We start from the raw sequence: 164,513 nt of genomic DNA, 5'->3' as shown, positions 1-164,513 counted from the left end.
GCTCATCCCCCAGTCGTGAGGCAATGAATGTCGAGCAGGTTGGATGCCCTAGGCTTCGGAGCGGCCGGTGCTTCGGCAGCAGCCGGTGCGGCCGGCTCAGCAGGCTTTGCTTCGGCGGGCTTGGTCTCGGTGGGCTTGGCCTCCGCGGGCGCCACGGCGGCGATCGCTTCGCCGGGTTCGCGCTCGAACGGCACGGCGGCGCGGGCCACGACCTTCACGCCGTCGGCGTCGAGACCGTCGACATGGATGGTGTAGCTGCCGACCGGGATGTCGCGCGTCGCCTCGACCAGGAAATGACCGTCGGGCGAGGTCACCGCATCGCCAAGCAGGATATCATTGGCATAGGCGCGCACCTTGCGGCCGGCGTCAGCCAGACCGGCGACGAAGATCTTGTTGCCGTCGATCTCGACCGCCTCGACGACGATCTTGGGTGCAGCCACGCCTGCCGCCGGCGGCGCTGCAGGTACTGCTGGCGCTGCAGGGGCAGTTGCGGCTTCCACAGCCGGAGCAGCAGGTGCTGTTTCAGCGGCCACGGCAGGCGCAGCCGTAGCAGGCGCCTCAGCGGCTGGGGCAGCGGCCTGATCGCCGGCGGCCGGTGCCGCGGGCTTGGTCTCAGGCGCCGGGACGCTAAGCAGCTCGGCCGGCTTGCCGGGTTCCTCGACCATCGCCAGCACCTGGCCGGCGGCGTCCTTGGGAACCGAAACGACGGCGGTCTGCACGGAAGGGGTAACCACATCGCCGGCCGTCGCGCGCAACGCAATCGTATAGTCGCCGGGCTTCAGCGGATCGTCGAGAACGATGACGAAGGCGCCGTCCGGACCGGCGACAGTCGAGCCAAGTACCGAGGAGCCGTTGAGGATCTCGACCTTCGAATTGGGCGCAGCATTGCCGGCAACGACGATCGAGCCGTTGCTTTCGACGCGCACGACGTCGAAGCTCGGCGCAACCGGGCCGGCCGCGGCCGGCGCTGGGGTTGTTGGGGCAGCAGCGGGCGCGGCAGGTGCCGCCGGAGCCGCAGCTTCGGTCGCGGGAGCCGTTGCGTCGGCAGGCGCGGGTGCTGCGGGAGCCTTGGCATCGGTGGGCGCGGCGGGCGNCGCCGGCGGCAGCCTTCCCTCGGTCCCCGGATCGGCCGGCTTTTCAGCCGGCGGCGTCAGCGATGCAATCGCCGCAGGCGGCGTGGGATTCAGATACGGGTCGAGTGCGCCCGATACATAGGCGGTTCCGACGACCGCGACGGTCCCACCGGCCGCGAACAGAAACGCCTTCAATGGATTAACAGCCATATTTCCCCTACCCCTTAGCCACCTGAAGCCGGTCTAGCGTGTTTTGCCGGCACCGACAAGAAAAAGCCGGGCTTGTCAGCCCTTGGGGCTTGACCCCGCATTCAGACCCAATCACCAATCACGAATGAACACGATTCGATCCGTCTGCGTCTATTGCGGCTCGTCTCCGGGCCGCGATGAAATCTATGCCAAGGCCGGGCACCTGCTTGGCCGCTCGCTCGCCAAAGCCGGCCTGCGGCTGGTCTATGGCGGCGGCACCAAAGGCATTATGGGCGCAGTCGCCGAAGGCGCGCTCAAGGCCGGCGGCAAGGTAACGGGCATCATTCCGCGCTTCCTCATCAACAAGGAGGCGACCGAAACCGCGCTTGACCGGCTCGACGAGTTGCTGATCACCGACAACATGCACGAGCGCAAGCACAAGATGTTCGAGAAATCCGACGCCTTTGTGGCGCTGCCCGGCGGCATCGGCACGGTCGAGGAAATCGTCGAGATCATGACCTGGGGCCAGCTCGGCCATCACCGCAAGCCGATCGTCTTCGCTAACGTTCAAGGATTCTGGGATCCGATGCTGGCGCTGCTCGACCATATGGCCAGCGAAGGCTTCATCCACACCGCGCAACGGGTCAAGCCGCTGGTGGTCGAAGACCCCGAGGCCATCGTCGCCGCCATCATGGTGGCGGGGTCGTCGGTCGATGCGCCGACGGAAGGCGTGCAGTCTGTAATTGACAAGATGTGAGGACGAAGCCGGCCTTGGCGCAGGCGGCCAGGAATTGAGCCCGGTTGGTGTCGTCGGCCTGGCGCACCAACTGCGCCGCGTCGTGCTGGCGCTCAAGGCTGCCGGCTACGAAACACTGGGCAACACCTGGATCGGCGACAGCAACAAGGCCAGCCTGGCCCAGAATCAGAAGTCCAATGCGAAGCCACTGATCGACTGCATCTGCTTGGCAAGGATCTGTAGCGTTGGGGCAGCTGACTTCGATCTGTCCAGCTTTTCTTGAGCTCCGTCTTGTGCGCAATGTAAGCACGTTGGCGACGATTTCCATTTGCAGCCCGCTTCGCAGTTGGTTAACGGAGAACATTGGGCGGGAACGGAAATTTGGAGAGCGAGACAAAGGGGAGATGAATCCGCGCGAGCGATTGAAGGCCGCGAAGGGCGAGATCGCGTCGGAACCAAGGACGGCGATCCTGGTCCTCGGAATGCACCGCAGCGGCACCTCGGCGCTCGGCGCCCTCGTCGCCGCGCATGGAGCCACGCCGCCGAAACATCTGCTGCCCGGGAGCCTCCACAATCCCAAGGGACATTGGGAAAGTACCCCACTCACCATCGCCGACGACCACCTGCTCACGGCGGCCGCCTCCTCCTGGCAAGATTGGCTGCCGCTAGATCGGCAGTGGCTGCAGTCGCCGGCAGCCGAGCGATTTCGGCCCATGATGACGGCGATCATTGCCAGCGAGTTCGGCGATGCCCCCCTGTTTTTCGTCAAGGATCCGCGGATCTGCCGGTTCCTCCCCTTCATAGCCTCGATCCTGGCCGATCTCAGGATTGACCCGATCGCATTTCTGCCTGTCCGCAACCCGCTCGAAGTCGCCTGTTCGCTGCAGGAACGGGATCAAATGGAACTGCCGACAGCGTTCATGCTGTGGCTCAGGCACGTGCTCGAAGCGGAGCATCATTCGCGACACATGCCGCGCTGTATCCTGCGCCACGAAGACCTGTTGAGCGACTGGCGACATCAGATGGACCGCGCGGCCAGGGAGACCGGAATCGTCTGGCCTGTCACGTCCGATCACGCCGACACCGCAATCGCCGAGTTCCTGGACAAGGACCTGCATCATCAGCGGGCCTCGGTCGCTGATCTGCAAAACCATCCGGATGCCACGCCATTAGTCCGCAGCGCCTATGCCATTTTGCGCAGTATGGCGTCTGAAGGCGACAGCCAGGACTTGCGCGACCAGCTCGACAGGGTGCGGGCGACGTTCGATGAGAGCTGCGATGTGGTTGGCAAGGCCGTTGCCGCAGGGAACCTGGCCGCTAAACGGCTACACGGCGAACTGGAAAAGGGCATCGTCGAGCGTGACGCCCTCGCTGACGCCCAACAGGCCCTCATCCGAGACCGAGACAGCTTCATGGCGGAGCGTGACGCGCTTGCTCACGCCCAGCAGGACCTCATCCAAGCCCGAGACAGCTTCATGGCGGAGCGTGATGCGCTTGCTCACGCCCAGCAGGACCTCATCCAAGCCCGAGACAGCTTCATGGCGGAGCGTGACGCGCTCGCCCTGGCCCAAGACGGCCTCGTAGCCGAGCGTAGCGCGCTGGCCAGGATCCGAGACGACCTGGTGGCGGAGCGCGATGCGGCGCTTGCGTCACGCGGCTGGCGATTGACCGGACCGTTGCGATGGGTGAGCTCCATTCGTCGGCGATAGCAGCAAACACTCTAAACGCTGCTCGACAAACTGTGATCGCCTGTCAAGAAACCGTCACACGGAACCCGCCTCACTCGTGTTACGAAGGACGGGTCGGCATCCGCGCGTCGGCATAGTCGAAATCTGAACCTGGTCGAAATTTCTTGGCGAGGCGAGCCGTGAACATTGCTCTCAACGCGGAAGGCCTGTCGCCTTGCCTGCCCGACGAGCACGGGCTGTTCTTCATCTACCATTTCACCGCCGAGGGCCTGCGCACCAAGGACGCGGCCGAGGTTGCATGGACATGGCGCAGCTACCAGCTGTCCGACCTGCGCGCCCGTCATGAGATCGCCGCCGAGCAGGCTCTGCCCGGGCCGGTTCGCGAAGCTTTCCTCGGCGCCAGCCAGGGTTGCCACATCGATCTCGAGGATGCCTGGCTTTATGGCGACCTGCCGGATCTGCGCCACGACTATTCGGCGGAAGCGCGCGGGCTCGGCCATTTCCGTTTTGCGCTCAACGATAACACGCTGATCGGCGCGCGCAAGCAGCCACTGGAATCGGTCGATCTCATCCGCAAGGCGGTGGAGAGCGGCTCGCGCAAATTCCGCTCCCCCGCCGACCTGGTCGAAGCGGTCATGGGCCAGTCGCTCGACGGCATGGCGGCCGAGCTCCACGGTCTTGGCGATACGCTGGACGGCATCGAGGACCGTATCGTGCGCGATGCCTGGCACGGCGAGCGGCAGTCGCTGGTCGAGGCGCGCCGTCAACTGGTGGTCATCCACCGGCAGATGGCGACGCTCACAAACCTTTTTCGCCATCTCGACCATTCGCATCGCAATGAGCTGCCCGATCGGATCAATGACATGGCGACAAGGCTCTCGCACCGGGCACACACGCTCTATCACGACGGCGAGCAGTTGCAGGCACGCGCAAGGTTGCTGCAGGACGAGTTGATGGCCAAGCTGACAATGCAGTCCAACCAGCTGCTCTATGTGCTGTCGGTGATGACGGCGGTGCTGTTGCCGATGACCATCATATCAGGCCTGTTCGGCATGAATGTCGGTGGCCTGCCCATGGTCAATACGCCGATGGGCTTCTGGGTGGTCTCGGCGGTTTCGATCGTGATCGCCGCGGCGACCTACATGTTCGTAAGGCGGCTCGGGCGGACGTAACGCCTCGATCCCTTTGTTTTCACTCAATTCCCAAGGGAACGCGACGCGCTTTTCCTGGAATGCCCATCACGCCGTAGCGCGAAGATCCTCGACGATGGTGCCGGCGGCAGCGACCTCCGCCTCATGGTCCGGCTCCCGCCAGGTCTCGGCGAGACCCGCGGCATACCATTCCTGCATGGCCGGCAGGCCAAGCAATTGCGGGGGATAGGCTGCAGCTGCCCCTTCGAAAGACAGCCCATAGGATAGCACACGGAACGCCACCGGAGCAAAGAAGGCGTCGACGGCGGTAAAATGGCCGCCGGCAAGGAACGGCCCGCCGAACAGGGCAAGGCCATCGTTCCAGAGATCGCCCAAACGGAACAGATCCTGCTTCAGCGCGTCCGACATCGGCAACGGTTTCACCCGCAAGCCGCAATTCATCGGGCATGCGCCGCGCAAGGCCGTGAAACCAGAATGCATTTCGGCGGCGGCCGAGCGCGCCCAGGCTCGCGCCTTGGCCTCAGCAGGCCACACACCATGGTGGCGCTCGGCGAGATACTCGGCAATAGCCAGCGAATCCCAGACAGCCCAGCCGTCATCCACCAGGCAAGGCACGCGCCCGCTGGGCGAGAACGCCCGGTAGAGATCGAAACTAGGCCCGGTCGGAAACGGCGTCAATTGCTCCTCGAACGGAATGTCGAGGGTGCGCATCAGCACCCATGGCCGCAGCGACCATGACGAATAGTTCTTGTTGGCGATATGCAGCACGTACATCGAAAGGCTCCCTACTTCGGGGCCAACGCCACCGGGCGGATTTCACGGCCACGAAACATCGACCAGGAATACATCGCCAATGCCGCCCAGATCAGCGCGAAGGCAATTGCTTGCGTGGTGCCGAACGGCTCGTCGAAAATCAGCACGGCGATCAGGAACACCATGGTCGGTGCGATGTACTGCATGATGCCGATGGTGGAGAGGCGCAGAAGCTTGGCGCCGAAGGCGAACAGAAGCAGCGGCACCGAGGTGACTGGGCCGCAGCCGATGAGCAAAGCCATATCGGTGCCGTTGCTGGAGATGAAATGGTCCTGGCCGTTGACGACCAGGAAGACGATGTAGGCAAGCGCCGGCACCGACAGCAAAAGCACTTCGAGCAGAAAGCCCTGGCTCGGGCCGATCGGCAGCGTCTTGCGGAAGAACCCATAGGCAGCGAAGGAAAACGCCAGCGCCAACGACACCCAAGGCAATTTGCCGGCATCGACGGTCAGAACGGCAACTGCGACCGCCGCCAGCAACACGGCCGCGATCTGCAGCCGGTCGAGCTTCTCGCCGAGCAACAACGCGCCGACGACGATGCTAACTAATGGGTTGATGTAGTATCCGAGCGCGGTCTCGACGGTGCGGTCGACCGAGATCGCCCAGACATAGATGGCCCAGTTGACGGAGATCAGGGTCGCCGTCAGCGCCGCCATGGCGATGCTGCGCGGCGAGCGGATCGCCGCCTTGAAATCGGCTGTGCGGCCGGCCCAGACCAGCACTGCAGCAGCAATCGGCACCGACCAGACGATGCGGTGGGCGATCACCTCGATCAGCGGCAGATGCGCAACCGCCTTCATGTAGAAGGGCAACAGACCCCATAGCAGATAAGCGCCGAGCGCGAGGAGAAAGCCGCTGCGGGCTTTGGAGTCGGCGTCGGGCTGGATCGTGTCGCTGGCCATGGCAAACGCTATGGCCCAGTGGGCCATCCAAAACCATCGCAAAATTATGATGGATCAATGGACTTCCGCTGATGGTTCAAGGGGCGCCGCCAGTTCCTCGCCCCACTTCGAGGGGCGAGGAACCCAAGTCCTGCAAGCTTACTCCGCCGCCACCAATCCCGCCATGTCGCGGTTCTTCATCAGCTTGTAGACGATCGAATCCATCAGCGCCTGGAAGGACGCATCGATGATGTTTTCCGAGACGCCGACCGTCCACCAGCGTGCGCCGGTGCCGTCATGCGATTCGATCAGGACGCGGGTGATCGCCTCGGTGCCGCCATTGAGGATACGCACCTTGAAATCGGCGAGCTCCATGTCGGCGATCTCGCTCTGGAATTTGCCGAGGTCCTTGCGCAACGCGATGTCGAGCGCGTTGACCGGGCCGTGGCCTTCGGCCACCGACATCTTCTCCTCGCCCTCGACCATCACCTTGACGATGGCTTCGGAGACCGTCTTCAACTGGCCGTTGGCATCGAAGCGGCGCTCGACCATGCAGCGGAACGAAGTGACGTTGAAGAACTCCGGCAGGCCGTGCAGCATTTTGCGCGCCAACAGCTCGAAGGAGGCATCGGCGCCCTCATAGGCGTAGCCCTCGGCCTCGCGCTCCTTGACCACCGAGATCAGCGCATCGAGACGATGGTCGTCTCTGGGCACATCGATGCCGCGCCGCTTCAGTTCGGCGAGGAAATTGGCCTTGCCGCCCTGGTCCGAAACCATAACGCGGCGGCGGTTGCCTACCGCCTCGGGCGGCACATGTTCATAGGTCGCCGGCTCCTTGGCCAGTGCGGAGGCATGGATGCCGGCCTTGGTGGCGAAGGCCGAGGCGCCAACATAGGGCGCCTGCGCTTCCGGAGCACGGTTCAGCAATTCGTCGAAGGCGCGGGAAAGCCGGGATATCCCGGTCAGCGCCTCGGCCGAGATGCCGGTTTCAAACCGATCGGCGAAGGCCGGCTTCAGCGCCAGCGTCGGTACGATCGAGACCAGATTGGCGTTGCCGCAGCGCTCGCCGATGCCGTTCAGCGTGCCTTGGATCTGGCGCACGCCGGCCTCGACGGCGGCGAGCGAATTGGCCACCGCCTGGCCGGTGTCGTCATGGGCATGGATGCCGAGATGGTCGCCCGGAATGCCTGAAACAATGACCTTGTCGACGATGGCGCGCACTTCCGAGGGCTGCGTGCCGCCATTGGTGTCGCACAACACCACCCAGCGCGCGCCGGCTTCATAGGCAGTCCTGGCGCAGGCCAGTGCGTAGTCCGGATTGGCCTTGAAGCCGTCGAAGAAATGCTCGCAATCGACCATCGCTTCCTTGCCCGCGGCGATTGCTGCTTCGACCGAAGCCTTGATGGAGTCGAGGTTTTCCTCATTGGTGCAGCCGAGCACGACGCGGACATGATAGTCCCAGCTCTTGGCGACGAAGCAGATGGCGTCGGACTTGGACTGCACGAGCGCTGCCAGGCCCGGGTCGTTGGACGCCGACACGCCTGCCCGCTTGGTCATGCCGAAGGCGACGAACTTTGCCTTCGCCGTGCGCTTCTGCTGGAAGAAGGCAGTGTCGGTCGGATTGGCGCCGGGATAGCCGCCTTCGACATAGTCCATGCCGAACTCGTCGAGCAGCTTGGCAATCGCGATCTTGTCCTCGACGGAAAAGTCGATGCCCGGCGTCTGCTGGCCATCGCGGAGGGTTGTGTCGAAGAGATAGAGGCGTTGCTTGGTCATTGTTCTGTTGGCGCGCGAGCACCCCCCTCTGGCCTGCCGGCCATCTCCCCCTCAAGGGGGGAGATCGGCAGCTTTAGCGTCGGATCTTTTCCCGCAGCGATGAAGATTTGCGAAAGCGCCGATGACAGCCAATCTCCCCCCTTGAGGGGGAGATGTCCGGCAGGACAGAGGGGGGTGCCGCGCGCTGTCATTTCCCCGCAAATCCATCCGTCGCGCGTATCAGCCGATCCAGAATCCCCGGCTCCGAATAGGAATGGCCGGCGCCTTCGATGAGGTGGAAATCCGCCTTCGGCCAGGCCTTGTGCAGGGCCCAGGCATAGCGCGCCGGGCACGGCATGTCGTAGCGGCCGTGGACGATTGTGCCGGGAATATCCGCGAGCTTATGGGCATCGCGCAGAAGCTGCCCCTCCTCCAGCCAGCCGGCGTGGACGAAATAGTGGTTCTCGATGCGGGCAAAGGCGATGGCGAAGTCGTCCTCGCCGAACTTGTCGCGGGTCTCCGGCTCCGGTAGCAGCGTGATCGTCTCACCTTCCCACAGGCTCCAGGCAAGGGCGGCTTCCATCTGCGCATTGCGGTCGGAGCCAACAAGCCGTTTGCGGTAGGCGGCCATCATGTCGCCGCGCTCGGCTTCAGGGATCGGCGCCTGGAAACGCTCCCATTTGTCGGGGAACATTTCGGAGACGCCGAACTGATAGTACCATTCGAGTTCGGCGCGGGTCAGCGTGTAGATACCGCGCACGACAAGCTCGCTGACGCGATTAGGATGCTTCTCGGCATAGGCCAGCGCCAGCGTCGAGCCCCACGAGCCGCCGAACACCAGCCATTTTTCGAAGCCGCTCATCTCACGCAGCCGCTCGATGTCGGCAACCAGGTGCCAGGTGGTGTTGGCCTCGAGCGAGGCGTTGGGTGTCGATTTCCCGCAGCCGCGCTGGTCGAACAGGATGACGTCGTAAAGCTTCGGGTCGAACAATTGCCGATGTTTTGGCGAGAAGCCGCCGCCAGGACCGCCATGCAGGAACACGGCCGGCTTGGCGCCCCTGGTGCCGGAGCGCTCCCAATAGATATGATGGCCGTCGCCGACATCGAGCATGCCGGACTCGAACGCCTCGATCTCTGGATAAAGAGTACGAAGTTCACTGTTCATTTCATTGCTCATATCTTCAGGCCGTGCGCGGGCCAGTCCGTGGTTTCGTGGTCGGGATGCTGGAAGGAGATGATCTGCTCCTGGCGGGAGTAGAAATCCGGATCCTGATGCATGGGCTGGTCAAAGATCGTTTCCACCCAAGGCAATCGGACCGCGTAGTTGACCTGGATCTGCGGCGCCAGATCGGAGCGGTCGTCGAAGGCGCCGATGGCGATCTCCAGTGCACCAGGTTGGCGATAGGTCAGCGGTGTACCGCAGCGGGCACAGAAGCCGCGATCGATGTTGACCGACGACTGGAAATAGGTGGGCTCTTCGCGCATCCATTCGACGCCATCCTTGGGCACTGTCACCAGCGCGCCGAAAAACGAACCGAACTGTTTCTGGCACATGCGGCAATGGCAGATGGACGCCCGGCCGAGCTTGCCCTTGATGCGGAAACGCACGGCACCGCACTGGCAGCCGCCGGTTCGAACTTCATCGGTCATGATTTTCCCTCTGGCGGCCGGTGTTCGGTGTCCCATTGTTCGGTGTCATGGTCGGGATGCTGGTAGGAGACGAGCTCGGCGAGATAAGGCGCCGACGACATGTCGGCCATAGTGTCCTCGCCCGGCAATTGCGGGATGGTATCGACATAGGGAAGTTTTGCCTCCGTGCCCCACTGGATCAGCGGCACGATATCAGCCGGATTGTCGAAGGCGCCGATGGCGAGGCCGATGCCGTCGGGCGCGGTAAAGGTCAGCGGCGTGCCGCAATTGGCGCAAAAGCCACGATCGACATGGCTGGACGAGGCGAAATATTTCGGTTCGCCGCGCGTCCAGTCGAGTTTGGCGCCACGCACCGAGACCAGGGGCGCGTAAAATGAGCCGAACGCCTTCTGGCACATGCGGCAATGGCAGATCGAGGCGTCACCCAGCGCACCCTCGACGCGAAAGCGCACCGCGCCGCACTGGCAGCCACCGGTGTAGATCGGCCGGTTGTCGAGGCTCATGGCGTCTCACTCCGTTTCATAGTCATTCGGGCGCATGGCAGACGGCCTCGACATTGTTGCCGTCGGGATCCAAGACGAAGGCGCCGTAATAGTCCGCGTGATAATGCGGGCGCAGCCCCGGCCCGCCATTGTCCTTGCCGCCGGCGGCGAGCGCCGCGGCATGGAAGGCGTCGACCTCGGCGCGGCTGCGCGCGGTGAAGGCGACGTGCTGATGTGTCCTCGGCTTGTCATCGCTGGCCTGCAGCCAGAACACCGGCCGGTCGCGGCCATAGCCACCGACCTTCGCGCCGCCGGTATATTCCAGTGGCACCATGTAGATCAGCGAGGCGCCAAGCGGCGCTATCGCCTGGTCATAAAAGGCTTTCGACGCGTCGAAGTCGGCGACATTGATGCCGAGATGGTCGATCATGAAACAAGCTCCTCCCTTGCTGGCGCCGGCACGTCGGCGCCGGCCAAGCCGGCCCCGATGACGATGTGCTGGCAGGCATTGTCGATATCGCGGATGACGTCGTCGTTCCAGAAGCGCAGGATGGTCCAGCCACTGGCACTCAATTGAGCGCTGCGTGCCTTGTCGCGTTCTGCATCTTCTACGTCGGCATGCTGACTGCCATCAACCTCGACTACGAGGTGGTGGGCCGAACAGGCGAAGTCGACAATGTAGGGTCCAATCGGTACCTGTCGGTGAAAGCTCATCCCCATCAGCCGGTGAGCCCGCAACTCATTCCACAGTTTCAGCTCGGCATCGGTCATGACGCGACGCATGGACTTTGCATTCTTGCGCTGACGCGATGGAACGAGGTCGTGACCCATGCTCAGGCCACTCCGCGCTGGCGATTAGCGAAAACCGAGGCGAGGGCTGATCTCCCCCCTTGCGGGGGAGATTGGCTGTCGCTGCCGCCTTCGCCAATCTTACAACGGTGTCTCGCGCCACCCTCACCGCTTCACCTCCCACGTCGTCACGCGTTCGTTGGTGACAGGATCCTTGCCGTCCTTCAGCTGCACGCCTTGCTCCAGAAGCTCGTCGCGGATGCGGTCGGCCTCGGCCCAGTTTTTCGCTGCAATCAGTTCCAAGCGCTTGGCGATCGCCTTGGCGATCGCTGCCTCGTCGACCTTGGCCGCGCCGATATCGAAGCCGAGGAACAACAGCGATGCCTTCAGCGATGCGGCCGCTTCGTTGCCCTCCGCGGCCTCACCGGCAAGCTGCGTGAGCTGCTGGAAGGCGGCATAGGTGGCGAGGTCGTCAGACAGCGCCGCCACAACCTCCGCCGGAACTTGCCCTGCCGACGGGGAGAGATCGGCGGCGCGCTTCCATTTGCGCAGCGTATTCTCGGCCTCTTCCAGCTTGCGTACGGAAAAATCGATCGGCTCGCGGTAATGCGTCATCAGCATCGCCAGCCGCAGCACCTCGCCCGGCCATTTGCGGCCGCCGAAAGTGTCGGTTTCCAGCAGTTCGGCGATGGCGTAGAAATTGCCGACGCTCTTCGACATTTTCTGGCCCTCGACCTGCAGGAAGCCGTTGTGCATCCAGACATTGGCCATGACGTCGGTGCCGTGGGCGCAACGCGACTGGGCGATCTCGTTCTCATGGTGCGGGAAGATCAGGTCGAGGCCGCCGCCATGGATGTCGAAGACGTCGCCGAGATAGGCGGCCGACATGGCCGAGCACTCGATATGCCAACCGGGCCGGCCCCTGCCCCATGGGCTGTCCCAGCCGGGCTCCTCCGGTGACGACAATTTCCACAGCACGAAATCCCCCGGGCTCCTCTTGTGAGCGTCGACGGCAATTCGCGCACCGGCCTGCTGTTCGTCGAGATTGCGCTTCGACAGCTCGCCATAATCCGGCATCGAGGCGGTGTCGAACAGCACTTCGCCGGCGGCGACATAGGCGTGGCCGCGTTCGATCAAACGTTCGATAAGGGTGATCATGTCAACCTTGCCGTCGGCGCGGCGCGCGACGAACTCGGTGGCGCGTGGCTCGACCGTCGGCGGCAAGCAGCCGAGTGCGGCGACATCCTTGTGGTACTGATCGGCGGTTTTTTCGGTGACGCGGCGGATCGCCTCGTTGAGCGTCAGGCTTCCCGACGCGATCTCGGCGCCGAAATCGCGCAGCGCGCGGGCGTTTATCTTGTCGTCGACATCCGTGATGTTGCGCACATACGTGACACCAGCCTCGCCATAGAGGTGACGCAGCAAACGGAACAGCACGTCGAAGACGATCGCCGGACGCGCATTGCCGATGTGGGCAAAGTCGTAGACGGTTGGGCCGCAGACATACATGCGCACATTCGACGGGTCGATCGGGAGGAACACGTCCTTCGTCCGCGTTAGCGTGTTGTAGAGGCTGAGACCCTTCGATGCGTCAGACATGCGTGCCCTTCCGGCCCGTTAAGTTCGGGATGGAGTCTAACCTGTGCCAAGGCACAAATCGGCTCCAGCCTGCTGGCCGGGGCGTTTGTCCACTCTGGGGAAAGATGAGGCGAAAACGTCCGGACCAGCGCGAAGCTAGCCAATAATGCAAATGCCACAAATGGCGGAAAACGTTTTCATCGGCGGCTTTATCGCCTTGGCCGGTGTTGCCGTCAAGTCGCAACTTCCGGCAAAAGCGTCGCTGGATCATAGGTCAGGAGCCGCTGAAACATTTTATTAAACATGTCGGCACAGTCATGAAACATTCGCCGGCTAGTCCACCATAGGTCACGATTCGGTCAGATTCGGCCGGCAAACGCAGACACGGAAATGTTACCAGGGAAGAGATCGATGTCACGAACCAAGCAGGAATCGAGCCGCGCCAAGCAACCGGCGCTCGCCAACCACTACCGTGCGATCGGCCCGGCCGCGATCGTCGCCGCCCTTCTCCATACCGCGAAGAATAAAAAGCCGGCGCCGAAAATCACTTCGCCCCGCGCTGCCTGAACAGGCATCGTGCCGCCGCCGACAAGGCGTGCGCCGGAACGGAAGGCTGAGGCCCCATAGCGCGCCTGAAACAACAGCTCTTCCTATTGACCAGGTTCTTCCCGAAGGCCGGACTGGCTTCTTGGGAACGCGCTCTAAAACAGCGTCATCTGACTGCCGTCCGCGCCGGGCTTCTGGCGCCTGACCTTGTCGGGCTCGACGATGCCCATGTCCTGTATCTCCGGCCCGGTGTTGGCGACCTTGTTGACGAGGTCGGAGACCGGAATTGCCTCGAAGAAATCGGGCAGCGCGGGTTTGAGCAGGTCGGCCACGTCGCGCGGTTCGAGCGTGCGGCAGTCCAGCCAGCGGTCAAAATCTTCAGGCGCGATCACCACCGGCATCCGGTCATGGATATGGGCGATGCTGGCATTGGCGTTGACGGTAAGAATGGCGCCGGTGTCCATTTCCGAACCGCCCGGCTCGGAATAGGTTTCAATCAGCCCGGCAAAGGCGATCAACCCGCCACGCCTCGGCCGTATCCAGTAGGGCTGGCCCTTCTTGCCGCTGCCGGATTGCTGCCACTCATAGAAGCCGGAGGCCGGCACCAAGGCACGGCGATGGCGCATGGCGGCTTTGAACGAGGCTTTTTCAATAGCGCCTTCCGAACGCGCGTTGATGAGCAGCGGAAATTTCCTGGTGTCCTTGACCCAGGTGGGGACCAGCCCCCAGCGCACCAGCATCGCCTGGCGATCCGGGAAATTCGAGCCCGGCATGCGCGGCGGCCCCGACAGCGCCATTAGCACCGGCTGCGTCGGCGCGATGTTGTAGCGGGCCGGAAAATCCTCCAGCTCCGCCAGGCCGAGCAAGGCGGCGGTCTGGTCCGGCGTGGCCGTCAGGGCAAAGCGTCCGCACATGGGAAAGCTCGATGAATTGATCCGATCGCGAACGTGGCGATGGAACCGGCGCTGCGCAACCGCTAAAGCTGCTCGCTGCCAGCCGGTCCACAAGGGTTTGGCCTCACATAGGCGAAACGAGATCGATGACCGAGCAGCGCAAGACACTTCCCGCAGTCTCGGTCGCCGTCGTGCGCGGCAGGACGGTGCTGCTGGTCAAACGGGCGCGGCCGCCGTCGCAGGGGCTTTATGCCTTTCCCGGCGGCAAGGTCGAGCCCGGCGAGACGCTGCAAGAAGCAGCGTCGCGCGAATTGCTGGAGGAAACCGGGCTGCGGGCGCAGGACTATCGTCCGCTTCGCGACATCCACATCGACGGCAGCGGCGAGAACCACCCGGTCGACTATCTGCTGACCGTGTTCGGCGCCGTTTATGCCGGCGGCGAAGCGACGGCCAGCGACGATGCCGAGACCGCCGCCTTCTATAGTCTTGATGAAATGGCGACGCTGCCGCTCGCGGGTGACGTCATGGAGGTGGCTGAAGAGCTTTTGGCCTGAAGCAGGCCCATATCTGCCGCTCCGAGAATCGCCTTGCAGGCGACAAAATGTTTCGCCAGATAGACTTATGACCCGCACCTCGCTGTTCCTTGCCGCATGCATCGCCGCCGCCACGGCTGTTGGCGTGCAGCCGGCGCTGGCCGCCGAGTCGCCGTTCGAGCCCGGGCTGATGCGACTGGCCGAGGTGCTGGGGTCGCTGCATTTCCTGCGCAATCTGTGCGGCGAAAAGGGCGACCAGTGGCGCACCGAGATGGAAAAGCTGATCGATTCGGAAAATCCCGATCCGGAGCGGCGTGCCCGCTTCATCGCCAGCTTCAACCGCGGCTACCGTTCCTTCGGCGGCACCTATACCCAATGCACGCCGTCAGCGACCGAAGCCATCAGCCGCTATATGAAGGAAGGCGAGACGCTGTCGCGCGACATCGCCTCGCGTTACGGCAACTGACGAGCGCCAGACGGCGTTTAGCCAACGCCTTTTCGAGCACCCGCCTTGTATCCACGGCACGTTGATGCAATCTTGGTGTTGCACTTGCGCAACAGTATTAACGAAACGTTAGTGCGCGAATGCGGAATTAACTCAAACTGAAGGTTTTCATCCCGCTCACCGGCCTAATCGGCTAAGTTTGAATCGGACCGAACCCAGGCGACGAAATTTGTAAAAGACGATCAAAAAAATGTCGTATTTACAGACACTTACTTAGCCTGAGTGAGATAGGGGCAGCGCAAGCCGGATCCGACCCGTCGGACCGCCGCTTGAAAAGGTGGACATCGCAATGGAACATGGCGTCAACGACATCGACGCGCTGGTCAGGGAAGAAAAGCGCCTGACCGCGGTGGAAAGCCATAGCGAGGCCTGGGCGGAAGGTCTGTCGGCCGGCATAGAACCTGAAATCATCGCCGAGGCAGCGCTTGAAACGGCGTTCGGCGAGATGCTGCGAGCCAATGGCGAAACCTCGGCCCTTGCCCTGCTCGATCGCATGCGTGAAAAGGTGATCGCCGGCGCCTTCGAGCCGGAGCGGTTTCGGCACTAGGCGTCGCGCGTCTCAGAGGGTGCACTGCCAGCTTACCGGTTCTTTGACGACGGCGAGTCGTTTGGGCATCATGCCTGAAGAGCCTAGGCCCGAGGAGAGGCAAGCGGTGAATTTTTCGATGTCAGGCCGGCCTCGCGGCGTGGTCCTCAGCATCTGGCTTGCCGCTTCCTGCGCCGCGGTTCCGCTGGCGCTTGTCCTGACCAGCAACCCTGCCTATGCGCTGAGCGAGATCAAGCGCGAGGAGCTTCCAGCTCCAGCCGGGCCACCAGCCAATGGTGAGACGGCGCCGTCTGAAAATTCAGTGCCAATGCCCGATCTGCCCGGCACGGCGCCACCGGCCGCTAGCCAGCCGAAATCGCCCACGGAGCCCGAACAAAGCCAACCGGAAGCCCCCGCCAACGATGGCGGCGTGGCCAACCCGCGTGCCGATCCAGAAGCGCCGGTGCCCGAAGTCGTCTATGACCTTTCCAAATTGCCCGAGCCCGTCAGGCGCATGCGCGATCTGATGGTCGAGGCCTGCGTAAGCGGCGACATCGAGAAGCTGCGGCCGCTGATCGGCAAGGGCGACACCATGACCCAATTGTCGCTGGGCGAAATCGAGGGCGACCCGATCGCGTTCCTGAAAGGGCTATCGGGCGACAAGGAAGGTCAGGAAATCCTCGCTATCCTGGAAGAGGTGCTCAATGCCGGCTATGTCCATGTAGACGTCGGCACACCGCAGGAACTCTATGTCTGGCCGTATTTCTTCGCCCTGCCGCTGGACAAGCTCAACGCCAGACAGCGGGTCGAACTGTTCAAGATCGTCACCGCCGGCGACTATGACGACATGAAGCAGTTCGGCGCCTACATCTTCTACCGCGTCGGCATCACGCCGGCCGGGCAGTGGACATTCTTCGTCGCCGGGGATTGAACGGCGATTCCCCTGGGATGGCTACTGGCTAGGGCTAGAAAGCTCGAGGCCTGTGTCAGGCCATATGCGGATACCTTCATTTCGAAGGGCCGAAATCGCTTCGACCGCCGCGTTGGGATCCATTTGCAGCACCTCGGCGGCATGCCGCAATTCTTCCTTGTCCCGCAGCCTGTTTACCACCCAAGCCACCTTGCGCTCGATATCCACGCCATAGGCCGCCTTCGCCTTGCCAACAGCGTCGCTCGGGATTTCCTTATAGATGCCAACCAGCACTCCAAGATCGATGGCATCGCGATATGCAATTGCACGGTCCTGACATCGATCCGCGTTCGCCAGCAACTTCTCGGCAAACATATCCGCCGGGACCAGGGCGGATACATTCAGATCGTCGTCGAAATGGCCTCGCAGTTTTATGCGGCCTTCGCGGATGACTTCAAACTTGATCGTTTGGCCTTTCAACCGCACGATCGTCCGCAAGCCATATTGATCGATCTGGAAGTCCCGAACAGCCTCGACCGGCTCAGGAAAGAATGCTCTGACGCCACGTTCGGCTGCGGAGGTCCGCAATTCGCGATAGCCATCACTGTCGGCACACAGGAAGTCCACATCCAGTGAGCGGCGATATTCCCCGAATTTCATAACGATCGCAGTGCCACCGCCGAACCAGCACTGGTTTGCGGTCAGGAAATGGCGATCCATCAACCCGAGCGCTTCGGCAATGATCTGGTGCTCGGGCCTCTTGAATTCCATCATGACGCTCGCGGTGTGTCCTGTTGATATTCCGGCTGCGAGGAACGATCAGGTGAGGGAAATCAGCCGGCGGTCAAGAGCACGCCGTGACCGAATTTGTCTGCCAAACTTTGGATAAGCATCTTCTCACGCACAGTAAGACGCTTTTGATCGACAAACCGCCAATTACGCTCATACAGCGCAAATGCCTCTTCGGCCGGAATCGGGCGTGCCGCATCGCGGTTCCAGGCGAGCGCCTGGAGCTCCGGAAACTCCGCAGGGACGATCATGGGCGCGATATCTGCGTTCATAATGCCCTTAACGTAGTGGATAGCGCTTAAAAAATCCAACGCAGCAAGAAACCGCTAAGCCGGCAGCGCCTCGGAAAACTCTACCGGCCTGCCCTGCCCGGGCGTGACGATCTCGCCTTCCCACATCACGCGACGGCCGCGCACGATGGTGCCGATCGGCCAGCCGGTGACTTCCTTGCCGTCATAGGGCGTCCAGCCGGCCCTGGAGCCGGCTTGCGCATTGGTGATGGTCTCGCGCCGCTGGAGGTCGACAATGGTGAAATCGGCATCGTAGCCGGCGGCGATGCGGCCTTTCCTGGCCATGCCGAAGATGCGCTGCGGGCCGTGGCTGGAGAGGTCGACGAAGCGCTGCAGGGTCAGCAGGCCTGAATTGACGTGGTCGAGCATGATCGGCACCAGCGTCTGCACCCCGGTCATGCCAGACGGTGAGGCCGGATAGGGCTTTGCCTTTTCGGCCGGCGTGTGGGGGGCGTGGTCGGAGCCGAGCACATCGACAATGCCTTGCGCAATGCCGTGCCAGACGCCGTCGCGATGGCGGGCCGCGCGAACCGGCGGATTCATCTGGATCAGCGTGCCCAGCCGCGCATAGTCGTCGGCGGTGAGCGTCAAATGGTGCGGCGTCGCCTCGCAGGTGGCGACATCCTTGTGCTGTTCGAGGAACACGATCTCTTCGGCAGTGGAGATGTGCAGGACATGGATGCGGGCGCGGGTGCTGCGCGCGATGCGCACCAGCCGCTCGGTGCAGCGCAAGGCCGCGATCTCGTCGCGCCAGACGGGGTGTGAGGACGGGTCGCCCTCGACGCGCAAGCCGAGGCGCTCGCGCAGCCGGAACTCGTCCTCCGAGTGAAAGGCGGCGCGGCGGCGGGTGTTGCGCAGGATCGATGCGACACCCTCGTCGTCCTCGACCAGCAGGTCGCCGGTGGACGAGCCCATGAACACCTTTATCCCGGCAGCACCCGGCAGCCGCTCGAGCTCACCGACATCATTGGCATTCTCGCGTGTGCCGCCAACCCAGAAGGCGAAGTCGCAATGCATCCGGCTGGTGGCGCGGCGCACCTTGTCGGCAAGCGCCGCCTCGCTGGTGGTCAGCGGATTGGTGTTGGGCATTTCGAAGACGGCGGTGACCCCGCCCAGCACAGCTGCGCGCGAGCCCGTCTCCAGATCTTCCTTGTGCTCCTGCCCCGGCTCGCGAAAATGCACCTGACTGTCGACGACGCCGGGCAGGACGTGCAGCCCGCGACAGTCGATCGCTTCGCCGGCCGAAGCTTGGCGAAGATCGCCCATTGCGACGATGCGACCACCCTTGACGCCGACATCGCGCGCGCCCTCGCCATCATGGTTGACCACCGTGCCGCCTGTCAGGATGAGGTCGTAGATGGTGGCCATAGGCGTTCGGTCTCTTGCGGGGGGAGTATCGTCGGCTTACGTAAAGGCCGACCGTTTTGCAAGATCAGGTTCTTTGCCGCCCATGCCTTTTGCCCTGCTCAAAGACCGCGCTCTCATTTCTGTGTCAGGCCCGGATGCCGAGCATTTTTTGCAGAACATCCTCACCACCGACCTCGACACGCTGGGCGCCGGTGCGGCAAAACCCGGTGCGCTGCTTTCGCCGCAAGGCAAGATCCTGTTTGATTTCCTGATCTCGCGTAGCGGCGAGGACGGATTCCGGCTGGATTGCCGTGCCGACGTCGCAGACGACTTCCTGCGCCGGCTGATGCTTTACAAGCTGCGCGCCAAGGCCGAGATCGCGAAGCAGGATCAAGTGCTTGTGACGGTTGCGTGGGGCGATGATTCAAGCGCCTCACCTTCTGATTCAACGACACTTGCCGATGCCCGCTTCCGCGATGTGGTTGTGAGCCGTTCCTATGGCGGCGCATCCGTAGGTGGCGATCCGGCTGCATGGCAGACGCTCCGCATCGCCAATGGCATTGCCGAAAGCGGTCCCGATTATCAGCTCGGCGATGCCTTCCCTCACGACGTGCTGCTCGACGAGACCGGCGGCGTCGGCTTCAAGAAAGGCTGCTATGTCGGCCAGGAAGTGGTCTCGCGCATGCAGCATCGCGGCACCGCCAGGCGGCGCGTGCTGATCGTTTCGGCCGACCATGCCTTGCCCGCGCCGGGCTCGGAGCTGACGGTTGCGGGGCGGCCGGTCGGCACGCTCGGTTCCAGCGCGGGCACGGCCGGACTCGCCATTGCCCGCATCGACCGGGTCAAGGCGGCGCTCGACGCTGGCCAGCCGGTACTGGCCGGTGATGTCACCGTCTCGCTCGCCATCCCGTCCTGGGCGAAGTTCAGCTTTCCCAGGGAAGCCATCGGCGCGGAGGACGCCTGATGGCTGCCGATCGCGTCGGAGCGCCACCGCGCGCGTGGCAGCGCATGCTGTCGGGGCGGCGGCTCGACCTGCTCGATCCCTCGCCGCTCGACATCGAAATCTCAGACATCGCCCACGGGCTTGCCCGCGTTGCCCGCTGGAATGGGCAGACCCGCGGCGATCACGCCTTTTCGGTCGCCCAGCATTCCCTGCTGGTCGAGGCGCTGTTCAGCGAGTTGCAGCCGGACGCCTCGGCCAATGCGCGGCTGGCAGCACTGCTGCATGACGCGCCGGAATATGTCATCGGCGACATGATCTCGCCGTTCAAATCGGTAATGGGCGGCTCCTATAAGGAGTGTGAGCTGCGTCTCCAGCGCGCCATCCATCAGCGCTTTTCGCTGCCGCCCGAACTCGGCGTCGGCTTGCGCAAGGAGATCAAGCGCGCCGACCAGATCGCCGCCTATTACGAGGCGACGCTGCTTGCCGGTTTCTCGACCGCAGAAGCAACCGAGTTCTTCGGCCGGCCGCGCGGCTTCAATGCCGACCGCTTCGACTTTACGCCGCACTCGGTGACCTCCGCGCAAGCTGCCTTCCTCAAACGCTACGCCAGGCTTGAAAAGCAACGCCAGGCAACGGTTGCCGTGCATTCGGCGCAGTGAACATACGCTAAATTAACCAGCGGTAACCACAGTACCGGGTTTCGATCACGGTCAGCAGGCACGCCTCATGTCCGTTGCGCACGTCAAGGGTGGTTCGCCCGTCCGCAGACGGGGAGCCGGAGGCGTGGCCGCGCCACGGCAGATCGCCGACGAACTGCGCCACCAGAACGAGCGCTTTTCCGCGGCCGTCGAGAATATGTCGCATGGGCTGTGCATGTTCGACGCCGACGAGCGGATGATCATCTGCAACGGCAACTATATCAGCATCTTCTCCCTCGACGCGAAGATCGTGCGGCCCGGCATCGCGTTCCTGGACATTCTAAAGCACAGCGTCGACATCGGTGTCGCCTCACAGAGCGCCGAAGACCTGTATGCCATCCGCAAGCCCTATATCGAGCGCGCGCAAGCCTCGACCTACGAGGAAATACTGTCGGACGGACGTATCGTTTCCATCACGCACCGGCCGCTGGCCTCAGGCGGCTGGGTGTCGATCTATGAGGACATTACGGAGCAAAGGCGGGCCGAGCAGGAACTGAAGGAGCAGCACCGCCGCTTCGATGCGGCGCTCGCCAACATGTCGCAAGGCCTGTTGATGTACGACGCCGAAGGCACGCTGATCGTGCGCAACCAGCGCTTCCTCGACCTCTACAAGGTCACGCCTGACGACTTCCCGCTCGGCATGAGCCAGCGCGCCCTGCTCGAACAGATGGTGCGACTGCGCATCTATCCGTCGATGGACATTGACGGCGAGATCGCCAACACCAGAGCCAGCCTGCAGGCCGGTGAGGAGCGTTCGACAGACCGCAGCCTTGCCGATGGCCGAACGCTGCTGGTTGCGCGCCGGCCGCTTGCCGGTGGCGGCTGGGTGGCGACCTTCGAAGACATCACCGAGCGCCGGCGCGCCGAAGAGCGCATGAGCCACCTTGCACATTACGACACGCTGACCGACCTGCCCAACCGCTCGATGTTTCGCGAACGGCTCGACCAGGCGATGGCCGGCGATACACCGCTGGCGATCTTCTCGCTCGACCTCGATCGTTTCAAGGCCGTCAACGACACCTGGGGACACCCTGCCGGCGACTGGCTGCTGAAATGCGTGGCTGAGCGGTTGCGGCACAGCCTGCGCAGCGACACCGATATGGTCGCCCGCCTCGGTGGCGACGAGTTCGCCATCCTGCAGTTCAATCCCAAAGGCTCCACCGATGCGGAACAACTGGCAAAACGCATCGTCGCTGTCGTCAGCCAGCCGTTTCGCGACAAGGGCCGCGAGATGCATGTCGGCATCAGCCTTGGCATCGCGCTGTATCCCGGTGACGGCAAGGACGCCGACACGCTTTTGAAGAACGCCGACATGGCGCTTTACAGCGGCAAGAGCGAAGGCCGCAACGTTTACCGCTTTTTCGAGCCCGGCATGGATGCCTTGGTGCGGGCGCGCCTGGCGCTCGAAACCGATCTCGAGACGGCACTGAAGCGGCGGGAGTTCGTGCTGGAGTTCCAGCCGATCACCAACATCGCGTCGGGCAAGATCGTCGGCGCCGAAGCGTTGATGCGGTGGAATTCACCGACGCGCGGCCTGGTGGCGCCCGACGATTTCATCGCAGCCGCCGAAGACAGCGGGCTGATCGTTCCGCTGGGCGAATGGGCGCTGAAACAGGCCTGCAGCGTGGCCGCCGGCTGGCCGCCTGGAATGCGCATCGCCGTCAATGTCTCGGCAGTGCAGATCAGAAGCGCCGACTTTGCCCGCAGCGTGATTTCGGCGCTGGCCGTTTCCGGCGTGCCGGCCAGCCGGCTCGAACTGGAAATCACCGAGACCGTGCTGATGGATGAGAGCGAGACGGTGCTGAAGACGCTGAGGCAGCTGCGCGAACTCGGTATCCGCATCGCGCTCGACGATTTCGGCACCGGCTATTCGTCGCTCGGCTATCTCAGGCGTTTTCCCGTCGACAAGATCAAGATCGACCGCTCCTTCATCCACGATATCGACAACAAGGACACGGCGGCGATCGTGCGCACGATAATCGGGCTTGGTGCCGAACTTGGCATCACCGTCACCGCCGAAGGCGTCGAGACCGAAGCGCAGCTCGACATATTGCGCAAGGCTGGCTGCGTCGAGGTGCAGGGCTTTCTGATCGGCATGCCGTCAAAGGCCGCCGACATGGCTCGACTTCTCAAGACGAGGGCAGCGTCCCGGCGCGCCTGAACATCCCCGGCGTCATTCCATGCGCGGCGCGGAAGGTGCGCGAGAGATGGCTTTGGTCGGAGAAGCCGGCCGCAAAGGCGGCACCGGCGAGATCTGAACCTTGCCGGATCAGCAGATCGGCACGGCGCAGCCTGCGGTCACGGATGAAGGCAGCAGGGGTGAGACCCAGCACTTTCCTGAAATCGCGGATAACTTGAAAGCGCGTCACGCCTGCGGCTTCAGCGAGCCGCTGCAAATCGAGGTCCGAGTTCAGATGGTCTTCGATGACCTGTTCATAGACCCGGAGCCGGCTTTTCGATCCGAAGCTTTCGACCGCCTCGCGCCGCCGGCCGCCCCAATCGCCATGGCGCAGGATGAGCTTGCGCAAGGCGATCAGCATGGATGTTTCGGCGCTCGTGGCATCACCCGATGTCGAAGCCAAGTGCGCGACGCCTACTGCCTGGACGAGATCGGCATCATCGACGATCGCTTGCGAAAACAACGGCGGGCGATCCTGCCCAAGTTCGTCCGCGATCGCACCCATGAGCGAGGCCGACGGATAGAAGGTGCGGTAAGCCCAACCCTGGTCGGCACCCGCCTCGCCGTCATGCCATATCTCCGGATTGACGAGCAGAACCGTGCCCGACCGCGCGAGGACAGTCTCGTTGCCGATGCGGACCCGCTCGCACCCTTGCGTGATCAGGGCGACGACATAGGTCGGGTGCGTGTGCAGCTGGTAGCGATGCCGCGTGAAGCGCGCCTTGAGCATGCCAAGATCGCGAAAGCGCGGATGACGCCAGAACTGCGTCGTCTCCTGAGGCTGTTGAATTCCAGACACGGTCAATCCTGTTCAAGACGCTGCCGGCGCAAATCCTTTACGTGCTGGCATCGACAAGGCCGAATTTACGATAGCCGGCAAGGAGAGCGCAATGCTGCACAACGACCCCATCGCCGCCCTCACCCCGCAGGTGGTGGAATGGCGGCATCACATCCACGCCAACCCCGAACTCGGTTTCCAAGAGTATGAGACCGCGCGCTTCGTCGCCGACAAGCTGCGCACCTTCGGGCTCGACGAGGTTCATGAAGGCAAAGGCGGCACCGGCGTGGTTGGCGTCCTCAGAGGACGACCAGGCGTGCGCGCCATCGGGCTTCGCGCCGAACTCGATGCCTTGCCCGTGCTGGAGAAGACAGGATTGCCATATGCGTCGAAGAAAGACGGCGTGATGCATGCCTGCGGCCACGACGGGCACATCGCGATGCTGCTCGGCGCCGCCAAGCTGCTCGCCGACAACAGAGCCTTCGACGGCACCGTCTGTTTCATCTTCCAGCCGGCGGAAGAAAATGAAGGCGGCGCCATGCGGATGATAGAGGACGGACTGTTCGAGCGCTTCCCCGTGGAAGCCATCTACGCCGTCCACAACTGGCCGGGGCTGCCGCTCGGAAAGATCGCGGCCCGTGCCGGGTCGATGATGGCGGCCGTCGACACTTTCGAACTGAACTTTGAGGGGACCGGCGCGCATGCCGCCATGCCGCAGCTAGGCGACGATCCCGTGCTCGCGGCCGGCGCCTTCGTTCAAGCCGTGCAGCGCATCGTCAGCCGTTCGGTCGACCCGCAAATGGCGCTGGTCGTTTCGATCACCCAGATCCATGGCGGCAATGTCGGCAACATCGTGCCGGGCAAGGTCTGGCTGCAGGGAACCTGCCGCTTCTTCGAGCCCACTTTGTCGGGCCATTGCGAAAGGCTGATCGGCGACATCGCGCAAGGCATTGCCTCGGCGCATGCACTCACCGCCAAGCTCGCCTACAAGAAAGGCTACCCGCCGCTGGTCAACACGTCGGCTGCCACTGACCGGGCCGTCCAGGCGGCAACCGCGGTTGTCGGCCGCGAGCAGGTCGAGACCGCATTCAACCCGAGCCTCGGCTGCGAGGATTTTGCCTACATGGTCCGCGAAGCCGGCGGCTGCTATGCCTGGGTCGGCGCAGGAGCTGTCAGACCGGGCGAAGGGCTGCACGGCGATCGCTATGTCTTCAACGACGCCATCGTCCCCACCGTGCTCCGCTATTTCGTCACGCTCGTTGAGCAGACGCTACGCTGACGGCCGAGCGCCTCAGCGCAAGGTCTCGACGTATTTCTCGTGGAAGCTGACATAGCCGGGTTCGACGACTTTGAGATGGCGCTCGATCAGCTGGTGGAAGGCCGGCAGCTGATGGAAGGGCACGCCGGGATAGGCGTGGTGCTCGGCGTGATACGGCATGTTCCAGGCGACTTTGCGCACCAGCCAGTTGGTCAGCGTGGTGCGGGTGTTTTCCAGCATGTTGGCGACAAGCGGGCAGCGGCCATGCTCGGCCAGCAGATAGAGCCTGAGGAAGGGCTGGCCGAGCAGCGCCGGCACGATCCAGACATAGAGCAGTACACTTGCCTCGAACCACAGGGCTAGCGCGGCGACCACGACATAGAAAGCGATCATGGCGCGGGCTTCAGTGCGCACCTTGGGCAGGCCTTTCGGCGGCACGTAGCTGTCGTGGCAGCCGCCAATCGCGTTGGTGTAGAGTGTCTGCAAATGCCCCCACCACACCGGCAGGCCCGAGACGTGGACGATGTATTGCCGCATCGTCTCCGGTTTCGGGAAGGCGAGTTCCGGATCGGTCTCTGGATCCTGGGTGAAACGGTGATGGGCGAAGTGGAAATAGCGAAACCAGTCGGCGGGCAGCGCGATCGCCAGGCTGCAGACCCTTGCGGCGGCATCGTTGAGCCACTGCGTCTCGAACGCCGTCCTGTGCACCGTCTCATGCAGCAGCGTGAACAGGAAGACGATAAGAATGCCTTGCGGCAACATCAACAGCGGCCAGTACGACACCTTGGCCGCAATCAGCCCGCCGATAGCCACAATCGCGCCGAGATGGAAGGCGAGTTGGACCAGACCCGGCCCGTCCGACTTGCCGGTCAGGCGGCTGCGCTGCTCATTGGTCAGGAACGCGATGACGTCGAGATGGTCTCTGGGTTCAAACTGGGCCGATACGGTCATGGCGCCAAGCTACTCGAATAAGAAAGCTTTCGAAAGACGAGGATTTCTGCGACACAGATAAGCTGACCTTACCTATCGGATCACCCAATGACCGCGCTTCCTTCCCTGAGAGGACTTCAAGCCTTCGAGGCGGCGGCGCGCTCGGGGAGTTTCGCCGCAGCGGCGGATGAGCTCTCGATCTCGGCGGCTGCGGTCAGCCAGCTCATTCGCACCGTCGAGGAGCAGATGGGTCGAAAACTGTTCCATCGCGTCAACCGCCGCGTGGTGCTGACGGAAGCCGGCGTCGAGATGCTGCCCCGGCTGACCCTGGCTTTTCGGGAGATCGGCAGCATCGCGCGTGGCAGCGATGCCTTCCGCCCGCGGCTTGTCGTATCGGTGCCGCCGTCCATGCGATGGGCTGGCTTTCCGAACGCCTCGCCGGCTTTGTCGCCAGCCACGGCGCCGTCGACATATCCCTGCGCGGCGATGACGATCCGGTGCCGTTCGACCGCGAACTGATCGACATCCGGCTGTCCTTCGGCCCGCACTATCGTGAACACCCGAGCGAGGAGATCGTCAGGGACGCCGTCTACCCCGTCTGCGCGCCAGAACTCACCGCCAAAACCGACAGCCTCGCCGGCCTGCCACTGATTCACACCGACTGGGGACCGACCGGCGCGTCGTTTCCGTCTTGGCGCACATGGTTCGAGGCGGCGGGCATAGAGCCCGGCCGCACAGTGCAGCGCGGCCTGTCGGCGAACTCGTCGCGGGCAGCGCTCGACCTTGCCATTTCGGGGCTGGGCGTGGCGCTGGCGCAAGGCATTTATTGCGCCGGGGCGCTGGAAGAGGGCCGTTTGGTCCGGGCTAATGCCCTATCGATCGCGCTGCGTCAGCCATATTGCCTGACGATCCCGGAACGCAGTGCAAGGCGCGACCTGGTGGCGGCGTTTCGCAATTGGCTGATTGAGGAATGCCGGCGGTCGGTGGGTTCGCCGGTGCTCCTATGATGGTCAGCAGCGTCAGAGATGCGCAGCCAGCGCCGCTGTCATGTCCTTGTTCGTCGCCACGGGAATGATCTCGAACTCCACCAGGTCAGACCATTCGATGACCCAGCGCTGCAGCAGCGTGACGTCATCGGCCTCGACCAAAAGGAAGCAGCGGCTCATATCAGCCGCGATCCAGGAGTGGTACACGACAAGCGCGTCCGGCTTCAATCTGCCGCGCTCGCCGAAACGGCGGTAGATCTCCTTGCGGTCGCAGCCGGCGAAATCCTCGATGACGATGAACTGCATTTTTCCCCCTCGGTTGAATTACCGCCCGGGGCGGCAAACTAACGCCCGGGACGGTCCAGCCGCTCCAGGAACCATTGCGTCAGCCGCACCCAGACTTCGTCCTTTTCGCCGGAATCCTCCCAGCCATGGTCGAGGTTCGGGTTGTCGTTGACCTCGATGACGAAGACGCCATCCTTGGTTTCCTTGAGATCGACGCCGTAAAGCCCGTCGCCGATGCAGCGCGCCGCCTTCACCGCGGTGTCGACGACATGCGGCGGCGTCTCTTTCAGCGTGAAGGTCTTGATGCCGCCCTGGTCGGGCTTGCCGCTGGCCTTGTGGTTGACGATCTGCCAGTGTTTTTTCGCCATCAAATAATGCACGGCAAACAGCGGCTGCCCGCCGAGCACGCCGACGCGCCAGTCATATTCGGTCGGGATGAATTTCTGCGCGATCAGAAGATCGGAATCCTCCAGCCACTCGGTGGCGAGCGTCTTCAGTTCTTCGAAGTTGCCGCATTTCTTGACGCCGCGCGAGAACGATGAATCCGGGATCTTCAGCACCAGCGGAAAGCCCAGCGTCTGCGCCGCCAGTTCGAGGTCCGAGGTGCCGGCTATCATCACCGTCGGCGGCACCGGCACCTTGTTGTAGGCCATCAGTTCGTTGAGATAGACCTTGTTGGTGCAGCGGATCATCGACAGCGGGTCGTCGATCACCGGCATGCCTTCCTGCTGGGCGCGGCGCGCGAAGCGGTAGGTGTGGTTTGAGATCGAGGTGGTCTCGCGGATGAACAGCGCGTCGTAATTGGCGAGCTTGGCCAGGTCCTTCCTGGTGATCGGCTCGATTTCGACGCCCATCTTTTCGGCGATCTTGGCCCAGTAACGCAGCGAGGAAATCTCCGACGGCGGCAGTTCTTCATGCGGATCGACCAGCGTGGCGAAGGTGTAGCGTGCCGGCGTGCGGCCCTTGGTGTCGCGCCACTCGCGGTTGGTGTATGTCTCGAGCGCCTGCACGAAGAGATCGGAAGAGCACACNGAGGGCTTCTTCCTCCTCGGCCATCCTGGCCAGCGGCAGGAAGCCGATCTTGCGGATCGAGGCCCATTCGGCGCTGTCCTTGATGTGAACCTCAAGCGCCGGAGCGCGGAACCAGTCGAACAACAGCTTGGCGAAGCGGTCCCAGACCTTCGACGGTCCGATGCCGAAGAAGATGCAGATTTTTTGCGGGAAAACGCCTCCGAGATCCTTGCGGCATTTGTTGAGCGCCAGCTCCAGTTCCGGCAGCGCGTGCTCGTAGAGCTTGCGCTCGGACAGGTCGATCATCGTCTCGACCGTCGGGATGACCTTGTGGCCGCGCGAACCGGCGAGCAGAGAGGCATAATAGCCGCGGCTCTGGTAGGCGTAATTGTTCGATAGGTTGATGACCTTCGGCTGCTGGCCGCGAAACAGCGCCGGATGCGCAAGATAGTCACGGTTGGTGATGATCTTGTGCGGCGTCGCCGCCGGGTCGAGATCGTTCTGACGGCCGGTGAGGATGACCCAGGTCATTGTTATCAGCGTTTCCCAAGAGTGATGGCAGCACGCAGTCCGTCGCGGCCAAATTGCGCCATGTTCATGAAGATGCCGTGCGGCACGGGAATGTTGGCGGCATCGAGGATGGTCTCCTGTCTTTCGTCCTCGACCCAGGGATCGTGGATCAGGATGTGGTCGCCATCGTCGCCGATAGCCAGCACCCAATGCGGCACCTTCTTGCCGAACATCAGGAAGCCGCTGATCAGCACCAGCACCAGTTTTCCCTGAGCCAGGGCGCCGCGGATATCGACGATGGTGAATGGACGGTAATTCACCGGGATGCCGTAAAGTTCCGCGCGGCGGCGAAAGTCCACCTGGGCAAGTTCCATCACCCGGCGCTTGTCGTCGCTGCGCACTGATTGCAAGAACAGCGCGCCATAGAAGGACACGAAGATTTCCGCCGCAAGCCCGCTTTCGTAGCCGGAAACCGCAAGGCCGAAGGGCTCGCAGCCGCCTGGGCCGGACATCATGAACACGGTCGTTGCCTCGCGCCATAGGCGGATTTCCATGACCGGATCGGGCACGAAGCCGGAATCGAAATTGGCCATCGCCATCATCAGGCAGCATGGACCGCAGGTGAACTCGCAGGTCTGCTGGTAGAACGGGACTTTGGTGGCGACCGGAATATCGCCGCGCAAGGTCTTTTCGTAGCGCAGCGCGGTGGCGCCATCCTCGTAATAGTGAGGCTCGCGACCGATCTTGCGGTAGCCGCTCTGCTCATAGATGCCAATGGCGCGAAGATTGTCCTCGCGCACTTCGAGACGCAACATCATGCGGTCGTGCTCGAAGGCAGCTTCTTCGGCCGCTGCAAGCAGCATGCGGCCAATGCCGCGGCCGCTGAAAAACGGGCTGGTGGCAAGCGAATAGAGCCGGGCGACGCCGCTGCCCTTGCGAAACAGCACGATGGCGTAGCCGGCGACACGACCATCGCTTTCGGCGACCAGCATCTCGGCTGTCTCGCGTTCGATCAACAAGCGGAAGGAGCGCCGGGAAATGCGGTCACTGGAAAAGACCGCCTTCTCGATGGCGGCGAGGTCATCGACGTCGGACGCGCGGGCCTTGCGAATCTCGGCAGGCATGCGGGTTTGGAAAACCTCGATTGGGTGGAGGAAAAGACCGCAGTCAAAAACGTCGCAAACATCAGCCGAAACGCCGATATCCATCAAGCGCTATCGCACCTTGAATAGGGCCGAATTGTGACAGTTCCACCGCGAGTGGCGGGCGGTGACCGCGGCACCGCCAGGTGCGGCGCCGCCTCGGCGCATGACGCCAAAACCGAATGTGCTCAACTGGCGATACCGGCCAGAAGCTGACCGTAGGCGCGCTTGGCGACCGCAGCCAGCTGCTCGCGCGGCAGCGAGCCGACGACGGCGCAGGCATAGCCCTTGTCCAGCCAGTAGACCGCCTCGGGACCGTCGGCGTCGGCCATGTAGGTGCCCTTGGACTTGGCTGAGGAATCAGCGGTAACGAACAAGGAGATGCGCTGACCCTTGGCGTCCTCGTAAAGCAGCATCGCTGCCTTGCCCTGGCCGGCGGGCAGCAGCCGGCCGCCAACCAGCTGGAAGCCTTCCGCCACCAGATCCGGCGCCACCAGTTTCAAGCCGACGCGGTTGGACAGCCAGGTCTGCAGGTGATCCTTGTCGCTTGCCGGCACTTCCACCGCATGGCGCTGTTCGGCGGCATAGATGACATGGGCGGCGATAGCCTCTTCGGCCAGTTGGTCATCGGCGCCATCTTCCCTGCCGATGCCGTCGATGCCGGCAAAATAGCCGCCAAGACCGCCGATGACGAGCACTGCGGCCGCCGCGGCCGCAAGCCACCAGCGCGACTGCCGCGCCGCCGCTTTGGTCGCGCCTTCACCGCTAACGATCTGCTTGAACAGCACCGGCACGGGCTCGTCGAGCACACCGGCAAAGGCGGCGCGCAACGCGGCGCGGTCGGCGGTGTAGCGGGCGCTTTTCGCCTTCATTTCGGGATTGGCGTCGATCCAGGCGTCGTAGGCGGCGCGCTCGTCGCCCGGCAGCTCGCCGTCGAGAGCCATGTGGATATCGCGTTCGGAAAAATCGCGGCGGGTCATTTCTCGACGATCCTTATCGAGCGGCGGCGCGCCGTGTCATCGAGCAGGCTGCGCAGCTCCTCGCGTCCGCGCGCTATGCGCGACATCAGCGTGCCGGCGGGCACGCCGAGAATGTTGGCGGCTTCGGCATAGGAGAATCCTTCGATGGCGACCATGACGAGAGCGGCGCGACGGTCGGGGCTGATCGCCTGCAATGCGTCGATGATCTCGCGCGAGGCGGCGTTCTCCGCCTGCTCGGCGGGGACTGCCTGCGCCTCGTTTGCGTCAAGCGGCAGGATCGCCGCCTCACCGCGCCGGTTCACCTTGCGCATCTGATCGATGAACAAATGATGCATGATCGTAAACAGCCACCTCCGGGGGCTTTCTCCCGTCTGCCAGCTTTCAAGCCGCAAGAGCGCTCGTTCGAGGCAATCCTGGACGAGATCGTCGGCGGATTCGCGGTCGCGCAGAAGCGAGCGTGCGTAGCGGCGCAAGCGCGGTATTTCGCCAAGGATTGCTGCCTTCTTTTCGTCCATGACCGCTGGTTCTGAGGTCGCCCTTGTTTAACCCGATTGAACGCGCCTTCCCGGCGCGGCGCAAGCGGCCAGCGCGAAGCGGTCTGCCGCCCCGGTCACCCAAGCACTGAGATAACGAGGTGATCGGCTAAATTATTCCCCGCAATCAACAAGAGGGCCGAATTATCCTAAATCGGTCTGCGCGAAATCATGGCCTTTGTATAGCAGTGGAAGATCGCGGCTTTTCGCGCAGGCGTAAGCAAAACAGTCCCCGAGATTCAGATCCGCCTTGTGGCCAACGGCTTTGCCGTAACGGGCACTCGCGTCAATGGCCCGAGAGCTGATGTTGTCGTCAATGGCCAGACTCTCTCCCATGATCTCCACAATGAACTCATCGATCAGATCGCGGGCATGGAGAAGGGCTTCAGCGCTGGGTCTGCGCGGGCCGGCGCCAGCCCGTGCCAATGCCTGTGTTGCTTCGAAGTGAACCAACGGAGAAACCCAGACCTGCCCGGAAAAACCGGATAGCTGCTCCAGCAATTCCTCCCACCCAGGTTCCTGGTTGAGAATGGCGACGATCACCGACGCGTCGACAAACATCAGTCTTCCCACAGCTCGTCGGTGAACTTCTTCATATCGAAATCGGGATTGGGCAGGCCAAGCTTCCTGGCCCTGTCCTGAAGACTGGCGATCCGGTCGCGCAGCGGCACCTTCGCTCGATTGCGCTCAAGTTCGTGCACGAGCGCGACCCGCACCGCCTCCGTTTTGCTCGGAGCGTTCGTCTCGCGTTGCAATCTGCTGGCCAGCGCATCCACTTCGTCGTCGCGGATATAGAGCGGCATCGAATATCCTCCGTTGGATATTCATATATTCCACCTTGTATATCACTTCAAGTTGCGGCGTTGGCCTCCCTCGCCGCCCGCGTCAGCAGCCGCTGGTAGAACAAGCCGATGCCGATCAGCACGGCGCCAAGACCGATGAAGGACAGCGCCCTGAGCACGCCTTCCAGTTCCGACATGTCGAATAGGAAGACTTTTACCACGGCGATCGCGATCAGCGCCGCCGAGGCAATGCGCAGCACCTGCGACTTCAGCCAGACGCCGGCGGTGAGCAGCACGACGCCAATGACCAGCCAGAGCGCCGAATAGGTGTAGGTCTCAAGCTGCCCGAGGCCGCTCCACAGGCCGATGAACTCGCCCTTGAACACGCGCCTGACCGACAGTGTGGCGTAGGCGAAGACAAGCAATGCCGCCACTACCGCCAGCATCTGCGCATACCATGGCGGCCGCTTGTCCCTGGCATAGAGCGCCAGCCCGCCGGCGGCTATGGCCGGCAACAGGTAAGCCAGGAACAAGAGGTTGAACACCGGGATCTGGCCGGTCGATTCGTCGGTGAACAGCGGATTGAGCACCAGGAAATGCTGGAGGACGATGAAGGCGACCGAGAGCACGCCGGCGGCCATCGAGCCGTAGCGCAGCACAGAGCTTGGCGAGCGCATGTCGATGGCCACCAGTATCGCGCCGGCACCGATGGCGATCAGCGTATAGATCGCCTGTTCGGCGAGCGTCACCGGGCCGGTGTCGATGACGCCGCCATGCATGGCGTGGCGCACCAGCATGGCGACGGTGAGCAGCGCAAACAGGGCTGCACCCGCCTCCATCGCAAGGCGCGGCCGGCCATTGCCAGTTGTTGGTAGTGCGGGGGTGGTACGCGCGAGTTGCCAGGCGGCAAAGCCGAAGGCCAGCGCCGGTACGCCGTATCCCGGCAGCAGCCAGTTGAACACCGGCGTCGTCGTCAGGAACTCGGCACCGACGATGGTCGGATCGAAGGCGACGCGGCCAAGCACGGCAACGACCGCGCCGACCGAAATCCAGCCAAGCACCGGATAGCTGCGCCACCGCGTCGCCAGCGCCGGCACGATGGCGGCAACGCCGGCAAGAATGGTCGTCCAGCCGGAACCGAAGGCCATGTGCAGCATCAGGAGCCCGGCCAGAGCCGAGCCGCAAAGCGCGAAGGAGACGGCGACGTTGCCCTTGAGCGGCGGCTGTTCGGCGCGCGCAATCCATTCGCCGCCGGCGGCGAAGACGACGACCAGAAGGGCAGCTATCGCTGCGTAGACAAGGTCGCGGTCGAGATTGCCGTAGGCAAGCCACAGCGTCAGCAGAATAAGCAGCGGCGCAGCGACGCCCCATGCCGCCCAGCATGCCGCGCGGACCCGTGCTGAGGCGGCGAAGCGGCGTGCGGCCCAGAAGCCGGCGCCGATGAAAACCAGGCCGAGGGCAATGCCGATGCGCAGCGTCAACGGATTTCCGGCCGCCACCGGCATGCCGTCAAAGCCGATATTCCCCTGGGTTATGTCGGAGCCGATGGTGGTGGGCGGAATGATGCCGAGATGGATCATCACGCTCACCACGCCGGCGGCATGCAGCAGCGGCAGCGCGCGCGGCCGGTAGAGTGCGGTGGCGACAAGGGCGACGAGGACGAAGGCGCCCGGCAAGGCGCCACCGGCGGCGACCAGCGTCGTGTCGACGGACAGGCCTAGCGCTGAAAACGCAACGAAAACGCCTGGCACGATCGAGGGCCAGTCGAAGCCGGTCTTCGCCGTCTCCGCTTCGCTGTCACGTGTGCCCAGCCAGACAAAGGCAAGCACCGCCAGCGTCACCGCGTCGATGAACAGGATGACGGCAAGGTCGGCGACTAGCGTGCTCATCATGTAGACGATGGTCCAGGCGCCGGTGCCGAAGAAGGCCGCCGCAATCAGGAATTTCCAGTCGCGAATGCGGGCGATCACGGCTGTAGCGGCAAGCACGATCGCCAGGTAGACGAACAGCGCCCATGGGTTGGGCGCCTGCGAGGACACAAGCGCCGGCGTCGCCATCGAGCCGACGAGACCGATGCCGGCCAGGGCCTGGCCGTGGACGAGGGCGGCGACAATGGTCGCCACGCCGATGGCGCCGAGCACGGTGAAGGCGAAGGCCGGCCCGACGAAACCGTAAATGGCATGCGCGGCATAGACCGTACCGAACAGGATGAAGGCGCCGGCAGCCGTCAGGATCGCCGGAATATAGGCGCCTGCAGCCCCTTGCACCGGCACCTTGAAGCCGGTGCGGCGGATGAACTCGCCGCCGCCGATCAGCACCAGGCCGAGCAGCGCCGCCAGGGACAGCCGCACTTCAGGGCCGAAATTGCCGGCCTCGATGGTGTAGCGGATCAGGAACAGGCCGCCCAGGGCCAGCGCGACGCCGCCGACCCAGACCGCCCAACGGGTGCCGAGCGCCGTTTCGACCTCTGACTGGCGGGCTGCCTTCGCCGTGGCGGCAGGCGCGGATCCGGTGAATGCCGCCTTGGCCGCGGCCGACAGTTCTGGCACGGCCTCGCTGGTGGCCGCATCGGCTTCGGCGGCCGGTGCCTGGGCATGTGCCGCGTCTGCTGTTGTTGGCGAAGCTATGTCGGCAACTGGTGCGCTAGCGTGAGCGGCATCCGCCGGTGCGCTTGCAACCTGCTCGACCGGTTTGGCAACGGGCGGTGTCGCATGCACGCCGGACAGAACCAGACTGCGCAGCGCTCCGAGCTCGCGCTCGATCAGACTGACGCGGCCCTGCTGGCGCAAGACGAGGACAAAAAGCACGATAACGACGACGGCGCCAATCAGGCTTTCAAACATGGCGGTTCCCCCAAACCAGGCCAGTTTTCACTGACAATTGCGGCGGCCACACGGCCACCCCAGACGGCTATTCAAGTCACGCCACCGCAATGGTGGCCGAAAAGAAGTTATCGAGCATGTTTCGTCGGCAAATTCCAGCGGCCTACGGTCTTTATCCTCACCCATCATCTGAGATAGCCAGGAATGGCATGCCGCCGCCACTTGCCCAGGAGCCATGCTATCCTCGGATGAACTGTGGGGAAATCGAATGCCGAAACGAAGTGCAGGGCTGCTGATCCACCGGACAAGGGCCGGCATTCTCGAATTTCTGCTCGTCCATCCCGGCGGCCCATTCTGGGCAAGGAAGGATGAAGGCGCTTGGTCGATCCCCAAGGGCCTCGTCGAGGACAATGAAGATGAGTTGGCCGCCGCCCGGCGCGAGGCTGGGGAAGAACTCGGAGTCAGCATCGAGGGTGATTTCGAGCCTGTCGGCAGCTATCGGCAAGCCGGCGGCAAGATCGTCATCGCCTGGAGTGTCGAAGCCGATTTCGATCCCGATGCCGTTAAAAGCAACATGTTCACGATGGAATGGCCGCCCAGGTCAGGCGTGACGAGGGAATTTCCCGAAATCGACAGGGCCGGCTGGTTTTCCTTCGCGGAGGCCAGCCTCAAGATCCTCGGCGGTCAGCGCGCCATCCTCGATGATTTCATGGAGCATCGCAAGGCCGGCTGAGGCTCTTGCCCTACGAGTACCCCCACCCTAACCCTCCCCACAATGGGGAGGGAATGCTGCCGCATGCAGCTTTTGCTGTGAACCTGGACGGTTGCGGAGGTCAGCACCCACCGAGTCTCCCTCCCCTTTCTGGCGCAGCGTCTGCCGTAGTGGCGGCATTGCCGCCCGAATGATGCTTGCGCAAGGCGGCGAGGAAGCCGGCACGGGCATCGGGCTGTTCAATGCCGCGCGGCTCGTAGACATGGCGGGTGAAAAAGAAACCGGTCAGATGGAAGGCGTCCTCGAGTGCCGCGTGGTCCGCCCGCAAGCCGGAGCCGCGCCGCAGGAAGGCCGGCAGCGCCAGCATCTTGTCGCGCCATGGCGCGCCGGCCTGGCGCGAAACCGCGCGGCCGGATTTCGGCGAGACATAGGCCAGATCCTGCCTGGCGCCGGTCGCCGCGCACTGGCTGAGATCGAGGCCGAAGCCGAGTTCGTCGAGGATGAGCAGTTCGAAGCGCGCCACCAGTTCGCCGGCGGCATCCGAATCGTCCAGATGGGCGATCATCACGGCAAGCGTCTCATACAGGCCGCCATGGGCGTCGCGCTCCGGCAGGAGCCTGAGATGCGCGGCCATGGTCTGCAGGCCGTAGACGGCGACTGCGCTGTCCATCAACCGGGCGGCATTCATCTCGATCGCCTCGGCCTGGAAGGTGCCGAGATGCTCGTCGAGGCGTGCCCGCCACAAAAGGTCGACGCGGTTGCCGGGCTGCAGCACCGGCTGCTGCTTGCGCGAGCGCCCGCCGCGCACCAGGCCGAGATGGCGGCCATGCGCACGCGTCATTACCTCGAGAATGGCGCTGGTTTCGCCATGCTTGCGGGTGCCGAGTATGATTCCCTCGTCGCGCCATTCCATGGCAGGAGCTTGTCACCGGTTGCGTGGCGAAATCAAGATTTTGGCGCGCCGCGTGCGATCTGTGCTGACATTGGATCCCCACACATCGTCGAAAGGCTCCGATCACGCGAATTTCCGGTGATCGGCCAGGACGTCGTCGATGACGCGGCGCGATCGCTCGGCTTCGGCTTGGTTGGCGTCGTGTCCGGCAACGGTGATCAGCGCCTTCCACAGCGTCCAGCCGCGGCCGCGCGCCCAGGTCGCTTCATCGACGTCGATGGCAGCCCGGAATGCCTCCCGGCTCTCGCCCTGGAAGAATGTCCAGGCGATCGCCAGGTCGCAGGATGGATCGCCGATGCCGGAGGTGCCGAAGTCGATGACGGCGCTCAGGCGGCCGTTTTGGACCAGAAGGTTGCCCCAGGCGACGTCGCCGTGAAACCAGACGGGCGACCCTTGCCAGGTGGCGGCAAGGGCCGCATCCCAGACAGCGGTGGCCGCCTGGGTGTCGATCTGCCCCTCCAGCGCCTGGAGTGCTTCCCTTGTCTGGTTGTCATACACGCTCAGCGATCCGCCGCGGAAGAAATTGTGCTGGCCCGCGGGCGGCCCGCCCGCCGGATCGATCCGCCGGAGCGCAATGAGGAACTTGGCCAGATCGACCGCGAACTGTGGGCGATCGGCGATTTCGGCGGTCTTGGCTGTTTCGCCGTCGATCCAGCGGTAGACGGACCATTGCCAGGGGTAGTCCTCCCCAGGCTCGCCCATCGCCAGTGGAACCGGGATCGGCAGCGGCAGAAGCGGCGCCAGCCTGGGCAGCCAGCGGTGCTCTTTTTCGACCTGCAAGGCATATGGTGCGGCACTCGGCAGCCGCACAGTCATATCATTGCCGAGGCGGAAGGTTCGGTTGTCCCAGCCGCCAAACGCCACCGGCCTCACCGGCAGATGCCGCCATTGCGGAAACTGCGCGTTGACCAGCCGGCGCACGAGATCGGTATCGATGGTCGGTTTGGGATCAGGCATGTCATCGTCTCAAACTGCCGGGCGGCATTTCCAGACGATGAAGCTCAATGGGGAAACTCAAGCCCCATCTCGCGGTAGCGCTCGGGGTCGTCGCCCCAGTTTTCACGCACTTTGACGAACAAGAACAGGTGCACTTTCTGCTCGAGAATGCCGGCTATCTCCATGCGCGCCGACTGGCCGATGGCGCGGATGGTCTCGCCCTTGTGGCCGAGCACGATCTTCTTCTGGCTGTCGCGCTCGACATAGATGGTCTGGTCGATGCGCACCGAGCCGTCCGGTTTCTCTTCCCATTTCTCGGTCTCGATATGCGAGGAATAGGGCAACTCCTGATGCAGCCGCAGATACAGCTTCTCGCGGGTGATCTCGGCGGCCAGTTGGCGCATCGGCAGGTCCGAGATCTGGTCTTCCGGATAGTACCAGGGGCCGACCGGCAGCGCTTGCGCGAGATAGTCGAGCAAATCCTTGCAGCCGGAGCCGGTCAGCGCCGAGACCATGAAGGTGCGCTTGAACGGCACCTTTTCGTTTGCTGCCGCGGCCAGGGCCAGCAGCGCCTCGTGCTTGACCCGGTCGACCTTGTTGAGGATCAGCACCATCGGCTGGCGGACGTCCTTCAGCCGCTCGAGGATGGCGTCGGCGTCACCCCTGATGCCGCGCTCGGCATCGATCAGCAGCAGCACGATATCGGCGTCCTTGGCGCCACCCCAGGCTGTGGTCACCATCGCGGTGTCGAGCCGGCGCTTCGGCTTGAAGATGCCGGGCGTATCGACAAAGACGATCTGCGCGTTGTCATGCGTGGCAATGCCGCGCACGATGGCGCGGGTGGTCTGTACCTTGTGGGTGACGATCGACACCTTGGCGCCGACCAGTTGGTTGACCAGCGTCGACTTGCCGGCATTGGGCGCCCCAATCAGGGCAACGAAGCCGGAATGCGTGGCCTCCGCTGCCGGAGGGAGATCTTCGCTGCCGGTCATGCCGCACTCCCTTGGTTGGCCCAGATGCCTTCGCGCGTAAGAAACGCCGATGCCGCCGCTTCTTCGGCTGCGCGGCGAGAGCCGCCCGTGCCGCTTGCCGGCGCAAAACCGCCGACCTTCACGGACACCGTGAAAACCGGTTGATGTTCAGGTCCTTCTCGTTTCTCGATCGCGTATTCGGGCCTGACATCGCTGGTCTTGGCGATCCATTCCTGCAGGTCGGATTTCGGATTGGGCGGCTTGGCCACCACCTTTTGCGAGCGCGGCTCCCAGTAACGCAGGACGAATTGCCTTGCCGCATCGAGGCCGCCATCGATATAGACCGCCGCGATCAGCGCTTCGACTGCATCCGCCAGATAGTTTCCGCCCGAGCCACGCGAGCGCGCCTTCAAGGCAGCGTCGGCCCGAACCAGATCTTCGAGCTGCATTTCAATGCCGATCTCGGAGCATGTCCGCGCATCGACCAGGGCATTGAAGCGCGGGGCGATTTCACCTTCCGGCGCCTCAGGAAACTTTTCAAAAAGCAGGTCGGCAACGATCAGGCCGAGCACGCGGTCGCCAAGGAATTCGAGGCGCTGGTTGTTGCTGCTTGCCTTGACCGCGCTGGAATGGGTCAGCGCGGTCTCGAGCAAACGGACGTCCCGGAAGGAATGGCCGGTTTTGGCTGTCACCAAATCGGCCAGAGTTTCACCCGTCGGGCGCTTCAAAGCCATCAATTCACGAAATGGAACAGGCGCGACAGGCGCACCAGCGACGGCCATTTCCAGATCTCGAGCGGGCTCGCCTTCCCGGCGATCGAGAAGAAGACGATGTTGGCGCGGCCGACAAGGTTCTCCGCCGGCACGTAGCCGACGCTGAGGCGGCTGTCGGAGGAGTTGTCGCGGTTGTCGCCCATCATGAAATAGTTGCCGGGGGGCACGACGAACTCGCGGGTGTTGTCGGTGATCGAATTCGGTGTCAGGTCGAGCGTGTCGTAGCTGACGCCGTTGGGCAGGGTCTCGCGATAGACGTCGACCGGCTCAGGCACTTCCGTGATATCAGGATTTTGGATCTGGCCGGTTTTCACACGAGGCACGCCCTGGCCGTTGATGAACAATTGGCCGTCCTTCATCTGGATCTTGTCGCCGGGCAGGCCGACGACGCGCTTGATGTAGTCGAGCGACGGATCCGGCGGGAACTTGAAGACCACCACGTCGCCGCGCTTCGGATCGGAACCCCAGATGCGGCCGGAAAAGATGTCGGGGCCGAATGGCAGCGAATAGCGCGAGAAGCCGTAGGACCATTTGGTGACGAACAGATAGTCGCCTTCGAGCAAGGTCGGCCGCATAGAGCCGGACGGAATCGAGAAGGGCTGGAACAGCAAGGTGCGGATGACCATGGCCAGCAGCAAAGCCTGGATGATGACGCTGACGATTTCGCCAAGCCCGCCGGATTTCTTCTCGGATTTTTCAGCCACGCTCATGTCGTCCTCGATTGTGCGTTGGATGGTATAGAGTCTCGGCGCGCGCTGGGCAACGTCAAGTCGGCGTTAGATAGCGGTCGTCTGATGCAATCAATGTGGCGCTTGTTCGGCGGGCAACGCCTCGATGATCACAAAGGCTTGAGCAAGCGGGAAATCATCGGTGATTGTGAGGTGGATCGCCGCTCTGTGCCCCTGTGGCAGGATTTTGGCCAGCCGTGCCGCCGCTCCCCCGGTCAGCGCCATCGTCGGCGCGCCGCTGGGCAGGTTGGCGACCCCCATGTCGCGCCAGAACACGCCCTGCGCCAGGCCGGTGCCAAGCGCCTTGGCGCAGGCCTCCTTGGCGGCGAAGCGCTTGGCATAGGAGGCGGCGCGGCCCTTGCGGCCTTCCGAGCGGACCTGTTCGACCTCGGTGTAGATGCGCTGGATGAAGCGCTGACCATGCCGTTCCAGCGACTTTTCGATGCGTCTGATGTCGATCAGGTCGCTGCCGATGCCGATGATCATTCCGCCGGAACTTCCCGTCCGCGGTGCCCGGCCTTATGCGCCCGCTCTGCCATGCGCTTCCTGCGCTGCTCGCGAAAGGCTGTCATCCCCCAGCGGGTAATGCCGTAGAAGATCAGCCCGAAGATCAGGCCGAGCGGCACAGCGCCGATCAGCATCGGCTCGAGCACCGGGTGCCACAGCTTTGCAAACGACAGCGTGTGCATCATCTCACCAAGATGCGCAGGCGGTCCGTTCTTGGGCAGGCGTTCATGCAGGATCAGCTTGCCGACTTCCCAGGACGCTCCCCACAGCAGCGGGAAAGTCAGCGGATTGCCGAAGAATACCGCGCCGAGGGCGGCGGCCACCAGATTGCCGGCGACCACCCAGCAGAGCACGGCGGCGACGGCGAAATGGAAGCCGAGCGGAAAGAAGGAGGCGAAAACGCCGGCCGCGACGCCGGCCGCGACCGCATGCGGTGTCGCCTTCAGCCGCAGGATGCGCTTGGAGAAATATTGCAACGAGCGCGAAAACGAGCGGCGCGGCCACAGATAGGTACGCACCCGCTCCAGAATGCCATCAGGCTTTCGGCGTCGAAAAAGCACTCTGTTCCAGTTCCCGGTTCATCACGCCCAAATTGCAACCATCCCTGGCCGGGCGCGGTCGCTCCATCTTGCGCTTCGAGGGCGCAGAAAGGCAACAACGACTTTGATATAGCGACTGCCTTGCGGCGGAACAATGAAACGCCGCCGCGATGGTCTGCCGCAGGCGGGTAACAAGAGCGCCATTGGGGCGAAACTGAGGACAACATCGGGTGAAAGCTCCCCGACGACCGCAAGGTCCGCGCGAAGACGACGCCGAGGCGGATAGACTATTCCCGATATTCGCTGACTTCGACCAAATTGCTGTCCGGATCGCGGAAATAGACCGACATCATCTTACCGCGGGCGCCGGTGCGCTCGACCGGACCGACTTCGATGGCAACGCCATTGGCTTCCAGACTGGCGCAAATCTCGGCAAGCGGCCTTGCGGCGACCAGGCAGAAATCGCCGGAACCAGGCGTCGGCACCTTGGCCTTGGGCTCAAAGGTGCGGCCCACCTGATGCAGATTGATCTTCTGCGATCCGAACAGCAACGCCGTCGGCCGGTTCGGCTCGTCGAGGCGCTTCAGGCCAAGCACCCGCTGGTAGAAGGCGCAGCTGTCCTCCACAGAGCGGACCGTCAGCACGAAATGATCGATGCCGGCGATCATGGTGATGTCCCCTAGATGTTGCGGCTTCCTGGCTTAACGGCGGGAATGGCGGCAAGTTCCGGCGGCAGGCGGTCGGCGGGATAGGCCGGGACCTCGTATTCGGCAAGCGCGATCAGCGGCACGCCGACATTGGTCTTGCCGGCCGAGCGGTCGATGATGCAGGCCGCCGCCACCACCTCGGCGCCAATCGCGCGCAGGCAGTCGATGGTTTCGCGGATCGAGAGACCAGTGGTGACGATGTCCTCCACGATGACGACGCGCGATCCCGGCGCGATCTCGAAGCGGCGCAGCCTGAACTCGCCGCCTTCGCGCTCCACCCAGATTGCTGGCACACCGAGATGGCGCGACGTCTCATAGGCCGGGATCAGGCCGCCGATCGCCGGGCCGACGACGTAGTCGATCTTGCCCGGCACCGCCTTGCGGATCTTTTCGGCCAGCGCCTTGCAAAGCCGCTCGGTCTTGTCGGCATGCATGAAGACGCGCGCCTTCTGCAGGAAGACCGGGCTGCGCAGACCCGACGTCAGGATGAAATGTCCCTCCAGAACAGCGCCCGCCTCGCGGAAAATGCCCAGCACCTCGTCGGTGTTCATTGTTTGCTCCGTGCCCATGGTGAATGGTGAATGGTGAATGGTGAATGGCAGCGAGCACCTTCCTTCACTATTCACTATTCACTATTCACTATTCACTATTCACTATTCACTATTCACTATTCACTATTCACTATTCACTATTCACTATTCACTATTCACTATTCACTATTCACTATTCACTATTCACTATTCACTATTCACCCATTCACACGCCGCGCATCGCTGACGCTCGAATTATCCTTGAGCTGCGACAGCAGCCGGTTGAGGTGCTTCAGATCCCAGACTTCGAGATCGATCAGCATTTCGGTGAAGTCGGGCGCGGTGCGCACCATCGACAGCGTATGAATGTTGGCGTCGTTGGAGGCAACGACCTGGGCGATGTCGGCGAGCGAGCCCGGCGCGTTGATGGCGGTAACCGAGACGCGCGCCGGAAAGCGCTCCTTGGTCTGCTCGTCAATGTCCCAGCGCACGTCGATCCAGCGCTCCGGCTGGTCGTCGAAGGCCTGCAGCGCCGGCGACTGGATGGGATAGATGGTGATGCCGGTGCCCGGCTGGACGATGCCGACGATGCGGTCGCCAGGCACGGCCCCTTCCGGCGCGAAACGCACCGGCAGGTCGCCGCGCACGCCGCGGATCGGCACCGCGCCATCGCGCGGCTGGTCCTTGTCCTTGCGCGCGGCTCGGGTGCCGGGCATCTGGAACAGCATGCCGGCGGCGTTGCGGATCTTCGACCAGCCCTCCTCGCGCTGCTTAGGGGCGCTGACGGTGACGCGCTCGTCCTTGTAGTCTGGGAAGACCGCCTTCATGACGTCGGTCGAGGCAAGTTCGCCGCGCCCGACCGAGGCCAGCACATCCTCGATGTCCTTGCGCGCCAGCCGGTGCAGCACCGGCTTCAGGCTTTCCTTGGTGAAGGTCTTGCCGGCGCGCTCGAAGGCGCGCTCGAGAATGCGGGCACCAAGACCTGAATATTGCTTGCGAATGGCGTTCTTGGTGGCGCGGCGGATGGCTGAACGCGCCTTGCCGGTGACCACCACCGACTCCCAGGCCGCTGGCGGCACTTGCGCCTTGGAGCGGATGATCTCAACCTCGTCGCCGTTCTTCAGTTCCGTCATCAGCGGCATGATGCGGCCGTTGACCTTGGCACCGACGCAGGTATCGCCGACATCGGTGTGCACGGCATAGGCGAAGTCGATGGGCGTGGCGCCGCGCGGCAGCGCGATCAGCATGCCTTTCGGCGTGAAGCAGAATACCTGGTCCTGGAACAGCTCCAGCTTGGTATTTTCGAGGAAGTCTTCCGGGTTGTCGCCTTCTGCCAGTTGCTCGATGGTGCGCCGCAGCCAGGCATAGGCGTTGGTCTCCTTCGAGATCGCATGGGCGGCACCGTTCGTCTTGCCGCCGGTGTCCTTGTAGATCGAATGGGCGGCGACGCCATATTCGGCGATCTTGTTCATCTCGCGGGTGCGGATCTGCAGTTCGACGCGCTGGCGCGATGGGCCGACAATGGTGGTGTGGATCGAACGGTAGTCGTTCTGCTTGGGCGTCGAGATGTAATCCTTGAAGCGGCCAGGTACCATCGACCATGTGGTGTGAATGGCGCCGAGCGCGCGGTAACAGTCTTCGACGCTGTCGACGACGACGCGGAAGCCGAAGATGTCCGAGAGCTGCTCGAAGGACAGCGCCTTGGCCTCCATTTTGCGGAACACCGACCAAGGCTTCTTCTGCCGGCTCTTCACGCCGGCGTTGATGGCATGCTTTTCGAACAGCGCCGACAGCGCCTTTTCGATGTCGGTCAGCACGCCCTTGTTGCGCTCGAATATCTCGGCAAGCCGCGCGGTGACGGCGCGATAGGCTTCCGGATTGATGAAGCGGAAGGCGATCTCTTCCAGTTCCTCGCGCATGCCTTGCATGCCCATGCGCCCGGCGAGCGGCGCATAGATGTCCATCGTCTCCTCGGCGATGCGCAGGCGCTTGGCCTCGGGCATGTGGTCGAGGGTGCGCATGTTGTGCAGACGGTCGGCGAGCTTGACCAGCAGAACGCGGACATCCTCCGAGATGGCCAGCAACAGCTTGCGCAGGTTTTCCGCCTGCTCGGCCTTCTTGGAGACGAGATCGAGCTTCTTCAGCTTGGTCAGGCCTTCGACCAGCTTGCCCATTTCGGGGCCGAACAGATCGTCGATCTCGGCCCGCGTCGCGGTGGTGTCCTCGATCGTGTCATGCAGCAAGGCGACGGCGATCGTCGCCTCGTCCATGTGCATTTCGGTGAGGATGGCGGCGACTTCGAGCGGATGCGAGAAATAGGGATCGCCGGAAGCGCGCTTCTGGTGGCCATGCTTCTGCATGGCGTAGACATAGGCCTTGTTGAGCAACGCCTCGTTGACGTCAGGCTTGTAGCGCGCAACGCGCTCGACAAGCTCATACTGACGCATCATGGGCGGGTTCTCACGGTGCTGAAATGATTGATGCGCCGCACTGATGTACGGCGCATCTCATAGATAGCCACGAAACTCACGGGACGGAAGTGCCGGAACCATATTCCCGGCAGGTCCAGGGCAGCGATTAGTAGTCGTCGCTCTTTTCCGGGGGAACCAGGCCCTCGATGCCGGCCAAAAGGTCTTCCTCGGTCATGCGATCGAAGGTGACGTTTTCTTCGGCGTCGTCGGCATCGGTAGCTGCAACTGCGTTGCCGGTCTGGTCGGCGATCGCCTCGCCGTCGGCCTCGGGCTCGTCGACCTCGACATGCTTCTGCAGCGAGTGGATCAGATCTTCCTTGAGGTCGTCGGGCGACAGCGTCTCGTCGGCAATCTCGCGCAGCGCTACGACCGGGTTCTTGTCGTTGTCGCGGGGCACGGTGATCGGCGCGCCCTGGCTGATCTGGCGGGCACGGTGGCCGGCGAGCAGCACGAGCTCGAAGCGGTTGTCGACCTTGTCGATGCAGTCTTCAACGGTTACGCGGGCCATTGATTGCCCCTTTCATGCCTGGAAAACAGGCGCGGTCCATAACCCGAACGCCGCCAAAATACAAGCATTATGGCGCCGTGGCCCCATGGGCTGGCGAATGCCAGTCTCTGGCGCCGGTGAATGCCTTGCCGGCAAAGCCCGCATACCGGCGACGACACGGCTCCGATCACAATTGCTTGCAGTGCGCCCCGGCACCCTTGGATTGCCGTAAAACTGGCGCTATCTCGGTTGACGAAAGGTCAGCCGGTTTATTTACGAGCCGACCGATATAACGACCCATTTCGATTAGTCCGCCACCTATTTCGAAAAAGGAATATTGCCATGTTCGACCCCCGTGAAAAAATCGCTCTTTTCATAGACGGCGCCAATCTCTACGCCACCTCGCGCGCACTCGGCTTCGACATAGACTACCGCAAACTGCTGTCCAGCTTCCAGAAGCGCGGCTATTTGCTGCGCGCCTATTACTACACCGCTCTGGTCGAGGATCAGGAATACTCTTCGATCCGCCCTTTGATCGACTGGCTCGACTACAATGGCTTCAAGGTGGTGACCAAGCCGGCCAAGGAATTCACCGACTCGACCGGCCGCCGCAAGATCAAGGGCAATATGGACATCGAACTGACCGTCGATGCGCTCGAACTTGCCGATGTTGTCGACCACTATGTCATCTTCTCCGGCGACGGCGACTTCCGCACACTGGTCGAAGCGCTGCAGCGGCGCGGCCGCAAGGTCTCGATCGTCTCCACCATGGCCTCGCAACCACCGATGATCTCGGACGATCTGCGCCGCCAGGCCGACCATTTCATCGATTTGACCTCGCTGAAGAACGAGGTCGGCCGCGATCCCTCCGAACGGCCGGTGCGCAGGCCCGAGCCGGCCGAAGTCGAAGAGGAAGACTATTGACGGCGGCGGCCTTGGACGCCGCTCCCGAACCCGACCGCGACTGCCCGCTCTGCCCGCGCCTGCATGATTTCATCGCAGACTGGCGGCAGCGCGAGCCGTCGTGGTTCAATGCGCCGGTGCCGACTTTCCTGCCGCCTGATGGCGAGGACGCCGTCGAGCTGCTGATCGTCGGGCTGGCGCCCGGCCTGCGCGGCGCCAACCGCACCGGGCGACCGTTCACCGGCGACTATGCCGGCGACCTGCTCTACTCAACGATGATCGCTCACGGTTTTGCCCGCGGCGAGTTCAAGGCGCGGCCGGATGACGGCTTGCAGTTGGTCGGCACCGCGATCACCAATGCGGTTCGCTGCGTGCCGCCGGAGAACAAGCCGGTCGGCGCCGAGATCGCCACTTGCCGCAGCTTCCTGGTGCCGACGATCGCGCGCTTTCCAAAATTGCGCGCCGTGCTGGCGCTGGGCTCGATCGCGCACCAGTCGACCGTCAGGGCGCTGGGCCAACGCGTCGCCGCCTATCCGTTCAAGCACGGCGGTCAGTTGCCGGCCGGCGGCGTCACGCTGTTTTCCAGCTATCATTGCTCGCGCTACAACACCAACACCGGTGTCTTGACGGAGACGATGTTCGTCAAGGTTTTCAGCGACATCGCCGAGTTCCTGCGCAATTAAGCCTTCAGAACCCCGCCAGCACGATCTTGCCCTTGGCTTGCCCGGGCGCGGATGACGAAGCTTGCCGAAAGGCAGGCACGACGAGACAGGCGCTCTCCAAAGCCTTGAGCGGCGACGGGAACCCGGAATTGCGACAATCATGAAAGTCCGGAAGCGCTCGGTCTGAAACCGACCTTCGTTAGCGCGCAGACTGGCCGGAACGCTGGGTAGGGCCGATCAGCGCCGCGATGTTTGGTTCCAATCTCGCGCCGGTCGAGCACGCCAGGTCAAGGCGCGGCAAACAACTCAGCCAGCTTCTCCTGCCCGCCCTTCAGCACATTCAGATCGACATCGCCGACGATGCCGTCGACGCGGCCCATATTGTGGTACTGCCAGTAGATCCAGTCGTTGCGACCTGGCTCCAGGAGCAACGAGCGACGCCAGAGCGGGCGAACGTCGATTTTCCCGGCATAGGCGTCCTCGGCCTCGTCGGTCAGGTAGATGATCGCCGGCTTGCCGAACGCAGCTTCAACCGGTCCGAGGAAGGCCTGGAGTTCCGCGCTCAGCTGCTCCGGCGACGGGCGTTGCGGGCAGTTGCCGCCGAATTCGATGTCGACGACCGGCGGCAGCAGCGGCTGGTCGTGCGGCACCACCGCGATGAAATTTTTCGCCTGGTCGGCGCCCGGCCGGCAGAAGGTGAAGAAGTGATAGGCGCCGACGGCGAGGCCGGCCGCGCGCGCCTCGCGCAGATTCTTGGCGAAGGCATCGTCGACATGGTCGCCGCCCTCGGTCGCCTTGATGACCGCGAAGGCGACATCGTCGGCGGCAACGCGCCGCCAGTCGATCTCACCCTGATGATGGGAAACGTCGATACCCCTGACCGGATAGCTGTCACGATCCGGCGAGAACGTCCGGAAATAGAAGATGCCGCCTGCGGCGACGATGCCGGCGAAGACCAGACTGGCCGCACCCCAGAGGATGATCCGGTTCTTCAAGCCTTCCCCCGTCATGTTTTGCTGTTGCAGCTGTTCGAAACTTGAAAGCCGATGTCTGGCTTTTCTGGGGCTGCCTGAGATTCTAGCCGCGTTCCTTCATGAGCCGGCCCTTTTCGCGCGACCAGTCGCGCTGCTTTTCGCTCTCGCGCTTGTCGTGCAGTTTCTTGCCGCGGCCGACGGCGAGCAGCAGCTTGGCACGGCCCTGGTCGTTGAAGTAGATTTTCAGCGGCACCAGCGTCATGCCTTCGCGGTCGATGCTCTGCGCCAGTTTTGCCATCTCGCGCTTGTTGAGCAGCAGCTTGCGGCGCCGCCTGGGCTCGTGGTTGAAGCGGTTGGCCTGCAGATATTCCGGCAGATAGGAGTTGATCAGCCAGATCTCGCCGCCCTCGACCGAGGCGTAGCTGTCCTGGATGTTGGCCTGACCCTGGCGCAACGACTTGACCTCGGTGCCGGTCAGCACAAGGCCGGCCTCGACCGTGTCGAGCACCTCATAGGAAAACCGCGCCTTGCGGTTTTCCGCAACGGTCTTGTTGTTGGGATCGGCTTTTCTGACCTGGTTCATGATGCGGAGAGGTGGCGCCTCATCCTTAATTTATCAAGCCGGCGTGTTTCATCGCCGCATCGATCTTCTCGGCGGTCGACGCCTCGATGGTCACCAGCGGCGAGCGCACCACGTTCTCGACCTTGCCAATTTTCGACAGCGCGTATTTGACGCCGCACAGGCCGGGCTCGAGGAAGATCGCCTTGTGCAGCGGCAGCAGACGGTCCTGCAATTCCAGCGCCTTGGCGCTGTCACCGGACAATGTGGCTTCCTGGAATTCGGCGCACAGCCGCGGCGCGACATTCGACGTCACCGAGATGCAGCCGACGCCGCCATGGGCGTTGAAGCCGAGCGCCGAGGCATCCTCCCCTGAAAGCTGGATGAAATCCTTGCCGCAGGTGGCGCGCTGTTCGGACACGCGCTCGACCTTGCCGGTGGCATCCTTGACGCCGACGATGTTCTTGAAGTCGTGCGCCAGCCTGCCCATCGTCTCCGGCATCATGTCGATCACCGAGCGCGGCGGGATGTTGTAGATGATGATCGGCAGCTTGGTCGCCCTGGCGACGGCGGCGAAATGCTCGTACAAGCCGCGCTGTGTTGGCTTGTTGTAATAAGGCGTGACCACCAGAGCGGCGTCGGCGCCCGCCTGCTCGGCATACTGCACCAGACCGACCGCTTCAGCGGTGTTGTTTGAGCCGGCGCCGGCGACGACCGGAGCGCGGCCCTTGGCCACCTCGATGCAGACCTTGACGACATGGCGATGCTCGTCATGCGACAGCGTCGGCGACTCGCCGGTGGTGCCGACCGGGACGAGGCCCGTCGTGCCCTCGCCAAGTTGCCATTCGACGAAGGCGCGAAAGGCTTTCTCGTCGAAACGCCCGCTCTTTTCGAACGGTGTCACGAGCGCAGTAAGCGAGCCTCTCAGCATGTCGTCCAACTCCTTGGAACTTGTTTGTTTATGCATGTCGTCGTCCCAAAACCGGTTCCCGCTTTTGGGCGACTGCATCGGGCGCCTTCTAGCCGAAAGCGAAGCCGCGCACCATAGTCTCGACACTGTTGCGCGGCAAGCATGCCGATGGTGCCAGCAAGCGCAATTCGAACGGCCTCGATAACCCTTTGTTTACGGGCTCTTCACGACCTAAGTCTAGGCTCTCGGGCACCTGGGCTTGCCATCTAAAGTGCCGCAACAGGGAAAGATCAGGATCATGCCGGCCGGTCGGCCACTCCGCTTCATATTGCTTGGCGCCGTTGCCCTGCTGATAGTGGGGACGGCGGCAAACGAGAGCGTCGACGAGCAGACGACCTCATCGATCCCGATGCCCGACATGCAAGACAGAGCGCAGACCGATGCGCCCTCCCCCAGTATCGTCGTGCTGAAAAGCGGTCTCGACGCATTGGCGACCGGCGATATCGCCGCGGCGCGAGCCGTGCGCGAAACATTGCCGGCCAATTCGCTGGACCGCCATATCCTGGCCTGGGCAATCGCGCTCTATGGCGGCGACCATGTGCCGAGCAGCGAGATTGCCGATACCGCAAAGATGCTGCCGAACTGGCCGGGCACCATGACCTTGCGCAAGAACAGCGAGCGCGCGCTCTACCGCGAAAGCCCGTCGCCGCAGACCGTGGTGAAAGCCTTTGACGGCAGCCAGCCGCTGACCTTTCAAGGCGTGATCATCCTTGCCCGTTCTTATGTAGCTCTTGGCAACACCAAGGCTGCGCTTTCCGTGCTGTCGCCATTCTGGCGCACCGAGAAGCTGGAAGCCAGGGACGAGGCGGCCGTCAGCAAGGAGTTTGGCGCCATCATTCCGGCTGCCGACCATCGTTTCCGCATGGAACGGATGTTTTATGCCGACCGGGAGAATTCGGCACTGCGGGTCGCAGCCCTTGCCGGCGCGCAACCGCTGGCCGATGCCTGGGCCGCCGCCTCGCGTGGCGACAAGAACGCGGCCAAGCTGTTGAAAGCGGTGCCTGCCGCGCAGCAATCGGCCGGCTATTTCTTCGCGCAAGCCGAATATCTGCGCAAGCAGCGGAAGTTTGCGGACGCCGCCGCGGTGATGATGAAAGCGCCAACGAACCGCGACGCGCTGGTCGATCCCGATGCCTGGTGGGTCGAGCGCCGCGTGCTGTCGCGCGCACTGGTCGACCAGGGTGACTGGAAGACCGCCTACAAGATCGTTGCCGCGCATGCCGCCGAAAGCCCCGCCAGCGCCGCCGAGGCCGAATTCCACGCCGGCTGGTATGCGTTGCGCGGCCTCAACGATCCTGCGACGGCCTCGACCCATTTTGCCCGCATCGCCGATCTCGCGCAGGGACCGATGTCGCTGTCACGCGCCTATTACTGGCTTGGCCGCGCGGCGGAAGTCGGCGGTCCCGGCAATGCGAAGGATTATTTCACCAAGGCGGCAGCCTATGGCACCACTTTCTACGGGCAGTTGGCGGCGGAACGGGTTGGCTTGCGCACGCTGAACATCGTCTATCCCGAGCCAAACACTGCCGACCGCCAAAGCTTTGACGGCCGCGAAGCCGTCAGCGCCATCAAGCGGCTGCAGGAGGCGGGCTACGACCGCTATGCCGAGACGCTTTACCGCGACCTCGCCGGGCAGTTGACCAGCCCCGGCGAGCTGGCGCTGCTTGCGGTGCTGGCGGAAAAGCAGGGCAATCATTTCATGGCGCTGAAGATCGGCAAGATCGCCGGCGCGCGCGGCATCGACGTCGGCGCGCTGTCGCATCCGCTGGGCGTCATTCCCGACACCGCCGACATATCCGGCTCGGGCAAGGCGCTGGCCTATGCGATCGCCCGCCAGGAAAGCGAATTCAATGTCGGCGCCGTCTCCAGCGCCGGCGCGCGCGGCCTGCTGCAGCTGATGCCGGGCACCGCCAAGCAATTGGCGAAGAAGGCAGGACTGAGCTTTTCCCAGGATCGGCTGACCAGCGATGCCGGTTACAATGCGACGCTGGGGGCTGCCTTCCTTGGCGAGCAGCTCGACCGCTTCGGCGGCTCCTATGTGCTGACCTTCGCCGGCTACAATGCCGGCCCTAACCGCGCCAGCCAATGGGTAGCCAAGTACGGCGACCCGCGCGGCAAGGGCATCGACGCCGTCGTCGACTGGATCGAGCGAATTCCCTACACCGAAACAAGAAGTTACGTGCAGCGCGTGATGGAGAATTACGAGGTCTACAAGATGCGCATTTCGGGGAAGTACGATATCGTTGGAGATTTGGTGAACGGAAGAGGCTGAGGCCGCAGAGCTGTCGCCACGGGCAGACGTTGGCGATCCTTCGCGCCCCCCTTGCCGGCCATCTCCCCCACGAGTGGGGAGATCAGCTGTCATTGCCGATTTCGCCGATCTCCAACGTCGAAGGAAGGGCGTAGCGCCTGAACCGCCAATCTCCCCCCTCGTGGGGGAGATGTCTGGCATTTCCAAGAGTGTCAGCTTGCCGGACAACCCCCGATTTGACCGCTCCCACCCTCGCCTGTAGCAGACGGAGACAATCCGGACAGGGAGTCCTTTTAATATGTCGAGCACCGACGGCTTCTCCGACTTTTTCTACACCGCGCCGGACGGGCTCAAGCTTCACGCCCGCGTCTATGGCGAGACCAATTCGGCAGACTCGCAGGTCGTTTGCCTGCCCGGCCTGACCCGCAACGCGCGCGATTTCCATGAGCTGGCGCTTTATCTGTCGCAGCGGACCGACAATCCGCGCGGGGTCATCGCCTTCGACTATCGCGGCCGCGGCCAGTCGGCCTACGACCCTGATATCGGCCATTACACTATCGGCATCGAGGCCGGCGATGTCCTCGCCGGACTGGCCGCTCTGAACGTCGAGGAAGCGGCCTTTATCGGCACATCGCGCGGCGGGCTGATCATCCACGTGCTCGGCGCGCTGCGGCCAGCCGCGCTGAAAGCCATTGTGCTGAACGACATCGGACCGGTGATCGAGGCCGCGGGGCTCGCCCATATCCAAACCTATCTCGACCCGGCACCGAAACCGAAGAGCCGCGCTGAGGCGATCGATGCGCAACGCGTCGCGCACGGCGCGGATTTTCCCGCTCTGACCGAGGGGGATTGGGAGCGGATGGTGTCGGCCCTCTACCGCGAGACGGACGAAAGCCTCCTGCTGCCGGATTTCGACACGCAGCTGGTCGAGACGGTGGCGGGCCTCGACCTCAGCAAGCCGTTGCCGGATCTGTGGCCGCAGTTCGAGGCGCTGGCGGCCATACCTTTGCTTGCCATTCGCGGCGCCAACTCGAAACTCCTGTCGGCCGACACACTCGACGAGATGCAAAAGCGTCATTCCGGCATGGAAGCGATCACCGTCGAGGGCCAGGGCCATGCGCCCTTCCTGGAGACAGGCAATCTGCCGGGCGCTATCGCGGCTTTCCTGGATGGAGTACCAAATGCGGCCCAGAAAAAGTAAACCCCAAGATCAAATATGATCCTGGGGTTGCCGAGGCAGTATATGAAAGCCTTGGGTAACTATTTGGCTTTCGAGCTTTTCCGGGGCGCCTTGGGTGCCTTCGCCGCTGCCGCTTTACTTTTTTGAGCAGGCGCTGGCACTGAGGCCGTGGTCAGCGGCGATGCGAAGGCCGAGCTTTTTCCATCGCCGGATAACCCCTCGCCGCGGGGCGTTTCCAGCACGACAACGCAGCCGTCGAGATCGTTGGTGGCCAGATGCGCATAGCGCATGGTCATCGAAAGCGTCTGGTGGCCGAGCCACATCTGCACGCGGCGGATGTCGATGCCGCCCTGGACCAGACGCGAGGCACAGGTGTGACGCAAGATGTGCGGAACCACCTGGTCGTCGGCGCCGAGACCGACTTCGGCCTTGGCATCGTTCCAGATGGCGCGAAATTGTGCCTGGCTGAGTTTGGTGAACGGACCCTTGGGCCGGCGGCCCTCTGACGGGGGCAGTTTGATCACCTCCTTGACCCGCTCGGTCATCGGGATGGTGCGGCTGCGGCCGGATTTGGTGATCCAGAACGAGACGCGATGTTCCTGGATGTCGTTCCAGATCAGTCCGAGCGCTTCGCCAAGGCGGCAACCGCTGTCGACGAGAAAGACCGAGAGACGGTAGGCATCCTCGCTGCGGGTCCTGATGGCGGCGAACAGCCTTGCTTCTTCGTCCCTTTCGAGGAAACGAATCCGTCCCGCCCGCTCCTTCTGGCGGCGGAACTCGGGCAGGCTGTGAATATCCCCCATCTTGTAAGCCTTGCGCAGCAGTTTGCTGAGGGCAGCCATCTTTCGATTGATGGTTGCGTTGCTGTTGCCGCGCTGGCGCAAGGTGCCGATAAGGTTGTCAAGGGTGCTCTGGTCGAAGGCGCTGAACCGTTCTCCGAGGAGAATCTCGTCTATTTCGCCGATGAAGGAGCTGACATTGTACTTATGTCGCCCATCATCCCAGAGTATGTCTCGGTACGCTGAAAAAAGCTCTCCGACCCGGTGCGACTTTACTTCTCTGATCTTGTTGTAGCTGTATTTTATCTTCGCATTTTGAGAAGAGAACATTGAGAAATGTTCGGAGGGGTCGCCCTCTTGTATCGCTTCGATGGTCATAAATTGCCACACCCCCGAGTGGATAGAGTCAGACCTACCCGCTTGGAAGCGTCCTTTCAAGAGATTTAATCACGCAGTTGTGAATTCATCCACCATCAGCGGATCCCACGAACTCACCCTACGGACTGTTCAGCTGCCGATTCCCCCTGTTCCTTCTGCTTGTCTTGACCCAGTCACGAAACAAAACAGCCCGGGCGTTGAATCGCCCGGGCTGGTATTCACCTGTTTAAAGCTAGCCCTTAGAACGAGCGCTGGAAGCGGAGCATGCCGCCAATGGCGTCGTCATCGCGGGCATCGGTCCAATCGGAGTCGCCAACGTTGATGTAGTCGACTTCGGCCGTGACCGTGAAGCCGGGGACGACGTCATAGGCGATGTTCGCCGCGGCGCCGAAGTTCTTGTCCTCGTCATACGAAAGCTGGACGTTGAACGAGGTCTTCTCGTTGATGGTGTAGGTGCCACCACCCCAGACTGCCCAGTTGCCGCCCCACTGCTTGTAGAAGCCGCGGCCGCCGGCCGGGATTGCCCAGGTCGGATCCGACAGATTGTCGTCGGTGCCGTAGCCGCCAATGATGAACAGCGACAGGTTCTGCATCGGGGTGACGTCCAAACGCACCTTGCCGGCTACTTCTTCATAGTTGCTGTCGTAAGCAATGACGCCGGTGATGGCGCCCCAGCCCTGCGTATACTTCAGACCGCCGACGACATGCGGAACATAGCTGTCGATGGTGCCGACGACGCCAGCGCCTTCTTCGAGCGAGAGGACGGCGGAGAAGCCGTTGCCCGCATCGAAATAGTACTGGATGACGTTGGTGTCGAAGCCGCCGTAGGGGACCAGCGTATCCTGGATGACGTTGCCGGCATAGCCGATGAACGTATTGAAGGCCGATTCGTCCTTACCAACGCGCAAGCCACCGAGCTGGATCCAGGCGAAGTTCAGCGAAACGCTCTTCATGCCGGCCGGATTGCTATCGATAAAGGCTTCATCGACGAGGGGGGTGGCCGGATCATCAGCGATGTTGGTGGCGTACCGATTGTTGTTGCCGAAGTTGAATCGGGTCTCGGTGTAGGTCTTCAAGGTGCCGAGTTCGGTTTCCTGGTTGGTCCAGGTCTTGAAGGTGGCGCGGGCATTCTTGTACCAGGTGTCCTGCACGTCGCCATCTTCGTGGTCGACCGACTCCGCACCCGTGAATGCGCCGACGTCGCCGGCACCGATGTCGTAGCGGACATAGCCGCCGATGCGCAGGCAGGTTTCGGTGCCGGGAATGTAGAAGTAGCCCGAGCCGTAAACGTCGCAAATCTTGACGTATTCAGCCGGTTCCGGCTCGGCGACGACGACGGCGTCGGCGGCGCGCGCACCGGAAACTGCGATCAAGGCCGCAGCGGAGCCGAGGAGAAGGCTCTTAATGTTCATTTTCTGACCTCCAGTCAAAAGTTAAAAAACGGGTCTGGGTATTCTTTGCTGAAGGACAGCGTTCCCTGCCCCATCCCCACTACCGAAAAAGATGCGCACCGCGCCGCTCCTTCGAAATCGACATTACCCATGAGGCGGCGGCGTTCAACCACGATCGTACCGGCAAAAGGGCTGTGCGGGTGCTATCCCCCGGCGTTGTTGCACAAATGACACGATTTGGCCTCAGTCAGAAAGCTCTCATTAACTATCGAAGGGCCCGGAAGCCTTGTCCAGCGCGCCGCATTGCGGCCGAATCCGGCGATCGCCGCCGGAATTGCGGCGCTGCTGCCGACTCGCCGGCCAGGGAGCCGCCGCAGATTCGCCGCATGCAAAAGGCGACGCCGCAGCCGAATCCGGAATTTTCATAGATAATGGCGCCGGCTTGTTGATTGTGCCCGCGCTTTTCTTTATCCAGCGGCGCAACGGAGAGGTGGCCGAGTGGTCGAAGGCGCTCCCCTGCTAAGGGAGTAGAGGTCAAAAGCTTCTCGTGGGTTCGAATCCCATCCTCTCCGCCATCCTGCTTCGCTCTTCGAGCTTCGCAGGACAAGCCCAACCCTCAGCGCGAAGCAGGATGGCGGAGAGGATGCCCTCCGAAGCCTTGGCGTAGGAGGGCCGGACCGTGTGGCGTGCTACGTACCGCACAGCGTAAGCCCAGAGAATCCCTTGCAAATTCGATTGGCAGTCCTGCTTCGCTCTTCGAGCTTCGCAGGACAAGCCCACCTCAGCGCGAAGCAGGATGGCGGAGAGGATGCCCTCCGAAGCCCCGCAGCTCATGTGGTATGTGTATCTTCTGGAGAGTACGGCTGCGGAAGGCGAACGCTATATCGGCATAACGACGGACCTGAAACGGCGGCTTGTCGAGCACAATGCGGGGAAATCCAGCCATACATCCAAGTTTCTGCCGTGGCGGATCGTCACCTTTATGGCCTCTTCGAACCAGGCCAAGGCAGCTTCATTCGAGCGCTATCTCAAATCCGGTTCAGGGCATGCTTTCGCCAACAAGCGCCTGTGGTGATGGCCGCATCACCTGCCGCAAAGGTCCATCTTTTCAATAAACTTCAACAATAACAATTGATTACAGTGAAAACGCTTGTCGCCGGCTTCACTATCTTGTTCGATTCTGACTGGAGGTCAGAAAATGAACATTAAGAGCCTTCTCCTCGGCTCCGCTGCGGCCTTGATCGCAGTTTCCGGTGCGCGCGCCGCCGACGCCGTCGTCGTCGCCGAGCCGGAACCGGCTGAATACGTCAAGATCTGCGACGTCTACGGCGCCGGCTACTTCTACATCCCCGGCACCGAAACCTGCCTGCGCATCGGCGGCTATGTCCGCTACGACATCGGCGCCGGCGACGTCGGCTCGTTCGACGGTGCGAGGTCCTTCGACCATAAGGATGGCGACGAGCAGGACACCTTCTACAAGAACGCCCGCTTCACGCTGAAGACCTGGACCGGCCAGGAAACCGAACTCGGCACCTTGAAGACCTACACCGAGACCCGCTTCAACTTCGGCAATCGTAACGGCTATCCGTCGGCAGACGATCCGGCAACGGAAGCAGACGAGTTCAACTCCAACCCTGCCGGCAACAAGAACGTTTCGCTGAACTTCGCCTGGATCCAGCTCGGTGGTCTGCGCGTCGGTAAAGACGAATCGGCCTTCGACACGTTCATCGGCTACGCCGGCAACGTCCTTCAGGATACGCTCGTTCCCTACGGCGACTTCGACACCAACGTCGTCCAGTACTACTTCGATGCGGGCAACGGCTTCTCGGCCGTCGTCTCTCTCGAAGAAGGCTCGGGCTTCGACACCATCGACAGCTACGTTCCGCATGTCGTCGGCGGCGTGAAGTACACGCAGGGCTGGGGCGCCATCACCGGCGTCGTCGCTTATGACAGCAACTATGAAGAAGTCGCCGGCAAGGTTCGGTTGGACATCACCCCGATGCAGAACCTGTCGCTGTTCATCATGGGCGGCTACGGCACCGACGACAATTTGACGGACTCGAGCTATGCGATCGACGCTGGCGGCCGCGGCTTCTACAAGCAGTGGGGCGGCAACTGGGCATTCTGGGGTGGCGGCACCTACACCATCAACGAGAAGACCTCGTTCAATGCCCAGGTCTCGTATGACGAATGGAAGAATCTCGGTGTTGCCGCCAACATCGCCTACGACGTTGTTCCCGGCTTCACGGTCACGGCCGAAGTCGACTACCTCAATGCAGGCAAGTTCGACGACGCCAATTTCTCCAACTTCACCAACGCCGACAAGAAGAGCAGCATCGGCGGTCTCCTCCGCTTCCAGCGCTCGTTCTAAGACGCTCAGCCTGGCTGAAAATCGAACCCGGCGGGCAACCGCCGGGTTTTCTTTTTGAAGCGCCCGTCGCCATTGGCTGCAGTGCTGGCCTTCAAAAGGGTTGCCGCCTACCGGCGGTCAGGTCGTAGAGCGTGGCCACCCGCGCCGATTTCATCACGGGCGTGATGGCCACTATTTCCAGCCGCGCCAGAACTTGCGCCGTCCTATTGGGCACGCTAGCAAGAAGGCCCATCTTCTCGTGAGCCTTTGCCATGCGCCAGCGCCCTGCCCTCACGCCGCTTGTCGGCGCGCTTCCCTCGACGGTGCCGTTTGTCGGACCGGAAGCGCAGGAGCGCGAGCGCGGACGTGCTTTTCGCGCCCGCATCGGCGCCAATGAAAGCAGCTTCGGGCCTTCGCCGCGCGTTATCGCCCGTATGGAGCGCGTCGCGCGTGACCAGTGGATGTATTGCGATCCCGACAATTACGAGCTGAAGCAGGCTGCGGCCGCCCATCTCGGCATCGGCGCCGAAAACGTCGTGGTCGGCGAAGGCATAGACGGGCTGCTTAGCCTGGTGGCGCGCATGTATGTCGCGCTTGGCGACGCGGTGGTCACCTCGCTCGGCGCCTATCCGACCTTCAACTTCCACGTTGCCGGCGTCGGCGGCCGGCTGGTCACGGTGCCTTACGAGAACGACAAGGAAAGCCTGGACGGCCTGCTCAAGGCAGTCATCAAGGAGAAGGCGCCGCTGGTCTATCTCTCCAATCCGGACAATCCGATGGGCAGCTGGTGGGAAGCAGGAGATATCACCCGCTTCGTCGAAGCGTTGCCGGAAACCACCATGCTGGTGCTCGACGAGGCCTATGGCGAATTGGGGCCGGCCTCGGCGCTGCCGCCGATCGATGTCGCGCGACCCAATGTCATCCGCATGCGCACCTTCTCCAAGGCATACGGGCTGGCCGGCATACGCTGCGGCTATGCGGTGGCGGAAGCCGAGGTGATCCGTGACTTCGAGAAGATCCGCAACCATTACGGCGTCAGCCGCATGGCGCAGATCGCCGGCGTCGAGGCGCTGGCCGACCAGGACTGGCTGCACAGCGTGGTGGCGCGAGTCGCTGCCGGCCGCACACGTATAGCCGGGATTGCGGAGACGAACGGGCTGAAGCCGCTGCCATCGGCGACCAATTTCGTCACCATCGACTGCGGCCAGGACGGCGCCTTCGCGCTGAAAGTGCTGCAAAACCTTTTGTCGCGCGACGTTTTCATCCGCAAGCCGATGGCGCCAAGGCTCGAACGTTGCATCCGGGTCAGCGTCGGCCTCGATCATGAACTCGACATCTTTGCCGAGGAACTGCCCGGCGCACTCGCCGCGGCGCGGGGAAACTAGCCCCGCCGATTGCCATCGCAACAGAGCCTGCCGAGGCCGCCAAGGCCAAAACAGAATCAGCCGCGACCCCGACTCCGTCGATCCAGCAGCAATCCGACACTCAAGCCTGTTGCTTTCGTCCGATTCCGCGCCAGTTTCTGTGCATGGGAGGCAACGATGGATGACCGGCAAAGGGCAGTGCAGGCGCGTGTGCATGGCAAGGTGCAAAGCGTCGGCTACCGGATGTGGGCGCGAGGCGAAGCGACAGGGCTTGGCCTCGTAGGTTGGGTACGCAATGAACGAGACGGCACCGTGACGGCCTGGATTGCCGGTGCCGATGCTGCGGTTTCCACAATGATCGATCAGCTCCGGCAAGGGCCAAGGGGAGCTTCGGTTTCGAAGGTCGAGACCAAGGAATTCGAACTCCTCGACGCGCCCATCGACTTTCGGATCATCGTCTAGACGGAACCACTTTATTGCCGCTTGAATTAATTGAACGTTCGTTTTATTATTGGTATCGGGAGACGTTCATGGCACGCACAACGGGATCCGACGGCGAAAAAACTGAAGCGGCCGTCCGGGAGGCTGCGGTCAGCCTGATCGCCCGCTTCGGCTACGAGGCAATGTCGATGCGGCAGCTTGCCGCCGAGGTCGGCGTTCAGGCCGCCGCGCTCTACCGCTATTTTCCGACCAAGGAAGACCTCCTGTTCACGCTGATGCGCGAGCATATGGAAGGGCTGATCGAAGCGTGGGACGCCGCACGCCCCGATGCCACCGATCCGGCAACGCGACTTGCCGCCTATGTCGAAAACCACATCGCTTTCCACATCGAGCGCCGCCACTCCACCCATGTCTCGAACATGGAATTGCGCAGCCTGTCGCATGAACGGCTGACGCAGATCCTGCGCATGCGCACCGCCTATGAGAAGGAGTTGCGCGCCATCCTGCGCGACGGCGCGGAGGCCGGCGCCTTCAGTGTCGATGACACCGGGCTCACTGCCATGGCCCTGATCCAGATGATGACCGGCGTCATCGTCTGGTTCCGGCCGGGCGAGCGGCTGTCGATGGCTGAAGTCACGGCGACATATCTTTCAATGACAATGCGCCTGGTTGGCGCGAAGATCGAAATCGGGGAGGAACGGCATGTACACGAACACACTCAGCTTCGGGCATGACGAGGACATCGAGGCGCTGCGCGATCTGGTGCGCCGCTTTGCCCAGGAGAAAATAGCGCCGATCGCTGCCGAGATCGACCGCAGCAATCAATTCCCCACGCATCTGTGGAAAGAGCTCGGCGCGCTCGGCCTTCTCGGCATCACCGCCGATCCCGATTTCGGCGGCAGCGGCATGGGCTATCTTGCCCACGTCATTGCGGTGGAAGAGATTTCGCGCGCCTCGGCCTCGGTTGGTCTCTCCTACGGCGCCCATTCGAACCTCTGCGTCAACCAAATCAACCGCTGGGCGACGCCGGCGCAGAAGGAGAAATTCCTGCCGGCATTGTGCTCGGGCGAAAGGGCAGGTGCGCTGGCCATGTCGGAATCGGGCGCCGGCTCCGACGTCGTCTCGCTCAAACTGCGCGCCGAAAAGCGCAACGACCGCTATGTGCTCAACGGCTCGAAAATGTGGATCACCAACGGCCCCGACGCCGAAACGCTGGTGGTCTACGCCAAAACCGATCCGGAGCGGAAATCGCACGGCATCACCGCCTTCATCGTCGAAAAGACGATGGCCGGCTTCTCGGCATCGCCAAAGCTCGACAAGCTCGGCATGCGCGGCTCCAACACCGGCGAACTGGTGTTCGACAATGTCGAGGTGCCCTATGACAATGTGCTGCATGAGGAGGGCCGCGGCGTCGAGGTCCTGATGTCGGGCCTCGACTACGAGCGCACCGTGCTCGCCGGCGGACCGCTCGGGCTCATGGCGGCCTGTCTCGACGTGGCGATCCCCTATGTGCATGAGCGCAAGCAGTTCGGCCAGCCGATCGGCGAGTTCCAGCTCGTGCAGGGCAAACTTGCCGACATGTATTCGACGATGAACGCCGCGCGCGCTTACGTTTATGCTGTCGCGGCTGCCTGCGATCGCGGCCTGACGACACGCAAGGATGCCGCTGGCTGCGTGCTGTTTGCCGCCGAAAAAGCGACGCTGATGGCGCTCGACGCCATCCAGCTGCTTGGCGGCAACGGCTATACCAACGAGTATCCGACCGGCCGGCTGTTGCGCGACGCCAAGCTCTACGAGATCGGCGCCGGGACCAGCGAAATCCGCCGCTGGCTGATCGGGCGCGAGATCATGGCGGAAGGGGTTTAGTGCCTGCCAAGATGGCAGGCTGTAGTTTTGCGGGTATCGAGAGACAAGTAGGGCGATAGATGGTTACGTCATCGGGGCATCCAGTCACAAGGCGGGGGATATTTGCGATGGCTTTGTTTTCCACAATCGCTGGCTTTCTCGGGCGCGCGAAGGCTCAGAAGCGTCGCTTTTCTAATATGGCGGAATTCAGAGAGCTCGTAATTGCCGAATTCAAACGGCAGCCGGGTGTCGATAGCGCTGTCGCAGACCCATCGGATCCTGCAAAAATCGGTGCAAAACTCGATGGCGCAGAAGTGACGGCAGACGTCACAAACGTGTTCGGGCACTTGAACTCATACCCCGACGAAGACGCCGATGCGGCCATACGCAGGCTAGTTCGAGGCCTCGCCGAAATACGACCTAGGGCGAGTGAAGAAAGTCTGATCGCGGTGATACGGACCCAGCAGTATGTCGAGCACCTCAGATCGATGGGTTTGGATTTATTGTGCGAACCGCTGGTTGGTGAAATTGCGGTCGTATACATGGCCGACCTTCCCGATTCAGTCTCACCTGTTGCTCCGAAGGACTTCCCCGGCCGGGCGCTTTCGGATTTGCGCGATGTCGCACTAGGCAATGTGAAGAAATGGCTGCCGAAAATTGTCTCCGACGGCCAGATTGGCACATTTTATCTCTATTACGTCGACGGCAATACGATGCTTTCCACGAGCCTTGTGCTGCTCGACGAGTTCTGGCTGTCGATCAAAGCACAGTTTCCCGGCGATGTTTTATTTGCGCTGCCGCGCCGGGATCAATTGTTCATCTTCGATGCGAGCAATCCGAAGGCCCAAAGCGCGGCCAGACAGATGATCGACGTCACGTTCGAGGATGGCTTCAATCTGCTATCCGATAAAATTTTCGAACGCCGCAACGGCAAACTCCTAGCGCAGGTGTAGAGATCGATATGGCCGTACTTCAAACCCAGATCTCCCCTTCCTCCGAAGCCTTTCGCGCCAACACCGAGCGCATGCGGGCTCTGGTTTCCGACATTGCGGACAAGGCGGCAACCGTCGAGCGCGGTGGCTCGGAGGAGGCGCGCGAGCGTCATGTTTCGCGCGGCAAGCTGTTACCGCGCGAGCGGCTGGCGCAATTGCTCGACACCGGCTCGCCCTTTCTCGAGATCGGCCAGTTCGCGGCATGGTCTATGTATGGCGAGGAGATTTCCTCGGCCGGCCTCATCGCCGGCGTCGGCCGTGTCGAAGGCACCGAAGTGATGGTCGTGGTCAACGACGCCACGGTGAAGGGCGGCACCTATTATCCGCTGACGGTGAAGAAGCATTTGCGCGCGCAGGAGATCGCGCTGCAGAACAACCTGCCTTGCGTCTATCTGGTCGACAGCGGCGGCGCCAACCTGCCCAACCAGGACGAGGTGTTTCCTGACCGCGAACATTTCGGCCGCATCTTCTACAACCAGGCCAACATGTCGGCGGCCGGCATCCCGCAGATCGCCTGCGTCATGGGCTCATGCACTGCGGGCGGCGCCTATGTGCCGGCAATGTCGGACGAGACGATCATGGTGCGCAACCAGGCGACCATTTTTCTCGGCGGCCCGCCGCTGGTGAAAGCGGCTACCGGCGAGGACGTCAGCGCCGAGGAGCTTGGCGGCGCCGACGTGCACACCAGGCTGTCCGGTGTCGCCGACCACTATGCGCTGGACGACGAACATGCGCTCGCGATTTGCCGGCGCATCGTCAAGAACCTCAACCGGCGCAAGACCGTAAGCCTGAGCTTACAGGAACCCGCGCCGCCGCTTCACGATCCGCGTGAACTCTATGGCATCGTGCCGACGGATTTGCGCCAGCCCTATGATGTGCGCGAGGTGATCGCGCGCGTCTTCGACGGCTCCGAGTTCGACGAGTTCAAGCAGAATTACGGCACCACGCTGGTCACCGGCTTTGCCCATCTTCAGGGCATGCCGGTCGGCATCATCGCCAACAATGGCGTGCTGTTTTCCGAAAGTGCTGTGAAGGGCGCGCATTTCATCGAGCTGTGCTGCCAGCGCAAGATCCCGCTGATCTTCCTGCAGAACATCACCGGCTTCATGGTCGGGCGAAAGTACGAGGCCGGCGGCATCGCCAAGGACGGCGCCAAGCTGGTGATGGCGGTTGCCACCGCCAAGGTGCCGAAGGTGACGATGATCATCGGCGGGTCGTTCGGCGCCGGCAATTACGGCATGTGCGGACGCGCCTACTCGCCGCGGTTCCTGTGGATGTGGCCGAATGCGCGCATTTCGGTGATGGGCGGCGAACAGGCGGCGACCGTGCTGGCGGTGGTCAAGCGCGAGGGAATCGAGCGCAAGGGTGGTGAATGGAGCGCGGACGAGGAAGCGAAATTCAAAAAGCCGATCCTGATGAAATACGAGCATGAGGGCCATCCGCTCTACTCCTCGGCGCGGCTATGGGACGACGGCATCATCGACCCGGCGAAAACGCGCGAGGTGCTGGCGCTCAGCCTGTCGGCCGCGCTCAACGCCGACATCGAGGAAACGAAGTTCGGCGTGTTCAGGATGTAGTGATGAGCAAGCTCGGCCAACGGATACATGTCCACACCGGCGACATCACCAGGCTTGCGGTCGATGCCATCGTCAACGCCGCCAATTCCTCGCTGCTGGGCGGCGGCGGCGTCGACGGCGCCATTCACCGCGCCGCAGGCCCGGAGCTCGAATTCGAATGCCGGATGCTGAACGGCTGCAAGGTCGGCGAAGCAAAGCTTACCAAGGGCTATCACCTGCCGGCACGTTACATCATCCACACGGTCGGACCTGTCTGGCAAGGCGGCGGAAAAGGCGAAGCCGGGCTGCTCGCCTCCTGCTATATCAGGTCGCTCGAAATCGCCGCCGCCAGGGATTGCCGGACCGTGGCATTTCCGGCGATCTCCACCGGCATCTACCGTTATCCGAAAAATGAGGCGACGCAGATTGCCGTTGGCATCGCAGGTACCTTCGTCGGACAGAACTCAACGCCCGAAACAGTTATTTTCTGCTGCTTCGACGAGCCAACAGCTCAACTATACCGACAAGCCGTTGCTGCCATTGAAGGATGCTAGTCTGCATGGATAAGATGGTTCATCCACCTACGCAAAAGCAATTTTCGGTGAGCAGGCTGGCGGCACTGGAGAATAGACGCTATTGTTCATCCCGCATTGGGCAACGGGGATGGGGTAAAGATGAGGCCGAAATATTCGGGAAAAACGACTGCGTGGGTACTTGCAGTCTTGCTTATATTTGCGGTACCCGGCGTTGGCGCCGCGGCATCGCTGGCGGGAAGCAAAGGCGACATCCATTTCTATCCGTATTTGCCGAAAAGCCCGAAAGACCAGTGCACCATGGCTTACAACGCCTATGTGGCCGCCGGCGGCCATTCGGCCTATGCGACCACGCCCTATGCCCGGATCCGTTCGTTGTACATCATCTGCGGCTCGGGCTTGAATGCACCGTCACAGAAGGCTGCCGAAGAACGGGCGATGAAATCCTGCGAGTCCGCCCGCAGCCATTACAAGGTCATTACAGGGGCTGGCTGCGAAGTTGCGGCATCGAAGTAGGCCGACAAGCATCGGCTTGGGCATTTTTCAAATGGGCGGCGCAAGATGAAATCGACACGCATCAAACGAATTACTGTATCGATGCTTGCCGGCCTGCTCGTATTTACGGCACCCGGTATCGGGGCGGCTGGATCGCTGGCGGGCAGCAAGGGAAACACCCGATTCTGGCCTCCGTTGTCACTGAATCCAAAGGAGCCCTGCACGAAGTCGTACAACGCCTATGTCGCGGCGAGTGGCCACTCGGCCTACGCGACCACATTCTACTCGCGCGTCGACGATCTTTACATCATCTGCGGTGCGCGGCTGAACGCGCCATCTCAGAAGGCCGCGGAAGAGTTGGCGTTGCGAAGCTGTCAGGTTGGCCTGAAAAAGTGGAAGGTTCAGACCGCGAGCGGCGGCTGCAAAATCGCGGCTTCGAAATAGGCTCATTCCTGCCAGACCGGCGCCGCCCGAGACAAACCCGGGAGGCTCCATGTTCGCCAAGATCCTGATCGCCAATCGCGGCGAGATCGCCTGCCGGGTGATACGCACGGCCAGGAAGATGGGGGTGCGCACCGTTGCCGTCTATTCCGACGCGGACGCCAAGGCTCTGCATGTCGAAATGGCCGACGAGGCGGTGCATATCGGCGCTTCGCCCGTCGGTGAAAGCTATCTGCGCGGCGACAGGATTGTTGCGGCGGCGCTGGCGACCGGCGCCGAAGCAATTCACCCCGGCTATGGCTTCCTCTCGGAAAACCCCGATTTCGTCGACCAGGTGGTGGCGGCAGGGCTCACCTTCATCGGCCCGTCGGCCGCCTCGATCCGCGCCATGGGGCTGAAGGACGCGGCCAAGCGGCTGATGGAAAAGGCCGGCGTGCCGGTGGTGCCGGGCTATCATGGCGAGGCGCAGGAGATCGTGCTGCTGGCGTCCAAGGCGCGTGAGATCGGCTATCCCGTTCTGATCAAGGCGCGCGCCGGCGGTGGCGGCAAGGGCATGCGCCGGGTCGAACATCCCGACGATTTCTCCGAGGCGCTGTCGGGCGCACGGCGCGAGGCCAAGGCCGCGTTCGGCGACGACCGCGTGCTGGTCGAAAAATATGTCGACAAGCCGCGCCACATCGAGGTCCAGGTATTCGGCGACAATTTTGGCAATGCCGTGCATCTCTACGAGCGCGACTGCTCGGCGCAGCGCCGCCACCAGAAGGTGATCGAGGAAGCGCCGGCGCCCGGCATGACGCCGGCGCTGCGCGAGGCGATGACGGAAGCGGCGGTCAAGGCCGCCAAGGCGATCAGCTATTCCGGCGCCGGCACCATCGAATTCATCGTCGATGCCTCGCAAGGGCTGAAGGCCGACCGCTTCTGGTTCATGGAAATGAACACCCGCCTGCAGGTCGAGCATCCCGTCACCGAAACGGTCACCGGCACCGACCTCGTCGAGTGGCAGTTGCGGGTAGCCGCCGGCGAAAAGCTGCCGAAGACGCAGCGCGAAATCACGCTTTCCGGCCACGCCTTCGAGGCGCGCATCTATGCCGAGGACGCGGCGAAAGGGTTTCTGCCGGCGACCGGCACGCTGCATCACCTGGCGTTTCCCGACAACGCGCCCGCAGGCGCCAGCATGCGCATCGAGACCGGCGTGCGGGCCGGCGATGCGATCTCGCCCTTCTACGATCCGATGATCGCCAAGCTGGTCGTCCACGCCAAGGACAGGCAGGCGGCACTCGATTCGCTCGGGACTGCGTTGTCGCAGACCGAGATTGCCGGCTCGACCGTCAACACCGCCTTTCTCGCGGCACTTGCCGCGAACACCGATTTTTCGGCCGGCGACGTCGATACCGGCCTGATCGGCAGGCATCAGGAAGCGCTGACCGCGGTCGCCCCGCCGCGCAGCGAGATCGTTGCCGCGGCGGCCCTTGCCGCGGCGGGCGCCGGTGCCTTGCCGCCGTCGAACGATCCGTGGTCGTCGCTTGCCGGCTATGCGCATTTCCACAGCATTGCGCGCCGCACGCGCCTGCGCCATGGCGAGGACGATATACTGGCGCGTGTTTCAGTGCGGCCGGACGGGCGCTTCGAGGTGGCGCTGGACGCGCCCTATGACAGCGTCAATTCGCATGATCTTCGCGCCGCCCCTCGCCTTGCCCGCTGGCCAGGCCACGTCACCGTCTTCGAAGGCGCGGTCGGCTACAGTTTCTTCGTCCCGGATCCGCTGGCGCGCACCGACGAGGCGGCCGCCGCTTCCGGCAGCCTGCGCGCGCCGATGCCAGGCGTGGTCAAGCTGGTGCGCGCGGCAAAGGGCGAAAGGGTGATCAAGGGCCAGCCGCTACTGATCCTGGAAGCGATGAAGATGGAGCACACGATCGCGGCCAGCCATGACGGCGTGATCGCGGAAATCGCCACCGAGGGCGCGCAGGTCACCGACGGAACGGTGCTGGTGCGCTTCGTTGAAGAGGCTGCATAGCCGGCTGGAGGCTTGAACGAAAAATGGCCAGGACAAGCCCGGCCATTTCCTTGAGTACGCGGACGATTACTGCGCGATTGGCGCGTATTTGCCGTCATGCCACTGGTTGATGTCGTAGCTGGCGTTCTTCAGATCGCCCTTCTCATCAAAGGTCACGTCGCCGACCACGGTGCTGAAAGGCGTGCCGTTCTTCAGCGCTTCGGCTACCTTGACCGGATCGTCCGTTCCGGCGCGCTTGACGCCCTCTGCAAACGCCTGAACGACGGCGTAGGAGAACAGCGTAAAGCCTTCCGGCACGAAGCCGCCCGCCTTGATCTTGGCGATGGCCTCCTTGGCTTCCGGCTTGGCCTGCGGGTCCGACGGGAAGACGAACAGGGTGCCTTCACCGGCGGGGCCGGCGACCTGCCAGAATTCCGGCGAGGCGATCGAGTCCGGCATGATCAGCTGGAACTTGACGCTCTGCTCGGCCGACTGACGCAGGATAAGCCCGGCTTCCGGGTGATAGCCGCCGAAATAGACAACGTCGGCCTTGAGGTCCTTCAGCTTGGTGACGAGAGCCGAATAATCCTTCTCGCCGGCATTGATGCCTTCATAGTCGATCTCCTTGAGGCCACCGGCATTCATCGTCGCCTTCACGGCATCGGCAACGCCCTGACCGTAGGCGCTCTTGTCATGCAGGATAACGACATTCTTGCCGGCATATTTCTTGGCGATCCACGGGCCAATGAAGGCGCCCTGCGCGTCGTCACGCGTATAGAGACGCATGATCGTCGGCCAGCCGGCCTTGGCGGCGGCATCGGTCAGCTCGGGATTTGAAGAGGCCGGGCTCATCATCAGCGCGCCGGCCTCGGCGTAGACGGCGGAAGCCGGGATGCTCGAACCTGAACAGGCATGGCCGTCGATAAACTTGACGCTGTTGGCAACGATCCGGTTGGCCACCGAAACCGCCTGCTTGGGATCGCACTGGTCGTCCTCGATGTCGAGCTTGATCATCGAGCCGTTGACACCGCCGGCGGCGTTGATCGCGTCGGCGGCTGCCGTTGCGCCCTGCTTGAACTGGTCGCCGATCGTGGCGAGCTGTCCGGTCATCGGGCCGACCACCGAAATGGTGATGTCATCGGCAAAGGCAACCGGCGCGCTCATCATCAGGCCAAATACGGCCGCGCTCAAAATACCCGTTTTTTTCATGGTGATAGAACTCCTCCCACACTCGCGCAGCCGCTCTGGCCGCGCTTCTTTCCGAAGGCGGGACAATTTCATCCTTCATTGGGCCTGTCTAGGCGCATCGGCGCCGCTCGATTGGGCCTCATCAACGCAAAAAGCCACGCCAGCCTGTTCCGGCCGGTCGTGGCTTTTTGCTCGTAGCAGTCCCCATGCGCCCCCGCGCCACGAAAACCTGCCCGCCGTCCCCATTGTGCACGACTGGACCGTGCCGGCCTGCCGCGTTCTTGTTCTTTCATGGTCGGCCGTCTTGTCGCGGCCTTGTCGTTTCACCGGTTCCGACCGTCTTTGCGGTCTTGATCCCGGGGCTTCCCTGTTTTCGATAATCTGCCTGCGATAATCTGCTCGCGATCTCAGTGCATCGTCATCCATTCGCGGGCTTCGCGCAGCGCCTTGGCGATCTCGACCTTGGACATTGCGGCCGACAGTTCCGAGCGCAGTTCCGCGGCGCGGACCGAGCCCTTGATGGCGGCGATGTTGAACCATTTGTGGGCGGCAACGACATCGGTCTCGCAATCGCGGCCGGTCGCATACATCATGCCCAGTTCGAAAAGAATGTCGGCCTGGGCAGTTGCCCCCATGGCGCCGAAGCCGGCTTCAAGCATTTCAAAACGTGCCATTTTAGTCCCCTGTCTGGCTCCCGAGAGCGGGCCTCTTCTGTCCCCCGGTGTTCCCTGGGGAGCCGCTCTTTCGATGCTTCCGAGAATGAGGCCGAGCCTTGAATCCGTCGTTAAATGGCGTGCTTAATTTGGAGAAAACAAAGCTAAAACAAGAGGTAAACGCGGAAATTCGTTAAGGATACAAAGTCAGCAATCCCGCCGTTTCTCGACCGATTTGACGAAAATTTGCAAGGCGCCGATCAACACTCTGCTAACCACGCGAACCAAAGCCAACGCCTCGATCGTTTCATTTCCACGGGCTGCACTCTCCCGACCCTGCATGAAAATTGCGAAACCTTCCGTCGCGGTACGCTTTTGTTTTGCCGGGAGCTGGATTAGCTTACGTTTGCGTAAGGGGCAGAGAGGCGGCTGCCCCATCTAAACCAGGGAGGACAGATATGTTTCGCAAAGTGAGCTTGGCCCTGGCGGCCGCCGTGATGATGGCTGGTGCGGCTTGGGCCGATCCGATCGAAGGCAATTGGAAGACACAAGCCGGCGACACAGCAGTTATCGGCGGCAGCGGTTCATTCTCCATCACCCTGAAGACCGGCAAATATGCCGGGAAGACCATCGGTTCGCTCAAGGCGGCCGGGGCCAACAAATATGCCGGCAACATCACCGATCCGGCAAACGACAAGACCTATTCGGGCAAGGCAACACTGTCGGGCACCTCGCTCAAAATGAGCGGCTGCGTGCTCGGCGGGCTGATCTGCAAGAGCCAGACCTGGCACAAGCTCTGATCTTGCTGCTTTGAGTTGACCAACGGGGCCTTCACAGGCCCCGTTTTCTTTTGCAGGACGGTCCGCGCCATAGCGACGACCGTGCCGTTTGCCGCGGCGCAAACCCGAACCGACGCTCTCTCTAAGACCTCGTCAATCACTTTGAACCGCAGATGAACGTCGGCATCAGCGCCGGTTCAGTCGCATCAGGGCATTTTGATGGCGTGTTCAAGGAGACACTACGCAAATGCTCGCTCGCCGCTTCACCATCGTCTGCCTGTTGATGAGCCTGTTCGGGATGCTCTTCGCCATCCTCGTGGCCGAAGCCGGCCGCCCGGCCCGTTCCTTGGATGCAGCCAGTTCCTGCCAATTCGATTGCATGAACCATTTTCGCCCCTGAGACGACAAAGACATAGATCCAAACAGAAAAGCAAAAGCCATGAACCGCATCGCCATCAACGCCCTCCAGACCCTTCGGCTCCTGCCGCGGGCGGCGCTCGTTCTGGTCGTGCTGTCGGCGCCGGTCCTGGCCATGCCGATGATGCGGGCCAATGCCGACACGACGATCGACGCGCCGGCGACGAAGAAGCATGGCGTCGGCTTTGTCTTGCTGGTCAGTCTGCAGCGCGGCTAGTGCCGGTATTAAGGTGGTGCCGGCCTGCAAGTGGCGGCCTTGGTGCTCACATGCTTCGAGTACGCTCCGCTCCGGTTCTCGAAGCCAACCAGTTTGGTCGCTTCGCGCCCGTCCTCGACTCCGGCTCAGCCTTACCTGAATCTCAGCACACCTTGGGCGTGGACGAATAAATCGACCACTTGGCGGCCACCCTCCCCTCCCAAGTGCGGCCTCAAGTCTCTATATTGAGCCATGGAAAAGCGAATCTACCCACAAGCTATCGAATCGGTCGTCATGCCGGAGCCTTTCGGCAAGCAGAGCTTTGACGACGCCAAAAAGGCCGTGGCCGCCTTGCAGGTGCTCTACGACCGCAACACCAAGTTTCTGCGCGACTCCTTTGCCACGCTTGCCGCCGGCGGCGACGAAAGCAAGCGCTACCGCGCCTTCTACCCGGAGATCGGCGTCACCACCAATTCGTTCACCCAGATCGACTCGCGCCAGGCCTACGGCCACATGCCGACCCCCGGGCATTTCTCGACCACCATCACCCAGCCGGTGCTGTTCGAACGCTATCTCGTAGAGCAGCTTCGCCTGATCATGCGCAATCACGGCGTGCCGGTAACGGTTTCGGAATCGACCACGCCGATCCCGCTGCATTTCGCGTTCCTTGAAGGAACCCATGTCGATGGCGCCGCCGCCGACCGCATCAAACGGCCGATCCGCGACCTGTTCGACGTGCCGGATCTCGACGGCACCGACGACCAGATCGCCAACGGCACCTTCGAGGTCGCGTTCGGCGAACCAAGGCCGCTGGCGCCGTTCACGGCGCAGCGCATCGACTATTCGCTGCACCGCATGACGCACTACACGGCGACCAGCCCGCAGCATTTCCAGAACTTCGTGCTGTTCACCAACTACCAGTTCTACATCGACGAGTTCGTCGCCCGCGCGCGGGCCCAGATGGCTGAAGGCGGCCACGGCTATACCGAATTCGTCGAACCGGGCAATGTCATCACCAAGGCAGGGCAAAACGCACCCAGCGAAGGCGTGGCGGCGCCGCGCCTGCCTCAGATGCCAGCCTATCATCTGAAGAAGCCGAACCATGGCGGCATCACCATGGTCAACATCGGCGTCGGCCCGTCCAACGCCAAGACGATCACCGACCATGTCGCGGTGCTGCGGCCACATGCATGGCTGATGCTCGGCCATTGCGCCGGCCTGCGCAACACTCAGGCGCTGGGCGACTATGTGCTGGCGCATGCCTATGTCCGGGAAGACCATGTGCTGGACGATGACCTGCCGGTGTGGGTGCCGATACCGCCGCTGGCCGAGATCCAAGTGGCGCTGCAGGAGGCGGTCGCCGAAGTCACCGGACTTTCCGGCTACGATCTCAAGCGCATCATGCGCACCGGCACCGTCGCCACCATCGACAACCGCAACTGGGAACTGCGCGACCAGCGCGGACCGGTGCAGCGGCTGTCGCAGTCGCGCGCCATCGCGCTCGATATGGAATCGGCCACGATCGCCGCCAATGGCTTCCGCTTCCGCGTGCCCTACGGCACGCTGCTTTGCGTCTCCGACAAGCCGCTGCATGGCGAGTTGAAGCTGCCCGGCATGGCGACCGAATTCTACAAGCGGCAAGTGGCGCAGCATCTGACCATCGGCATCAAGGCGATGGAGAAGCTGGCGGAAATGCCGATGGAACGGTTGCATTCGCGCAAGCTGAGAAGCTTTTCGGAGACGGCCTTTCAGTAGACCGGCTTGCCGTAAATGTTTGCCGCGAGGCGTTTCGTCATCTTGATTGGGCCGCATTTCAGCCGATAAAGGCCTGATACCTCGGCAATGTATTACCCGGTCTATGGGCAAAACCCGGTCTGATGGCACGCGTGCGAAAGATGATGGCTTCAATGGCGTTCCTGGCAATGCTCGGCCTCTCGGCCGCGCTTGTAGCCGGGTTCTTTGGCGCACTGCATCCGGCCTTCGATTCCTTCGCCCATTTCCGCATCCATTTTGCCGTGCTGATGGGGCTGATTGCGCTGCCGCTGCTCGCCACCTCGTTTCGCCTGCAGGCGGGCGTGGGCCTGCTGCTGGCCGTGGCCGCCTTCGCCAGCACGTTGAGCACCTTGCCGCGCCTGTGGCCGGTGCAGGCCGCCAATGACGCCGCGCCCGGCAACGAACCGGTCTACCGGCTGCTGCAGATGAACCTGCGTTTCAACAATCCGACACCCAAGAAGGTTCTTTCGCTGATCGCCAGGACCAACCCGGACGTGATCACGCTCGACGAAGTATCGGCCATGTGGGCGACCGAACTCGGCTATATCGAGAACGCCTATCCCTATCGCATCCTGTGCGCCCATCCCGACGGCGTGTGGGGCGTGGCGCTTTTGTCCCGGCGACCCTTTGCGGCCGGCACCGAGCCGCATTGCGAACCGCGCGGCGCGATGGCGGCCGCCACCGTCGATTTCGGCGGCACTCCGGTCGATGTCGCGGCGATCCATTTGAGCTGGCCGTGGCCGAAGGAACAATACTGGCAGATCGGCGAGTTGACCGAGACGCTCACCTCGCTCGGCGAGACGGCGATCATGGCCGGCGACTGCAATGCCGTGCCGTGGAGCGCCGCGGTACGGCGCGTTGCCTCGCTCGGCGGACTGACCGTGATGCCGTCGGCCGGACCGACCTGGATCCACCGGACCCTGCCCGATTTCCTGCGGCGCTATGTGGGCCTGCCGATCGACCAGGTGTTTTCGAAGGGCGGGGTGACCATCCTGTCGTCGACGCAGATGGAAGAGACCGGCTCCGACCATCTGCCGGTGATGGTGGAATTTTCATTGATGCGCGACGAGACCAAGCCGGTCGACGAGGATTCTACCGCGACTGTGTCGCTGACTCAGCCCAGCATGGGCGGCTAGATCGTACGCCACGGGGCTTACGGTTTCACAAGCCTACCAAGGCCTCGATGATGCGCTCGACATGGCCGCCTTCACTGTGCTCGCGCGCGTCGAACGCGATCTGTTTTGCCTCATAGAGCTTGGAAGTGGCTTGCAAGCGCCGCGTGGCTTCGACGCGCGTTTTGTTGCATTGCGGATCGTTGGCAAATTTCAGGCCGCGAACCGACCGCTCGGCAGCCTGCATCATCTGCCCGGCGATACGGCCATGGGTTCCTTCATGAGCGAGAACGCCTGTGAAAAACCGGTTCCAGCGTTTGCGCAGCGCCGGCGTGACGGCCGAGGCGACGCGCGGGTAGGTGTAGGCGATGTTGAGCGTTCCATTGGCCTGGCGCAGGCGGCAGACGCCGTTGACCTGACCCACGTCCAGGCTCCAGTCGGCGGTGTAGCTTGTCTGCGCGATGGCGTGGGTCATGAAACCGTGCTTGGGGCCCCTGCGGTTCATGGCGATAACCAGACCGGCACCTGTCATGCCGGTGATGTCATAGGTTCGCGTCTTGACGACGGTTTTCACCCCCGCCGACGCCGTCCCGACGACGCCGCAGGCCGCGCTTATGACGGCGACGCAAAACAAGACCAACACGCGCATGCCATTTTCCCCATGGACGCGGCAATGAGACCACAAGCAGACGACGGTTTCAACAATCTTTGGCGCCGAGCGCCTTACATGCATTGGTAAACCCGGCCATCGCCGCCATTTTTGCTGGTTGAGACGGCCCCGGTCGGTGAGGCTCACATGCTCTGATAGACCGGGCCTTCGCCGCCTTGTGGCGGCATCCAGTTGATGTTCTGGTTGGGATCCTTGATGTCGCAGGTCTTGCAGTGCACGCAGTTCTGCGCGTTGATGACGAAGCGCACATCCTTGGCAGACGGATCGGCGGCGGCGTTGCCGTCCTTGTCGACCCATTCGTAAACACCGGCCGGGCAATAGCGGGTCGAAGGCCCGGCAAAGACATCATGCTCGGAACGCTTCTGCAACTCCATGTCGCCGACGATGAGATGCACCGGCTCGTTTTCCTCGTGATTGGTGTTGGACAGGAACACCGAGGACAGGCGGTCGAAGGTCAGCACGCCGTCCGCTTTGGGATAGGCGATCTTCTTGTGCTTGGCCGCGGGCTCAAGCGTGGCATAATCGGCCTTGCCATGTTTCAGCGTGCCGAAGGGCGAGAAGCCGAACAGCGTGTTCAGCCACATGTCGAGACCACCGAGGCCGACGCCGATAATGGTGCCGAAGCGCGACCAGAGCGGCTTGACGTTGCGGACCTTCTTCAAATCCTTGCCGATATCGGTCGCGCGCCAGGCGTCCTCATAAGAAGACAGCTCGTCATTGGCGCGGCCGGCGCCGATCGCTTGCGCGACATGCTCGGCCGCCAGCATGCCGGACAGCACCGCATTGTGCGAACCCTTGATGCGCGGCACGTTGACGAAGCCCGCCGCACACCCCATCAGCACGCCGCCGGGGAAGGAGAGTTTCGGCACCGACTGCCAGCCGCCTTCGGTAATGGCGCGCGCGCCATAGCCGATGCGCTTGGCGCCCTCGAAGGTGCGCGATATCGCCGGATGCGTCTTGAACCGTTGGAATTCCTCGAAGGGCGACAGCCAGGGGTTCTTGTAGTTGAGATGCAGGACGAAGCCGACCGCGACCTGGTTGTCCTCCAGGTGGTAGAGGAAGGAGCCGCCGCCTGTCTTCAGGTCGAGCGGCCAGCCGAAGGAGTGCTGCACCAGGCCCGGCCGGTGGTTCTCGGGCTTGACCTGCCACAGCTCCTTAAGGCCGATGCCGTACTTGCCGGGCTCACGGCCGTCGGACAGTTTGTATTTTGCGATCAGCTGCTTGGACAGCGAACCGCGCGCGCCCTCGCCGATCAGCACGTATTTGCCCATCAGCGCCATGCCCGGCGCAAAGCCCGGGCCATGTGTGCCGTCTTTTTCGACGCCCATGTCGCCGGTGACGACGCCCGTGACCGCGCCGGCATCGTTGTAGACGAGGCTGGCGGCAGCAAAGCCCGGATAGATTTCGACGCCTAGCGCTTCAGCCTTGGTTGCCAGCCAGCGGCAGACATTGCCGAGCGAGACGATGTAGTTGCCGTGATTGTTCATCAGCGGCGGCATCAGGATATTGGGCAGACGGAACGAGCCGGCGGGGCCGAGCACCAGGAAATCGTCGGCCGTAACCGGCGTCTTGAAGGGGTGGCCATCTTCCTCGCGCCAGCCCGGCAACAGGCGGTCGATGCCTATGGGATCGACGACGGCGCCTGACAGAATGTGGGCACCAACCTCGCCGCCCTTTTCCAACACCACGACGGAAAGCTCGGGATTGACCTGCTTGAGACGGATCGCTGCGGCAAGGCCCGCCGGGCCGGCCCCGACGATGACCACGTCGAATTCCATGCTCTCGCGTTCGATCTCGCTCATCAACCCCTCCGCTCTGGCCAACCGTTTCCGGCATTTTGCTGGCTCCTGCGCTGCATAGCGCATCAATCCGCGACAGGAAACCGGCGCTGACGTGACAATGCCGATTTCGACAAAAAGTCGCGGATAACAACTCTGCCGCAAGCGTTTTGCGCGCGGCCGCGCTCAGCGTCCCATATTTTAATTGTTCGACGGCTCTCTTATCGGCCATACTTATTTCCATGCGCACGCCGTCCGGCTATTCATTGACGCGCTTCCCCCTTCCGCCCGGCCGGACGTGCCGAGCGATCCTTCTCGCCCTTTCAATGCTTACGCCGGTTCGCGCTCAGGCCGAGCCGGTGAAGGTATGGGCGACCGGCGCCTATTCCTTTTCCGACGAGCTTGGCGGTTTCCACATCACCGGCGCCTCGGGCACCGGCACCAAGGAAGATCCGTTGGTCATCTCCGAGGAGCTGAATTCGTCGACGCCGGTGACGCTCACCATCCGCACCACCAAACCGATCCAGCCGTTCAGCACCAACGGCGAATTCGCCAACGGCATCCTGTACATGCGTATCGAGGTGCTCAACAACAGCGGCCAGGCCTGGGTCGAATTCCAGTTCGAGCTGCAGGAAATCCTCAACCAGCCGAGCGTGTTCGGCGACGGCCTGTCCTTCGAGCAGCGCAACAAGACGCCCGACAACATCCTGTCGAGCGCGTACGCCGATTTCGACCGCGATTTCGAACCCTATGACCGGCTCTTGTTCAAGAGTGGACAGATCGACCCGCTGAAGAGGGGACGCTTCGAGTTTCTGATCACCGACTACACGCCGCGCTGGACGTTTTATCTGGTTCAGGATCCGCGGATTCCTACGGGGTAAGCGGCAGACGCCGTGAAAATCGCCACGAAATGCCCTTCGTGATTGGCGAAAGCCGACGAGCGCGTAATCTCCCTCCTTGAGGGGGAGATTACTAACCGCCCAACCTTGCAAATCGTCTCTCGGCGGACGAATGTGCCCGGTATGACTGCCGCCTCCCCCAACAACCGATCCGACCTGGCCGAGTTGCTCGCCTTCTACGCCTCTGCCGGTGTCGACGAAGCGTTGGAGGACGCGCCGGTGAACCGGTTTGCCGGGGCAGCACCGAAGCGCCCCGAGCGCACAACGGCGCCTGCCGCGCCGCCTCGCGAAAACAAGTTTCCGGAACAAGCCGCCGCCAGCCCCGGGCTGGACGCAAGCCGGGTGCCGGACGCGCCGGCGCGTTCCGTTCCGGCCATGGCGACGGTGCCCGACGAGGCACAGGCGGCCCTGGCCCGGCAAATGGCGGCAAGTGCCTCGACGCTCGACGAACTGCGCCAGCACATGGCGTCGTTCGATGGCTGCAACCTCAAATTCACCGCCAAGAACCTGGTCTTTGCCGACGGCAATCCGGAAGGTTCGGTGATGTTGGTCGGCGAGGCGCCCGGCCGCGACGAGGATATTGAGGGCCTGCCCTTCGTCGGCCGCTCGGGCCGGCTGCTCGACCGCATGCTGGCGGCGATCGGGCTTGACCGGACTTCGGTCTATATCGCCAACGTCATTCCCTGGCGGCCACCCGGCAACCGCACGCCGACGCCGCACGAGACCGAAATCTGCCGTCCCTTCATCGAGCGGCAGATAGAGCTGGTCAATCCGAAGGTGCTGGTCAATCTCGGCGGCCCTTCGGCCAAAACCCTGCTCAACACTACCGAGGGCATCCTGCGCCTGCGCGGCAATTGGCAGGTGCACACGACGGTGTCGGGCACTGCCATTCCGGCCATGCCGACGTTGCACCCGGCCTATCTCTTGCGGACGCCGGCGCACAAGAAACTGGCGTGGCGGGATTTTCTCGAGGTGAAAGCGAAGTTGCGAGAGGTGGGCTAGCTAGCTGATCTCCCCCTTGAGGGCCCTTGGAGGGGGAGATGTCGCCGAAGGCGACTGTGGGGTCGTTGCGCGTGGAGCGCCAACGTCCATTTCCGTAAGAAGGTCGCATCCCGTCCAACCCCTTCTGGCCTGCCGGCCATCTCCCCCTCAAAGGGGGAGAAGATTTCGCCTCGGCCTCCGCTATAACCTCCGACGTAATTGAAATCCCTCTCCCGCCGCCTTAATCCTGCCCGATGACAACAGCCCAAACCTCCGCCGGCAGCCTGATCCGCGAATGGCGCACGCGCCGGCGCATGAGCCAGCTTGATCTCGCAATGGAGGCTGAGATTTCCCAGCGTCATCTCTCCTTCGTCGAAAGCGGCCGCGCCGCGCCCTCGCGCGAGATGGTGCTGCATCTGGCCGAGCAGCTTGAGATTCCGCTGCGGCAGCGTAATCAGCTGTTGCTGGCTGCCGGCTTTGCCCCGAGCTTCAGCGAGCGGCCACTCACAGATACGACGCTGGCGCCGGCGCTTGCCGCGGTCGAGAGCGTGCTCAAAGGGCATGAGCCGTTCCCCGCCCTCGCCGTCGACCGGCACTGGAACCTGATTTCCGCCAATGCCGCCATCGGCCCGTTTCTGGCCGATGTTGCCGAGCCGTCGCTGCTCCAGCCGCCGGTCAATGTGCTGCGCCTCAGCCTGCACCCGAACGGCATCGCACCGCGCATCGTCAATCTCGCGGAATGGCGGGCGCATCTGCTGGAGCGGCTGAAACACCAGAACGATGCCGCCGGCGATCCCGTCCTGGTCGAGCTGGAGCGCGAATTGCGAACCTATCCGTCCGGGCTCAAGGGTGCGCGGCCGGTGCCGGTCGAGCCCAACGGCATCGTCCATCCGCTGCGGCTGGCGCATGGCGACCAGGTGCTGTCCTTCATCAGCACCATCACCGTCTTCGGCACGCCGCTTGACGTGACGCTGTCGGAACTGGCGATCGAGTCTTTCTTCCCGGCCGACGAGCAGACGCGAGCGGTGCTGGTGCGGCTGGCGAAGGAACGTGCGGAAGCTAACTGAGCCAACCCCGCGGACCTCCTCACCCCTGTGGTGGCGCTGCCTTGCGCGTTCGGGTGCGTTCCAGGCCGAGTTGGCGCTCGCGCCAGATGATGAACATGCCGGCGGCAACGACGATCACACCGCCGACGAGCGTGTTGATGGTGGCGATATCGCCAAAGGCGAAATAGCCGACGACCACGCCGAGGATCATCGAGGTGTATTCGAACGGCGCCACCACCGAAGCTTCGGCATGGCGGTACGCCGCCGTCATCAAAATCTGCGCCAGCCCGCCACAGAACCCTGCTGCGACCAGCAGACCGGCCTGCAGCGGCGTCAGCGCCTGCCAGCCGAAGGGCAGCGTAAGCAGCGCCATGACACTCGCCGTCGCCGAGAACCACAACACGATGGTCGCTGTTCGTTCAGTCTGGACAAGATTGCGCACGAGCAGGATGGCATTGGCGGAGATTGCTGCAGAAACAAGAGCAGCGATGACGCCCAGCACCTCCTGGTCGCCGAGCGCGACGCCCGACGTGAGCAGCGTCAGCTCCGGCCAGGAGATGATCAGCACGCCGACCAGACCGACCGCAACCGCGCTCCAGCGATAGACGCGAATGGCTTCGCCGAGGAATAGCGAAGAGAACACCACCACCAGCAAAGGCTGGGCATAGTTCAGCGTGATCGCCTCAGGCAGCGGCAGCCGGGTCAGCGCAAAGAAGCCGAGCCCCATGGCGCAAACGCCGACGACACCGCGCGCAATGTGGTTCAGCGGGCGTTTGGTGGCGAACGCCGTACCGAGTTTTCTCTTGAAGGCCAGGAAGGCGATGATCGGGAAGATGGCGAAGAAGGAGCGGAAGAAGACGATCTGGCCGGCCGGCAAAGTGCCGGCGGCCTTGATGCAGGTTTGCATGCCGACAAAGACTGCCACCGACATGACCTTGAGCATGATCCCGGTGAGAACATTAGAGCGCCGCGCGTCGTCTTCGACGCGTAAAGGACGCTCTGACACTTTAAATCTGCGCATCGTGCTTTCCAAAAATCGACATTGATTTTTGGGCCGATGCGCGCCGGGATGATCGGACAGTTTCCCGCCCGCTTCGTCTCCAGGCCCGGCTTTCACTGTTTTGTTGCTTCCCGGATCTCCGCTGAGATGCGCGTCGAACGACGCGGTACACAGGCGCCCATGCCGAACTTCGATCTGACGACGGTCATCAAGGCCTCACGATGATGGCGGAAGGGGAACGCCCCGAAATAGGCATTGGCGCAGTTTTGTCGAGTGACCGTTTCGTGTAAAGAGCGCGCAACTTTAGATTAATGGGCCAGGACACGTCAGCGGCTCCGATAGCTACAGGGAAACCCAAGGGAATGCGAACCGATACCGGCCAGGTCTTCAAGCTCGAAGACTACCGCCCCAACGACTTTTCCATCCCGCAAACCGGCCTCACCTTCCGCCTTTCGCCAGACGCAACGCGTGTCACCGCAGTGCTGACGATCGAACGCCGCGATGGCGCCGCCGCCTCGACGTCGCTGGTGCTGGACGGCGACGGGCTGGTGCTCAAGCGCATTGCCATCGACGGTCGCGAGCTTGCCCCGGCCGAGTATCTCGCCACGCCGGACCAGCTGACCATTTTGAGGCCGCCGGCCCGTTTCCAGCTGCTGCTCGAGACCGAGATCGCGCCGGCCAGCAATGAGGCGCTGATGGGCCTCTACCGCTCCAGCAATGTCTATTGCACGCAATGCGAGGCCGAGGGCTTTCGCCGCATCACCTATTTCCTCGACCGCCCCGACATCCTGTCGGTCTATACCGTGCGTATCGAGGCAAGGTTGGACGAAGCGCCGCTGTTGCTTTCAAACGGCAATCCGGTCGAAAGCGGCGCGCTTGCCGACGGCTGGCACTTTGCAGTCTGGCACGACCCCTTCCCCAAGCCGTCCTATCTGTTTGCGCTCGTGGCCGGCAATCTCGGCAAGGTTGCGGACAGTTTCGTCACCATGTCCGGGCGCGAGGTCGAACTCGGCATCTATGTCGAGCCAGGCAAGGAGGGGCTTGCCGGCTACGCCATGGATGCGCTGAAGCGCTCGATGCAGTGGGACGAGCAGGCCTTCGGCCGCGAATACGACCTCGACGTCTTCAACATCGTCGCCGTTTCCGACTTCAACATGGGGGCCATGGAGAACAAGGGCCTCAATATCTTCAACGACAAGTATGTGCTGGCCGACCGGGAAACCGCCACCGATGCCGATTTCGCCAATATCGAGGCGATCATCGCGCATGAGTATTTCCACAACTGGACCGGCAACAGGATCACCTGCCGCGACTGGTTCCAGCTCTGCCTTAAGGAAGGGCTGACGGTCTTTCGCGACCATGAATTCTCCGCCGACCAGCGCTCGCGTGCGGTCAAGCGCATCGCCGAAGTGCGCACGCTCAGGGCGCACCAGTTCCCCGAGGATCAGGGACCGCTGGCGCATCCGGTGCGGCCGCGCCGCTACCGCGAGATCAACAATTTCTACACGGCGACGGTCTACGAAAAAGGCTCGGAAGTCGTGCGCATGATCCGCACTATCCTCGGGGCCGAGGCTTTCCGCGCCGGCATGGACCTCTATTTCGAGCGCCATGATGGCGAGGCCGCGACGATCGAGGACTTCCTGAAGGTGTTCGAGGACGCCTCCGGGCGCGACCTGTCTCAGTTCGCGCTCTGGTATCACCAGGCGGGCACGCCGAACCTGACCGTCAGTTCGACGCACAATCCGGCGACGCGCGAGTTTACCCTCGAGATCGAGCAGTCGGTGCCGCCGACACCGTCGGAGAGCCGCAAGCGCCTGATGCACATTCCGCTCGCCTTCGGCTTGGTCGGCGCCGGCGGCGAACCGGTCGCCTATGGCGGCGTCGAAGGCGCCACCGTCGAAGACGGTGTCATCCATATCCGCAAGCGCCGACATATGGTGCGCTTCTCAGGCGTTGCGGATCGGCCGGCGGTGTCGCTCAATCGCGGCTTTTCGGCGCCGATCACACTTTCGGTCGAGCAGAAGGCCGACGACCAGTTCTTCCTCGCCGGCCATGACAGCGATGCCTTCGCGCGCTGGCAGGCGTTCAACACGCTGCTCACCGATGCGCTGATAGCGGCCTTCCGCCAGATCCTCGGCGGCGCGAAGCCGGCTTTCACCGCCAGGCTGACCGGACTTGCCGGCAAGATCGCCGGCGACGAGACCCTGGAACCTGCCTACCGGGCGCTGGCGCTGTCACTTCCGGGCGAGGCCGACATTGCCCGCGACATCGGCACGAACATCGATCCCGACGCCATCTTTGCCGCTCGCGAGGCGTTGGCGCTGGCAATCGCGCGCGCCAATCAGCAAACGTTCACCGACCTATACGGCCGCCTCGCCGGCGACGGGCCGTTCAGCCCCGACGCGGCAAGTGCGGGACGCCGCGCGCTGCGCAACATCCTGCTCGACTACCTCTCGCTGCTGCCGAAAGGTGCTGCGCTCGCCGCCCGGCATTTCGAAACCGCGACCAACATGACCGACCGCGCCGCAGCGCTGACCGTCCTTGCGCACCGCCATGACGGTTCGCCGGAGGCGATCAAGGCGCTGGCCGATTTCGAGGCGCGTTATGGCGCCGATCCGCTGGTCATGGACAAATGGTTCCAGATCCAGGCCAGCGTGCCGGGACGCCGGACAGTCGACACGGTACGCGAGCTGACTGGTCACGCAGCTTTCTCGATGGCCAATCCGAACCGGGTGCGCTCGCTGGTCGGCACATTCGCCAGCGCCAACCAGACCGGCTTCCACCGCGCCGATGGCGAAGGCTACCGGTTTTTTACCCAGACCGTACTCGAGGTTGAAAAACGCAATCCGCAAGTGGCGGCCAGGCTGGCGACAGCGCTGCGCTCGTGGCGCTCGCTGGAGCCGGGCAGGCAAGCCAAGGCCAGGGAAGCGCTGCTGGCCATCGCCGGTGCCGAGAACCTGTCGGCGGATTTGCGGGACATTGTGGAGCGAACGCTGGCCTGATCCCTCCCCCTTGAGGGGACGGTGGACAGCCGCCGAAGGCGGATGGACGGGTGGGGTCGTTGCGGCAGTGCGCGACCTCGACCAACTTCGACCGTGATTGAGAGAGTCGAGCGCTTCGCCGAGGACCCCACCCGGCCCTTCGGGCCACCCTCCCCTCAAGGGGAGGGATTTCAGCGTTATTTCAATCAATTTTTAATGTTTTTCGGCCGCGCCTCTGGACAAGGCGAATCACCTTTGATTCTTTACAGACGATTCGGATGTGCGGTGTTGCCGGATCGTCAAGCGTACGGAAATTCGGGGAGTGCCATTTATGGCCAAGGCGGACGCGTGGGGCGCGCCCGAAGGGACGGCTTTTGAGCGGCGCAAGGCGCGAGGCGACGGCCTCGCCGGCAATACGCGGCTCATCGCTGAACCAGCCTACCGGCGGCTCCTGGCTGCCGAACCCCTTCTGCGCCGTTCGATACCGGCTCTCATCATCATCTTCCTGATCGTCATCGCCGCACTGCGCGTGCTGTCGCTGATGAACGAGCGCGACGAGGCCGAGCGCGACGTCAAGGCGGTGCTGGGTCTCGCCGCCAGCCAGATGGCGAACGCAATCTCGGCCGACCCGACCGCGGCATCCAGCGGTGCAATTGATCTTCTGGAAAGCACGAGCCGCCAGGGCGCCATGGGCAGAAGCCATGTGCTTGTGATCACCGACAGTGCCTTCAAGATCATTGCCGTGTCGCCGCTGTCGACCGGCTGGCAAGGGCGATCGCTGGACAGCCTGGTGCTGGACGGCCAGCCGCTGTTCATGTTCGGCGACCGTGCCGGGGTCATGGATGTCAGCATCGGCGGCCAGGACTGGTACGCGGCGGTGAGCCTGACCCGGGACCGCAAGAACGCCGCCGCCGTGCTGGTGCCGCAGGAAGCGGTGTTCGACAACTGGCGCAAGACCGTCTCGCTCAACGTTACGCTGTTTGTGCTGACAGCCGGCGTGCTGATCATCATCCTCTACGCCTATTTCGGCCAGGCATCGCGCGCCCAGACAGCCGACCGCATCTATCTCGAAGCCCATCAGCGCATCGACATGGCGCTGGTGCGCGGTCGCTGCGGCCTGTGGGACTGGGACATGGTGCGCGGCAAGATGTACTGGTCGCGCTCGATGTACGACATGCTGGGCTACGAGCCCTGCAACTCGATGCTGTCGTTCGGCGAGGTCGACGACATCATCCACCCCGAGGACGGCGACCTGTTCGAGCTCGCCAACAAAATCGTCGAGCGCGAGATCGACCATATCGACCAGGTGTTCCGGATGCGTCACGCCGACGGCCAGTGGGTATGGATGCGCGCCAGGGCCCAGGTGATCGACCCGGAAGCGCCTGAGATCCAGCTGATCGGAATCGCCGTCGACGTCACCGAACAGCGGCACCTGGCGCTGCGCTCGGAAGCGGCCGACCTGAGGCTGCGGACGGCGATCGAGAACATCAACGAATCCTTCGTGCTGTGGGACCCTGCCCAGCGGCTGATCATGTGCAACTCCAAATATCAGAAGGACAACGGCCTGTCGGACCGCGACGTCATGCCAGGTGCAGCGCGCGCCGTGCTGGAAGAGCGCATGCTGGCCTTCGCCTCGGAACGGCGGCTGGCCAACACCAACGGGCCACAAGGCGGCGCGACGTTCGAGCGGCAGCTCTCCGACGGCCGCTGGCTGCAGGTCAACGAACTGAGGACCCGGGACGGCGGCACGGTCTCCGTCGGCTCCGACATCACCCAGATCAAGCTGCACCAGGAAAAGCTGGTCGACAGCGAGCGCCGGCTGATGGCGACCATCCACGACCTCAGCCTCGCCCGCCGGGCCGAGGAAGAGCGCGCCAAGGAACTGGTCGAGCTCAACCGCGAATATATGAAGGAAACCGAGCGCGCCGAGGCCGCCAACCGGGCCAAGTCCGAGTTCCTGGCCAACATGTCGCACGAGCTGCGCACGCCGCTCAACGCCATCATCGGGTTCTCCGAACTGATGGAACAAGGCCTGTTCGGGCCGCTCGGTTCGCCGCGCTACGAGGAATATGCCAACGACATCAACGGCAGCGGCAAATATCTGCTCGGCGTCATCAACGACATACTCGATATGTCGAAGATCGAAGCCGGCCAGTTCTCGGTGGACCGCGAGGAAATCGATCTCTGCCCGCTGATCCGCGAGACGGTGCGGGTGATCTCGCTGCAGGCGGCGGAGAAGTCGATCACCGTCGAAACCCGCATCGCCGATACGATGACGCTGTTCGCCGACCGCCGGGCGATCAAGCAGATCGCCATCAATCTGCTGTCGAATGCGGTGAAGTTCACCGGCCAGGGCGGCCATATCTCGGTGCGCGCCCGCAACACGTCAGGCGCGCTGGTGCTGACCATCGAGGACAATGGCTGCGGCATTCCGAAGGAGGCACTGAGCAAGCTTGGCCGCCCCTTCGAACAGGTGCAGAACCAGTTTTCGAAGAACCACGCCGGTTCCGGCCTCGGCCTTGCCATCTCGCGCTCGCTGGCCGAGCTGCAAGGAGGAGCGCTGAAAATCCGCTCGACCGAAGGCGTCGGCACGATCGTGTCGGTGCGCATTCCGGTGAAGAAGGCGCAGCCGGCGGTGAAGGCGGCGGCCTGACGGCCCGCCGGTGCGAGCGGTGCTCTCCGCCGCGTTCAAGGACTGAGTAGCCGCGGTCATGTAAGGGCTCCGGCGGCTTTCGCCGCCGGAGACATATCGCCATTCACTCCATGCTGTCGTCGCCGCCGTCCCATTGGTGGTGGCGGCCCATGCGGCCGTTCTTTGGCAGTTCGTTGCGCTCGATCTTGCCGTCATTGTTGCGGTCGAGCATGGCGAACACCTTCCTCTCGCGCCCGGTGATGTCGTCCGTGGTCAGCGTGCCGTCGCCCTTGCTGTCGTAGCTGGCGACGATACGCTTTGCCTTTTCCTCGAACCGCGCCTTTTCCAGCGCGTCGGCGAGCTGGGCAACGGTCAGCTTGCCGCCATTGTCGGCGACCAGCTTCTTCAGCCGCGCGTTCATGGCGTCGGAAAACTGGTCGAAGCTGATGGTGCCGTTGGAATCCTTCATCGCCTTGTCGAGGCGCATCATCGCGCCCTCGCGCATTCTGGCGCTGGCATTGTTCTCGGCATAGGCGGTGGTGCCAACGGCGCCGGCAAGCGCGACGAAGGCAAGGGCAAGTCCGGTTGTCTTTCTCATGGGTATCTCCTGTTGCATCGTCACCCCCGATGCGATCCGAAACAGCCGCCAGCGCTTCACGCCCTCACAACCGTTTCGCACGAAGCAAAAGGTCGAAATCCTTTCTGACCTTTTGCGACGTCTCCTTGAGATGTGCTTCCAGCACACCGAAATCCGGCAGGTCAGTCACCGCCAGAAGCAGATCCGACAGTCCCGGCGGAACATCATTGCGTTCGAATGCGCCGGTGAGGCAAAGCCGCGTCATCTGGGTCAGCGCCAGATAGAGCTGGTAGGCTTCGAAAAGCTGCTGCCTGACGTCGGCCTCGGCGAAATCCGGCGACAGATGCGCCAGGATTTCGCCGGTCGCGGTCACCCTGCGGCCGGCTTCGACCTGCCCGGTTATAACCGCCACCTGCGCGATGAATTCGAGGTCGATGAGGCCGCCGGAGATGAGCTTGATGTCCCAGAGATCGCGCGGCGATTTTTCCTTCTCGATCAGCGCGCGCATCTCGGATGCCTCCGCCCTCACCTTGGCGGCGTCGCGCGGCAAGGCCAGAAGTGCCGCCACCTCGGCCTCGACCTCGGCGCAAAGGGCCGCGTCGCCGCCGATGGCGCGCCCCCGGGCCAGCGCCATGTGCTCCCAGGTCCAGGCCTCCTGGCGCTGGTATTTCTTGAAGGCATCGATGTGGGTGGCCACCGGCCCCTTGTTGCCGGATGGCCGCAAGCGCAGGTCGAGCTCGTAGAGAACGCCTTCGGCGGTCGGCGCCGAGACAGCCGCGATCAGCCGCTGCGTCATCCTGGTATAGTAATGCGATGGTGCCAGCGGCTTGTCGCCGTCGGACTCGTCGGCATCCGGGTCGTGATCGTAAAGCAGGATAAGGTCGACGTCCGAACCCGCCGTCAATTCGCGGCTGCCGAGCTTACCCATGCCGAGCAGCGAAACCGTGCCGCCGGCGATACCGCCGTGGCGCAGCGCAAACTCGGCCGTCACCGCCTGGAGCGCTGCATCAATGGTGAGGTCGGCGAGATCGGAAAAGGCGCGGCCGGCGCGCGCCGGGTCGATCGAGCCGGCGAGCAGCCTGACACCGATCAGGAATTTCTGCTCGGAGGCAAAGATGCGCAAACGGTCGAGCACGTCCTCATAAGCCCGGTCGCCTTCGATGAAAGCGGCCAACCGCGCTGAGAGATAGGCTCGGTTGGGCAGTTCGGCGAGCAGCGCCGGGTCGAGCAGACCGTCGAAGACATGCGGGCGCCTTGTGATGATTGCCGCCAGCCGAGGCGCGGCGCCCATGATCGTCGCCATAAGCTTCAGCAGGGCGGGATTCGACTGCAGCAGCGAAAACAGCTGGATGCCGGCGGGCAGGCCGGCGAGGAATTCGTCGAAGCGAACCAGCGCCTCGTCGGCCCGGCGCGTCTGGCCGAAGGCTTTGAGCAGCGCCGGCGTCAGTTCGGTCAGCCGCTCGCGCGCTTCCGCCGACTGGGTGACGCGGTAGCGGCCGAAATGCCAGCCTCGAATCACGCGGCAAATGTCGCTTGGCCGCTGGAAGCCGAGGCCGTGCAAGGTCTGCAGCGTGTCGGGATCGTCGACATCGCCGGTGAAGACCAGATTGCCGACGCCGGCCGACAATTCAGGCGCGGTCTCGAACAGCGCGGCGTAATGGCGCTCGACCTCATGCAAAGCCGCGCGAAAGGTTTCGGCAAATCTGGCGGCATCGGCAAAGCCCAGCATATGGGCGATGCGGTCCAGCCCTTCATCATCGTCGGGCAGAATATGCGTCTGCTCGTCGGCGACCATCTGGATGGCGTGTTCGACGCGGCGCAGAAACCAATATTGCTGCGTGAGCGCGTCGCGTGCATCGGCGGTGATCCAGTTGCGCGCCGCCAGCGCACCCAGCATCGGCACCGTCTCGCGGCCGCGCAGCTCCGGAAAACGGCCGCCGGCGATCAGTTGCTGGGTCTGGACGAAGAACTCGATTTCGCGAATGCCGCCGCGGCCGAGCTTGACGTTGTGTCCTTTGACCGCGATCTCGCCATGACCCTTGTGGGCATGGATCTGGCGCTTGATCGAATGAACGTCGGCGATCGCCGCATAGTCCATGTATTTGCGCCAGACATAGGGCTGCAATTCCCGCAGGAACGCGTCCCCGGCATCGAGATCGCCGGCCACGGGACGCGCCTTGATCATGGCGGCGCGCTCCCAGTTCTGGCCGCGCGCCTCATAGTAGCGAAGTGCTGCCTCGACCGGGATGGCCAGCGGCGTCGAGCCTGGATCGGGACGAAGCCTCAAATCGGTGCGGAAGACATAGCTGTGCCCGGTGCGGTCCTGCAGGATGCGGACCAGCCTGCGGGTCAGGCGCGCAAACAGCTCTGTGGCGTCGAGCGGATCGACGATTGCCGGCGCATCCGGATCGAAGAAGACGACCAGGTCGATGTCGGAGGAGAAATTCAGTTCATGCGCGCCAAGCTTGCCCATGCCGAGCACGATCCAGCCGGATTGCCGTGACGGATTTTCGGGATCGGGCAATTTGAGCTTGCCTTGGCTGTGCGCCTCGCGCAGCAGGAAGTCGACCGCCGCGCAGGTGCAGGCATCGGCGAGATTGCTGAGGCGCCTTACCGTCAGCGCTGCATCGGCCTCGCCGGAGAGGTCTGCAAGTGCGATCAGGAAGTGAGCTTCACCCTTCCACTGCCTGAGTTCCATCATCAGGCTGGATTCGGAAACGGTCTCGGAAAAGGCGGCCTTGCCGATCGCTTCGGCGATGGCGAGCAGCCGAGCCTCGACACTGCCATCGAACAGCGCGTCGAGGATTTGCGGCCGGCGGCGCGCAACATCGCGGAGGAAGGGCGAGAGATCGAAGACCGCAGCGAGAAACTCCTGTGCGGCGCCCTTGCCTTCTAGGAATTTCGCCAGCCGCGGCAGGTTCTCGTCCTTGGCATCGCCAGCGATCTCCGACAGTTCACGCCGGGCGCGGGCCTCATCCAGCGGCGCGAGCTGCGCCGCCAGTTGCAGGCGCCATTCGGTCTCGATCCGTTTCGCAGCCATCCTCACCGCCATCAATGGTCCTCCCGCGCCGGGAAGCTCATGATAACCGACAATCCGGGATTGGCAGGCAGAAGTTCAAGCCGGCCATTGTGAAAAGTCATGATCGCCTTGGCGAGGCTGAGACCAAGGCCTGATCCCGGCTGCGAGCGGCTCTTTTCCAGCCGCACGAAGCGCTCGGTCGCCCGGGCGCGGTCCGCATCGTCGGGGATGCCATGGCCATTGTCGGAAACGGAAAGGCGGATTTCGTGACCGACGCGCTGCAGGGCTACGCGCACGGCAGGCTTTTCCGTCGCATCGGTCGAGTATTTGATGGCGTTGTCGACGATGTTCGACAGTGCCTGGCCGATCAGCTCGCGGTTGCCATTGACGGAAAAATCCGCGTCCGCGGCAGTTTCGAGCACCACGCCAGCCTCCTCCGCCACCGGCTCATAAAGCTCGACAACGTCATGCACGGCGGCGGCGAGATCGACCTTGCTGGTGCTCTCCGAGGAATAGCCGGCCTCCAGCCTGGAGATCATCAGGATGGCGTTGAAGGTTTTTATCAGCTGGTCGGATTCGGCGATGGTGCCTTCCAGCGCCTGCCGGTAGTCGGTGGTCTTGTGCTTGCCCGAAAGTGTGGCCTCGGCGCGGTTGCGCAGTCTGGTCAGCGGCGTCTTCAAATCATGGGCGATGTTGTCGGAGACCTGCTTCAGCCCTTCGTTCAGCGTCGCGATCCTGGCCAGCATGGTGTTGAGGTTTTCCGACAGGCGGTCGAACTCATCGCCGGCGCCGGTCACCGGCAGCCGTCCCGTGAGATCGCCGCCCATGATGCGGCGGCTTGCCTCCGAGACGCTGTCGATGCGCTTCAGCGCGGCGCGGCCGACAAGGAACCAGATCAGCAGCCCGCCCAGGCCCATCATGCCCAGCGCCAGCATCAGGGCGCGGCGGACGACGGCGCGGAAGCGCTCGGGCTCGCCGAGATCGCGGCCGACCAGCATGATCATCTGGTTGGGCAGCCGCAGCACCAGCGCGATGGCGTTGTGGCCCTTCTCGCCCTCGGACTGAATTTCGGTCTCGCCGGGCTGCGCGCCATTCGGGTCAGAAGCCTGGTTGCGCTGCCGTTCGAGCTCACCTTCGCCGAAACGGCGATAGGAGAAGGGTTCGGTCGTCCAGCCATCGGTCTCGAGCACCCCCGGTGCCAGGCTCTGCACGTTGCCGGTGAGGATCTGGCCGTTGACATCGGCAATGAGATAGAGGTTGGCGCCGGGCTGGCGCGAGCGCTGCTCGACGACGCGCACCAGCCGCGGCAGGCCGCCGCTCTGATAGGCACGGGCGAGGCCGAGCACCTCGTCATTGATGGTCTGCTGGGTCTGGCCGGTCAGCATGCGGGCCGACAACGACGTCATGTAGAAGACCAGCAACACGGCACATAGCGCGAAAAGCAGGAAATAAAGCGCTGAAAGCCGCGCCGCCGTCGTCCTCATGATGGCCGGCAGGGAAAGGGCCATCGAGTTCTAGCTCATGATGAGATTTGGCTGAAATCTCATCATGACCTACCCCTTTGTTGGAGCATGATCTTCTCCAAAAACCGGTACCTACTTTTTGGGATCATGCTCTAGCCGCTCTTCAGCATATAGCCGGCGCCGCGAACCGTATGCAGGATCGGCTTGTCGAAACCCTTCTCGATCTTGCCACGCAGGCGCGAGACGTGAACGTCGATCACGTTGGTCTGCGGATCGAAATGATAGTCCCAGACATTTTCGAGCAGCATGGTGCGCGTCACCACCTGGCCGGCATGGCGCATCAGATATTCGAGCAGGCGGAATTCGCGCGGCTGCAGCGTGATCTCGCGCGCCGCGCGCTTGACCGAATGGGACAGCCGGTCAAGCTCGAGATCGCCGACCCGGTAGACGGTTTCGGCCTCCCTGGCGCTGGCGCGGCGGTTCAGCACCTCGACGCGGGCGAGCAATTCGGAAAAGGCATAGGGCTTGGTCAGATAGTCGTCCCCGCCGGCGCGCAGACCGGTGACGCGGTCATCGACTTCGCCCAGCGCCGACAGGATCAGCACCGGCGTGGTGTTGCCGCGCGAGCGCAGGCCGGCAATGACGGAGAGCCCGTCGCGGCGTGGCATCATGCGGTCGACGACCATCACGTCATAGTCGCCGGCATCGGCCAGCGCAAAGCCGGTTTCGCCGTCGCCGGCGACATGGGCGGTGTGCCCAGCCTCGGCAAAGGCCTTCTGCATATAGTCGGCCGCCTCGCGATCGTCTTCTATGACGAGAATCTTCATAGAGCCGTTATACGCGATTTCGCCGGAAGATTGAGGGGCCGCCATAAGCGCAAAAGCTTTCGTTCAAGCATGTCGTTTTGCCAAACCGCCGTGCACTTTGGGCGACATGCTTTGCGTTAGAGCGGCAGCGGGCGATGGGGGCCCGCTGCCGCCGGGGGCAGAACACGATGACTGACTAACGCATTCGGCCCCTGGCTTTCCCGTGCGGCGGCTCGGGGGTGTTGAAACCGCCGCACTGGAAACTGTCTGATGTCAGCCTTTGGCGACTGGCAGCGCGACGAAGCGGTTTGAATCGTCGCGGGTGATCTGCATCAGCACCGCCTTGCGGCCGGACTTGACCGCATCGGCCATCGCCTTGGCGACGTCGTCGGTGCCGTTCACCTCCGTCGAATTGACCGAGGTGATGACATCGCCGGGCTGGATGCCACGGTCGGCGGCATCGCTGTCGGGATCGACATCGGTCACCACCAGGCCCTTGCCGTTTTCCGACTTGGTGACGGTGAGGCCGAGATCGGCCAGCGCGGCGGGCTTTGCCGGTGCCGCGGGCTGCTGCGGGTCGGCCGAGGCCTGCTTGTCAGTGGATGGCAGCGTGCCGAGATCGACCTTGATGGTCTGGCTCTTGCCGTCGCGCCACACCGTGACGTCGACCGACTTGCCGGGTGGGTACGCGCCGATCAGACGAGCCAGTTCCTTCGGCGATGCGACGTCCTTGCCTTCGACCTGGGTGATCACGTCACCGGCGGTGATGCCGGCCTTCTTGCCGGGGCCACCGTCCTGGGCGCCCGAAACCAGAGCCCCGTTCTGCGACTTCAGGCCCAGTGATTCGGCGATGTCCGATGTAACCGGCTGGATTTCGACGCCGAGCCAGCCACGCTGCACCGAGCCGCTCTTCATCAGATCCTGCACCACCTGCTTGGCGGTCGAGGCCGGAATGTCGAAGGCGATGCCGACGCTTCCGCCCGACGGCGAGAAGATCGCGGTGTTGATGCCGACGACCTGGCCGTTGAGGTTGAAGGTCGGGCCGCCCGAATTGCCGCGGTTGACCGAGGCGTCGATCTGGATGAAGTCATCATAGGGACCGGCGCCGATATCACGGCCACGGGCCGAGACGATGCCGGCGGTTACGGTGCCGCCGAGGCCGAAGGGATTGCCGACGGCCACCACCCAGTCGCCGACGCGAACCTTGGAATCGTCGGCGAAATCGACATAGGTGAACTTGCCGACGCCATCGACCTTGAGCACCGCCAGATCGGTGCGCGGATCGGTGCCGATCAGCTTGGCGTCAAGCTCCTTGCCGTCATTCATCACCACTGTGAAGGCGGAGCCTTCCTCGACGACATGGTTGTTGGTGACGAGATAGCCGTCATCGGAGATGAAGAAGCCAGAACCCTGCGCCACCGGACGCGGCTGGTCGTTGTTATGGTCGCGGTGGCTGAAGCGACGATTGCCGCCGTCATGGCCGTTCTGATCGCCAAAGCCGCGGAATTGCTTGAAGAACTGGCGCAGCTGCGGATTGTCGGGCAGGTTGTTCATGCCGTCCGGATCGTCGGACTGTTCGGAGCCGTCATCGGCGGCAGGCTCGATCTTGGCCTTGACCTTGACGCTGACCACGGCCGGCGAAACGCGCTCGACGACATCGGCAAAGCCCGGCACCTGGGGCGCTTCGACCCGCACGGCGTCGGCCAGAACGGGAGCTGTACCAGTGGCAACGGCGCCGAAACCGATGCCGCCGGCAATGGCCAGCGAAGCGGCGGCGGCCAACAGGCGCTTGCGGGTGCGGGAATATGGGTTGGGGGCGATAGTCATGGGTCTCGTATCCTCTTTTCACTGGATGCGGCTCAGGCAGAGCATCCTCGGACAAGAGAAATAGAGAGGCGCACATTACCGCGCCATTTCCGAAGCATGAAAGTTTTGTAATGTTGGGCGGACGCACAAATCGCTTGGTTGCGCTCGCCTGCTGCCCTATGGTGTACACAACTCAGCACAAGGCTTTCACAATGACAGCAAGCACCACCATGACCATTCGAGTCTCGTCCGAGACCAAGCTGAAGCTGGAGCAGATCGCTACCGATACCAGGCGTAGTAAATCGTTCCTCGCCGCCGAGGCGGTCTCAGCCTATGTCGATCGCGAGTTGGATATCATCGAAGGCATAAAACGTGGCATGGCCGACGCAGAGGCTGGCCGCGTCGTGCCCCACGACGACGCCATGGCGGAGGTCGACGCGGTGATCGAAGCAGCGAAAGCCAGGCGCGCAGGCAAGGCGTGAAGCGGTTCGTCACCTGGTCGCGAGAAGCGCTGGACGATGTCACGCAGCAAGTTGCCTTTATCGCTCAGGACAATCCTGCCGCCGCCCGACGCCTCGCGGACCGTATCCGTGAAATGGGCCGGGGCCTTGGTGATATGGCGACGGGCCGACCTGGCCGGGTAACAGGCACTTATGAGAAGCCCATCGGCCGCCTGCCCTACATCATTGCCTATGAATTGCGCCTGATCGCCGGCCGTCAGAGCATTGTTATCCTGCGCGCCATCCACACGTCGCGGGACTGGCCTTTGGAGGAATGGCCGAGCTAGTCGCTCAGCATCTTGTCCAGCGCCGCCTGTTCCTCGGCGCTCAGCGCCTTGGTTGCCAACGAGCGGCGGGAGCGTGTGGTCAGCACAATGAAAATGCCGCCGACCAGAAGCAGAAGCACCGGCGTGCCCCAAAGCAAGGCGTTGCGCGGGCTGAAGCGCGGCTTCAACAGCACGAACTCGCCGTAGCGCGACACGATATAGTCCATCACCTGCTGGTCGGTATCGCCGGCAACCAGGCGCTGGCGCACCAGGATGCGCAGGTCGCGGGCGAGGTCTGCATCGGATTCGTCGATGGACTGGTTCTGGCAGACCATGCAGCGCAGGCCTTCCGACAGGAGCCGCGCCCTCGCCTCGAGCGCCGGATCGGTGAGAACCTCGTCCGGTTTCACCGCTTGCGCGGCGCCGGCAAACAGCAGCGCCAGAAGCAGGGTGAGCGAGGCCAACGAGAACCTGGTGCTCACGGCGCGCCTGCCGACGGCATGGAGGCTGCCTGCTTGCGGCGGCGCGAGGGTGCGCCAACCCGCAGGCGACGGTCGAGCAGCGACATTGCGGCTCCCGCCATCATCACCAGAGCTCCGCCCCAGATCAGCGTCACCAGCGGCTTCCACCACAGGCGCACCACGACGGATCCATCGGTGCCTTCATCGCCCAGCGACAGATAGAGCTGGTTGAAGCCGATCGTCTCGATGCCGGATTCGGTCGTCGTCGTCTGCCGCACCGGAAAGAAGCGCTTGGCCGAGGTGATTTCGGCTGAAACGCCGCCATCGGCGCCGATCAGGGAAAAGCGGCCGCGCTGCTCGCTGTAGTTCGGACCCTGCGCCGGGAAGAGGCCGTCGAAACGCAGCGTGTGGCCGGAGAGTTCGACGCTCTCGCCGGCATGCATCGACAGTATCCTTTCGGTGCCGAAGCACAGCGTGCCGACAATGCCGAGCGTCGTCAGCCCGAGGCCGAGATGGGCAAGTGCAGTGCCGAACACCGAACGCGGCAGGCCGGCGAAACGGCGCAGCATGATGGCGTGCGACACATTGCCAAAGCCGGACTTGACGGCGAGGTCGGTGAGCGCGCCGCAGACCAGCCAGCAGGCGAGGCCGACACCAAGGGCGGCGAACACCGACGCGCCGTCGATGAACAGCCCGGTGACCAGCATCGCCAGGAGAGCGGCGCCGAAAGCCGCCATCAGGCGCTGGGCGACGGCATAGAGGTCACCGCGCTTCCAGGCGAGCAATGGTCCGAAAGGAACCACGACCAGCAGCGGCACCATCAGCGGGCCGAATGTCAGGTTGAAGAAGGGGGCGCCGACTGAGATCTTGCCGGCCGAAAGCGCTTCGACCGCCAGCGGATAGAGCGTGCCGACCAGCACGGTGGCCGTGGCCGTGGTCAGGAACAGATTGTTGAGGACGAGTGCGCCTTCGCGCGAGATCGGGTGGAACAGGCCGCCGGCCGTCAGCCGCGAGGCGCGCAGCGCAAACAGGGCCAGCGAGCCGCCGATGAACAGCGTCAAAATGCACAGGATGAAGATGCCGCGGGTCGGATCGGTGGCGAAAGCATGCACCGAGGTCAGCACGCCGGAGCGCACCAGGAAGGTGCCGAGCAGCGACAGCGAGAAGGTGAGGATGGCAAGCAGCAGCGTCCAGATCTTGAGCGCCGAACGCTTCTCCATGACGATCGCCGAATGCAGAAGAGCCGTGCCGGCCAGCCACGGCATAAAGGAGGCGTTTTCGACCGGATCCCAGAACCAGAAGCCGCCCCAGCCGAGCTCGTAGTAGGCCCAGTAGGAGCCCATCGCGATGCCGCCGGTGAGGAACATCCAGGCGACCAGCGTCCACGGCCGCACCCAGCGCGCCCAGGAGGCATCGATGCGGCCTTCGATGAGGGCGGCGACCGAGAAGGAAAAGCAGATAGAGAACCCGACATAGCCGAGATAGAGCAGCGGCGGATGGATGGCGAGGCCAAGATCCTGCAGGACCGGGTTGAGATCGCGGCCCTCGATCGGCGCCGGATTGAGCCGGGTGAACGGATTGGATGTCGCCAGGATGAACAGGAAGAAGGTGGCGCCGATCGCCCCCTGCACGGCCAGCACATTGGCGCGCAGCGTCGCCGGAAGGTTGGAGCCGAAGACAGCGACCAGCGCACCGAAGAAGGTCAGGATCAGCACCCAGAGCAGCATCGAGCCTTCGTGATTGCCCCAGGTTCCGGTGATCTTGTAGATCAGCGGCTGCAGCGAATGCGAGTTTTCCCACACGCTCGCCACCGAGAAATCGGAACTTGCATAGGCGCCGGCGAGTGCTGCGAACGATAGCGCCGTGAGCGCGAAGCCTGTGACCGTGACGGGACCGCCGACAGCCATCAGCCTCTGGTTGCCGGTACGGGCGCCGATCAGCGGCACCAGCGTCTGCACCAGCGACAGCACAAAGGCGAGGACGAGCGCGAAGTGTCCGGTCTCAACCATTACTGGCTCTTGCTCTCTTGCCACACGCCCTTGGCCTTCAGCCCGTCAGCGACTTCCTTGGGCATGTAGCGCTCGTCATGCTTGGCCAGCACGCTGTCGGCGACGAAAACGCCGTCGGCGCCAAAGCTGCCTTCGGTGATGACGCCCTGCTCCTCGCGGAACAGATCGGGCAGGATGCCGGTATAGCTGACCTTGACCGATTTGTGCGTGTCGGTGACCGAGAACGCAACCGTCGCGCCCTGCCCGCGCACGACCGTGCCCTTTTCGACGAGGCCGCCGAGCCTGATGCGCTGTCCCGGCTGCAAGCTGGCGGTGGTCAGATCGGCGGGCATATAGAAATAGGAGGCCTTCTGGCCCAACGCATAGAAGGTCAGCCCGGTGGCGGCGCCGAGGAAGGCAAGACCTCCGACAATCACCGACAATCGCTTCTGCTTGCGCGTCATGTCCTACTCCGTCGCCGTCAGGCCGAGCGAGGCGGCAAAGGCGGTGAATTTCTTCGCTTCCTCACTGTCGGCGCCAAACACGGCAATACCGCGATGCAGCGCGTCCCGCGCCTGGTCGGCCTTGCCCAGCACAACATAGGAACGAATGAGCCGCATCCATCCTTCCGTGTCGCGCGGATTTTGCCGCAATTTTTCGTCGAGGCCGGCGACCATGGTTTCGATCATGGCCTGCCTGTCCCGCGGCGCCATCGACGAGGCGGCATCGACGGCTGCGGCGTCGGGGCCTTTGGCGGGCTCTCCTGACGCGACGCTGCGGTTGGCGGCCTCGGCCAGTGCCTGTTGGACAGCTCCGCGCCATGGCGAATCCTGCGGCAGGGAATCGAGCATTTTCTGCCAAGCCGTGATTGCCTCGGGTATGCGGCCTTCCTGGGCCAGCGCCATCGCCAAATAGAACGAGGCTTTCGCGTTTGCCGGGTCGAGTTTTAGCGCCTGTTCGAAAGCGGATTGCGCATCGGCCGAAACGATGCCGCCGGCCGCATTGGCGATCGCTTCGCCGAGACCGGCCTCGCGGGCAGCCGTGTCGCCATCGAGGCGGATAGCATTGCGATAGGCGGTCACGGCATCGGGAAAGCGCTGCAGGCGCAGATAGATCGGGGCGAGCACGTCCCAGCCGCGTCCATCGCCAGGGTTGGCGGCAAGATGGGCCTCGGCGCGCGCCACCAACTCATCGACCGAACTATCGGCCGGATTCTTGGCCAGCCGTTCGGCAAGCGGCTGCGACGGCAGATCGGGCGAGCCGAGCTGGCTGTACATGCCCCAGCTGAGCAGCGGGACCATCAGCACCGCTGATGTCGCCACCAGCCTGGCCGCCCTCGACGGCTGCCGCGCGCCAGGTGCATCGGGTTGACCGACATTGGCTTGACCAACATCTCCCAGGCTAAGGATGCGGCGGGCGATCTCAGTGCGCGCCTCCTCGGCTTCGGCCGGCTGAATCAGGCCGCGCGCGGCGTCACGCTCAAGCTCGGCCAATTGGTCGCGATAGACTTCGAGATCATGGTCGCTGCTGGTCGGAGCGCCCTTGCCGCCGCTGGTCAGCGGCAGCAGCACCGCCAGGCTTGCGCCCAGCGTGAGGAGTGCGGCTATGACCCAGAACAGCATGGTTCTTTCAATAGAGCGAGAGCCCTGCTCTCACAACATGAGGGTGCTGCGACGCTTTGACGGGATTCCGACCCCGGCCCAACGTTCAGGTCAGCGGCGTCCAGCTGCCGTCGGCGTTGCGGCATGCGGTGCCCCGCGCGGTCTGGCCGGCCGTGCCGGTAAACACCGTATGGGTGTACTGGCGGCAATCCTGCGAGCCGACGCGGTAGGGCTGGGCCGCGACGACTTCGCCGGAATGAGCCGAACTGTCGCTCTTCCACGTCACCTTCTGGCCGCTCGCCGTATATTCGAGCGCCTTGTATTCCGCCTCGAGCGCCTTGCGCTTCTCGGTGCTGTTCAGGCCGCTGCCGATCGATCCGCCGACGAGCCCGCCGGCCATGGCCGAGATGATCGTCGTCGCGACTTTGGCCCCTGAAGGAGGCGACGCGGGCGGGTTGGTGATGGAGATATCCGGGCCACTGCCCTTACCCAGCGTTCCGCAGCCGGAAAGAGCGAGCAGTGCGGAAACGAGCGCAACGCGAATCTTCATGCCAACAACCGGTTTTCTTGAACGGGATGCGCTGGGGGCCGCGTCATCGGGGGCGTCAGGACGTCATACTATTGATATTTGTCGGAAATTTGGCCGTTCTTAACGGCTTTTGCGCAATCGAGGGGCCGCCATAACACAGGCATTCGGCCGTGTCGATTGGCCCTGGGCAGTACATCATTGCAAGCTCCGCAAGCGCACAACCGCCTTCAGCCCGCCCATCGTGGAGCGTTCCAGCGCCAGCGCCCCGCCATACTCGTTGACGAGGTCGGCAACGATGGCAAGTCCGAGCCCGGTTCCCGGCTTTGTCTCGTCGAGGCGCCGGCCGCGTTTCAAGACATCGCGGGCCTTGTCCTCGGGGATGCCGGGACCGTCATCCTCGATCGATAGCTCGAACAGGCCGGCTGCGGCCGGCGTGACGGATACGGCAACAGTGCTCTTCGCCCATTTCATCGCATTGTCGAGAAGGTTGCCGAGCAGTTCCTCCAAATCCTCGCGCTCGCCAGCAAAGACGATGTCGGCCGCCGGCAGCGTAAGCGACAGGCTGACATCAGGCTTGAGTTTTTGCAGCACGCGCACCATGCGCTGCACCAGCGGCGTCACCGGCGTGCGGTAGACGACGCTGTCGCGCTGCGCCGCGACCCGTGCCCGCTGCAGGTAGTGGTCGACCTGTTTCTGCATCGACGCCGCCTGGTCGGCGATGAGCTGCCCCTTGGCGCCGCCGAGAGCCCGGCCCTCATTGATCAGCACGGCAAGCGGCGTCTTCAGCGAATGGGCAAGGTTGCCGACCTGCGTACGCGAGCGCTCGACGATGCGCTTGTTGTTTTCGATCAGCGCATTGGTTTCGTTGGCGAGCGGCTCGATCTCGGCGGGAAACCGGCCATCGAGCCGCTGCGCCGTGCCTTCGCGCACCTGGGCAAGCGCGTTGCGAACCCGGCGCAAGGGCTGGAGGCCGAGCAGGATAGCGATCGCATTGATGGCGATCATGCCGACGCCGAACAGGCTGAGATAGGTCAGCAATCGGCCCTGGAAGGTGGCGATCTCCTGTTCGAGCTCGGTCTTGTTGCCCATCACGCGGAAGCGCGCAGCGCGGTTCTTGGCGTCGAGCACGAATTCGCTCTCGAACACTTCGAGCTGCTCGTCGCCGATGCCGTCGGTGGAGTAGCTGCGCTGGAAGCTCGAATTGAATGGCACCTCGGCGACGGTCGGCGACGGGATCGTCGTGGTCATCGAGGACGAATGAAGGTCGCCGTGCACACCTTCGGAAGCCGGCTCCACCGACCAGTACCAGCCCGAATTCGGCTCCGAGAAGCGGAGGTCGCCGAGGTCGGGAGCACCGGTGAGCTGGCCGGATTCGGAAACGCCGACCGAGCCGATCAGATTGAACAGATGCGCCGACAGCAGGCTGTCGAAGCCGCGCTCGCTGGCCTGGCGGTAGAGCGTGGTGATCAGAGTGAAGATGACGATCAGGGTGAGGATCGCCCAGATCGTGGAAAAGCCGATGACGCGGAAGGCCAGCGAGCGTGGCCAGAGCCGCGCCGAAAAGGGCTTCCTTGCTGGTATGGGGAGCGGTTCCGCCTTACGCCTCCGGCTCACGCATGCGATAGCCCATGCCGCGCACGGTTTCGATCATGTCGATGCCCATCTTCTTGCGCAGCCGGCCGACAAAGACCTCGATGGTGTTGGAATCGCGGTCGAAATCCTGGTCGTAGAGATGCTCGACCAGCTCGGTGCGCGACACCACCTCGCCCATATGGTGCATCAGATACGCCAGCAGGCGGAACTCATGCGAGGTCAGCTTCAGCGGCACGCCGTTGACATCGGCCTTGGAGGCCTTGGTGTCGAGGCGCAGCGGCCCGCAAGTGAGCTCGGACGAGGCATGGCCGGCGGCGCGGCGGATCAGCGCCCTCACCCTGGCCAGCACCTCCTCGATGTGGAACGGCTTGGTGACATAGTCGTCGGCGCCGGCATCGATGCCCGACACCTTGTCGCTCCAGCGGTCGCGCGCTGTCAGGATCAGCACCGGCATCTTGCGGCCGTTGCGGCGCCAGCGCTCGACGACGCTGATGCCGTCCATCTGCGGCAGGCCTATGTCGAGCACGACGGCATCGTAGGGCTCGGTGTCGCCGAGGAAATGCCCCTCCTCGCCGTCATAGGAGCGGTCGACGACATAGCCGGCATCGACCAGCGCGTCGGCCAGTTGCCGGTTGAGATCCTTGTCATCTTCGACGACGAGTACGCGCATGATCGGTCAGGCCTGTTGATGGGTCAGCTATAGGCCGATTCCGGTGGTCTGGGAAACGAGCCCTGCAAGGGGGAAGATTGGATCAGTTCGCCGGGACGACGATCTCGGAGCGGCGCGGACGCTGGCCGTCCTTGCCCGGCACAAGCACGACGATGACGCAGACCTCCTGGCCGCCACGCGTCGTCTGCGAAGCCTTGGCCAGCGTGCCGCCATTCTGCTCGGCAACCTGCTGGCCGATCGCGTAGCAATCCGCCGCGGCTGCCGGCGTCGCTTGCGACGCCAACAGGCCGGCCGCTGTGAGCGCCAGTATCGCGGTTCTGACATGAGAGCGAAGCGTTTTCATGGTCGGCGTTGTAACGCAACTGTGCTGAACGTGAAATGAACGGTGAACGGGTGAAAATCCATCCCCGCAATACCCCCTGCGCGCGCAACGAATGAATGCGATCCTACCGCCCAGTCCCTCAGACCGGGCAATGGATTCATAACCGGAAAACCGGCTGCGCGGCTATGGTGTTTGCGCGCAGGTTCTCAATTCGCAGCCAGATTGGGAACAGGTCAAGGCGAGACCATTCTGAAGGGCCGCCCTAAATAGCGCGGGAAACGCCAAATCATCGGAGTGCGCCATGACGGATAAAGACCTTGCCGACCTTTACCGGGGCTATATCGCTTGCCTGAATGCCCAGGACTGGGCGAAACTTGGAGACTTTGTCGGCGACGAGGTGCAGCACAATGGCGAAATGCTCGGCCTGTCGGGTTATCGCCGTATGCTCGAAGGCGATTTCGAGGCGATTCCCGACCTCCGCTTCAACATCGAACTGCTGGTCTGCCAGCCGCCGCGCGTGGCCGCGCGCCTGCATTTCGACTGTCATCCCAAGGGCGTGCTGTTCGGCCTGCCGGTGAACGGCAAGCGCGTGTCGTTCGCTGAGAATGTTTTCTACGAATTCGGAGAGGGTCGCATCCGCGAGGTGTGGTCAGTCATCGACAAGGCCGAGATCCAGGCGCAGATCTAGGTTGCTTCAATCACTTTGTTCGGTGAGAGCGCGTATCCGCAGCACCCCGTGGTAGAGCGCCAGGTCCTCGTCGTAGCGGGCCTCGGCGAACTCCAGCGACAGGCGGGTCTGGTCGCGCGAGCCGGTGGCGAAAGCGGCGCCGTCAAGGCGCGCCCGGATGCTGTCCATAATCAGACGCGTCTCGGCCTCGCCTTGCGCCTTCGACCAGACATGCAGCGTGATGAGCTGGTCGTCATCATTGTCGGCGCCGGTGTCCAGATCGAATGCGCTGGTCCTGCCATAGGTCACATAAGGGAAGGCGGCACTGTCGGCCGCCTGCTCGCGCAACCCGGCGCCGCCGAGCAGCGCCGTCAGCGAGGCATCGCTCTTCAATCTCATGAACAAGGCTTGCAGCAAATCGCCGGGCGCCGTCATCGTCGTCTCCGTTCGCCTGTCACGCTTTGAACAACCTCAGTTTCGCGCGCAACCTAACCGCGTTGCACGGATTTCGCCAGATGACGATCCGCCTGATGGAAGGCGGCGAATCGGGCGGCATGGCCCTTTCACGGACCGGGTTCTATTTGGCATGCGGGGAGTTTCAAGAAGGGTGTTATGAGGAGCCCTGTTTTCTCCGGCAATTCGAGGTCATTTCATGCGAACGCCACCGCTGCTGCCGGCTTTTGGAAAGCTTGGCGTCAAGCCCCCGGTCGCGATTGCGGCAGCACCCGCCCTGTCGAAGAGGACCGTGGCCCTGCGCATGCGCGAGATACTTTCAATGCATGGCGGCCTGGCCTTGAAGCTGTCGGTGGTGGCCTGGACAATCCTGATCCTGGCGGCGGCATTTTTCATGTCAAGGGCCTGATGCCGATATGGCAAACCGCTACGCGTTGCGCATGGACGAGCCCGAGAGCTGGACTATCTTCGACATCTTCACCGGCCAGCCTGTCGAGCTTAAGCAACAGGTAATGGTGGCCATGAATTTGCGGGATGCGGAAGCGATGGCCGACCGCCTGAACAGCCGGGACGTCAAGCGGCGGGCAAAAGCCGACCGCAAGTCCTGACGCACGCTGATCTCAGCCGCTCTGATGCAAGACGAACGCGCGCTAGCCGAAATCCGCGGCTGTGAGCACATAAATGCTCTTGCGGGTGCGGGCGTAGGCCTTGCTGGCAATGTCATGGATGGAGCTGGACGCGGTGTCGAAGGCCGCCAGATAGGTGGCTTCCGCGGTCGCCGTCCCTGATGGCGCCTTCGAGAGGGCATCGGCGGCGACAGAGAAGGAAATCTGGAACATGCCGTCATGGCCGACAAAGCGGATGCGCTTGCCGGCCTCGTCATAGAAGCGGCTTGGATTGGGGAATGTCAGGCTCATGACGTGCCCCCCTTCGGCGCGGCGGCGGCTTTCTTGACGGTAGCCCGCTTCTTCTTCGGTGTCGGGTTCAAGGCTTCCGCGACGCGGTCGGCCTCTTCCTTGGCCAGGCGCAATTCCCTGAGCCTTGCCGTCTTGATCTCCCTGGCCCTCGCTTCGGACATGTAGTCGGAGGTTGCCTTGTTGCGCTCGGCCGTCTTCTTCTGCTTGTCCATGAAGCGGGCTTCAGCTTTTTCCATGATGCTCTGATTGCCTTCGGCCATCGCATAAATCTCCTCGTGCCTGAAATTGTGAAATCGAACTTACGATATAAATAGTCGCTTTGGCCTCGAAATTCAATTTTTCGAAATATCTAGGCGCCTCGCGACGTTTCGAACCCGGCAGACATCATAATACTTTTTAATATTTAATTTTGGCCACGAATAATTTTTGGCACTCCTATCTATCGAGTGCCAACACGCCTATAAGAACGGCGCGGTCGCCTATGCCGGCCCCAGAAAGAAGTTCTCATGAAGTTTCGGCCACTCCACGACCGCGTCGTCATCCGGCGCGCCGAAGGCGATGTCAAATCCAAGGGCGGCATCATCATTCCCGACAATGCCAAGGAAAAGCCGCAGGAAGGCGAAGTCATCGCCGTTGGGCCGGGCGCACGCGACGAAAACGGCGCGCTTGTTCCGCTCGACGTCAAGGCCGGCGACTTCATCCTGTTCGGCAAATGGTCGGGCACCGAGGTCAAGATCGACGGCGAGGACCTGCTGATCATGAAGGAAGCCGACATTATGGGCGTCATCGACAAGAGCGAGACGGCCGCTGTCGGCAAGAGCGGGACGGTCGTCACCGAGAAGAGCGTCAAAGCCAAGAAGGCTGCCTGACCGGCCTGGCTTTGCCAGGCTCCGGCGAGCCGCTTGCTTCACCACACCAACGGGATTGAAAAAAATGTCTGCCAAGGAAATCAAATTCGCCACCGACGCGCGCGACCGCATGCTGCGCGGCGTCGAGATCCTCACCAATGCGGTGAAGGTCACGCTCGGCCCCAAGGGCCGCAACGTCATCATCGACAAGGCCTATGGCGCGCCGCGCATCACCAAGGACGGTGTGACGGTGGCCAAGGAAATCGAGCTTGCTGACAAGTTCGAGAACATGGGCGCGCAGATGGTGCGCGAAGTGGCTTCGAAGACCAACGACCTCGCCGGTGACGGCACCACCACCGCCACGGTGCTGGCCGCATCGATCCTGCGCGAAGGCGCCAAGCTGGTTGCCGCGGGCATGAACCCGATGGACCTCAAGCGTGGCATCGACCAGGCTGTCGCCGCCGTGGTCAAGGACATCAAGGCGAAGGCCAAGAAGGTCAAGTCGTCGGCCGAGATCGCGCAGGTCGGCACCATCGCCGCCAATGGCGATGCCAGCGTCGGCGCCATGATCGCCAAGGCGATGGACAAGGTCGGCAATGACGGCGTCATCACCGTCGAGGAGGCCAAGACCGCCGACACCGAACTCGACGTCGTCGAAGGCATGCAGTTCGACCGCGGCTATCTCTCACCCTATTTCGTCACCAATGCCGACAAGATGCGCGTCGAACTGGAAGAGCCTTACGTGCTCATCCACGAGAAGAAGCTCGGCAATCTGCAGGCGATGCTGCCGATCCTCGAAGCAGTGGTGCAGAGCGGCAGGCCGTTGCTGATCATCTCGGAAGACGTCGAAGGCGAAGCACTGGCGACGCTGGTCGTCAACAAGCTGCGCGGCGGCCTCAAGGTCGCGGCCGTCAAGGCGCCGGGCTTCGGCGATCGCCGCAAGGCGATGCTGGAAGACATCGCCGTGCTGACATCGGGCCAGATGATTTCCGAGGATCTCGGCATCAAGCTCGAAAACGTCACCATCGAGATGCTTGGCCGCGCCAAGCGCGTACTGATCGAGAAGGACACCACCACGATCATCGACGGCGCCGGCACCAAGGCGACCATCCAGGCGCGCATCGCGCAGATCAAGGGCCAGATCGAGGAGACCACGTCCGATTACGATAAGGAGAAGCTGCAGGAGCGGCTGGCCAAGCTCGCCGGCGGCGTCGCCGTGATCCGCGTCGGCGGCGTCACCGAGTCTGAAGTGAAGGAAAAGAAGGACCGCATCGACGACGCGCTGAATGCGACGCGCGCGGCGGTGGAAGAAGGCATCGTGCCCGGCGGTGGCGTGGCGCTTCTGCGCGCCAGATCGGCGCTGGCCGGGCTGACTGGCGCCAATGACGATGTGACGGCAGGCATTTCGATCGTGCTCAGGGCACTCGAAGCGCCGATCCGCCAGATCGCCGAGAATTCCGGCGTCGAAGGCTCGATCGTCGTCGGCAAGCTGTCCGACAGCAAGGACCAGAATCAGGGCTTTGACGCCCAGAACGAGGTCTATGTCGACATGATCAAGGCCGGCATCGTCGACCCGGCGAAAGTGGTGCGCACCGCGTTGCAGGACGCCGGCTCGATCGCCGCCCTTCTGATCACCGCCGAAGCGATGATCACCGACGTTCCGGCCAAGGATGCGGCGCCTGCGGGCGGCGGTGGCGGCATGGGCGGCTACTGACCATCGCCCGAAAATTGCCCGCTGGGAATCTGGGCGGGCATAAATCAGAACAGGCTGCCGGGGACATTTCCCCGGCGAGCCAGGAATTTCCGTCAGTCAGTCAAGACCAGTCATCAACGACAGGGAGATCGACAGATGATCACATTCGCCCCGAAGCCGAACGCTGTATCCGCGACCAAGCCGGCGGAGGAGAGCCGCTTCGATCGCATCCGCCGGATTGCCGCCGACAAGCACAGGCAGGCCGATGCCGGGCCGATTCGCCGCGAGCCGTCGAAGACCGGCGACAAGCGGCCGACGTGACGGCTGCCAACCTCACGACACCGGCAACGCTCCGCCCTCTTCGGTGCGGCGGGCAATGAACTCGTCGAGCACATCGGATGTGGCAACGGCCGACGCCGGCGGCTGGAAGTCGGCCAGCGTCCGCTTCCAGATGCCGGTGGCGCGCTCGGTGGCCGACTTCGAACCGGACTGCGTCCAGCTGCCGAAATTCGACCAATCGGCGACCAGCGGCTCGTAGAAGGCGGTGCGGTAGCGCGTCATGGTGTGGCCGGCGGAGAAGAAATGCCCGCCCGGCTGGACTTCAGCGATCGCCTCGAAGCCGATCGAATCCTCGTCGCCGGGGGTCGTAGCGCAGAGTTCGGCAACCGTCTGCAATGCCTCGATATCGGTGATCAGCTTCTCGTAGGAGACGCTGAGGCCACCCTCCAGCCAGCCCGCGGCATGGATGCAGACGGTGGCGCCGGCAAGCACCGAGCCCCACAGCGCGAACTGCGTCTCGTGCGCCGCCTGCACATCGGAAATGTTGGCCGCACTGCCGCCGCCGGACCGCCAAGGCAGGCCGGTGAAGCGGGCCAGCTGACCGGCGCCCAGCGTCGCCTTGACGTGCTCGGGCGTGCCGAAGGCCGGTGCGCCGGACTTCATGTCCACATTGGAGGAGAAGGATCCGTAAACCACCGGTGCGCCCGGCCGCACCATCTGCGCCAGCGCGAGACCAGCCAGCGCCTCGGCATGCTGCAGCGTCAATGCGCCGGCGACGGTGATCGGCGCCATGGCGCCGGCCAGGCAGAAGGGCGTGATGATGGACACCTGGCCGGCCTTGGCGAAGTCGATGATGCCCTGCGCCATCGGGATATCGAGCTGGCGCGGCGAATTGGTGTTGATGACGGTATAGCAATGGACGCCGGCAAGGAACTCGTCCTGCGAGAGGCCGCGCGCCAACCGGATCATCTCGAACCCGTCCTCGACCTGCGGCGTGCCACGGGCGAAGACGAAGGGAAACTTGTCCGCCAGGGTCAGCTGCGCACGGTTGACGGCATAGTGGCGCAAATGGTTGTCGACATCCTGCGCCTCGATCCAGGGGCCGAGCATATGCAGCACGTCGAAATTCTGAACAAGCTTGGTCAGTTCTTCGAAAGCGGCGAGCGTGCCCGGACGCCGTCCGCGTTCGAGATCGGTGACGTTGGGCGCCCCGGCCCGGCGAGGAACGTCATCGAGCCGAGTTCGAGCGTGAGGTCGCGGCTGCGATTGCCGGCCAGCGCCCGGATGGATTTTGGCGCCGAGGCCAGTGCGGCGGTGACGATATCGCGGCCGATGCGCACCATCCGGCTGTCCTCGTCGACCATCGCGCCGGAGCGGGCGAAGATGATGCGCGCCTCTGGCAGCAGCACCTTGATGCCGAGCTCTTCCAGCACGCGCAACGCCGTGTCGTGGATGGCCGCAACCCGGTCGTCCGAAAACACCGGCTGCGGCAGGAACGGGTTCTTGAGCGAGCGATAGTTCGGGTGGCGGCTTGACCCGCTGCCGGCCTCGCCGGTGTGCCCGCGCCGGCGCTCGCGCCTGGTCTCCCTTATGATGTCATCGACCATGGCCAAAACTCCTCATTGCCGCATCGCCTTGCCCTCGGGGTCGTATGGCGAGGCCGGAATAATTCGCGCCGGCCGCTCGACGCCGACAATGTGCACCGAAAGCGCGGTCCCCTCCCCGGCGAATTCGTCGTCCAGCAACGCCAGCGCGACGCTTTTGCCTATTGTGTAGCCATAGCCGCCTGAGGTGACGAAGCCGACGCGCAGGCCGTTGTGCCAGACTGGCTCGAAGCCACTGGCGTCGGCATCGACGGCGTCGACCTCCAGCGTCACGATCCGGGCGGCGCTCAACAAACCGTGCGGTGTGGCCTGGCTGCCCTTGTGAGCCGGGCTGAAATGGAAGAATAGTCTTCGCCGGGTATGCCCGCCCTGAAATTGCCCGCTTGCGGTTCTCAGGTGGGTTGGGTGAGTTTCGGGAATGGCCAGTCCTTTAGAACGACGTCCAAGACGAAGAGGTCCGATCGCCGCCGCACTGCTGGCGGTGGACGCGTGGATCGATTCCTCGCTCTACGAAATCGGCTTCAAGGCCGGCCAGTTCTGGGAATCGGCAACCATTTTTTCGCGGCGCTTCCGAGTCACCGGCTGGCGACGCGGCATCATCGAGGTGCTGAGCGAAGGTTTTACGATGGGCGCCGGCGGCGTCGTCGTGCTGCTCGCACTCGCGATGCCGGCCTTCCAGATCACCACTGGCGACTGGCGCAGTCAGGGCGATTTCGCCGTCACCTTCCTCGACCGCTACGGCAACGAGATTGGCCAGCGCGGCATCATCCAGCGGGATTCCGTGCCTGTCGACGAGATGCCGGACCATGTCATCAAAGCGGTGCTGGCGACCGAGGACCGGCGCTTCTTCGAGCACTACGGCATCGACGTGCTCGGCCTGTCGCGCGCCATCTTCGAGAATGTGCGGGCCAATTCCGTGGTCCAGGGCGGCTCCAGCATCACCCAGCAGCTGGCCAAGAACCTGTTCCTCTCGAATGAGCGTACCTTCCAGCGCAAGATCAAGGAAGCCTTCCTGTCGCTGTGGCTGGAGGCCAATCTGTCGAAGAAGGAGATCCTGCAGCTCTATCTCGACCGCGCCTATATGGGCGGCGGCACGTTCGGCATCGAGGCGGCGGCGGATTTCTATTTCGGCAAGAGCGTCAAGGATCTGAACCTCGCCGAGGCGGCGATGCTGGCCGGCCTGTTCAAGGCGCCGACCAAATACGCCCCGCACATCAACCTGCCCGCTGCCCGCGCTCGCGCCAATGTGGTGCTGTCGAACCTCGTCGATTCCGGTTTCATGACCGAAGGCCAGGTGCTGCAGGCAAGGCTGCATCCGGCCGAGATCGTCGACCGCGGCGAGCAGAAGAGCCCGGACTATTACCTCGACTGGGCCTTCGATGAGGTCAAAAAAATCGCCAAGCCCGGCCAGCATTCGCTGGTCGCCCACACCACTTTCGACGCCAACATCCAGAAAGCGGCGGAGGAATCCGTCGAATTCCATCTCCGCCAGTTCGGCAAGGAATACAACGTCACCGAGGGCGCCGTTGTGGTGATCGAGACCAATGGCGCGGTGCGCGCCATTGTCGGCGGCCGCGACTATGGCGCAAGCCAGTTCAACCGCGCCACCAAGGCGCTGCGCCAGACCGGCTCCTCGTTCAAACCTTACGTCTACGCCACCGCCATGGAGCACGGGTTCACCCCGGACTCCGTCGTCTCAGGCGGGCCGATCAGCTGGGGCGGCTGGTCACCGCACAATTACAATGGCGGCTCGGCCGGCAATGTGACGCTGATCACGGCGATCGCCAAATCGATCAACACCGTGCCGGTACGGCTGGCCAAGGACTATCTCGGCATCGGCCCGATCAAGGCGATGGCCGAATCATTCGGCGTGGAATCGCCGCTGGAGTCGCACAAGACCATGGTGCTCGGCACATCGGGCATGACGGTCATGGACCAGGCGACGGGCTACAGCGTGTTCGCGCAGAACGGCTTCGCCGGCTCGCGGCACGGCATCACCCAGCTCGTCACCCGCACCGGCGATGTCGTCTACGACTTTGCCAAGGATGCGCCGGCGCCGCATCGGGTTCTGTCGGAACAGGCTTTAAAATACATGAACACCATGCTGGCTGCGGTGCCGGCGATCGGCACCGCGCGGCGCGCGCAGCTGCCCAACATCGTCGTCGCTGGCAAGACGGGGACGACGCAATCCTACCGCGACGCCTGGTTCGTCGGCTTCACCGGCAATTACACGGCTGCCGTCTGGCTCGGCAATGACGACTTCACCCCGACCCGCAACATGACCGGCGGCACGCTGCCGGCGATGGTGTGGCAGCGGCTGATGGTCTACGCGCACCAGAATATCGACCTGAAGCCGATCCCCGGCCTAGACAAGCCCTTCGTCGACGAAGAGATCGCGGCCAAAGCCGAGGAAGCGGAGAAGAAAAACGCCGATCAGGCAGCCGCCGATGCCGCGGCCGAGCGCCCGGCGGTGTTGTCCAGCCGCACGACACAGACGCTGCGCGAGATGACCAAGGTGTTCCAGACAGCGCCCGTGCTCGGCTCGCCGCAGACACCGGAGACCCTGTCGGCGCTTTGATTCCACAGCGCTGCTTGCTCTGTGGCCTGCCCCGCTATATCCCCAACGATAATTCTCTCGTCCCGGTTCTTCATGCTCAAGACCGCCTTTTTCACGCTGCTTTCGCTTGCCATAGCCATCGGCCTCGGCGGCGGCAGCGTCTGGTATGCGCTGCAGGCGCAGAGCGGCGTCGGCGCGATCAGCATCGGCCAATGGACCGCCTTCCCCGAGATCGGCACGCAAGATGCCGACCCCTATTCGAAGGCGCGCGTGGCGCGCGAGGGCGTGCTGGCGCTCGGCAAGGCGGAAGGCTTGTCCTTCATCGCCGAACGCGATGCGGCCGGCGATGAGCTTCAGCGGCAATGCGACTACAGGATCGAAGGCAGTTTCCCGACCGCCCGGTTCTGGACGCTCTATGCCGCGGATCAATCGCTCGGCGTGGTCGACACCGGCAAGCCGAGGCTGGCGGCGCTGCAATCCTACCAGGTGCTGCGTCAGCCCGACAATTCGGTGATCATCGCCGTCGGCAACCGTCCGGCCCCCGGCAACTGGCTTCTGACCGAAGGTTTTGGCCGGATGTATTTCGTGCTCACCTTCTACGACACGCCGATTGCCTCAAGCACCGGCCTTTCCGACGTGTCGCTGCCCCGGATCGTCAAGGCTGGCTGCAATGCGTAGGTTGCTGCACGCCATCCTGCTCGGCCTGCTCGGCGCCGGCATCGTCCACATCGTGGTGCTTTTGCTGGTGCCGGAATTTACCGAGCGCGATGCCTGGTCACGGCTGGCGATGGCGTCCGACCTCTACAAGATGACCAGGCTGGATGCCGAGGCGGGCGGCGCGCCGGTGGTGAAGTCGGTGGATCCGCTGTTTTACGCCGCCGCCTGCCGCTTCGACCTTGCCGAAGGCGTGGTGCGGATCAAGGCGCCGGGCAGCGTGCCGTTCTGGTCGGTGTCGGTCTATGACCGCAACGGCCACAATTTCTATTCATTCAACGACCGCACGGCGACCGGCAGCAAGCTGGACACCGTGGTGCTGACGCCGGCACAGATGATCGACGTGCGCAGGGAGCTTCCCGAAGACCTGCAAGGGGCGATCTTCGTCGAGGCGCCGATCGAGGAAGGCATCTTCGTCATCCGCGCCTTCGTGCCTGACGACAGCTGGAAGCCAGTTGTGTCGCAGTTCCTGGACCAGAGCTCCTGCGAACTGCAGGACTACTGACCTCACCCCGACGACCAGCAAATTCAGTGGTGCGGAACAGGCGTCCGTGGTGTGCCCGGCTGGTCCGCCGGTCGCGCCTGGCCCGCCAATGGCGGATGCTCGTAGCGGACGCCGGGAAAAATGATCACCGCCGCCGGCGTACCGGTGTCCTGAACTGCTCGATTGACTGGTGCCGATCGCGGCACGAAAGACAGTACCATGCCCATGGTTCGCGTATTCCTCTCGGTTGCCCCGGAGCACAACGCAACGCCTCCAAATGTGATTAAGGCCGGCAGAGGGTTAACGGAGCGCTAACGGATCGCGGCTAATTTGATGTTTGTTCCAGGCCTTGCGCGAAACCGACACAGTTGCGGTTGAGCATGGTCCGGGTTGTGTCGAGTGTCGGGCGTATCTTCCGTGTCAGCTTCGGATTTCAGGCAAATCGCCATACGGACGGAATCGGGAAAAGCCGAAAGGCTGTTTCGCGCCGCCGTGTCGGCGTTCTGCTCGCTGACCCGCCCGTCGCGCCGCGAGATCGCCCAGCTCGAGGATCTGACGCTGCCGCTGTTCGACAGCGTGCCGGTCGAATCGCGCCGCTATGTCGCCGCCGCCCTGTCCGAATGCGAATATGCGCCGGCCGCCCTGGTGCGGCGGCTTTGCGAGGAGCCGGTCGATGTCTGCGCGCCCTTGCTGGTCCGTTCGCGGGCGCTGGGCGATATCGACCTGATCGCGCTGATCGGCCGCCACGGCCTGCCGCATGCGCGCGCCATTGCCCGCCGCAAGGATTTGAACCCGACCATCGCGCAGTTGATCAAGGCGCTGGAAAAGCCGACCCTGGTGCGCGTGCGGCAGCCCGAGCCGATCGCCGACGTGGCGGGCGCCGACGCCGAAGCCGCTGCCGCCGCTCCCAGCGCACCAAAACTGCCCGGCAGCGCCGCCGAAACCGCCAGGCGCCGCCTGCGCTCGATGATGCTCGCCGAGGGCGAGGCGACATCGGTCAATCCCTTCGCCGGCTCAGCAACTTACAGCAAGCTGCGCGAGACGGCGCTGACCGGCAACGCCGCCTTCTTCCAGACCGCGCTTGCCGACGCGCTCGATATCGACTTCTCGACGGCGCGGTCGCTGACCAAGCATTCGAGCTATGTCTCGCTGCTCGCCGCGCTGCGGGCGCTCGACCTCAGCGAGGACAGGGCATTCCTGATAGTGGTCGCGGTGTACCCCCGGGAGTTTCCGCACCCGCAGGCGATCCGCATCTTCCTCGACCGCTACCGGCTGCTGCATCACGAGGCGGCGCTCGACAAGGTGCGCGGCTGGAAGGCCGAAACATTGTCGCGAGCGGTGCGCGGCAACACCCCTGTCGCCGCGAATGGCGACCAAGCGCCGGACGTCGACAAAGCCAGCCTAGGGGCCAGCCTCAAGGCGTCTTGACGGAGAGAAGCTCCTCGACGGAAACCGTTCCGGCCTCGATCTCGACCACCCAGATGTCGGGATCGAATTTTTTCTCCCGCTCAAGCCTGGCGTCAAGCGCGGCGGCATCGTCGCCGGCGCCGAGCAGCGTGAAAAAGCGATCATCCGGTTTGTCCGAATCGTAGCTCGTCTGCGGCGCCGGGCCGAACAGGGAGACGTCGCCCAGCCTGCCGCGGGAGAGCACGAAGACAGCGCCGGCCTCGGTCGCGCCACGCTTGGCGACGGCCGCAAAGCCGCCGGCGCCGAAGACACGGCGCAGCAGGGCCGACACCCAAAACTCGGTGGTTACGCGCATGACGAGGCTCCGGAGGACATGCGCGGCGTCTTAGCCGGATTTTCGTCTATCCGCGAGCGGTCGTCTTGACCACTCAATTGGTCAGGCCGATCTCGCGCATCTTGACGTAGACGACCTCGTCGGGCTCGCCGGTTTCCGGCAGGCCGAACAGCGACTGGAATTCCTTGATCGCCGCCTTGGTGCGGGCGCCGACGACGCCGTCGAGCTGCATGTCGTCATTGCCGAATGCCTTCAGGCCGGCCTGGATCTTGACGATGCGGGCATCGGGCGCCTGGGCGGATACCGACGCGGAAACCGGGATGGGCGCAGGCGCGGCCTCGGGCGCGGCAACTCGAGCGGCGGCCATATCCACGGGCCTCGGCACAGGATGCGGGATGCCAGCTGTTGTCTGCTTGGCGCCGAGCTGGTCGAGCAGGACGGCGTCGATCTCACCGGAGGCCGGCAGGCCAACTTTCTGCTGGTATGCCTGGATCGCCTTTTGGGTATTCGGCCCGGAAATGCCGTCGACCGTTCCCGTGTAGAAATCGAGATCCTTCAGGATGCCCTGGACCTGCTCGACGGTCGGATCGCTTTTGACCGGAGCCGGGCCGGGCCGCAGGATGTTGATGGTGGTTTCGGGTTCGTCCGCGCCGGGGTGCGGAAAACCCTCGATGCTGCGGGTGGCGAAGAAGGCGCCGGCATGCGGAAACGGCTGGTACCACAGCGCGTTGGCGGAAACGTAGAACAGCGTCACCAGGAAGGCGGTCGAGCCGCCGACCAGGACCGGATTGCGCGAGATCGCGCCGCCCAGCGCAATCGCGCCGGCCTCGAACGCGCCGCTGCGGCGCTTGACCGCCTTAGGCTGTTTTGCGGAGCGAGCCATTCCTGTCCCCTTTCGCGTCGCCTTTCGTCCTGGTCGCGGGCATCGGCAGCACGCCGTTCCTCTCGGTCGCGCTCCTCTTCGGCCCGTTCACCGGCAGGCTGATCGTGACCGTCGTCCCCTCGCCCGGCATGCTTTCGATCGACATCGTGCCGTCGTGCAGCGCCACCAGGCCCTTGACCAGCGACAGGCCGAGCCCGGTGCCCTCGAAGCGGCGCGTATAGTCATTCTGGATCTGCATGAACGGCTTGCCGAGATTGACAAAATCTTCCTCGGCGATGCCGATGCCGGTGTCCCTGACCCAGAAATGCAGCCGCGAGCCGATCCGCTTGGCGCCGACGATGATATCGCCGCCATCGGGCGTGAACTTGACCGCATTGGAGACGAGGTTGATCAGGATCTGCTGCACGGCACGACGGTCGGCATTGATCTCCCCGGCGTCCGGCGCAATCTGCGCCTGGAGATCGATGTTCTTGGCATTCGCCTGCAGCTGCATCATCGACTGGCACATCTCGACCGCTTCGATGAATCGGAACGGTTCGGGCTCGGTCGCGTAGGCGCCGGCCTCGATCCTCGAGACATCAAGGATGGAGGTGACGACGGCAAGCAGATGCTGGCCCGACTCCTTCACCAGGCCGACATACTCCTTCTGGCGCGGGTCCTTGAAGCCGCCGAACATCTCATGCAGCAGCATGTCGGAAAAACCGATGATGGCGTTGAGCGGCGTCCGAAGCTCATGGCTGACGACCGCCAGGAAGCGGCCCTTTGCCACCTCGGCCGACGCTGCGGCCTCATTGGCGGCAGCAAGCTCGTCGCGCAATTCGGCAGTCTCGTCGTTCTCGCGCAGCAGCAGAGTGAAGGTCTCCTGCTGCTCTTCGGCACGCATCAGTTCGAGCTGAAATGGCCGGTAATTGTCGGCCGTCGAGGCGCTGCCGTCCTGCGGCAGCCTTACCCGAAGATCGAGCCGGCGCGCCAGGGCGCCATCGCGCATGTCGGCAAGCGCGCTGAGATAAGCGACGCGATCGGACAGGTGGATGCGGTCGAACAGCCCGGCGCCGAAAAGCAGTTCCGGCGGCAGCTTCAGGATGGTGCGCGCCTTGGCTGAGGCATCCAGGACCTCGCCATGCCGGGCGACATGCAGGACAACGGCGTCGATCATGTCTTCAAGGCGGTCGTTTGGAAGCCGCGCGGGCTGCGCGCGTGCGGCATCGCCTAGGGCTGCGAGCCGGGGAACCAGCGTCAGGCCCCAGGCGAGCGGCAGCAGCCAGTGCCACGCCGCGACTTGCGCCCCTCCGAGCGGGACGACAGAGCCGACAAAGGGCTGCAGCAGCATTGCGGCCAAGGTTGAGAGGCCGCCCCAAAGTGCCGCGCGCTTTGAACCGCCGATCCACCAGGCCTCGAATGGCAGTGCCAGGGCCAGCAGCGCAACCGGCGACGCCAGGCCGCCTGCTGCCGCGACGGCGCCGGCAAGGGCAAGACCGCCGGCGGCAAGGGCAACCTGGGCTGCCAGCGTCATCTTACCCGACGCCGCCACCAGCAAGGCGGCGAACCAGCAAAGACCGAAGGCGGCGAAAATGGTTGCGACGGTGACGGCGGCGCCCATGCCCGAGGTGACCAGTGTCACCGCCGCACCGGCGGCGAAGAACGGAGCGGCAAGCATGATGCCGATGAACCGGCGCTGGCGCAGGCGATCGCCCTGGCCGATGATGGCCGGATGGACCATGCGTTCGCAACCGGCCGCCAGCGCGCCAGGCAGTTCAATATATCTGGCAGTTGTCAAACTCAACGCACTCGCACCCGGTCGTGACTGCCCCTGCTTTGCAGGTCGCTTTTGCTTGTTTGAAACTCGCATCCAGCGTTTAAGGAATGAATAAGGCTGACCGGAACAACGAGCGCGCTGCGGCAAAAATTGGAGCGCCGGCACCGGAATGCACCGCCATTTGTGGCCATAGTAAACGGAGCGTTATGTGCAAAGGGCGTGCCCGTGGCTGCGAAACCCTGAGCCGGCATGCCTGCTCTTCTGAAGATATCCATGCGCAACAATCGCTTAGATGGTTACTGCAAGGTTAAGAAAATTGTCGGCATTTGAGGCTAATGCACTGCAAAACGCCTCGCTTCGAATTTGCCTAAAATTTGAGGAAAATTTTCGCTGAGCAGGAAAGCCGTCCTTTGCGCCTCATGTGCCATTGTCGCTGATATAAAGAGGTCATTGCGCATGGACGCATGATCCGGTCATTGGACGAGAGGGCAGATCGATGGGCTTTTTGATAAGAATGGCGTTCTGGTTTTCGCTGGTGTTGCTGGCGCTGCCGCTGACCGTCGGCCCCGACGAGGATGGCCGCGAGAGCGTCGGGCCGTTCCAGGCGCTTTTTGCGGCGCGCGAAGCGGTCGGCGACATCGCCGGCATTTGCGAGCGTAAGCCGGACGTCTGCGAAACCGGCAAGTCGGCGATGCATACGATCAGCGCCCGGGCCAAGGAAACCGCCAAGATCGCCGCCGCCATGCTGGACGACAAGAGCGCCGAGACCTCGCCCGATACATCGCTGGCCACCGGCAGCGTCGCCAAGGACATCGTGCTGCCGGCGACAGTCAACATACCTGCCAAGCTGGTGGCGAAGAACTAAACACCGTTTCAGCTGTATCTACAGCGACACCGCAGGCCGGTCGGACCTCTCGATGCCTGCGGTGCTTTTCTTCTTTTTCCGTGACGCCGCAGCCGCGGATGACTATATCCCGAGCAATGGCCACGACGATCCAGACGATCCGCGACGACTTCTCCCTGCTCGACGAGTGGGAAGACCGCTATCGCTATGTCATCGAGCTCGGCGAAGCGCTGCCGCCATTTCCCGACGCCGAACGCAACGCCGCCAACAAGGTGCCGGGCTGCGTCAGCCAGGTCTGGCTGACCACGAGCCGAGCGCCGGGCGCCGATCCGGTCATCACCTTCACAGGCGATTCAGACGCTCATATCGTGCGCGGTCTGGTCGCCATCATGCTCGCGCTGTTTTCGGGACGGACTGCCAGCCAGATCCTTGAAACGGACGCCGAGGCGACGCTGAGGTCGCTTGGCCTCGACGAACATCTGTCGCCGCAGCGGGCCAATGGCCTGCGCTCGATGGTCAAGCGCATCAAGCGCGACGCCGAGATGGCTCTCAAGCAGACTGCTTGATTGCTCTATCTTCTCTTCTTTCGACGCAATTCCAAGGGAAAGCGCTCGGCAGTTTTCCTGGAATTGTTCTAGAAACAAAAACGGCGCCGTAAGGGGCGCCGTTGATCTTGTCCATTGGAGCCGGTGTTACCGCCCCTTGCGCTTGCGGCCGAGGCCCATCTTCTTGGCCAGCTGCGAACGGGCAGCGGCATAGTTGGGGGCAACCATCGGATAGCTGGCGTCGAGATTCCACTTCTCGCGGTATTCATCGGGCGTCAGACCGTAATGGGTCATCAGGTGGCGCTTCAGCGACTTGAACTTCTTGCCATCTTCAAGGCAGACGATGTAATCGTCATGAACAGAGCGCTTCGGGTTTACCGCAGGCTTCTGCTTGTCGGCCGGAGGCTGTTCGCTTGCTCCGCCCACGCGCCCGAGAGCGGCATGGACATCAGCGATAAGGTTCGGCAATTCGCCGACCGGCACGGGATTGTTGCTGACATAGGCTGCCACCACATCGGCGGTCAGCTCGATCAGCGCATCGCTATTTCTGGAAGGTGTTTCGACGATATCCATGGTTTAGGCCCCAACGAAGGATGTTTCTGTTTGCGCCCTTTTTGGAAGATCGGGCATGGCGCGAATTTCACGCGGGAAGAGCTTCATGGATTCGCGTCCGGGCATCTTAATGAGCCCACAGACAAAGTAAGTCAATTCGCATCTTGCGCTATATTCAACGATATTCATCGAATAGTCGCTCTTCAGCTTCAATCTTTCGTGCACTCTGTAACTTCGCGATATTTTCTGGTCGGACCAGGACTAGCATGACGTAAGGTCACGCCATCGCTAAATCAGCAGGGACTCATAAAATGGGCAGCGATGCTTGGTCTATGCTTCAAGGTTTGGGCAGCTGATTGTCGGATTCGTACCAAACCGCAAGTTGCAAAGCGTTGGCGAAACCCGCCGAAGAAGATCTTCGGTCTGACCGGATTCAATACGGCGTGAGGTATTTTCCATAGACCCAGCCACTAACAAAAGCACCATTTTGCGCCGGGTCGTGCCAAACTTGACACCATTGATAGCGAATTGCCTGTTTCTGTTTCCAGTGCGGCTGGCCGGCGATCTCCAGAAGATTCAAGCCGCTGGTGCACTTGCCGGTCATCTGCAGGATCGTCCCGTTGGGATAGGCGGCCTGCTTCTGCGAGGTGCCGGACGGATATTTGCGAACGTTGAGCGTGTCGCCGAACGGCACGCCAGCCACTTGCCAAGCGGCGAACGCGGTTGCATGAGACTGGCCGGTGAAAGCCAGAACGGTCGAAGCGACGACGGCGAGAGCCGCAGCGGTGTTGATATGGAAATTCATCATCCTCTCCTTTGGCTCATCTCCCGAGCCCGCCGCAACCAATACATCCCGGCCCTTGAACCCGCGCTGATCGGCGTGTTCATTTGCCATTCAAGTAATTTCTTCAGTGAGACGCAATGACCAAGACTTCAGCTTTTCCGACCGCCAGCCCGCCGAGCCCCGAGAAACACCCCGTCTTCGACACGCATCACGGCATTACCCGCACAGATGACTATGCCTGGCTGAGGGCCGAGAACTGGCAGGCGATGTTCAGGGACCCTTCCCTGCTTGAGGGCCGCATCCGCGCCCATCTCGAAGCCGAAAACGCCTATCAAGCAGTGCTTATGGCCGATACGCTAGAGCTTCGGAAGCAGCTGTTCGGCGAGATGAAGGGGCGCATCAAGGAAGATGATTCGACGGTGCCGATGAAGGATGGCCCCTATGCTTACGGCTCATCCTTCAAGCTTGGCGGCGAACAGCCCCGCTATTTCCGCATGCCGCGCGATGGCGGCGATGAGCAGATCCTGCTCGATGGCGACGCGGAAGCCGAGGGCAAGCCCTATTTCCGCCTCGGCGGCGTCGACCATTCGGCCGATCACCGCAAGCTGTTGTGGGCGTTCGACGACAAGGGCTCTGAATTCTTCACACTTCGCGTGCGCGATCTCACCAGCGGCAAGGAACTGAGCGACCAGATCGAGGCCACCAGTGGTGGCGGCGTCTGGAATGCCGCCGATGACGGCTTCTTCTACACAAGGCTCGAGGACAATCATCGCCCGTCCAAGGTGCTGTTCCACGCGCTCGGCGGCAGCCCCCTTAATGACCGGCTGATTTATGAGGAAACCGATCCCGGCTTCTTCATGGATGTCGGCGGCACGCGCTCCAACGAATGGATCATGATCGGGATCAACGATCACGAAACCTCGGAATATCACCTGATGCGCGCCGATGAGCCTTTCGCCGAGCCAAAGCTGGTGGCAAAGCGCGAGACTGGCCTGCAATATGATCTGGAAGAAGGCGGCGACATCTTCTTTATCCTCACCAATGCCGACGGCGCCAAGGACTTCAAGATCATGACGGCGCCGGCTAATGACCCGGTTCGCGCCAATTGGGAAGAGCTGGTGGCGCACGAGCCAGGCCGGCTGATCCTGTCGGTGGTCGGCTTCAGGGATCATATGGTCAGGCTCGAACGCAAGGAAGGGCTGCCGCGCATCGTCGTTCGCGATCGCCGCAGCGGCGAGGAGCATCTGATCTCGTTCGACGAAGAGGCGTTCTCGCTCGGCCTGTCGGGGTCCTATGAATACGACACCGAGATCATGCGCTTCACCTATTCGTCGATGACGACCCCGGCGCAGGTCTTCGACTACAATATGCGCAGCCGCGAGCGTGTGCTGCTGAAGACCCAGGAAGTGCCGTCCGGTCACAATCCGGATCATTATGTCACGCGCCGGCTGATGGCGCCGGCCGCCGATGGCGAACTGGTGCCGGTCTCGCTCCTGCATCACCGCGACACGCCGCTCGATGGCTCCGCACCGTGCCTGCTTTACGGCTACGGGTCTTACGGCATTGCCATCCCGGCGGCGTTCAACACCAACTGGTTCTCGCTGGTCGACCGTGGCTTTGTCTTTGCCATCGCCCATGTCCGCGGCGGCAAGGACAAGGGCTATGGCTGGTATGACGACGGCAAGCGGGCGCACAAGATGAACACGTTCACCGATTTCATCGCCGTCGCGCAGCATCTCGTCGCCGAGCGTTACACCCAACACGACCGCATCGTCGCGCAAGGCGGCTCGGCCGGCGGCATGCTGATGGGTGCGATTGCCAACATGGCGCCGCAAAATTTCGGCGCCATCGTTGCCGAGGTCCCCTTTGTCGACGTGCTGACCACGATGCTCGACGCAAGCTTGCCGCTGACGCCGCCGGAGTGGCCGGAATGGGGCAACCCGATCGCGTCGGCGGAAGATTACCAAACGATCGCCGCCTACTCACCCTATGACAATGTCGCCGATCACGACTACCCGCCGATCCTGGCGCTGGCCGGCCTCACCGATCCGCGCGTCACCTATTGGGAGCCGGCCAAATGGGTGGCGCGGCTGCGCGAGCGCAAGAGCGGCGACAATCCGGTGCTGTTCAAGATCAACATGGATTCCGGCCATGCCGGCGCCTCCGGCCGCTTTTCAAGGCTGGAGGAGATCGCCTATACCTACTCCTTCGCGCTCAAGGTTACGGCCAAGCCCGAACCCGAGGTTACGGGCAAGCCCGAACCTGAGGTGACGGGCAAGGCTGAGAATGCAACGGAGGCGTCGCAATGATCGATCTATCCACCTTGACGGCTTACATAGCGGTTGTGCTTGGCTTTGTGTTTATTCCAGGCCCAGCCACGCTTTTGACGGTCGCGCGAGCGACGAGTTCCGGAACCAGGGTTGGCGTCGCGACGGGCGCGGGCGTCGCGGCTGGCGATGTGTTCCATACCATCATGGCGATGGTCGGCATTTCGGCGATCATCGCCACTTCGGCAACGCTGTTCAGCGTCGTAAAATACATCGGCGCGGCGTATCTCGTTTACCTCGGCATTCGCGCAATCATCGAGAAAATACCGGCCGATCCTACTGCCGGTGCACTCGCGATCTCCGCAAGCAAGGCGTTTCGTCAAGCTGTCCTGACCGAAGTGCTTAATCCAAAGACGGCGCTTTTCTTCCTTGCCTTCCTGCCCCAGTTCGTGCGGCCTGAAAACGGATCCGTGATGCTCCAGCTGATGACGCTGGGCATAATCTTTGTTCTGCTCGGCCTTTTCAGCACAGTCGTCTTTGCCGTGAGTGCGGGCCGGCTCGGCACGTTCCTGCGCCGCAATCCGTCGGTGGTGAAATGGCAAGGCAAGGTGGTTGGCGGCATCTACTGCGCGTTAGGCGTCCGTCTGGCCTTGCAGCAGCGCTGATCTCGATGCGAAAGGTGCGCCCGTCGAGGCGCGCCGGTCGTCACTTTTTGAATTCCAGGCTGCTCATTTTCACTCGCATTTGCAATGGCTGCGCGCTACCCAATGCGCGCCACCTTCCAGACCATGACATACGCAAAGGGGCCACTATGTTGCTCGTCGACACCTATCTCGAGAAATCACCGATCCAGGGCATCGGTGTTTTCGCCAGGAACCACATTGCCAAGGGCACGCTGGTCTGGAAGCTCGACCCCAGATTCGACCGGATCATCGACGTCGAGACCTATGAAGGCGAGAGCGGCCCGGTGAAGAACTATCTCGACCGTTATTCCTATCCAGACCGCCGCGATCCGAATTACATCGTCTTCGAAGCCGACGACGCCCGCTACATGAACCATGACGACGAACCGAATTGCGATGTCTCCTCGCCCGAGGAAACCTATGCCTTGCGCGACATCGCACCCGGCGAGGAACTGACCTGCAATTACAGCCATTTCTTCGAGACGGGCTTCGACTTCCTCGGCGATCGCCACCTGTAGATGGCCACCTGTAGCCGGGATCACTTGGCCGGCTTGCTGCGCACCGGGTAGCCGTTGGGACGCGGCGGCACCGCCTTGAGATAGGCGGCTATTGCCGCGCGATCTCCCGGCGGCAGTTCGGCCATGTTGCGCTGCACGTCGACCATGGCGCCGCCTACCGAGTCGAAATCGGGGGTAAAACCGGTTTCGAGATAGTTGGCGATGTCGGCTTCCGACCAGTCACCGAGCCCGCCCTCGCCCGATGTGATGTTCGGCACGATGCCGCTGCCTTCGGCGGCCGCCGCGCCAGCCAGCCACTGGCTCTTCCTGATGCCGCCGGTGACGTCGCGCGGCGTGTGGCATTCGCCGCAATGGCCGGGTCCCTCGACCAGATAGCGGCCGGCCAGTACTGGATCAGGCGTGCCATCGGGAAAGGCAATCACCGGCTCCTTGCTGAGATAGAGCCGCTTCCACAGGCCGAGGCCGCGACGGATGTTGAAGGGGAAACTCAGCGAATTGTCCGGCGCCTTGCCGGCGACCGCCGGCAGCGTCTTCAGGAACGCATAGAGATCGGCAATATCAGCCGGCTTCATGCGGGCGTAGGATGTGTAGGGGAAGGCCGGATAGAAATGCTCGCCCGACGGCGACACGCCCTTCAGCATGGCGTTGGCAAGGTCCTCGACCGTCCAGGCGCCGATGCCGTCCTTGGGATCCTGCGAGATGTTGGGCGGCACGAAGGTGCCGAACGGCGTCTTGAGCTCGAGGCCGCCGACCAGTTGCAAACGGCCGTCGCCTTGCGAGCCCGGCTTGGCGTGACAGGAGGTGCAGCCGCCGGCATTGAAAATGCGCTTCCCCCTGGCGGCGTCGCCGGGGCCGAGCTGCGCCAGGGTGCCAGTGTCGAGCTTGACCGGCGCCGACAGGAACCAGCCGGCGCCGGCACCGACGACGCCCAGGACAAGGGCGGCGCCGACAAATTTTTTCCACAAGGGCATTGCCCGGGATCAGCTCTTCTTCACCCGATAGGTCTTGTGGCAGGTGCCGCAATCACTGCCGAGCGTATCGATCTGCGCCTTCAGCGCATCGACATCGGCGGGTGCGGCGGCGACTGCGGCCTTGACGTCGGCGAGGTACTTGTCCTCGGTCGATTTGAAGCCCGCCATGTCTTCCCAGATTTTGGGCGAGGCGGTGGTATCACCGCTGTCGCTGCCGGCCGGGAACAGCGCGTCGACATCGAACTTCTCGGCATTGACTTGCAGCGCCTGCAGCGCCGTCAGCACGGCGGCGGCATCGAAGTCTGCCTCGCCCTTGGCGATTTTCGACAGGCCGCCGACAATCTTGCCGCGTTCCTTCATCAGCCCCTGTCGGTCGAGGATCGGGTCGGCAAAAGCCGCCGAGGCGGCGAGGCTGAGCATAGAGATGGCGATAACAAGCTTTCTCATTCAATTGGCTCCAGGATGATGAGGGGTCGCGACCTAACGTTAACGGAGGGCGGGCCGGGATTATTCCCTGTCCGCCGGCCGGATTCTGCCGAATTTTGTGTGCCTGCTGCTTCAGCTGAGAAAGAAAAGCCCCGGAGTACCGGGGCTTCTCTGGGTCGATCAGGCTTTCGCCTCTTCGTACATTTCAAGGACATGGTCCCAGTTGATGAGGCTGTCGACGAAGGCCTCGAGATATTTCGGCCGCGCGTTGCGGTAGTCGATGTAATAGGAATGTTCCCAGACATCGACGCCGAGGATCGGCGATGCGCCATGGACGAGGGGGTTCTCGCCGTTCGGCGTCTTGGAGATCGCCAGCTTGCCGTCCTTGACCGAGACCCAGGCCCAGCCCGAGCCGAACTGCGTGGTGCCGGCGGCGATGAAGTCGGCCTTAAACTTGTCGTAGCCGCCGAGGTCGGCGTCGAAAGCCTTCTGCAGGGCGCCCGGAAGCTTGTTGCCGCCGCCGCCCTTCTTCATCCACTTCCAGAAATGGATGTGGTTGTAGTGCTGGGCTGCGTTGTTGAAGAGGCCGGCATTCTTGCCGAACGACTGTTTGACCACCTCTTCGACCGACAGATCGCCAAGGCCCGCTTCGGCGGCCAGCTTGTTGCCGTTGTCGACATAAGCCTTGTGGTGCTTGTCGTGGTGATACTCCAGCGTCTCCTTCGACATGTAAGGCTGCAAGGCCTCGTAGTCGTAGGGCAAGGCGGGCAATTCAAAAGCCATCGGTCATACTCCTCATGGAAAAATCCGGTGCGGATACCGGATTAAGATAGGGCTGCATTGATCTGGAACAACTCCGGAATGAAGCGCCAATTGCCTTTTAGCGGCTCAACCGGTGGAAGTCGAATGCGCCCATTCCCAATAAAGGTCGCGCGCTTTCTTGGCCACCGGCCCGGGCTGCAGATCGCGGTCCTCGATGCGGGTGATCGGCACGACCTTGGAATGATTTCCGGTCGAAAATATCTCGTCGGCTTCAAGAAAGTCGCGCACCGACAGCATCTTCTCCGTGGTCTTGAAGCCGTAATCGCCAAGCAGCGTCATGGTGCGCGAGCGGGTGATGCCGGACAGGAAGGTGCCGTTGGGCGCCGGCGTCAACACGTGGCTGTCCTTGACCAGGAAGATGTTCGAGGTTCCGGTCTCGGCGACATTGCCCAGCATGTCCAGCACCAGCGCATTGTCGAAGCCGCGTCCCTTCGCTTCGAGAATGGCGCGGCCATTGTTGGGATAGAGGCAGCCGGCCTTGGCATTGGTCGGCATGGTCTCGATGGTCGGCCGCCGGAACGGCGACACGGTGATCGAAAAGCCGGTCGGCGAGATCATCGGCGATTCGTAGAGGCAGAGGCAGAAACGGGTCGAGGCCGGATCGGCCGGCACGCCCATGTAGCCGCCATGCTCGGCCCAGTACATCGGCCTGATGTAGACCGCTGTCTTGCCGTCGAACTTCTTCAGCCCGGCCCAGGTCAGTCCAACAATCTCATCGGCGCTCATCGACGGCGCGAGGCCGAGCGCGGTCGCCGATGCGTTCACCCTAGCGGCATGCAGCTCGAGATCGGGGGCGACGCCTTCGAACCAGCGGGCGCCGTCGAAGACGCTGGTGCCGAGCCACATGGCGTGGCTGCGCGGACCCAGAATGGCGACGTTGCCTTCGTACCAGTCGCCGTCGACGAAGGTCCATGTCGCCGATAGCGCCGCAGTCGCCAGTGTCATTGTTCGGTTCCGCTTCAAAGCTGCCTGTGCCAAGCATTGGAAGATGCTTTGACCGGCGCCGTCAACCGGCATGGAGCGGTTTTTGTTGAGGCCAGAGCGCCCCAAGAAAGCGATCAAGACTACAATCGATGCTTGCACCTTGCGCCGCCTGCCCTCAAAACTGTCGCCATGCATTACGCGGCTTACGTTTTCGACGCCTATGGCACGTTGTTCGACGTGCACGCAGCCGTGCGCCGTCATGACGGCGAGATCGGCCCCAACGGCCCGCTGCTTTCGGAAATCTGGCGCGCCAAGCAGCTGGAATATTCCTGGGTGCGCACGCTGATGGGCGGCTATGCCGATTTCTGGCAGCTCACCGAACAGGCGCTCGATTTCGCCCTGCTCAAGGTTCCCTCCGCCGACAAGGGACTGAAGGCCAAGCTGCTCGAAGCCTATTGGAGGCTCGACTGCTATCCGGAAGTGCCGGCCGTGCTCAAGGCGCTGAAAGCATCCGGCGCCAAGCTCGCAATCCTGTCCAACGGCTCGCCCGAGATGCTGGAAGCGGCGGTCAAGTCGGCCGCCCTCGACCAGGTGCTGGACGATATCTTTTCGGTCGACGCCGTCAGGCGCTTCAAGACCGACCCGTCGACCTACGACATGGTGGCGACGGGCTGGCGGCTCTATCCGGGCGCCGTCTCGTTCCAGTCGTCCAACCGCTGGGACGTCGCCGGCGCCACCAAATTCGGCTTTCGCACCGTATGGATCAACCGCGCCAACCAGCCCGAGGAATACCGGGATTTCCCGCCGGCGCTGATCCTGCCGTCGCTAGAAGGCCTGCTGACCGGCGGCTGATCACTCTGTTGCCTTCGAGCAACAGTGGCAGGGCGGTCACAGCTTCGCCTTTGTTTGTCCACCCTCAGGCCAGAATCGGAACCGCCTATCGCGTCAGGCATTGGGGGGCTGCGCCGCTTGAAGGCATTCACGCTTTCTTGCGATTCGAGACTTAAAAAAGGCAACCATGTTGAAGACCGAAATCGACCCCTATCGCCTGAGCCGTCGCGGCTTTCTGAATGCTGCAGCCCTTGGCGCCGCTTCGATTGCGGTCTCCGCCTGCACCACCACCGGACCGGCGCCGGCGCCGGTCGAACCGCCACCGCCGACCTATGACGAGCCGCCGCTCGGCGGCTATGCGACGATGTACGGCCCGATTTCCGACAGCGGGTTCGAACTCCCAGCGATCCCGATCAAGAAGATGGACCCGCAGTTCCTGCGCCAGATCGTTCCCGATCCGACCGGCCAGCGGCCAGGCACCATCATCGTCGATACGACCAACCATTTCCTCTATCTGGTGCGCGAAGGCGGCCAGGCGATCCGTTACGGCGTCGGCCTCGGCCGCGCCGGCTTCGAATGGTCGGGAGACGCCGTCGTCCAGTGGAAGCAGAAATGGCCGAAATGGACGCCGCCCGATGAGATGGTTGCCCGCCAGCCTGAACTGGAAGAATACAGCGCCAAGAACGGCGGCATGCCCGGCGGCCTCAAGAACCCGCTCGGCGCCCGCGCGCTCTACCTGTTCCACGACAACGTCGACACGCTCTACCGCCTGCATGGCTCGCCGGAATGGAACTCGATCGGCAAATCCGTCTCGTCAGGCTGCGTGCGCCTGATAAATCAGGACATCATCGACCTCTACGACCGCGTGCCGTCGAAGAGCCCGGTCATCGTGACGTCCGACATCGGCCAGCCGATGGCGGCGAGCGCAAACCGCAGAGCCATCCCGATCGATGGCGGGGTGCCGGATGGCTCGGTCCTGCTCGGCCCGGTGACCTGATCGACTTCATCGATGCCATGAAGCGGCAGGTTCCGCTCCATGCGGCAAAGCTCGCCAGGATCCCGATAGCTTTACGCGAATGCTTGGGATTCGCATCCAAGATATGCAATGCCGGCAACAGGAGGCCAAAAAAGACGTCCAGACGAACCATGGAGCCGCTGCAATCGGGGCGGCCATGCCCTGTCAATCTCGACGCTGCTGTGTTTCGTTACCGATTGATGTATATTAGACGGGAGTATGATTGCAGAGACATACATTTCATTAGATCATTGATGGCGGGGGAACGCCGATGGTGGGATTTGATTTCGATAGTCCGCCTGCCGACGGCGCCGAGGCCAACCTGTCGGCCGAATGCGAGCGCCAATTGCTGCCGCTCGTCCGCGGAATTGTCGAGGCGGCGGTTGCCGCCGGGTGGAGCCAGGAAGACGTTCTTCTGGCCATGGTCGAGCTGTCCTGGGATCTGTACGAGAAACGCCGAGGCGATCTTTAGCAGGCCTGCGTGAGCCGGATAATTCCGTAGCGCCGGCCAAGCCAGGCCATGTTTTTCTCGCGCGAACTTTTTTCTTCACTTACAATGTTTTTTCTATCCGCGGGATGCGCTACGCTGCCTTTGGGCAGGACTATGGGGGATACAAATTACCGTCCGGATTTCCGGGTTGGCTGTTTGCACGGCACGGAATTTCGATGGGCTGGCAAAGCGGCTGAGGCAAGGCTGAATGAAAAATGCGGGCGAGGTTCAGGAACGCAGCGCAGGCGCCGATCGGGTCGATCGGCACGCCCTCGACACAATCCCCGAAAATGCCAATCCCAGAAGAGCAACCATGCGGGGGAGCGGGATATGCTCTGTCCGCAGCCCTGGATCGCTCCCGGAGGGTCGCCATCGCCGAAGTCGCTTACCTCGCGGGATTTTCGGATCAAGGCCATTTGGCCACCGCCATGAAGAAGCACAAGGGAAAGAAGCCATGGTTCGGGCGATAACTGCTGCTGGATCGTCCGTGGCAATGACAGATAGTCGACCAGCTCTGTCAATGGCCGCGCGATCTATATTCGGAATACAACTCTGGATTGTGACGGCACACTATGCACAATAACTAGGCAAAAATGGTAAGATAAGGTCGGAAAATAGTCAGGTAGCCTTGGCTAAAATTCAAACCTGTAAATTTATAGTCAAAATCCTGGTAAAATTTTCATATGAGCTCAAATTCTTCTTTGCAATATATAGCAGCATCTGTAGGATTCGAAGGAACGCCCAGGAGCAAACGTGAATTCTGGGCGCCTCGATACAGCACAGGATTGGATTGATCGGCGCAGCAGTGGCAGAGACGAAGATGCAACATAGAGGCAACGTCCAGGAAAGCGCCGGGACAGAGCGGCGGCGCGCGGATCGTCGCATCTTCGACGGAATACCGGAAAGCGCGGGGCGCTACCTGGTCACGTTTCGAGGCGGCGCGGCTCATGTCGTTCATGGGCCGGGATCACACACATTCAAAGCGGCGGAACATTTCGCTTCGGTTCTGCTTACGCCCTCACCAGGGATTGCGGCATCGCTGGGCAGCGACAAAGTCCACGAATACGACGGCGACGTCGGTATGATCATGATCGTCCCAGCCGATCTCGGCGGCAAGGTGACCCGGTCATCCACCACGGAAAGCGCAATCGTGGCGCTCACCCCCGAGAGTCTCTTCGAGCTGGCAACGCGTGAATTCGACACCGGCCATGCCGAGCTTCAACCGCCGCCGTTCGGGACCGTCGACTTCCAGGCGCTGCAACTCGCGCAGTTGCTGAAGGCGGAACTGACGGATCGGGAAACTCCAAACGAGTTCTATGTCGATTCGTTGGTCACCATGTTCGGCGTCCATTTGCTTCGGAACTACGCAGGAGCGCGAAAGTTGCCACAAGCCCCAAAGGGCGGTCTGTCGAACCGCAGCGCCCGGCGGGTGCGCGAATTCCTGGAGCTAAATTTTTCCAGCAAGATCGCGGTGGCCGAGCTGGCCGCACTCTGTGGCCTTTCGCCGAGCCATTTCATCCTGGCATTCACCAAGACCTTTGGCGAGCCGCCGCACAAATACCTGCTGCGGCTGCGTCTCGATTTCGCCGAAAAACTTCTCATCGAGAGCGACCTGTCGATTGCGGAAGTCGCTCATCTCAGTGGATTCTCGGACCAGAGCCACTTGACAGTCACCATGTCCAGATACCGGAACAGAACCCCCAGGCAGGTGAAGCTGCAACGTTAACGACTGTTGAGGCGCGCATGATTGTCCGCGGCGATACCTCGATTGATCTTCAGTATAGTCGAAGGTTGTGTGGCAGAGCAGTCACAGTTGTCGCGCAGGGACCAAATACCGGATTTTCCTACAAAGATTCCGGATTATTCCAAAATACCTGCACCGCGAATGTGCTCATGGTCGCGATGGAAGTCATTTGGGGCGGGGGAGCAACCAGATGATACAGCATGTCGGATTGTCCCATGGACATTCAATTCGCGGAAATCGAGGTCTTCGCGCCGAAGGCCGAAGCGGCCTGGGCTGCACTGCAACGCCAATACGCCAGCCGGATCAGCGCTGCGGAACTCGACCATCTCCTGGCCTGTTTCGTGCTTGGACTGACCTCTCCGGCTTGTGGTGAAGGCGATCCGGGATTTCATTTCGATCTCTGCCGCGCGCTGGTGGCGGTAAGCCTGCCGCCGGAACGGACGGAGGCTGCACTGCATACGGTTCCAGAACCGACGCAGCCATGGGTCGCGAGCGCCTATCAGCTGATTGAAAAACAAGGCGCGAAGGTCGGTCTCTCGTTGCGAGAGAAGACGCGCAATTTCGAAGATTTTTTGGCCACCGAGGCGAATGGTGCGGCACATCAGAGCGCCTCGGCAATTGCGAGGAAAAACTAGCATGACCAAACGCGTCGAGGGGCGGAGAAGGATCGAACTTTCTTCAAGCTTTGTCGGAAACTGATCGCGGGCGCGGCCGACAGCCGCTCGGTGCGGCGCCGCCTGATGGCGGTGCTGCGCAACGCGTGCCGCGTGCTCGGCATGCGACGCAAATGTCTGGGGCTTGGCACGCTGGGCAGCGGCAGAATTGCGGCAGCGGCGCTGGGTGCAATCGCATTCGGGAGCATCGCCACCCCGGCGTCCGCGCAGTATGCCGCCGGCGGCGGCACCGCGACCGCCAGTGGCTCAGTCGCTATCGGCCCGGCCGCGACGGCCTCTCAGCTCAATGCTGTTGCGATCGGGACCCGGTCTGTCGGGTCAACGCAATACGCAGTGGCAATCGGCCAGGATGCGCAGGCCACAGGCACCGGCGGCGCGGTGGCGATCGGCGGCGGCGCGATTTCAAACAACATCAATACTGTAGCCATTGGCGTTCAGTCCGACGCCACTGCGGCCGGGGCCAGCGCACTGGGCACAAACTCCCACGCTTCGGGATCGAACTCCACCGCGGTCGGTGTCGGCGCCACGGCCAGCAACAATTATGCGTTCGCCACTGGCTACGGGTCGGTAGCCAGCGCCCAATACGCATACGCCATGGGCTATCAGTCCAGTGCTAGTGGCCTGCGCGGTATGGCGCTTGGATATCAAGCAACCCAGAGCGGAATCGATTCCCTTGCCCAAGGTACCAACGCCAATGCAGGCAGTCAAAACGCCATCGCGATAGGCTTCCAGTCGGTCGCGTCCGATATCAACTCTATCAATATCGGCGCGCGCACCGTTGCGGGGTCAGGGGCCTTGGCCCAAGGCGCCATCGCCCTTGGCACGGATGTCACAGCAAATCAGCAAAACGCCCTTGCCATTGGCGTCCTGACCAAAGCAACGGGAACGAACGCCGCAGCGGTGGGTAGAGGAGCCAGTGCATGGGGCAACCAGTCCATCGCATTCGGCACGGGCGCGCAGGCGGGCGTTCAGGCCAACACGGCTGTGCCCAACAGCATCGCGATCGGTACCAATTCGCTCTCTTCGGGCGCTTTCGCCACGGCGATGGGTGCTACCTCGGTTGCGAGTGGCTCCGCCAGCACAGCGATCGGCAACACGGCTGTCGCCAGCGGCGCGAACGCCTCCTCATTCGGGTCCGGCGCGAATGCGACGGGAGACAATTCTCTTGCCGCCGGTGTCAGCGCCGCCGCTAGCGGGATTGCCAGCACCGCGCTCGGCATCGGCTCCAAGGCCAGTGCCACCAACGCCGTGGCGATCGGTAATGCGGCGGTCGCCAATTCCGCCGACGCGGTTGCCATCGGCACGGCCGCGACGGCCACGGGCGGCAAGGCTGTCGCCATTGGCGCCGGCAACACGGCTTACGGCAACGGCGCGGTCTCCATCGGCGATCCGAGCTATGCCAGCGGCACCGGCGCCTTCACCGGCGGCGCCAACAACATCGCCAACAGCGACGGCACGGCAACCGCCACAGCCGCAAACCAGGCCGCAGGCGCGGTTGCCATCGGCAACAACAACAAGGCCGTCGGGCAAGGCTCCGTGGCGCTGGGCAATGGCTCGACGGCGGGTGCAGCCGGCCTTGCCGGCAATGTCGCGCTGGGCAACGGCGCGACGGCGACGGCAAGCTCCGGCGACGTAGCGCTCGGTTCGGGCTCGGTGACCGCGACGGCGGTCGGCACCAGCGGCGCGACGATCGGCGGCACGGCCTACAGCTTCGCCGGCACGACGCCGACGAGCACTGTCAGCGTCGGCGCGCTCGGCGCGGAGCGGACCATCACCAATGTCGCGGCGGGCCGGCTCAGCAACTCGTCGACCGACGCCATCAATGGCTCGCAGCTCTTCGCCACCAACCAGCAGGTGACGCAGAACACGACGGCCATCGCCGCCAACACCGCCGACATCACCAATCTCGGCAACACGATCAACAGCATCAGCACCGGCGGCGGCATCNGCCATCGCCGCCAACACCGCCGACATCACCAATCTCGGCAACACGATCAACAGCATCAGCACCGGCGGCGGCATCAAGTATTTCCACGCCAATTCGACGGCGGCGGACTCGTCCGCAACGGGCACGGACTCCGTTGCTATCGGACCAGTCGCGACCGCGACGGGGACAAACGCCATCGCGGCCGGCACCAATTCGAGCGCCTCCGACGCCAACGCCTCGGCCTTCGGCAGCGGCGCCGTCGCATCGGCGCTTGACGCAACGGCGATGGGATACATCTCCAAGGCCTCGGGCCAATACAGCACCGCCGTCGGCGCCAACGCCAATGCTACTGCCACGTCCAGCACCGCGATCGGACAGAACGCGTTTGCGACCGGCTTTCAGGCAACCGCTCTCGGCGTAGGCGCGAATGCCGCCGCCCAGAACGCGATCGCGCTGGGCGCCGGCTCTGCTGCCAGCAACGTAGGTGACGTGGCGCTGGGTTCGGGCTCGGTGACCGCAGCGGCGGTCGGCACCGCCGGCACGACGATCGGCGGCGTCGCCTACAACTTCGCCGGCACGACGCCGGCGAGCACCGTCAGCATCGGCACGGTCGGCGCGGAGCGGACCATCACCAATGTCGCGGCGGGGCGGCTCAGCAATTCGTCGACCGACGCGATCAACGGCTCGCAGCTCTTCGCCACCAACCAGCAGGTGACGCAGAACACCACGGCGATCGCCGCCAACACCGCCGACATCACCAATCTCGGCAACACGATCAACAGCATCAGCACCGGCGGCGGCATCAAGTATTTCCACGCCAATTCGACGNCAATCTCGGCAACACGATCAACAGCATCAGCACCGGCGGCGGCATCAAGTATTTCCACGCCAATTCGACGCTGGCGGATTCGCAGGCGCTGGGGACGGATTCCGTTGCCATCGGCCCGAATGCCGTGGCCAACAATGCCGGCGACGTGGCGATCGGCGCGAATGCGGTGTCGACCGTGACGACGGCGGTCGGCGGCACCACGATCGGCGGCGTTGCCTACACCTTCGCCGGAACCACGCCGGCGGGAGCGTTTTCGGTCGGCTCGGTGGGCGCGGAACGCCAGATCCAGAATGTCGCGGCCGGGCAGTTGAGCGGCTCCTCGACCGACGCGGTCAATGGTTCGCAGCTGTTTGCGACCAACCAGCAGGTGACGCAGAACACGANTGAGCGGCTCCTCGACCGACGCGGTCAATGGTTCGCAGCTGTTTGCGACCAACCAGCAGGTGACGCAGAACACGACCGACATTGCCGCCAACACGGCTGACATCACCAATCTCGGCAATTCGATCAGCAACATTACCGGCGACACCTCGCTGGCCTACACCGACGCCAATGGCGACGGCATACGCTATGTGCGCACCAACGACCGGACGCTCGCCGTCGCGGACTCCTTCGCGCAAGGGATCGGCTCGTCCGCCCTCGGCTACCAGGCGACCGCGAGCGCCGACAATGCGCTGGCGCTCGGCCGCGACACCCAGGCCAGCGTCATCGGCGGCGTGGCGCTCGGCGCCGGCTCGGTTTCGGACCGGGCGGTCGCGCCCGTCTCGGGATCGATCCTCTCCGGCACCGGCCTCATTCCCTACAACACCGCGGACATGAGCCTGCTCGGCGCCGTCTCGGTCGGCACCTCCACCTCCTATCGCCAGATCATCAACGTGGCCGACGGCACGCAGGACCAGGACGCGGTCACGCTTCGCCAGTTGAAGGGCGCGCTGAGCTCGTTCGCGGTGACGGGGAGCCTGTACTTCCACGCCAATTCGACGGCCGCGGATTCGCTTGCGGTCGGCGTCGATTCAGTTGCGGTCGGTCCGCGCACCACCGTCAATGGCGACAACGGCATCGGCATCGGCAATGGCGCCATCGTGCAGCAGACGGCGCCGGGAGGCATTGCGATCGGCCAGAATTCGACGGTCAACCAGGCCGACAGCATCGCCCTCGGCACCAACGCGACCACCAACGGAGCGCAGGCGGTGGCGCTCGGCGCCGGCGCAAAGGCCAACGAGCCGGGCAGCGTCGCGCTCGGCGCGGGCTCGACGACGGCGGCGGCGGTCGCCACCACCGGCACCACGATCAACGGCGTTGCCTATACCTTCGCCGGAACAACTCCGACGAGCACGGTCAGCGTCGGCACCGTCGGCAACGAGCGCACCGTCACCAATGTCGCGGCGGGCCGGATCAGCGGCACCTCCACCGACGCCATCAACGGCAGCCAGCTCTTCGCCACCAACCAGGCGGTCGAAGCCATGCAGGGTAGCGTCGGCGACCTCAACCAGTTCGCCGTCCAGTACGACAAGGACGGGAACGGCAACAAGTCCAACTCGATTACCCTTGCCGGCGGCGACCCGAACACGCCGGTGGTCATCCACAATGTCGGGCCGGGCGTTGCCAACACCGATGCGGTCAATGTTCAGCAGTTCAACAGCGGGTTAGCACTCAACCTGGACAATTCGAAGAACTACACCAACCAGGTGGCGGCCACCACGCTGCAGCAAGCCAATGCGTATGCGGACTCCAAACTCAGCCAGCTCAACATGGACATGGGAGAGGTCAGGGGCGAGGCGCGCCAGGCTGCGGCAATCGGCTTGGCGGCCGGCTCGCTGCGCTACGACGATCGTCCCGGCAAGCTGAGCGTGGCCGCCGGCGGAGGCTATTGGCGCGGTGAAGGCGCCCTGGCCTTCGGCGCCGGCTACACCAGCGAGGAAGGACGTGTTCGAGCGAACCTGTCCGGTACGACGGCAGGCGGACACTGGGGTGTCGGCGCGGGCGTCAGCCTTACGCTGAACTAGAGCCCGGCCATGATCAGGCAGGCAGTCCTTGCTGTCGCGATATCCATGACGTCAATGCTCCTGTCCGGCCCGTTAGCGGCCGGGCAGGAAGCGATCCCTTCCGGCTACAGGGTAAAACCTTCCGACGTAGCGATCCCTGCGGATGCGAAGCTTGGCGAATATCAACGGACCACCCGTCCGTTCGAGAACTGGACGCTGATCTGCGACGAGAACCTGAAGGCGCGCCAAAAGGTCTGCAATGTCACCCAGATCATCGAGGACCAGGCAGGACAGGTTGCGTTCAGCTGGTCGCTTGCCGCCACCAAGGAAGGCAACCCCTACATGATCTTGCGCGCCCCGCCGATCGCCAAGAGCGACGCTCCTGTCTCGCTGACGTTCGAGGGGCGCAAGGAGCCGATAAAAATTCAACTCGACGGATGCAATCAGGCCGTCTGCGTCGGCATGCTGCCGGTTGGTCCGATCATGCGCGAACAGATTTCGAAGGCCGCGGCATCCGTCATCTCCTTTCCGACCACGGATGGCAGAACGATCAACGTAACCGCAACCCTCAAGGGCTTGGCCGCGGCCGTTGCGGCGATCAATTGACGAGGCAATCGCGATGAACCAGCAATCGATCCATGACCGGATAATGTCCCGCAACCAGGGAAAGGGTGCTGTCCGGGTCGGCATCGAAGACCGGAGCAGACCGCAACGAAACCGGGCGAAGACCGCTGTCTTCTCGTTGCTCGCCATTGCCGTCGTCGCCACGGCCGGCTTCGCGGCCATGCGCTACGACCTGCTCCACAATCTATTGCCGCAGCCGGCGGTCGCGGAGACCAACCAGCCCAATCCGGCTCTGGCCGAAACGCCGTTTCTGCAGCATGCCAAAGAGGCAGGCTTGCAGTCTTGTTCCAACATTTTCCCGGCCCTTGGGCAGATGCTGACGACCGGCACGACGTACAGCGTCCAGTCGATCTGGAACAACGAGGCCCCCGACAAACACCTCGTGGAAGCCCTGGTCGGCATGAACTACGCCACGCAGGGCTACAGCGGCCCGGCGGCAGGCCTGGTGTTCGCAGCACCCACCGCATCCGTTTGCGAAGGTACGATGGTCAGGGTGGCGCCATTCGCGGCCAATTGCGCCGATGTTCCGGCCCTGCTTCCGAAAGACAGCAAGCTCGCCAACAATCTTGGACAAATCAGCGTCTATGAACTCGCCAATGGAGGGGGCAACGCGATGCTGCTGCCAACCGGCAACAGCTGCGTCGTCATTTCCGTGGCCTCGGCAGCAGGAAAACAAGGAGGCGTACAATGAGGGTGAATTCCGCCATTGCGGCGATCGGCATGCTGTTGCTTTGCGCCGGGCGGCTGGGCGCGGCGGACCTAGCCCCGGCGGCGGACGTGCCCGAGCCGCCGGCCCAGGAGGAGAGAGGCATCTGGGCGGCGATCGCCTATTCGAGCCCCGACGAGAAGCACGGCTTCTTTTGGGGCGCCGACAAGCGGCAGGAGGCGATGGACATCGCGCTGAAGCATTGCCAGAACGCCGGCGGCGGCAGCTGCGCCGTGGTCAGCGTATTCCGCAATCATCGCCATTGGGATGACGACGACAATACCGGCTTTCCCTACAAGCATTGCGGCGCCCTCGCCGTAGGCGAGAAGCCGGAAGGGCGGCTGACCAGTTGGGGCGCCGAGACGGCGCAAACACGCCGGGATGCCGAAGACCTGACACTGCAGGCTTGCGAGCGGAACGGACAAAAATGCAAGATCCGCGAGTGGGTGTGCACATGACGCATCAGAGCGAAGCAGCGGAACGCCAATCGAGGCGCATGTTTGCGCTCAGTGTAGCGCCGTGCTCAAGCGGGGTCAGCCCTTTGCCGTGATGCGCATCGACGGTATGCGACACCGGCTCGAAGCAGAAGAAATCGGCATCCTGCGACGGCGAATAGAGGATGAAGACGTCGAGCAATGGCGAGGCGGTGAGCGAGATGGCGATCCTGTCCTCGGGCCGGGTGATCCTGGCGCGGCGGTCCCAGCCGTCGAAGGCGTTGTTGACCCAGCTTCGCGGCAACAGGGAGGCGTTCGAGAAATTCCACGCGGGGTAATCGGCCACCGGCGCCACGCCGACCGGCAGATGATGCTTGTCCTCCAGCCAGACCCGCGCCGCCTTCGCCTCGAGCGTCGTTCCGGCGCTGCGCGGGAACCACGGATGAAAGCCGAGCCCGTAAGGCAGGCGAATGCCGGTGCGATTCTCCACCGTGAGCGTGGCATCCAAGGCCCCGTCATGCAGCGCATAGGCGACCCGCGCCGTATATCGGTAGGGGCCGATTTCACCGGCGTCGAGGACCAGTTCTGCCTCGGTGGCGCTGTGGCTGGCAATCCGCCACTCCCTCTGGAAGCCGTCGCCATGGATTGGAAAGGCCTCCCCCGGCACGTTCGGCTCGATCGCATGGAAGCGGCCGTCGAAGGCGAAACCGCCGCCTGAGATGCGGTTCGACCAAGGAACCAGAAGTTGGCAGCCGGAGGCGCCGGTGCCATCGTCAGAGCGAAGCAGCGGCACCGTTGCGCCGCAGACCAGTGCGTCGAAGCGGGCGATCGCCGCGCCCTTTTGCGGCGCCAGGACCAGACGGGCGCGGTCGTCGCGCAGTTCCAGGAGGCCGGCCACCCCTCACCAACCGCCGTCGATAGCGATGTTCTGGCCGCTGATCATGTCCGAGGCGGGCTGGCTGACACTTTTCACCGCCCCCTGGACAGGCTGCCCAGAATCCCGCGCACGATCGCGCGGCCGACCGACGAGCCGACCGAGCGCACCACCGCTTTGATCGCGGCTTCGGCCACCGTCTGGCGGTTGGACGGGCGCGGCGCCGGGGCGCGGCGACCGCCTGATTGCGGCGGCGGCGGATCGTCATTGCCGAAGCCCGGAATAGTCCAGCGCGAGCGGCCAGTGTCGGCCTGCTGCGCCTGCTCGTCCTGCGCATCCCTGGCTTTCTTCTGCAGCATCTCGAAGGCCGATTCGCGGTCGATGGTCTGGTCGTACTGGCCGGCGACCGGGCTCTGGTCGATCAGCTTGCGGCGCTCGTCCGCCGTGATCGGGCCAAGCCTGGACGACGGCGGCCGGATCAATGTCCGCTGCACCATGGACGGCACGCCCTTGACCTCCAGCGTCGAGACCAGCGCCTCGCCGGTGCCGAGCTGGGTGATGGCGGTGGCGCAGTCGAAATCCGGGTTGGGCCGGAAAGTGTCGGCGGCGGTCTTGACCGCCTGCTGCTCACGCGGCGTATAGGCGCGCAGCGCGTGCTGCACACGGTTGCCGAGCTGGGCGAGAACCTTTTCAGGGATATCCAAAGGGTTCTGCGTGACGAAATAGACGCCGACGCCTTTCGAGCGGATCAAGCGAACCACCTGCTCGACGCGGTCGATCAGCACCTTCGGCGCTTCGTCGAAAAGCAGATGCGCCTCGTCGAAGAAGAACACCAGCTTCGGCTTGTCGGGATCACCGACCTCGGGCAATTCCTCGAACAGCTCCGACATCAGCCAGAGCAGGAAGGTGCCGTAGAGCCTGGGGTTCATCATCAATCTGTCGGCGGCAAGCACGCTGATGGCGCCACGGCCGTCGCGGGTGGTGCGCATGATGTCGGCGATGCGCAAGGCCGGTTCCCCAAAGAAATGCGCCGCGCCCTGCTGTTCCAGCACCAGAAGCGTGCGCTGGATTGCGCCGACCGACGGCTTGGTGACATTGCCGTAGCGCGAGCTGATCTCGTCGGCGCGCTCGGCGATGTTGGCCAGCAGCGCCTGCAGATCCTTCATGTCGAGCAGCAGCAGGCCATCCTCATCGGCGATGCGGAAGGCGATGTTCATGATGCCTTCCTGCGCTTCGGAGAGGTTCATCAGCCGCGACAGAAGCAGCGGCCCCATTTCCGAGACGGTGGCGCGGATCGGATGGCCCTGCTCGCCGAACAGGTCCCAGAAGATGACCGGGAATTCCTGGAAGTCGTAAGGGTCGAGCTTGACCTGCTCGGCCCGCTTGACCAGGAAATCCTGCGCCTTGCCCATCATGGCAATGCCGGACAGGTCGCCCTTGATATCGGCGCAGAACACAGGCACGCCGGCATTGGAAAACCCCTCGGCCAGGATCTGCAGGCTGACTGTCTTGCCGGTGCCGGTGGCGCCGGTGATCAGGCCATGGCGGTTCCCATATTGCAGCAAGAGCTGTTCGGCGCGCTGATAGCTGTCGTCGGGCTTGCGGCTGGCGCCGAGGAAAATGCTGGTGTCGTCAGCCATATGACCATGTCTCCGCAAACTGATGTGTTAAAAGCCTGTGGCCGTGCCGCAGGGTATAGTCAGGCCATTGCGCAGCGACAATGCTATTCTCCAATTGGGCTATCCATCCAGTTGGCTATTCATCCAGATTGGGCCAATCGTCTAAATTGAACCAATCCTCCAAATCGGTTTTTGGAACTTGCGGATTTTGCCGCTGTTTGCCAATCGTTCCATGGTTCGTCCACGCAGGCTGCCCTATGTCAGGGAAGCGAATCCCAATCGCGCAAGCGCATTGCATTGCGATATCTGGCAGGGAACCGTAGACTGGACGGCTGACGCTGGTGCGGCCGCATAAAAACGAGGAACATGGATGGGCGCCGGAGCCTTGACCAGGAGCATCGAACCCGCTGACGTCGAGCGCCAGCGTTGGCTGGCCTTGGCCGAAAAGGCGCTCGCCGGCGCCTCCTTCGAGGAAAAACTGGTCTCGCATACCGACGATCAGATTCGCATCGAACCGCTCTACGATCGCGCCGGCGGCGCCGAGCCGCTTGTGCGCGCCAACCCCAAATTGCCCTGGATCGTCAGCCAGCGCATTGACGATCCCGATATCGGCCGCGCCAAGACGCAGGCCCTGGACGATGTGGCACAAGGCGCGACGGGATTGTCGCTTGTCTTCGAGGGTGCTCCGAATGCGTTCGGCTATGGCCTGCCGAGGACGGCGCAGGCGCTGGAGACGGTGCTGGACGGCGTACCGCTAAACCGCACGCAGATCCGCATCGACGCCCATCCCTGGAGCCGTGCCGTTGCCGACTGGCTGGTGGCGTTCCTGAGCAAGCGCCGCTCCGACCCGGCAAAGCTGAACCTCTCCTTCGGCATCGACCCGGCGGCAATCTTTGCCGGAACCGGCCGGCTGCGCATGTCGATCGAGGCGTTGCAGGCATCGATGCCGCAATCGCTGGCGCATTTCTTCTCGCTGGGCGTGCCGGGTGTGCTGCTGGAGGCAGACGGGCGGGTGTTCCACAATGCCGGCGCCACGGAGGCGCAGGAACTCGGCACCATGCTCGCTTCCGCCGTGTCCTACCTCAGGATGTTCGAGGATGCGCGCCAGCCGCTTGTCTATGCCGCTCCCCATATCGGCTTTGCGCTGAGCGTCGACCAGGACCAGTTCCTGTCCATGGCCAAGGTCCGGGCGTTGCGCAGGCTGTGGGCACGCATCCAGGAAACCTGTTCCATCCCGGCATCGACAGCCAACATCCATGCCGAGACGTCGTTCCGCATGATGACGGCGGCGGATGCCGAAACCAACATCCTGCGCACCACCATCGCCAGCTTTGCAGCGGCAGCAGGCGGCGCGGACTCGATCTCCACCCTGCCACACACCATCGCCCACGGGCTGCCGGCCGGCTTTGCCCGCCGCATCGCCCGCAATGCGCAGTTGATCATGGCCAATGAAAGCCATATCGACCATGTCGCCGACCCAGCCTTGGGGTCCGGCGCAGTCGAGGCGCTGACCCTGGGCCTGTGCGAAGCGGCGTGGGAAGAGTTCCAGCGGATCGAAGCGGAAGGCGGCGTTCTGGCAAGCCTGCAGCAAGGGCATATCCAGTCGCGCGTGAAGGCAGCGTCCGCGCGCCGCGCCGAAGCTTATCGGAGTGGTGAACGGGTAATCATCGGCACCACGCTTTACCCGCTGAAAAACGATGCCCCGGTCGAGACGCTGGCGGCTGAGCGGCGGCCGCCTTTCACAGAGGGCGTGGCGGTGTGCGAGGCGCTGTTTCCGGTCCGCATCGACCAGGCAATCGGAGCCGCACAGTGATCCCGGATTTCAGCCATATTGGCTGGTCGGCGCCACGGCGCGCGCCGGTCGAGGTCAAGGGCCAGCGGCTGACGCCGGAAGGCATCGCCGTCAAGCATCTCTACGGCCAGGGCGATCTCAAGGGGCTGCCGCATCTCGACACCTATCCGGGAATGCCGCCCTTCGTGCGCGGTCCCTATCCGACCATGTATGTCCAGCAGCCGTGGACGATCCGGCAATATGCCGGCTTCTCGACGGCCGAGGAATCCAACGCCTTCTACCGGCGCAATCTCGCCGCCGGCCAAAAGGGCCTTTCGGTCGCTTTCGATCTGCCCACCCATCGCGGCTATGACAGCGACCATCCGCGCGTATCAGGCGATGTCGGCATGGCGGGCGTGGCCATCGATTCCATCCTCGACATGCGCCAGCTGTTCGACGGCATCCCGCTCGACGAAATGACGGTGTCGATGACCATGAACGGCGCGGTGCTGCCGATCATGGCGCTCTATATCGTTGCGGCCGAAGAACAAGGAGTTGCGCAGAAGGATCTCGCCGGCACCATTCAGAACGACATTCTGAAGGAGTTCATGGTCCGCAACACCTACATCTATCCGCCGAAGCCCTCGATGCGGATCGTGTCTGACATCTTCTCCTATACCTCCCAGCACATGCCGAAGTTCAATTCGATCTCGATCTCCGGCTATCACATGCAGGAGGCCGGCGCGACCGCGGACCTGGAGCTCGCCTACACCATCGCCGACGGCATCGAATATGCCCGCGCCGGCGTCGCCGCCGGGCTTGATATCGACCGTTTCGCCCCGCGGCTTTCCTTCTTCTGGGCGATCGGCATGAACTTCTTCATGGAGATCGCCAAGCTCCGCGCGGCGCGCCTGTTGTGGGCGACCCTGATGCAGAAGAATTTTGCACCGAAGGACGAACGCTCGCTGTCGCTGCGCACCCATTGCCAGACCTCCGGCTGGTCGCTGACGGCGCAGGACCCCTACAACAACATCACCCGCACCATGATCGAGGCGATGGCGGCGACGCAGGGACACACCCAGTCGCTGCACACCAACTCCTTCGACGAGGCGATGGCGCTGCCGACCGACCACTCCGCGCGCATCGCCCGCAACACGCAGCTGATCCTGCAGAAGGAATCCGGCACCACCCGCATCATCGATCCGTGGGGCGGCTCGGCCTATATTGAACGGCTGACGCATGATCTGGCGGCGCGTGCGCTCGCCCACATCGAAGAGGTCGAGGCGCTTGGCGGCATGGCGGCGGCAACCGAACAGGGCATTCCAAAACTGCGCATCGAGGAAGCGGCGGCGCGCACGCAGGCGCGTATCGATTCCGGCGAGCAGATACTGGTTGGCGTAAACGCGCATCGCCCCGAGAACAACATTGAGGTCGACGTGCTGAAGATCGACAATGCCGAGGTCAGGGCCCGACAGTTGTCGAAGCTGCAGAACCTCAAAGGCACGCGCAATGTCGGCGCGGTCGAGAGCGCGCTCGATGCGCTGACCCGCGCTGCGCAGGGTAACGGAAACCTGCTGGAATTTGCCATCCGCGCCGCGCGCGCCAATGCCACGGTCGGCGAGATCTCGCTGGCGCTCGAAAAGGTGTTTGGCCGTCACGTCGCCTCGGTGCAAACGATCTCCGGCGTTTATCGCAATGCGCTTGGCGACAATCTGACGGTCAACCGATTGCTGGAGAAGCTCGAAGCTTTCGAGAAGAAGTCCGGCGGCAAGCCGCGCATCCTGGTCGCCAAGATGGGACAGGACGGCCACGACCGTGGCCAGAAGGTGATCGCCACGGCCTTCGCCGATCTCGGCTTCGACGTGACGGTCGGCGCGATGTTCCAGACACCCGAGGAGATCGCCAGGCTGGCGGTGGCGCAGGACGTCCATATCATCGGCGCCTCGTCGCTGGCGGCGGGGCACCTGACACTGATCCCCGAATTGCGTGATGCGCTGAAGAAACTCGGACACGCCGACATGCTGATCGTCGCCGGCGGCGTCATCCCGCCGCAGGACTATGACGCGGTGCTGGAAGCTGGCGCCGCGGAGATCTTCCCGCCAGGCACGGTTATTCCAGAGGCTGCGGATCGGTTGCTGGACCGGCTGCTGGCGGGCTGATTGAAACAGTTGCACTGCTTATCAAAGTTGCGTTACAATATCGGGCGCAACCTATGGTATAGCTATGAACAAACACCATCATTCACGGACTTGAGGACGGATCGGGCGTTGTAATCCTGCCGCGGGAAACGCTCGACAGCTTGAGCCTGCAAGTGGGCGATGAACTCCAGATCATCGAAACCGACGACGGCATCATCCTAAGGCCGGTGCCGTGTGACGACGTCGAACGGCAAATGCGTGCTGCTCGCGATGTCATGGACAAGTATGAGCCCGCGTTGCGAAAGCTGGCTGTGCAAATAGGGTGAGCTGGCGTCAGGCGTCCGACAGCTTGACGATTTCCCATTCCTTGCCGTTGACGCTTGCGACGTCGCCGACCTTCTTGCCGAACAGCGCCACGGCCATTGGCGAGACGTGTGAGATGCTGCCCTTTGAGGGGTCGGCCTCGTCCTCGCCGACGATCTTCCAGTGCACTTTCTTGCCGTCATCGCTTTCCAGCGTGACACCCATGCCGAAGCGCACCTGGTCGCTGCCCGGTTCCGGCACGGAAAGCTCGGCGCTTTCGCGGCGCGCTGTCCAGTAGCGCAGGTCGCGCGAGACGACGGCAATGCGCTCGCGATCGGCTTTTCGCTCGGCTTTCGCCAAAATGTCGCGCAGATCGGCCAGATTGTCCTCGATCATCGCCAGGCCGCGCTCCGTCACCAGATTGCGGTGTTGGCTGATCGGCCGCTCGCCGATGCCGGCAATGGCGTTTTCGCTGTCTTCCTCGCGGGTAAAAGCCCTGCTCATCGGATAAACTTAGGCCCGCTTCGGCGACTGTACAAGCCAGTTGCCTGACCGATCATTGACCGGGCTACGGCGGAGCGGAGCCTATGCGGCTGGCCCAATTCCTGCGAAGAACCGTTTCATCGCAGGGATCTGTGCCGATGTTGAACAGACGAACGCTTCTCAAGGGGACTGTCGGCTTTGCGGTGCTCGGCCTTTCGTTGGACAACGCCTTGGCGAAGACGGCAGCGCTTGGCTCGATCAATGCCGCCGAGCTTGGCGTGGAGCCGGACGCACCGGACGACCAGAGCAGGGCCTTCGCCAGGATGCTAGCCGAGGCAAGCCAGCGCAATGCGCCGGTGTTCCTGCCGCCGGGCACCTATGTCGTGTCCAACCTGACCCTGCCCGCCCGCGTCAGGCTTTCGGGCGTGCCGGGCGCCTCGCGCATCCTCTATGGCGGCAATGGCCATTTGCTGACGGCCGAACAGGCCGAGCATATAGAATTCACCGCATTGGTCTTCGACGACGCCAACGGCGGGCTGGCCGACGATGCGCAAGGCCTGCTCGACCTGCGCCGCGTCGCCCATCTCGTCATCGACAATTGCACGATCACCGGCAGCTGCAAGCATGGGCTGGCGCTGGAGCATGCGTCGGGCCGCGTCGAGCGCTCCGAGATTTCGGGGGCTGCGGACGCCGGCATCTACTCCGTCGAGGCCGCTGGCCTGGCGATATCCGATAATGCCGTATCCGACTGTGGCAATGGCGGCATTCTTGTCCATCGCTGGCAGCAGGCCGAGGACGGCACGATCGTCAGCGGCAACCGCGTGCAGCGGATCGGCGCGCGCAGCGGCGGCACCGGGCAGAACGGCAATGGCATCAACGCATTCCGTGCCGGCAATGTCTCGGTCACCGGCAACATCGTCTCGGACTGCGCCTTCTCGGCGATCCGCGCCAACAGTTCCAGCAATCTGCAGATGACCGGCAACACCTGCTCGCGGTCGGGCGAAACGGCGCTCTATTCCGAATTCTCCTTCGAAGGCGCCATCATCGGCAACAACATCGTCGATGGTGCCGCTAACGGCATCTCGATCGTCAATTTCGACGAGGGCGGCCGTATGGGTGTCTGCTCAAACAACATCGTGCGTAACCTCTCGACCACCGGCCCCTACCCCGCCGACGCGCCGGGCTTCGGCGTCGGTATCAGCGTCGAGGCCGACACCACCGTCTCGGGCAATGTCATCGAGAACGCGCCGCTCTACGGCATGCAGATCGGCTGGGGCGCTTATATGCGCAATGTTGTGGCGACGGGAAACATCATCCGTCAGGCCGGAACCGGCATCGCCGTCACTGTGGTAGAAGGCGCTGGAAACGCCATCATTTCCGACAACGTCATCGACGGCGCCAGGAACGGCGCCATCATCGGCCAGCGCTGGGCCGAACCGGCGACCGGCGACCTCGCGCGGTCAAGCGTAAGCGGCTATGCGCATCTGACGGTCGAGCGAAACAGGGTCAGCTGAGCGCCGTCGTCGGCCGCAGCGAGCCGACCTTGGCGCCGATGCGGCTTTCGATCGGCGGATTGGCCCGCTCCAGAAGGTTCGCCGCCAGTGCGCCGTCGGCGCTGAGTAGTTTTGCCAGCACAGTGGCAATCATCACCTCGGCGGCGCGGCCGGCGCCGTCATCACATTTCAGCGCGATGCCGAGGCCAAGCTCCGGAACGGCAGCGCAATAGACACCCTCGGCGCCCGTCTTGACGAATATGCGGCCGGGCGCGGCCTGCATCAGCGCCACATCCACTTTGCCGGTGCCGGCGACCAGGAAAGGCTCGGCCATACAGGCAGACAGCAGGCGTTTGGCCGCCTTGGCGCGCTCAGGGCCAAAGCTCCTGCCCGTCGCCATGCGGGCAAAGCCAAGGGCAAAACTTTTCAGCGGCACGGCATAGGTGGGGATCGAGCAGCCATCGGTTGCCCGGTGATCCGCATCGTGGGCAGCGCCGGTCACCGCCTGCATGGCGTCGCGCACCATCTCCTGCAAACCATGGCCTGCCTTGACGTAGCCTTGGTGGGCAATCCCTGAGTGCACGCAGGTGCAGAGAAATCCGGAATGCTTGCCCGAGCAATTGTTGTGCAGTGCGTTCGGCGAGACGCCTGTGCGGGCCAGTGCGATCGTCGCGTCGTGGCTCGACGGCCAATGCGCGCCGCATTCCAGCGCCGGCTTGTCGAGCCCGGCCTTGGCCAGCATCGCCTGCGCCAGTTCGACATGCGCGGGTTCGCCCGAATGCGAAGCGCAGGCCAGCGCCAGTTCGCGGTCGCCCAAGCCGTACGCATCGGCAGCACCCGTTTCAACCAGCGGCAGCGCCTGGATCGCCTTGACCGCCGAGCGCGGAAACACCGGCCGCGCCGTATCGCCGATCTCCAGGACAGGCTTGCCGTCACCGTCGAAGATTGCGACAGCGCCGCGATGGGCGCTCTCGACGATCGCGCCGCGCAAGACTTCGACCAGAACCGGATTTGTCATCACCACCCCGAAATATACGGGCCGCTTCTACCTGATCCGGTCGAGGATGGAAACGTAGTTGGCGACGGCAGCGCCACCCATGTTGAAGATGCCGCCAAGCTTTGCGTCCGGCACCTGGATGCCGTCTGCTTCGCCGGTCAACTGCATGGCGGTCAGCACATGCATCGACACACCGGTGGCGCCGATCGGATGGCCCTTGGCCTTCAGCCCGCCCGAAGGATTGACCGGGAGCCTGCCGTCTTTTGCCGTCGTGCCGTCCAGCGCCAGCCTGGCGCCCTCGCCCGGCTTGGCCAGGCCCATCGCCTCATATTCGATGAGTTCGGCAATGGTGAAGCAGTCATGCGTCTCGACGAAGGAGAGGTCGTCGAGCGTCACGCCGGCCTTCTTCAAAGCCTGGTTCCAGGCCTGCTCGCAGCCTTCGAAGGACAGGATGTCACGCTTCGACATCGGCAGGAAATCCTGGACATGCTCGTTGGCGCGGAAGGCGACGGCGCGGCGCATCTTCAACGCCGTCGAGGTGTCGGTCAGCACAAGGGCGGCGGCGCCATCGGAAACCAGGGAGCAGTCGGTGCGCTTCAGCGGACCGGCGACGAAGGGGTTCTTCTCGCTTTCCTGGCGGCAGAATTCGTAGCCGAAATCCTTGCGCATCTGCGCGTACGGATTGTCGACGCCGTTCTTGTGGTTCTTGGCGGCGATCATCGCCAGCGCATCCGACTGGTCGCCATAACGCTGGAAATAGGCCTGTGCGATCTTGCCGAAGACGCCGGCAAAGCCGGCCGGCGTGTCGCCCTCCTCCGGCAGATAGGAAGCCTTGAGCAGGTTCTTGCCGATCTCGGGTCCGGGCGTCGTCGTCATCTGCTCGGCGCCGACCACCAGCACGATGCGGGCGGCATTGGCGTCGATGGCGCGGATGCCTTGGCGAACCGCTGCCGAACCGGTGGCGCAGGCATTCTCGACGCGGGTCGCCNGGGTCGCCGGCTTGAAGCGCAGCCGATCATCGGCCTGCAGCACCAGGCTGGCGGTAAAATCCTGCGGCGAAAAGCCGGCATTGAAATGGCCGAGCACAATCTCGTCGACCTCGTCCGGACCGATGCCGGCATGGTCGAGCGCGTCGACCGCGACCTTGGTGATCAGGCCTTCCAGCGTCTCGCCTTCCAGCTTGCCGAAGCGAGAATGCGCCCATCCGACGATGCATGCGGTCATGGCAACCTCCGTTTGCCGCAAGCCTAACATGTCTAAGCGCGGCATTAGCCTCTAATATTGTTCAACAGTGAACTGTTTTCCAGTCCAAGGGATAGGCCAGAGCGACATGATCGGTTGATCCGAGCGCGAGTTTTTTATTGATTGATCCGTCAATAAAAAATAATCTCTGTTTTGATCTGGATCTCCCCAATGCCGAAAGTCGGAATGGAACCGTTGCGCCGCAAGGCGCTCATCGACGCGACGATCTCGGCGATCGGCGAGCGCGGCTCGCTTGATGTGACCATGTCGGAGATCGCCGGACGTGCCGGTGTATCCTCAGCCCTCGCCCATCATTATTTCGGCGCCAAGGACGAGCTCCTTCTGGCGACAATGCGGCACATTCTGGCCGAACTGACCATCGACATGCGGCGTGCCCTGCAATCCGCCGGCTCGCCGCGCGAACGCGTCTCGGCGGTGGTCGCCGTCAACTTCTCCGACATCCAGTTCCGGCCGGAAACCATCGCGGCCTGGCTCGCCTTTTATGTCGAGGCGCAGAAATCATCGGCCTTGCGCCGGCTGCTCAGGGTCTATGCGCGGCGGCTGCATTCCAACCTGATGAGCGGACTGATCGGCATACTGCCGCGCAACGAAGCCGACCGCGCGGCGGAAGCGGTCGCGGCGATGATCGACGGGCTGTACATCAGGCGCGCGCTGAAGGACGGCGTGCCGGATGCTCAAACCGCGATCGCGCTGGTCGAGGACTATCTGGAAACCAAACTCGGCGGGCGACAGACACAGTGACAGCCTCAGTGACACAAAGGCGACCCAACATCCTGATCGTCATGGTCGATCAGCTCAACGGCACGCTGTTTCCGAACGGACCGGCGGACTTCCTGCACGCGCCGCATCTCAAGGAGCTGGCCGCGCGCGCGGCACGTTTCCGGAACAATTATACGCCCTCGCCGCTTTGCGCGCCGGGGCGCGCCGCCTTCATGAGCGGCCAATTGCCGTCGCGCACCCAAGTCTACGACAACGCCGCTGAGTTCGCCTCCTCAATTCCGACCTATGCTCACCATCTGCGCGCCGCCGGCTATTACACCTGCCTGTCGGGCAAGATGCATTTCGTCGGCCCCGACCAGTTGCATGGTTTCGAAGAGCGGTTGACCACCGATATCTATCCCGCCGATTTCGGCTGGACGCCGGACTACCGCAAGCCCGGCGAACGCATCGACTGGTGGTATCACAATCTGGGCTCGGTGACCGGCGCCGGCGTCGCCGAGATCACCAACCAGATGGAGTATGACGACGAGGTCGCCTTCCACGCGGTGCAAAAACTCTACGACCTTGCCCGCACCTCCGACGATGCGGCCAGCCGGCCCTGGTGCCTGACGGTTTCCTTCACCCACCCGCACGACCCCTATGTCGCACGGCGGCAATATTGGGATCTCTATGAAGATTGTCCGGCGCTCGAACCGGAGGTGGGATTCATCCCCTATGCCGATCAGGACCCGCATTCGCAGCGGCTTTACCGCGCCAGCGACTACGACAGTTTCAACATCACGCCGGAGCAGATCCGCCGCTCGCGGCGCGGCTACTACGCCAACATCTCCTATCTCGACGACAAGGTCGGCGAGTTGATGTCAGTGCTGGAACGTACGCGCATGCTGGACGACACGGTCATCCTGTTCTGCTCCGACCATGGCGATATGCTTGGCGAGCGCGGCCTGTGGTTCAAGATGAACTTTTTCGAGGGCTCGGCACGGGTGCCGCTGATGATCGCCGGCAAGGGCGTTGCCGCGGGGCTGATCGACGCGCCGGTTTCCAATCTCGACGTGACGCCGACATTGTGCGATCTCGCCGGCATCGACATCTCGGCGATCGCGCCGTGGACCGACGGCCAGTCGCTGCTGCCGCTGCTCGAGGGCACGAAACGCGATGCTCCAGTTCTGATGGAGTATGCCGCCGAAGGCTCCAACGCGCCGTTGGTGGCGATCCGCGACGGCCGCTATAAATTCATCCATTGCGAGATCGATCCGCCGCTTCTGTTCGATCTCGAAGCCGATCCGCAAGAACTCACCAATCTTGCCACCGATCCGACGCATGCCGATCTGGTGGCGGCCTTCACGGGAGCCGTACGAGCGCGCTGGGACATGGCCGCCTTCGACGCCGCCGTGCGTACCAGCCAGGCGCGGCGCTGGGTGGTCTATCCGGCGCTACGCAACGGCACGCATTACCCCTGGGAGTTCCAACCGCTGCAGAAGGCGTCGGAACGCTACATGCGCAACCACATGAACCTCGACAATCTCGAGGAACAGAAACGCTTTCCGCGAGGCGAATGATGACAATTGTCCCCTCCCTCGAGCACCTCAGACAGGCCTATGCCGTGACGTCGAAGGCGACGCAGATCACGCCTTTGCTGGAATCGACAGCCTTGGCCAAGGAGACGGGTGCGGCCCGCGTCTTTATCAAGCCGGAATCACTGCAATGGGCCGGCTCGTTCAAGGTGCGCGGGGCCTATTGGCGGTTGAAGCGGCTGTCGCCGGATGAGGCCATAAAAGGCGTCGTCGCCTACTCCTCCGGCAATTTCGCGCAAGGGTTGGCGGCTGCCGGCCAGGCGCTCGGCATTCCCGTCACCATCGTCATGCCGATCGACGCGCCGGCCGCCAAGCGCGATGCGACCACAGGCTATGGCGCGCGCGTCGTGCTGACCGATCATGGCGAGCGCGCCCGTGAAGAGGTCGCAGCCGCCAAGGCCTGCGAGATTGCCGAGACCGAAGGGCTGGCGTTGCTGCATCCATTCGACGATCCGGAGATCGTTGCCGGCCAGGCCGGCGCCGGGCTCGAAGCGCTCGAACAATTCGAGGCAAAGGACGCCAGTGCCGACCTTCTGTTCTGCTCGGTCGGCGGCGGCGGACTGATCGGCGGCATCTCGCTCGCCTTCCACTATCTGTCGCCGGCAACCGAGATCATCGGCGTCGAGCCGGAAGGCTTCAACGGCATGGGTGCATCGCTAGCGCATGGCGCCATCGAGACCATGCCGATCGCGCCGAAATCGATCTGCGACGGGCTGATGTCGCGGCGGCCGGGCGACGCGCCGTTCGCGGCGGTCAAGACCGCTGGCGTGCGCGGCATCACCGTCGACGACCAATCGGTTAGGCGAGCGATGAAGATCGCCTTCGAACGGATGAAGCTGGTGCTCGAGCCATCGGGCGCCGCCTCTCTGGCGGCGCTTCTCGGCGGCAAGGTGGATGTGACGGGTAAAACGGTCCTGGTCATGGCTACCGGCGGCAATGTCTCGCTCGCCGATTTTATTTCGCATATGAACGATGGGCGCATGTGAACCATGCTTGAAGCAGACTTCGTCATCATCGGCTCCGGCTCGGCCGGCTCGGCCATGGCCTACCGACTGTCGGAAGACGGCAAGCATTCGGTGATCGTCATCGAGTTCGGCGGTACCGATATCGGGCCGCTGATCCAGATGCCGTCGGCGCTGTCGATCCCGCTCAACATGAGCCTTTACGACTGGGGCTTTGCCAGCGAACCGGAGCCGCATCTCGGCGGCCGCGTGCTGGCGACGCCACGCGGCAAGGTGATCGGCGGCTCGTCCTCGATCAACGGAATGGTCTATGTCAGGGGCCACGCACGCGACTTCGACCACTGGGCCGAACAGGGGGCGGCCGGCTGGGGCTTCGCCGACGTGCTGCCCTATTTCAAGCGCATGGAGGACAGTGACGGGGGCGAGGACGGCTGGCGCGGCCACGGCGGCCCGCTGCACGTCCAGCGTGGCCCGCGCAAGAATCCGCTCTACGGCGCCTTTGTCGAGGCCGGCCGCCAAGCCGGGTTCGAACTGACCGACGACTACAATGGTTCGAAGCAGGAAGGCTTCGGGCCGATGGAGCAGACCATACGCGGCGGCCGCCGCTGGTCGGCCGCATCAGCCTATCTGAAGCCGGCGCTCAAGCGGCAAAATGTCAGCGTGATCAAAGGCTTCGCCCGTCGTGTGATCATCGAGAATCAGCGCGCTGTCGGCGTCGAGATCGAAGCTCACAAACAGATTCAGGTCGTTAAGGCGCGACGTGAGGTGATCGTTGCCGCATCATCGATCAATTCGCCCAAGATCCTGATGCTATCCGGTATCGGCCCGGCCGCGCATCTCAAGGAGAACGGCATCCAGGTCGTGGCCGACCGGCCCGGTGTCGGCCGCAATCTGCAGGATCATATGGAGCTCTACATCCAGCAGGAATCGACCCAGCCGATCACGCTGAATTCGGTTCTCAACCCATTCTCCAAGGCTCTGATCGGGGCGCAGTGGCTGTTCTTCAAGACCGGCCTCGGTGCCACCAACCATTTCGAGGCCGCGGCCTTCGTGCGCTCGCAGGCCGGCGTCGACTACCCCGACATCCAGTATCACTTCATCCCGGCTGCGGTGCGCTATGACGGCAAGGCGGCGGCGAGGGCCCATGGCTTCCAGGCCCATGTCGGGCCGATGCGGTCGAAGTCGCGCGGCTCGGTGACGCTGCGCTCTCCCGACCCGAAAGCGACGCCGGTCATCCGCTTCAACTACATGTCGCATCCAGACGACTGGACCGAGTTCCGCCACTGCATCCGGCTGACCCGCGAGATCTTCCGCCAGAAGGCTTTTGACGGCTTTCGCGGCAAGGAAATCTCGCCGGGTTCGCACGTCCAGTCGGACGAGGATCTCGACGCCTTCATCCGCGATCATGCCGAGAGTGCCTACCACCCGTGCGGCACCTGCAAGATGGGCCGCGCCGACGACATCATGAGCGTGGTCGATCCGGAGTGCCGGGTAATCGGCGTCGACGGCCTGCGCGTCGCCGACTCCTCGATCTTCCCGCGGGTGACCAACGGCAACCTCAACGCGCCGTCGATCATGACCGGCGAGAAGGCCTCCGACCACATTCTCGGCCGCACGCCACTGGCGCCGTCCAACCAGGAACCCTGGATCAATCCGCGCTGGCAGGTGGCGGATCGATAGGGCATTGTCCGGCGGACTGCTCCGCAATAGCGAATACATCTGGAGAACAGCATGCGCGCCCAGCCAACGGCATCGCACTATGTCAACGGCCGCTACATCGAGGACGAAGGCGGCGCGCCGCTGCCGGTGATCTATCCGGCGACCGGTGAGGTCATCGCCACTTTGCATTCGGCGACTCCGAACGTGCTGGAGCTCGCCATCGAAGCCGCGCGGGCCGCACAACCGGCCTGGGCGCGGATGAAGCCGGTTGAGCGTGGCCGCATCCTGCGCCGCGCCGCCGACATTTTGCGCGCGCGCAACGCCGATCTGGCGCGGATCTAGACGCTCGACACCGGCAAAGCGATCCAGGAGACGCTGGTGGCGGATGCACTATCGGCCGCCGACTGCCTCGAATATTTCGGCGGCGCGGTTGCCGCCTTCAACGGCGAGGCGATCGATCTTGGTGGACCTTTTGCCTATACGCGCCGCGAGGCGCTCGGTGTGTGCGTCGGCATCGGCGCCTGGAACTATCCGATCCAGATCGCCGGCTGGAAATCCGCCCCGGCGCTCGCCATGGGCAACGCCATGGTATTCAAGCCTTCGGAGAACACGCCGCTGTCGGCGCTGGCGCTGGCCGAGATCTACTCAGAGGCGGGCCTGCCCGACGGGCTGTTCAACGTCGTGCAAGGCTATGGCGAAGTCGGCGCCGGCCTCGTCGGCCATGATGTCGTTGCCAAGGTTTCGGTGACCGGCTCGGTGCCGACCGGCCGCAAGGTGCTGTCGCTCGCCGGTTCGAAGATGAAGCACGCTACCATGGAGCTCGGCGGCAAGTCGCCGCTGATCGTGTTCGACGATGCCGATCTCGAAAACGCCGTCGGCGGCGCCATGCTCGGCAATTTCTATTCGACCGGGCAGATCTGCTCCAACGGCACGCGCGTCTTCGTGCAGAGCGGCATCCATGACCGCTTCGTCGACCGGCTGGTCGAGCGGACGAAAAAGATCCGCATCGGCGATCCGCTCGATCCTGAGACGCAGATGGGGCCGCTGGTCAACAAGGCGCAGCAGGAGAAGGTCGTTTCCTACATCGCGGCCGGCAGGCAGGATGGAGCAACGCTCGCCTGCGGTGGCAACGTGCCGTCGCTGCAAGGTTTCGATGGCGGCTTCTTTGTCGAGCCGACGGTGTTCACCGGTGTCACCGATACGATGCGCATTGCGCGCGAGGAGATTTTCGGGCCGGTGATGAGCGTGCTGAAGTTCGACGGCGAGGACGAGGTGATCGACCGCGCCAACGACACCGAATTCGGCCTCGCCGCCGGCGTCTTCACCCGCGACCTGCAGCGCGCTCATAGGGTGATCGCCGAACTGCAGGCCGGCACCTGCTGGATAAACGCCTACAATCTGACGCCGGTGGAAATTCCGTTTGGCGGGGTGAAGCAATCCGGCATTGGGCGCGAGAACTCGCTGGCGGCTTTAGCGCTCTATTCGCAGCTGAAGGCGGTGTATGTCGAGACCGGGGATGTAGCGAGCCCGTATTGAGGGGTTGGCGCGAGGCACCCCCCCTCTGCCCTGCACGGCAGAGGGGGGTGCCTCGCACCGGCCTCTCAACAACCTCACCCCTTCTGCGCCGTGCCGTCCAGATACTGCGTCAGCGCGCAGACCAGATGATAGAAGATGCTGGCCGGCACGTCCGATGCCAAGGAGCGGCCGCGTTCGTCGATGCGGTCGATCCACAGGCCGAGCGGGGCCGGATCGATGTGCCAGCGGAACAGGCGGCCGACGCGCGCCTCGATCTCCGGCTTGAGGTCGGGACCACCCGAGCCATCCAGCGCAATCGCCGCCTTGATCGCTTCGGCCTGTGGCCAGCTCCGCGACACAAGGTCGAGCGGCAGGCCCTGTCTGGAGACCGCACCGTAGGCAAGGCCGGTGGCGCGGTTGAGGCCGTTGGCGATGGCCGAGGCGTAGAGCTTGCGGGCAAAATTGCTCAACTCGCCCTGGCCGCTGCGGGCGACGAAATCGGTGAGCAGCGAGGCCCATTCGAAATGATGGCCGGGCTCGGTCCATGTGCCCTTCTCGCCGGCGGCCGGCTTCCACCCGGCGTCAAAATATTCGCCCAGCGTCCAGCTCTCGGCATCGAAGAAATGACTGCGGAAAAGGTCGATGATGCGCGCGGCGCGGCGCAGATAGGTGCGGTCGCCGGTCGCCTTATACCAGGCGAGGAAGGCCTCGAGCAGATGCATATGCGGGTTGGAGCGCCGCTCGCCCTCGCCATCGGATGTCTCGAGAAAGCCGGTCATGCGGCTGTCCTCGAGATGCGCGTCGAGGAACACGAAGGTCTCCTGGCCCAGCCGCAGCGCATCCGGATCGCCGCACATATGCGCATGCGCCAGCGCCAGCAGCACGCAGGAATGGTCGTAGGCATCCTCGGTTGGGTCGGCGACGGAGCCGTCGACATTGAGCGTGCGCACCCAGCCGCCCCGGTCCGTGCGGCCCTTGCCGGCCATGAAGGCGATGCCATGGGAGATCAGGCGATCGGCTGGACCGTCCCAGCCGCGGGCCTTGGCAACGGCGAAGGCGTAGACTTGCCTCGCCGTCGTGCGCATGCGCTTGGGCTTCAACAGCGCCTCGCCGTCGAAGCCGAGCGCCTCGTGGAAGCCGCCATGACGCTCATCGACGCCTGAAGTCGACCACAGCGGCAAGGTCTCCTCGAACAGCCAGTGATGCACGCGCCGCCGCCAGGCACCGCTTTCGATGACGCGGTCATGCGCCGGGGTGAACCTGGTTTCCAGACGGCCCGATTTTTCCAGCTGCTCGACGATCTTCTTGACGTGCTGGCTGTGACTGACCGGGGCAACGAAGGTGGCGTCCGCGGTCGAGACGATGGCGACATCCTTCATGCCGATCGCCGACAAAAGCCGGCCGTCGCTGCGGATGTAGGAGTTCTCGCAATCGATGGCGACGACATCGCCGACGACGACATTGCCCTTGGCGTCGGCAGGGCCGACATCAAGCAGCGACTGCCAGGAGCCGAGGTCGTTCCAGCGGAAGCCGGCCGGCACCATGGCGATGTCCTTGGCCCGTTCCATGATGGCGTAGTCGATCGAGTTCGACGGGATGGCGGCGTAGAGGTCGAGCGGCATATAGAGGCCGGACAGGTCGCTCGTTGCCGCCTTGTAGGCGGTTTCGGTGGCCTGCCAGATGTCGGGTTGGAAGGTGGCGAAGGCGTCGCGCATGGCGCCGGCGCGAAACAGGAAAATGCCGGTGTTCCAGTAGAAGGTGCCCGCACTGAGATAGCTCTGCGCAGTGCCGAGGTCGGGCTTTTCGACGAAGCGCGACACGTCGAAGACGCCGCCGCTTTCGGCTGCGACTTCGATATACCCATAGCCGGTCTCGGGCTGCGTCGGCTTGATGCCGAACACCACCAGACGGCCGGCAAGCGCTGCCTGGCTGCCCGCCTCGACGCTCTGCCAGAACTGCCTGGGGGTGGCGATTTCGTGGTCGGACGGAACCACCAGAACCAGGCTGTCGCCGAATTCAGAAAGCGTGCGCAGCGCGGCCAGCGCCACGGCGGCAGCCGTGTTGCGCCCGGTCGGCTCGAACAGCGGGCCACCGCCGGCGAGGTCGAGTCCGGCAAGGTCGGCATGCACGCGCTCGGCATGGCGCTCGGCGGCGATCAAGAAGATCGGCGTTTCGCCCTCCGGCCGCGCCGTCAGCCGGCGCAGTGTCTTGGCCAGCATCGAGCCGTCGCCGGAAAGATCGTGGAACTGTTTCGGGTTGTCCTCGCGCGACAGCGGCCACAGCCGCGAGCCGACACCGCCGCTCATGACAAAACTGACGATGCGCTCGCTCATGAAAGGTCCAATCAGAACGTCTGGTTGTAAGCGCCGACTTCGGGGCTGCGGCGCAGCACGGCGTCGACGGCCTCGAACATCTGCCGGCGGCGGTCGGACGATGTCGGGCTTTCGACAACCACGACAAGCTCCGGCTTGTTCGATGACGCCCGCACCAGCCCCCAGGTGCCGTCCTCAGCCACGACGCGCACGCCGTTGACGGTGATCAGGTCAGCGATCTTCTGGCCGGCAAAAGTCTTGCCGGCGCGCTGCATCGCCTGGAAGTCCGCCACCACCCGATCGACCACGCCGTATTTCACATCGTCGGCGCAATGCGGGGACATGGTCGGCGTGCCGAAGGTCAGCGGCAGCGCGCGATAGAGATCGGCCATCGAATTTCTGGGGTTCCGGTCGAGCATCTCACAAATGGCTATTGCCGTGATGAGACCGTCATCATAGCCGCGGCCGATCGGCGGGTTGAAGAAGAAATGGCCCGACTTCTCGAATCCGGCGACGGCGCCAAGCTCGGCGACCCGGCGCTTGATATAGGAATGGCCGGTCTTCCAGTAATCTGTCTTCGCGCCGTTGCCACGCAAAACGCTGTCGGTGTTGAACAGGCCGGTCGATTTGACATCGACGACGAAGGTCGAGCCGGGATGCTGGCTGGAGATATCGCGCGCGAGCATGACGCCGACCTTGTCGGCGAAGATCTCGTTGCCCTCATTGTCGACCACGCCGCAACGGTCGCCGTCGCCGTCGAAGCCCAGCCCGACATCGGCGCCGGTCTCCAGCACCTTGTCGCGGATGGCATGCAGCATCTGCATGTCTTCCGGGTTCGGGTTATAGCGCGGAAAACTGTGGTCGAGCTCGACATCGAGCGGGATCACCTCGCAGCCGATGCGCTCCAGCGCCTGCGGCGCGAAGGCGCCGGCGGTGCCGTTGCCGCAAGCCGCCACAACCCTGATCTTGCGCGCGATGCGCTTGTCCTGAGTCAGGTCGTCGAGATAGGTCTCGCGAAAACCGGCGACGAAATCGTAGCAGCCGCCGCCGGCGAGATCGAAGTCGCTCGACAGCACGATCTGTTTCAGTGCGCTCATCTCCTCTGGTCCGAAGGTCAGCGGCCTCGCCGCACCCATCTTGACTCCGGTCCAGCCATTATCGTTGTGCGATGCCGTGACCATGGCGACGGATGCCGCGTCGAGCGCGAACTGGGCGAAATAGGCCATGGGCGACAGCGCCAGGCCAATGTCTTTCACCTTTGCGCCCGCAGCCATCAGGCCGGAAACCAGCGCCAGCTTGATGGCAAGCGAATAGGAACGGAAATCATGCCCGGTGACGATGTCGGGACCCGCGCCAAGACGGCGGATCAAGGTGCCCAGGCCCATGCCCAACGCTTGGACGCCGATCAGGTTCAGGTCCGGCGGTTGCGTCGAACCGGCATGGCCAAACCACCAGCGCGCGTCGTATTCGCGAAAGCCGGACGCCTTGATCAGCGCTTCGGTTTCGAATTCGAAGCTGTTGGGCCGGGCGTCGCCTACGATTTTCAGGGGCAAGGCAGCAAAGCTCCAGATGGCGAAAACACGATCTATCGAGGCTGCGACTTAGCACACAAGGCTTTAAGCCGGGTTTATCCCGGGAGGAAAGCCAAGCTTTGCGGCAATGCCCAACGAAAGCCAACGAAATGCGACAGAAGCGCTGCCATTGCCGCTTGCAGGAACGGTATGCGGCAGCTATAAGCCCGCGGTCTGGTCACGGAGTGTAGCGCAGCCTGGTAGCGCACCTCGTTCGGGACGAGGGGGTCGCAGGTTCAAATCCTGCCACTCCGACCAGAAAAAACAGACACTTAGGTGTTTGTTCTCCCGACCCACAAGATAGCTTGATGCAAACCGGCCGCGTCGGCGTCGCTGTCAGCATGGTGTTTTGACGCGACAACCATCCGCGCTAACTCGATAATAGGAATGCCGCCGAGACAGCGGCCCGGAACGAGGTTTGCGGAAGATGAATTTGTTTATTTCAAGCGCAGGCCGGCTGTCAGCGATGCTTGTTCTTTTCCTGATGGCAGGCTGCTCATCGCTGGGCAGCGCGGTCAACCCGGCGAAATACGACCGCATGACATGCGCCGAGCTCAACAATGCGGTGGGCGATACCGCGCGCGAAATCTCGCAGACCGCCATCACCCGCGGCAAGGTCACCAACACCAGCGTGCCGAACTGGCTGCTCGGCGGGGCACGCGTCAAGAGCGCCGTCGCCAACCGCGAGACGGCCAGGATCGAACGGCTGAAAGAGCGCGAGGCGGCCATTGTCGCCACGAGGACCAGCCGATGCCCCAGGTCAGCGGGCTGAGCGATTCGGCCCTGCCCTGTTGATTAACCTCACGCGACTATCTCAAGCACTCAACCGGAACCGGGTCACATCGATTGCCGCAGCCATCAGCGTCTGCGTGTAGGCCGCCTTCGGGTTGCTGAAGATCTCTTCCGTCGGCCCTTCCTCGACGATCTTGCCCTGCCTCATGACGATGATGTAGTCGGCCATGGCGCGCACCACGGAGAGATCGTGGCTGATGAAGAGGTAGGACAGTTCGTGGTCGGCCTGCAGCTTGCGCAGCAATTCGACGATCTGCTTCTGCACCGAGCGGTCGAGCGCCGAAGTCGGCTCGTCCAGCACCACCAGTTTAGGCTTCAGGATCACGGCACGCGCGATGGCGATGCGCTGGCGCTGGCCGCCGGAGAATTCGTGCGGGTAGCGGTTGCGTGCGTTGGGATCGAGTCCGACCTCGAGCAAAGCCTCGACGGCGCGCTGATCGCGTTGCTTGCCTGACAGGTTCGGCTCATGCACCAGAAGCCCTTCGGTGATGATCTGGCCGACGGTCATGCGCGGCGACAGCGAGCCGAACGGATCCTGGAAGACGAGTTGCATCTCACGTCGCAGCGGTCGCATCGCCTGGCGGTCGGCGGTGGAGATGTCGCGGTCGCCGAAGCGGATGACACCGTCGCTGGGCAACAGGCGCAGAAGTGCGCGGCCGAGCGTCGATTTTCCCGAACCGGACTCGCCGACGATACCGATGGTCTGGTTGCGCTTCAGCCGGATCGAAATGTGATCGACGGCGCGTAGCAGCAGCGGTTCGCCGGCAAGGAAGCCGCCGCCGATCTTGAAGGTCACTTCGACATTGCGGCCCTCCAGCAGCACCGGAGCGCTGGGCGGCGGCGCCGCCTTGGTGCCGGTCGGTTCGGCGGCCAGCAGCATTTTGGTATAGGCATGCTGCGGGTTGGCGAAAAGTGCTTCCGCCTCGCCTTCCTCGACCACCTCGCCATAGCGCATGACATAGACGCGGTCGGCAAAGCGCCGGACGATGCCGAGATCGTGGGTGATGAAGACGATGGCCATGCCGAGCTTGCGCTGCAATTCGGCGAGCAGCACCAGGATCTGCGCCTGGATGGTGACGTCGAGCGCCGTCGTCGGCTCGTCGGCGATCAGGATGTCGGGGTCGTTGGCCAATGCCATGGCGATCATGACGCGCTGGCGCTGGCCACCCGACATTTCGTGCGGATAGGATTTCATCCGCCGCTCGGGATCGGGGATATGCACCAGCCTGAGCAACTTGAGCGCCTCGTTCCGTGCCTCGGCTGCGTTCAGCCCGCGGTGCTTGCGGATCGGTTCAATAAGCTGGTTGCCGATCGAATAGAGCGGATCGAGCGAGGTCATCGGCTCCTGGAAGATCATGCTGATCTTGGCGCCGCGCACCTTGTTGAGGTCGGGCTTGCTCATGGTCAAAAGGTTGCGGCCGCGATAATCGACGTGACCCGTCGCCTCGCCGTTGGACGCCAGCAGGCTCATCGCCGCCATCATGGTCTGGCTCTTGCCGGATCCGGATTCGCCGACCACGGCAACGGTTTCACCTGCCTTGACGTGGATGTTGATGCCCTTGACCGCTTCGACCGCGCCGTCGAGCGTGCGGAAGCGGACGCGAAGGTCCTTGACGCTGAGGATCGTTTCGGGCGTTTCCATCGCAACGGTCCCCATCTTATCGGTCCCCATCTTTATCGGTCCCATCTTCATCGGTCTCTCGGATCGAGCGCGTCGCGCAGGCCGTCGCCGACGAAGTTCAGTGCAAACAGCGTCGACACGAGGAAGAAGGCGGGGAACAAAAGCAGCCAGTTGGCGGTGCCGATGTTCTTGGCGCCGACGGAGATGAGCACGCCCCAGCTGGTCATCGGTTCCTGCACGCCAAGGCCGAGGAAGGACAGGAAACTTTCCAGGATGATGACCTGCGGCACCAGCAGCGTCATGTAGATCACCACTGGTCCGAGCAGATTGGGGATGACATGGCGCAGCAGGATGCCGCGCTGGCCGACGCCCATGGCTTCGGCCGCCTGGACATACTCCTGCCGCCGGATCGACAGCGCCTGGCCGCGCACGATGCGCGCCATGTCGAGCCACAGCACCGCCCCGACCGCCAGGAACATCAGCACGAAATTGCGGCCGAAGAACACCACCAGCATGATGACAAAGAAAATGAAGGGCAAGGAATAGAGCACGTCGACGATGCGCATCATCACCTCGTCGATCTTGCCGCCGGAAAAGCCGGCCGCCGCCCCGTAGAGGACGCCGATGACCACGGCGACAATGCCGGCAAGCAGGCCGATGGCCAGCGAGATGCGCCCTGCCATCAGCGTTCGCGAGAGAAGATCGCGACCGGTGTTGTCGGTGCCGAACAGGAAGTACTGCTGTTTGACCGACGCAGTCATAGTCAATTCGAGCCCGTCGGCCGATTTGCTCTCTATCTTGGTATCGTCGAAGGCATCGGAGCGGTCGAGATAGCGGATGTTGCGGTCGTCGATCGGTTTGGTCGAGGTGACGGTGACGGTGACGCGACTGCCGTCCAGTTTCCACTCCTTGATGTCGACGCGCATGCGCTTGATGGCATCCTTGAGCGCCGTCTCGATCATGTCCGGCTTCGGATAGGCTGAAAAGCTTGGTGGCGTGCGCACATAGTCGGCATAGATGGTGGTGTACTGATGCGGCACGAACCAGGGGCCGAAGATGCTGATGACGCCAATGAAGGCCAGGTAATAGAGGCTGAACATGGCGGCGCGGTTGGCTTTGAGGCGCGCCCATGCGTCGCCCCAGAGCGAGCGGCCGACGACGGCCGGCGGAGCGGCGGCGGCTGTGATGTCGGTCATAGCGCACCCTCAGTCATAGCGTACCCTCGGGTCGACGACCGCGTACATGACGTCGACGATCAGGTTGAAGACGATGGTGAAGAGCGCGATCACCACCACGGTCCCCATCACCAGCGTGTAGTCGCGGTTGAGCGCGGCATCGACGAAATAGCGGCCGACACCGGGAATGGAGAAGATGGTCTCGACGATGACCGAACCGGTGAGCAGCGCCGCGGCTGCGGGGCCGGTGAAGGAAACGATCGGCAGGATGGCGCCGCGCAGCGCGTGCTTGACCACCACCGACCAGTCGGAGAGGCCGAGCGCACGCGCCGTTCGGATATGATGCGAACGCAAGCTCTCGATCATCGACCCGCGCATCAGGCGGGCAACGATGGCGATCTGCGGCAAGGCCAGCGTCAGCACCGGGCCGATCTTGTTGATCAATGCGCCATCACCCCAGCCGCCGATCGGCAACAGCTTCCAGGTCAATCCGAACACCAGCTGAATCACAGGAGCGATGACGAAGGTGGGGATAGTGCTGCCGGCGGTCGCCAGCGCAATCACCGTATAGTCGCCAAGCTTGTTCTGGTTGAGCGCGGCGATGGTGCCGAGCACCGAACCAAGCAGCAGCGCCAGGATCAGCGCCGAGGTGCCGAGCTGGACCGATATCGGCAGCCCCTTGGCAAACAGTTCGGTGACGGTGAAGTCAGGCAAATTGTAGCTCGGCCCGAAATTGCCGCGCAGAAGATTGCCGAGATAGTGGGCATATTGCAGCCAGAGCGGATCGTCGAGGCCGAACTGTGCTTCCAGATTGGCCCTGATCTCGGGACTGAGGCCCCGCTCCTGATTGAAGGGGCCGCCCGGTGCGACGCGTATCAGGAAGAACGCCATGGTCACGATGACGAACAGCGTCGGAATGGCGGTCAGAAGCCGCCGTAAGATGTATCGCAGCATCGGCGCCCCGCTTCGGCCAGAGCGACATACGTCCATGCGGACGCATTGCCACGCTCCGGCGCCAAATCTTCGCACCGGGCTTGCCGAAAATCGACCACGACTTTCGGACCGGTGCGATGACCGACCAGTCCGCCGCGCCCAAATGGGGCGCGGCGGTCCAGTCAAGGATGATTATCAGTCCTTGGAGACGAAGCGGGACGGATGGATGTCCATCACATTGTCATCGAAGCCATGCAGCTTCGAGGAAACGATATCGTGGAAGCTGTAGTAGAGAAGCGGAATGTTGCCGACGTCATCGACAAGGATGCGCTCGGCCTCAGTGAGGTCCTTCATGCGCTCTTCCGGCTTGCCGCCGGCAGCCGCGGCCTTGTCCATGGCCGCCTCATATGCCGGGCTGACGTAGTTCGAATAGTTGTTGCCGCTGGCCTTGCGGGTGATGCCGAGGAAGGTCTCGGGATCCTTGTAGTCGGCGATCCAGGCGGCACGCGCCACGTCGTAGTTGCCCTTCTGCTCGAGGAAGGAATAGTGGGTCTTGGTATCGGTGTTGAGCAGCGTGATCTCGACGCCAAGCGGCTTCAACTGTTCCTGGATGGCAACCGCGGTGTTCTTGTGGTTTTCCGAGGTGTTGTAGCGGATCTCCATCTTCAGCGGATGCTCGGGCGTATAGCCGAGTTTCTGAAGGATCTTCTTGGCGGCGTCCTCGCGGTCGATCTGCGGCATGTCGGCGTATTTGGCCATTGCCGGCGTGTAGCCGGCGATGCCCGGAGGCACCATCGAATAGCCAGGCAGCATGGAATTCTGCCAGACCTTTTCGGCCAGGAAGTCGCGGTCGATAGCCATCGAGATGGCGTTGCGCAGCTCGACATTGTCCCAGGGCGCCTTGTCGGTCTTGATCGCGTAATAATAGGTGCCGAGATACGGTCCGACGCGGACCTGATCGCCGAACTTGGTCTTGAGGTCAGCGAGCTGTTCGGTCGGCAGGTCGCCGTAGCTGTCGAGTTCGCCTGCCTCGAAGCGCTTCATCGCCGAAGAGCGGTCTTCGGTCGGGATGTAGTTGACGACGTCCATCTTGACGGTCGCGGCATCCCAGAATTTCGGATTCTTGACCAGCTTCATGTGGTCGTTGGGAATCCACTCGGCCAATGTATAGGCGCCGTTCGAAACGAGATTGCCCGCCTTGATCCAGTCGGCGCCGAGCTTGTCGATCGAGGCCTTGTTGACCGGGTAGGTAGCCTGGTGGGTCAGCATCTCCAGGAAGTATGGCGTCGGCGCCTTCAGCGTCACTTCCAGGGTGTTGGCGTCGATCGCCTTGACGCCCATGTCCTCGGGCTTGCCTTTCTTGGTGTTGACTTCCTCGGCGTTCTTCACGGGATAGAGCATGGAAGCGTATTCGGCGGCGGTCGCCGGATCCTCCAGCCTACGGAAGGAATAGACGAAGTCGTCCGCCGTCACCGGGCTGCCATCCGACCACAAGCCGTCCTTGCGCAGCTTGAACGTGTAGACGGTGCCGTCATCAGATACCGTCCAGCTTTCGGCGGCGCCCGGGATGAGGTTCGTCTTCTGATCGTGCATGACCAGTCCCTGGAACAGGTCGCGTATGATATCGGCTTCGTAGACGGTCGAGGTCTTGTGCGGATCGACCGTCTCCGCTTCGGCGGCGCTGCCTCTGTTATAGACGGTCTCGGCAAGGGCCGGCGTCAGGAACGTGCCTGCGGCAAAGGTCATGGTCGCGGCGACAAGCGTCGCCTTCAGCATATTTTTCAGCATGAAGTCTCTCCCTGTGGCGCTGCCCATCGGCTGCGCCTTACGAGTGTTGACGCCCCGGAACCGATTTCTGGCCCCTTCGAGCGCGCCGCCGGTTCCCGTTCCGGCAGCTGGTGGCAGGAGACTAGACAGACGGAAATATTATTTCAACCGAGTCTTGCTTGACGCTAAGTGAGCATCCTCACCTTAAACCAGCCATAGCTAATCTATATTACAAGGTCCAATTGGGTGCAGCTTGTGGTTGTCCTGTATAGGTTTTGCCCTCAGCAGTTGTCATTAGCGCAACCATCTGGAAACATTCCAGGAATGCAGTTCGTGGCCAAGCTCAACGAAAGTACCTAAGAAGCCCGAATGGAAAACGTGGCGCCGGTTGCGCGGATCATGATCTTTTTTGAAGCCGGACGGCGTCCCTGAAAGATCAGCCTACCTTGCCGACAAACCAGCCCAGGGCCGGCAGCAACAGCCCCTCCTCCTGCAGGACGGCACCGCCACCCAGGGCGATCGCCTCGACAAGCTGGAGATCCGGCGGCAGTCGCCAGTCGGCCGGCTTGTCGGCGAAATTGAAGACGCAGAGCAATATCTCGTCCTCGCCCTGCCGGATGAAGGCAAGGAAATCGCCGTCGGTATCGAGAAAGCGGATCGGGCCTTTGACCAGCGCCAGATGCGCCTTGCGCAAGGCGAGCATCGTCCGGTAGCCGGCGAGCACGGACTTGTCGTCGGCGTTC

The 164,513-nt window shown here is 63.1% G+C and carries 159 protein-coding genes, 2 tRNA genes and 6 pseudogenes (1 of these 167 running past the window's edge); 81 read left to right on the top strand and 86 right to left on the bottom strand.

Annotation, left to right across the window (positions count from 1 at the left end):
- Positions 1 to 56 precede the first annotated feature (56 nt).
- Positions 57 to 1,283 (bottom strand): annotated as a pseudogene (locus X771_RS156745) (peptigoglycan-binding protein LysM); the annotation flags it as partial.
- A 124-nt stretch (positions 1,284 to 1,407) separates the two neighbouring features.
- On the opposite strand from X771_RS156745, the gene X771_RS156750 reads away from it, so the two are divergent.
- The 4 genes from X771_RS156750 (at position 1,408) to X771_RS156765 (ending at position 4,858) form a co-directional block, all read left to right on the top strand.
- A complete protein-coding gene (locus X771_RS156750; RefSeq protein WP_023673582.1) occupies positions 1,408 to 2,019 on the top strand; it encodes a TIGR00730 family Rossman fold protein in 612 nt (203 codons plus the stop codon).
- A 34-nt stretch (positions 2,020 to 2,053) separates the two neighbouring features.
- Positions 2,054 to 2,281, top strand: coding sequence for a hypothetical protein (locus X771_RS156755; RefSeq protein WP_023687314.1), 228 nt, complete (start codon positions 2,054 to 2,056; stop codon positions 2,279 to 2,281).
- Between the two features lie 121 nt (positions 2,282 to 2,402).
- Positions 2,403 to 3,707 carry a sulfotransferase gene (locus tag X771_RS156760; protein WP_023687313.1) on the top strand — a complete coding sequence of 435 codons (1,305 nt, stop codon included), beginning with the start codon at positions 2,403 to 2,405 and terminating at the stop codon, positions 3,705 to 3,707.
- Positions 3,708 to 3,865: 158 nt separating this feature from the next.
- A complete protein-coding gene (locus X771_RS156765) occupies positions 3,866 to 4,858 on the top strand; it encodes a transporter (protein ID WP_023687312.1) in 993 nt (330 codons plus the stop codon).
- 66 nt (positions 4,859 to 4,924) lie between these two features.
- On the opposite strand, the gene X771_RS156770 is transcribed toward X771_RS156765, so the two are convergent.
- The 9 genes from X771_RS156770 to cysS form a co-directional block, all read right to left on the bottom strand.
- Positions 4,925 to 5,611: a glutathione S-transferase family protein gene (locus X771_RS156770; protein WP_023673578.1), complete on the bottom strand. Its 687-nt coding sequence runs from the start codon at positions 5,609 to 5,611 to the stop codon at positions 4,925 to 4,927.
- Between the two features lie 11 nt (positions 5,612 to 5,622).
- A complete protein-coding gene (gene rarD, locus X771_RS156775; protein ID WP_023673577.1) occupies positions 5,623 to 6,552 on the bottom strand; it encodes an EamA family transporter RarD in 930 nt (309 codons plus the stop codon).
- Positions 6,553 to 6,690: 138 nt separating this feature from the next.
- On the bottom strand, positions 6,691 to 8,307 hold the full coding sequence (cimA, locus tag X771_RS156780) for a citramalate synthase (RefSeq protein WP_023687311.1): 1,617 nt from the start codon (positions 8,305 to 8,307) through the stop codon (positions 6,691 to 6,693).
- Positions 8,308 to 8,494: 187 nt separating this feature from the next.
- The gene (gene pip / locus X771_RS156785) at positions 8,495 to 9,451 is read right to left on the bottom strand and encodes a prolyl aminopeptidase (RefSeq protein ID WP_023687310.1); all 957 of its coding nucleotides are present in this window, start codon (positions 9,449 to 9,451) and stop codon (positions 8,495 to 8,497) included.
- Positions 9,452 to 9,459: 8 nt separating this feature from the next.
- Positions 9,460 to 9,936 (bottom strand): GFA family protein, encoded by a 477-nt coding sequence (locus X771_RS156790; RefSeq protein ID WP_023687309.1) that lies wholly within the window; start codon positions 9,934 to 9,936, stop codon positions 9,460 to 9,462.
- Positions 9,933 to 10,439 (bottom strand): GFA family protein, encoded by a 507-nt coding sequence (locus X771_RS156795; RefSeq protein ID WP_023687308.1) that lies wholly within the window; start codon positions 10,437 to 10,439, stop codon positions 9,933 to 9,935. Before X771_RS156795 ends, X771_RS156790 begins: the two co-directional genes overlap by 4 nt.
- A gap of 22 nt (positions 10,440 to 10,461) precedes the next feature.
- Positions 10,462 to 10,848, bottom strand: a complete 387-nt coding sequence (locus X771_RS156800) for a VOC family protein (protein ID WP_023687307.1) — start codon at positions 10,846 to 10,848, stop codon at positions 10,462 to 10,464.
- Positions 10,845 to 11,249 carry an endonuclease domain-containing protein gene (locus X771_RS156805; RefSeq protein ID WP_023687306.1) on the bottom strand — a complete coding sequence of 135 codons (405 nt, stop codon included), beginning with the start codon at positions 11,247 to 11,249 and terminating at the stop codon, positions 10,845 to 10,847. The genes X771_RS156800 and X771_RS156805 overlap by 4 nt, the downstream gene beginning before the upstream one ends.
- A 123-nt stretch (positions 11,250 to 11,372) precedes the next feature.
- Positions 11,373 to 12,806 (bottom strand): cysteine--tRNA ligase, encoded by a 1,434-nt coding sequence (gene cysS / locus X771_RS156810; protein WP_023687305.1) that lies wholly within the window; start codon positions 12,804 to 12,806, stop codon positions 11,373 to 11,375.
- Between the two features lie 390 nt (positions 12,807 to 13,196).
- Here cysS and X771_RS1000000166485 point away from each other — a divergent pair, with 390 nt between their 5' ends.
- On the top strand, positions 13,197 to 13,352 hold the full coding sequence (locus X771_RS1000000166485) for a hypothetical protein (protein WP_023673568.1): 156 nt from the start codon (positions 13,197 to 13,199) through the stop codon (positions 13,350 to 13,352).
- 134 nt (positions 13,353 to 13,486) lie between these two features.
- Here the strand turns inward: X771_RS1000000166485 and X771_RS156815 are convergent, their stop codons facing one another.
- Complete coding sequence (locus tag X771_RS156815) at positions 13,487 to 14,245, bottom strand: SOS response-associated peptidase (protein ID WP_023687303.1); 759 nt, start codon at positions 14,243 to 14,245, stop codon at positions 13,487 to 13,489.
- Between the two features lie 125 nt (positions 14,246 to 14,370).
- Between X771_RS156815 and X771_RS0133545 the strand changes: the two genes are divergently transcribed.
- The 4 genes from X771_RS0133545 (at position 14,371) to X771_RS156830 (ending at position 16,719) form a co-directional block, all read left to right on the top strand.
- Complete coding sequence (locus tag X771_RS0133545; protein WP_031202490.1) at positions 14,371 to 14,778, top strand: NUDIX hydrolase; 408 nt, start codon at positions 14,371 to 14,373, stop codon at positions 14,776 to 14,778.
- Positions 14,779 to 14,845: 67 nt separating this feature from the next.
- On the top strand, positions 14,846 to 15,223 hold the full coding sequence (locus X771_RS156820; protein WP_023687302.1) for a TIGR02301 family protein: 378 nt from the start codon (positions 14,846 to 14,848) through the stop codon (positions 15,221 to 15,223).
- A 328-nt stretch (positions 15,224 to 15,551) separates the two neighbouring features.
- Positions 15,552 to 15,809, top strand: coding sequence for a hypothetical protein (locus X771_RS156825; RefSeq protein ID WP_023673564.1), 258 nt, complete (start codon positions 15,552 to 15,554; stop codon positions 15,807 to 15,809).
- A 106-nt stretch (positions 15,810 to 15,915) separates the two neighbouring features.
- The gene (locus tag X771_RS156830) at positions 15,916 to 16,719 is read left to right on the top strand and encodes a hypothetical protein (protein WP_023687301.1); all 804 of its coding nucleotides are present in this window, start codon (positions 15,916 to 15,918) and stop codon (positions 16,717 to 16,719) included.
- Positions 16,720 to 16,740: 21 nt separating this feature from the next.
- On the opposite strand, the gene X771_RS156835 is transcribed toward X771_RS156830, so the two are convergent.
- The 3 genes from X771_RS156835 to X771_RS156845 all read right to left on the bottom strand — a co-directional run bounded on the left by X771_RS156835 (position 16,741) and on the right by X771_RS156845 (position 19,145).
- Positions 16,741 to 17,469: a nucleotidyl transferase AbiEii/AbiGii toxin family protein gene (locus tag X771_RS156835; RefSeq protein WP_023684480.1), complete on the bottom strand. Its 729-nt coding sequence runs from the start codon at positions 17,467 to 17,469 to the stop codon at positions 16,741 to 16,743.
- 62 nt (positions 17,470 to 17,531) lie between these two features.
- Positions 17,532 to 17,759 (bottom strand): hypothetical protein, encoded by a 228-nt coding sequence (locus tag X771_RS156840; RefSeq protein ID WP_027049982.1) that lies wholly within the window; start codon positions 17,757 to 17,759, stop codon positions 17,532 to 17,534.
- Positions 17,760 to 17,813: 54 nt separating this feature from the next.
- Positions 17,814 to 19,145 (bottom strand): dihydroorotase, encoded by a 1,332-nt coding sequence (locus tag X771_RS156845; RefSeq protein ID WP_023687300.1) that lies wholly within the window; start codon positions 19,143 to 19,145, stop codon positions 17,814 to 17,816.
- Positions 19,146 to 19,227: 82 nt separating this feature from the next.
- Here X771_RS156845 and X771_RS156850 point away from each other — a divergent pair, with 82 nt between their 5' ends.
- The 3 genes from X771_RS156850 to X771_RS156860 all read left to right on the top strand — a co-directional run bounded on the left by X771_RS156850 (position 19,228) and on the right by X771_RS156860 (position 22,926).
- Positions 19,228 to 20,088: a folate-binding protein YgfZ gene (locus X771_RS156850; protein ID WP_023687299.1), complete on the top strand. Its 861-nt coding sequence runs from the start codon at positions 19,228 to 19,230 to the stop codon at positions 20,086 to 20,088.
- A complete protein-coding gene (locus tag X771_RS156855; protein WP_023687298.1) occupies positions 20,088 to 20,726 on the top strand; it encodes an HD family hydrolase in 639 nt (212 codons plus the stop codon). The genes X771_RS156850 and X771_RS156855 overlap by 1 nt, the downstream gene beginning before the upstream one ends.
- Before the next feature lie 67 nt (positions 20,727 to 20,793).
- Positions 20,794 to 22,926, top strand: coding sequence for an EAL domain-containing protein (locus X771_RS156860; protein ID WP_023687297.1), 2,133 nt, complete (start codon positions 20,794 to 20,796; stop codon positions 22,924 to 22,926).
- On the opposite strand, the gene X771_RS156865 is transcribed toward X771_RS156860, so the two are convergent.
- Complete coding sequence (locus X771_RS156865) at positions 22,895 to 23,743, bottom strand: AraC family transcriptional regulator (RefSeq protein WP_031194164.1); 849 nt, start codon at positions 23,741 to 23,743, stop codon at positions 22,895 to 22,897. The genes X771_RS156860 and X771_RS156865 overlap by 32 nt on opposite strands.
- A gap of 91 nt (positions 23,744 to 23,834) precedes the next feature.
- Between X771_RS156865 and X771_RS156870 the strand changes: the two genes are divergently transcribed.
- Entirely contained in the window at positions 23,835 to 25,001 is a 1,167-nt protein-coding gene (locus X771_RS156870; protein WP_023687295.1) for an amidohydrolase, read from the top strand.
- A 12-nt stretch (positions 25,002 to 25,013) separates the two neighbouring features.
- On the opposite strand, the gene X771_RS156875 is transcribed toward X771_RS156870, so the two are convergent.
- Positions 25,014 to 25,931, bottom strand: a complete 918-nt coding sequence (locus tag X771_RS156875; protein WP_031195761.1) for a fatty acid desaturase family protein — start codon at positions 25,929 to 25,931, stop codon at positions 25,014 to 25,016.
- Positions 25,932 to 26,018: 87 nt separating this feature from the next.
- On the opposite strand from X771_RS156875, the pseudogene X771_RS01000000164790 reads away from it, so the two are divergent.
- Positions 26,019 to 26,917: pseudogene (locus tag X771_RS01000000164790) on the top strand (LysR substrate-binding domain-containing protein).
- 12 nt (positions 26,918 to 26,929) lie between these two features.
- On the opposite strand, the gene X771_RS156880 reads toward X771_RS01000000164790, so the two are convergent.
- The 8 genes and pseudogenes from X771_RS156880 to X771_RS156910 form a co-directional block, all read right to left on the bottom strand.
- Positions 26,930 to 27,202, bottom strand: a complete 273-nt coding sequence (locus X771_RS156880; protein ID WP_023687293.1) for a DUF3303 family protein — start codon at positions 27,200 to 27,202, stop codon at positions 26,930 to 26,932.
- Positions 27,203 to 27,240: 38 nt separating this feature from the next.
- Positions 27,241 to 28,723: pseudogene (locus X771_RS01000000164785) on the bottom strand (RimK family protein).
- A gap of 5 nt (positions 28,724 to 28,728) precedes the next feature.
- A complete protein-coding gene (locus tag X771_RS156885; protein ID WP_023687292.1) occupies positions 28,729 to 29,826 on the bottom strand; it encodes a peptidase C39 family protein in 1,098 nt (365 codons plus the stop codon).
- A gap of 206 nt (positions 29,827 to 30,032) precedes the next feature.
- Positions 30,033 to 30,824, bottom strand: coding sequence for an anti-sigma factor (locus X771_RS156890; RefSeq protein ID WP_023687291.1), 792 nt, complete (start codon positions 30,822 to 30,824; stop codon positions 30,033 to 30,035).
- Positions 30,821 to 31,339 (bottom strand): RNA polymerase sigma factor, encoded by a 519-nt coding sequence (locus X771_RS156895; RefSeq protein ID WP_023670250.1) that lies wholly within the window; start codon positions 31,337 to 31,339, stop codon positions 30,821 to 30,823. Before X771_RS156895 ends, X771_RS156890 begins: the two co-directional genes overlap by 4 nt.
- A gap of 162 nt (positions 31,340 to 31,501) precedes the next feature.
- Complete coding sequence (locus tag X771_RS156900; protein WP_023687290.1) at positions 31,502 to 31,918, bottom strand: type II toxin-antitoxin system VapC family toxin; 417 nt, start codon at positions 31,916 to 31,918, stop codon at positions 31,502 to 31,504.
- Complete coding sequence (locus X771_RS156905; RefSeq protein ID WP_023687289.1) at positions 31,918 to 32,160, bottom strand: type II toxin-antitoxin system VapB family antitoxin; 243 nt, start codon at positions 32,158 to 32,160, stop codon at positions 31,918 to 31,920. Before X771_RS156905 ends, X771_RS156900 begins: the two co-directional genes overlap by 1 nt.
- A gap of 47 nt (positions 32,161 to 32,207) precedes the next feature.
- On the bottom strand, positions 32,208 to 34,982 hold the full coding sequence (locus X771_RS156910; protein WP_023687288.1) for a DUF2339 domain-containing protein: 2,775 nt from the start codon (positions 34,980 to 34,982) through the stop codon (positions 32,208 to 32,210).
- A 247-nt stretch (positions 34,983 to 35,229) separates the two neighbouring features.
- Here X771_RS156910 and X771_RS156915 point away from each other — a divergent pair, with 247 nt between their 5' ends.
- On the top strand, positions 35,230 to 35,694 hold the full coding sequence (locus tag X771_RS156915; protein WP_023687287.1) for an NUDIX domain-containing protein: 465 nt from the start codon (positions 35,230 to 35,232) through the stop codon (positions 35,692 to 35,694).
- 100 nt (positions 35,695 to 35,794) lie between these two features.
- On the opposite strand, the gene recO is transcribed toward X771_RS156915, so the two are convergent.
- The 11 genes from recO to rpoZ form a co-directional block, all read right to left on the bottom strand.
- Positions 35,795 to 36,586 carry a DNA repair protein RecO gene (gene recO, locus X771_RS156920; RefSeq protein WP_023687286.1) on the bottom strand — a complete coding sequence of 264 codons (792 nt, stop codon included), beginning with the start codon at positions 36,584 to 36,586 and terminating at the stop codon, positions 35,795 to 35,797.
- Positions 36,587 to 36,688: 102 nt separating this feature from the next.
- Positions 36,689 to 37,582: an aminoglycoside phosphotransferase family protein gene (locus X771_RS156925; RefSeq protein WP_023687285.1), complete on the bottom strand. Its 894-nt coding sequence runs from the start codon at positions 37,580 to 37,582 to the stop codon at positions 36,689 to 36,691.
- A 44-nt stretch (positions 37,583 to 37,626) separates the two neighbouring features.
- Positions 37,627 to 38,553, bottom strand: a complete 927-nt coding sequence (gene era / locus X771_RS156930; protein ID WP_023670243.1) for a GTPase Era — start codon at positions 38,551 to 38,553, stop codon at positions 37,627 to 37,629.
- A complete protein-coding gene (rnc, locus tag X771_RS156935) occupies positions 38,550 to 39,266 on the bottom strand; it encodes a ribonuclease III (RefSeq protein WP_023684493.1) in 717 nt (238 codons plus the stop codon). The genes era and rnc overlap by 4 nt, the downstream gene beginning before the upstream one ends.
- The gene (lepB, locus tag X771_RS156940; RefSeq protein WP_023670241.1) at positions 39,266 to 40,015 is read right to left on the bottom strand and encodes a signal peptidase I; all 750 of its coding nucleotides are present in this window, start codon (positions 40,013 to 40,015) and stop codon (positions 39,266 to 39,268) included. Before lepB ends, rnc begins: the two co-directional genes overlap by 1 nt.
- 90 nt (positions 40,016 to 40,105) lie before the next feature.
- A complete protein-coding gene (gene acpS / locus X771_RS156945; RefSeq protein WP_023670240.1) occupies positions 40,106 to 40,519 on the bottom strand; it encodes a holo-ACP synthase in 414 nt (137 codons plus the stop codon).
- Positions 40,516 to 41,100: a DUF2062 domain-containing protein gene (locus X771_RS156950; RefSeq protein ID WP_023670239.1), complete on the bottom strand. Its 585-nt coding sequence runs from the start codon at positions 41,098 to 41,100 to the stop codon at positions 40,516 to 40,518. The genes acpS and X771_RS156950 overlap by 4 nt, the downstream gene beginning before the upstream one ends.
- A gap of 266 nt (positions 41,101 to 41,366) precedes the next feature.
- Positions 41,367 to 41,747 carry a VOC family protein gene (locus X771_RS156955; RefSeq protein WP_023687284.1) on the bottom strand — a complete coding sequence of 127 codons (381 nt, stop codon included), beginning with the start codon at positions 41,745 to 41,747 and terminating at the stop codon, positions 41,367 to 41,369.
- 11 nt (positions 41,748 to 41,758) lie between these two features.
- Positions 41,759 to 42,337, bottom strand: coding sequence for an orotate phosphoribosyltransferase (pyrE, locus tag X771_RS156960; RefSeq protein WP_023687283.1), 579 nt, complete (start codon positions 42,335 to 42,337; stop codon positions 41,759 to 41,761).
- Between the two features lie 197 nt (positions 42,338 to 42,534).
- Positions 42,535 to 44,766 (bottom strand): bifunctional (p)ppGpp synthetase/guanosine-3',5'-bis(diphosphate) 3'-pyrophosphohydrolase, encoded by a 2,232-nt coding sequence (locus tag X771_RS156965; RefSeq protein ID WP_023670236.1) that lies wholly within the window; start codon positions 44,764 to 44,766, stop codon positions 42,535 to 42,537.
- A 127-nt stretch (positions 44,767 to 44,893) separates the two neighbouring features.
- A complete protein-coding gene (gene rpoZ / locus X771_RS156970) occupies positions 44,894 to 45,295 on the bottom strand; it encodes a DNA-directed RNA polymerase subunit omega (RefSeq protein ID WP_023670235.1) in 402 nt (133 codons plus the stop codon).
- A gap of 321 nt (positions 45,296 to 45,616) precedes the next feature.
- On the opposite strand from rpoZ, the gene X771_RS156975 reads away from it, so the two are divergent.
- Both X771_RS156975 and X771_RS156980 read left to right on the top strand, forming a co-directional pair.
- The gene (locus tag X771_RS156975; protein ID WP_023670234.1) at positions 45,617 to 46,198 is read left to right on the top strand and encodes an NYN domain-containing protein; all 582 of its coding nucleotides are present in this window, start codon (positions 45,617 to 45,619) and stop codon (positions 46,196 to 46,198) included.
- Positions 46,195 to 46,860 carry a uracil-DNA glycosylase gene (locus X771_RS156980; protein ID WP_023687282.1) on the top strand — a complete coding sequence of 222 codons (666 nt, stop codon included), beginning with the start codon at positions 46,195 to 46,197 and terminating at the stop codon, positions 46,858 to 46,860. The genes X771_RS156975 and X771_RS156980 overlap by 4 nt, the downstream gene beginning before the upstream one ends.
- Positions 46,861 to 47,126: 266 nt before the next feature.
- Here X771_RS156980 and X771_RS156985 read toward each other — a convergent pair whose 3' ends face one another.
- The 3 genes from X771_RS156985 to dapA all read right to left on the bottom strand — a co-directional run bounded on the left by X771_RS156985 (position 47,127) and on the right by dapA (position 49,303).
- Positions 47,127 to 47,834 (bottom strand): GH25 family lysozyme, encoded by a 708-nt coding sequence (locus X771_RS156985; protein WP_023687281.1) that lies wholly within the window; start codon positions 47,832 to 47,834, stop codon positions 47,127 to 47,129.
- An 82-nt stretch (positions 47,835 to 47,916) separates the two neighbouring features.
- Complete coding sequence (gene smpB / locus X771_RS156990; RefSeq protein ID WP_023687280.1) at positions 47,917 to 48,396, bottom strand: SsrA-binding protein SmpB; 480 nt, start codon at positions 48,394 to 48,396, stop codon at positions 47,917 to 47,919.
- 25 nt (positions 48,397 to 48,421) lie between these two features.
- A complete protein-coding gene (gene dapA / locus X771_RS156995; RefSeq protein ID WP_023687279.1) occupies positions 48,422 to 49,303 on the bottom strand; it encodes a 4-hydroxy-tetrahydrodipicolinate synthase in 882 nt (293 codons plus the stop codon).
- A gap of 277 nt (positions 49,304 to 49,580) precedes the next feature.
- Here dapA and X771_RS157000 point away from each other — a divergent pair, with 277 nt between their 5' ends.
- Positions 49,581 to 51,614, top strand: coding sequence for a lytic transglycosylase domain-containing protein (locus tag X771_RS157000; RefSeq protein WP_023687278.1), 2,034 nt, complete (start codon positions 49,581 to 49,583; stop codon positions 51,612 to 51,614).
- Between the two features lie 277 nt (positions 51,615 to 51,891).
- Entirely contained in the window at positions 51,892 to 52,794 is a 903-nt protein-coding gene (locus tag X771_RS157005; protein WP_023687277.1) for an alpha/beta hydrolase, read from the top strand.
- Between the two features lie 59 nt (positions 52,795 to 52,853).
- Here X771_RS157005 and X771_RS157010 read toward each other — a convergent pair whose 3' ends face one another.
- Together X771_RS157010 and X771_RS157015 are read right to left on the bottom strand one after the other, a co-directional pair.
- Positions 52,854 to 53,930, bottom strand: a complete 1,077-nt coding sequence (locus X771_RS157010) for a site-specific integrase (protein WP_023687276.1) — start codon at positions 53,928 to 53,930, stop codon at positions 52,854 to 52,856.
- A 239-nt stretch (positions 53,931 to 54,169) separates the two neighbouring features.
- Positions 54,170 to 55,342: a porin gene (locus X771_RS157015; protein ID WP_023687275.1), complete on the bottom strand. Its 1,173-nt coding sequence runs from the start codon at positions 55,340 to 55,342 to the stop codon at positions 54,170 to 54,172.
- 463 nt (positions 55,343 to 55,805) lie between these two features.
- Here X771_RS157015 and X771_RS157020 point away from each other — a divergent pair.
- From X771_RS157020 to X771_RS157030, 3 genes are all read left to right on the top strand, one after another.
- A tRNA-Ser gene (locus X771_RS157020) sits at positions 55,806 to 55,896 on the top strand.
- A 257-nt stretch (positions 55,897 to 56,153) separates the two neighbouring features.
- Positions 56,154 to 56,396: a GIY-YIG nuclease family protein gene (locus X771_RS157025; protein WP_023687274.1), complete on the top strand. Its 243-nt coding sequence runs from the start codon at positions 56,154 to 56,156 to the stop codon at positions 56,394 to 56,396.
- A gap of 123 nt (positions 56,397 to 56,519) precedes the next feature.
- A complete protein-coding gene (locus X771_RS157030) occupies positions 56,520 to 57,692 on the top strand; it encodes a porin (RefSeq protein ID WP_023687273.1) in 1,173 nt (390 codons plus the stop codon).
- Positions 57,693 to 57,783: 91 nt separating this feature from the next.
- On the opposite strand, the gene X771_RS1000000167975 is transcribed toward X771_RS157030, so the two are convergent.
- On the bottom strand, positions 57,784 to 57,945 hold the full coding sequence (locus X771_RS1000000167975) for a hypothetical protein (RefSeq protein ID WP_023687272.1): 162 nt from the start codon (positions 57,943 to 57,945) through the stop codon (positions 57,784 to 57,786).
- Here X771_RS1000000167975 and X771_RS157035 point away from each other — a divergent pair.
- From X771_RS157035 to X771_RS157080, 10 genes are all read left to right on the top strand, one after another.
- The gene (locus tag X771_RS157035) at positions 57,944 to 59,056 is read left to right on the top strand and encodes a pyridoxal phosphate-dependent aminotransferase (protein WP_023687271.1); all 1,113 of its coding nucleotides are present in this window, start codon (positions 57,944 to 57,946) and stop codon (positions 59,054 to 59,056) included. The two genes, X771_RS1000000167975 and X771_RS157035, sit on opposite strands and share 2 nt — an antisense overlap.
- A gap of 156 nt (positions 59,057 to 59,212) precedes the next feature.
- Positions 59,213 to 59,497, top strand: coding sequence for an acylphosphatase (locus X771_RS157040; RefSeq protein WP_023687270.1), 285 nt, complete (start codon positions 59,213 to 59,215; stop codon positions 59,495 to 59,497).
- Between the two features lie 68 nt (positions 59,498 to 59,565).
- A complete protein-coding gene (locus X771_RS157045) occupies positions 59,566 to 60,210 on the top strand; it encodes a TetR/AcrR family transcriptional regulator (protein ID WP_023687269.1) in 645 nt (214 codons plus the stop codon).
- Positions 60,179 to 61,342, top strand: coding sequence for an isovaleryl-CoA dehydrogenase (locus X771_RS157050; protein WP_023687268.1), 1,164 nt, complete (start codon positions 60,179 to 60,181; stop codon positions 61,340 to 61,342). Before X771_RS157045 ends, X771_RS157050 begins: the two co-directional genes overlap by 32 nt.
- 107 nt (positions 61,343 to 61,449) lie before the next feature.
- Positions 61,450 to 62,274, top strand: a complete 825-nt coding sequence (locus tag X771_RS1000000166470) for a DUF1444 family protein (protein ID WP_198025814.1) — start codon at positions 61,450 to 61,452, stop codon at positions 62,272 to 62,274.
- Positions 62,275 to 62,282: 8 nt separating this feature from the next.
- Complete coding sequence (locus tag X771_RS157060; protein WP_023687265.1) at positions 62,283 to 63,890, top strand: carboxyl transferase domain-containing protein; 1,608 nt, start codon at positions 62,283 to 62,285, stop codon at positions 63,888 to 63,890.
- A 2-nt stretch (positions 63,891 to 63,892) separates the two neighbouring features.
- Positions 63,893 to 64,423, top strand: a complete 531-nt coding sequence (locus X771_RS157065; RefSeq protein ID WP_023687264.1) for an O-acetyl-ADP-ribose deacetylase — start codon at positions 63,893 to 63,895, stop codon at positions 64,421 to 64,423.
- Between the two features lie 120 nt (positions 64,424 to 64,543).
- Positions 64,544 to 64,918, top strand: coding sequence for a hypothetical protein (locus tag X771_RS157070; protein ID WP_023687263.1), 375 nt, complete (start codon positions 64,544 to 64,546; stop codon positions 64,916 to 64,918).
- A 45-nt stretch (positions 64,919 to 64,963) separates the two neighbouring features.
- Positions 64,964 to 65,341 (top strand): hypothetical protein, encoded by a 378-nt coding sequence (locus tag X771_RS157075; protein ID WP_023687262.1) that lies wholly within the window; start codon positions 64,964 to 64,966, stop codon positions 65,339 to 65,341.
- Between the two features lie 49 nt (positions 65,342 to 65,390).
- Entirely contained in the window at positions 65,391 to 67,352 is a 1,962-nt protein-coding gene (locus tag X771_RS157080; RefSeq protein WP_023687261.1) for an acetyl/propionyl/methylcrotonyl-CoA carboxylase subunit alpha, read from the top strand.
- A gap of 66 nt (positions 67,353 to 67,418) precedes the next feature.
- Here the strand turns inward: X771_RS157080 and X771_RS157085 are convergent, their stop codons facing one another.
- Positions 67,419 to 68,540 carry an ABC transporter substrate-binding protein gene (locus tag X771_RS157085; RefSeq protein ID WP_023687260.1) on the bottom strand — a complete coding sequence of 374 codons (1,122 nt, stop codon included), beginning with the start codon at positions 68,538 to 68,540 and terminating at the stop codon, positions 67,419 to 67,421.
- A gap of 386 nt (positions 68,541 to 68,926) precedes the next feature.
- A complete protein-coding gene (locus tag X771_RS157090; RefSeq protein ID WP_006199745.1) occupies positions 68,927 to 69,193 on the bottom strand; it encodes a sel1 repeat family protein in 267 nt (88 codons plus the stop codon).
- Between the two features lie 437 nt (positions 69,194 to 69,630).
- Here X771_RS157090 and X771_RS157100 point away from each other — a divergent pair, with 437 nt between their 5' ends.
- The gene (locus X771_RS157100) at positions 69,631 to 69,972 is read left to right on the top strand and encodes a DUF2147 domain-containing protein (protein ID WP_023687258.1); all 342 of its coding nucleotides are present in this window, start codon (positions 69,631 to 69,633) and stop codon (positions 69,970 to 69,972) included.
- 136 nt (positions 69,973 to 70,108) lie between these two features.
- Here X771_RS157100 and X771_RS1000000168720 read toward each other — a convergent pair whose 3' ends face one another.
- Positions 70,109 to 70,339 carry a hypothetical protein gene (locus X771_RS1000000168720; protein ID WP_198025813.1) on the bottom strand — a complete coding sequence of 77 codons (231 nt, stop codon included), beginning with the start codon at positions 70,337 to 70,339 and terminating at the stop codon, positions 70,109 to 70,111.
- A gap of 51 nt (positions 70,340 to 70,390) precedes the next feature.
- Between X771_RS1000000168720 and X771_RS157105 the strand changes: the two genes are divergently transcribed.
- The 3 genes from X771_RS157105 to X771_RS157115 all read left to right on the top strand — a co-directional run bounded on the left by X771_RS157105 (position 70,391) and on the right by X771_RS157115 (position 73,473).
- The gene (locus tag X771_RS157105; protein ID WP_023670200.1) at positions 70,391 to 70,585 is read left to right on the top strand and encodes a hypothetical protein; all 195 of its coding nucleotides are present in this window, start codon (positions 70,391 to 70,393) and stop codon (positions 70,583 to 70,585) included.
- Between the two features lie 273 nt (positions 70,586 to 70,858).
- Positions 70,859 to 72,319 carry an AMP nucleosidase gene (locus X771_RS157110; RefSeq protein WP_023731828.1) on the top strand — a complete coding sequence of 487 codons (1,461 nt, stop codon included), beginning with the start codon at positions 70,859 to 70,861 and terminating at the stop codon, positions 72,317 to 72,319.
- A 152-nt stretch (positions 72,320 to 72,471) separates the two neighbouring features.
- The gene (locus X771_RS157115; RefSeq protein ID WP_245262529.1) at positions 72,472 to 73,473 is read left to right on the top strand and encodes an endonuclease/exonuclease/phosphatase family protein; all 1,002 of its coding nucleotides are present in this window, start codon (positions 72,472 to 72,474) and stop codon (positions 73,471 to 73,473) included.
- 25 nt (positions 73,474 to 73,498) lie between these two features.
- On the opposite strand, the gene X771_RS157120 is transcribed toward X771_RS157115, so the two are convergent.
- Together X771_RS157120 and X771_RS157125 are read right to left on the bottom strand one after the other, a co-directional pair.
- Positions 73,499 to 74,245, bottom strand: coding sequence for a DUF922 domain-containing protein (locus X771_RS157120; protein WP_348524273.1), 747 nt, complete (start codon positions 74,243 to 74,245; stop codon positions 73,499 to 73,501).
- Positions 74,242 to 75,921, bottom strand: coding sequence for an electron transfer flavoprotein-ubiquinone oxidoreductase (locus X771_RS157125; protein WP_023687254.1), 1,680 nt, complete (start codon positions 75,919 to 75,921; stop codon positions 74,242 to 74,244). Before X771_RS157125 ends, X771_RS157120 begins: the two co-directional genes overlap by 4 nt.
- 302 nt (positions 75,922 to 76,223) lie before the next feature.
- Between X771_RS157125 and X771_RS157130 the strand changes: the two genes are divergently transcribed.
- The 3 genes from X771_RS157130 to X771_RS157140 all read left to right on the top strand — a co-directional run bounded on the left by X771_RS157130 (position 76,224) and on the right by X771_RS157140 (position 78,844).
- Positions 76,224 to 76,778: a hypothetical protein gene (locus X771_RS157130; RefSeq protein WP_033001345.1), complete on the top strand. Its 555-nt coding sequence runs from the start codon at positions 76,224 to 76,226 to the stop codon at positions 76,776 to 76,778.
- Positions 76,779 to 76,919: 141 nt separating this feature from the next.
- Positions 76,920 to 77,798, top strand: coding sequence for a uracil-DNA glycosylase (locus X771_RS157135; protein ID WP_023670194.1), 879 nt, complete (start codon positions 76,920 to 76,922; stop codon positions 77,796 to 77,798).
- A 233-nt stretch (positions 77,799 to 78,031) separates the two neighbouring features.
- On the top strand, positions 78,032 to 78,844 hold the full coding sequence (locus X771_RS157140) for a helix-turn-helix transcriptional regulator (protein WP_023687252.1): 813 nt from the start codon (positions 78,032 to 78,034) through the stop codon (positions 78,842 to 78,844).
- Positions 78,845 to 78,863: 19 nt separating this feature from the next.
- On the opposite strand, the gene X771_RS157145 is transcribed toward X771_RS157140, so the two are convergent.
- Positions 78,864 to 79,766, bottom strand: a complete 903-nt coding sequence (locus X771_RS157145; RefSeq protein ID WP_023687251.1) for a DMT family transporter — start codon at positions 79,764 to 79,766, stop codon at positions 78,864 to 78,866.
- Between the two features lie 419 nt (positions 79,767 to 80,185).
- Between X771_RS157145 and pepN the strand changes: the two genes are divergently transcribed.
- Both pepN and X771_RS157155 read left to right on the top strand, forming a co-directional pair.
- Entirely contained in the window at positions 80,186 to 82,825 is a 2,640-nt protein-coding gene (gene pepN, locus X771_RS157150; RefSeq protein ID WP_023687249.1) for an aminopeptidase N, read from the top strand.
- A 310-nt stretch (positions 82,826 to 83,135) separates the two neighbouring features.
- Positions 83,136 to 85,457: a PAS domain-containing sensor histidine kinase gene (locus X771_RS157155; RefSeq protein ID WP_023687248.1), complete on the top strand. Its 2,322-nt coding sequence runs from the start codon at positions 83,136 to 83,138 to the stop codon at positions 85,455 to 85,457.
- A gap of 103 nt (positions 85,458 to 85,560) precedes the next feature.
- Here X771_RS157155 and X771_RS157160 read toward each other — a convergent pair whose 3' ends face one another.
- The 5 genes from X771_RS157160 to X771_RS157180 all read right to left on the bottom strand — a co-directional run bounded on the left by X771_RS157160 (position 85,561) and on the right by X771_RS157180 (position 93,128).
- Positions 85,561 to 86,034 carry a hypothetical protein gene (locus X771_RS157160; RefSeq protein ID WP_023687247.1) on the bottom strand — a complete coding sequence of 158 codons (474 nt, stop codon included), beginning with the start codon at positions 86,032 to 86,034 and terminating at the stop codon, positions 85,561 to 85,563.
- 64 nt (positions 86,035 to 86,098) lie between these two features.
- Positions 86,099 to 89,065 (bottom strand): bifunctional [glutamine synthetase] adenylyltransferase/[glutamine synthetase]-adenylyl-L-tyrosine phosphorylase, encoded by a 2,967-nt coding sequence (locus tag X771_RS157165; protein WP_031202485.1) that lies wholly within the window; start codon positions 89,063 to 89,065, stop codon positions 86,099 to 86,101.
- Positions 89,065 to 90,540 carry a HAMP domain-containing sensor histidine kinase gene (locus X771_RS157170; RefSeq protein WP_023687245.1) on the bottom strand — a complete coding sequence of 492 codons (1,476 nt, stop codon included), beginning with the start codon at positions 90,538 to 90,540 and terminating at the stop codon, positions 89,065 to 89,067. Before X771_RS157170 ends, X771_RS157165 begins: the two co-directional genes overlap by 1 nt.
- Before the next feature lie 107 nt (positions 90,541 to 90,647).
- Positions 90,648 to 91,322, bottom strand: a complete 675-nt coding sequence (locus X771_RS157175; protein ID WP_023670185.1) for a response regulator transcription factor — start codon at positions 91,320 to 91,322, stop codon at positions 90,648 to 90,650.
- A 252-nt stretch (positions 91,323 to 91,574) separates the two neighbouring features.
- Positions 91,575 to 93,128, bottom strand: a complete 1,554-nt coding sequence (locus X771_RS157180) for a Do family serine endopeptidase (protein WP_023687244.1) — start codon at positions 93,126 to 93,128, stop codon at positions 91,575 to 91,577.
- A gap of 191 nt (positions 93,129 to 93,319) precedes the next feature.
- Here X771_RS157180 and X771_RS157185 point away from each other — a divergent pair, with 191 nt between their 5' ends.
- Both X771_RS157185 and X771_RS157190 read left to right on the top strand, forming a co-directional pair.
- Positions 93,320 to 93,589, top strand: coding sequence for a CopG family ribbon-helix-helix protein (locus X771_RS157185; protein WP_023670183.1), 270 nt, complete (start codon positions 93,320 to 93,322; stop codon positions 93,587 to 93,589).
- Positions 93,586 to 93,894 (top strand): type II toxin-antitoxin system RelE/ParE family toxin, encoded by a 309-nt coding sequence (locus tag X771_RS157190; protein ID WP_023687243.1) that lies wholly within the window; start codon positions 93,586 to 93,588, stop codon positions 93,892 to 93,894. The genes X771_RS157185 and X771_RS157190 overlap by 4 nt, the downstream gene beginning before the upstream one ends.
- On the opposite strand, the gene X771_RS157195 is transcribed toward X771_RS157190, so the two are convergent.
- The 8 genes from X771_RS157195 to X771_RS157230 all read right to left on the bottom strand — a co-directional run bounded on the left by X771_RS157195 (position 93,891) and on the right by X771_RS157230 (position 101,058).
- A complete protein-coding gene (locus tag X771_RS157195) occupies positions 93,891 to 94,355 on the bottom strand; it encodes a cytochrome c-type biogenesis protein (RefSeq protein WP_023670181.1) in 465 nt (154 codons plus the stop codon). The two genes, X771_RS157190 and X771_RS157195, sit on opposite strands and share 4 nt — an antisense overlap.
- Positions 94,352 to 96,343, bottom strand: coding sequence for a heme lyase CcmF/NrfE family subunit (locus X771_RS157200; protein ID WP_023684529.1), 1,992 nt, complete (start codon positions 96,341 to 96,343; stop codon positions 94,352 to 94,354). Before X771_RS157200 ends, X771_RS157195 begins: the two co-directional genes overlap by 4 nt.
- Positions 96,343 to 96,786: a cytochrome c maturation protein CcmE gene (gene ccmE, locus X771_RS157205; protein WP_023670179.1), complete on the bottom strand. Its 444-nt coding sequence runs from the start codon at positions 96,784 to 96,786 to the stop codon at positions 96,343 to 96,345. The genes X771_RS157200 and ccmE overlap by 1 nt, the downstream gene beginning before the upstream one ends.
- A 3-nt stretch (positions 96,787 to 96,789) precedes the next feature.
- A complete protein-coding gene (gene ccmI, locus X771_RS157210) occupies positions 96,790 to 97,944 on the bottom strand; it encodes a c-type cytochrome biogenesis protein CcmI (RefSeq protein ID WP_023687242.1) in 1,155 nt (384 codons plus the stop codon).
- Positions 97,945 to 98,029: 85 nt separating this feature from the next.
- Positions 98,030 to 98,473, bottom strand: a complete 444-nt coding sequence (locus tag X771_RS157215) for a hypothetical protein (protein WP_023687241.1) — start codon at positions 98,471 to 98,473, stop codon at positions 98,030 to 98,032.
- A gap of 174 nt (positions 98,474 to 98,647) precedes the next feature.
- Positions 98,648 to 100,066, bottom strand: coding sequence for an ATP-binding protein (locus tag X771_RS157220; protein WP_023687240.1), 1,419 nt, complete (start codon positions 100,064 to 100,066; stop codon positions 98,648 to 98,650).
- Positions 100,050 to 100,715, bottom strand: a complete 666-nt coding sequence (locus tag X771_RS157225; RefSeq protein ID WP_023670175.1) for a response regulator transcription factor — start codon at positions 100,713 to 100,715, stop codon at positions 100,050 to 100,052. Before X771_RS157225 ends, X771_RS157220 begins: the two co-directional genes overlap by 17 nt.
- 82 nt (positions 100,716 to 100,797) lie before the next feature.
- Positions 100,798 to 101,058 carry a hypothetical protein gene (locus tag X771_RS157230; protein ID WP_023670174.1) on the bottom strand — a complete coding sequence of 87 codons (261 nt, stop codon included), beginning with the start codon at positions 101,056 to 101,058 and terminating at the stop codon, positions 100,798 to 100,800.
- Positions 101,059 to 101,338: 280 nt separating this feature from the next.
- Here X771_RS157230 and X771_RS157235 point away from each other — a divergent pair, with 280 nt between their 5' ends.
- Positions 101,339 to 101,725, top strand: a complete 387-nt coding sequence (locus X771_RS157235) for an ester cyclase (RefSeq protein ID WP_023684533.1) — start codon at positions 101,339 to 101,341, stop codon at positions 101,723 to 101,725.
- 6 nt (positions 101,726 to 101,731) lie between these two features.
- On the opposite strand, the gene X771_RS157240 is transcribed toward X771_RS157235, so the two are convergent.
- Positions 101,732 to 102,139, bottom strand: a complete 408-nt coding sequence (locus tag X771_RS157240) for a DUF3168 domain-containing protein (protein ID WP_023670173.1) — start codon at positions 102,137 to 102,139, stop codon at positions 101,732 to 101,734.
- Between the two features lie 217 nt (positions 102,140 to 102,356).
- On the opposite strand from X771_RS157240, the gene X771_RS157245 reads away from it, so the two are divergent.
- Complete coding sequence (locus tag X771_RS157245) at positions 102,357 to 102,566, top strand: hypothetical protein (RefSeq protein ID WP_023670172.1); 210 nt, start codon at positions 102,357 to 102,359, stop codon at positions 102,564 to 102,566.
- Positions 102,567 to 102,573: 7 nt separating this feature from the next.
- Positions 102,574 to 102,765 carry a hypothetical protein gene (locus X771_RS157250; protein WP_023670171.1) on the top strand — a complete coding sequence of 64 codons (192 nt, stop codon included), beginning with the start codon at positions 102,574 to 102,576 and terminating at the stop codon, positions 102,763 to 102,765.
- Positions 102,766 to 102,807: 42 nt separating this feature from the next.
- Here the strand turns inward: X771_RS157250 and X771_RS157255 are convergent, their stop codons facing one another.
- Together X771_RS157255 and X771_RS157260 are read right to left on the bottom strand one after the other, a co-directional pair.
- Entirely contained in the window at positions 102,808 to 103,074 is a 267-nt protein-coding gene (locus X771_RS157255; RefSeq protein ID WP_023670170.1) for a DUF1488 domain-containing protein, read from the bottom strand.
- Complete coding sequence (locus X771_RS157260) at positions 103,071 to 103,334, bottom strand: hypothetical protein (protein ID WP_023670169.1); 264 nt, start codon at positions 103,332 to 103,334, stop codon at positions 103,071 to 103,073. The genes X771_RS157255 and X771_RS157260 overlap by 4 nt, the downstream gene beginning before the upstream one ends.
- Before the next feature lie 246 nt (positions 103,335 to 103,580).
- Between X771_RS157260 and X771_RS157265 the strand changes: the two genes are divergently transcribed.
- The 3 genes from X771_RS157265 (at position 103,581) to X771_RS1000000168715 (ending at position 105,936) form a co-directional block, all read left to right on the top strand.
- A complete protein-coding gene (locus X771_RS157265; protein ID WP_023687239.1) occupies positions 103,581 to 103,943 on the top strand; it encodes a co-chaperone GroES in 363 nt (120 codons plus the stop codon).
- A gap of 64 nt (positions 103,944 to 104,007) precedes the next feature.
- Positions 104,008 to 105,636 (top strand): chaperonin GroEL, encoded by a 1,629-nt coding sequence (groL, locus tag X771_RS157270; RefSeq protein WP_023687238.1) that lies wholly within the window; start codon positions 104,008 to 104,010, stop codon positions 105,634 to 105,636.
- A 135-nt stretch (positions 105,637 to 105,771) separates the two neighbouring features.
- Positions 105,772 to 105,936, top strand: coding sequence for a hypothetical protein (locus X771_RS1000000168715; RefSeq protein ID WP_023687237.1), 165 nt, complete (start codon positions 105,772 to 105,774; stop codon positions 105,934 to 105,936).
- A 12-nt stretch (positions 105,937 to 105,948) separates the two neighbouring features.
- Here X771_RS1000000168715 and X771_RS01000000164780 read toward each other — a convergent pair.
- Together X771_RS01000000164780 and X771_RS157275 are read right to left on the bottom strand one after the other, a co-directional pair.
- Positions 105,949 to 107,501 (bottom strand): annotated as a pseudogene (locus X771_RS01000000164780) (trimethylamine methyltransferase family protein).
- 12 nt (positions 107,502 to 107,513) lie between these two features.
- Positions 107,514 to 107,786, bottom strand: a pseudogene (locus tag X771_RS157275) (glycine cleavage T C-terminal barrel domain-containing protein); the annotation flags it as partial.
- Positions 107,787 to 107,916: 130 nt separating this feature from the next.
- Between X771_RS157275 and X771_RS157280 the strand changes: the two are divergent.
- From X771_RS157280 to X771_RS157295, 4 genes are all read left to right on the top strand, one after another.
- Positions 107,917 to 110,076, top strand: a complete 2,160-nt coding sequence (locus X771_RS157280; RefSeq protein ID WP_023687235.1) for a penicillin-binding protein 1A — start codon at positions 107,917 to 107,919, stop codon at positions 110,074 to 110,076.
- A gap of 72 nt (positions 110,077 to 110,148) precedes the next feature.
- On the top strand, positions 110,149 to 110,733 hold the full coding sequence (locus X771_RS157285; RefSeq protein WP_023670163.1) for a DUF1214 domain-containing protein: 585 nt from the start codon (positions 110,149 to 110,151) through the stop codon (positions 110,731 to 110,733).
- Positions 110,726 to 111,274 (top strand): DUF1254 domain-containing protein, encoded by a 549-nt coding sequence (locus X771_RS157290; RefSeq protein ID WP_023687234.1) that lies wholly within the window; start codon positions 110,726 to 110,728, stop codon positions 111,272 to 111,274. Before X771_RS157285 ends, X771_RS157290 begins: the two co-directional genes overlap by 8 nt.
- A 396-nt stretch (positions 111,275 to 111,670) precedes the next feature.
- Entirely contained in the window at positions 111,671 to 112,681 is a 1,011-nt protein-coding gene (locus X771_RS157295; RefSeq protein ID WP_023687233.1) for a DUF2336 domain-containing protein, read from the top strand.
- Here the strand turns inward: X771_RS157295 and X771_RS157300 are convergent.
- From X771_RS157300 to X771_RS157310, 3 genes are all read right to left on the bottom strand, one after another.
- The gene (locus X771_RS157300) at positions 112,668 to 113,015 is read right to left on the bottom strand and encodes a DUF1491 family protein (protein ID WP_023687232.1); all 348 of its coding nucleotides are present in this window, start codon (positions 113,013 to 113,015) and stop codon (positions 112,668 to 112,670) included. The two genes, X771_RS157295 and X771_RS157300, sit on opposite strands and share 14 nt — an antisense overlap.
- Positions 113,016 to 113,088: 73 nt before the next feature.
- A complete protein-coding gene (locus X771_RS157305; RefSeq protein ID WP_023687231.1) occupies positions 113,089 to 113,877 on the bottom strand; it encodes a peptidoglycan-binding protein in 789 nt (262 codons plus the stop codon).
- Positions 113,852 to 115,597, bottom strand: coding sequence for a HAMP domain-containing sensor histidine kinase (locus X771_RS157310; RefSeq protein WP_023684545.1), 1,746 nt, complete (start codon positions 115,595 to 115,597; stop codon positions 113,852 to 113,854). Before X771_RS157310 ends, X771_RS157305 begins: the two co-directional genes overlap by 26 nt.
- A gap of 532 nt (positions 115,598 to 116,129) precedes the next feature.
- Between X771_RS157310 and X771_RS157315 the strand changes: the two genes are divergently transcribed.
- On the top strand, positions 116,130 to 116,498 hold the full coding sequence (locus X771_RS157315) for a DUF5330 domain-containing protein (RefSeq protein WP_023684546.1): 369 nt from the start codon (positions 116,130 to 116,132) through the stop codon (positions 116,496 to 116,498).
- A gap of 116 nt (positions 116,499 to 116,614) precedes the next feature.
- Positions 116,615 to 117,043 carry a SufE family protein gene (locus tag X771_RS157320; RefSeq protein WP_023684547.1) on the top strand — a complete coding sequence of 143 codons (429 nt, stop codon included), beginning with the start codon at positions 116,615 to 116,617 and terminating at the stop codon, positions 117,041 to 117,043.
- A 126-nt stretch (positions 117,044 to 117,169) separates the two neighbouring features.
- On the opposite strand, the gene X771_RS157325 is transcribed toward X771_RS157320, so the two are convergent.
- Together X771_RS157325 and X771_RS157330 are read right to left on the bottom strand one after the other, a co-directional pair.
- Positions 117,170 to 117,595, bottom strand: coding sequence for a MucR family transcriptional regulator (locus tag X771_RS157325; RefSeq protein ID WP_023673680.1), 426 nt, complete (start codon positions 117,593 to 117,595; stop codon positions 117,170 to 117,172).
- Between the two features lie 412 nt (positions 117,596 to 118,007).
- On the bottom strand, positions 118,008 to 118,469 hold the full coding sequence (locus tag X771_RS157330; protein ID WP_348625469.1) for an SH3 domain-containing protein: 462 nt from the start codon (positions 118,467 to 118,469) through the stop codon (positions 118,008 to 118,010).
- Between the two features lie 26 nt (positions 118,470 to 118,495).
- Between X771_RS157330 and X771_RS157335 the strand changes: the two genes are divergently transcribed.
- The 3 genes from X771_RS157335 to X771_RS157345 all read left to right on the top strand — a co-directional run bounded on the left by X771_RS157335 (position 118,496) and on the right by X771_RS157345 (position 121,826).
- The gene (locus X771_RS157335) at positions 118,496 to 120,667 is read left to right on the top strand and encodes a S9 family peptidase (protein ID WP_023687229.1); all 2,172 of its coding nucleotides are present in this window, start codon (positions 118,496 to 118,498) and stop codon (positions 120,665 to 120,667) included.
- Positions 120,664 to 121,290, top strand: coding sequence for a LysE family translocator (locus tag X771_RS157340; RefSeq protein WP_023687228.1), 627 nt, complete (start codon positions 120,664 to 120,666; stop codon positions 121,288 to 121,290). The genes X771_RS157335 and X771_RS157340 overlap by 4 nt, the downstream gene beginning before the upstream one ends.
- A gap of 146 nt (positions 121,291 to 121,436) precedes the next feature.
- Positions 121,437 to 121,826 carry an SET domain-containing protein-lysine N-methyltransferase gene (locus X771_RS157345; RefSeq protein ID WP_023673684.1) on the top strand — a complete coding sequence of 130 codons (390 nt, stop codon included), beginning with the start codon at positions 121,437 to 121,439 and terminating at the stop codon, positions 121,824 to 121,826.
- Between the two features lie 20 nt (positions 121,827 to 121,846).
- Here the strand turns inward: X771_RS157345 and X771_RS157350 are convergent, their stop codons facing one another.
- The 4 genes from X771_RS157350 to X771_RS157365 form a co-directional block, all read right to left on the bottom strand.
- On the bottom strand, positions 121,847 to 122,797 hold the full coding sequence (locus tag X771_RS157350; RefSeq protein ID WP_023687227.1) for a cytochrome c: 951 nt from the start codon (positions 122,795 to 122,797) through the stop codon (positions 121,847 to 121,849).
- A gap of 9 nt (positions 122,798 to 122,806) precedes the next feature.
- Entirely contained in the window at positions 122,807 to 123,244 is a 438-nt protein-coding gene (locus X771_RS157355) for a cytochrome c (protein WP_023687226.1), read from the bottom strand.
- 159 nt (positions 123,245 to 123,403) lie between these two features.
- A complete protein-coding gene (locus X771_RS157360; protein WP_023673687.1) occupies positions 123,404 to 124,006 on the bottom strand; it encodes a superoxide dismutase in 603 nt (200 codons plus the stop codon).
- 105 nt (positions 124,007 to 124,111) lie between these two features.
- Entirely contained in the window at positions 124,112 to 124,990 is an 879-nt protein-coding gene (locus X771_RS157365) for a branched-chain amino acid aminotransferase (RefSeq protein ID WP_023687225.1), read from the bottom strand.
- A gap of 168 nt (positions 124,991 to 125,158) precedes the next feature.
- On the opposite strand from X771_RS157365, the gene X771_RS157370 reads away from it, so the two are divergent.
- From X771_RS157370 to X771_RS157405, 12 genes are all read left to right on the top strand, one after another.
- On the top strand, positions 125,159 to 125,821 hold the full coding sequence (locus X771_RS157370) for a haloacid dehalogenase type II (RefSeq protein ID WP_023687224.1): 663 nt from the start codon (positions 125,159 to 125,161) through the stop codon (positions 125,819 to 125,821).
- A gap of 166 nt (positions 125,822 to 125,987) precedes the next feature.
- The gene (locus X771_RS157375; protein ID WP_023687223.1) at positions 125,988 to 126,797 is read left to right on the top strand and encodes a L,D-transpeptidase; all 810 of its coding nucleotides are present in this window, start codon (positions 125,988 to 125,990) and stop codon (positions 126,795 to 126,797) included.
- Positions 126,798 to 127,086: 289 nt separating this feature from the next.
- A complete protein-coding gene (locus X771_RS157380) occupies positions 127,087 to 127,287 on the top strand; it encodes a hypothetical protein (protein WP_023684556.1) in 201 nt (66 codons plus the stop codon).
- Positions 127,288 to 128,095: 808 nt separating this feature from the next.
- A complete protein-coding gene (locus tag X771_RS157385) occupies positions 128,096 to 129,031 on the top strand; it encodes an AraC family transcriptional regulator (RefSeq protein ID WP_348625468.1) in 936 nt (311 codons plus the stop codon).
- 233 nt (positions 129,032 to 129,264) lie between these two features.
- A complete protein-coding gene (locus X771_RS157390; RefSeq protein ID WP_023687221.1) occupies positions 129,265 to 129,684 on the top strand; it encodes a hypothetical protein in 420 nt (139 codons plus the stop codon).
- A 105-nt stretch (positions 129,685 to 129,789) separates the two neighbouring features.
- Positions 129,790 to 131,925, top strand: coding sequence for a hypothetical protein (locus X771_RS1000000167970; RefSeq protein ID WP_156935971.1), 2,136 nt, complete (start codon positions 129,790 to 129,792; stop codon positions 131,923 to 131,925).
- Positions 131,810 to 132,658 carry a hypothetical protein gene (locus tag X771_RS1000000169105; RefSeq protein WP_348625471.1) on the top strand — a complete coding sequence of 283 codons (849 nt, stop codon included), beginning with the start codon at positions 131,810 to 131,812 and terminating at the stop codon, positions 132,656 to 132,658. The genes X771_RS1000000167970 and X771_RS1000000169105 overlap by 116 nt, the downstream gene beginning before the upstream one ends.
- Positions 132,550 to 132,963 carry a hypothetical protein gene (locus tag X771_RS1000000169100; protein ID WP_348625470.1) on the top strand — a complete coding sequence of 138 codons (414 nt, stop codon included), beginning with the start codon at positions 132,550 to 132,552 and terminating at the stop codon, positions 132,961 to 132,963. The genes X771_RS1000000169105 and X771_RS1000000169100 overlap by 109 nt, the downstream gene beginning before the upstream one ends.
- Complete coding sequence (locus tag X771_RS1000000167955; RefSeq protein WP_198025815.1) at positions 132,863 to 134,485, top strand: YadA-like family protein; 1,623 nt, start codon at positions 132,863 to 132,865, stop codon at positions 134,483 to 134,485. The genes X771_RS1000000169100 and X771_RS1000000167955 overlap by 101 nt, the downstream gene beginning before the upstream one ends.
- Before the next feature lie 9 nt (positions 134,486 to 134,494).
- The gene (locus X771_RS157395; RefSeq protein WP_023670757.1) at positions 134,495 to 135,070 is read left to right on the top strand and encodes an invasion associated locus B family protein; all 576 of its coding nucleotides are present in this window, start codon (positions 134,495 to 134,497) and stop codon (positions 135,068 to 135,070) included.
- 13 nt (positions 135,071 to 135,083) lie between these two features.
- Positions 135,084 to 135,779, top strand: a complete 696-nt coding sequence (locus X771_RS157400; RefSeq protein WP_023687220.1) for a hypothetical protein — start codon at positions 135,084 to 135,086, stop codon at positions 135,777 to 135,779.
- Positions 135,776 to 136,252, top strand: coding sequence for a DUF4189 domain-containing protein (locus X771_RS157405; protein ID WP_023687219.1), 477 nt, complete (start codon positions 135,776 to 135,778; stop codon positions 136,250 to 136,252). The genes X771_RS157400 and X771_RS157405 overlap by 4 nt, the downstream gene beginning before the upstream one ends.
- A gap of 4 nt (positions 136,253 to 136,256) precedes the next feature.
- Here X771_RS157405 and X771_RS157410 read toward each other — a convergent pair whose 3' ends face one another.
- A complete protein-coding gene (locus X771_RS157410; RefSeq protein WP_023687218.1) occupies positions 136,257 to 137,126 on the bottom strand; it encodes an aldose 1-epimerase in 870 nt (289 codons plus the stop codon).
- 71 nt (positions 137,127 to 137,197) lie between these two features.
- Entirely contained in the window at positions 137,198 to 138,742 is a 1,545-nt protein-coding gene (locus X771_RS157415) for a helicase HerA-like C-terminal domain-containing protein (RefSeq protein ID WP_023687217.1), read from the bottom strand.
- A gap of 349 nt (positions 138,743 to 139,091) precedes the next feature.
- On the opposite strand from X771_RS157415, the gene X771_RS157420 reads away from it, so the two are divergent.
- From X771_RS157420 to X771_RS0133505, 3 genes are all read left to right on the top strand, one after another.
- The gene (locus X771_RS157420; protein WP_023687216.1) at positions 139,092 to 140,534 is read left to right on the top strand and encodes a methylmalonyl-CoA mutase subunit beta; all 1,443 of its coding nucleotides are present in this window, start codon (positions 139,092 to 139,094) and stop codon (positions 140,532 to 140,534) included.
- A complete protein-coding gene (scpA, locus tag X771_RS157425) occupies positions 140,531 to 142,651 on the top strand; it encodes a methylmalonyl-CoA mutase (RefSeq protein WP_023687215.1) in 2,121 nt (706 codons plus the stop codon). The genes X771_RS157420 and scpA overlap by 4 nt, the downstream gene beginning before the upstream one ends.
- A gap of 77 nt (positions 142,652 to 142,728) precedes the next feature.
- Positions 142,729 to 142,956 carry an AbrB/MazE/SpoVT family DNA-binding domain-containing protein gene (locus X771_RS0133505; RefSeq protein WP_031202481.1) on the top strand — a complete coding sequence of 76 codons (228 nt, stop codon included), beginning with the start codon at positions 142,729 to 142,731 and terminating at the stop codon, positions 142,954 to 142,956.
- A 7-nt stretch (positions 142,957 to 142,963) separates the two neighbouring features.
- On the opposite strand, the gene greA is transcribed toward X771_RS0133505, so the two are convergent.
- Positions 142,964 to 143,437 (bottom strand): transcription elongation factor GreA, encoded by a 474-nt coding sequence (gene greA, locus X771_RS157430; RefSeq protein WP_023670749.1) that lies wholly within the window; start codon positions 143,435 to 143,437, stop codon positions 142,964 to 142,966.
- 137 nt (positions 143,438 to 143,574) lie between these two features.
- Here greA and X771_RS157435 point away from each other — a divergent pair, with 137 nt between their 5' ends.
- Complete coding sequence (locus X771_RS157435; RefSeq protein WP_023687213.1) at positions 143,575 to 144,930, top strand: TIGR03808 family TAT-translocated repetitive protein; 1,356 nt, start codon at positions 143,575 to 143,577, stop codon at positions 144,928 to 144,930.
- On the opposite strand, the gene X771_RS157440 is transcribed toward X771_RS157435, so the two are convergent.
- The gene (locus tag X771_RS157440) at positions 144,923 to 145,927 is read right to left on the bottom strand and encodes an asparaginase (protein ID WP_023687212.1); all 1,005 of its coding nucleotides are present in this window, start codon (positions 145,925 to 145,927) and stop codon (positions 144,923 to 144,925) included. The two genes, X771_RS157435 and X771_RS157440, sit on opposite strands and share 8 nt — an antisense overlap.
- 27 nt (positions 145,928 to 145,954) lie before the next feature.
- Complete coding sequence (locus X771_RS157445) at positions 145,955 to 147,130, bottom strand: acetyl-CoA acetyltransferase (protein WP_023687211.1); 1,176 nt, start codon at positions 147,128 to 147,130, stop codon at positions 145,955 to 145,957.
- Between the two features lie 189 nt (positions 147,131 to 147,319).
- On the opposite strand from X771_RS157445, the gene betI reads away from it, so the two are divergent.
- The 5 genes and pseudogenes from betI (at position 147,320) to betB (ending at position 153,620) form a co-directional block, all read left to right on the top strand.
- On the top strand, positions 147,320 to 147,910 hold the full coding sequence (betI, locus tag X771_RS157450; RefSeq protein WP_023687210.1) for a transcriptional regulator BetI: 591 nt from the start codon (positions 147,320 to 147,322) through the stop codon (positions 147,908 to 147,910).
- 8 nt (positions 147,911 to 147,918) lie between these two features.
- Entirely contained in the window at positions 147,919 to 149,448 is a 1,530-nt protein-coding gene (gene betC / locus X771_RS157455; protein ID WP_023687209.1) for a choline-sulfatase, read from the top strand.
- Complete coding sequence (locus X771_RS157460; protein WP_023687208.1) at positions 149,445 to 150,449, top strand: threonine/serine dehydratase; 1,005 nt, start codon at positions 149,445 to 149,447, stop codon at positions 150,447 to 150,449. The genes betC and X771_RS157460 overlap by 4 nt, the downstream gene beginning before the upstream one ends.
- Positions 150,450 to 150,452: 3 nt before the next feature.
- Positions 150,453 to 152,105 (top strand): choline dehydrogenase, encoded by a 1,653-nt coding sequence (gene betA / locus X771_RS157465; protein ID WP_023687207.1) that lies wholly within the window; start codon positions 150,453 to 150,455, stop codon positions 152,103 to 152,105.
- A gap of 51 nt (positions 152,106 to 152,156) precedes the next feature.
- A pseudogene (betB, locus tag X771_RS01000000164770) lies at positions 152,157 to 153,620 on the top strand (betaine-aldehyde dehydrogenase).
- Positions 153,621 to 153,694: 74 nt separating this feature from the next.
- Here the strand turns inward: betB and X771_RS157470 are convergent.
- Complete coding sequence (locus X771_RS157470; protein WP_023687206.1) at positions 153,695 to 155,932, bottom strand: mannose-1-phosphate guanylyltransferase/mannose-6-phosphate isomerase; 2,238 nt, start codon at positions 155,930 to 155,932, stop codon at positions 153,695 to 153,697.
- Positions 155,933 to 155,943: 11 nt separating this feature from the next.
- Positions 155,944 to 157,464: a phosphomannomutase/phosphoglucomutase gene (locus X771_RS157475; RefSeq protein WP_023687205.1), complete on the bottom strand. Its 1,521-nt coding sequence runs from the start codon at positions 157,462 to 157,464 to the stop codon at positions 155,944 to 155,946.
- Between the two features lie 199 nt (positions 157,465 to 157,663).
- On the opposite strand from X771_RS157475, the gene X771_RS157480 reads away from it, so the two are divergent.
- A tRNA-Pro gene (locus tag X771_RS157480) sits at positions 157,664 to 157,740 on the top strand.
- A 208-nt stretch (positions 157,741 to 157,948) separates the two neighbouring features.
- Positions 157,949 to 158,254 carry a hypothetical protein gene (locus X771_RS157485; protein ID WP_245262528.1) on the top strand — a complete coding sequence of 102 codons (306 nt, stop codon included), beginning with the start codon at positions 157,949 to 157,951 and terminating at the stop codon, positions 158,252 to 158,254.
- A 42-nt stretch (positions 158,255 to 158,296) separates the two neighbouring features.
- Here the strand turns inward: X771_RS157485 and X771_RS157490 are convergent, their stop codons facing one another.
- From X771_RS157490 to X771_RS157510, 5 genes are all read right to left on the bottom strand, one after another.
- Entirely contained in the window at positions 158,297 to 159,916 is a 1,620-nt protein-coding gene (locus X771_RS157490; protein ID WP_023687204.1) for an ABC transporter ATP-binding protein, read from the bottom strand.
- 47 nt (positions 159,917 to 159,963) lie between these two features.
- Entirely contained in the window at positions 159,964 to 161,091 is a 1,128-nt protein-coding gene (locus X771_RS157495) for an ABC transporter permease subunit (protein ID WP_023670736.1), read from the bottom strand.
- A gap of 9 nt (positions 161,092 to 161,100) precedes the next feature.
- Positions 161,101 to 162,024, bottom strand: coding sequence for an ABC transporter permease subunit (locus X771_RS157500; protein WP_023684574.1), 924 nt, complete (start codon positions 162,022 to 162,024; stop codon positions 161,101 to 161,103).
- A gap of 174 nt (positions 162,025 to 162,198) precedes the next feature.
- Positions 162,199 to 163,791: a peptide ABC transporter substrate-binding protein gene (locus X771_RS157505; RefSeq protein WP_023687203.1), complete on the bottom strand. Its 1,593-nt coding sequence runs from the start codon at positions 163,789 to 163,791 to the stop codon at positions 162,199 to 162,201.
- A 415-nt stretch (positions 163,792 to 164,206) separates the two neighbouring features.
- A protein-coding gene (locus X771_RS157510) for an alpha-glucosidase family protein (RefSeq protein WP_023687202.1) crosses the window boundary here: on the bottom strand, positions 164,207 to 164,513 show its final stretch. 1,343 nt of this gene lie beyond the right edge of the window; the window shows 307 of its 1,650 coding nt (coding positions 1,344-1,650); its start codon lies off the right edge, out of view; the stop codon is at positions 164,207 to 164,209.

The organism is Mesorhizobium sp. LSJC269B00, assembly GCF_000502815.1.
Classification (GTDB): domain Bacteria; phylum Pseudomonadota; class Alphaproteobacteria; order Rhizobiales; family Rhizobiaceae; genus Mesorhizobium.
The sequence above is the reverse complement of the archived record's forward strand: the minus strand, read 5'-3'. Positions and strand labels throughout refer to the sequence as shown.

What these genes read in the sequence shown, in the direction of transcription:
- X771_RS156750 (WP_023673582.1), top strand. Translation starts at nt 1,408, where the DNA reads ATGAACACGATTCGATCCGTCTGCGTCTATTGCGGCTCGTCTCCGGGC.
- X771_RS156760 (WP_023687313.1), top strand. Translation starts at nt 2,403, where the DNA reads ATGAATCCGCGCGAGCGATTGAAGGCCGCGAAGGGCGAGATCGCGTCG.
- X771_RS156770 (WP_023673578.1), bottom strand. Translation starts at nt 5,611, where the DNA reads ATGTACGTGCTGCATATCGCCAACAAGAACTATTCGTCATGGTCGCTG.
- rarD (WP_023673577.1), bottom strand. Translation starts at nt 6,552, where the DNA reads ATGGCCAGCGACACGATCCAGCCCGACGCCGACTCCAAAGCCCGCAGC.
- cimA (WP_023687311.1), bottom strand. Translation starts at nt 8,307, where the DNA reads ATGACCAAGCAACGCCTCTATCTCTTCGACACAACCCTCCGCGATGGC.
- pip (WP_023687310.1), bottom strand. Translation starts at nt 9,451, where the DNA reads ATGAACAGTGAACTTCGTACTCTTTATCCAGAGATCGAGGCGTTCGAG.
- X771_RS156790 (WP_023687309.1), bottom strand. Translation starts at nt 9,936, where the DNA reads ATGACCGATGAAGTTCGAACCGGCGGCTGCCAGTGCGGTGCCGTGCGT.
- X771_RS156795 (WP_023687308.1), bottom strand. Translation starts at nt 10,439, where the DNA reads ATGAGCCTCGACAACCGGCCGATCTACACCGGTGGCTGCCAGTGCGGC.
- X771_RS156800 (WP_023687307.1), bottom strand. Translation starts at nt 10,848, where the DNA reads ATGATCGACCATCTCGGCATCAATGTCGCCGACTTCGACGCGTCGAAA.
- X771_RS156805 (WP_023687306.1), bottom strand. Translation starts at nt 11,249, where the DNA reads ATGGGTCACGACCTCGTTCCATCGCGTCAGCGCAAGAATGCAAAGTCC.
- cysS (WP_023687305.1), bottom strand. Translation starts at nt 12,806, where the DNA reads ATGTCTGACGCATCGAAGGGTCTCAGCCTCTACAACACGCTAACGCGG.
- X771_RS1000000166485 (WP_023673568.1), top strand. Translation starts at nt 13,197, where the DNA reads ATGTCACGAACCAAGCAGGAATCGAGCCGCGCCAAGCAACCGGCGCTC.
- X771_RS156815 (WP_023687303.1), bottom strand. Translation starts at nt 14,245, where the DNA reads ATGTGCGGACGCTTTGCCCTGACGGCCACGCCGGACCAGACCGCCGCC.
- X771_RS0133545 (WP_031202490.1), top strand. Translation starts at nt 14,371, where the DNA reads ATGACCGAGCAGCGCAAGACACTTCCCGCAGTCTCGGTCGCCGTCGTG.
- X771_RS156820 (WP_023687302.1), top strand. Translation starts at nt 14,846, where the DNA reads ATGACCCGCACCTCGCTGTTCCTTGCCGCATGCATCGCCGCCGCCACG.
- X771_RS156825 (WP_023673564.1), top strand. Translation starts at nt 15,552, where the DNA reads ATGGAACATGGCGTCAACGACATCGACGCGCTGGTCAGGGAAGAAAAG.
- X771_RS156835 (WP_023684480.1), bottom strand. Translation starts at nt 17,469, where the DNA reads ATGGAATTCAAGAGGCCCGAGCACCAGATCATTGCCGAAGCGCTCGGG.
- X771_RS156840 (WP_027049982.1), bottom strand. Translation starts at nt 17,759, where the DNA reads ATGAACGCAGATATCGCGCCCATGATCGTCCCTGCGGAGTTTCCGGAG.
- X771_RS156845 (WP_023687300.1), bottom strand. Translation starts at nt 19,145, where the DNA reads ATGGCCACCATCTACGACCTCATCCTGACAGGCGGCACGGTGGTCAAC.
- X771_RS156850 (WP_023687299.1), top strand. Translation starts at nt 19,228, where the DNA reads ATGCCTTTTGCCCTGCTCAAAGACCGCGCTCTCATTTCTGTGTCAGGC.
- X771_RS156855 (WP_023687298.1), top strand. Translation starts at nt 20,088, where the DNA reads ATGGCTGCCGATCGCGTCGGAGCGCCACCGCGCGCGTGGCAGCGCATG.
- X771_RS156860 (WP_023687297.1), top strand. Translation starts at nt 20,794, where the DNA reads ATGTCCGTTGCGCACGTCAAGGGTGGTTCGCCCGTCCGCAGACGGGGA.
- X771_RS156870 (WP_023687295.1), top strand. Translation starts at nt 23,835, where the DNA reads ATGCTGCACAACGACCCCATCGCCGCCCTCACCCCGCAGGTGGTGGAA.
- X771_RS156875 (WP_031195761.1), bottom strand. Translation starts at nt 25,931, where the DNA reads ATGACCGTATCGGCCCAGTTTGAACCCAGAGACCATCTCGACGTCATC.
- X771_RS156880 (WP_023687293.1), bottom strand. Translation starts at nt 27,202, where the DNA reads ATGCAGTTCATCGTCATCGAGGATTTCGCCGGCTGCGACCGCAAGGAG.
- X771_RS156885 (WP_023687292.1), bottom strand. Translation starts at nt 29,826, where the DNA reads ATGCCTGCCGAGATTCGCAAGGCCCGCGCGTCCGACGTCGATGACCTC.
- X771_RS156890 (WP_023687291.1), bottom strand. Translation starts at nt 30,824, where the DNA reads ATGACCCGCCGCGATTTTTCCGAACGCGATATCCACATGGCTCTCGAC.
- X771_RS156895 (WP_023670250.1), bottom strand. Translation starts at nt 31,339, where the DNA reads ATGGACGAAAAGAAGGCAGCAATCCTTGGCGAAATACCGCGCTTGCGC.
- X771_RS156900 (WP_023687290.1), bottom strand. Translation starts at nt 31,918, where the DNA reads ATGTTTGTCGACGCGTCGGTGATCGTCGCCATTCTCAACCAGGAACCT.
- X771_RS156905 (WP_023687289.1), bottom strand. Translation starts at nt 32,160, where the DNA reads ATGCCGCTCTATATCCGCGACGACGAAGTGGATGCGCTGGCCAGCAGA.
- X771_RS156910 (WP_023687288.1), bottom strand. Translation starts at nt 34,982, where the DNA reads ATGTTTGAAAGCCTGATTGGCGCCGTCGTCGTTATCGTGCTTTTTGTC.
- X771_RS156915 (WP_023687287.1), top strand. Translation starts at nt 35,230, where the DNA reads ATGCCGAAACGAAGTGCAGGGCTGCTGATCCACCGGACAAGGGCCGGC.
- recO (WP_023687286.1), bottom strand. Translation starts at nt 36,586, where the DNA reads ATGGAATGGCGCGACGAGGGAATCATACTCGGCACCCGCAAGCATGGC.
- X771_RS156925 (WP_023687285.1), bottom strand. Translation starts at nt 37,582, where the DNA reads ATGCCTGATCCCAAACCGACCATCGATACCGATCTCGTGCGCCGGCTG.
- era (WP_023670243.1), bottom strand. Translation starts at nt 38,553, where the DNA reads ATGACCGGCAGCGAAGATCTCCCTCCGGCAGCGGAGGCCACGCATTCC.
- rnc (WP_023684493.1), bottom strand. Translation starts at nt 39,266, where the DNA reads ATGGCTTTGAAGCGCCCGACGGGTGAAACTCTGGCCGATTTGGTGACA.
- lepB (WP_023670241.1), bottom strand. Translation starts at nt 40,015, where the DNA reads ATGAGCGTGGCTGAAAAATCCGAGAAGAAATCCGGCGGGCTTGGCGAA.
- acpS (WP_023670240.1), bottom strand. Translation starts at nt 40,519, where the DNA reads ATGATCATCGGCATCGGCAGCGACCTGATCGACATCAGACGCATCGAA.
- X771_RS156955 (WP_023687284.1), bottom strand. Translation starts at nt 41,747, where the DNA reads ATGATCGCCGGCATCGATCATTTCGTGCTGACGGTCCGCTCTGTGGAG.
- pyrE (WP_023687283.1), bottom strand. Translation starts at nt 42,337, where the DNA reads ATGAACACCGACGAGGTGCTGGGCATTTTCCGCGAGGCGGGCGCTGTT.
- X771_RS156965 (WP_023670236.1), bottom strand. Translation starts at nt 44,766, where the DNA reads ATGATGCGTCAGTATGAGCTTGTCGAGCGCGTTGCGCGCTACAAGCCT.
- rpoZ (WP_023670235.1), bottom strand. Translation starts at nt 45,295, where the DNA reads ATGGCCCGCGTAACCGTTGAAGACTGCATCGACAAGGTCGACAACCGC.
- X771_RS156975 (WP_023670234.1), top strand. Translation starts at nt 45,617, where the DNA reads ATGTTCGACCCCCGTGAAAAAATCGCTCTTTTCATAGACGGCGCCAAT.
- smpB (WP_023687280.1), bottom strand. Translation starts at nt 48,396, where the DNA reads ATGAACCAGGTCAGAAAAGCCGATCCCAACAACAAGACCGTTGCGGAA.
- dapA (WP_023687279.1), bottom strand. Translation starts at nt 49,303, where the DNA reads ATGCTGAGAGGCTCGCTTACTGCGCTCGTGACACCGTTCGAAAAGAGC.
- X771_RS157000 (WP_023687278.1), top strand. Translation starts at nt 49,581, where the DNA reads ATGCCGGCCGGTCGGCCACTCCGCTTCATATTGCTTGGCGCCGTTGCC.
- X771_RS157005 (WP_023687277.1), top strand. Translation starts at nt 51,892, where the DNA reads ATGTCGAGCACCGACGGCTTCTCCGACTTTTTCTACACCGCGCCGGAC.
- X771_RS157010 (WP_023687276.1), bottom strand. Translation starts at nt 53,930, where the DNA reads ATGACCATCGAAGCGATACAAGAGGGCGACCCCTCCGAACATTTCTCA.
- X771_RS157015 (WP_023687275.1), bottom strand. Translation starts at nt 55,342, where the DNA reads ATGAACATTAAGAGCCTTCTCCTCGGCTCCGCTGCGGCCTTGATCGCA.
- X771_RS157025 (WP_023687274.1), top strand. Translation starts at nt 56,154, where the DNA reads ATGTGGTATGTGTATCTTCTGGAGAGTACGGCTGCGGAAGGCGAACGC.
- X771_RS157030 (WP_023687273.1), top strand. Translation starts at nt 56,520, where the DNA reads ATGAACATTAAGAGCCTTCTCCTCGGCTCCGCTGCGGCCTTGATCGCA.
- X771_RS157035 (WP_023687271.1), top strand. Translation starts at nt 57,944, where the DNA reads ATGCGCCAGCGCCCTGCCCTCACGCCGCTTGTCGGCGCGCTTCCCTCG.
- X771_RS1000000167975 (WP_023687272.1), bottom strand. Translation starts at nt 57,945, where the DNA reads ATGGCAAAGGCTCACGAGAAGATGGGCCTTCTTGCTAGCGTGCCCAAT.
- X771_RS157040 (WP_023687270.1), top strand. Translation starts at nt 59,213, where the DNA reads ATGGATGACCGGCAAAGGGCAGTGCAGGCGCGTGTGCATGGCAAGGTG.
- X771_RS157045 (WP_023687269.1), top strand. Translation starts at nt 59,566, where the DNA reads ATGGCACGCACAACGGGATCCGACGGCGAAAAAACTGAAGCGGCCGTC.
- X771_RS157050 (WP_023687268.1), top strand. Translation starts at nt 60,179, where the DNA reads ATGTACACGAACACACTCAGCTTCGGGCATGACGAGGACATCGAGGCG.
- X771_RS1000000166470 (WP_198025814.1), top strand. Translation starts at nt 61,450, where the DNA reads ATGGCTTTGTTTTCCACAATCGCTGGCTTTCTCGGGCGCGCGAAGGCT.
- X771_RS157060 (WP_023687265.1), top strand. Translation starts at nt 62,283, where the DNA reads ATGGCCGTACTTCAAACCCAGATCTCCCCTTCCTCCGAAGCCTTTCGC.
- X771_RS157065 (WP_023687264.1), top strand. Translation starts at nt 63,893, where the DNA reads ATGAGCAAGCTCGGCCAACGGATACATGTCCACACCGGCGACATCACC.
- X771_RS157070 (WP_023687263.1), top strand. Translation starts at nt 64,544, where the DNA reads ATGAGGCCGAAATATTCGGGAAAAACGACTGCGTGGGTACTTGCAGTC.
- X771_RS157075 (WP_023687262.1), top strand. Translation starts at nt 64,964, where the DNA reads ATGAAATCGACACGCATCAAACGAATTACTGTATCGATGCTTGCCGGC.
- X771_RS157080 (WP_023687261.1), top strand. Translation starts at nt 65,391, where the DNA reads ATGTTCGCCAAGATCCTGATCGCCAATCGCGGCGAGATCGCCTGCCGG.
- X771_RS157085 (WP_023687260.1), bottom strand. Translation starts at nt 68,540, where the DNA reads ATGAAAAAAACGGGTATTTTGAGCGCGGCCGTATTTGGCCTGATGATG.
- X771_RS157090 (WP_006199745.1), bottom strand. Translation starts at nt 69,193, where the DNA reads ATGGCACGTTTTGAAATGCTTGAAGCCGGCTTCGGCGCCATGGGGGCA.
- X771_RS157100 (WP_023687258.1), top strand. Translation starts at nt 69,631, where the DNA reads ATGTTTCGCAAAGTGAGCTTGGCCCTGGCGGCCGCCGTGATGATGGCT.
- X771_RS1000000168720 (WP_198025813.1), bottom strand. Translation starts at nt 70,339, where the DNA reads ATGGTTCATGCAATCGAATTGGCAGGAACTGGCTGCATCCAAGGAACG.
- X771_RS157105 (WP_023670200.1), top strand. Translation starts at nt 70,391, where the DNA reads ATGAACCGCATCGCCATCAACGCCCTCCAGACCCTTCGGCTCCTGCCG.
- X771_RS157110 (WP_023731828.1), top strand. Translation starts at nt 70,859, where the DNA reads ATGCCGGAGCCTTTCGGCAAGCAGAGCTTTGACGACGCCAAAAAGGCC.
- X771_RS157115 (WP_245262529.1), top strand. Translation starts at nt 72,472, where the DNA reads ATGGCGTTCCTGGCAATGCTCGGCCTCTCGGCCGCGCTTGTAGCCGGG.
- X771_RS157125 (WP_023687254.1), bottom strand. Translation starts at nt 75,921, where the DNA reads ATGAGCGAGATCGAACGCGAGAGCATGGAATTCGACGTGGTCATCGTC.
- X771_RS157130 (WP_033001345.1), top strand. Translation starts at nt 76,224, where the DNA reads ATGCTTACGCCGGTTCGCGCTCAGGCCGAGCCGGTGAAGGTATGGGCG.
- X771_RS157135 (WP_023670194.1), top strand. Translation starts at nt 76,920, where the DNA reads ATGACTGCCGCCTCCCCCAACAACCGATCCGACCTGGCCGAGTTGCTC.
- X771_RS157140 (WP_023687252.1), top strand. Translation starts at nt 78,032, where the DNA reads ATGACAACAGCCCAAACCTCCGCCGGCAGCCTGATCCGCGAATGGCGC.
- X771_RS157145 (WP_023687251.1), bottom strand. Translation starts at nt 79,766, where the DNA reads ATGCTCAAGGTCATGTCGGTGGCAGTCTTTGTCGGCATGCAAACCTGC.
- pepN (WP_023687249.1), top strand. Translation starts at nt 80,186, where the DNA reads ATGCGAACCGATACCGGCCAGGTCTTCAAGCTCGAAGACTACCGCCCC.
- X771_RS157155 (WP_023687248.1), top strand. Translation starts at nt 83,136, where the DNA reads ATGGCCAAGGCGGACGCGTGGGGCGCGCCCGAAGGGACGGCTTTTGAG.
- X771_RS157160 (WP_023687247.1), bottom strand. Translation starts at nt 86,034, where the DNA reads ATGAGAAAGACAACCGGACTTGCCCTTGCCTTCGTCGCGCTTGCCGGC.
- X771_RS157165 (WP_031202485.1), bottom strand. Translation starts at nt 89,065, where the DNA reads ATGGCGGTGAGGATGGCTGCGAAACGGATCGAGACCGAATGGCGCCTG.
- X771_RS157170 (WP_023687245.1), bottom strand. Translation starts at nt 90,540, where the DNA reads ATGGCCCTTTCCCTGCCGGCCATCATGAGGACGACGGCGGCGCGGCTT.
- X771_RS157175 (WP_023670185.1), bottom strand. Translation starts at nt 91,322, where the DNA reads ATGAAGATTCTCGTCATAGAAGACGATCGCGAGGCGGCCGACTATATG.
- X771_RS157180 (WP_023687244.1), bottom strand. Translation starts at nt 93,128, where the DNA reads ATGACTATCGCCCCCAACCCATATTCCCGCACCCGCAAGCGCCTGTTG.
- X771_RS157185 (WP_023670183.1), top strand. Translation starts at nt 93,320, where the DNA reads ATGACAGCAAGCACCACCATGACCATTCGAGTCTCGTCCGAGACCAAG.
- X771_RS157200 (WP_023684529.1), bottom strand. Translation starts at nt 96,343, where the DNA reads ATGGTTGAGACCGGACACTTCGCGCTCGTCCTCGCCTTTGTGCTGTCG.
- ccmE (WP_023670179.1), bottom strand. Translation starts at nt 96,786, where the DNA reads ATGACGCGCAAGCAGAAGCGATTGTCGGTGATTGTCGGAGGTCTTGCC.
- ccmI (WP_023687242.1), bottom strand. Translation starts at nt 97,944, where the DNA reads ATGCTGTTCTGGGTCATAGCCGCACTCCTCACGCTGGGCGCAAGCCTG.
- X771_RS157215 (WP_023687241.1), bottom strand. Translation starts at nt 98,473, where the DNA reads ATGAAGATTCGCGTTGCGCTCGTTTCCGCACTGCTCGCTCTTTCCGGC.
- X771_RS157225 (WP_023670175.1), bottom strand. Translation starts at nt 100,715, where the DNA reads ATGCGCGTACTCGTCGTCGAAGATGACAAGGATCTCAACCGGCAACTG.
- X771_RS157230 (WP_023670174.1), bottom strand. Translation starts at nt 101,058, where the DNA reads ATGAAAACGCTTCGCTCTCATGTCAGAACCGCGATACTGGCGCTCACA.
- X771_RS157235 (WP_023684533.1), top strand. Translation starts at nt 101,339, where the DNA reads ATGACGGATAAAGACCTTGCCGACCTTTACCGGGGCTATATCGCTTGC.
- X771_RS157240 (WP_023670173.1), bottom strand. Translation starts at nt 102,139, where the DNA reads ATGACGGCGCCCGGCGATTTGCTGCAAGCCTTGTTCATGAGATTGAAG.
- X771_RS157245 (WP_023670172.1), top strand. Translation starts at nt 102,357, where the DNA reads ATGCGAACGCCACCGCTGCTGCCGGCTTTTGGAAAGCTTGGCGTCAAG.
- X771_RS157250 (WP_023670171.1), top strand. Translation starts at nt 102,574, where the DNA reads ATGGCAAACCGCTACGCGTTGCGCATGGACGAGCCCGAGAGCTGGACT.
- X771_RS157255 (WP_023670170.1), bottom strand. Translation starts at nt 103,074, where the DNA reads ATGAGCCTGACATTCCCCAATCCAAGCCGCTTCTATGACGAGGCCGGC.
- X771_RS157260 (WP_023670169.1), bottom strand. Translation starts at nt 103,334, where the DNA reads ATGGCCGAAGGCAATCAGAGCATCATGGAAAAAGCTGAAGCCCGCTTC.
- X771_RS157265 (WP_023687239.1), top strand. Translation starts at nt 103,581, where the DNA reads ATGAAGTTTCGGCCACTCCACGACCGCGTCGTCATCCGGCGCGCCGAA.
- groL (WP_023687238.1), top strand. Translation starts at nt 104,008, where the DNA reads ATGTCTGCCAAGGAAATCAAATTCGCCACCGACGCGCGCGACCGCATG.
- X771_RS1000000168715 (WP_023687237.1), top strand. Translation starts at nt 105,772, where the DNA reads ATGATCACATTCGCCCCGAAGCCGAACGCTGTATCCGCGACCAAGCCG.
- X771_RS157280 (WP_023687235.1), top strand. Translation starts at nt 107,917, where the DNA reads ATGGCCAGTCCTTTAGAACGACGTCCAAGACGAAGAGGTCCGATCGCC.
- X771_RS157285 (WP_023670163.1), top strand. Translation starts at nt 110,149, where the DNA reads ATGCTCAAGACCGCCTTTTTCACGCTGCTTTCGCTTGCCATAGCCATC.
- X771_RS157290 (WP_023687234.1), top strand. Translation starts at nt 110,726, where the DNA reads ATGCGTAGGTTGCTGCACGCCATCCTGCTCGGCCTGCTCGGCGCCGGC.
- X771_RS157300 (WP_023687232.1), bottom strand. Translation starts at nt 113,015, where the DNA reads ATGCGCGTAACCACCGAGTTTTGGGTGTCGGCCCTGCTGCGCCGTGTC.
- X771_RS157305 (WP_023687231.1), bottom strand. Translation starts at nt 113,877, where the DNA reads ATGGCTCGCTCCGCAAAACAGCCTAAGGCGGTCAAGCGCCGCAGCGGC.
- X771_RS157310 (WP_023684545.1), bottom strand. Translation starts at nt 115,597, where the DNA reads ATGGTCCATCCGGCCATCATCGGCCAGGGCGATCGCCTGCGCCAGCGC.
- X771_RS157315 (WP_023684546.1), top strand. Translation starts at nt 116,130, where the DNA reads ATGGGCTTTTTGATAAGAATGGCGTTCTGGTTTTCGCTGGTGTTGCTG.
- X771_RS157320 (WP_023684547.1), top strand. Translation starts at nt 116,615, where the DNA reads ATGGCCACGACGATCCAGACGATCCGCGACGACTTCTCCCTGCTCGAC.
- X771_RS157325 (WP_023673680.1), bottom strand. Translation starts at nt 117,595, where the DNA reads ATGGATATCGTCGAAACACCTTCCAGAAATAGCGATGCGCTGATCGAG.
- X771_RS157330 (WP_348625469.1), bottom strand. Translation starts at nt 118,469, where the DNA reads ATGGCAAATGAACACGCCGATCAGCGCGGGTTCAAGGGCCGGGATGTA.
- X771_RS157335 (WP_023687229.1), top strand. Translation starts at nt 118,496, where the DNA reads ATGACCAAGACTTCAGCTTTTCCGACCGCCAGCCCGCCGAGCCCCGAG.
- X771_RS157340 (WP_023687228.1), top strand. Translation starts at nt 120,664, where the DNA reads ATGATCGATCTATCCACCTTGACGGCTTACATAGCGGTTGTGCTTGGC.
- X771_RS157345 (WP_023673684.1), top strand. Translation starts at nt 121,437, where the DNA reads ATGTTGCTCGTCGACACCTATCTCGAGAAATCACCGATCCAGGGCATC.
- X771_RS157350 (WP_023687227.1), bottom strand. Translation starts at nt 122,797, where the DNA reads ATGCCCTTGTGGAAAAAATTTGTCGGCGCCGCCCTTGTCCTGGGCGTC.
- X771_RS157355 (WP_023687226.1), bottom strand. Translation starts at nt 123,244, where the DNA reads ATGAGAAAGCTTGTTATCGCCATCTCTATGCTCAGCCTCGCCGCCTCG.
- X771_RS157360 (WP_023673687.1), bottom strand. Translation starts at nt 124,006, where the DNA reads ATGGCTTTTGAATTGCCCGCCTTGCCCTACGACTACGAGGCCTTGCAG.
- X771_RS157365 (WP_023687225.1), bottom strand. Translation starts at nt 124,990, where the DNA reads ATGACACTGGCGACTGCGGCGCTATCGGCGACATGGACCTTCGTCGAC.
- X771_RS157370 (WP_023687224.1), top strand. Translation starts at nt 125,159, where the DNA reads ATGCATTACGCGGCTTACGTTTTCGACGCCTATGGCACGTTGTTCGAC.
- X771_RS157375 (WP_023687223.1), top strand. Translation starts at nt 125,988, where the DNA reads ATGTTGAAGACCGAAATCGACCCCTATCGCCTGAGCCGTCGCGGCTTT.
- X771_RS157380 (WP_023684556.1), top strand. Translation starts at nt 127,087, where the DNA reads ATGGTGGGATTTGATTTCGATAGTCCGCCTGCCGACGGCGCCGAGGCC.
- X771_RS157390 (WP_023687221.1), top strand. Translation starts at nt 129,265, where the DNA reads ATGGACATTCAATTCGCGGAAATCGAGGTCTTCGCGCCGAAGGCCGAA.
- X771_RS157395 (WP_023670757.1), top strand. Translation starts at nt 134,495, where the DNA reads ATGATCAGGCAGGCAGTCCTTGCTGTCGCGATATCCATGACGTCAATG.
- X771_RS157400 (WP_023687220.1), top strand. Translation starts at nt 135,084, where the DNA reads ATGAACCAGCAATCGATCCATGACCGGATAATGTCCCGCAACCAGGGA.
- X771_RS157405 (WP_023687219.1), top strand. Translation starts at nt 135,776, where the DNA reads ATGAGGGTGAATTCCGCCATTGCGGCGATCGGCATGCTGTTGCTTTGC.
- X771_RS157415 (WP_023687217.1), bottom strand. Translation starts at nt 138,742, where the DNA reads ATGGCTGACGACACCAGCATTTTCCTCGGCGCCAGCCGCAAGCCCGAC.
- X771_RS157420 (WP_023687216.1), top strand. Translation starts at nt 139,092, where the DNA reads ATGGGCGCCGGAGCCTTGACCAGGAGCATCGAACCCGCTGACGTCGAG.
- greA (WP_023670749.1), bottom strand. Translation starts at nt 143,437, where the DNA reads ATGAGCAGGGCTTTTACCCGCGAGGAAGACAGCGAAAACGCCATTGCC.
- X771_RS157435 (WP_023687213.1), top strand. Translation starts at nt 143,575, where the DNA reads ATGTTGAACAGACGAACGCTTCTCAAGGGGACTGTCGGCTTTGCGGTG.
- X771_RS157440 (WP_023687212.1), bottom strand. Translation starts at nt 145,927, where the DNA reads ATGACAAATCCGGTTCTGGTCGAAGTCTTGCGCGGCGCGATCGTCGAG.
- betI (WP_023687210.1), top strand. Translation starts at nt 147,320, where the DNA reads ATGCCGAAAGTCGGAATGGAACCGTTGCGCCGCAAGGCGCTCATCGAC.
- X771_RS157460 (WP_023687208.1), top strand. Translation starts at nt 149,445, where the DNA reads ATGATGACAATTGTCCCCTCCCTCGAGCACCTCAGACAGGCCTATGCC.
- betA (WP_023687207.1), top strand. Translation starts at nt 150,453, where the DNA reads ATGCTTGAAGCAGACTTCGTCATCATCGGCTCCGGCTCGGCCGGCTCG.
- X771_RS157470 (WP_023687206.1), bottom strand. Translation starts at nt 155,932, where the DNA reads ATGAGCGAGCGCATCGTCAGTTTTGTCATGAGCGGCGGTGTCGGCTCG.
- X771_RS157485 (WP_245262528.1), top strand. Translation starts at nt 157,949, where the DNA reads ATGCTTGTTCTTTTCCTGATGGCAGGCTGCTCATCGCTGGGCAGCGCG.
- X771_RS157490 (WP_023687204.1), bottom strand. Translation starts at nt 159,916, where the DNA reads ATGGAAACGCCCGAAACGATCCTCAGCGTCAAGGACCTTCGCGTCCGC.
- X771_RS157495 (WP_023670736.1), bottom strand. Translation starts at nt 161,091, where the DNA reads ATGACCGACATCACAGCCGCCGCCGCTCCGCCGGCCGTCGTCGGCCGC.
- X771_RS157500 (WP_023684574.1), bottom strand. Translation starts at nt 162,024, where the DNA reads ATGCTGCGATACATCTTACGGCGGCTTCTGACCGCCATTCCGACGCTG.
- X771_RS157505 (WP_023687203.1), bottom strand. Translation starts at nt 163,791, where the DNA reads ATGCTGAAAAATATGCTGAAGGCGACGCTTGTCGCCGCGACCATGACC.